At 67.0% G+C, this 227,747-nt stretch carries 225 protein-coding genes (1 of these 225 running past the window's edge); 106 read left to right on the forward strand and 119 right to left on the reverse strand.

Translation table 11 applies throughout. The features are described 5' to 3' along the window. Positions 1-99: 99 nt before the first annotated feature. The 4 genes from ACFWVD_RS01865 (at position 100) to ACFWVD_RS01880 (ending at position 4,642) form a co-directional block, all read left to right on the forward strand. Positions 100-1,833: an ABC transporter family substrate-binding protein gene (locus ACFWVD_RS01865; protein ID WP_379240937.1), complete on the forward strand. Its 1,734-nt coding sequence runs from the start codon at positions 100-102 to the stop codon at positions 1,831-1,833. Further along, a complete protein-coding gene (gene mshB, locus ACFWVD_RS01870) occupies positions 1,830-2,705 on the forward strand; it encodes an N-acetyl-1-D-myo-inositol-2-amino-2-deoxy-alpha-D-glucopyranoside deacetylase (protein ID WP_379240023.1) in 876 nt (291 codons plus the stop codon). The genes ACFWVD_RS01865 and mshB overlap by 4 nt, the downstream gene beginning before the upstream one ends. 97 nt (positions 2,706-2,802) lie before the next feature. Then, positions 2,803-4,218, forward strand: a complete 1,416-nt coding sequence (locus tag ACFWVD_RS01875; RefSeq protein WP_379240024.1) for an amino acid permease — start codon at positions 2,803-2,805, stop codon at positions 4,216-4,218. A gap of 10 nt (positions 4,219-4,228) precedes the next feature. Continuing rightward, positions 4,229-4,642 carry a hypothetical protein gene (locus ACFWVD_RS01880; protein WP_379240025.1) on the forward strand — a complete coding sequence of 138 codons (414 nt, stop codon included), beginning with the start codon at positions 4,229-4,231 and terminating at the stop codon, positions 4,640-4,642. Here the strand turns inward: ACFWVD_RS01880 and ACFWVD_RS01885 are convergent. The 4 genes from ACFWVD_RS01885 to ACFWVD_RS01900 all read right to left on the reverse strand — a co-directional run bounded on the left by ACFWVD_RS01885 (position 4,639) and on the right by ACFWVD_RS01900 (position 7,874). Beyond that, entirely contained in the window at positions 4,639-4,986 is a 348-nt protein-coding gene (locus ACFWVD_RS01885) for a DUF1622 domain-containing protein (RefSeq protein ID WP_379240026.1), read from the reverse strand. The genes ACFWVD_RS01880 and ACFWVD_RS01885 overlap by 4 nt on opposite strands. A gap of 54 nt (positions 4,987-5,040) precedes the next feature. Continuing rightward, complete coding sequence (locus ACFWVD_RS01890; protein ID WP_379240027.1) at positions 5,041-5,775, reverse strand: TetR/AcrR family transcriptional regulator; 735 nt, start codon at positions 5,773-5,775, stop codon at positions 5,041-5,043. Between the two features lie 30 nt (positions 5,776-5,805). Further along, positions 5,806-7,302, reverse strand: coding sequence for a PH domain-containing protein (locus ACFWVD_RS01895; protein ID WP_379240938.1), 1,497 nt, complete (start codon positions 7,300-7,302; stop codon positions 5,806-5,808). A gap of 71 nt (positions 7,303-7,373) precedes the next feature. Further along, complete coding sequence (locus ACFWVD_RS01900) at positions 7,374-7,874, reverse strand: PH domain-containing protein (protein ID WP_379240028.1); 501 nt, start codon at positions 7,872-7,874, stop codon at positions 7,374-7,376. Between the two features lie 126 nt (positions 7,875-8,000). Here ACFWVD_RS01900 and ACFWVD_RS01905 point away from each other — a divergent pair, with 126 nt between their 5' ends. The 5 genes from ACFWVD_RS01905 to ACFWVD_RS01925 all read left to right on the forward strand — a co-directional run bounded on the left by ACFWVD_RS01905 (position 8,001) and on the right by ACFWVD_RS01925 (position 14,345). Beyond that, positions 8,001-10,601 carry a bifunctional FO biosynthesis protein CofGH gene (locus tag ACFWVD_RS01905; RefSeq protein ID WP_379240029.1) on the forward strand — a complete coding sequence of 867 codons (2,601 nt, stop codon included), beginning with the start codon at positions 8,001-8,003 and terminating at the stop codon, positions 10,599-10,601. A gap of 119 nt (positions 10,602-10,720) precedes the next feature. After that, the gene (gene fdxA, locus ACFWVD_RS01910) at positions 10,721-11,044 is read left to right on the forward strand and encodes a ferredoxin (protein WP_056813450.1); all 324 of its coding nucleotides are present in this window, start codon (positions 10,721-10,723) and stop codon (positions 11,042-11,044) included. Positions 11,045-11,070: 26 nt separating this feature from the next. Continuing rightward, complete coding sequence (gene dapC / locus ACFWVD_RS01915; RefSeq protein ID WP_379240030.1) at positions 11,071-12,156, forward strand: succinyldiaminopimelate transaminase; 1,086 nt, start codon at positions 11,071-11,073, stop codon at positions 12,154-12,156. Between the two features lie 176 nt (positions 12,157-12,332). Continuing rightward, a complete protein-coding gene (locus ACFWVD_RS01920) occupies positions 12,333-13,916 on the forward strand; it encodes a serine/threonine-protein kinase (protein WP_379240031.1) in 1,584 nt (527 codons plus the stop codon). A gap of 57 nt (positions 13,917-13,973) precedes the next feature. Continuing rightward, the gene (locus tag ACFWVD_RS01925) at positions 13,974-14,345 is read left to right on the forward strand and encodes a DUF4186 domain-containing protein (protein ID WP_379240032.1); all 372 of its coding nucleotides are present in this window, start codon (positions 13,974-13,976) and stop codon (positions 14,343-14,345) included. Positions 14,346-14,422: 77 nt separating this feature from the next. Here ACFWVD_RS01925 and ACFWVD_RS01930 read toward each other — a convergent pair whose 3' ends face one another. Then, positions 14,423-15,268 (reverse strand): oxygenase MpaB family protein, encoded by an 846-nt coding sequence (locus tag ACFWVD_RS01930; RefSeq protein ID WP_379240033.1) that lies wholly within the window; start codon positions 15,266-15,268, stop codon positions 14,423-14,425. 129 nt (positions 15,269-15,397) lie between these two features. Between ACFWVD_RS01930 and ACFWVD_RS01935 the strand changes: the two genes are divergently transcribed. Continuing rightward, the gene (locus tag ACFWVD_RS01935) at positions 15,398-16,819 is read left to right on the forward strand and encodes an acyl-CoA synthetase (RefSeq protein ID WP_379240034.1); all 1,422 of its coding nucleotides are present in this window, start codon (positions 15,398-15,400) and stop codon (positions 16,817-16,819) included. A gap of 17 nt (positions 16,820-16,836) precedes the next feature. On the opposite strand, the gene ACFWVD_RS01940 is transcribed toward ACFWVD_RS01935, so the two are convergent. The 3 genes from ACFWVD_RS01940 to dapD form a co-directional block, all read right to left on the reverse strand. After that, a complete protein-coding gene (locus ACFWVD_RS01940) occupies positions 16,837-17,508 on the reverse strand; it encodes a molybdopterin-dependent oxidoreductase (protein ID WP_379240035.1) in 672 nt (223 codons plus the stop codon). A 131-nt stretch (positions 17,509-17,639) separates the two neighbouring features. Next, the gene (locus ACFWVD_RS01945) at positions 17,640-18,218 is read right to left on the reverse strand and encodes a hypothetical protein (RefSeq protein WP_379240036.1); all 579 of its coding nucleotides are present in this window, start codon (positions 18,216-18,218) and stop codon (positions 17,640-17,642) included. A 100-nt stretch (positions 18,219-18,318) separates the two neighbouring features. After that, the gene (gene dapD / locus ACFWVD_RS01950) at positions 18,319-19,269 is read right to left on the reverse strand and encodes a 2,3,4,5-tetrahydropyridine-2,6-dicarboxylate N-succinyltransferase (protein ID WP_379240037.1); all 951 of its coding nucleotides are present in this window, start codon (positions 19,267-19,269) and stop codon (positions 18,319-18,321) included. A 183-nt stretch (positions 19,270-19,452) separates the two neighbouring features. Here dapD and dapE point away from each other — a divergent pair, with 183 nt between their 5' ends. The 7 genes from dapE to ACFWVD_RS01985 all read left to right on the forward strand — a co-directional run bounded on the left by dapE (position 19,453) and on the right by ACFWVD_RS01985 (position 26,424). Next, on the forward strand, positions 19,453-20,547 hold the full coding sequence (gene dapE, locus ACFWVD_RS01955) for a succinyl-diaminopimelate desuccinylase (protein ID WP_379240038.1): 1,095 nt from the start codon (positions 19,453-19,455) through the stop codon (positions 20,545-20,547). Between the two features lie 33 nt (positions 20,548-20,580). Next, positions 20,581-21,381 (forward strand): TIGR00730 family Rossman fold protein, encoded by an 801-nt coding sequence (locus ACFWVD_RS01960; RefSeq protein WP_379240039.1) that lies wholly within the window; start codon positions 20,581-20,583, stop codon positions 21,379-21,381. Beyond that, positions 21,378-21,929 (forward strand): TIGR00730 family Rossman fold protein, encoded by a 552-nt coding sequence (locus ACFWVD_RS01965; protein WP_379240040.1) that lies wholly within the window; start codon positions 21,378-21,380, stop codon positions 21,927-21,929. Before ACFWVD_RS01960 ends, ACFWVD_RS01965 begins: the two co-directional genes overlap by 4 nt. A gap of 9 nt (positions 21,930-21,938) precedes the next feature. After that, positions 21,939-23,705, forward strand: coding sequence for a long-chain-acyl-CoA synthetase (locus ACFWVD_RS01970; RefSeq protein WP_379240041.1), 1,767 nt, complete (start codon positions 21,939-21,941; stop codon positions 23,703-23,705). 56 nt (positions 23,706-23,761) lie between these two features. Then, complete coding sequence (gene folP, locus ACFWVD_RS01975) at positions 23,762-24,640, forward strand: dihydropteroate synthase (RefSeq protein ID WP_379240042.1); 879 nt, start codon at positions 23,762-23,764, stop codon at positions 24,638-24,640. After that, the gene (locus tag ACFWVD_RS01980) at positions 24,637-25,575 is read left to right on the forward strand and encodes a glucosyl-3-phosphoglycerate synthase (protein ID WP_379240043.1); all 939 of its coding nucleotides are present in this window, start codon (positions 24,637-24,639) and stop codon (positions 25,573-25,575) included. The genes folP and ACFWVD_RS01980 overlap by 4 nt, the downstream gene beginning before the upstream one ends. A gap of 330 nt (positions 25,576-25,905) precedes the next feature. Further along, on the forward strand, positions 25,906-26,424 hold the full coding sequence (locus ACFWVD_RS01985; RefSeq protein WP_379240044.1) for a hypothetical protein: 519 nt from the start codon (positions 25,906-25,908) through the stop codon (positions 26,422-26,424). Between the two features lie 60 nt (positions 26,425-26,484). On the opposite strand, the gene ACFWVD_RS01990 is transcribed toward ACFWVD_RS01985, so the two are convergent. From ACFWVD_RS01990 to sigE, 7 genes are all read right to left on the reverse strand, one after another. After that, complete coding sequence (locus tag ACFWVD_RS01990) at positions 26,485-27,558, reverse strand: XdhC family protein (protein WP_379240045.1); 1,074 nt, start codon at positions 27,556-27,558, stop codon at positions 26,485-26,487. 171 nt (positions 27,559-27,729) lie between these two features. After that, positions 27,730-28,296, reverse strand: a complete 567-nt coding sequence (locus ACFWVD_RS01995; protein ID WP_379240046.1) for a hypothetical protein — start codon at positions 28,294-28,296, stop codon at positions 27,730-27,732. A gap of 116 nt (positions 28,297-28,412) precedes the next feature. Next, a complete protein-coding gene (locus tag ACFWVD_RS02000; protein WP_379240047.1) occupies positions 28,413-29,270 on the reverse strand; it encodes a hypothetical protein in 858 nt (285 codons plus the stop codon). A 172-nt stretch (positions 29,271-29,442) separates the two neighbouring features. After that, positions 29,443-29,853, reverse strand: a complete 411-nt coding sequence (gene tatB / locus ACFWVD_RS02005; protein WP_379240048.1) for a Sec-independent protein translocase protein TatB — start codon at positions 29,851-29,853, stop codon at positions 29,443-29,445. A 33-nt stretch (positions 29,854-29,886) separates the two neighbouring features. Further along, positions 29,887-31,422, reverse strand: a complete 1,536-nt coding sequence (locus ACFWVD_RS02010; RefSeq protein WP_379240049.1) for a S1C family serine protease — start codon at positions 31,420-31,422, stop codon at positions 29,887-29,889. Between the two features lie 10 nt (positions 31,423-31,432). Then, the gene (locus ACFWVD_RS02015) at positions 31,433-31,801 is read right to left on the reverse strand and encodes a hypothetical protein (protein WP_379240050.1); all 369 of its coding nucleotides are present in this window, start codon (positions 31,799-31,801) and stop codon (positions 31,433-31,435) included. Positions 31,802-31,863: 62 nt separating this feature from the next. Next, positions 31,864-32,526: an RNA polymerase sigma factor SigE gene (gene sigE / locus ACFWVD_RS02020; protein ID WP_379240051.1), complete on the reverse strand. Its 663-nt coding sequence runs from the start codon at positions 32,524-32,526 to the stop codon at positions 31,864-31,866. A 384-nt stretch (positions 32,527-32,910) separates the two neighbouring features. Between sigE and ACFWVD_RS02025 the strand changes: the two genes are divergently transcribed. Continuing rightward, positions 32,911-33,543: an O-methyltransferase gene (locus ACFWVD_RS02025; RefSeq protein ID WP_379240053.1), complete on the forward strand. Its 633-nt coding sequence runs from the start codon at positions 32,911-32,913 to the stop codon at positions 33,541-33,543. Positions 33,544-33,588: 45 nt separating this feature from the next. Here the strand turns inward: ACFWVD_RS02025 and glgC are convergent, their stop codons facing one another. Further along, positions 33,589-34,806 carry a glucose-1-phosphate adenylyltransferase gene (glgC, locus tag ACFWVD_RS02030; protein WP_379240054.1) on the reverse strand — a complete coding sequence of 406 codons (1,218 nt, stop codon included), beginning with the start codon at positions 34,804-34,806 and terminating at the stop codon, positions 33,589-33,591. A 110-nt stretch (positions 34,807-34,916) separates the two neighbouring features. Between glgC and glgA the strand changes: the two genes are divergently transcribed. Then, positions 34,917-36,077: a glycogen synthase gene (gene glgA, locus ACFWVD_RS02035; protein WP_379240939.1), complete on the forward strand. Its 1,161-nt coding sequence runs from the start codon at positions 34,917-34,919 to the stop codon at positions 36,075-36,077. 12 nt (positions 36,078-36,089) lie between these two features. On the opposite strand, the gene ACFWVD_RS02040 is transcribed toward glgA, so the two are convergent. The 9 genes from ACFWVD_RS02040 to ACFWVD_RS02080 form a co-directional block, all read right to left on the reverse strand. Then, positions 36,090-37,040: a putative RNA methyltransferase gene (locus ACFWVD_RS02040; protein WP_379240941.1), complete on the reverse strand. Its 951-nt coding sequence runs from the start codon at positions 37,038-37,040 to the stop codon at positions 36,090-36,092. Beyond that, positions 37,037-37,204, reverse strand: a complete 168-nt coding sequence (locus ACFWVD_RS02045) for a DUF3117 domain-containing protein (RefSeq protein ID WP_011211259.1) — start codon at positions 37,202-37,204, stop codon at positions 37,037-37,039. The genes ACFWVD_RS02040 and ACFWVD_RS02045 overlap by 4 nt, the downstream gene beginning before the upstream one ends. 107 nt (positions 37,205-37,311) lie before the next feature. Next, positions 37,312-37,944 carry a DNA-3-methyladenine glycosylase I gene (locus ACFWVD_RS02050; RefSeq protein WP_379240055.1) on the reverse strand — a complete coding sequence of 211 codons (633 nt, stop codon included), beginning with the start codon at positions 37,942-37,944 and terminating at the stop codon, positions 37,312-37,314. Continuing rightward, a complete protein-coding gene (locus ACFWVD_RS02055) occupies positions 37,941-38,261 on the reverse strand; it encodes a DivIVA domain-containing protein (RefSeq protein ID WP_379240057.1) in 321 nt (106 codons plus the stop codon). Before ACFWVD_RS02055 ends, ACFWVD_RS02050 begins: the two co-directional genes overlap by 4 nt. 206 nt (positions 38,262-38,467) lie before the next feature. Continuing rightward, positions 38,468-39,604: an Mrp/NBP35 family ATP-binding protein gene (locus tag ACFWVD_RS02060; protein ID WP_379240058.1), complete on the reverse strand. Its 1,137-nt coding sequence runs from the start codon at positions 39,602-39,604 to the stop codon at positions 38,468-38,470. A 17-nt stretch (positions 39,605-39,621) separates the two neighbouring features. After that, positions 39,622-40,425: a lytic transglycosylase domain-containing protein gene (locus tag ACFWVD_RS02065; protein WP_379240942.1), complete on the reverse strand. Its 804-nt coding sequence runs from the start codon at positions 40,423-40,425 to the stop codon at positions 39,622-39,624. A 144-nt stretch (positions 40,426-40,569) separates the two neighbouring features. Next, the gene (locus ACFWVD_RS02070; RefSeq protein ID WP_379240943.1) at positions 40,570-41,901 is read right to left on the reverse strand and encodes a lytic transglycosylase domain-containing protein; all 1,332 of its coding nucleotides are present in this window, start codon (positions 41,899-41,901) and stop codon (positions 40,570-40,572) included. A 141-nt stretch (positions 41,902-42,042) separates the two neighbouring features. Next, positions 42,043-42,633, reverse strand: coding sequence for a DUF1003 domain-containing protein (locus ACFWVD_RS02075; protein ID WP_379240059.1), 591 nt, complete (start codon positions 42,631-42,633; stop codon positions 42,043-42,045). Then, complete coding sequence (locus ACFWVD_RS02080; RefSeq protein ID WP_379240060.1) at positions 42,630-43,937, reverse strand: magnesium transporter MgtE N-terminal domain-containing protein; 1,308 nt, start codon at positions 43,935-43,937, stop codon at positions 42,630-42,632. Before ACFWVD_RS02080 ends, ACFWVD_RS02075 begins: the two co-directional genes overlap by 4 nt. A 47-nt stretch (positions 43,938-43,984) precedes the next feature. Between ACFWVD_RS02080 and ACFWVD_RS02085 the strand changes: the two genes are divergently transcribed. Genes ACFWVD_RS02085 through ACFWVD_RS02095 form a run of 3 tightly spaced genes read left to right on the forward strand, consistent with a single transcriptional unit; the run spans position 43,985 to position 46,058 of the window. Further along, positions 43,985-44,920: an HpcH/HpaI aldolase/citrate lyase family protein gene (locus tag ACFWVD_RS02085; protein WP_379240061.1), complete on the forward strand. Its 936-nt coding sequence runs from the start codon at positions 43,985-43,987 to the stop codon at positions 44,918-44,920. Positions 44,921-44,977: 57 nt separating this feature from the next. Next, positions 44,978-45,472 carry a general stress protein gene (locus ACFWVD_RS02090; RefSeq protein WP_378609102.1) on the forward strand — a complete coding sequence of 165 codons (495 nt, stop codon included), beginning with the start codon at positions 44,978-44,980 and terminating at the stop codon, positions 45,470-45,472. A 4-nt stretch (positions 45,473-45,476) separates the two neighbouring features. Beyond that, positions 45,477-46,058 (forward strand): suppressor of fused domain protein, encoded by a 582-nt coding sequence (locus ACFWVD_RS02095; RefSeq protein WP_379240062.1) that lies wholly within the window; start codon positions 45,477-45,479, stop codon positions 46,056-46,058. On the opposite strand, the gene ACFWVD_RS02100 is transcribed toward ACFWVD_RS02095, so the two are convergent. Beyond that, positions 46,055-47,122: a magnesium and cobalt transport protein CorA gene (locus tag ACFWVD_RS02100; RefSeq protein ID WP_379240944.1), complete on the reverse strand. Its 1,068-nt coding sequence runs from the start codon at positions 47,120-47,122 to the stop codon at positions 46,055-46,057. The genes ACFWVD_RS02095 and ACFWVD_RS02100 overlap by 4 nt on opposite strands. A 95-nt stretch (positions 47,123-47,217) precedes the next feature. Here ACFWVD_RS02100 and ACFWVD_RS02105 point away from each other — a divergent pair, with 95 nt between their 5' ends. From ACFWVD_RS02105 to ACFWVD_RS02125, 5 genes are all read left to right on the forward strand, one after another. Further along, positions 47,218-48,072, forward strand: coding sequence for a PHP domain-containing protein (locus tag ACFWVD_RS02105; protein WP_379240063.1), 855 nt, complete (start codon positions 47,218-47,220; stop codon positions 48,070-48,072). After that, the gene (locus ACFWVD_RS02110) at positions 48,069-48,335 is read left to right on the forward strand and encodes a hypothetical protein (protein WP_379240064.1); all 267 of its coding nucleotides are present in this window, start codon (positions 48,069-48,071) and stop codon (positions 48,333-48,335) included. The genes ACFWVD_RS02105 and ACFWVD_RS02110 overlap by 4 nt, the downstream gene beginning before the upstream one ends. Positions 48,336-48,386: 51 nt before the next feature. Next, entirely contained in the window at positions 48,387-49,937 is a 1,551-nt protein-coding gene (locus ACFWVD_RS02115) for an FAD-binding protein (RefSeq protein ID WP_379240065.1), read from the forward strand. Positions 49,938-50,327: 390 nt separating this feature from the next. After that, on the forward strand, positions 50,328-51,548 hold the full coding sequence (locus ACFWVD_RS02120; RefSeq protein ID WP_379240066.1) for an NADP-dependent malic enzyme: 1,221 nt from the start codon (positions 50,328-50,330) through the stop codon (positions 51,546-51,548). A 71-nt stretch (positions 51,549-51,619) separates the two neighbouring features. Next, positions 51,620-51,829 carry a hypothetical protein gene (locus ACFWVD_RS02125; RefSeq protein ID WP_379240067.1) on the forward strand — a complete coding sequence of 70 codons (210 nt, stop codon included), beginning with the start codon at positions 51,620-51,622 and terminating at the stop codon, positions 51,827-51,829. A gap of 54 nt (positions 51,830-51,883) precedes the next feature. On the opposite strand, the gene ACFWVD_RS02130 is transcribed toward ACFWVD_RS02125, so the two are convergent. From ACFWVD_RS02130 to ACFWVD_RS02145, 4 genes are all read right to left on the reverse strand, one after another. Next, complete coding sequence (locus tag ACFWVD_RS02130) at positions 51,884-52,591, reverse strand: ABC transporter permease (RefSeq protein WP_379240068.1); 708 nt, start codon at positions 52,589-52,591, stop codon at positions 51,884-51,886. Next, the gene (locus ACFWVD_RS02135) at positions 52,588-53,247 is read right to left on the reverse strand and encodes an ABC transporter permease (RefSeq protein WP_379240070.1); all 660 of its coding nucleotides are present in this window, start codon (positions 53,245-53,247) and stop codon (positions 52,588-52,590) included. The genes ACFWVD_RS02130 and ACFWVD_RS02135 overlap by 4 nt, the downstream gene beginning before the upstream one ends. Then, positions 53,244-54,392: an ABC transporter ATP-binding protein gene (locus ACFWVD_RS02140; protein ID WP_379240071.1), complete on the reverse strand. Its 1,149-nt coding sequence runs from the start codon at positions 54,390-54,392 to the stop codon at positions 53,244-53,246. Before ACFWVD_RS02140 ends, ACFWVD_RS02135 begins: the two co-directional genes overlap by 4 nt. An 87-nt stretch (positions 54,393-54,479) precedes the next feature. Then, complete coding sequence (locus tag ACFWVD_RS02145; protein ID WP_379240945.1) at positions 54,480-55,364, reverse strand: ABC transporter substrate-binding protein; 885 nt, start codon at positions 55,362-55,364, stop codon at positions 54,480-54,482. A gap of 247 nt (positions 55,365-55,611) precedes the next feature. Between ACFWVD_RS02145 and ACFWVD_RS02150 the strand changes: the two genes are divergently transcribed. The 4 genes from ACFWVD_RS02150 to ACFWVD_RS02165 all read left to right on the forward strand — a co-directional run bounded on the left by ACFWVD_RS02150 (position 55,612) and on the right by ACFWVD_RS02165 (position 59,166). Next, the gene (locus tag ACFWVD_RS02150; RefSeq protein ID WP_379240072.1) at positions 55,612-56,193 is read left to right on the forward strand and encodes a hypothetical protein; all 582 of its coding nucleotides are present in this window, start codon (positions 55,612-55,614) and stop codon (positions 56,191-56,193) included. A 79-nt stretch (positions 56,194-56,272) separates the two neighbouring features. Then, on the forward strand, positions 56,273-56,767 hold the full coding sequence (locus ACFWVD_RS02155) for a GNAT family N-acetyltransferase (RefSeq protein WP_379240073.1): 495 nt from the start codon (positions 56,273-56,275) through the stop codon (positions 56,765-56,767). 198 nt (positions 56,768-56,965) lie between these two features. Next, complete coding sequence (locus ACFWVD_RS02160; RefSeq protein WP_379240075.1) at positions 56,966-57,643, forward strand: PadR family transcriptional regulator; 678 nt, start codon at positions 56,966-56,968, stop codon at positions 57,641-57,643. Positions 57,644-57,669: 26 nt separating this feature from the next. Continuing rightward, positions 57,670-59,166 (forward strand): DHA2 family efflux MFS transporter permease subunit, encoded by a 1,497-nt coding sequence (locus ACFWVD_RS02165; RefSeq protein ID WP_379240076.1) that lies wholly within the window; start codon positions 57,670-57,672, stop codon positions 59,164-59,166. 69 nt (positions 59,167-59,235) lie between these two features. Here ACFWVD_RS02165 and ACFWVD_RS02170 read toward each other — a convergent pair whose 3' ends face one another. Then, complete coding sequence (locus ACFWVD_RS02170) at positions 59,236-60,777, reverse strand: molybdopterin-dependent oxidoreductase (RefSeq protein ID WP_379240077.1); 1,542 nt, start codon at positions 60,775-60,777, stop codon at positions 59,236-59,238. 114 nt (positions 60,778-60,891) lie between these two features. Between ACFWVD_RS02170 and ACFWVD_RS02175 the strand changes: the two genes are divergently transcribed. Continuing rightward, positions 60,892-61,599: a cutinase family protein gene (locus ACFWVD_RS02175; protein ID WP_379240078.1), complete on the forward strand. Its 708-nt coding sequence runs from the start codon at positions 60,892-60,894 to the stop codon at positions 61,597-61,599. 52 nt (positions 61,600-61,651) lie between these two features. Here ACFWVD_RS02175 and ACFWVD_RS02180 read toward each other — a convergent pair whose 3' ends face one another. From ACFWVD_RS02180 to ACFWVD_RS02195, 4 genes are all read right to left on the reverse strand, one after another. Beyond that, positions 61,652-63,448, reverse strand: a complete 1,797-nt coding sequence (locus ACFWVD_RS02180; protein ID WP_379240079.1) for an AMP-dependent synthetase/ligase — start codon at positions 63,446-63,448, stop codon at positions 61,652-61,654. 92 nt (positions 63,449-63,540) lie between these two features. Continuing rightward, positions 63,541-64,494 (reverse strand): alpha/beta hydrolase, encoded by a 954-nt coding sequence (locus tag ACFWVD_RS02185; RefSeq protein ID WP_379240080.1) that lies wholly within the window; start codon positions 64,492-64,494, stop codon positions 63,541-63,543. Between the two features lie 16 nt (positions 64,495-64,510). Continuing rightward, positions 64,511-65,344 (reverse strand): SDR family NAD(P)-dependent oxidoreductase, encoded by an 834-nt coding sequence (locus tag ACFWVD_RS02190; RefSeq protein ID WP_379240081.1) that lies wholly within the window; start codon positions 65,342-65,344, stop codon positions 64,511-64,513. Then, complete coding sequence (locus ACFWVD_RS02195) at positions 65,341-66,885, reverse strand: flavin-containing monooxygenase (protein ID WP_379240082.1); 1,545 nt, start codon at positions 66,883-66,885, stop codon at positions 65,341-65,343. Before ACFWVD_RS02195 ends, ACFWVD_RS02190 begins: the two co-directional genes overlap by 4 nt. A gap of 76 nt (positions 66,886-66,961) precedes the next feature. Here ACFWVD_RS02195 and ACFWVD_RS02200 point away from each other — a divergent pair, with 76 nt between their 5' ends. Further along, positions 66,962-67,579, forward strand: a complete 618-nt coding sequence (locus ACFWVD_RS02200; protein WP_379240084.1) for a TetR/AcrR family transcriptional regulator — start codon at positions 66,962-66,964, stop codon at positions 67,577-67,579. Positions 67,580-67,582: 3 nt separating this feature from the next. On the opposite strand, the gene ACFWVD_RS02205 is transcribed toward ACFWVD_RS02200, so the two are convergent. Further along, a complete protein-coding gene (locus ACFWVD_RS02205; protein WP_379240085.1) occupies positions 67,583-68,164 on the reverse strand; it encodes a helix-turn-helix domain-containing protein in 582 nt (193 codons plus the stop codon). A gap of 82 nt (positions 68,165-68,246) precedes the next feature. On the opposite strand from ACFWVD_RS02205, the gene ACFWVD_RS02210 reads away from it, so the two are divergent. Continuing rightward, on the forward strand, positions 68,247-69,344 hold the full coding sequence (locus ACFWVD_RS02210) for an NAD(P)/FAD-dependent oxidoreductase (protein ID WP_379240086.1): 1,098 nt from the start codon (positions 68,247-68,249) through the stop codon (positions 69,342-69,344). Positions 69,345-69,430: 86 nt separating this feature from the next. On the opposite strand, the gene ACFWVD_RS02215 is transcribed toward ACFWVD_RS02210, so the two are convergent. Further along, positions 69,431-69,799, reverse strand: a complete 369-nt coding sequence (locus ACFWVD_RS02215; RefSeq protein WP_379240087.1) for an ADP-ribosylation/crystallin J1 — start codon at positions 69,797-69,799, stop codon at positions 69,431-69,433. Between the two features lie 200 nt (positions 69,800-69,999). Here ACFWVD_RS02215 and ACFWVD_RS02220 point away from each other — a divergent pair, with 200 nt between their 5' ends. Beyond that, a complete protein-coding gene (locus ACFWVD_RS02220; protein ID WP_379240088.1) occupies positions 70,000-70,377 on the forward strand; it encodes a hypothetical protein in 378 nt (125 codons plus the stop codon). Positions 70,378-70,384: 7 nt separating this feature from the next. Here ACFWVD_RS02220 and ACFWVD_RS02225 read toward each other — a convergent pair whose 3' ends face one another. The 8 genes from ACFWVD_RS02225 to ACFWVD_RS02260 all read right to left on the reverse strand — a co-directional run bounded on the left by ACFWVD_RS02225 (position 70,385) and on the right by ACFWVD_RS02260 (position 82,188). Next, positions 70,385-71,533: a hypothetical protein gene (locus ACFWVD_RS02225; protein ID WP_379240089.1), complete on the reverse strand. Its 1,149-nt coding sequence runs from the start codon at positions 71,531-71,533 to the stop codon at positions 70,385-70,387. A gap of 74 nt (positions 71,534-71,607) precedes the next feature. After that, positions 71,608-71,871, reverse strand: a complete 264-nt coding sequence (locus ACFWVD_RS02230; protein WP_379240090.1) for a type II toxin-antitoxin system RelE/ParE family toxin — start codon at positions 71,869-71,871, stop codon at positions 71,608-71,610. Continuing rightward, positions 71,868-72,146, reverse strand: a complete 279-nt coding sequence (locus ACFWVD_RS02235; RefSeq protein ID WP_379240091.1) for a type II toxin-antitoxin system Phd/YefM family antitoxin — start codon at positions 72,144-72,146, stop codon at positions 71,868-71,870. The genes ACFWVD_RS02230 and ACFWVD_RS02235 overlap by 4 nt, the downstream gene beginning before the upstream one ends. A 113-nt stretch (positions 72,147-72,259) precedes the next feature. Further along, positions 72,260-76,030, reverse strand: coding sequence for a multifunctional oxoglutarate decarboxylase/oxoglutarate dehydrogenase thiamine pyrophosphate-binding subunit/dihydrolipoyllysine-residue succinyltransferase subunit (locus ACFWVD_RS02240; RefSeq protein WP_379240092.1), 3,771 nt, complete (start codon positions 76,028-76,030; stop codon positions 72,260-72,262). A 104-nt stretch (positions 76,031-76,134) separates the two neighbouring features. Further along, positions 76,135-79,740, reverse strand: coding sequence for an ABC transporter ATP-binding protein (locus tag ACFWVD_RS02245; protein ID WP_379240093.1), 3,606 nt, complete (start codon positions 79,738-79,740; stop codon positions 76,135-76,137). After that, positions 79,740-80,528, reverse strand: coding sequence for an ABC transporter permease (locus ACFWVD_RS02250; RefSeq protein ID WP_379240094.1), 789 nt, complete (start codon positions 80,526-80,528; stop codon positions 79,740-79,742). Before ACFWVD_RS02250 ends, ACFWVD_RS02245 begins: the two co-directional genes overlap by 1 nt. Then, a complete protein-coding gene (locus tag ACFWVD_RS02255) occupies positions 80,525-81,472 on the reverse strand; it encodes an ATP-binding cassette domain-containing protein (RefSeq protein ID WP_379240095.1) in 948 nt (315 codons plus the stop codon). The genes ACFWVD_RS02250 and ACFWVD_RS02255 overlap by 4 nt, the downstream gene beginning before the upstream one ends. Further along, positions 81,469-82,188: a hypothetical protein gene (locus ACFWVD_RS02260; RefSeq protein WP_379240096.1), complete on the reverse strand. Its 720-nt coding sequence runs from the start codon at positions 82,186-82,188 to the stop codon at positions 81,469-81,471. Before ACFWVD_RS02260 ends, ACFWVD_RS02255 begins: the two co-directional genes overlap by 4 nt. 118 nt (positions 82,189-82,306) lie before the next feature. Here ACFWVD_RS02260 and ACFWVD_RS02265 point away from each other — a divergent pair, with 118 nt between their 5' ends. Both ACFWVD_RS02265 and ACFWVD_RS02270 read left to right on the forward strand, forming a co-directional pair. Next, positions 82,307-83,101: an enoyl-CoA hydratase/isomerase family protein gene (locus ACFWVD_RS02265; protein WP_379240097.1), complete on the forward strand. Its 795-nt coding sequence runs from the start codon at positions 82,307-82,309 to the stop codon at positions 83,099-83,101. A gap of 78 nt (positions 83,102-83,179) precedes the next feature. Then, positions 83,180-84,400, forward strand: a complete 1,221-nt coding sequence (locus ACFWVD_RS02270; protein WP_379240098.1) for a class I adenylate-forming enzyme family protein — start codon at positions 83,180-83,182, stop codon at positions 84,398-84,400. 22 nt (positions 84,401-84,422) lie between these two features. Here ACFWVD_RS02270 and ACFWVD_RS02275 read toward each other — a convergent pair whose 3' ends face one another. Then, positions 84,423-85,166, reverse strand: a complete 744-nt coding sequence (locus tag ACFWVD_RS02275) for a tyrosine-protein phosphatase (protein WP_379240099.1) — start codon at positions 85,164-85,166, stop codon at positions 84,423-84,425. Positions 85,167-85,481: 315 nt separating this feature from the next. Between ACFWVD_RS02275 and ACFWVD_RS02280 the strand changes: the two genes are divergently transcribed. Next, positions 85,482-86,018, forward strand: coding sequence for a TetR family transcriptional regulator (locus ACFWVD_RS02280; protein ID WP_379240101.1), 537 nt, complete (start codon positions 85,482-85,484; stop codon positions 86,016-86,018). Between the two features lie 54 nt (positions 86,019-86,072). Then, entirely contained in the window at positions 86,073-87,242 is a 1,170-nt protein-coding gene (locus ACFWVD_RS02285; RefSeq protein WP_379240946.1) for an amino acid deaminase/aldolase, read from the forward strand. A 46-nt stretch (positions 87,243-87,288) separates the two neighbouring features. Here ACFWVD_RS02285 and ACFWVD_RS02290 read toward each other — a convergent pair whose 3' ends face one another. Then, positions 87,289-87,909 (reverse strand): phosphoribosyltransferase, encoded by a 621-nt coding sequence (locus tag ACFWVD_RS02290; RefSeq protein ID WP_379240102.1) that lies wholly within the window; start codon positions 87,907-87,909, stop codon positions 87,289-87,291. Between the two features lie 11 nt (positions 87,910-87,920). Beyond that, positions 87,921-88,778 carry a carbon-nitrogen hydrolase family protein gene (locus ACFWVD_RS02295; protein WP_379240103.1) on the reverse strand — a complete coding sequence of 286 codons (858 nt, stop codon included), beginning with the start codon at positions 88,776-88,778 and terminating at the stop codon, positions 87,921-87,923. A 62-nt stretch (positions 88,779-88,840) separates the two neighbouring features. Between ACFWVD_RS02295 and ACFWVD_RS02300 the strand changes: the two genes are divergently transcribed. Beyond that, the gene (locus ACFWVD_RS02300) at positions 88,841-90,643 is read left to right on the forward strand and encodes a DEAD/DEAH box helicase (RefSeq protein ID WP_379240104.1); all 1,803 of its coding nucleotides are present in this window, start codon (positions 88,841-88,843) and stop codon (positions 90,641-90,643) included. Between the two features lie 667 nt (positions 90,644-91,310). Then, positions 91,311-94,760, forward strand: a complete 3,450-nt coding sequence (locus ACFWVD_RS02305; RefSeq protein ID WP_379240105.1) for an AAA domain-containing protein — start codon at positions 91,311-91,313, stop codon at positions 94,758-94,760. 550 nt (positions 94,761-95,310) lie between these two features. Here ACFWVD_RS02305 and ACFWVD_RS02310 read toward each other — a convergent pair. The 4 genes from ACFWVD_RS02310 to ACFWVD_RS02325 are packed head-to-tail and all read right to left on the reverse strand — an operon-like array spanning position 95,311 to position 98,502. After that, entirely contained in the window at positions 95,311-96,015 is a 705-nt protein-coding gene (locus tag ACFWVD_RS02310) for an ESX secretion-associated protein EspG (RefSeq protein ID WP_379240106.1), read from the reverse strand. Then, a complete protein-coding gene (locus ACFWVD_RS02315; RefSeq protein ID WP_379240107.1) occupies positions 96,012-97,493 on the reverse strand; it encodes a WXG100 family type VII secretion target in 1,482 nt (493 codons plus the stop codon). The genes ACFWVD_RS02310 and ACFWVD_RS02315 overlap by 4 nt, the downstream gene beginning before the upstream one ends. Next, entirely contained in the window at positions 97,480-97,878 is a 399-nt protein-coding gene (locus ACFWVD_RS02320; RefSeq protein ID WP_379240108.1) for a hypothetical protein, read from the reverse strand. The genes ACFWVD_RS02315 and ACFWVD_RS02320 overlap by 14 nt, the downstream gene beginning before the upstream one ends. A 21-nt stretch (positions 97,879-97,899) precedes the next feature. Further along, entirely contained in the window at positions 97,900-98,502 is a 603-nt protein-coding gene (locus ACFWVD_RS02325) for an alpha/beta hydrolase (RefSeq protein ID WP_379240109.1), read from the reverse strand. Positions 98,503-98,834: 332 nt separating this feature from the next. On the opposite strand from ACFWVD_RS02325, the gene ACFWVD_RS02330 reads away from it, so the two are divergent. Beyond that, the gene (locus ACFWVD_RS02330) at positions 98,835-99,749 is read left to right on the forward strand and encodes an SMP-30/gluconolactonase/LRE family protein (RefSeq protein WP_379240110.1); all 915 of its coding nucleotides are present in this window, start codon (positions 98,835-98,837) and stop codon (positions 99,747-99,749) included. A 169-nt stretch (positions 99,750-99,918) separates the two neighbouring features. On the opposite strand, the gene ACFWVD_RS02335 is transcribed toward ACFWVD_RS02330, so the two are convergent. Then, positions 99,919-100,677, reverse strand: a complete 759-nt coding sequence (locus ACFWVD_RS02335) for a hypothetical protein (protein WP_379240111.1) — start codon at positions 100,675-100,677, stop codon at positions 99,919-99,921. A gap of 174 nt (positions 100,678-100,851) precedes the next feature. Here ACFWVD_RS02335 and ACFWVD_RS02340 point away from each other — a divergent pair, with 174 nt between their 5' ends. Then, a complete protein-coding gene (locus ACFWVD_RS02340; protein WP_379240112.1) occupies positions 100,852-102,024 on the forward strand; it encodes an acyl-CoA dehydrogenase family protein in 1,173 nt (390 codons plus the stop codon). Positions 102,025-102,033: 9 nt separating this feature from the next. Beyond that, positions 102,034-103,161, forward strand: a complete 1,128-nt coding sequence (locus ACFWVD_RS02345; protein ID WP_379240113.1) for an acyl-CoA dehydrogenase family protein — start codon at positions 102,034-102,036, stop codon at positions 103,159-103,161. A gap of 48 nt (positions 103,162-103,209) precedes the next feature. On the opposite strand, the gene ACFWVD_RS02350 is transcribed toward ACFWVD_RS02345, so the two are convergent. Continuing rightward, positions 103,210-103,800: a hypothetical protein gene (locus tag ACFWVD_RS02350; protein WP_379240114.1), complete on the reverse strand. Its 591-nt coding sequence runs from the start codon at positions 103,798-103,800 to the stop codon at positions 103,210-103,212. A 257-nt stretch (positions 103,801-104,057) separates the two neighbouring features. Here ACFWVD_RS02350 and ACFWVD_RS02355 point away from each other — a divergent pair, with 257 nt between their 5' ends. Then, complete coding sequence (locus ACFWVD_RS02355; RefSeq protein ID WP_379240115.1) at positions 104,058-104,312, forward strand: hypothetical protein; 255 nt, start codon at positions 104,058-104,060, stop codon at positions 104,310-104,312. 53 nt (positions 104,313-104,365) lie between these two features. Continuing rightward, on the forward strand, positions 104,366-105,202 hold the full coding sequence (locus tag ACFWVD_RS02360) for a GNAT family N-acetyltransferase (RefSeq protein WP_379240116.1): 837 nt from the start codon (positions 104,366-104,368) through the stop codon (positions 105,200-105,202). A gap of 8 nt (positions 105,203-105,210) precedes the next feature. On the opposite strand, the gene ACFWVD_RS02365 is transcribed toward ACFWVD_RS02360, so the two are convergent. Further along, positions 105,211-107,037 (reverse strand): protein kinase, encoded by a 1,827-nt coding sequence (locus ACFWVD_RS02365; RefSeq protein ID WP_379240118.1) that lies wholly within the window; start codon positions 107,035-107,037, stop codon positions 105,211-105,213. A 163-nt stretch (positions 107,038-107,200) separates the two neighbouring features. Further along, entirely contained in the window at positions 107,201-108,376 is a 1,176-nt protein-coding gene (locus ACFWVD_RS02370; protein ID WP_379240119.1) for a serine/threonine-protein kinase, read from the reverse strand. A gap of 117 nt (positions 108,377-108,493) precedes the next feature. Here ACFWVD_RS02370 and ACFWVD_RS02375 point away from each other — a divergent pair, with 117 nt between their 5' ends. From ACFWVD_RS02375 to ACFWVD_RS02405, 7 genes are all read left to right on the forward strand, one after another. Continuing rightward, positions 108,494-109,264: a deoxyribonuclease IV gene (locus ACFWVD_RS02375; protein ID WP_379240120.1), complete on the forward strand. Its 771-nt coding sequence runs from the start codon at positions 108,494-108,496 to the stop codon at positions 109,262-109,264. A 102-nt stretch (positions 109,265-109,366) separates the two neighbouring features. Next, positions 109,367-110,296: a TauD/TfdA dioxygenase family protein gene (locus tag ACFWVD_RS02380; RefSeq protein WP_379240121.1), complete on the forward strand. Its 930-nt coding sequence runs from the start codon at positions 109,367-109,369 to the stop codon at positions 110,294-110,296. 51 nt (positions 110,297-110,347) lie between these two features. Then, a complete protein-coding gene (locus tag ACFWVD_RS02385; protein WP_379240122.1) occupies positions 110,348-111,568 on the forward strand; it encodes a CaiB/BaiF CoA transferase family protein in 1,221 nt (406 codons plus the stop codon). Then, positions 111,565-111,735 (forward strand): hypothetical protein, encoded by a 171-nt coding sequence (locus tag ACFWVD_RS02390; protein WP_378609018.1) that lies wholly within the window; start codon positions 111,565-111,567, stop codon positions 111,733-111,735. The genes ACFWVD_RS02385 and ACFWVD_RS02390 overlap by 4 nt, the downstream gene beginning before the upstream one ends. Next, positions 111,732-112,646, forward strand: coding sequence for a hydroxymethylglutaryl-CoA lyase (locus tag ACFWVD_RS02395; protein WP_379240123.1), 915 nt, complete (start codon positions 111,732-111,734; stop codon positions 112,644-112,646). The genes ACFWVD_RS02390 and ACFWVD_RS02395 overlap by 4 nt, the downstream gene beginning before the upstream one ends. Positions 112,647-112,773: 127 nt before the next feature. After that, entirely contained in the window at positions 112,774-113,550 is a 777-nt protein-coding gene (locus ACFWVD_RS02400) for an ABC transporter ATP-binding protein (protein WP_379240124.1), read from the forward strand. Continuing rightward, positions 113,547-116,078 carry an ABC transporter permease gene (locus ACFWVD_RS02405; RefSeq protein WP_379240125.1) on the forward strand — a complete coding sequence of 844 codons (2,532 nt, stop codon included), beginning with the start codon at positions 113,547-113,549 and terminating at the stop codon, positions 116,076-116,078. The genes ACFWVD_RS02400 and ACFWVD_RS02405 overlap by 4 nt, the downstream gene beginning before the upstream one ends. A gap of 92 nt (positions 116,079-116,170) precedes the next feature. On the opposite strand, the gene ACFWVD_RS02410 is transcribed toward ACFWVD_RS02405, so the two are convergent. The 5 genes from ACFWVD_RS02410 to ACFWVD_RS02430 all read right to left on the reverse strand — a co-directional run bounded on the left by ACFWVD_RS02410 (position 116,171) and on the right by ACFWVD_RS02430 (position 126,378). Then, positions 116,171-118,303 (reverse strand): ADP-ribosylglycohydrolase family protein, encoded by a 2,133-nt coding sequence (locus ACFWVD_RS02410; RefSeq protein ID WP_379240126.1) that lies wholly within the window; start codon positions 118,301-118,303, stop codon positions 116,171-116,173. 193 nt (positions 118,304-118,496) lie between these two features. Continuing rightward, the gene (locus ACFWVD_RS02415; RefSeq protein WP_379240127.1) at positions 118,497-119,660 is read right to left on the reverse strand and encodes a VWA domain-containing protein; all 1,164 of its coding nucleotides are present in this window, start codon (positions 119,658-119,660) and stop codon (positions 118,497-118,499) included. A 160-nt stretch (positions 119,661-119,820) separates the two neighbouring features. Beyond that, the gene (locus ACFWVD_RS02420) at positions 119,821-122,310 is read right to left on the reverse strand and encodes a DUF5682 family protein (RefSeq protein WP_379240128.1); all 2,490 of its coding nucleotides are present in this window, start codon (positions 122,308-122,310) and stop codon (positions 119,821-119,823) included. Positions 122,311-122,359: 49 nt separating this feature from the next. Then, positions 122,360-123,460: an AAA family ATPase gene (locus ACFWVD_RS02425; RefSeq protein WP_379240129.1), complete on the reverse strand. Its 1,101-nt coding sequence runs from the start codon at positions 123,458-123,460 to the stop codon at positions 122,360-122,362. Beyond that, entirely contained in the window at positions 123,457-126,378 is a 2,922-nt protein-coding gene (locus tag ACFWVD_RS02430) for a DUF5691 domain-containing protein (protein WP_379240130.1), read from the reverse strand. Before ACFWVD_RS02430 ends, ACFWVD_RS02425 begins: the two co-directional genes overlap by 4 nt. 401 nt (positions 126,379-126,779) lie before the next feature. Between ACFWVD_RS02430 and ACFWVD_RS02435 the strand changes: the two genes are divergently transcribed. From ACFWVD_RS02435 to ACFWVD_RS02455, 5 genes are all read left to right on the forward strand, one after another. Continuing rightward, the gene (locus ACFWVD_RS02435) at positions 126,780-129,182 is read left to right on the forward strand and encodes an AAA family ATPase (protein WP_379240131.1); all 2,403 of its coding nucleotides are present in this window, start codon (positions 126,780-126,782) and stop codon (positions 129,180-129,182) included. Then, positions 129,179-129,604, forward strand: coding sequence for a hypothetical protein (locus ACFWVD_RS02440; protein ID WP_379240132.1), 426 nt, complete (start codon positions 129,179-129,181; stop codon positions 129,602-129,604). The genes ACFWVD_RS02435 and ACFWVD_RS02440 overlap by 4 nt, the downstream gene beginning before the upstream one ends. Before the next feature lie 111 nt (positions 129,605-129,715). Further along, positions 129,716-130,096 (forward strand): YchJ family protein, encoded by a 381-nt coding sequence (locus tag ACFWVD_RS02445; protein ID WP_379240133.1) that lies wholly within the window; start codon positions 129,716-129,718, stop codon positions 130,094-130,096. A gap of 18 nt (positions 130,097-130,114) precedes the next feature. Further along, positions 130,115-130,414: a SelT/SelW/SelH family protein gene (locus ACFWVD_RS02450; protein ID WP_379240134.1), complete on the forward strand. Its 300-nt coding sequence runs from the start codon at positions 130,115-130,117 to the stop codon at positions 130,412-130,414. Between the two features lie 270 nt (positions 130,415-130,684). Further along, entirely contained in the window at positions 130,685-132,256 is a 1,572-nt protein-coding gene (locus ACFWVD_RS02455; protein ID WP_379240947.1) for a carboxylesterase/lipase family protein, read from the forward strand. 48 nt (positions 132,257-132,304) lie between these two features. Here ACFWVD_RS02455 and ACFWVD_RS02460 read toward each other — a convergent pair whose 3' ends face one another. The 4 genes from ACFWVD_RS02460 to ACFWVD_RS02475 all read right to left on the reverse strand — a co-directional run bounded on the left by ACFWVD_RS02460 (position 132,305) and on the right by ACFWVD_RS02475 (position 136,826). After that, a complete protein-coding gene (locus tag ACFWVD_RS02460) occupies positions 132,305-133,384 on the reverse strand; it encodes a sugar phosphate nucleotidyltransferase (protein WP_379240135.1) in 1,080 nt (359 codons plus the stop codon). A gap of 36 nt (positions 133,385-133,420) precedes the next feature. Beyond that, on the reverse strand, positions 133,421-134,326 hold the full coding sequence (locus tag ACFWVD_RS02465; protein ID WP_379240136.1) for a glycosyltransferase family 2 protein: 906 nt from the start codon (positions 134,324-134,326) through the stop codon (positions 133,421-133,423). Positions 134,327-134,337: 11 nt separating this feature from the next. Then, positions 134,338-135,189 (reverse strand): dTDP-4-dehydrorhamnose reductase, encoded by an 852-nt coding sequence (gene rfbD, locus ACFWVD_RS02470; RefSeq protein WP_379240137.1) that lies wholly within the window; start codon positions 135,187-135,189, stop codon positions 134,338-134,340. A gap of 275 nt (positions 135,190-135,464) precedes the next feature. Further along, positions 135,465-136,826, reverse strand: coding sequence for a cation:dicarboxylate symporter family transporter (locus ACFWVD_RS02475; RefSeq protein WP_379240138.1), 1,362 nt, complete (start codon positions 136,824-136,826; stop codon positions 135,465-135,467). Positions 136,827-136,992: 166 nt separating this feature from the next. Here ACFWVD_RS02475 and ACFWVD_RS02480 point away from each other — a divergent pair, with 166 nt between their 5' ends. Then, the gene (locus ACFWVD_RS02480; protein WP_379240948.1) at positions 136,993-138,480 is read left to right on the forward strand and encodes an ATP-binding protein; all 1,488 of its coding nucleotides are present in this window, start codon (positions 136,993-136,995) and stop codon (positions 138,478-138,480) included. On the opposite strand, the gene ACFWVD_RS02485 is transcribed toward ACFWVD_RS02480, so the two are convergent. After that, complete coding sequence (locus tag ACFWVD_RS02485; RefSeq protein ID WP_379240139.1) at positions 138,446-139,666, reverse strand: RNA-guided endonuclease InsQ/TnpB family protein; 1,221 nt, start codon at positions 139,664-139,666, stop codon at positions 138,446-138,448. The genes ACFWVD_RS02480 and ACFWVD_RS02485 overlap by 35 nt on opposite strands. Before the next feature lie 38 nt (positions 139,667-139,704). On the opposite strand from ACFWVD_RS02485, the gene tnpA reads away from it, so the two are divergent. Then, on the forward strand, positions 139,705-140,100 hold the full coding sequence (tnpA, locus tag ACFWVD_RS02490; RefSeq protein WP_379240140.1) for an IS200/IS605 family transposase: 396 nt from the start codon (positions 139,705-139,707) through the stop codon (positions 140,098-140,100). Between the two features lie 48 nt (positions 140,101-140,148). Next, entirely contained in the window at positions 140,149-140,865 is a 717-nt protein-coding gene (locus tag ACFWVD_RS02495) for a response regulator (protein WP_379240141.1), read from the forward strand. On the opposite strand, the gene ACFWVD_RS02500 is transcribed toward ACFWVD_RS02495, so the two are convergent. From ACFWVD_RS02500 to ACFWVD_RS02510, 3 genes are all read right to left on the reverse strand, one after another. Continuing rightward, entirely contained in the window at positions 140,849-142,177 is a 1,329-nt protein-coding gene (locus tag ACFWVD_RS02500; protein WP_379240142.1) for a cytochrome P450, read from the reverse strand. The two genes, ACFWVD_RS02495 and ACFWVD_RS02500, sit on opposite strands and share 17 nt — an antisense overlap. 104 nt (positions 142,178-142,281) lie before the next feature. Beyond that, positions 142,282-142,995: a TIGR03089 family protein gene (locus tag ACFWVD_RS02505; protein ID WP_379240143.1), complete on the reverse strand. Its 714-nt coding sequence runs from the start codon at positions 142,993-142,995 to the stop codon at positions 142,282-142,284. A 3-nt stretch (positions 142,996-142,998) separates the two neighbouring features. Continuing rightward, on the reverse strand, positions 142,999-144,423 hold the full coding sequence (locus ACFWVD_RS02510) for an LCP family protein (protein WP_379240949.1): 1,425 nt from the start codon (positions 144,421-144,423) through the stop codon (positions 142,999-143,001). Positions 144,424-145,051: 628 nt separating this feature from the next. Here ACFWVD_RS02510 and ACFWVD_RS02515 point away from each other — a divergent pair. From ACFWVD_RS02515 to ACFWVD_RS02560, 10 genes are all read left to right on the forward strand, one after another. Continuing rightward, positions 145,052-145,321: a hypothetical protein gene (locus ACFWVD_RS02515; protein ID WP_379240144.1), complete on the forward strand. Its 270-nt coding sequence runs from the start codon at positions 145,052-145,054 to the stop codon at positions 145,319-145,321. A gap of 125 nt (positions 145,322-145,446) precedes the next feature. Next, complete coding sequence (locus tag ACFWVD_RS02520) at positions 145,447-145,956, forward strand: DUF3558 domain-containing protein (protein WP_379240145.1); 510 nt, start codon at positions 145,447-145,449, stop codon at positions 145,954-145,956. Positions 145,957-145,998: 42 nt separating this feature from the next. Then, positions 145,999-146,448: a hypothetical protein gene (locus ACFWVD_RS02525; RefSeq protein ID WP_379240146.1), complete on the forward strand. Its 450-nt coding sequence runs from the start codon at positions 145,999-146,001 to the stop codon at positions 146,446-146,448. Further along, entirely contained in the window at positions 146,445-147,959 is a 1,515-nt protein-coding gene (locus tag ACFWVD_RS02530) for a WXG100 family type VII secretion target (protein WP_379240147.1), read from the forward strand. Before ACFWVD_RS02525 ends, ACFWVD_RS02530 begins: the two co-directional genes overlap by 4 nt. Further along, positions 147,949-148,731 (forward strand): ESX secretion-associated protein EspG, encoded by a 783-nt coding sequence (locus tag ACFWVD_RS02535; RefSeq protein WP_379240148.1) that lies wholly within the window; start codon positions 147,949-147,951, stop codon positions 148,729-148,731. Before ACFWVD_RS02530 ends, ACFWVD_RS02535 begins: the two co-directional genes overlap by 11 nt. 26 nt (positions 148,732-148,757) lie before the next feature. Next, the gene (locus ACFWVD_RS02540; RefSeq protein WP_379240149.1) at positions 148,758-149,480 is read left to right on the forward strand and encodes a hypothetical protein; all 723 of its coding nucleotides are present in this window, start codon (positions 148,758-148,760) and stop codon (positions 149,478-149,480) included. A 3-nt stretch (positions 149,481-149,483) separates the two neighbouring features. Continuing rightward, positions 149,484-149,798, forward strand: a complete 315-nt coding sequence (locus ACFWVD_RS02545) for a hypothetical protein (protein WP_379240150.1) — start codon at positions 149,484-149,486, stop codon at positions 149,796-149,798. A 24-nt stretch (positions 149,799-149,822) separates the two neighbouring features. Then, positions 149,823-150,617 carry a hypothetical protein gene (locus tag ACFWVD_RS02550; RefSeq protein ID WP_379240151.1) on the forward strand — a complete coding sequence of 265 codons (795 nt, stop codon included), beginning with the start codon at positions 149,823-149,825 and terminating at the stop codon, positions 150,615-150,617. Then, entirely contained in the window at positions 150,617-151,018 is a 402-nt protein-coding gene (locus ACFWVD_RS02555) for a hypothetical protein (RefSeq protein WP_379240152.1), read from the forward strand. The genes ACFWVD_RS02550 and ACFWVD_RS02555 overlap by 1 nt, the downstream gene beginning before the upstream one ends. Positions 151,019-151,128: 110 nt before the next feature. Further along, positions 151,129-151,569, forward strand: a complete 441-nt coding sequence (locus tag ACFWVD_RS02560; protein ID WP_379240154.1) for a hypothetical protein — start codon at positions 151,129-151,131, stop codon at positions 151,567-151,569. A 79-nt stretch (positions 151,570-151,648) separates the two neighbouring features. On the opposite strand, the gene ACFWVD_RS02565 is transcribed toward ACFWVD_RS02560, so the two are convergent. Together ACFWVD_RS02565 and ACFWVD_RS02570 are read right to left on the reverse strand one after the other, a co-directional pair. Continuing rightward, positions 151,649-151,867: a DUF4287 domain-containing protein gene (locus ACFWVD_RS02565; RefSeq protein ID WP_379240155.1), complete on the reverse strand. Its 219-nt coding sequence runs from the start codon at positions 151,865-151,867 to the stop codon at positions 151,649-151,651. A gap of 64 nt (positions 151,868-151,931) precedes the next feature. Then, entirely contained in the window at positions 151,932-152,348 is a 417-nt protein-coding gene (locus tag ACFWVD_RS02570) for a DUF4267 domain-containing protein (protein ID WP_379240156.1), read from the reverse strand. Between the two features lie 110 nt (positions 152,349-152,458). Between ACFWVD_RS02570 and ACFWVD_RS02575 the strand changes: the two genes are divergently transcribed. Then, a complete protein-coding gene (locus tag ACFWVD_RS02575) occupies positions 152,459-153,046 on the forward strand; it encodes a TetR/AcrR family transcriptional regulator (RefSeq protein WP_379240157.1) in 588 nt (195 codons plus the stop codon). A gap of 121 nt (positions 153,047-153,167) precedes the next feature. Then, positions 153,168-154,637, forward strand: coding sequence for a phytoene desaturase family protein (locus ACFWVD_RS02580; protein WP_379240158.1), 1,470 nt, complete (start codon positions 153,168-153,170; stop codon positions 154,635-154,637). On the opposite strand, the gene ACFWVD_RS02585 is transcribed toward ACFWVD_RS02580, so the two are convergent. From ACFWVD_RS02585 to ACFWVD_RS02620, 8 genes are all read right to left on the reverse strand, one after another. Continuing rightward, complete coding sequence (locus ACFWVD_RS02585; RefSeq protein WP_379240159.1) at positions 154,634-155,584, reverse strand: cation diffusion facilitator family transporter; 951 nt, start codon at positions 155,582-155,584, stop codon at positions 154,634-154,636. The genes ACFWVD_RS02580 and ACFWVD_RS02585 overlap by 4 nt on opposite strands. Before the next feature lie 55 nt (positions 155,585-155,639). Further along, positions 155,640-156,551, reverse strand: coding sequence for a cation diffusion facilitator family transporter (locus ACFWVD_RS02590; protein ID WP_379240160.1), 912 nt, complete (start codon positions 156,549-156,551; stop codon positions 155,640-155,642). Between the two features lie 77 nt (positions 156,552-156,628). Next, positions 156,629-157,849: a mannose-6-phosphate isomerase, class I gene (gene manA / locus ACFWVD_RS02595; RefSeq protein ID WP_379240161.1), complete on the reverse strand. Its 1,221-nt coding sequence runs from the start codon at positions 157,847-157,849 to the stop codon at positions 156,629-156,631. Continuing rightward, entirely contained in the window at positions 157,849-159,069 is a 1,221-nt protein-coding gene (locus ACFWVD_RS02600; RefSeq protein ID WP_379240162.1) for a tobH protein, read from the reverse strand. The genes manA and ACFWVD_RS02600 overlap by 1 nt, the downstream gene beginning before the upstream one ends. A gap of 130 nt (positions 159,070-159,199) precedes the next feature. Next, the gene (locus tag ACFWVD_RS02605; RefSeq protein WP_379240163.1) at positions 159,200-160,579 is read right to left on the reverse strand and encodes a phosphomannomutase/phosphoglucomutase; all 1,380 of its coding nucleotides are present in this window, start codon (positions 160,577-160,579) and stop codon (positions 159,200-159,202) included. 53 nt (positions 160,580-160,632) lie between these two features. Continuing rightward, positions 160,633-161,016, reverse strand: a complete 384-nt coding sequence (locus ACFWVD_RS02610; RefSeq protein ID WP_379240951.1) for a DUF3499 domain-containing protein — start codon at positions 161,014-161,016, stop codon at positions 160,633-160,635. 148 nt (positions 161,017-161,164) lie between these two features. Next, positions 161,165-161,647: a metallopeptidase family protein gene (locus ACFWVD_RS02615; protein WP_379240164.1), complete on the reverse strand. Its 483-nt coding sequence runs from the start codon at positions 161,645-161,647 to the stop codon at positions 161,165-161,167. A gap of 119 nt (positions 161,648-161,766) precedes the next feature. Beyond that, positions 161,767-162,000, reverse strand: a complete 234-nt coding sequence (locus ACFWVD_RS02620; RefSeq protein ID WP_133733920.1) for a WhiB family transcriptional regulator — start codon at positions 161,998-162,000, stop codon at positions 161,767-161,769. Between the two features lie 505 nt (positions 162,001-162,505). Between ACFWVD_RS02620 and cofD the strand changes: the two genes are divergently transcribed. The 9 genes from cofD (at position 162,506) to ahcY (ending at position 170,658) form a co-directional block, all read left to right on the forward strand. Further along, positions 162,506-163,492 carry a 2-phospho-L-lactate transferase gene (cofD, locus tag ACFWVD_RS02625; protein WP_379240165.1) on the forward strand — a complete coding sequence of 329 codons (987 nt, stop codon included), beginning with the start codon at positions 162,506-162,508 and terminating at the stop codon, positions 163,490-163,492. Next, positions 163,489-164,835: a coenzyme F420-0:L-glutamate ligase gene (locus tag ACFWVD_RS02630; protein ID WP_379240166.1), complete on the forward strand. Its 1,347-nt coding sequence runs from the start codon at positions 163,489-163,491 to the stop codon at positions 164,833-164,835. The genes cofD and ACFWVD_RS02630 overlap by 4 nt, the downstream gene beginning before the upstream one ends. Before the next feature lie 22 nt (positions 164,836-164,857). Next, complete coding sequence (locus ACFWVD_RS02635) at positions 164,858-165,385, forward strand: NUDIX hydrolase (protein WP_379240167.1); 528 nt, start codon at positions 164,858-164,860, stop codon at positions 165,383-165,385. Positions 165,386-165,589: 204 nt separating this feature from the next. Beyond that, complete coding sequence (locus tag ACFWVD_RS02640; protein WP_379240168.1) at positions 165,590-166,825, forward strand: alkane 1-monooxygenase; 1,236 nt, start codon at positions 165,590-165,592, stop codon at positions 166,823-166,825. Beyond that, a complete protein-coding gene (locus ACFWVD_RS02645; protein ID WP_379240169.1) occupies positions 166,822-166,995 on the forward strand; it encodes a rubredoxin in 174 nt (57 codons plus the stop codon). The genes ACFWVD_RS02640 and ACFWVD_RS02645 overlap by 4 nt, the downstream gene beginning before the upstream one ends. Continuing rightward, positions 166,992-167,174, forward strand: a complete 183-nt coding sequence (locus ACFWVD_RS02650) for a rubredoxin (protein WP_379240170.1) — start codon at positions 166,992-166,994, stop codon at positions 167,172-167,174. Before ACFWVD_RS02645 ends, ACFWVD_RS02650 begins: the two co-directional genes overlap by 4 nt. Next, the gene (locus ACFWVD_RS02655) at positions 167,171-167,830 is read left to right on the forward strand and encodes a TetR family transcriptional regulator (RefSeq protein WP_379240171.1); all 660 of its coding nucleotides are present in this window, start codon (positions 167,171-167,173) and stop codon (positions 167,828-167,830) included. Before ACFWVD_RS02650 ends, ACFWVD_RS02655 begins: the two co-directional genes overlap by 4 nt. Before the next feature lie 233 nt (positions 167,831-168,063). Beyond that, positions 168,064-169,119, forward strand: a complete 1,056-nt coding sequence (locus tag ACFWVD_RS02660; RefSeq protein WP_379240172.1) for an alkane 1-monooxygenase — start codon at positions 168,064-168,066, stop codon at positions 169,117-169,119. 57 nt (positions 169,120-169,176) lie between these two features. Beyond that, positions 169,177-170,658, forward strand: a complete 1,482-nt coding sequence (gene ahcY / locus ACFWVD_RS02665) for an adenosylhomocysteinase (RefSeq protein WP_379240173.1) — start codon at positions 169,177-169,179, stop codon at positions 170,656-170,658. Between the two features lie 54 nt (positions 170,659-170,712). On the opposite strand, the gene ACFWVD_RS02670 is transcribed toward ahcY, so the two are convergent. From ACFWVD_RS02670 to ACFWVD_RS02690, 5 genes are read right to left on the reverse strand one after another with little or no spacing between them, the layout of a single operon-like run. Continuing rightward, entirely contained in the window at positions 170,713-171,006 is a 294-nt protein-coding gene (locus tag ACFWVD_RS02670; RefSeq protein WP_379240174.1) for a hypothetical protein, read from the reverse strand. Positions 171,007-171,060: 54 nt separating this feature from the next. Then, positions 171,061-171,327: a hypothetical protein gene (locus ACFWVD_RS02675; protein WP_379240175.1), complete on the reverse strand. Its 267-nt coding sequence runs from the start codon at positions 171,325-171,327 to the stop codon at positions 171,061-171,063. Between the two features lie 35 nt (positions 171,328-171,362). After that, on the reverse strand, positions 171,363-171,623 hold the full coding sequence (locus ACFWVD_RS02680) for a hypothetical protein (RefSeq protein WP_379240176.1): 261 nt from the start codon (positions 171,621-171,623) through the stop codon (positions 171,363-171,365). A gap of 30 nt (positions 171,624-171,653) precedes the next feature. After that, positions 171,654-171,920: a hypothetical protein gene (locus tag ACFWVD_RS02685; RefSeq protein ID WP_379240177.1), complete on the reverse strand. Its 267-nt coding sequence runs from the start codon at positions 171,918-171,920 to the stop codon at positions 171,654-171,656. 45 nt (positions 171,921-171,965) lie between these two features. Beyond that, on the reverse strand, positions 171,966-172,232 hold the full coding sequence (locus tag ACFWVD_RS02690; protein ID WP_379240178.1) for a hypothetical protein: 267 nt from the start codon (positions 172,230-172,232) through the stop codon (positions 171,966-171,968). A gap of 176 nt (positions 172,233-172,408) precedes the next feature. Here ACFWVD_RS02690 and ACFWVD_RS02695 point away from each other — a divergent pair, with 176 nt between their 5' ends. The 6 genes from ACFWVD_RS02695 (at position 172,409) to hpf (ending at position 178,988) form a co-directional block, all read left to right on the forward strand. Next, positions 172,409-173,047: a dTMP kinase gene (locus ACFWVD_RS02695; protein WP_379240179.1), complete on the forward strand. Its 639-nt coding sequence runs from the start codon at positions 172,409-172,411 to the stop codon at positions 173,045-173,047. Positions 173,048-173,102: 55 nt separating this feature from the next. Continuing rightward, a complete protein-coding gene (gene mtrA / locus ACFWVD_RS02700) occupies positions 173,103-173,780 on the forward strand; it encodes an MtrAB system response regulator MtrA (RefSeq protein WP_379240180.1) in 678 nt (225 codons plus the stop codon). A 70-nt stretch (positions 173,781-173,850) separates the two neighbouring features. After that, on the forward strand, positions 173,851-175,617 hold the full coding sequence (mtrB, locus tag ACFWVD_RS02705) for an MtrAB system histidine kinase MtrB (RefSeq protein ID WP_379240952.1): 1,767 nt from the start codon (positions 173,851-173,853) through the stop codon (positions 175,615-175,617). Continuing rightward, entirely contained in the window at positions 175,614-177,425 is a 1,812-nt protein-coding gene (lpqB, locus tag ACFWVD_RS02710) for an MtrAB system accessory lipoprotein LpqB (protein WP_379240181.1), read from the forward strand. Before mtrB ends, lpqB begins: the two co-directional genes overlap by 4 nt. A 33-nt stretch (positions 177,426-177,458) precedes the next feature. Beyond that, the gene (locus ACFWVD_RS02715) at positions 177,459-178,103 is read left to right on the forward strand and encodes a ComF family protein (RefSeq protein WP_379240182.1); all 645 of its coding nucleotides are present in this window, start codon (positions 177,459-177,461) and stop codon (positions 178,101-178,103) included. Between the two features lie 183 nt (positions 178,104-178,286). After that, on the forward strand, positions 178,287-178,988 hold the full coding sequence (gene hpf, locus ACFWVD_RS02720) for a ribosome hibernation-promoting factor, HPF/YfiA family (protein ID WP_379240183.1): 702 nt from the start codon (positions 178,287-178,289) through the stop codon (positions 178,986-178,988). Positions 178,989-179,047: 59 nt separating this feature from the next. On the opposite strand, the gene bluB is transcribed toward hpf, so the two are convergent. The 6 genes from bluB to ACFWVD_RS02750 form a co-directional block, all read right to left on the reverse strand. Beyond that, complete coding sequence (gene bluB, locus ACFWVD_RS02725; protein WP_379240954.1) at positions 179,048-179,668, reverse strand: 5,6-dimethylbenzimidazole synthase; 621 nt, start codon at positions 179,666-179,668, stop codon at positions 179,048-179,050. 40 nt (positions 179,669-179,708) lie between these two features. Beyond that, positions 179,709-180,953: a fatty acid desaturase family protein gene (locus ACFWVD_RS02730; RefSeq protein ID WP_379240184.1), complete on the reverse strand. Its 1,245-nt coding sequence runs from the start codon at positions 180,951-180,953 to the stop codon at positions 179,709-179,711. A gap of 98 nt (positions 180,954-181,051) precedes the next feature. Next, a complete protein-coding gene (locus tag ACFWVD_RS02735; protein ID WP_379240185.1) occupies positions 181,052-182,440 on the reverse strand; it encodes a fatty acid desaturase family protein in 1,389 nt (462 codons plus the stop codon). A 298-nt stretch (positions 182,441-182,738) separates the two neighbouring features. Then, positions 182,739-183,869 carry a ferredoxin reductase gene (locus ACFWVD_RS02740; RefSeq protein ID WP_379240186.1) on the reverse strand — a complete coding sequence of 377 codons (1,131 nt, stop codon included), beginning with the start codon at positions 183,867-183,869 and terminating at the stop codon, positions 182,739-182,741. Positions 183,870-183,990: 121 nt separating this feature from the next. Continuing rightward, complete coding sequence (locus tag ACFWVD_RS02745) at positions 183,991-184,542, reverse strand: DUF6912 family protein (RefSeq protein WP_379240955.1); 552 nt, start codon at positions 184,540-184,542, stop codon at positions 183,991-183,993. A gap of 10 nt (positions 184,543-184,552) precedes the next feature. After that, positions 184,553-185,965: a wax ester/triacylglycerol synthase family O-acyltransferase gene (locus ACFWVD_RS02750; protein WP_379240187.1), complete on the reverse strand. Its 1,413-nt coding sequence runs from the start codon at positions 185,963-185,965 to the stop codon at positions 184,553-184,555. A 227-nt stretch (positions 185,966-186,192) separates the two neighbouring features. On the opposite strand from ACFWVD_RS02750, the gene secA reads away from it, so the two are divergent. Then, positions 186,193-188,985: a preprotein translocase subunit SecA gene (gene secA / locus ACFWVD_RS02755; protein WP_379240188.1), complete on the forward strand. Its 2,793-nt coding sequence runs from the start codon at positions 186,193-186,195 to the stop codon at positions 188,983-188,985. Positions 188,986-189,058: 73 nt separating this feature from the next. On the opposite strand, the gene ACFWVD_RS02760 is transcribed toward secA, so the two are convergent. After that, positions 189,059-189,658, reverse strand: coding sequence for a Uma2 family endonuclease (locus tag ACFWVD_RS02760; protein ID WP_379240189.1), 600 nt, complete (start codon positions 189,656-189,658; stop codon positions 189,059-189,061). A 34-nt stretch (positions 189,659-189,692) separates the two neighbouring features. After that, positions 189,693-190,970, reverse strand: a complete 1,278-nt coding sequence (locus ACFWVD_RS02765; protein WP_379240190.1) for an ATP-binding protein — start codon at positions 190,968-190,970, stop codon at positions 189,693-189,695. Between the two features lie 221 nt (positions 190,971-191,191). On the opposite strand from ACFWVD_RS02765, the gene ACFWVD_RS02770 reads away from it, so the two are divergent. Together ACFWVD_RS02770 and ACFWVD_RS02775 are read left to right on the forward strand one after the other, a co-directional pair. Continuing rightward, positions 191,192-191,458, forward strand: a complete 267-nt coding sequence (locus ACFWVD_RS02770) for a hypothetical protein (protein WP_379240191.1) — start codon at positions 191,192-191,194, stop codon at positions 191,456-191,458. Beyond that, positions 191,455-191,874 carry a type II toxin-antitoxin system VapC family toxin gene (locus ACFWVD_RS02775; protein ID WP_379240192.1) on the forward strand — a complete coding sequence of 140 codons (420 nt, stop codon included), beginning with the start codon at positions 191,455-191,457 and terminating at the stop codon, positions 191,872-191,874. Before ACFWVD_RS02770 ends, ACFWVD_RS02775 begins: the two co-directional genes overlap by 4 nt. A 33-nt stretch (positions 191,875-191,907) precedes the next feature. Here the strand turns inward: ACFWVD_RS02775 and ACFWVD_RS02780 are convergent, their stop codons facing one another. Both ACFWVD_RS02780 and ACFWVD_RS02785 read right to left on the reverse strand, forming a co-directional pair. Next, positions 191,908-192,231: a hypothetical protein gene (locus ACFWVD_RS02780; protein WP_379240193.1), complete on the reverse strand. Its 324-nt coding sequence runs from the start codon at positions 192,229-192,231 to the stop codon at positions 191,908-191,910. Beyond that, the gene (locus ACFWVD_RS02785) at positions 192,228-192,506 is read right to left on the reverse strand and encodes a hypothetical protein (RefSeq protein WP_379240194.1); all 279 of its coding nucleotides are present in this window, start codon (positions 192,504-192,506) and stop codon (positions 192,228-192,230) included. The genes ACFWVD_RS02780 and ACFWVD_RS02785 overlap by 4 nt, the downstream gene beginning before the upstream one ends. A 105-nt stretch (positions 192,507-192,611) precedes the next feature. On the opposite strand from ACFWVD_RS02785, the gene ACFWVD_RS02790 reads away from it, so the two are divergent. Beyond that, on the forward strand, positions 192,612-193,901 hold the full coding sequence (locus tag ACFWVD_RS02790; RefSeq protein WP_379240195.1) for a hypothetical protein: 1,290 nt from the start codon (positions 192,612-192,614) through the stop codon (positions 193,899-193,901). Here ACFWVD_RS02790 and ACFWVD_RS02795 read toward each other — a convergent pair. The 6 genes from ACFWVD_RS02795 to ACFWVD_RS02820 all read right to left on the reverse strand — a co-directional run bounded on the left by ACFWVD_RS02795 (position 193,898) and on the right by ACFWVD_RS02820 (position 198,052). Further along, positions 193,898-194,308 carry a type II toxin-antitoxin system VapC family toxin gene (locus tag ACFWVD_RS02795; protein WP_379240196.1) on the reverse strand — a complete coding sequence of 137 codons (411 nt, stop codon included), beginning with the start codon at positions 194,306-194,308 and terminating at the stop codon, positions 193,898-193,900. The genes ACFWVD_RS02790 and ACFWVD_RS02795 overlap by 4 nt on opposite strands. Further along, positions 194,301-194,552 carry a type II toxin-antitoxin system Phd/YefM family antitoxin gene (locus ACFWVD_RS02800; protein ID WP_379240197.1) on the reverse strand — a complete coding sequence of 84 codons (252 nt, stop codon included), beginning with the start codon at positions 194,550-194,552 and terminating at the stop codon, positions 194,301-194,303. The genes ACFWVD_RS02795 and ACFWVD_RS02800 overlap by 8 nt, the downstream gene beginning before the upstream one ends. Before the next feature lie 89 nt (positions 194,553-194,641). Further along, a complete protein-coding gene (locus tag ACFWVD_RS02805) occupies positions 194,642-196,153 on the reverse strand; it encodes a class I adenylate-forming enzyme family protein (protein WP_379240198.1) in 1,512 nt (503 codons plus the stop codon). Continuing rightward, the gene (locus ACFWVD_RS02810; protein WP_379240199.1) at positions 196,150-196,905 is read right to left on the reverse strand and encodes a glycosyltransferase family 2 protein; all 756 of its coding nucleotides are present in this window, start codon (positions 196,903-196,905) and stop codon (positions 196,150-196,152) included. Before ACFWVD_RS02810 ends, ACFWVD_RS02805 begins: the two co-directional genes overlap by 4 nt. Next, positions 196,902-197,243, reverse strand: coding sequence for a hypothetical protein (locus ACFWVD_RS02815; protein WP_379240200.1), 342 nt, complete (start codon positions 197,241-197,243; stop codon positions 196,902-196,904). The genes ACFWVD_RS02810 and ACFWVD_RS02815 overlap by 4 nt, the downstream gene beginning before the upstream one ends. After that, positions 197,240-198,052: a hypothetical protein gene (locus tag ACFWVD_RS02820; protein WP_379240201.1), complete on the reverse strand. Its 813-nt coding sequence runs from the start codon at positions 198,050-198,052 to the stop codon at positions 197,240-197,242. The genes ACFWVD_RS02815 and ACFWVD_RS02820 overlap by 4 nt, the downstream gene beginning before the upstream one ends. 147 nt (positions 198,053-198,199) lie before the next feature. Between ACFWVD_RS02820 and ACFWVD_RS02825 the strand changes: the two genes are divergently transcribed. Both ACFWVD_RS02825 and ACFWVD_RS02830 read left to right on the forward strand, forming a co-directional pair. Beyond that, positions 198,200-199,435 carry a cytochrome P450 gene (locus ACFWVD_RS02825; protein ID WP_379240202.1) on the forward strand — a complete coding sequence of 412 codons (1,236 nt, stop codon included), beginning with the start codon at positions 198,200-198,202 and terminating at the stop codon, positions 199,433-199,435. Between the two features lie 64 nt (positions 199,436-199,499). Beyond that, positions 199,500-201,011: a DUF3824 domain-containing protein gene (locus ACFWVD_RS02830; protein ID WP_379240203.1), complete on the forward strand. Its 1,512-nt coding sequence runs from the start codon at positions 199,500-199,502 to the stop codon at positions 201,009-201,011. On the opposite strand, the gene ACFWVD_RS02835 is transcribed toward ACFWVD_RS02830, so the two are convergent. The 6 genes from ACFWVD_RS02835 to ACFWVD_RS02860 form a co-directional block, all read right to left on the reverse strand. Beyond that, the gene (locus ACFWVD_RS02835) at positions 201,008-202,369 is read right to left on the reverse strand and encodes an FAD-binding protein (RefSeq protein WP_379240204.1); all 1,362 of its coding nucleotides are present in this window, start codon (positions 202,367-202,369) and stop codon (positions 201,008-201,010) included. The two genes, ACFWVD_RS02830 and ACFWVD_RS02835, sit on opposite strands and share 4 nt — an antisense overlap. A gap of 76 nt (positions 202,370-202,445) precedes the next feature. Next, positions 202,446-203,084, reverse strand: coding sequence for an ABC transporter ATP-binding protein (locus ACFWVD_RS02840; RefSeq protein ID WP_379240205.1), 639 nt, complete (start codon positions 203,082-203,084; stop codon positions 202,446-202,448). After that, positions 203,078-204,013, reverse strand: coding sequence for an ATP-binding cassette domain-containing protein (locus tag ACFWVD_RS02845; RefSeq protein WP_379240206.1), 936 nt, complete (start codon positions 204,011-204,013; stop codon positions 203,078-203,080). The genes ACFWVD_RS02840 and ACFWVD_RS02845 overlap by 7 nt, the downstream gene beginning before the upstream one ends. After that, positions 204,010-204,843, reverse strand: a complete 834-nt coding sequence (locus ACFWVD_RS02850; protein ID WP_379240207.1) for an ABC transporter permease — start codon at positions 204,841-204,843, stop codon at positions 204,010-204,012. Before ACFWVD_RS02850 ends, ACFWVD_RS02845 begins: the two co-directional genes overlap by 4 nt. Further along, complete coding sequence (locus ACFWVD_RS02855; protein ID WP_379240956.1) at positions 204,836-205,867, reverse strand: ABC transporter permease; 1,032 nt, start codon at positions 205,865-205,867, stop codon at positions 204,836-204,838. The genes ACFWVD_RS02850 and ACFWVD_RS02855 overlap by 8 nt, the downstream gene beginning before the upstream one ends. Further along, complete coding sequence (locus tag ACFWVD_RS02860; RefSeq protein ID WP_379240957.1) at positions 205,828-207,405, reverse strand: ABC transporter substrate-binding protein; 1,578 nt, start codon at positions 207,403-207,405, stop codon at positions 205,828-205,830. The genes ACFWVD_RS02855 and ACFWVD_RS02860 overlap by 40 nt, the downstream gene beginning before the upstream one ends. Before the next feature lie 69 nt (positions 207,406-207,474). Here ACFWVD_RS02860 and ACFWVD_RS02865 point away from each other — a divergent pair, with 69 nt between their 5' ends. Continuing rightward, positions 207,475-207,807, forward strand: coding sequence for an ArsR/SmtB family transcription factor (locus ACFWVD_RS02865; RefSeq protein ID WP_379240208.1), 333 nt, complete (start codon positions 207,475-207,477; stop codon positions 207,805-207,807). A gap of 49 nt (positions 207,808-207,856) precedes the next feature. Continuing rightward, positions 207,857-208,525 (forward strand): type 1 glutamine amidotransferase domain-containing protein, encoded by a 669-nt coding sequence (locus tag ACFWVD_RS02870; RefSeq protein ID WP_379240209.1) that lies wholly within the window; start codon positions 207,857-207,859, stop codon positions 208,523-208,525. 48 nt (positions 208,526-208,573) lie between these two features. On the opposite strand, the gene ACFWVD_RS02875 is transcribed toward ACFWVD_RS02870, so the two are convergent. Next, complete coding sequence (locus ACFWVD_RS02875; RefSeq protein ID WP_379240210.1) at positions 208,574-209,164, reverse strand: DUF4352 domain-containing protein; 591 nt, start codon at positions 209,162-209,164, stop codon at positions 208,574-208,576. A gap of 325 nt (positions 209,165-209,489) precedes the next feature. Here ACFWVD_RS02875 and ACFWVD_RS02880 point away from each other — a divergent pair, with 325 nt between their 5' ends. The 3 genes from ACFWVD_RS02880 (at position 209,490) to ACFWVD_RS02890 (ending at position 214,359) form a co-directional block, all read left to right on the forward strand. Then, entirely contained in the window at positions 209,490-211,424 is a 1,935-nt protein-coding gene (locus ACFWVD_RS02880) for an N-6 DNA methylase (RefSeq protein WP_379240211.1), read from the forward strand. Positions 211,425-211,562: 138 nt separating this feature from the next. Continuing rightward, positions 211,563-213,095, forward strand: a complete 1,533-nt coding sequence (locus ACFWVD_RS02885; protein WP_379240212.1) for a serine/threonine-protein kinase — start codon at positions 211,563-211,565, stop codon at positions 213,093-213,095. A gap of 106 nt (positions 213,096-213,201) precedes the next feature. Beyond that, positions 213,202-214,359: a DUF3320 domain-containing protein gene (locus ACFWVD_RS02890; RefSeq protein ID WP_379240213.1), complete on the forward strand. Its 1,158-nt coding sequence runs from the start codon at positions 213,202-213,204 to the stop codon at positions 214,357-214,359. 16 nt (positions 214,360-214,375) lie between these two features. Here ACFWVD_RS02890 and ACFWVD_RS02895 read toward each other — a convergent pair whose 3' ends face one another. The 3 genes from ACFWVD_RS02895 to aroA form a co-directional block, all read right to left on the reverse strand. Next, the gene (locus ACFWVD_RS02895; protein WP_379240214.1) at positions 214,376-214,693 is read right to left on the reverse strand and encodes a hypothetical protein; all 318 of its coding nucleotides are present in this window, start codon (positions 214,691-214,693) and stop codon (positions 214,376-214,378) included. A gap of 106 nt (positions 214,694-214,799) precedes the next feature. Next, positions 214,800-215,690: a ribosome small subunit-dependent GTPase A gene (rsgA, locus tag ACFWVD_RS02900; RefSeq protein ID WP_379240215.1), complete on the reverse strand. Its 891-nt coding sequence runs from the start codon at positions 215,688-215,690 to the stop codon at positions 214,800-214,802. 119 nt (positions 215,691-215,809) lie between these two features. Continuing rightward, positions 215,810-217,102, reverse strand: a complete 1,293-nt coding sequence (gene aroA, locus ACFWVD_RS02905) for a 3-phosphoshikimate 1-carboxyvinyltransferase (RefSeq protein WP_379240216.1) — start codon at positions 217,100-217,102, stop codon at positions 215,810-215,812. Positions 217,103-217,213: 111 nt separating this feature from the next. Here aroA and ACFWVD_RS02910 point away from each other — a divergent pair, with 111 nt between their 5' ends. Next, the gene (locus ACFWVD_RS02910; protein WP_379240218.1) at positions 217,214-217,999 is read left to right on the forward strand and encodes an SOS response-associated peptidase; all 786 of its coding nucleotides are present in this window, start codon (positions 217,214-217,216) and stop codon (positions 217,997-217,999) included. 25 nt (positions 218,000-218,024) lie between these two features. Here the strand turns inward: ACFWVD_RS02910 and ACFWVD_RS02915 are convergent, their stop codons facing one another. Next, the gene (locus tag ACFWVD_RS02915; protein ID WP_379240219.1) at positions 218,025-218,339 is read right to left on the reverse strand and encodes a hypothetical protein; all 315 of its coding nucleotides are present in this window, start codon (positions 218,337-218,339) and stop codon (positions 218,025-218,027) included. Positions 218,340-218,428: 89 nt separating this feature from the next. Next, positions 218,429-218,914, reverse strand: a complete 486-nt coding sequence (ybaK, locus tag ACFWVD_RS02920) for a Cys-tRNA(Pro) deacylase (RefSeq protein ID WP_379240220.1) — start codon at positions 218,912-218,914, stop codon at positions 218,429-218,431. Between the two features lie 202 nt (positions 218,915-219,116). Between ybaK and ACFWVD_RS02925 the strand changes: the two genes are divergently transcribed. Next, positions 219,117-219,761, forward strand: a complete 645-nt coding sequence (locus tag ACFWVD_RS02925; protein ID WP_379240221.1) for a sigma-70 family RNA polymerase sigma factor — start codon at positions 219,117-219,119, stop codon at positions 219,759-219,761. A gap of 20 nt (positions 219,762-219,781) precedes the next feature. After that, positions 219,782-220,039 (forward strand): mycothiol system anti-sigma-R factor, encoded by a 258-nt coding sequence (rsrA, locus tag ACFWVD_RS02930; protein ID WP_379240958.1) that lies wholly within the window; start codon positions 219,782-219,784, stop codon positions 220,037-220,039. Positions 220,040-220,112: 73 nt separating this feature from the next. Here the strand turns inward: rsrA and ACFWVD_RS02935 are convergent, their stop codons facing one another. Beyond that, complete coding sequence (locus tag ACFWVD_RS02935) at positions 220,113-220,187, reverse strand: 50S ribosomal protein bL37 (RefSeq protein ID WP_022597109.1); 75 nt, start codon at positions 220,185-220,187, stop codon at positions 220,113-220,115. An 85-nt stretch (positions 220,188-220,272) separates the two neighbouring features. Between ACFWVD_RS02935 and ACFWVD_RS02940 the strand changes: the two genes are divergently transcribed. Together ACFWVD_RS02940 and ACFWVD_RS02945 are read left to right on the forward strand one after the other, a co-directional pair. Then, a complete protein-coding gene (locus ACFWVD_RS02940) occupies positions 220,273-220,488 on the forward strand; it encodes a biotin/lipoyl-binding carrier protein (protein WP_379240222.1) in 216 nt (71 codons plus the stop codon). 31 nt (positions 220,489-220,519) lie between these two features. Continuing rightward, positions 220,520-222,034: a sensor histidine kinase gene (locus ACFWVD_RS02945; RefSeq protein ID WP_379240223.1), complete on the forward strand. Its 1,515-nt coding sequence runs from the start codon at positions 220,520-220,522 to the stop codon at positions 222,032-222,034. 117 nt (positions 222,035-222,151) lie between these two features. On the opposite strand, the gene ACFWVD_RS02950 is transcribed toward ACFWVD_RS02945, so the two are convergent. Both ACFWVD_RS02950 and ACFWVD_RS02955 read right to left on the reverse strand, forming a co-directional pair. Continuing rightward, positions 222,152-222,406, reverse strand: coding sequence for a WhiB family transcriptional regulator (locus tag ACFWVD_RS02950; RefSeq protein ID WP_266292507.1), 255 nt, complete (start codon positions 222,404-222,406; stop codon positions 222,152-222,154). 251 nt (positions 222,407-222,657) lie between these two features. Beyond that, positions 222,658-223,602 carry a diacylglycerol/lipid kinase family protein gene (locus ACFWVD_RS02955; RefSeq protein ID WP_379240224.1) on the reverse strand — a complete coding sequence of 315 codons (945 nt, stop codon included), beginning with the start codon at positions 223,600-223,602 and terminating at the stop codon, positions 222,658-222,660. A gap of 137 nt (positions 223,603-223,739) precedes the next feature. Here ACFWVD_RS02955 and ACFWVD_RS02960 point away from each other — a divergent pair, with 137 nt between their 5' ends. Beyond that, positions 223,740-224,126 carry a hypothetical protein gene (locus ACFWVD_RS02960; RefSeq protein ID WP_379240959.1) on the forward strand — a complete coding sequence of 129 codons (387 nt, stop codon included), beginning with the start codon at positions 223,740-223,742 and terminating at the stop codon, positions 224,124-224,126. Positions 224,127-224,203: 77 nt separating this feature from the next. Here the strand turns inward: ACFWVD_RS02960 and ACFWVD_RS02965 are convergent, their stop codons facing one another. From ACFWVD_RS02965 to ACFWVD_RS02975, 3 genes are read right to left on the reverse strand one after another with little or no spacing between them, the layout of a single operon-like run. Next, complete coding sequence (locus ACFWVD_RS02965; protein WP_379240225.1) at positions 224,204-224,689, reverse strand: GNAT family N-acetyltransferase; 486 nt, start codon at positions 224,687-224,689, stop codon at positions 224,204-224,206. Then, positions 224,686-225,303: an acid phosphatase gene (locus ACFWVD_RS02970; protein ID WP_379240226.1), complete on the reverse strand. Its 618-nt coding sequence runs from the start codon at positions 225,301-225,303 to the stop codon at positions 224,686-224,688. The genes ACFWVD_RS02965 and ACFWVD_RS02970 overlap by 4 nt, the downstream gene beginning before the upstream one ends. Before the next feature lie 23 nt (positions 225,304-225,326). Next, positions 225,327-226,562, reverse strand: a complete 1,236-nt coding sequence (locus tag ACFWVD_RS02975; protein ID WP_379240227.1) for a hypothetical protein — start codon at positions 226,560-226,562, stop codon at positions 225,327-225,329. Between the two features lie 225 nt (positions 226,563-226,787). Here ACFWVD_RS02975 and ACFWVD_RS02980 point away from each other — a divergent pair, with 225 nt between their 5' ends. Then, on the forward strand, positions 226,788-227,342 hold the full coding sequence (locus ACFWVD_RS02980) for a hypothetical protein (protein WP_379240228.1): 555 nt from the start codon (positions 226,788-226,790) through the stop codon (positions 227,340-227,342). Positions 227,343-227,530: 188 nt separating this feature from the next. Here the strand turns inward: ACFWVD_RS02980 and ACFWVD_RS02985 are convergent, their stop codons facing one another. Then, on the reverse strand, positions 227,531-227,747 hold the final stretch of the coding sequence (locus tag ACFWVD_RS02985) for a DEAD/DEAH box helicase (protein ID WP_379240229.1). Its footprint extends 1,469 nt past the window's final position; 217 of the gene's 1,686 nt are visible here — the last part of the coding sequence; its start codon lies off the right edge, out of view — the gene reads right to left on this strand; the stop codon is at positions 227,531-227,533.

Consider the following 227,747-nt stretch of genomic DNA (forward strand, 5'->3'; position numbering starts at 1 on the left):
ACGCCTTTTTGTGGGCCTGATGTGGCCGAACGACAGTCGATCGAACGGTTGGGTAGAGTGCGCAGGGTGAGTCTGGGGCGGCGCGCAGGGTGGCGCGCGATGGTGTTGGCAATGATCGCCTCGACGGCGGTCGTGGCCGGGTGCACGGCGAATCCGCCACCGCCGATCGAGTCCACCGACTCGCCGAAGACCACCACCGCCAAGCCGGGCAAGAACACCGTCGTGGTCGCGATCGACGACATCGGCATCGGTTTCAACCCGCATCTGCGCTCGGACCAGTCACCCGCGACCAGTGCGGTCAGTTCGATGGTGCTGCCCAGTCCGTTCCGCGCCGCGCCCACGCCCGTGCATCCCGGTCTGGTCGACTGGGTGCCCGATTCCGCGCTGATCGTGTCGGCCGACGTGACCGCCCACGAGCCCTTCACCATCACCTACACCCTGCGCAACCAGGCCAATTGGTCCGACGGCGCGCCGATCGCCGCCGAGGATTTCCGGTTCCTGTGGCAGCAGATGATCAGCCAGCCCGGCGTGGTCGACCCGGCCGGCTACCGGCTGATCTCGGACGTGGCGTCCTCGGGCGGCGGCAAGACCGTCACCGTGACCATGACCCAGCCGTATCCGGCCTGGCGGGAACTGTTCTCGAACCTGCTGCCCTCGCACCTGGTCAAGGATTCCCCCGGCGGGTTCACCAGCGGCCTGGTCGACAAGATCCCGGTCTCGGGCGGCAACTTCACCATCAAGTCGGTGGATCGCGGTCGCGACGAGATCCTGCTCGAACGCAACGACCGCTTCTGGGGCACCCCCGCCTCCCCGGATCAGATCCAGTTCCGCCGCGGCGGCACTCCCTCGCAGCTGGCCGAATCGTTGCGCACCGGCGACGCGCAGATGGCGCTGGTGCACGGCGGCGTGGCCACGCAGGCGCAACTGGCCGCGATCCCGTCGGTGCGGACCACGATCATGCCGCAGGCCCGCGAACTGCAACTCGCGCTCAACGGACGTTCCGGCGACCTCGCCGACGTCCGGGTCCGCAAGGCGGTGCTGGCACTGCTGGACCCGGCCCTGCTGGCCACCGTCGGCGCGCAGACCGGCGGCTGGGTGGAACCCGCACGCGCGCAAGTACTTCCGCCGTCCAGCCCCGACTACGTGCCGACCGCGCCGCCGCGGATGAACACCGACGAGGCGTTCGCGCTGCTGGCCGAGGCCGGTTTCGGCCGCGCACCGGAGACACCGCAGACCGGTTCGCCGACTTCGCCTGCGCCACAACCACGTTCGGTGGCCCGCAACGGCAAGGGATTGTCGGTGCGGATCGGCGTGGTCAGCGACGACGCGTCAGCGCTGGCGGTGGCCAATACCGCCACCGACCAATTGCGCAGTGCCGGAATCGATGCCACCGTGCGCGCGATGGCCGCCGACGAGCTGTACGGCAAGGACCTCACCGAATCCTCGGTCGACGCGATCGTGGGCTGGGAGTTGGCGGGCGGCGATCCCGGCACCGCGCTGGCCTCGCGCTACGGCTGCGCGCCGACCGCACCGGCGGGCGCGGACGGTCCGGTGTTGGCCGCGGCGGAGGCATATCGCAAGGCGCCCAGCAACATCGGCGGCGTATGCGACCCGACGCTGCAGTTCCCCATCGACGAGGCGCTGCGCGGCATCGATGTGCCGCGCGTGCTGGCCGAGGCCGAGCCGCGGCTGTGGGAGCTGGCCACGGTGCTGCCGATCGTGCAGGACAACGTCGTCGCGGCGGCCGGTCCTCGCGTGGACGGTGTGTCGCTGTCGGGCGCGATCCAGGTCGGCATCTTCGGTGACACGGCGCAGTGGCGGAGGATTCCATGACCGGCGGACTGCTGCTGGTGCACGCGCACCCCGATGACGAAACCCTCACCACCGGTGGCACTATCGCGCATTACCGCAGCCAGGGCGTCCCGGTCACCGTGGTGACGTGCACGCTCGGCGAGGAAGGCGAAGTCATCGGCGAACGCTGGTCGCGTCTGATCGCCGCGGAAGCCGACCAACTCGGCGGTTACCGCATCAGCGAACTCACCGCCGCCCTGTCCGCGCTGGACGCGGGCGAGCCGCACTTCCTCGGCGGCCCCGGCCGATGGCGCGATTCCGGCATGGCGGGCACCCCGTCGGCGGCGAACCCGCGGGCCTTCGTGCACTCCGGTGACGCGGCGGTCGACGAACTCGTCGCGGTGATCCTGGAACTGCGCCCGCAGGTGGTGGTCACCTACGACCCGCGCGGCGGCTACGGCCATCCCGACCACATCCGCGCGCACGAGATCACCACCCTCGCGGTGGCGGCCGCCGCCGAACAGGGCTGGGACGTGCCCAAGTTCTACTGGACCGTCACCGACGGCGACCTGCTGCGCCAGCACACCGCCGCGCTGGCCCGTCGCACCGTCGACGAGCTACCCGGCGCCCTGCCCGCGGGCTGGCGCCTACCCACCGAAGCCGAGCTGGCGGGCATGTCCACCAGCGGAGTGACCACCGTGGTCGACGTCTCCGACGTGGTCGCGGCCAAGCGCGCCGCCATGCGCGCGCACGCCACCCAGGTCACCGTCGCGCCCAGTGGCCGGGAATTCGCTCTGTCGAACAACATCGCCCTGCCGGTCCTGCCGGAGGAGCACTTCACCCTGGTGCGCGGCACGCGGGGGCCGGTCGGCGCGGACGGGTTCGAGCACGACCTGTTCGCCGGTCTCGATTGAGTCGCTAGCCACAGGGTTGCCCGTGCGTGGCCGCGCGGTTGCCGGTAGCGTTCCGGTGTCCGCGTACACGGGTGTTTCGCACGATGGGTGGCGTGTCATGAGCGCTGTGGGTGATCGACCGAAACTCGACGCCGAAGACGAGGGGTATCACAAATCCCTGGGCAAACGTCAGCTGATGATGATCGCCATCGGCGGCGCGATCGGCACGGGCCTGTTCCTGAGTTCGGGTGGCCGCTTGGCCAGCGCCGGACCCGCGCTGTGGATCGTGTACGCGGTGTGCGGCGTGTTCGTGTTCTTCATCCTGCGCGCACTGGGCGAGCTGGTGCTGCACCGCCCGACCTCGGGTTCGTTCGTGTCCTACGCACGCGAATTCCTCGGGGAGAGAGCAGCTTTCGTCGCGGGTTGGATGTACTTCCTGAACTGGTCGATGACCGGCATCGCCGACTCCACCGCCATCGCACTGTATTTCCACTACTGGCAGCCGATGACCTCGGTACCGCAGTGGGTGCTGGCGCTGATCGCGTTGGTGATCGTGTTGATCGTGAACCTGGTGAGCGTCAAGGCTTTCGGTGAGTTGGAGTTCTGGGCGGCGCTGGTGAAGGTGACCGCGCTGTGCGCGTTCCTGGTGATCGGCACGGTGTTCCTGTTGGGCCGCTTCACCATTCGCGGTGAACCGACGGGCATTCCGGTGATCACCGAACACGGCGGCCTGTTCCCGACCGGCATCCTGCCGCTGGTCACGGTCACCTCGGGCGTCATCTTCGCCTATGCCGCAGTCGAATTGGTCGGCACGGCCGCGGGCGAGACCAAGGACCCCGAGAAGCTGATGCCCAAGGCGATCAACTCGGTGATCGTGCGGATCGCGGTGTTCTACGTCGGTTCGCTGCTGCTGCTCGGCCTGCTGATGCCGTACACCTCCTATCACGCGGGGGAGAGCCCGTTCGTCACGTTCTTCGCCGCGCTGGGCGTGCCCGGTATCGGTTCGCTGATGAATATCGTGGTGCTCACCGCGGCGTTCTCGAGTCTCAACGCCGGGCTGTATTCCACCGGCCGGATCCTGCGTTCGATGTCCATGCGGGGCAGCGCCCCCAAGTTCACCTCGGTGATGAGCGGTCACGGCGTGCCCTACGGCGGCATCCTGCTCACCTTCGGTATCGCGTTGCTCGGCGTGGTGCTCAACGGATTCGTGCCCGATCAGGCGTTCGAGATCGTGCTGAACATGGCGTCGCTGGGCATTCTGTCGTCGTGGGCCACGATCGTGCTGTGTCAGCTGCGGATGTACCGGATGTGGAAACAGGGGCAGATCGAGCGGCCCGCGTTCCGGATGATCGGCGCGCCCTATACCGGGGTGGCGACGCTGATCTTCCTGTTCACGGTGCTGGTGTTGATGGCGATCGACCGCCCGGTGGGCACTTGGACGGTGGCGAGTCTGGTGATCATCGTGCCCGCGCTGCTGATCGGCTGGCGCTTCTCCGGGGCGCGTGCGGCGCAGCTGACGCACCCGGCCGAATAGACTCCCGACCATGGTCACCGCCTCCGATCAGCCCACCGCCGTGCTGCGGACCTCCCGCCTGGCACTGCCCGACCCGCTGATCTCCGGTCTGATCGTGGTGCTGCTGTTGCTGAACGCGCTGATCACCCTGGCCGTGGAAGTGCTGTTCCTGCCGACCTACATCGGCTCGGTGCCGTTCCCGGTGTCGGCGCTGCTGGCCGCGCCGATCAACATCGCGCTGGTCTACGGCATGGAGTCGGTGACCGACCGGATCGGCTTCACGTTCGCCCCGATCGTGGTCTGGGTGTTCGGGTTCCTGGTCTGCGCCTCGCGCGGACCCGGCGGCGACATCATGCTCGGCAGCGACGGCCGTACCCTGCTGCTGTTCGGCTGCGGTGTGCTCGCGCCCGCGGCCTACCTGTATTACCGCTCGAACTCCCGCTAGGTGGCCTTTTTCTGCCACGGCCACTGGCCGGTGAGTTCGAGTTCCAGCGAATAGCTCAGGAACGTGCGCACCAGCACGATCAGCGCCAGCACGCCGACGCTGGTGAAGCTGGGTGCGATGGCCACGGTGCGGATGATGTCGGCGGCGACCAGGAACTCCAGCCCCAACAGAATCGCCCGGCCCAGTCCCCGCCGATACGTGCGATAGGCGAGGTCGAACTCCTGGTGCCCGGCCAGTTGCCGCAGGAACCGGATCGTGCCGACCAGCCCGCCGATGACGATCGCGGCCACGCCCGCGGCGTCCAGGACCTGGCCCGCGGTCTCGATGATCTCGGTGAACTGCACGGCAACACCCCTTGCGTCGGCGGCACGGCGATCGCTTCGAACGCTACGCCGCGCCTAGCGCGCCTGCCGTGCCACCGCGCCGTCGAGAATCAGGTCGACGGCCTGGGTGAAGCGGCTGCGCAGACCACCCGCGGCCTCCTCGACGATCTGCGATCGCTGCTGGGTGTAGCGCTTGTGCAGGCGCGGATACTGCCGTGACGCGGTGATGCTGGCCGCCATCACCTGGTCGGCCCACTGCTGAGCGGGCAGACCGCTGCGCGCGATGGTCATGCGCATCGCGGCCTCGTTCCCGCACGAACCGACGACGAACTCGAACACGGTGTTGGTGGTGATGTCGGTGACCTCGTCGTCGAAACCCGCGGCTTCCACGATCGCGATCATCGAGTCGGTCAGGCGCATCATGTTGGGGCCGAGGTAGGTCAGGGCGGCGCTGCTGAGCACCACCGTGATCCACGGATGGGCCAGCATGGTGGCCCGCAAACCGTTGACCTGCTCGTGCATCACCTCGCGCCAGCGCACGGGATCCGGTGTGGGCGTTGGCACTTCACCGATCACCTGGTCCACGACCAGTTCCAGCAGTTCGTCCTTGTTGGCCACGTGCAGGTACAGCGAGGTCGCGCCTGCGCCCAGTCGTGCGCCGAGTTTGCGCATGCTCAACGCGTCGAAGCCGTCGGCGTCGAGCAGGGCGATGGTCTCGGCGACGATCTGGTCGCGGCTCAAGGTCGGCTGGTCGCGGGGTTCGGGCGCGGGCCTGGTCCACACCGACTGGTATTCCGTCGAGCTCGGCATTACTTCTCCTCGCTGTTGTACGGCCTGTCGTCAGCGTGTGCCCAGGCGACCGGGGGTCACTGCTTCGATCAGGGTGGCGGCTTCGTCGATCGGGATATCGATGACCTGGTAGGCCTTCTTGCCCGCCGCGGTGGCAGCTATGACGGTGGCGAGGCCGGATCGACGCTGCCAAAAGGTTTGGCGCACAGTCCATCCGATGATGCCGGGGGATTCGAGGCAGTCGCGGTTGCGGTCGAGGCTGCCGCTGCGGGTGATCAGCCAGGTGGGGCCGGTGGTGCCAGGAAGGACGCGGTGGCCGAGGCCTCGGTAGCGGTCTTCGGCCAGGGCCGCCATGACCAGGGCGAGGGTCAGGGGGATAGCCCAGGTCCACGGGGGGAGGTGGCGGCCGGTGAGGGTGAGGGCGAGCATGGCTGCGGCCAGGACTGCGACCGGGAACAGTGCGCGGATGTAGCGGCGGCGTCGGGCTGCGGGGCCGTGTCGGTGGAGTGCGATGGTGCCCAAGGTGGTGCCGGTAATCGGCTGGGGTGCAGTCGAATTCGCCGTTGACGCGTGTGGGCGGCGGCGGGTGCGCAGGAGTTCGTCGAGGGTGCGTTCGACCGCGACGCGTGGGGCCTGCGGGAGGATCTTCTGGCGCGGATTCTCGCCGGTCATGATCATTTCCAACTGGGCGGCACGGGCGGCGCGCAGCAGCAGCGGTTCGTTGAGGGTGGCGCCGCGGAAGCGGGCCAGGTCGAGGGTGATCTGGCGGGTGGTGAACAGGCCGTGGCGCAGGTGCAGGGTGGTGCCGTTGTCGAGCACGCGCAGGCCGAACCAGGTGGCGAGGTAGTGCGCGCACGCGGCCAGGCTCACCAACACCAGCGACAGCACGGTCAGACCGACGATGACGATGGCTACTCCGGCCACGCTGTTGTCGCCGAGGCCTTGCACCGCAGAGCTTTTCGAGATCATCTCGATGAGCCCGTACTGTGCGGCCAGGCCCACGATCGGCGCGAAGATCGCCAGACCGGTCAGCGACAACGGCGCGTATCGCACCCATGCCGCCTGCCAGTGTCCGATCTCGACACCGGTTTCCCCGCTCGGATCATGAGGAATTCCAACGGTTTCGACAGAGGCTGGACGGTGTTCGGCTGTGTGCGAGAGCAATTCGGATCGCAGCGCCGAGATACGACTCTTGTCGAGCGCGTCGAGTTTGAATTCTTCCCCCTTGGCCGCCTGATTCCCGGTCCCGATCGCCAACACCGCCAACCCCAGAACCCGGTGCAGCACATCGGCTTCCACATCCACCGACCGAATACGCGGCCGCGGCACCGACAGTGTCCGCCGCTGCACGATCCCGCTGCGCAACTGCACATGATCGGCGTCGATCCGATACGTGGTGGTGAACCAGCGCGCCACACCGAACGCCGCGACCAGCGTCACCGGAATCAGACTCCACAGCGGGTTGCCACTGGTCGTGCCGACGATGACTGTGCCCAGCAGCACCGGAATGTATTTCACGATCTCGGTGACCGGGTACACCAGCAACATGCGCGGATCCAGACGCTGCCATTCCACGGGCTGGGTCACGTCGTGGGGTTGGGTCACGTCGTGGGGCTGGGTCACGTCGCGTCCCCACGGTGCTGCGCCGCGATCGCGGTCAACCGCAGCACCGTCTCCTCGGCGACCGGGCGATCCAGCGCACTGATCTTCACCGCCCCCGCCGACGACGCGGTAGTCACCGTGACCGTCGCCAACCCCAGCATCCGTTCCAACGGTCCACGCTCGGTGTCCACGGTCTGCACCCGCGAGATCGGCGCGACCCGCGACTCCTGATCCAGCCACCCCACCCGCGTGTACACAGCCTCATCGGTGACCTCCCAGCGGTGCACAGCGAACCGCCACGCGGGAATCACGACCACGGCCACCACCGCCAGCGCCGCGACAGCCAGCGCCGCGACCACCTGCCACCCCCGGTGCCCGTCGTCGAGCACCGCCCACACCGCCAGCGCCACGAACGCGATGACCACCCCGATCGCGTTCTCCAGCGCCCACAGCAGCTTGGCCTTGGAACTGGGACGCCAGGCCGGTTCGGCCAGGATGGTGGAGCGCGGCAACGACATGTGCCCATGGTTCCATGCGCGGGCGTGCGGTTCACGCTGTCGGGAATATGCGCGCTCGCGTGCGAGGTTGTGGTCGACGAGGACGCGCGCGACCAGCCGACCACACGTCCCGGGAAGAAGTAGCGCATGATCGACGGGGTGACCGACTTGCCGAAGCCGAGCGTTCCGATGCCGCCGCCGAATCCCGCCGCGATGCGTCGGGCCCTGCGCCGGGCCCGCGACGGCGTCACCTTGAATGTCGACGAAGCCACCGTGCTGCTGCACGCCACCGGCGACGACCTGGTCGATCTGTGCGCCAGCGCCGCCAGGGTGCGCGACGCGGGCCTGGAATCGGCGGGGCGCCCACGCACGATCAGCTACTCGCGCAATGTGTTCATCCCGCTGACCAAGCTGTGCCGGGACAAGTGCCACTACTGCACGTTCGTGACGGTGCCGGGCAAGCTGCGCGCCGACGGCAAGGGCATGTTCCTCGAACCCGACGAGGTGCTGGACATCGCCCGTCAGGGTGCCGCGCTGGGCTGCAAGGAGGCCCTGTTCACCCTCGGTGACCGGCCCGAAGACCGTTGGCCCGAGGCCGCGCAGTGGCTCGACGAACGCGGCTACGACTCCACTCTGGACTACCTGCGTGCCGTGTCCATCCTCGTGCTCGAGGAAACCGGCCTGCTGCCGCATCTGAACCCCGGCGTGATGAGCTGGAACGAGATCTCCCGGCTCAAGCCGGTCGCCCAGTCCATGGGCATGATGCTGGAAACCACCGCGACCCGGCTGTTCACCGACAAGGGCGAATGCCATTACGGCAGTCCCGACAAGGATCCGGCGGTGCGGCTGCGGTCGATCACCGACGCGGGCCGACTCTCGGTGCCGTACACCACCGGCATCCTGGTCGGCATCGGCGAGAATCTCACCGAACGTGCCGAGTCGATCATGGCGATTCGCAAGCAGCACAGGGAGTTCGGTCACATCCAGGAAGTGATCGTGCAGAACTTCCGGGCCAAGGACGACACCGCCATGCGCGATGTTCCCGACGCCGATGTCGCGGAGTTCCTGGCCACCGTCGCGGTGACGAGATTGCTTCTCGGACCCGATGTTCCGGTGCAGGCCCCGCCGAACCTGGTGTCGCACAGCGATTGCCGTGCGTTGATCGACGCGGGTATCGATGACTGGGGTGGGGTGTCGCCGGTGACGGTGGATCACGTCAATCCCGAACGGCCGTGGCCGAACCTGGATACCCTGCGCGAGATCACCGAAGCGGCCGGGTTCACCCTCGTCGAACGCACCTCCGCGCACCCGAAATATGTTCGCGCGGGCCATCCTTGGATCGACCCGCGAATCGGCGCGCACGTCGACGCGCTCACCGATCCCGCGACCGGTTTGGCCAGGCGGGACGCGATGCCGGTCGGCCTGCCGTGGCAGGAACCCGACGAGTCGTGGGATTCCGTCGGCCGCGTCGACCTCAACACCGCCATCGACACCGAGGGCCGAAACACCGACAGCCGCAGCGATTCCGGCCTCGGCCAGGAAGTCGTCGGCGCGTTCGGTGACTGGGAAACCATCCGCGAACACGCCCGCGACCTGGCCGTCGTCGCCCCAGAGCGCCTGGATTCCGAAGTCCTCGACGCCCTGCGCGCCGCGGAAAAGGACCCGGCGGGCCTGTCCGACGACCAGTATCTCGCCCTGGCGACCGCCGACGGCGCGAACATGGAAGCCGTTGCGGCACTGGCGGATTCACTGCGCCGTGAGGTCTCCGGCGACGACGTCACCTACGTGGTCAACCGGAACATCAACTTCACCAACATCTGCTACACCGGCTGCCGGTTCTGCGCCTTCGCCCAACGCAAGGGCGACGCCGACGCGTTCACCCTGAGCACCGACGAGGTCGCCGACCGGGCGTGGGAAGCCCACGTCGACGGCGCCACCGAAATCTGCATGCAGGGCGGCATCGACCCCGAACTGCCCGTCACCGGCTACGCCGACCTGGTCCGCGCCATCAAGGCCCGCGTCCCGGACATGCACGTGCACGCGTTCAGCCCGATGGAAATCGTCAACGGTGCCTCGCGCGGCGGCCAGAGCATCCACGAGTGGCTGTCGGCGCTGAAAGAGGCCGGCTTGGGCTCGATCCCCGGCACCGCCGCGGAAATCCTCGACGACGAGGTCCGCTGGGTGCTCACCAAGGGCAAACTGCCCACCTCGGCCTGGATCGAGGTCATCACCACCGCGCACAAGCTGGGCATCCCGTCGAGTTCGACGATGATGTACGGCCACGTCGACAACCCGAAACACTGGGTCGGTCACCTGCGCGTGCTGCGTGGAATCCAGGACGAGACAGGCGGTTTCACCGAATTCGTGCCGCTGCCGTTCGTGCACCAGAGCGCGCCGCTGTACCTGGCGGGCGCCGCGCGACCGGGCCCGACCAACCGCGACAACCGTGCCGTGCACGCCCTGGCCCGCATCATGCTGCACGGGCGCATCCACAACATTCAGACCAGCTGGGTGAAACTGGGAACCCTGGGTACCCAGGCCATGCTCACCGGCGGCGCCAACGACCTGGGCGGCACCCTGATGGAGGAAACCATCTCCCGCATGGCCGGATCCCAACACGGCTCCGCCAAAACCGTCGCCGAACTCACCGACATCGCCGCGGGCATCAACCGCCCGGTCTGCGAGCGCACGACCACCTACGGAGTGGTGGAATCCAGGCCTGCGCCACTGCCCTTGGCGATCCGATGAGACTGCCCTTGACGATCGGATGAGTTAGGGCAGGCTGACCTGGGAGTAATGTGGGCGGTCGGGATACTGTTTCGGGGGCGGAGTTACCCCGCAGGTGAGGACAGACTAGGAGAACGGCAGTGCCGTACATCATCGCTGAACCGTGCGTTGACGTGAAGGACAAGGCGTGCATCGAGGAATGCCCCGTGGATTGCATCTACGAGGGCGGTCGCATGCTCTACATCCAACCCGACGAGTGCGTGGACTGTGGTGCGTGTGAGCCGGTCTGCCCCGTGGAGGCGATCTTCTACGAGGACGACACTCCGGACCAGTGGAGCGGTTACATCAACGCCAACGTCGACTTCTTCAACGAGCTGGGATCCCCCGGTGGCGCGACCAAGGTCGGTGTGGTCGATTTCGATCCCGCCTTCATCAAGGCGCTGCCCCCGATGGCCGAAGAGTGAGCGCGGGGGTGCCCACGCGTGGTCGTGTGAGCGGTCTGCTGCCTGATTTTCCGTGGGACACGATCGCCGCGGTGAAGCAGAAGGCGGCCGCGCATCCGGGTGGCCTGGTCGACCTGTCCGTCGGTACGCCGGTGGACCCGGTCGATCCGGTGATCCGGGCCGCCCTGAGTTCGGTGGCGGCCGTTCCCGGCTATCCGACCACGCACGGCACCCCTGAGCTGCGCGCCGCCGCCGTCGCCGCACTGGCGCGGCGGTTCGGCGTCACCGGCGTCGACCCGGCGGCCGTGCTGCCGGTGATCGGCACCAAGGAGCTGATCGCCGGGCTGCCCAGGCTGCTGGGCCTCGGCCCCGACGATCTGGTGGTGATCCCCGAGATCGCCTACCCGACTTACGAAGTCGGCGCGCTGCTGGCGGGCGCGAAGCCGTGGCGCGCAGACGGTCTCACCCAGATCGGCCCGCAGAACCCAGCCCTGATCTTCGTGAACTCCCCGTCCAACCCCACCGGCAAGGTGCTGCCCATCGAGCACCTGCGCAAGGTGGTGGCCTTCGCCCGCGAGCGCGGCGCGATCATCGCCTCCGACGAGTGCTACCTGGGCCTGACCTGGGAAGGCGAAGCCGTCTCGATCCTGGACCCGCGCGTGAGCGACGGCGACCACACGGGTCTGTTGGCCATCCACTCCCTGTCGAAGACCTCGAACCTGGCCAGCTACCGCGCCGGCTTCGTCGCCGGTGATCCCGCGCTGGTCGCGGAACTCCTGGAAGTGCGCAAACACTCCGGGATGATCATGCCGTTCCCGATCCAGGCCGCCATGACCGCGGCTTTGAGCGACGACGTCCACGAAGCCGAACAGCGCGAGCGTTACCGCGCCCGCCGCGACATCCTGCGAAAGGCCTTGCAGCAGGCCGGTTTCCGCATCGATTTCTCCGAAGCCGGCCTCTACCTGTGGGCCACCCGCGGCGAACCCTGCCGCATCACCCTCGACTGGCTGGCCGAACGCGGAATCCTCGCCGCCCCAGGAGATTTCTACGGTCCGCGCTCGCCCGAACACGTGCGCATCGCACTGACCGCCACCGACGAACGCATCGCCGAGGCCGTCGAGCGGTTGTCCTGAGCTGCGCGTAGCCCAGGTACCCCCGAACTGCGCCGACCTACGAGCGGTGGCGCTACGTGGCGCAGGTGATGTTTGTCGCAACGTCGTGCACCGCCAGCGCGACCGGCCAGAGTATCCGCGGCGCTCGGCCCGGTTAGGGTCATGCGATCGGCGCGAAATCGAAAGGCTGGCAACGCATGCACGGGGTGGAGTTCGCAGCGGGCACGGTGTTCGCCGGGTATCGGATCGACCGGCTGCTCGGCCGGGGCGGAATGGGCACCGTGTACTTGGCGGCGCACCCCCGCCTGCCACGACGGGTCGCGCTGAAACTGCTGAACCGGGAACTGTATTCGGACCCGGAGGTGCGCGGCCGATTCGAGCGCGAGGCCGACGTCTCGGCGCACCTGGACCATCCCGGCATCGTGTCAGTGCTCGATCGTGGGGTCGAAAACGGCCTGATGTGGATCTCCATGCAATACGTCGACGGCGCCGACGCCTCGGTATTCCGCAGGGAGCCCATGGATCCCGCCCGCGCGATCGGCATCATCGCCCACACCGCCGAAGCGCTGGACTACGCCCACGAACGCGGCGTCCTACACCGAGATGTGAAGCCCGCCAACATCTTGCTGGCCCCCGCCCGCACCGGCGACCGCGTGCTACTCACCGACTTCGGCATCGCCCGCCTCCGCGGCGACGCCCGCCAACTCACCCGCACCGGCGCCTTCCTCGCCACCCTGGCTTACGCGTCCCCCGAACAACTCTCGGGCACCGCCGTCGATCACCGCTCCGACCAGTACTCCCTCGCCTGCACCCTGTTCACCCTCCTCGCCGGCGAAAGCCCTTTCCCCGCAGACAATCCCGGCGCAGTCGTCGCCGCCCACCTGACCAAACCCGTTCCCCGAGTGTCGGCCACGATCGGCAACCTGCCGCCCGGAATCGACGAGGTCATCGCCCGAGCAATGGCGAAGGATCCCGCCGAAAGATTCGACAGCTGTGCAGAATTCGCCCACGCGGCGTTGACAGCCACAGGGCCTGCCTCGCGCGATATCGCCAGTGGCCGGGTGACCCCACTGTCTCTGGGCCGGGCCGACATCGGCACTGCGGCGAGCGAATCCGTGCCACTGCTCCCGGAACGCTGGGCGGCGCGCACGGAGGTCAGCGCACCCGGCCACACGCTCATTCGATCCGAACCGCTCGGCTCAGCCCATCGACCACAGCCTGCTGTTTCCTCGCGATGGCGGGTGCTCGCGGTGAGCCTGATCGTGCTCGCCATGGTCGCCGGTGTCGGCGTGATCGGTGTCGGCGCGATATACTGGAAGTTCGTGCGCCCCAACCGAGTTGCGCCCCCGCCCAACTGGGGTGGCCACGCGTCGGTCGCGTCGGGCTTCACCGATCTGATCCCGTCCGGCCCGACCGGACGCGGCTGGCGGGAAGCGAGTTGCTTCGCCACACCGTCGCTGGTCGTGTTGCCCGGTGATCCGGCCCCGGCACAGCAGATCACCTGCACCGACACCAACGGCGTCACCTCCTGGTACACCGAATTCCCGACAACCGCCGACGCCGACGCCTACCTCGCCCGGCACACCACCGAAGACACCACCCGCCAACTCCCCGACACCACCGTCACCGCCCACCGCCCGCGCGACCCCGGCGCACCGTTCACCCTCGCGACCAGGGAACACGGCAACCCACTCAGCGCGAACACAGTGGTAGAGGTGTCGTGGCCGGGCCATTCCTTCGAGGAAACCCGCGACAACTGGTGGCAGCAAGCCCCGTTCTGAGCCGGCGCCCAGGATCGTTATCGCCGAGCATCGGCAACCGTGACACCATCGAAGGTGATGGACGACTTGGATGCCAAGCTGCGCCGAATCGGACAGCAGCCCTTCCGCGCGAAGTTCCGCCTCTACGGCCGGGACCGGGCGATCGTCGACCTGCGCGGCATCGTCACCGTCCGCAAACACGCCGAGGAACTGATCGGAACCCGCCTCGCCCCTGCCGAACCTCGCAACGACGGAAAGCAAACCCCCTACCGCGGCCACCCCGTCTTCGTGGCCCAACACGCCACCGCGACCTGCTGCCGAACCTGCCTGTCGAAATGGCACGACATCCCCGCGGGCCACGCCCTCACCGACCCCGAACGCACCTACGTCATCGACGTCATCACCCGCTGGATCACCCTCCAATACGCCCCCGGCGAGCCACCCACCTAGGTGGACAATTGATCACCACGCTCTCAGCGTGGCGATTCGGACAAAACGCCGCGCTGAGAGCGTGGTGATCTTGATCGTCAGATGAGGGGCTTGCCCCGGCGTCGGCGGCGGCGCATGTCGGCGAGGGTGGCGTTGAAGGGGAAGTTGCGGATTATGCGGGGTGTGCGGCCCCAGATGATGCCGGTGGTGCGCAGGAGGCGGTTCAGGCGGCGTTCGTCGGTGGGGGTCCAGGGCAGGCCTAGTTCGTCTCGAATGTGTTGGGGGAGTAGGCCTGTGGTGTACCAGCGGTGGAACGGGGCGAAGAGCACGCGCACGGGTGGGGTGACCATTTTCAGGTCGAGCAGCTTGTCGAAGTAGGCCTTGATCGTGGGGTCGACGCTGGTTCGGGGGAGGTTCTCGGTCCAGTAGGCGTCGAAGGCGGCGCGGTCGGCGGGCCACATGTCGCGGGGGACCTGGAGGGTGGTGCCCAGGTGGTGGGCGTAGTCGTAGAAGGTGTCGGCGGTGGTGTCGTCGACGGGGCCGTAGAGGCGGGTCATCACGTCGATCGAGCCCCAGTACAGGCAGGCCGCCACCCACAGTTGCAGGTTCTTGTCGAAGGCGTTGTACCGCACGGGGCTGTCGGCGGTGGAGTGGACGTGGCGGTGCGCGCCGTTGATGGCGGTGCGGTAGGCCGCGCGGTCGTCGTCGGTGCCCATCAGCGCCACCGACAGGTAGGTGAGCGTGGTCCGGGTGCGTTTGACCGGGTGCAACAGGATGCTGCCGCTGTGGACTGTCGATTCCGCGACGCCGTGGCCGACGGGGGGCAGGCTGAGCTGCATGATCACATTCGCGGTCGCGCCGTAGAAGGCGGCGGCACCGTCGATGTAGTCGCGGATGTCGAAGGGTTCGGCCTTGCGGGAACGCGTGCGCGACAGGACGGTCATCGTTGACCCCGTTTTCGTTGGTGAGCACTCTCGCTGAGAGAGTTATACAAAGAATGTCTCATCACGTCGTCGGGGTGTCAATGGACCGGCGGCGCGCGGAGCCGAATCCCGTCGCGTTAGCGTGGACGGATGCCCTACGGTCCGCCCCTGCTGCTCGCCTCGCTGAATCCGATCGCCGTCGCCGCCGGAGCTGACATCCCCGACGCCGTCACCATCGATGATGCCACCGTTTCGCGCAGTGATCTGCTGGGTGCGGCAACTTCGGTGGCGGAACGCATTTCCCGCGCCGACCGCATCGCGATCCTGGCCGAACCGACCCTGCGCACGGTGATCGCGGTGGTCGGGTGTCTGATCGCGGGCGTGACGGTGATCCCGGTGCCGCCGGACTCGGGAACCGCTGAGCGCGAACACATTCTGCGCGATTCGGGTGCGCAGGCCTGGTTGGGTGTGGCGCCCGAGGGCACGGATCTGCCGGTGGTGCCCGTGCGCTTGCACGCGCGTTCCTGGCACACCTACGCCGAACCTGACCCGTCCGCGATCGCGTTCATCCTCTACACCTCGGGAACCACCGGCCCGCCGAAGGGCGTGATGCTCAGTCGCGGCGCGATCGCGGCCGGGCTCGACGCGCTCGCCGACGCGTGGGCCTGGACGTGGAAAGACACTCTGGTACACGGACTTCCGCTGTTCCACGTGCACGGACTGATCCTCGGACTGCTCGGCCCGCTGCGGATCGGTAGTCCGGTAATTCACACCGGCAAGCCGACTCCCGAGGCGTATGCGGCGGCTGCGGGCAGTCTCTATTTCGGGGTGCCTACGGTGTGGTCGCGGATCGTCGAAAAGCCGGAACTGGCCGAGGAATTGAGTAAGGCCCGCTTGCTGGTCTCCGGTAGCGCCCCGCTGCCCGTGCCAGTATTCGAGAAGCTGGCCGAGCTCACCGGCCACGCGCCGATCGAGCGGTACGGCATGAGCGAAACCATGATCACCCTGTCCACCCGGGCTGACGGCGAACGCAGGCCCGGCTGGGTCGGCACGCCGGTGCAAGGAGTGGAAACGCGCCTGCGCGACGAAGCCGACAACCCTGTGCCGCACGACGGCGAAAGCATTGGCGCCCTGCAGGTTCGGGGGCCGATGTTGTTCGCCGGCTATCTGAACCGCCCCGACACCGGCGACTGGACCGACGACGGCTGGTTCCGCACCGGCGACGTGGCCGTCATCGACGCGGACGACTTCCACCGCATCGTCGGCCGCGAGTCCATCGACCTCATCAAATCAGGCGGTTTCCGCATCGGCGCGGGCGAGATCGAAACCGCCCTGCTCGGCCACCCCGCCGTCGCCGAGGTCGCGGTCGTGGGCCTACCCGATGACGATCTCGGCCAGCGCATCGTGGCGTTCATCGTCGCCCGCGACGGAAGTTCCCCCGCGCTCGCCACAGAGCTGACCGCCTATGTAGGCGAACAACTTTCGGCCCACAAACGCCCGCGTGAAATCCGCTTCGTCGACACACTGCCACGCAATGCGATGGGCAAGGTGCAGAAGAAGCTGCTCGCCTGACTCGCAGGCGGCGGATTTCACTCGGTCGATTCGCGACTTCCCCGAGCACTCAATGCCCGAATCGGCCCGATCAACCGGTGATAAATCGGCCGCACCACCCGACCGGGCAAATACCGGTGCCGCTCCTCGTTCCACACACGCGCCCTCGCGTGCGCGGCCAACGGCGAGAACCGGTCGGGATCTGGCGGTGCGGAAGTGTGAAAGTCGATGCGGCACAGGTGTTTTGTATTGACGAACCCATACTGACTCGGACTCACCAACCGCACCGGCGCACCGTGATCACTGGTCAGCGGTTCCCCGTCGAGCCGATCGGCAATGAGCACGTTCTCTGCCAACGCGTCCTCGATCAACGCAATCGACTGATACCCGTCGAGGCCTTCGAAAACAACGTGAGTGATCGAAACAGTCGGTGCGAGAAGCGGTTCCACCCTCATTCGATAGAAGGTCGCAAATGGAATCCCCTCCCACCGCAACCCGGTCGCAGACCACCCCGCCACACAGTGGAAGTCGGCTTTCAACTCCACCCGCGGCAACTCGGCCAGGTCGCCTGTAGTCAGGACGAAGGGCTCGCTAACCGCCCCACCGACCTCGATCACCGGATCCGCGGGAACCTGCGGTGGCGGGTGATGCAGGTGCGTACCGAAGCGAGGAAAGCCATCGATCGCGCGCTGACCAGGGGGAAGTACCATGCCGAACCTCCAGATATACGGTTGCGTATATCTATCGAGCGTACGCCACGAGCACCACCTGCGACAGCCTCACAGCGAAAAGGCCTCGCACTCCGAAGAGTACGAGGCCTGTCGCTACAGCGAGCTGAAGATCAGGGCTGGCCGGTCAGGTACGCGACCACGGCTTCGCGGAACTCCTCGCCGCCCATCACATAGCCGCCGATGAACATGCCGGCGGGGATGGTGACGAACCACAGGAACGGGAAGAACAGGCCGATGACGCCGCCGACGATGATGCCGGGCATGTTCTTCTGGGTCTGGTACATGAAGCGGTCGTAGGCGCTGATGTCCTTCAGTTCCGCGACGTCGTGCAGCTTCACCGAATCCGCCGGCGCCATCGAGGCGGCCAGCTTCACGGCGCGGCCGTCCTGGCTGATCTCGGGGGTGACCGCGATCGGCAGGCCCGCGATCTCCTGGCGCAGCGAGACCTGGTCGACCGTGGCACCGTCGGCGCCCTTGAGTAGCACCGTGGCACCGTCGGCGGCGATCTCGAACTTGCCGCTGTCCACGGTCCAGGTGATGGCCTTGTCCACCGGGGAAACCGTCACGCCGGCCAGCGCCGCCGCGGGCTGCTCGATGGCGACGGCGGGCGCGCCGTGAGCGGTGCCCGCGGTGATGCCGACCGCGGCCACGGCCATGAATACAGCAGTACTGATTTTTCCGAACTTCATACTCTGTGAATCCCTCCGCATTCGCTGTCCCCGAACGGGACCGCGCACGGGAGGTAACGAAAACATAAAGTACTGCCGCACTTCAAGACCTGAGCGTATTTCAGTCGTTGGCGTGCAGGGCCGCGTTGAGTTCCACGCCGGTGCCCTTACGCGGCACGACCTCGACCGCGCCGGTGGTGGAATTGCGGCGGAACAGCAGGTTGTTCTGCCCGGAAAGACTGGCGGCCTTCACCACAGTGCCGTCGGGGCCGGTGACCTTCGTGCCCGCGGTGACGTAGAGCCCGGCTTCGATCACGCAGTCATCGCCCAGCGAGATACCGAGGCCCGAGTTGGCGCCCAGCAGCGAACGCTCGCCGACCGAGATCACCTGCGTGCCACCGCCGGACAGCGTGCCCATGATGGACGCGCCGCCGCCGACATCGGAACCGTCGCCGACCACGACACCGGCCGAGATCCGACCCTCGACCATCGAGTTACCCAGCGTGCCCGCGTTGAAGTTGACGAAACCCTCGTGCATCACGGTGGTGCCCGCGGCCAGGTGCGCGCCGAGGCGAACCCGGTCGGCGTCGCCGATGCGCACACCGGTGGGGACCACGTAGTCGACCAGGCGGGGGAACTTGTCGATGCTGAGCACCGTCACCGGGCCGCGGGCGCGCAGCTTCAGGCGGGTCTGCTCGAAGCCGTCGACCGCGCACGGGCCGTGGTTGGTCCACACCACATTGCTGAGCAGGCCGAACTGGCCGTCCAGGCTCAGGCCGTGCGGCTGCACGAGACGGTGCGAGAGCAGGTGCAGGCGCAGGTAGACGTCGTGCGCGTCGACCGGGGCGGCCGACAGGTCCGCGATCGTGGTGCGCACCGCGATCACCTCGACCCCGCGCGCCGCGTCCACACCGAGCAGCTCGGCGAACTCGGGCACCTCGCCGGCGTCGAGACGCTTCGAGCCGGTTTCGGTGAACTCGCCCAGCTCGGGGCTGGGGTACCAGGTATCGAGGACGGTTCCGTCCGAGGTCACATTGGCGATGCCGACTGCAGTTGCTCCCTGAATACTCACAGCTCTATCTTGCCGGGCCGACGTCTGTGGGTGTTCCGCGGGTGTGGACTGGCGTAATCACGCACTTCGACCGTTTCCAGTCAGTTTTCTGACCGGAAGAAGCCGAATTGCGTGATTATGCCGGTCCGGCCTCGCCGTGCCGGACTCGTCACGTGCATCTCGGTCCCGTACTAGTGTCGAGATGTGACCCTCGATTTGCGTGCCGATCCCATCCAGTTGACCGCCGCCCTCGTCGACGTGCCCAGCGTGTCGCGCGACGAGGCCAAGATCGCGGACATGGTCGAGCAGGCGTTACGCGAGCAGACCACCGGCTTCGAAGTGGTGCGGCACGGCAACGTGGTGCTGGCCCGCACACAGCGCGGGTTGCCCACGCGGGTGATCCTGGCCGGGCACCTGGACACGGTGCCGATCGCCGACAACGTGCCGAGTCGACCCGACGAGGTCGACGGTGAACCGGTGCTGTTCGGTTGCGGCACAGTCGATATGAAGTCCGGCGACGCGGTGTTCCTGCACCTGGCCGCCACCATCGCCGACCCCGCCCACGACCTGACGTTGATCTTCTACGACGGCGAGGAGATCGCCGCGGAGTTCAACGGCCTCGGCCAGATCGAGCGGGAACTGCCGGAATGGCTCGAAGGCGATCTGGCGATTCTCGGTGAGCCCTCGGCAGGTTGGATCGAAGCCGGCTGCCAGGGGACCTTGCGGGTGCGCTTGACCACCTCCGGCGTTCGCGCGCACACCGCACGAGCATGGCTGGGGGAGAACGCCATTCACGATATGGCGCAGGTGCTGGTTCGGCTGTCGGCCTATGAACCGCGACAGGTCGACATCGACGGTTGCGTGTACCGCGAAGGGCTGTCGGCGGTTCGGGTTTCCGGCGGGGTCGCGGGCAATGTGGTGCCCGATGTCGCCGAGATGGATGTGAACTTCCGTTTCGCTCCCGATCGCAGCGTCGAACAGGCCATCGCGCACGTTCGCGAGGTCTTCGACGGGCTCGATGTGGCCTTCGAAGTCACCGACTTCTCACCCGGCGCGCTGCCCGGCCTCACCGCCCCCGCGGCCCGCACGCTCATCGACTCGGTCAACGCCCACGGCGGCGGCGGGGTGCGCGCCAAGTACGGCTGGACCGACGTCTCCCGCTTCGCCGCGCGCGGCATCCCCGCGGTCAACTTCGGCCCCGGCGACCCCAACCTCGCCCACAAACGCGACGAACACGTCCCGCTGAGCCAGATCACCGCCGTCACCGCCATGCTGCGGACCTACCTGTCGCGCCCCTGACGGAGCCTGCCCGCGACACAGTAGGTTGGGAGCATGTCTACCGATTCCGCTGATGAACAGGTTGGGAAGGTCAAACCGAAGTTCCGTGGGCCGGTGATGTTCCGTCGGGAGCGCAAGCCCGGCGTGCGGACCGCCGACCGGAACTTGCTCGACACGCGGCAGGACAGCGACTGGGTGCACACCGACCCGTGGCGCGTGCTGCGGATCCAGGCCGAGTTCGTCGAGGGGTTCGGCGCGCTGGCGGAGATCCCGCCCGCGGTGACGGTGTTCGGCTCGGCGCGTACCGGTCCCGATCATCCGGAGTACGCGGCGGGCATGGCGATCGGTGCCGCGCTCACCGAGGCCGGTTTCGCGGTGATCACCGGTGGTGGGCCGGGCGCGATGGAAGCGGCCAACCGGGGGTGCTCGGAGGCCGGCGGGTTCTCGATCGGGCTGGGGATCGAGCTGCCGTTCGAGCAGGGGCTCAACGAGTGGGTCGACCTCGGCATCAACTTCCGGTACTTCTTCGTGCGCAAGACGATGTTCGTGAAGTACTCGCAGGCGTTCGTGTGCCTGCCCGGCGGGTTCGGCACGCTCGACGAACTGTTCGAGGCGCTGACCCTGGTGCAGACCCGGAAGATCACCAGGTTCCCCATCATCCTGTTCGGCACCGCGTACTGGTCGGGTCTGGTCGACTGGATGCGCGACTCGCTGGCCGGTTCGGGCAAGATCTCGCCGCAGGACCTGGATCTGATCCAGCTCACCGACAGTGTCGACGAGGTCGTGCGGATCATCCAGGGCGAAATCGGCGACCAGGCCGACATCGAACGACTGGGTACCGAGGATCAGTGGTGAGCTACTCCGTCTGTGTCTACTGCTCCGCCAGCACCACCGATCCCGAACTGATCAGCCTGGCCGCGCGCGTCGGTACCGAAATCGCTCGGCGCGGTTGGCAATTGGTGTCCGGCGGCGGTCACGTGTCGATGATGGGTGCGGTGGCCACCGCGGCGCGCGCCGGTGGTGCGCACACCGTCGGCGTGATCCCGAAACACCTGGTGCACAAGGAAGTTGCCGATGTCGACGCCGACGAGCTGTTGGTCACCGACACCATGCGCCAACGCAAACAGCTCATGGAAGAACGCGCGGACGCCTTCCTGACCCTGCCCGGCGGTATCGGCACCCTGGAAGAACTGTTCGAGACCTGGACCGGCGGCTACCTCGGCGAACACGCCAAACCCGTTGTGCTGCTGGATGCCAACGGTTTCTACGACGGTCTGCTTCGCTGGATCGATGAATTGTCGCAGCGCGCGATTGTGCCGCAGCAGGCCCGTGACCGCCTTATCGTGACCACTGACCTGCCCGCCGCCTTCGCCGCGCTGGCACCGGCCGCGGCCGCACAGTAGGAGATCGACGTGAGCAACACTTCCCGCGACACGGTCAGCGTGTTCGACCTGGCCAAAGCCCTGCCCGGCATGGCACTGGACGCCCCCGGCATGTTGCGCAACGCGCGCGGAATGCTGGTGGGGCCCAAGGACAAAGCCTCCATTGGGCTGTATTTTCAGCGGGTCGCGCACCGCAGGCCCGACCGGGTGTTCCTGCGTTTCGAAGGCCGCTCGTATACCTACCGCGCCGCCAACAGTGAGGTGAACCGTTACGCCGCAGTGCTTTCCGAACGCGGTGTTTCTCGCGGTGACGTGGTCGGCGTGCTGATGACCAACCGGCCCGAAACATTGTTCACGGTGCTGGCTGTGCTCAAGCTCGGCGCCACTGTCGGCCTGCTCAACTACAACCAGCGCGATCAGGTTCTCGCACACAGTATTTCGTTGCTGGGCAGCGTGCTCAATATCGTGGGCGAGGAGTGCACTGAAGCGCTGGATTCGCTGCCCGAGCCTGCCGGCAACGTCCTGTCCGCCGAGGAACTGGCCGAATCCGCCCGCACCGCAACCGATTCCGACCCTGCCGTGTGTGAGAAGGTCAGGGCGGGGGAGCGGGCGTTCCTGATCTTCACCTCCGGCACCACCGGCATGCCCAAGGCCAGCGTCATGACCCACCAGCGCTGGACCAAGAGCATGGCCGGGCTCGGTGGGCTCGGCGTCCGGTTGCGCGCCGACGACGCCCTGTACTGCTGCCTGCCGCTCTATCACAACAACGCGCTCACGGTCGCGCTGTCGGCGGTGCTCGCGGGCGAATCGACCTACGTGCTCAGCCGCAAGTTCTCCGCCTCGAAATTCTGGGACGAGATCGCGCGCGAGCGAGCCACCGCGTTCATCTACATCGGCGAACTGTGCCGATACCTGATCAACCAGCCCGTGCGGCCCGCGGAGAAGGGCAACCGGGTGCGGCTGGCCGTGGGCAACGGGCTGCGGCCGGAACTGTGGGACGAGTTCCGCAGCCGGTTCGGGATCGGTCGGGTCGTGGAGTTCTACGGGTCCAGCGAGGCGCCGCTGGCGTTCGTCAACGCGTTCGGCGTCGACCGGACCGCCGGACTGTGCCCGCTGCCGTACGCGGTCGTGGAGTACGACGACGAGACCGGCCAGGCCCGCCGCGGACCCAACGGGAAACTGCGCAAGGTGCGGTCCGGCGGGGTCGGGCTGCTGCTGGCGAAGGTCAACGACCGCCAGCCCTTCGACGGGTACACCGACAAGAAGGCGTCGGAATCCAAACTCGTGCGCGACGGGTTCAAGAAGGGCGACTGCTGGTTCGACACCGGCGACCTCGTGCGCGATCAGCACTTCTGGCACATCGCGTTCGTCGACCGGCTCGGCGACACCTTCCGGTGGAAGGGCGAGAACGTGGCCACCACCGAGGTCGAAGGGGCGCTGGGAGCCCACGACAGTGTCGACCAGGCCGTCGTGTTCGGTGTCGACATTCCGGGGACCGACGGCAAGGCCGGCATGGCGGCGATCAAGCTGGCCGACGACCACTCGTTCGACGGGAAGTCACTGGCCGCGTCGGTCTACAGTCGGCTGCCGCTGTACGCGGTCCCGCTGTACGTGCGCGTGGTCGCCGAACTGGAACAGACCTCGACGTTCAAAAGCCGCAAGGTCGAACTGCGCAAACAGGGGTACGAGCCGGACTCCGACAGTCAGCTCTACGTGCTGTCGGGTCCGGTCGACGGCTACATCCCCGCTTACCCCGAATACGCCGCTGACGTTGCCGCCGGTGCGGCCCCGCGGTAGCGGCAGGTAACGTCTGAATTCGTCTGGCCAGAAGTCGTGGAGGGGTGGGAAAGCACATGAGTAGCTCGTCGGCGCTTTCCACCTTCTGTGGGCGGCCGGTGGCCACCGATCGGGCCCTGGTGATGGCGATCGTGAACCGCACGCCCGATTCGTTCTATGACCGGGGCGCCACGTTCTCCGACGAGGCCGCGATGGAACGCGTCACCCGCGCGGTCGACGAGGGTGCCGACCTAGTCGATATCGGTGGCGTGAAGGCCGGACCCGGTGTCACCGTCGACGCGGCCGAGGAAACACTGCGCGTGGTGCCGTTCGTCGCGGCGATTCGAGCGAAGTATCCCGACCTGTTGATCAGTGTGGATACCTGGCGCAGCGAGGTCGCGCGCGCGGCCGTCGCCGAGGGTGCCGAGCTGATCAACGACACCTGGGCGGGCGCAGACCCGGATCTGGTGGCCGTCGCGGCGGAAACCGGCGCGGGCATCGTCTGCAGCCATACCGGCGGCGCCGTTCCGCGCACCCGCCCGCACCGGGTTCGATACGCCGATGTGGTGGCCGAAGTGACCGCGACTCTGGTCGCCGCGGCCGAAAACGCCGCAGCCGCGGGCGTGCGAGCCGACGGCATCGTGATCGATCCCACCCACGATTTCGGAAAAAACACCTATCACGGGCTCGAGTTGTTGCGCGGAATCGACGGTCTTGTAAAAACCGGATGGCCAGTACTGATGGCACTGAGCAACAAGGATTTTATCGGGGAGACTCTAGGGGTAGGTCTTACCGAAAGGGTCGAGGGCACACTGGCGGCAACCGCATGGTCGGCCGCCGCAGGCGCTCGGATCTTCCGGGTTCACGAAGTCGCCGAGACCCGGCGGGTCGTGGACATGATCGCCGCGATCCAGGGCATCCGGCCCCCCGCACGAACTCTGCGAGGTCTGGCATGAAAATCCAACACCGCGAGCCCGCCTGGGCCACCACCCACAGCTGGGACACCCCTGATTGGACGGTGCGCGAACTCATCGCCGCCAAGGCGGGCCGCACCGTTTCGGTGGTGCTGCCCGCGCTCAACGAACAGGACACCGTCGCCGACGTCGTGGCCAGCATCGCACCACTGCTGGGCACCCTGGTCGACGAACTGATCGTGCTCGACTCCGGGTCCACCGACGCCACCGCCGAACGCGCACGCGCCGCCGGAGCGCAGGTGTTCACCCGCGAGGAAGCGGTCCCCGAACTCGAACCGGTCCCCGGCAAGGGCGAGGTCCTGTGGCGCTCCCTGGCCTGCACCACCGGCGACCTGATCGCCTTCGTCGACTCCGACCTGATCGACCCCGACCCCGACTTCGTGCCCAAACTCCTCGGCCCGCTGCTGATGATGGAAGGCACCCACCTGTCCAAGGCGTACTACCGCCGCCCACTGCGCCAGGGCGAGTCCGTAGACGCCAACGGCGGCGGCCGAGTCACCGAACTCGTCGCCCGCCCGCTCCTGGCCGCCCTCCGCCCCGAACTGGCCCAGGTCATCCAGCCACTGGGCGGCGAATACGCGGGCACCCGAGAACTGCTCACCTCGGTCCCGTTCGCCTCCGGGTACGGCGTAGAAATCGGCCTGCTGTTGGACACCTACGACGCCATGGGCATGGACGCCATCACCCAGGTCAACCTGGGCGTCCGCACCCACCGCAACCGCCCGCTGTCGGACCTCGGCGTCATGAGTCGCCAAATCCTCGGCACCGCCTTACGTCGCAGCGGAGTCCCCGACTCCGGCGCCCCCCTGACCCAATTCCCTTTGATAGAGGGCGAATTCATCGCCCACACCACCGCGGTCTCCCTCGAAGACCGCCCCCCGATGAAAACCCTTCGCCCAGAACAAGTCGCAGCGTAGAACGCTCGAAAGGGCACCTTGTCACTCCTCGACGAGGTGCCCTTTTCGCTGTCGTCGGATAGACGACGTCACACACATAGTCGCCCGACTGATCCCGCTGCCTTTGCTGCGGGTTGCAGGCGTAGACGATGGTCCGTACTGTTCGTCGGTTCTGGTGAATCACGGTGCGGGAGAAGAAGATCGATGACGGACGAGTTTCCCTTCGATGGTGTCCGGTGTCGGATTTGCGGGGCCTCACCCGCGATCGACGTAGACCTCGTCGGTCATTGGGGGCTGCTGATCTTTCGAGTGGAAACCACCGAGGCGGGGCCATTCTGCCGGGACTGTGGGTTGGCGACGTACCGCGAGATCACCGTCACCAGTGCGTGGTTCGGGTGGTGGGGCATCCAATCACTGATTTACAACCTGGGCGGTTTCGTCGTCAACGCGATGACCCGGCGTCGGCTCGCGGCACTCCCCACACCCGAAACCTACTGGGGTCACACCCCGATGGACCCTGGTAAGCCGCTGTTTCGTCGCCTCGGTGCCCTCGGATTCGGCTTGCCGTTCGCCGTCGTGTTCGGGGTCGTCTCCCTGTTCTACCTTGCCGACCAGATCGCCATCGATGAATCGATGCAGCGGGTGACGTCGGGACAGTGTGTGGGGCGGGTGGAGGTCGGATGGTTCGGCAACGAGGTGCGTCTACAGAAGGTCGCGTGCGCTGACCCCGCGGCGATGGGGCGCGTGTTGCTGAAGGTGGTCGGTTCGCCGGATCGGCCGAGTGGTGTGCAGGACTGTGCGGGAATTCCATCCACGCAGTTCACGCACTCCGAGCGGGGGTTCATTCTGTGCGTCGGCCCGCAGAACTGAGTCAGATGCGGGTGGTCACCCTGGCCCTTTGCGGGACCGCTCGTAGGTGATTTGCGGTGGTCAGCGGCGGTGGATCGGGCCGGTCAGGGTGGTGAGGGGTTGGGCGGTGGCGGCGCCTCGGTCTGCCAGGATTTGGGCGAGGATGGAGATGGCGGTTTCTTCGGGGGTGTGGGCGGCGATGTCGAGGCCGAGGGGGCTTCGGACGCGGGCTATTTCGAGGTTTGTGAAGCCTGCTTCCTGCAGGCGGGTGGTGCGGTCGGTGTGGGCTCGGCGGGAGCCCAGGGCGCCGATGAAGCCGACTTGGGGGAGGCGTAGGGCTGAAGACAGTAGGGGGACATCGAATTTGGGGTCGTGGGTGAGGACGCAGACTACTGTGCGGGCGTCGATGCGGGCTGCGGCTTGTTCCGCTTCCAGGTAGCGGTGGGGCCAGTCGACGACTACTTCGTGGGCGGCCGGGAAACGGGTTGGGGTGGTGAAGGTTTCGCGGGCGTCTACGACGGTGACGTGGTAGCCGAGGGTGGTGGCGGCGGCGGAGAGGGCTCGGGTGTAGTCGTTGGCGCCGGCCAGGATCATGCGGGCGGGGGTGTGGAAGACCTGGACGAAGGTTCGGGGGCGGTCGGCTGCGGCGGGGGTGCAGTCTTGGGCGCCGATGAGGCCGTTGTGGCCTGCGGTGAGTAGGGCCGCAGCGTCTTGGTCCAGGCCACGCCAGGGGTGGGAGTCGCCGGGGTGCAGGAGTTTTCGGTCGGGAGTCGACTCGAGAGTGGTGGCGTAGGCGACGGGGTGGTGGGCTGCGAGTGCGGTGTGGAGGGCTCGCAGGCGGGGGAGGTCGGTGTGGTCCAGGCGTTCTACGAAGACTTCGATCTCGCCACCGCAGGGTAGGCCTACGGCGAGTTCGTCGGCGGCGGCGAAGCGTTCTAGGCAGGCCTGGCCGTCGATCAGTACCTGGTGGGCGGTGGTGAGCACCGCTGATTCGACACAACCGCCTGACAGTGAGCCGAGCACGCGGCCGTCGGCGGTCACGACCATCGCGGCTCCGGTCTCGCGTGGTCCCGCGCCTGTCCGGTCGACGATCCTGGCCAGCGCGACCGCCTGATCGGGAAGCAGTTCGAGCACCTGCCCGAGCAGATCACGCATCACGCACCGGCCTCTCCCGGCCACACATCGACGCGGTGTGACCTTCTGACCAGCCTAGCTATCTCCGAGCATTCCCGCGCGCCGAGCGAATCCAGCCGTCGCGCCGAGCGGATTCAGCCGTGGAACCCGGTCGAGCAGCTCCCAGTCGAGAAATCGCCGGTCGAGAAACCGCTAGTCGAGAATCTCGCGCTGCTGCAGGCCAGCGGGAATCGCCCCGTCGTGGAAGAAATCGCGGAAGATCTCCACCGCGTTGTCGGCGGTGAACACCTCCTCGGGATACACGTACGTGTCCTCGTCGCCGTGCGGCAGGTACACCGTCGGCAGCCCGAGCCGCCCGCCGGGGAACCCGAGCGTGAACCGCCGGGTGACGTGGTCGACCGTCGTGCGCAGCTGCAGCGTCATCGCGTCGGCCGAACCGGCGCACCCCAGCGAGAGGTCGCCGCGCGCCGAACTCACCGACGTGGTGACCTCGGTGGCGGGGACCGGCTCGGGCAGCACGGTCAGATCGAGCGAATACCGCTGATGACCGTCCATCCGGCGCAACGGGCGCAGAAAACTGTCCACGTCCTCGTGCGGGCCGATGAAGACCTTCAAACGGTCGCTGTAGGTCACGCGATGGGTGGTGACGATGACGTCGCCGGTGGTCGGCTGCGCGTCGAAGGGGGGAACTGGTCGTGGATGGACCGCAGCACGCACGGGCAGAACCCGGCATGCGCTGGCCTCGGGAGACGAGAACATGTGATGCTCACCTACTCACACTCGGTTACTCGCTAGCAATCTAACCATCGCGGACGGACTGTGATCCATAACAGTACAGTGATGCAGATCACTAAGCACGGCGAGTTTAGAGCCGACTATGGCCGAACCCGGGTCGTAGCCAACTTTGGGTCCGTTTCATGGCGGTAGACCGGGGTGAGTAGATCCGCGTCGACGGGTTCGCCGGTGGCGCGGTCGTACCGGACAGCGATGAGAACCGAGAACAAATGACTGCTCGCGCGCTCGTGCAGGGTCGCCAGCCGGGTCGCCAGCAACCGGATCGCACCCAGTGAGCCGGGCGGGTGCAGCCCGTCGATCAGCATGATGCTGCCGCGCCGGTCGGGGCGGGGCAGACGGGCGAGGTACGCGATATCGTGCGGTTCGGTGCCGCCGGGACGGTAGACCCGACGCGCGGCCCGGTCTTCGATGCCACGCCGGGTGTCACCCGCGCGCGTGACCGTGCGGCGCAGGCGGGGATCGGCCACGACGAGCTGACGCAGGCTGGGCGAGAGTTCGGGCCCGCCGAGGACCACGAGACCGTCGCGATTGAGGTCGATCGGCCTGCCGGGCAGGAACGTCTCGACGTTCGCGGCGAAACCCAGCTGTCGCAGCAGTTCGGCCATGCGCTGGGCGGCCTGCGGGTCGGGAGCGCCCAGTAGCCTGCCGGCGCGGACTTCCGGGGCGAGCACGGTCAGCGTGCCGTGCCCGAAGAACAGTCCTTCGGGCACCGGACCCTGGGTGCTCACCTGGTGGATGCGCGCACGCGACAATCCGGCGGCGGCGCCGATCCTGGCGAACGTCCAGCCGTCGGCATGGAGTTCTCGGATCACGGCCCGCCGGATCCTGGTGAGTTCGTTGATGGTCTGCTGTGCAGCCGCCACCCCGTCGGTGGCTGCTTTGAGTCTCTCGACCTTGTCCTCGATCGCGAAAACTCGTGCCACGTCATCGGCCGACATGTGCGAAGTCTAGACAGCTGAACACCGTTGTGTGTCTGTAACTGTTGACATCGAACTGTCTTGCGCGACAACGATCTCGGCCCGCGATTTTCGGCAATCCCGGACTCGCCAGGTCGTTGCCGCATAGTGCCGCCCACGCGATCTCGCAGCAAATGCCGACCGTGCGGTGTGTTTACGTCGCGTCGTAGTCGACCGGCGGCCGCTCGTTGCGTTCCAGCGACTTCTGCGGGGCGGGGGTCGCGGGCATGCCGCTGTTGGTGCCGAACAGCTGCTGCTTGTCGGGCACGGCCTTCTCGAGATCGCGCAGCACCGAATCGTCACCGCCGAGCAGATGCTTGGTGACCACCGCGCGCGGACTCATCCCGCGCAGCTCGTTCAGTTCGGCCAGCGGCTTGCGCAGGTCGTCGAACTCCGGGCCCAGTTCCTGTTTCAGCTGCGTGGTGGCGCCGCTGGCGTAGTCGCGGGCCTGGCGCAGCGCACCGGTGGTCCAGCGGACAGCTCCGGGCAGACGCTCCGGGCCGAGGATCACGAGGGCGGCGACGAGCAGGATCATCATCTCGCTCCACCCGATGCTACTGAACACAGATCCAGGTTACCCGGCCCGCGCAACCGCAGGTCAGTCGGATTCGAGGGTGACCGGCACGTCCACCTGCCTGCCATCGCGGATCAACTGCACGTTCACCCGGTCGCCGATTTTGTGCTGCTGCACGGCGACCACCAGCTCGTCAGGGCCGGTGACTTCACGGTCGCCGATCTTCACGACCACGTCGCCTTCGACGATGCCTGCCTTGTCGGCGGGACTGCCCGGCACCACGTCGGCCACGGCGGCGCCGCTCATCACCTCGTTGGCCACGGTCTTGGTGCGCGCGCTCAGGCCGATCACCGGGTGGTGCATCTGGCCGTCGCGGATCAGCGTCTGGGTGACCGTGGTCATCACGTCGACCGGGATCGCGAAGCCGAGACCCACCGAACCGCCGGTCTCGCTGCGGATGGCGGTGTTGATGCCGACCACCCGGCCCTGCATGTCGACCAGCGCGCCACCGGAGTTACCGGGGTTGATGGCGGCGTCGGTCTGCACGGCGTCGATCACGGCGTTGGTGTCGCTGCCTTCGCCGGCGAGCTTCACGGGGCGGTGCAGGGCGCTGACGATGCCGGAGGTGACGGTCTTGCTCAGGCCCAGCGGCGAACCGACGGCCAGCACGTCGTCGCCGACCTGCACGTCGGCGGATTTGCCGAGATCGGCCACGGTGAGGTTCTTCGCCTCGACCTTCAGTACCGCCAGGTCGGTTTTGGGGTCGCGCCCGACGATCTGCGCGGGCACCCGGTTGCCGTCGGAGAACTGCACCTGGATCGCGGCCCGGTTGGACTTGTCGGTCGCGGCCATCGAGATCACGTGATTGTTGGTGACCACGTAACCGCCGCCGTCGATCACCACGCCGGAACCGGTCGCGCCGTTGTCGCCGACAGTGACTCGGATCGAAACCACCGACGGCAGAACAGCATTGGCCACCGCGGCGATCTGGCTGTGCGGAGTTTCCACGCCGGCGCTCTGATCCAGGGTGACCTTGCGGGAGGTCAGGTCCGACGCGGTCTCGGCGGTGATCCGCCCGACCAGCCCGCCCACGACAGCGATGCCGAGCGCGAGCGCGGCCAACACCGCGAGAGCCTTGGGTGCCACGCGCGAACCGAACAGCACCTCGCGAGCACTCAGCTTCGACGCGACCGGCAGCCGTGCAGGCGGCGGAGTTTCGACGGCGGGCGAACCGAGCCGGGCCGCCGCGTCGGGATCGCGCCACGGATCCACCGGACCCGCGATCACGGTCTTGGGTTCATCGGCGCCGGGTTCGCGCTGCAGCAGTTCCGACGAACCGTCGGGGCGCGCGAAGGCCTCGGCGAGCACGCCGTCCGGCGGACGCTGGGTCATGCCCTCGTCGGCGCCGTTCTGGGTGGCCCGGTGCGGGTCGTGCGGTGCGAACGAGCCCGCCTGTCCGCTCGGACGGCGGAACGCGCGGGCGGTGTGGCTGTCGATGTGCGGCCGCAGGACCGGGCGCGGACCCAGTGTCGGTGCGTCGGTGGGACGCAGATTGCCCCGAGTGTCAGCCCCCGAATCCGAGTGGTCGGCCGATCCGGTATTCGTCGATTCGCCAGTCACGTCGCAGACTCTACTTGCGCCGCCGCGTTGTCCACCGGGTCGCGGTGAAGGAATCTGTGATGAATCCGAGAAACGCCTCGTTACGGCGGGGCGGAGTGGGTGCGTTGCCGGGTAGATCGGCCAGCGGGATGCGCGACAGGCTGTCGTGCAGGCTGCGCGGAATCGCGACTTCGGCCGCCCGACGCAACGCGATCCGCGCCTGCTGCTGGGCATCGACCTCGTCCGCGCATTCGGGACAGACCGAAAGATGCTGGGCGGCACGCAGATACGCGTTCATGCGCAATTCGCCGTCGACGAACGCCGCGACCGCCTCGCTGGCCAGATGCTCGGTGGGCTGAAAGCGCGGAGAACGACCTGAGGCTGTGGGGTCCACGCTCATTCGCGATTCTTCCTTCCGACCGACATCAACTGAAAGCGCCCCGTGATGACGTTCGAACTCGATCACATCAGGTGGGCTTCAGCGGAGTACCGCTGCTCACTTCCATTATGCGCAAGGTACTCGCGCAGTGCCGCCCGGCCGCGATGGATCCGGCTGCGCACGGTGCCCAGCTTCACGCCCAGCGTCGCGCCGATCTCCTCGTAGGACAGGCCCTCGATGTCACACAGGACCACCGCGGCACGGAACTCCGGTGCCAGCGAATCCAGTGCTTTCTGCAGGTCGGGGTCCAGGCGCGCGTCGTGGTAGGCGTCCTCGGGAGTGGGGCCCTCGGCGGGCACCCGGTCGTAATCCTCGGGCAGCGCCTCCATGCGGATGCGGTTGCGGCGGCGGACCATGTCCAAAAACAGGTTGGTGGTGATGCGGTGCAGCCAGCCTTCGAAGGTGCCGGGCTGGTAGTTCTGCAGCGAACGGAACACCCGGATGAAGGTGTCCTGGGTGAGGTCCTCGGCGTCCTGGGCGTCGCCGGACAGGCGGTAGGCCAGGCGGTAGACACGGTCGGCGTGCTCGCGGACCAGTTCGTCCCAGGAGGGCATGGTGGCGCGATCGCCGGTGGCGTCGAAGACAGCGGTGCCGGTGAGTTCGGCGTCGAGTAATTCGGCTTCTGCCGCGAGGAGCTGGGCGGACAGAGTCTGGTCGGTGGCGTCTGGACGCGCCGTGTCTACCATCGGGATGGGACACCTCCTACTCGGGACCGCTGGCACGAAACCTGGCTGGTTCGGATCAGCGAACCCTGCTAACCGGAATCAACCAGCAACTGTGTGTGGTTGTTCCCGCGCCTCGTACCCGCCGCGATCGGCTGGCCTTGCTGGCCTTGTGTAGGGCAACTATTTCCTGTCCCGATATGGGCCAGGTGTGGAGACCCTGAGCGTGACCTGAGAATTCTTCCCGCACCCGACCCTAAACCCGGCCGCGACGGGAAACCAGCTGTCCAGACGTGGTTGTGACCGATCCGCAAACTGTGGGCAAATGTTGGGGATGTGGACGACACAGTGCCGAATCGGTCCCTTCGCTGAATACACAGACCGCTCCGGTGGCTTAGCCTCTTAGCTGTGGCATCGAACGTGGAGCGGAATCTGGCCTATGTGGAGGAATCCGTCGTCGAGGACGAGGTTCTTCTCGAAGCGCGCGAGCGGGCCACCGAATTGGGGGCTGCGCCCGTGCCCCCGTCGGTCGGCGCGCTGCTGACCATGTACGCGCAGATGCTGGGTGCGCGCGCGGTCGTGGAGGTCGGGACCGGGGCGGGCGTGAGCGGGCTGTGGTTGCTCGACGGGATGCGTGAGGACGGGACGCTGACCACCATCGACTCCGAACCCGAGCACCAACGCGCGGCCAAGGAGGCGTTCCGGGCCGCGCAGATCACGCCGTCGCGCACGCGGTTGATCAACGGGCGGGCGCTGGACGTGCTGCCGCGGTTGGCCGAAGGCTCGTACGACCTGGTCTTCATCGACGCGGCGCCGATGGAACACCCGCATTACGTGGAACAGGGTGTGCGGTTGTTGCGCGAGGGTGGGGCGTTCATTCTCAACAACGCGCTGCTGGGCGGGCGGGTTCCTGACCCGGAACAGCGGGATCCGGCGACGCAGGCCGTACGAGCGGCGACTCGCGCCATCGCGGAAAACCCGGAGCTGACCAGCGTCTTGATCCCGATCGGCGACGGTCTACTCTGCGCTTCGCGGGGCTGAGTCGAGGTTGACCTAACCCGGACATGGGGTCTTTGCGGCGGGGGTCTACCCGACCCAGATGCCCTTGCCGACGGTGACGACTCCGCCGTTGCTGACGGCGAAACGTTCGCGGTCGCGGTCCAGGTCGAGGCCGATGATCTCGCCCTCGCCGACCACCACGTTCTTGTCCAGGATCGCGTGCCGCACCACCGCGCCACGCCCGATCCGCACGCCCGGCATCAACACGCTGCCCTCGACCGTGGCGCCGTCCTCGATCACCACGTTCGAACTCAGCACCGAATTGCGGACCGTGGCCGCGGACAGGATCGAGCCCGCCCCCACGATCGATTCCTGGGCCAGACCGCCCTGCGCGAACTTCGCCGGCGGCAGGTTCTCGGCGGCGCCGCGGATCGGCCAGTGCCGGTTGTAGAGGTTGAACACCGGGTGCACCGAGACCAGGTCCATGTGCGCCTCGTAGAAGGCGTCGATGGTGCCCACGTCGCGCCAGTAGCCGCGGTCGCGTTCGGTGGCGCCGGGGACCTCGTTGTCGGCGAAGTCGTACACATTGGCGACACCCTCGGCGACCAGCTTCGGGATGATGTCGCCGCCCATGTCGTGGTCGGAGTCGGAGTTCTCGGCGTCGGCGCGGATCGCGTCGACGAGCACGCGGGTGGTGAACACGTAGTTGCCCATCGACGCGAACGTCACGTTCGGGTCGTCGGGGGTGCCCGGTGGATGCGCGGGCTTTTCCAGGAACTGGGTGATCTTGCCGGACTCGTCGGTGTCGATGCAGCCGAAGGCGCTGGCCTCCGCGCGCGGCACCCGGATCCCCGCGACCGTGACGCCCGCGCCCGACGCGATGTGGCTGGCCACCATCTGCTCGGGGTCCATCCGGTACACGTGGTCGGCGCCGAACACCACGATGTAATCGGGGTCCTCGTCGTAGATCAGGTTGAGCGACTGCATGATCGCGTCGGCGCTGCCGGTGTACCAGCGCGGTCCGAGACGCTGCTGCGCGGGCACCGGGGTGATGTACTCGCCGGTGAAACCCGACAGCCGCCACGTCTGCGAGATATGGCGATCCAGCGAATGCGACTTGTACTGGGTGAGCACGCACAGGCGCAGGTATCCCGCGTTGACGAGGTTGCTGAGAACGAAGTCGATCAGTCGATACGCCCCACCGAACGGGACCGCGGGCTTGGCGCGGTCGGCCGTGAGCGGAAACAGTCGTTTGCCCTCGCCACCGGCGAGCACGATCCCGAGTACGTGCGGCTGGCTCCTCACTCTGCTCAAAGTACAGTGCCAGCGCCGTTACGGTGGCCCATGTCGACCGCAGGGGCTAATTTGAGACGGTGAGTGATGGTGACGCCGGCGGGCGGACGCAGGCGGAACCGCTGCGAGTCGCCATGCTGACCCGGGAGTATCCGCCGGAGGTGTACGGCGGTGCGGGAGTGCACGTCACCGAGCTGACCGGCCGATTGCGCCAGCTGTGCGAGGTGACCGTGCACTGCATGGGCGCGCCGCGCAACGGTGCGGTGGTGCACAGTCCCGACCCCGAGTTGTATGCCGCCAATCCCGCTTTGCAGATGATGTCGGCGCAGTTGCGCATGGCCGATGCCGCCGGCGGTGTGGAGGTGGTGCATTCGCACACCTGGTACGCGGGGTTGGCCGGGCATCTGGCGTCGATGCTGTACGGGATTCCGCATGTACTCACGGCGCATTCGCTGGAACCGCGCAGGCCGTGGAAGGCCGAACAGCTGGGCGGCGGGTATCGGCTGTCGTCGTGGTCGGAGCGCGATGCCATGGAGCAGGCCGATGCGGTGATCGCGGTGAGCGAGGGGATGCGGCACGACGTGCTCGACGCGTATCCCGCGATCGACCCTGATCGAGTTCATGTGGTGCACAACGGGATCGATGCGCAGGTGTGGCATCCGGGACCGCCCGTCGGTGATTCCGTGCTCGAGCGGCTGGGGGTGCGGGCTGATCTGCCGATCGTGTCGTTCGTCGGGCGGATCACGCGGCAGAAGGGTGTCGGGCATCTGCTCGCCGCGGCGGCTTCGTTCGACCCGGATATTCAGTTGGTGTTGTGTGCGGGGGCGGCCGATACCAAGGAGTTGGAGTTGGAGGTCGCTGCCGCTGTGGATGGGTTGCAGCGGCAGCGGGGGAACGTGTTCTGGGTCAAGGAGATGTTGCCTACCGAGCAGGTGCGCCAAATCCTTTCGGCGTCTTCGGTATTCGTGTGTCCGTCGGTGTACGAACCGCTGGGCATCGTGAATCTGGAGGCGATGGCGTGTGCGACCGCGGTCGTGGCTTCGGATGTCGGGGGGATTCCCGAGGTGGTCGATGACGGGGTCACCGGGCGGTTGGTGCACTACGACCCCGAGGCGACGGGGGAGTACGAGCGGGCGCTGGCGGCGGCGGTGAACGAGGTCGCGGGGGATTCGGTGTTGGCGGCTCGTTATGGGGAGGCCGGGCGGGCTCGGGCGATCGCGGAGTTCGACTGGGGGCAGATCGCGCAGCGCACGCTCGAGGTCTATCGGAGTGTGCAGCGGTAGCGAGTGCTGCGGTCAGGCGTTCGACAGGTACGTCGAGACCGTCACCGATGCGGTGACTTCGGTGATGACGGGTAGCGCCGCGATGCGCGGATCGTCGGCGGGGGTGCCGTGGAAGGCCGACGGGCCCATCGCGACGACGTTGGTGACGTCGGTGCGTGACAGTTTCATCGGGAATTCGACGAGGGTGTGCTCGGCGCGGGTGAAGGTGTCCGACAGTGAGTCGGCCAGGCGGCGGTCTTTGTCCGGGTCGACGCTGACCATGCCGAGGGGGCCGATCAGCTCGCCCAGATGACGTGCCGTGGGGGTGACGATGACGAAGCGGCCACCGGGGGCCAGCACGCGGACGACTTCGGCGGGGTTGCGCGGGGCGAACACTGACAGCACCCCGATGACGGTGTCGTCGCGCAAGGGCAGGCCGCGCCAGGCGTCGGCCAGCACGGAGGCAAGGCGGGGGTGGGCGCGTGCGGCTCTGCGGGCGGCGGGCTTGGCCACGTCCAAGGCGATGCCGAGGAGAGTGGGATCCGCGTCGAGGACCGCAGCCAGGTAGTAACCCGTACCGGCGCCGATTTCGAGCACAGCGGCATCGGGTGGGGTTTCAGACGGTGACTGCGCGTCCGCGGGAAGCTGAGTGTCGGCTCGGTGAGCCTGCGTGCTCACGGCCGGGGTCCCGACGTCGCGCGCCGCGGTCTGCTGGTCGCTGACGCGCGTAGCGAAGGCGCGCGCCACCGCCGCGGCGATCGGGGCGAAATGGCCCGCGCCCTGGAAAGCGGCGCGAGCGTCGAGCATGTCGGCGGTGTCGCCGGTCATTTTCGTCGATGCGCCGGTCAGCAGCCCGACATAACCCTGACGGGCGATGTCGAAGCTGTGGCCGGTGCCGCATCGCAACGCACGATCGTGCGGTTGCAGTTCGTCGCCGCACTCCGGACAGGCCAGGAGTGCGGCGACCTCGGTCAGCGCATTCAGCTGGTGACGCTTTTCAGTTCGTCACCGAGCGCCGCAGCCTCGTCCGGTGTGAGTTCGACGACCAGACGCCCGCCACCCTCGAGTGGAACCCGCATGACGATTCCACGACCTTCCTTGGTTGCTTCGAGGGGACCGTCCCCGGTACGGGGCTTCATGGCCGCCATCCTCTGCTCCCTCCAGATCTGCGCGGTGGTTCTGCGCACTGTTCTTCTCGTCTGCCGGTTGTCGCCAACCAGCGGGCTCGCCGGGTGTTCGGCGGGCCACACCGGTCCTATTCTTCCCTATTGCCGTCGCGGGCGGACACCTGAGTGCGAAATGTGACTGCTGAGTCGGTTCCGTCCGGCACCGCGTTCACCCAGCAAACATCCAGGTGGTCGTCCACCATGCCGGTTGCCTGCATGAGGGCATACGCCGTCGTCGGGCCCACGAACGCGAACCCGAGACGCTTCAATTCCTTTGCCAGAGCAATGGATTCGGGTGTGGTGGCGGGCACATTCGCGATCGAGGTGGGCCGTGGGCGTGGCGCGGGTGCGAACGACCACACCAGCTCGTCCAGGCTGCCCGGCAGGTCGCGAGCAACCTGCGCGTTGTTGATCACCGCGTCGATCTTGGCGCGGTTGCGCACGATGCCGGCGTCGGCCAGCAGGCGCGCGCGGTCGTGATCGTCGAACTGGGCGACCTTCGCGATCTCGAAGTCGGCGAACGCGGCGCGGAAGGCGGGTCGTTTCCGCAGCACGGTGATCCAGGCCAGACCGGACTGGAAGGCCTCGAGGCACAGCCGTTCGAACATGGCGTCGTCGCCGTGCAGGGGCTTGCCCCATTCGGTGTCGTGGTAATCGCGGTACAGCTGGGAGCCGGTGGCCCAGTCACAGCGGACCAGGCCGTCGTCGGCGAGCTCGCTCACCCGCGTTCCTGCCCCGCCACCACCTGTGCCTGCCACTGTCGTGCCTGCGCTAACTCGAACTCGAGCTCGTCGATCCGCAGTGCGAGCCTGCTCAACGCCCAGTCGACCTCACCGGCCTTGTACCCGCGCACCACCTGCTGGAACCGCAGCGCGCGCACGTCGGCCCCGGTGACGCCGTCGGCGGGCAGCACGGTGGCGGTGGTCCCGTCGGGCAGCGGCCCTAATTCCTCGGACCGCCCGAAAACCGCACTGGCGACGAGAAAGAGCATCGCCGCGACCAACCCGACGATGAGCACGTATAGAAGCAGCGTCAGCATACGAGCAGCCTAGGAGAACCCACTGACAAGTTGTTCCGCCTCCCCTGCACTCCAGGCCAGACCTGGGCGCGAGGAGGTTCGACCTTGGCTGCCAGATGGCGATCGTGCCTGGTCAGCCCGTGCCGGTGCGCAGCGGTACGCAGAGCCTTGTGTCTGGCGAAGACCACGCCCCCGGCCGTGTTCACCCGCCATCCGGGACCGACGTCTTACAGGTGTCGGGTCGTATCGATGCCCAGGGACATGCCCGCCAGCCCACGCTTGCGGACGGCGAGTTTGTCGGCGATGCCGAGCAGCGCGACCGCGGCCGGGTTCTCCGGATCCGCCAGCACGATCGGGTTGCCGTCGTCGCCACCTTCGCGCAGCGCCTGTTCGATCGGAACCTGGCCCAGCAGCGGCACATTCGACCCCACCGCGCGGGTGAGGCGGTCGGCCACGACCTGGCCACCGCCGGTGCCGTACAGCTCCATGCGCGAACCGTCGGGCAGGTCCAGCCAGGACATGTTCTCGACCACGCCGGCGATCCGCTGACGGGTCTGCAGGGCGATCGCGCCCGCGCGTTCGGCCACCTCGGCGGCGGCGATCTGCGGGGTGGTCACGACCAGGATCTCGGCGCTGGGGATGAGCTGGGCGAGGGAGATCGCCACGTCGCCGGTGCCGGGTGGCAGGTCCAGCAGCAGCACGTCCAGGTCGCCCCAGAACACGTCGGCGAGGAACTGCTGCAGCGCGCGGTGCAGCATCGGGCCGCGCCACACGACAGGGGTGTTGCCCTGGGTGAACTGCGCGATCGAGATCATCTTCACGTCGTGCGCGACCGGCGGCATGATCATCCGCTCGACCTGCGTGGGCTTGGCGTCGGAGCCGAGCATGCGCGGGATGGAGTGGCCGTAGATGTCGGCGTCGAGCACGCCGACCGACAGGCCGCGCTGCGCCAGCGCCACGGCCAGGTTCGCGGTGACGCTGGACTTGCCCACGCCACCTTTACCGGAGGCGACCGCGTACACACGGGTCAGCGATCCGGGCTGGGCGAACGGGATGACCGGCTCGGCCGAATCCCCGCGCAGCGACTTGCGCAGCTCGGTGCGCTGCTCGTCGTTCATCACGTCGAGGTCGACCGTCACCGCACCCGCGCCGTTGACATCGGACACAGCCGCGGTGACCCGCTGAATGATCTCGGTGCGCAGCGGGCACCCCGAGGTGGTCAGGTAGATCTCGACGTGCACATCACCGCTGTCGGCGATAGCAACCGACTTGACCATCCCCAATTCGGTGATCGGTTTGCGGATCTCCGGATCGTCGACCTTCGCGAGCGCCGCCCGCACATCCGCTTCCGTAATCACTGACATGCGCCCGATGTTAATCCCTAGTGGATGCGCGGCAGGTCCTTGGGCTGTGGAGCCAGCCCGCTCGAGTACGACCCGGACCATGCCATGACGTTGGCGACATAGGCCATCGAGTTGTTGTAGCGCAGGATCGCCTTCGACTGTTGTGACAGATCGCGCATGTTCAGCCCGCCGTCGCACAGGTACCGGCCGGCGGTGAGCGCGGCGTCGAACAGGTTCTGCGGATCGGCGATGCCGTCGGCGTTGCCGTCGGCGGCGTAGCGGTGCCAGGTCTCGGGCAGGAACTGCATCGGCCCGATGGCACGGTCGTACCCGCCGAGGCCGTCGAGCTCACCGCCGTCGCTGTCGTGGATGACGTTGTTGCCCGACAGGCTGCCGTCCAGGACCGGCCCGTAGACCGCCTTGATCGGGTTGCCCTGCGCGTCGGCCTTGCCGTAGGCGTGCGTGGATTCCACGCGCCCGATGCCGGCCAGCAGCGACCAGGACATGCCGCAGTGCGGATTCTCCACGCCCAGTTGCTGTTCGGCGGTCTGATAGGCGGCCACGGCGATACCGGGAATGCCCAGCGGGCCGGACGGCAGATCGGCGGACTCGCGATCGTCGGCCAGCGCAACGGTTTTCACCACCGGGGTGGCCGAGGGAGACTGCCGTGCTTCCGCGTGCGCGATCTCCGCGATGTCGGCCTGAGGTGCCGCGACCAGGTCGCCTTCGGCCGCGGGCAGCACGTCGTGTTCGACGGCCGCGTTGGGTGCGGTGGTCGCTTCGGTGGCGGCCGCGGTAACGGCCACCAACCCTGCGGGGACCAAGCCGGTCAATGCGATCAGCGAGCTACGGCGAACCGTCGTAGCAGCCTGTTTCCGATGACGACCCACTGTGTGGTGCCCTCCTCAACCGTGTTGGATGAGAAGAGATTACCGCACCCGAGACCTTTTTGTTACCCCTCCGTGATGTGAATTCGCGTTTGATTTCTAGGGCGCGGTGGGGGCGGGCGGCAGCGGGATCACGATGCCGAACGGCAGTGTGATGGCGGGCGGCGCAATCGGTTCCACCGGGGCGGGCTCGACGGGGGCGGGCTCCTCGGTGGGTGCGATGCCGGGTTCCGGCGTCTTCGCCGGAGCGGGTGCCGGTGCCGCCTCGGGGTTCGGCGCGACCGCGGCCGGGCTGCACGCGGCGGGCGCGATCGCGGGCGTGTCGGGATCCTTCGGCGCCACGGCACCATAGGTCTGCTCGACAGGCTTGTCGACGGGCGGCTGTCCGGGTTCCACCGGCTTCAGTGGATCCACGGCCAACGGTTCGCCCACGCACACCTCGGGCGGTGCCACCGGCAACGGGCAGAAGATCCCGCACGGAATCGGCGGCAGCCCGGGCAGGTTGATCATCACCGGAGTCGGCGTAGTGAACTTGGGCGCGGTCGGCGCGGGTGTGGTGGTCGGCGTATTGGTCGCCGCGGCCAGCACATTGGGCGCGGACTGCGGGCTGCTGCCGGGCGGGATGATGTGCGGCGAGATGGCCGCCTGGCTCGGTACGCCGCCGGTCCGGTACGCCGCCGACCAGCTCAGCACGTCGGCCGCGTAGGACATGGAGTTGTTGTAGCGCAGCACCGCCCGCAGTTCCTGGGCCGCCTCGCGCAGGTTCATCCCGCCCGAGCACAGGTACTTGCCCGCGGCCAGCGCCGCGTCGAACACGTTGTGCGGGTCCGCGGCGCCGTCGCCGTTGCCGTCGGCGGCATAGTGCACCCAGGTGGTCGGCAGGAACTGCATGGGCCCCATGGCCCGCATGTAGCCGCCGTCGGCTTCCTTGATGATCTCGTTGCCCGGCAGCGTGCCGTCCAGCGCCGGTCCGAAGATCGGGGTGGTGGTGGTGCCGGCGGGGTCGGTGCGGCCGCTGCTGGCGTGTCCGGATTCGATCCGGCCGATGCCCGCGAGCAGGTTCCAGGTGACCCCGCAGCCCGGCTGCGCGGATTCCAGGGCGAGTTCGGCGTTGCGGTAGGCCGCGAGCACGATCTGCGGAATGCCGAGCGCGCCACTGCCGGTGGGCAGCGAAATGTTGCGCAGCGGGACGGTTCCCGCGAACGGCGCGGCACCGTTGGCGCCGGGTGACAGGGCGCGCAAGCGGCGCGGTGCCTCCTGCGTGATCGGCAGCAGGCCGACGATCTCGGACGGGTCGGCGTCGGCGGAGTCGTCGGTGGTGCTGGCCGTCGCGGCCAGCAGCGCCTCCGGTGCGGTCGGCGCGACGCTGGGATTGCTGGAATGCGCCGCCGATCCCGAAGCGACAAATCCTGCGACTACCAAGGCCGACATCGTTATCGGAGCAGAGATTCGCACGGCCACACCCAACCCTTTACCTCGAACACGGCGGCACCGCTTCAGTCCCCATCCGGCCCGCCCGGAACAACGTGATCCAGGTTACCTACCGGTCAGGTAGTTATTGAGCATTTCCGGTTACGCGTCTGGAGTACCCGGTGCAATCGAGGGGGAAGAGGGGGTTTGACCGGAGGTTTTCTTGCGGACGGCTTTTCGCTTTTTGTCCGGCTTCGGCGCGCCGTCGGGCGTGGTGACCGCGTCGATGCGGTCGAGCATGTCCTTGATCTCCTCGAGTTCGCGGCGCAGGTAGTCGCGGGTGGCCACCTCGCCCACGGCCAGTCGCAGCGACGCGAGTTCGCGGGCGAGGAACTCGGTGTCGGCCTTGGTCTGCGCGGCCCTGGTGCGATCTTCTTCGAGGGAGACCTTGTCGCGGTTGTCCTGGCGGTTCTGCGCCAACAGGATCAGCGGTGCGGCGTAGGCGGCCTGGGTGGAGAACGCCAGGTTGAGCAGGATGAACGGGTACGGGTCCCAGCGCAACCACACCACGAACACGTTGAGCACGATCCACACGATCACTATCACCGTCTGGATCGCCAGGTACCGCCCGGTGCCCAGGAATCGGGCGACCCGTTCGCTGGTGCGCGCGAAAGCGTCGGAGTCCCAGTCGAGTTTGAACCGCGAGCCGACGGGGGTTTCCAGGCGCTGCCTTGCCGGATTCTTCTCGCTCACACCGCACCGCCGTTGGGCAGCAGCGGCTCGACCCTGGTCAATCCGGGTGGTTCTTCCTCGCGCCAGTCCTCGGGCAGCAGATGATCGAGCACGTCGTCGACGGTCACCGCGCCCAGCAGGTGGTTCTCCGCGTCGACCACCGGCCCGCAGACCAGGTTGTAGGTGGCGAAATACCGGGTCACCGCCGACAGCGGCATGTCCGGTGACAGCGGCGCCAGGTCGGTGTCCACGATCCCGCCCACCAGGTGCGCGGGCGGTTCCCGCAGCAACTGCTGGATGTGCACGCAGCCCAGATAGCGGCCGGTGGGGGTGGCGGTGGGCGGTCGCACGACGAACGCCATCGAGGCCAGCGCCGGCGTGAGGTCGGGGTCGCGCACGCGGGCCAGCGCCTCGGCGACGGTGGTGGCGGGGCCGAGCACGATCGGTTTCGGGGTCATCAGACCGCCCGCGGTGTCGGGGGAGTGCGCCAGCAGACGGCGCACCGGCTCGGATTCCTCGGGATCCATCAGTGCCAGCAGCGATTCGGCTTCGCTTTCGGACAGTTCGCCCAGCAGGTCGGCGGCGTCGTCGGGGTCCATCGCCTCGAGCACGTCGGCGGCGCGGCGGACTTCGAGGTGGCCGAGCAGGTCGACCTGGTCGTCGTCGGGCAGTTCCTGGACCACGTCGGCCAGGCGTTCGTCGTTCAGGGCCACGGCCACCTCGAGGCGGCGTTTCTCGGGCAGTTCACGCAACCGGTGCGCGACGTCGGCCGCGCGCAGGCCTTCGAACTCGGTGAGCAGCGACGTCACGTCCTGGCCCGGCCGGTCCACCTCGGCGGGGGTCAATCCCTCGACCTGCGACCAATCCACCACGTGCACAGCGCGCCTGCGCCCCAGTCGTCGATGCCCGCGCACCGCGACGCGACCCACGATCCAGTCCCTGGTCCGCGTCTGTTCGATGCCCAGATCGGCGACGAACACATCGACGCCGTCCAGGTCGGGCAGGTCGGGATCGTTGACACGCACCTGCGAATCCACGATCTGCGCCATGGCCAGCAGTTCGCCCGGCCGCTGGGCGAAACGCCGCAGGCTCACCGTGCCGGTATTGAGCGTGACCATCCCGGGCTCGATCGCGGTGACCCGCAGCATCGGCACGAAAATCCTTCGCCGGGTGAGCAATTCGACGACGAGTCCGTGCACGCGCGCGGGTTGGCGCCCCTGCCGGACGGCCACGACGACGTCGCGGACGCGGCCGATAGACTCCCCGTCCGGACCCAACACCGTCAGGCCGGCGAGCCGGGCGACGTAGACCCTGGTGGTTGCCATGATCACCAGGCTATCGGTCGGAACCGGCCGCACCAGTCAAGGAGTCGTTGTTGTCGAAGCCACGCCGATCGGTGCTCGCCGTGCCGGGCAGCAATCCGAAGATGATCGCCAAGGCGAAGACCCTGCCCGTGGACGAGGTGTTCCTCGATCTCGAGGACGCGGTGGCGCCCGGTGCCAAGGCCGCGGCGCGCGCGAACATCGTGGCCGCGCTCAACGAACCGGGCTGGGGTTCGCAGCTGCGGGTGGTGCGGGTCAACGACTGGTCCACCGAGTGGACCTACGCCGATGTGATCAGCGTGGTCGAGGGCGCGGGTCGCTGGTTGGAAGCGATCCTGTTGCCCAAGGTCACCGACGCCGGTCAGGTGCAAGCCCTTGACCTGCTGCTGACCCAGTTGGAGAAGGCCTCCGGCCTCGAGGTCGGCCGGATCGGCATCGAACCGCAGATCGAGAACGCGCTGGGCCTGCGCAATATCGACGCGATCGCCACCGCGAGCCCGCGCGTGCAGGCGCTGGTGTTCGGGCCCGCCGATTTCATGGCCAGTATCAACATGCGCACGCTGGTGGTCGGCGAGCAGCCCGAAGGCTATGACGTCGGCGATGCCTACCACCACATCCTGATGACGATCCTGCTCACCGCCCGCGCGCACGGCCTGCAGGCCATCGACGGCCCCTACCTGCAGATTCGCGATGTCGACGGTTTCCGCCGGGCCGCAGGCCGCACCGCGGCACTGGGTTTCGACGGCAAATGGGTGCTGCACCCCGGCCAGGTCGACGCCTGCAATGAGATCTTCAGCCCGCGCCAGGCCGACTACGACCGCGCCGAGTTGATCTTGGAGACCTACGCCTTCCACACCTCCGAGGCGGGCGGCGCGCGTGGTGCGGTGATGCTGGGAGATGAGATGATCGACGAGGCCAGCGCCAAAATGGCCCAGGTTATCGCCGACAAGGGCCGAGCAGCCGGGATGACGAGAACATCCGCATGATCGGGGCCGAGACGTTTCACTTCGGCACTGTCGGCCGACGAATAGCAGAATAGGACTATGACGAATCCCTTGGGCAACTCGAATCGCGGGCGGCAGGCGTTGCCGACGCCGCCGTCGGGCTGGCCGGTCGGCTCGTATCCGACCTACGCCGAGGCGCAGCGCGCGGTGGACTACCTGGCCGACGGGCAGTTCCCGGTGCAGGACGTGACCATCGTCGGTGTCGATCTGATGCAGGTCGAGCGGGTGCTGTACCGGCTTACGTGGGGCAAGGTCATCGGCGGCGGCGTGGTGTCGGGCGCGTGGTTGGGCCTGTTCCTGGGTCTGCTGCTGAGCCTGTTCACCACCACCGGCGGCGCGATCGGCCCGCTGGTCGTGGGTCTGCTGGGCGGCATCGTGTTCGGCGTGATCACCACCTCGATTCCCTACGCGGCCACCAAGGGTCAGCGCGACTTCGCCTCGACCATGCAGTTGGTCGCGGGCCGCTACGACGTGCTGTGCGACCCGAAGTCTGCCGAACGCGCCCGCGACTCGCTGGCTCGATTGGCCCTGTAGCGCAATGGATGTGGAGAACACGGTCCGCGCCGCGGTGCTGGACCACTTCGAACTCGAACGCGCACAGGTCGATTCGGCCTCGCTGACCTTCCTCGGCCTGGAACCCATTGAGATCCTGCGTATTCCGGGCGACGGTGCGGTGCACTACGCGACGCTGGGCGGCTCACGTCATCCGATGGGCGACCCCTCCGATCTGCTGGCAGACCCGGTGCGCGGGCCACGCGCGGAACTGGTGCTGACCCTGCTGATGGGCGCGGACCCGCAGGTCGGGATCGCCAAATCGCTGGGCATCCTGATCGCCTCGCCGTCGGTGGAAGGTGTTGTGCTGCAAGCCGATGCGCTGATCGACCTCGGAGAACCGTTGTGGCGCAACGCGAAATTCTCCGCGGTGGTGCTGGGCGACAGCGACATCGCGCCGATCCCCCTGCCCGACCCCGCCGATCCGGTGCGCTACCTCAGTGTCACCCCGGTGACCGCCACCGAGGCCGCCTGGGTGCGCCTGCGCGGTGCGCAAGCCCTACGCGACGCCTGGGCCGAGGCCGGCATCGACGTGCGCGATCCCGAACGCGGTGCGGTGAGTCTCTAGAGCCACCCGTTACGCCGGAAACTGCGGTAGAGGAACAGGCAGATCACCACCATGGTCCCCAGCACCGCGGGATAACCCCACACTTGGTGCAGTTCCCACATGTGGTCGAAGTTCATGCCGTAGATACCGGCGATCGCCGTGGGTACCGCCGCCATCGCCGCCCAGGCCGAGATCTTGCGCATGTCGGTGTTCTGCTGAACGCTGATCTTGGCCAGCGCCGCGTTGACCAGCCCACTGAGCGCCTCGTCGAAGTACGAGATGTGGTCGGACACGCTGGTGTGATGGTCGGCGACATCGCGCATGTACCGGCGGATCTCCGTCGGAATCGGTAGATCGGGGTCGGTGGTCAGCTTCGCCAGCGGAATCGCCAGCGGCGACACCGCGCTGCGCAGTTGCACGACTTCGCGTTTGAGCTGGTAGATCGACCCGAGGCCGACTTTGGAGGTGGGGGTGAACACCTCCTCCTCCATCTCGTCGATATCGCCGCCGATGAACTCGGTGACCTCGACATAGGTGTCGACCACGTGGTCGGCCACCGCGTGCAGCACCGAGGTCGGGCCGAGTTCGAGCTGGTCGGGGTGCCTTTCCAGCTTGTGGCGCACGCTGGACAGATGGGTGTGTTCCCCGTGGCGCACGGTGATGGCGAACTTCGGTCCGGTGAACACCATGATGTCGCCGGTCTCGACGATCTCGCTGATCGAGTCGATGTCGTGGTCGATATAGCAGACCGTGCGCATCACCAGGAACAGCATGTCGCCGTAGCGTTCGAGCTTGGGACGCTGGCGGCCCTCCACCGCGTCCTCCACCGCCAGCGGGTGCAGTTCGAAGGTCGAGGCGATGTCGTTCATCTGGGTGCTGTCGGGGTCGTGCAGGCCGATCCACACGAAGCCCGAATCGGACTTGCTCGCCTCGATTTTGGCCTGTTGCGGCGTGAAATGGCCCGGTACGCGCTTGCCGTCGACGTACACCCCGCAGTCCACGATCGCCCGCGCGGTCGGCACGGGCACGGGCACGGTCGCGGGCGCGGCCTTCGCCTTGCGGCGTGGCCCGTGGAACGACGACATCGGCGAGAGTGAGGGCACCAGCCCGACCCTACGGGCAGGCACCGACCATGCCCAGGAACGCGCGGGAGCTGAGACCGCACTGTAAGACTGAGGGGGTGCGCATCGACTTGCATACCCATTCCACCGCCTCCGACGGCACCGACACCCCCGCCCAGCTGGTGCGCCATGCCGCCGCGGCCGGTCTCGACGTCGTCGCGATCACCGACCACGACACCACCGGCGGCTGGGCCGAGGCCGAAGCTGCGCGCCCGCCCGGTCTCACGCTGGTGCGTGGCATGGAGATGTCGTGCACGGGCATGGGCGAGGACGGCTTTCCGGTTCCGGTGCACCTGCTGGCGTACCTGTTCGACCCCACCGACCGCGGCTTCGCGCAGGAACGTGAGCGGTTGCGCGGCGAGCGCGTGGCCAGGGTGCGCGCGATGGCGGAGAAGATGGCCGCCGACGGGCTGCCGATCGACCCGGTCGAGGTGATGGCGACCGCGGGTCCGGCGGTGGGCAGGCCGCATCTGGGGCAGGCGTTGGTGGCAGCCGGGGTAGTCGAGAGTGTGAACGAGGCATTCGTCGATCTGCTGGCCCCGCACGGTCGGTACTACGCCGAGAAGGCGGACACCCCGCTGACCAGGGCCGTGCAGTTGATCGCCGACGCGGGCGGGGTCAGCGTGATCGCGCACGCCCGCGCCCGCAGACGCGGCAGACTGCTCGCGCTGGACGAGATCCGAAACCTGGCCTCGCTCGGTCTCACCGGCCTCGAGATCGACCACCCCGATCACAGCGACGCCGATCGTGGTGTGCTGGGCGACCTTTCGCGCGAACTGGGCCTGGTGCGAACGGGTTCCTCGGACTATCACGGCAGCAACAAGACGACCGCGATCGGCGCGTGCGGCACCGACCCCGATCAGTACGAAGCCCTGATCGACCAGGCGAGCGGAACACCGGTGATCGCCCCGTGACCCTGGTGCGCACCGTCAGCGGTGTGGTCGCGGGCGGGGTGGTGGTGCTGTTGTGCGTGGTGATCGGCGCGGCGGTGGTCGGGGGGAGCAGGAACTTTCCCGGACCGGGCGCGGAGTCGCTCGGCTGGCATTGCGTGGCCGCGGTGGTGGTGATCGTCGCGCAGGTCTTCGCCGATCGCAGGCGTGGAATGTCCGCTTTGTTGGGATCGGCCGTCGTCATGATCACGGCCGGTGTATTGCTTTGGACACAATGGTGGGGTTGACGGCCGCGTAGTGGTTGCGGTCGGGTGAACTGTGCCCGAACATTTCTCTTTGTGACCGGTATCGAAACGGATGTCCTGATCCTCGGCGGTGGACCCGCCGGGCTCTGGGCCGCCGTATCGGCCGCGGCCGCCGGTGCGCGCGTGGTGCTGGTGGACAAGAGTCGCTGCGGATCCAGCGGTCCCACCGTGTACGGCACGACCCTGCTGTGGGACCTCGCGCCCGGTCCGGACCGCGCCGACGCGGTCGACAGCGCGTTCACCGCGGGCGGCGGGCTGGGGGATCGGGCCTGGTTGCACCGCGTCGCCGACGAAGCCCACCGCCGCCTGCAGACCTGGTCGGGCACCCGACACCGCGTCCCCGACCGCGACGCCACCTGCGCGCGCTTCGACGGCGCGAGCTACCTGCGCAGACTTCGCCGCGGCGCCCTCGAGGCGGGCGTGCGCATCCTCGACCATCACCCGGCCCTGCAACTGCTCGTCGACCCGGCGGGCACGGTCGTGGGCGCGGCGGGCATCCAGCGCCACAACAAGTTTCGGCCGTGGACCATCAGGGCGGGCGCGGTCGTGATCGCCACCGGTGGGTGCGCGTTCCTGTCCGGCGGCGCGGGCACCGAGGTGAACACCGGCGAGGGCCTGCTGATGGCCGTCGAGGCCGGTGCCGAACTGGCGGGCATGGAATTCTCCAGCGCCTACGGTCTGGCCCCGGTGTTGTCGCGAGTGCAGCCACACCCCGTCGTGGCACCCGGCCTGTCGGTGCATTTCGCCGCGCTCTACGACGAAGCCGGCACCGAACTGTCGGGCCGGTACCCCGCGGCACTGACCGCGATCGCCGACGGCAGAAGGGTTTTCGCGTCCCTGCACGAAGTGCCCGACACCGTCCGACACTGGCTGAGCAGGCACGGCGCGATCGACGCCGCGGGCCGGTTGCCCGTGCGCGCGGTCTTGGAGGGCACCATCCGCGGCGCGGGCGGACTGGCACTGGCCGATCGCGCCTGCGCGACCAGCGTGCGCGGGCTGTTCGCCGCGGGCGACGCCGCCGGACGCGAGGTCGTGGCCGGGGCAGCGGGCCGAATCGGCGGCTTGCGCGGGGCGTGGGCGCTGGCGTCGGGCAGCTGGGCCGGTGCGGGCGCGGCCGCGTTCGCCCGTGCCACCGACCGCACCGCGTTCGCCCGCGCTGTCCCCGGCGCGGGGCTGGGCCCACACGCCCACATCGACCCGCGTTCGGTGATCGGCCTGGTCCAGGAGCACACCCTGCCGCTGCGTCGCAGCTACCGGCGCAGCGCGGGCAGCCTGGCCGACAGCATCGCCGAACTCGACGCCATGTGGCCAGGCGCCCAATTCGAACTGGGCGGCATCGGCGCCGGGCAGGTGCGGGCCAGGCAGGCCGCGGCCCTGCTCGCGGTCGCGCGCTGGGCCGGGTACAGCGCGCTCGAACGCACCGAGAGCCGCGGCATCCACCGTCGCATCGACCATCCCGACGCGCGTTCGGACTGGCGGGTGCGATCGCGCTGTGGTGGCCTGGACGACGTGTGGGTGCGCCGCGAACAGGCCCCGCAGCCGAGCGACGGCGAGCTCACCGCGGGCACCCCCGCCGCGGTATGACTGTTCACCGGATGTTCGGCCCCAACTGCGAGTTTTCGCTAACGCCACCGCAATTGCGCGGGTTTACCCTCGACGGATGACGCGGTTTGGCAACACCTACGCCGTGCTGGCAGAATGTTGCAGATTCCCTTCCCTTGCCACCGCCGGGATCGGGGACCTTGGAGACCTTCCGTTTCGCGACGCACCTTCGCGGACAGGGCCGACCCGTTTTGCTCGCCCGGACACACCCGTTCGGTTCCGCTGCACGGATCAGTGCCGCGCCATGCGTACCGGTTCCTACCGGGCAACGCGTGCGACCGCGCACCCGCGCAGTGTCCTAAAAACCTCAGTTCCGATATACCCGGCGGTAACCGTCCCCCGGTTGAGCCCGACTCGAGCAGGAGTGAAATCGTGTCACCTGTGACTGACGCACCGAATGCCACCGCGGCGCCCAAGGCCGATGACGCAGCGAGCCTCGCTGCCATCACCGATGACGAGATCTTCGCGGGTCACCTCGGCGGCAAGCTGTCGGTCGAGCTGGCCGCGCCGCTCGAGACCCAGCGCGATCTGTCCATCGCCTACACCCCCGGTGTCGCCCAGGTCAGCCGCGCGATCGCCGAGGATCCCGCGCTCACCAAGCGCTACACCTGGACCGACCGTCTCGTGGTCGTGGTCAGCGACGGCACCGCCGTGCTGGGCCTGGGCGACATCGGCCCGCGCGCCTCGCTGCCGGTGATGGAGGGCAAGGCCGCGCTGTTCAAGAAGTTCGCCGGCCTGAACTCGATCCCGCTGGTGCTGGACACCACCGACCCCGACGAGATCGTCCAGACCCTGATCCACCTGCGCCCCAGCTTCGGCGCGGTGAACCTGGAAGACATCTCCGCCCCCCGCTGCTTCGAAATCGAACGCCGCGTCATCGAGGCGCTCGATTGCCCGGTCATGCACGACGACCAGCACGGCACCGCCATCGTGGTGCTGGCCGCCCTCAAGGGCGCGGCCGCGGTGCAGGGCCGTGACATGTCCGCGCTCAAGGTGGTCGTGTCCGGTGCCGGTGCGGCCGGTGTGGCCTGCTCGAACATCCTGCTCGCCGCCGGTATCCCGGACGTGGTCGTGCTCGACTCGAAGGGCATCGTCAGCACGGGTCGCGACGGCCTCAACGGTGTCAAGGCCGACCTGGCCGCCCGTTCCAACCCGCGCGGCCTGACCGGTGGCCCCGCCGACGCGCTGGCCGGTGCCGACGTGTTCCTGGGCCTGTCCGCGGGCAAGATCCCCGAGGAGCTCATCGCCTCGATGGCCCCCGAGGCGATCGTGTTCGCGATGTCCAACCCGGACCCGGAGATCCACCCCGACGTGGCCGCCAAGTACGTGGCCATCGTGGCCACGGGTCGCAGCGACTTCCCGAACCAGATCAACAACGTGCTCGCGTTCCCCGGTGTGTTCAAGGGTGCCCTGGATGCCGGCGCCCGCCGCATCACCGAGGGCATGAAGGTCGCCGCCGCGAACGCGATCTTCGGTGTGGTCGCCGACGAGCTCGCGGTCGACAAGATCATCCCGAGCCCCCTCGACCCGCGTGTTGCTCCGGCTGTGGCCGAGGCCGTCGCGGAAGCGGCGCGCGCCGAGGGCGTCGCCTAGTTTCTCCGTCGACAGCGCCCTCGCTCCCACCGGAGCGGGGGCGCTGTCTTGTTGTCTGGGATCATCGGATGATGACCACGATCACCGTGCAGCTACCCGACGAGGTCTACGAACAGCTGGCAGCCGGGGCCGAGGCCGACGGTGTGTCGGTGAATGTGGCGATGGTGCTGGCCGCCCAGGAATGGATCCACGCGCAAGCCCAGCGTTCGCTCGGTCGCGCCAGGATGCAGGAGGTGCTGGCCGACGACCCGCACCTGCGCGCACTTCTCGGCGACGACTGACGCTGCGGGACCGGCGAAATCGTACAATCGGGCCTCGAAAAATCAGTTTTCTGATTATTTCGTCGCGTTTTGTACGATTACGCCGGTGTCCGCCGGTCGCGTGACCCGGCCGGACCCTGGCGCGCTGGCCCACACCGCCACCGCGAGCAGCCCGTCGAGTACCAACGCCAGGATCGCGACCAACAGCGCGCCGACCAACACCAGGTCGTACCGGTACAGGCCGATCCCGTCGAAGATGTACCGACCCAGCCCGCCGAGGTTCACGTACGCCGCGATCGTCGCGGTGGCCACGACTTGCAAAGTGGCACTGCGTAACCCGCCCAGCAGCACCGGCATCGCATTGGGCACCTCGACCCGGAACAGGATCTGACTCTCCGTCATCCCCATCGCCCGCGAGGCGTCCACGACCTCGGCGGGCACGTTCGCGATCCCGGCATAGGCGCCCGCCAGCAGCGGTGGGATGCCGACGGTGATCAACGCCAGCAGCGGCGGAATCAACCCCAGGCCGAGTCCGAGCACCAGAAACGTCAGCAGACCCAATGTCGGCAGCGCCCGCATGGCATTGGCGAACCCGACCATCACCGCGCTGCCGCGCCGCGTGTGCCCGATGAGCAGACCCAACGGCACCGCGACCACCGCCGACAACGCCACCGCGAGGAAGCTGTACCAAAGATGTTGCAGCAGGCGGTGTTCGATCCCGGTGGGTCCGCCCCAGTTCGCACCGTCGCTGAGGTAGTTCCAGGCTTCGAGGAACAGGTTCACGAGCGTGCCCCTTTCGCGCGGGCGTCCGCACGGGTCCACGGGGTGGCGAGTTTGCCGAGCAGGAACACCAGCCGATCGAAGATCAGCGCCAGCACCAGCGTGACGATGATCCCCGCGATGATCTGGTCGGGGTAGTCACGTTGGTAGCCCTGCGTGAACAGTTTGCCCAGCCCGCCGACCCCGATCAGCGCACCGACCGACACCATCGCGATATTGGTGACCACCACTACGCGCAGCGAGGCGGTGAAAACCGGTAGCGCCAAAGGCATATCGACGGTGACAGTTCGTCTCAGCCTGCCGAACCCGATCGCATCGGCGGCATCGATCACGCTGACGGGCACGGTATCCAGCGCTGTCGGCACCGCGATCAACAGCAGCGCAGTCGAATACACGGTGAGTGCGATGATCACATTGAGTGGGTCGATCATCGAGATGCCGATCATCGGGGGAATGATCACGAACAGCGCGAGCGAGGGAATCGTGTAGGCCAGGCTCGACACCGTCGTGGTAATCCTTCTGGCCCAACGATTTCCGCGCACCAACGCACCCACCGGAATCGCGATCACCAACCCCAGCAGTAATGGAACCAGCGCCAATATCAGGTGGGTGCGGGTGATCGTCATGATGTCGGCGAAGTTGTCGATCAGGTACCTCACGGCGCGCCCTGGATGAAGAACTCCCGGTTGCGCTCGGTATCTTCGGCGGTCCGCTGCTCGGCGAGCTGGGTCAGCACGTCGGTGGCGAGTAATCCGCCCCGTACCGCTCCTGCTTCGTCGACGGCGACGCCGACGCCCGAGGGGGAGGAGATGGCCGCGTCCAAGGCCTGGCGCAGGTCGCCATCCGGGGTGAACAGCGAGCCACCGGCAGAAACGCTGGCGTCCAAGGGTTTTCCTGCGCGCACGCCCTCCACGCCGGTCACGTCGATCCAGCCGCCAGGCTTCCCGTCGCCATCGACAATGAGCGCCCATTCACCCTGTGTGAGTCGCAATCCCGGAATGTCCCCGGCTTCAACCGTCCGAATCGGCGCCAGCACAACAGCATCCGCGTTGCGAAACGACAGTCCCCGATAGCCGCGATCCCTGCCGACGAACCCGGCAACGAAATCCGTTGCGGGCTGGGCCAATACACGCTCAGGTGTGTCGTACTGCTGCAGCACCCCACCGCGACCGAACACCGCGATCTTGTCGCCGAGCGTGATCGCCTCGTCGATATCGTGCGTCACGAACACAATCGTTTTGTGCAGTTCCGCCTGCAGTCGCTGCATCTCCGACTGCAACTCTGCCCGCACCACCGGGTCGACCGCACTGAACGGCTCGTCCATCAACAGCACCGGCGGATCTGCGGCCAACGCCCGCGCCACCCCCACTCGTTGCTGCTGCCCGCCCGACAGTTGCGCCGGATACCGGTCCCCCAGACTGCGATCCAGCCCAACCCGGTCCATCACCTCGAGCGCCGCGGCCCGCGCGGCCTTGCGCGTCTGCCCCAGCAGCACCGGCACGGTCGCCACATTGTCGATCACCTTGCGGTTGGGCAGCAGCCCGCCGCTCTGGATCACGTAGCCGATGCCCAGGCGCAGTTTCACCGGGTCCACGGTCGCGATGTCGCGGCCGTCGATGGTGATGGTGCCCGCGGTGGGGTCGACCATCCGGTTGATCATGCGCATCGACGTGGTCTTGCCGCACCCCGACGGGCCCACGAAGACGGTGAACGAACCCGATTCGATATTCAGATTCAGGTCGCGTACCGCGTGCGTGCCGTTCGGATAGGTCTTGTCGATCCCGCGGAATTCGATGTCGGACAACGGTTACTCCTAACGGCGCGAGTACGCCTCGAGGACGCTGTTGGCTGCGCCATCCGAAGACGCGCATGGCGCTGCGAAGGCGTACGCCTAGCCGATGGGGGAGTTCAAACCCTGTGCGGTGATCCAGGCCAGTGCCGCGGCTTTCGGTTCGATCTTGCTGTCACCGGAGACCGCGGTGTTGAGCGAAATGAGTTCGGCGGTGGTCAGTTTCGCCGATACCGCGTCCAATACCGCGACGGCTTTGTCGGTCTTCTTCGCGGAATTGAACAGTGGCACCACATTCTGTGCCGCGAAATTGTGTTTCGGATCGGCGAGCACGACCAGGTTGTTCTGTGCGATCGCCTGCGAGGTGGTGAAGATATCGGCCGCGTTCACCTGTCCGTCGACCAGTGCGCGCACCGTCGCGGGTCCGCCGCCGTCGGCGATCGGCACGAAATTGCCCGCGCTGATATCGAGGCCGTAGATCTTCTTCAAACCGGGCAGCCCGCCCGGTCGCTCCGCGAATTCGGCCATCGCGGCGAATTTCACCTCCGCAGAATGCGGTGCCAGGTCCTCGATCGAGGTCAGGCTCCACTTGTCGGCGGTGGCGCGGGTGACGACCACGGCGTCGGAATCCTCGCCGGGGGCGGGCGTAGCGATGGCCAGGTCCTCGCCCAGCGCCTTGGTCAACGCCGCGTTCACCTCGGGGGCGGCGGTGGCGGTGGCGTCTTTGTCGAGGTATTGCAGCAGGTTGCCGGTGTATTCCGGGATCAGCGAGATCGCGCATTGGCGCAGCGCCGGAATGTAGGCCTCGCGGCTGCCGATATCGAACTTCGTGTCGACCTTGAAGCCGTTGATCCGCAGCACTTCGGTGTAGATGTTGGCCACGGTCTCGGATTCGGGGAAATTGGCCGACCCGACGATCAACGCGTCACTGGTGCAATCTCCCTTGGCGGCAAGCGGATCGGAGTTGCCGCAGGCGGACACGATCATGGCGGCGGCCAGTGCGACCGCCGCGGCGAGCACCCGGCCCGCCCGCACGGCGAGGCGGCGTGCCGGTCGACGTTGTCGGGATGACGAGCAGGCGTTGGCGGTTTTCACTGGTGTCCTTCCGGCAAAGGCGGGCAGTGCGCTGTGCGTGCGACGCGGGGGCCACAGGTACATTCTGATTGTTCATACTGCCCGCCGTCGGGCCGAATTGCGCGGGTTGACGGCAAATACGGAAAGTTGGTGTCGCCGGATGCTGTCGGCCGTAGCGCGCAGAACCGCCACCGTCATCCTTGCCGCCACCTGCGTTTTCACCACCGTTTCCTGCACTTCCGATCAGGCACCCACGGTGGTCGCGGTAGGCGCGGATTCCTCCACGGAATCAGTTCTACTCGCGCAGATCTATTCCCAAGCGCTGGCCCGAACCGGCACCTCCACGACCGTGATCACCGGATTGCCCACGCCGCTGGCCGATCTCGACGCAGGCACCATCGCGGTCCTACCCGCCCGCAACGGCGCCCTCCTCGACCGCTGGAACCCCACCTCACCCGCCCGCAAACCCGACGAGGTCACCACGGCGGTCAATGCCGCCCTCCCACAAGGCCTTTCGGTAACAGACGCAGCAGACGGCACCAGCCCCACCAACACCCCCCGCGCCGAAAACATCCTCGCCGTCTACCGCTCCGGCATCTTCAACCGCCAACAGCTCAAAAAACTCAACTACGTAGCAGGCGAACTGACCACCGAAGCCCTGACCGAGTCGCTCCACCAGATCAACACCGGCACCACCCCCGCCGACGCCGCCCGCACCTGGCTGGACGCCCACGCCCTCTGAGAGTTCCGTGCGGAGCCAGCGATTCCGAATGGCCTTGTGCGGCAACCCACAACGTCGAAAGGCGGGAGGCATCGATCCCATGAACGCTCGCACCCCCTGGGCTATCCATCCCGCCGACCCACATTCCCCCGCGGCCGCCGCCCTGCTCCGTCACTACCTGGCCGAGATGATCACCCGCTACTACGCCCGCCCCACCGACGACGCGGAAATCGACCACCACCTCGCCACCGGCCACCACAGCAACGACCTGACCCCACCCACCGGCCTGCTGCTGCTGGCCCACCGAGACGAACACCCCGTCGGCTGCGCAGGCATCCGCCGCCTGACCTCCCACACCTGGGAACTGACCCGCATGTACGTCCACCCCCGAGCCCGCGGCACAGGCCTGTCCACCGCCCTACTCCACACAGCCGAAACCACCGCCCACCACCTGGGCGCCCACACAATCCGCCTCAACACCCGCAAAGACCTCCTCGAGGCCCGCGCCCTGTACGCGAGACACGGCTACACCGAAATCCCGCCCTACGGCGACGACCCCTTGGCGGATCACTGGTTCGAAAGGTCGCTGGTCTGATCGGACCTGAGCTGGACGGTTGATCACCAGGCGATCACGCAAACATCGCCCGAGAAGAAAAATCCACCAAGGCCTGGTGATCGGCTGTCCAGGTCGGGGCTCGGTGTGTCCGTGCGCCGAGGTGGGGGTGATCTTGCCAAGGGGGGTTTCGCTCCGTATATTCCTAGTGGAATATTTGGCGTGGAGTATGGAGGTCCTGTGGTGGCGCAGCCTGGGCGGAATGCGATGACGCCGTTGGCTATCGCTGTGCTGGCGTTGCTCGATGAGCGGCCTATGCATCCGTACGAGATGTATCAGCTGTTGATCGCTCGGCGGGAGGATCTGCTGGTCAAGGTGCGGCCGGGGTCGCTGTATCACGTGGTGGCGCGGTTGGCCGATGACGAGATGGTGGTGGCCGAGGGGATCGGGCGGGCGGGGAATCGGCCCGAGCGCACGACCTATCGGATTGCCGAGTCGGGGCGAAATGCGTTGCGGGGCAGGATCGCCGAGTTGTTGCGTGTGCCTGTGCAGGAGTATCCGATCTTCCGGTTGGCGTTGGCCCAGGCGCACACGCTGCCGCAGGAGCAGGTGGTGGCCTTGCTCGACGAGCGGGTGGAGCACCTGACGCGCGAGCAGGCCGACCTGGACGCGCTGCTGGACTGGACCCGCAACAGGGCCGTGCCGCGCCGCTATTTCGTTGTCCTGGAATACATTCGCGCCACCCTCCACGCCGAACTGACCTGGATCGCGGCCTTCGCCGCCGAGTTGGGCAGCGGCGCGGTGCCGTGGGAACAGTTCGACCCCGAGACCGGCGAACGCGTCCACGACGAGCACAAGCATCAATGGCCGGATCATCCCGATGCCGCGCCCAAGCCCCGCTGGGCTGCCCGCAGTTGACCCCTCCGCAGATGGGAACGAATTCGATGACCACCCAACGTAATCCGTGGCTGGCGCTGTTCGCGCTGGTGGTCGGGTTCTTCATGATCCTGCTGGACATGACGATCGTGGCGGTCGCCAACCCGGCGATCATGACCGAGCTGCACACCGACATCTCCAGCGTCATCTGGGTCACCAGCGCCTACCTGCTCACCTACGCGGTGCCGCTGCTGGTCACCGGCCGCCTCGGCGACAAATTCGGGCCGAAGAACATCTACCTGATCGGCCTCGCGGTGTTCACCGCCGCCTCGCTGTGGTGCGGACTGTCGGGCAGCATCGGCATGTTGATCGCCGCGCGCGCCGCCCAGGGCATCGGCGCCGCGCTGATGACACCGCAGACCATGGCCGTGATCACCCGCACCTTCGCGCCGGACAAGCGCGGCGCCGCGATGGGCCTGTGGGGTGGGGTGGCCGGGCTGGCGACGTTGATCGGCCCGATCATGGGCGGCGTGCTGGTGGACAACCTCGGCTGGGAATGGATCTTCATCGTCAACGTGCCGGTCGGCATCATCGCGTTCGGGCTGGCCGTGTGGTTGGTGCCGTCGCTGCCGACCAGCGACCACAAGTTCGACATCGTCGGCGTGGTCTTGAGCGGCATCGGCATGCTCGCGTTGGTTTTCGGTATCCAGGAAGGCAATTCGCAGGATTGGTCGCTGCGGATCTGGCTGCTGATCGGGTTCGGTGTGGTGATGCTGATCGTGTTCGTGATCAACCAGTCGCGCAACAAGGGTGAGCCGCTGGTGCCGCTGAGTCTGTTCCGCGACCGCAATTTCGCGCTGTCGAACCTGGCGATCGCCGCGATGGGCGCCGCGGTCACCTCGATGATGGTGCCGTCGTACTTCTACCTGCAGGCCGTGCGGGAGATGTCGCCGACCATGTCCGCGCTGATCTTCGCGCCGATGGCGATCATCACCGGGATCACCGCGCCGTTCATCGGCAAGGTCTCCGACCGCCTGCCCCCACGTCTGCTGCCGACCGTCGGTTTCGTGCTGTTCGCCGGTTCGGTGGCCTCGTTCGGCCTGCTCATGAGCCCGGATTCGTCGGTCGTATGGTTCCTGATCGCGGCCGGTGTCGGCGGCCTGGCCAGCTCCTGCATCTGGGCCCCGCTGGCCTCCACCGCCACCCACAACCTGCCGGTCGCCCAGGCCGGTGCGGGCGCGGGCATCTACAACACCACCCGCCAGGTCGGCGCGGTCCTGGGCAGCGCCGCGATCAGCGCGCTGATCGCCGCCCGCCTCACCGCCAACGGCCTGAGCGAAGGCGGACCCGTCGGCGAAGGCACCGCCACCGGTCCGCTGCCACCGCACGTTCTCGACGAATTCAGCACCTCGCTGGCCCAGTCGATGATCCTGCCGGCCGCGATCCTGGTGATCGGTATCGTCGCGTCGGCGTTGTTCGTCGGCCACGGAAAGTCCGGCGCGCGCAAGCCCGAGACGCAGGACGCCGATTCGGCCGGTGCGTATGTGGGTGGTAGACCGGCGTAATCGCCCACTTCGCACGATTTCGATCAGTTTTCTGACTGAACGGGCACGAAGTGGGCGATTACGCCGGTTTCAGCTCACCTGGATGGCGAGGGTGGGGTAGCCCGTCGCGCCGTCGGGGACGACGTCCTGGGAGACGGCAGTCTGGGGGCCGGCGGGGTCGAAGGCGCGGGCGCGCACGGTGTGTTGGCCGGGGGTGGCGTCCCAGTCGTAGGTCCACTGGCGCCAGGTGTCGATGGTGACCTCGGTGGACAGGCGGGCGGGCCGCCAGTCGCCGTTGTCGATCTGCACTTCGACGCCGGTGACGCCGCGATGCTGCGCCCAGGCGACACCGGCGATCACGGTGCGGCCCCGGGGAATTCGGCTGCGCGGCGTGTCGATGCGGGTGCCGGTTTTGATGGGGCCGTGCGCGGACCAGCCGCGGCGGGTCCAGTAGGCGGTGGCCTTGTCGAAACGGGTGACCTCGAGTTCGGTGACCCACTTGGTGGCGGACACGTAGCCGAACAGACCGGGCACGACCAACCGCGCCGGATAACCGTGCTGGATCGGGAGGGGTTCGCCGTTCATGCCGATGGCGAGCAGGGCGTCGCGCCCATCGGTGAGAACCGACAGCGGACTGCCCGCCGTCCAGCCGTCCTTGCTGTGGGACAGGACCATGTCGGCGTCGGGCAGCGGGCGCGCTTCGGCGAGCAGTTCGTCGAGGCGATAACCGAGCCAGCGGGCGTTGCCGATGAGGTCGCCGTTGATCGGATTGGAGACGCAGGCGAGGGTGACCAGGCGCTGAACCGGGGTGCGGCGCAGCAGGTCGTCCCAGGTGAGAGTGATTTCCTGTTCGACCATGCCGTGGATGCGCAGCGTCCAGGAGTCTGTGGACACCTGGGGAACGATCAGCGCGGTGTCGATGCGGTAGAAATCGCTGTTGGGGGTGATGTAGGAGGTGAGCCCGGGGACTCGCAGATCGGCGTCGGCCGGAAGGGTGGGTAACGGTGTTGCGGCCCTTGGCAATTCGACGGTTTCACGCTCGGCGGTCACGTCACGCCGGGCCCCGCCGAGTAAGCGCCCCGCGATCCCGGCCCCGATGGCCGACACCCCAGCCGCCGCGATCCCACCGAGCACCCGCCGTCGACCGGCCTTCGCGACGAGTGCCTCGCCGGGCCTGTCCGTGACGTCGGCAGCCGATTCCGACGGTGCGGATGCCACGTCGATCCGACGGGTCAGCCCACGCAACGCGAGAATGCCGGCAGCGGTACCGATCAGTGCGGGCAGCGCACCGGGGAATCCGCCGATTCGCCCGGCACCGATGACCGCCGCAATCGCCCCGAAAATCGCGAACGCGACAGATCCGACCGGCCGGGCTGTCCGCTCGAGTACCCCGGAGATGCCCGCGACGACAACCGCGACAACACCCATGCACGCGAACAACACAGCCTTGTCGCTGGTCCCGAAGGTCGAAATAGCCCACTCCCGAACGCCGTCGGGCGTGTGGTCGACGACCGTGGCCCCGATCGCGTACGCGGGCGCACTACCGGCCCCGGCGAACACCGCGACCAACTCCGCCACCCCGAGCACCACCGCGGCAGCCACAATCCCGGCCACCGCCCGCAAAACCACCATGAACCGAGCCTACGTCGCGATCAGGATGCCTTTCGGTCCGGTAGAACGGCCGGGCTTTCGGCGCGCCGGTGGCGAAGACGCTGGTGGGAGGGATCGGTCGGTATTCTGCGCGGCATGACAGCACGTTCTCTCAGCCGATTCGTGTCTGCAGTGTTCTTGGCAGCCGCGATTCCTCTGGTATCGCCCACTTCCTCTCTGGCCGCGCCCTGTTCGGATATCGAGGTGGTGTTCGCTCGTGGCACCGCTGAGCCGGGCGGGGGGCTCGGGCTCACCGGTACGTCGTTTGTCGAGGCGGTGCGGTTGAACGCCGGCGGGCGGTCGGTGGCCTCGTACGGGGTCGACTACCCGGCCAGCGGTGACTTCGCGGACCGACTTGCCTTCGCGCACACCGTGTTGCAGGGGATCAACGACGCACAGCGCAGGGTCGAGTACATCGCGACCACCTGCCCTGGTACGCGGATCATTCTCGGCGGGTACTCGCAGGGTGCTGCGGTGGCGGGGTTCGCCACCGATGGTGATGTGCCGGAAGGGGTTCCGGCGGAGTACCGGTCGTATCTGCCCGAGCCGATGGCGCCGGAGGTGGCCGAGCATGTCGCTGCGGTCGCGCTGTTCGGGAAGCCGTCGGATCGGTTCATGCGCGACGCGGAGGCGCCCCCGGTGACACTGGGCGCGGACTACACGGCCAAGACCATCGACCTGTGCATCCCCTCCGACAACATCTGCGACGGTTCCCCACTGGCCCAACCCAATGCGCTGCACACCCTCTACGGCATCAACGGAATGACCCTGACCGCAGCACAATTCGCACTGCAACGAGTGTAAAAAGCCGAAAGGCCGGTTGCGACAAAGCAACCGGCCTTTCGAACTGAACGGACTAGGAGTAGATCTTGTCTACTTCGCCCGCGTACTGCTTCATCACCACGGCGCGCTTGAGCGACATCTTCGGGGTGAGCTCACCCGTTTCCTGGGTCCAGTCGACCGGCAGGATGCGGATCTTCTTGATCGCCTCGGCCTTGGAGACCTTGCTGTTGGTCTCGTCGATCGCGGCCTGCACCTCGGCCACCAGGGCCTCGTTCTCGATCAGGGTCTCGATCGCGGTGTCCGCGGCCACGCCGTTGCGGTCCTTCCAGCCCGGCAGGGCTTCGGGATCCAGCGTGATCAGCGCGCCGATGAACGGCTGACCGTCACCCACGACCATGACCTGGCTGATCAGCGGGTGCGCGCGCAGGGAATCCTCGAGGATCGCGGGGGAGACGTTCTTGCCGCCCGCGGTGACCAGGATTTCCTTCTTGCGACCGGTGATGGTGACGAAGCCGTCGGCGTCGATGGCACCCAGGTCGCCGGTCTTGAACCACCCGTCGACGAAGGATTCCTCGGTGGCCTCGGCGTTGCCCCAGTAGCCGTCGAACACGACCGAGCCCTTGAGCAGCAGCTCGCCGTCTTCGGCGATCTTGGCCGCGTGGCCCTGGATCGGGCGACCGACCGAGCCGACGCGGATGAACTGCGGGGTGTTCACGGTGAACGCGGCGGTGGTCTCGGTCAGACCGTAGCCTTCGTAGATCGTGACGCCCGCACCACGGAAGAAGTGGCCCAGACGCGCGCCCAGCGGGCCGCCACCGGAGACAGCGGCCAGGCACTGACCACCAAGCGCCGCGCGCAGCTTGCTGTAGACCAGCTTGTCGAACACGAAGTGCTTGACCTTCAGCGCCAGGCTCGGGCCGCCCGGGGTCTCGAGCGCGGTGCTGTAGGCGATCGACACGTCGGCGGCGGCGTCGAAGATCTTGCCCTTGCCCGCGTCGTGCGCCTTCTGCTTGGCGGAGTTGAACACCTTCTCGAACACGCGCGGCACCGACAGGATGAAGTCGGGCTTGAAGTCGCCGAACTGCTCCACCAGGGTGGTCCAGTCGGAGCTGTGGCGGATGGTCACCTTGGAATCGAAGGCGATCAGCGCGACCGCGCGGGCGAACACGTGCGCCAGCGGCAGGAACAGCAGGGTCTTCTGACCCTCGGACACGAACGAGCTGAGTTCGATACCGCCCGAACGCGATTCGGCGTACAGGTTGGCGTGGGTCAGCTGCACGCCCTTGGGCTTGCCGGTGGTGCCCGAGGTGTAGATCAGGGTGGCGGGGGAGTTCGCGCCGACCTGCTTGCGACGCTCGTGCACGACGGAATCGTCGAGGTCCGCGCCACGCTCGGTCAGGGTGTCGATCGCACCCTTGTCGATCTGCAGGGTCTCGCCCAGCTTGGGCAGCGAGCCCGCGTCGATCTCGTCGATCGTGGCGCGGTGCTTGTCGTTCTCGACGACCAGGATCTTGGTCTCGGAATCCTGCAGGATCCACTTGGCCTGCTCGGCGGCCGAGGAATCGTAGATCGCGACAGTGACGCCACCGGCGGCCCAGATCGCGAAGTCCAGCAGCGTCCACTCGTAGCGAGTGGCCGCCATGATCGCGACCCGGTCGCCCAGCTCGACGCCCGAGGCGATCAGGCCCTTGGCGACGCCGGTCACCGCGGTCTCGAACTGCTTCGCCGTGACGTCGTTCCAGCCGCCGCTGCCGTTCGGGACGTTGAACAACACCGTGTTCGGCGTCTCCTGCCCGAAGCGGAAGACGTTGTCGGAATTGTTCGCGTCCTCCGGGATGGTGTAGGAAGCCGGAACTTCGAACTCTCGCATCTGTGCCCTTCCAGTGGGTTCTACTCGCCAGTAATCTACGACACGTTTGGCCGGGTCGCGATATCGCCGTCCAAAACGCCCGTCACCAGGCTTTATCGTAAATCGTCGATCGATACTGGCTGAATTGCTTCTCGCAGGAATTCTGCGAGTTCGCTCAGAGCCGTCGCAGCCTCGGTGACCAGCGCGGCCTGTAGTTGCGCGACGTGCCAGAGGCCGCGGGTTTCGGTGAAGCGGACGTGCACGCCCGCGCCACGCAGGCTGGAGACCAAGGTCGAACACTGGTTGTGCAGCAGTTCGCTGACATCGACTTGCACGTAGGTGGGCGGCAATCCGATGAGGTTTCCCCGCAGCGGGGCATAGCCCGCTTCGGTGCTGGCGGCGTCGCCGAGGTAGTGGGCGGCGCACGCTTGCGACCACGTCCGGTTGATCACCAGATCGCGGTCCTTGCTCGGTATTTCGGTGGGGTCGGACCAGGGTGCGATCAGGCCCAGAGCGGCGGGGGTGAGCTCATGCCGTTCGATCAGTCGCTGCGCCAACGCCAGGGCCAGACCGCCGCCCGCGGAGTCACCGGCGATACAGATCTGCTCGGGCCGGTAGCCGACATTGCCGACCAGGTCCAAGAACGCGGCCTCGGCGTCGTCGAGACCGGCCGGGAACGGGTGTTCCGGTGCCAGCCGGTAGTCCAGCGAGTACACCGCGCACGAGGTTTCCTGCGCGAGTCGAGCCACCAGCGAACGGTGCGTGGCGATCGAACCGACCACGTAACCGCCGCCGTGCAGGTACAAGATCGCGCCCGCTGCCCGCTCCGGCGGCACCGCGCGGGTACGCGAACCCGGAATAGCGGTGTCGGCAATGACGCGTTCAGCGGGGCGACCGCCCAGCTGCAGGTGCTGCACGACGGTGCCGTCGGGCAGCAGCTGCAGCCGGGAGAACGCATCGAGCAGCGCACGCTGCACCACGATCGGCACGTGCACGTTCAGCGTCACCCGATACAGCGGGTCGAGCACGGCACGGACGATCGGCAGCGGAATCTTGAACTCGCGCATGGTTTTTCCTGGTGTGTCAGTGGGGCATGAAGCGGCCGTTGATGGCAGCCGAGATCCGGTTGTAGCCCGAGCCGAGCAGGCGAACGCTCACGTCGAGCAGCTTGGCCTCCCAGCCGATCAGCACGCGGGAGTGGCCCTTGCGCACCCCTTCGGTGATGGTCTGCGCGGCCATCTCCGGGCTGTGGATCAGCATGTACTTCTCGAACATCGTCGTCGCGGCGGCGCCGTCGAAGCCCTCGGCGTAGGTGGCGTTGCGGGCCACCGCGGTCTTGATGCCGCCGGGGTGCACACAGGTGACCTGCACGGGCGCCTTGGCGACCCGCATTTCCTGGACCAGCGCCTCGGTGAAGCCGCGCACCGCGAACTTCGCCGAGTTGTAGGCGGACTGCCCCGGCACGGTGATCAGCCCGAACAGGCTCGACACGTTGATCACGTGGCCGTCGCCGGACTCGATCAGCATCGGCAGGAACGCCTTGGTGCCGTTGACGACACCCCAGAAGTCCACATCCATGATGCGTTCGATGTCTTTGAACTCGCTCTTGATCACGTCACCGTGGTAGGCGATGCCCGCGTTGTTGTAGATCTGGTGCACGACACCGAAGTGCGCCTTCACCTGATCCGCGTACAGCAGAAACGCTTCGCGCTCAGCGACATTGAGCCGGTCGGACTTGACCTGCGCGCCCAGCTTCTCGCAGGAGGCCACGGTCTGAGCCAGGCCCTCGGCGTCGATATCGGACAGCGCGAGCTTGGCGCCACGGGCGGCCAGGTTCTCCGCCAGTGCCCGACCGATGCCGGAACCGGCTCCGGTGATCACGCAAACTTTGTTCGTGAAGTAAGCATCTTTGCTCACTGTGCTGCCACCACTTTCAGATCGGCGCCTGCGGCGTCCACGGTTGTCGTAGTGTAGGCCGCGGCATCGAAATGCCGTGTGAGCCTACGGAATTCGAAGGTGAAGTCCGGCCACAACGTGGTGTTGTTGCCGTGCTTGTCCAGGTACCAGCTAGCGCAGCCGCCGGTGTTCCAGACTGTCTTGCCCAGCTTTTCCTGCAGGTCGGCGTTGTAGGCCTGCTGCACGTCTTCACGCACCTCGACGGTGCGCAAACCCTTGGCGTCGATGGTGGCCAACGCATCGCTGACATAGTTGATCTGCGATTCGATCATGTACACCATCGAGGTGTGGCCCAAACCGACGTTCGGGCCGACCAGGAAGAACATATTGGGGAAGTTCGCGATCGCCGCGCCCTTGTAGGCCTGCTGGCCGATCTGGTCGAACACCTCGGCCAGCGTGCGCCCGTCGCGCCCGACCATGGCGTTGTAGGTCGGGGAGTCGGTGACGTGGAAGCCGGTGGCCACGATCAGCGCGTCGATCTCGCGCTCGGTGCCGTCCTTGGTCACGATGGACCCGGCCTTCACCTCGGCGATGCCGTCGGTGATCACGTCGACATTGTCGCGGTCCAGCGCCGGGTAGTACTCGTTGGAGATCAGCATGCGCTTGCAGCCGATCCGGTAGTTCGGGGTGACCTTCTTGCGCAGTTCGGGATCGCGGATCTCGAACTGCAGCTTGGCACGCGACAGGCCCTCGAAGGCCTTCATCAGGATCGGGAAGCGGGTCAGGCCAACGACCTGGGTCTCCCGCGCGGCGTAGATGGCGGCGCGCGACAGACGCTGCACGGCCGGAATGTGCTTGAACGCCAACCGTTCCGGCAGCAGGTACGGGCGATCCATGCGCGGCAGCAGCCACGGCGCGGTGCGCTGGTAGACGTCCAGGCTCGCGACCTTGCTCGCGATGGCGGGCACGATCTGGATCGACGAGGCGCCGGTGCCGATCACCGCGACGCGCTTGTCGGTCAGGTCGGCGTCGTGATTCCAGCGGGCGGAGTGGAAGATCTCGCCCTCGAAGTCGTTGATGCCCTTGATATCCGGCAGCGACGGCTCACACAGCGCACCGACCGCGGAGACCACGGTGTCGGCGGTGAACTCACCCTCGGAGGTGCTGATGTCCCACTGGGCGGTGTCGTTGTTCCAGCGGATGGACTGCACGTCGCAGTCGAAGATGTGGTGGTCGAGCACGTCGAAACGCTGCGCGACACTCTTGATGTAGGCCTGGATCTCGCCCTGCTTGGAGAACGAGCGGGTCCAGTCCGGGTTCGGCGCGAACGAGTACGAATACAGGTGCGAGGGCACGTCGCAGGCGGCACCGGGGTAGGTGTTGTCGCGCCAGGTGCCGCCGACATCGCTGCCGCGCTCGAGCACGAGGAAGTCGTCGCGACCCTGCTGACTCAGGCGAATGGCCAGGCCCAGGCCCGCGAACCCGCTGCCGACGATGATCGTCTTGGCGTGGCGGACGGCGCGGGGTTCTTCGACGACGTTGTCTGTAACCTTACGACTCATGTAATGCAGAATACGGTCTTATTGAGGCGGAGTCAACAGCTATTGAACTGTATTCAGTAGCGGCTAGGATGGCCTTGTGACTACCAGGGAGACCAAGCGTGTGAGGCTCAGCCCGGAGGATCGTCGGCTGCAGCTGATCACCCTCGGCGCCGAAATGCTGGCCGACCGGCCGCTCGAGGACATCTCGGTGGACGACATCGCCAAGCTGGCCGGCATCTCGCGCGGGCTGCTGTTCCACTACTTCGCGTCCAAGCAGGAGTTCCACGAGGCGATCGCCCGGCACGTGAGCACCGAGTTCTACGTCGCGATCATGCCCAACCGGGAACTGTCGCTGTTCGACATGCTGCGCGACTCGATCGAACGGTTCGTCGACTACGCGTGCGAGAATTCCGCCTCCTACCGTTCGGCGCTGCGCGGGCCCGCTGCCGCCACCGCCGGGCTGTCGGAATATGTGAACCAGACGCGCGCCGCCATCGCGGACCTCATCATCAGCGAACTGCCGCTGCCACCGGTGGGCACCGAACTGGCCCGGCTGACCCTGGCCGTGCGCGGGTGGATCGCCTTCGTCGAGGAAACGATTCTCACCTGGATGGTCGAAAAGCCGATCAGCCGTGAGCAATTGGTGGATCTGCTGGTCGAGTCGCTGCCGGCGTTGGCGTTGAGTCCGGCGTTGATCGCGGCCTTGCAGGACTGAATCTCAGCTGGACTTCGGGCGGGCGCGCAGGTGGGCGCGTTCGCCCTGTTTGCCGAAAAGGCTGATGAACTCCACGGATTGCTCGTCGGCGGCGCCGAACCAGTGCGGGACATGGGTGTCGAATTCGGCGGCCTCGCCGGGGTTCATGATGAAGTCGTTGTCGCCCAGGATCAGGCGCAGGCGGCCGTTGAGGACATACAACCACTCGTAACCCTCGTGGACCTGCGGGGTTTCGGGTCGGTTGCGCGCACCCGGGGCGATGATCATCTTGAACGCCTGGATGCCGCCCGCGCGTTTGGTCAGCGGGAGCATGGTCATGCCGTGGCGGGTGATCGGGCGCAGGTGGATGCGCGGGTCGCCGGTGGGTGGGGCGTCGACGAGCTCATCGAGGGTGACGCCGTGTGCCTTGGCCAGGGGGAGAAGCAGTTCGAGGGTGGGTTTGCGGTCGCCCGATTCCAGGCGTGACAGGGTGCTGACCGAGATGCCGGTTTCTTGTGAGAGGTCGGCGAGGGTGGTTCGGCGCTGTTTGCGCAGGGTGCGCAGGCGGGGGCCGACCGAGTCGAGGGTTTGGTCCAGGTCGTCCATGTACTTCAGTTTGCCATATCGGCAAAGAAGGTTGCCAGTTTTGGATGCTCGGGGGCATGGTCGATTCCAGAAGGAGGTCGACATGAACGATTCTTACGAAGTGGTGGTGCTCGGCGGGGGAGCCGCCGGGTTGAACGCGGCGCTGATGTTGGCGCGGTCGCGGCGGCCGGTGCTGGTGATCGACGCCGGGTCGCCGCGTAACGCGCCTGCTCAGGGGGTGCACGGGCTGCTGGGCAGGGAGGGGATGTCGCCGTTGGAACTGCTCGAGGTGGGGCGGGCTGAGGTGCGGGGGTATGGCGGGCACGTGGTGTCTGGCGAGGTGATCGCGGTCGATCGGGTCACTGAATCCACTTCGCGGGCAAGGGGATTCGATGGCAATTCCAGGGTTGCGGCGGGAGCGCGCGTCAACGGTGCGGATGTCGAGGTGACGCCGAGTGACCTCCGGATCGACGGCGGGGGCGGTTCACTCGATGACAGTGGGGCGGCGAACTCGGCGGACTTCCGGGTGACGCTGGCCGACGGGCGAACCGTGCGGGCCCGACGCATCCTGATCGCCACCGGCCTCGCCGACGTGCTCCCCGAGATCCCCGGACTGCGGGAACGCTGGGGCAACGAGGTGCTGCACTGCCCGTACTGCCACGGCTGGGAGGTGCGCGATCAGCGGATCGCGGTGCTGTCCAGCGGACCGATGTCGGTGCACCAAGCGCTGCTGTTCACCCAACTCAGCGACGACATCGTCTTCCTGACCCACACGACGTCGCTGACGCTCGAAGACACGGAAAAGCTTGCCGCCCACGGTATTCAGATCGTCGACGGTGAGGTCGTCGAAGTCCTAGCCGACGACCACCTGACCGGAATCCGACTATCCGACGGCACAATCATCGCCCGAGACGCCCTGGTGGTGGCCCCCCGCATGAACACCCGCGCCACCTTCCTCACAGACCTCGGCCTCACCCCCGAACCCCACCCCGCAGGCATCGGCGACCACATCCCCGCCGACCCCGTCGGCCGCACCACGACCCCCGGCGTCTGGATCGCAGGCAACGCCACCGACCCCACCGCCCAAGTCGGCGCCGCCGCAGCGGCCGGAGCGATGGCCGGTGCGCAAATCAACGCGGAGTTGGTCATGGTCGACACCGCCACCGCAGTCGCCGAACGCGCGGCCGGAACACGGGTCTGATCCGGGCCGGCATTTTCACGCACTTCGCGCCGATCCAGTCAGAAAACTGACTGCACGAAGGCGTATTGCGTGAAAATGCCGGTGGTTCAGGGCTGATCGGGCAAGGGTGCGTCCGCCGGGAACCTGCGGACGACCTCGATCTCGCCGACTATGTTGCGGTTGAACTCGTCGAGATCTTCTGCGGGGATCCAGTATTCGAGGATGTCGCGGCCCCCGGCTTGTTGCACGTCGTAGTTGTCGAGGTAGTCGGTTCGGACTTCGAAGCGGGTGACGTAGCCGGCGCCGGACGCGGGCACATTCCAATCGCGAGCTATCAGGACCGCGTAGGCCTCGTTGAGAACCGGGTAGAAGATCGGCTGGTCGGGCAGCCGCGGCGGCCACGCTCGCCACCCGGACTCGGCCACCAGTGCTAGCTCGGCGGGGCCGGTGGGGCGCCACAGGGTGGTTGATTGCATGCGGGCACCGTAGTCGGATTCCGTAGTCGGGGGCCAGCGGATTTCACGGGTGGCCGATGTGGGGCGGAGGGGTGGCGATCGAGCTCGAGGGGCGGGTCGGTGGATTTTTCGGCAAGATGGGCGCTGTTCGTGGTGGAAGTCGGGGCGTGCTGTTCGTGGGCGGGCCGGCTAGTGGTGTGGTGATCGAATCGGAGAATCCAGTGTCAGAACAGAGTTCGGTGTTGTCGATCGGTCTGCACCCCGGTGCCGTGGACTACACCAACTATCCCAACCTTGATGAAGCCACGCTGACCGCACGTATCGAGGCGGGCGAATCTGCCTTGCGGGCAGCGGGATTCAACTTCGTGTCCTGCTTGGTTCCCACCGACCCCGACGCGGCGGAGGCGAAGCTGCGCGAGTGTGCGGCGGGTGGTGTGTTCCGGGTTGCGATGATCGGGGCGGGGGTGCGGATGGCGGCTGAACACACGTTGCTGTTCGAGCGGTTGATCAATGTTGCCGCCGAGGTTGCGCCTGGAATTCGGTTCTGCTTCAACACTTCTCCGGAGACCACGATCGACGCGCTGCGTCGGTGGGTGTAGCGGGCGGCTACTTGTGACCGCTGCCGTGGTCGTGGGTGCAGGTGTCGGTGCGGCGGCCGTCGGCGGAGGCCTGGCCGGCGCCGTGGCCTTCCAGGGCTGCGAACGGGCCGCATTCGTGGGGGGCGATCCAGACGTGGACCATCGGGTTTCCTGAGCCGGGGTTGACGGAGTTGGGTGGGCAGTTGCCCTGGTCGTCGAGTACGCCGGCGACGACGGGGCCGGTGTCGCCCATTTTCCAGCACAGGTTTTCGTGGACGTGCCACTGCATCAGCGAGCCGCCGAAATCGACGAGGGTGGGGTCGTCGATCTTCTTGCCGTTGGCGATGTACATGGCGGAGACCAGGGTGCGGTTGGGGCCGTCGACTCGGTAGACCAGTGATTCGGGGTGGGCGGGGTCGAGGAAGTTGTTGTCGCGGATGTAGCTCATGTTGATGTAGTGCTCGTAGCCGGTGGCGGAGTCACCGATCGAGCGGAAGCCCAGTGCGGCAACGGAATTCACGTCGGCGAAGGCGGGTAGTCCGTCGAGGGTGCTGCGTACCAGGTTGGTGGCGCGGGCCTGTTGTTCGGCGGTGACGCCGGAGACGCCGGACAGATCGATCGGTTTGGTGGGATCCCAGGGGCGAGGCCAGTTGGCAGCGTCGGCGTGCGCGTGATCGTCGCCTGCGGCATGTGCGTGATCGTCGGTGTCGCCATGACTGTGAACATGGCCGACGCCGTTGAGCATCGCCGCCAACGCGAGCACGCCAACGGCGGCCGCCGCGATCCCCGACCGCATCGGCAGCAGGGTCGCGGTCGGCCGAACGAGGCCGATCACCGCGGCAACAGCGGCCAGCGCACCCAGCCCTGCACAGACGGTGTCAGCCACTTGCGGTGCCTCGGCGGTCAACCCGGCAATCCACGGCACATCGGCGAACCGTGTGAACGCCCACATCCCGGCCGCGAACGCATTCGCCGCCAGCATCGAGGTCACCACGATCTTGCGCTCGCTGAGCAACACCGCCAGCCCCGTCGCGCACTGGATCGCCGCGAGCACCACCATCAACCGCGCCAACGTCGCATGTTCGGTGTGCATTCCCGCCGCCATGAAGTGCACAGCGCCCGCCCCTACCGACGAGATCCCGCCCAGCAGCAGGAATCCGTTACGCCCGTTCGTCATGCCCGGACAGTACTTGGGTTCGCTGAGGCGCCGTTGCCGCCTGAATAAGAGAACTCTGTGACCCACATCTCGCGCTACTCGTAGATGTCGCGACGGTGCCCTGCGGTGACTACGAGGATGACAAGCTTGCCGTCGTCCACTTCGTAGACGAGTCGGTAGTTGCCGACTCGAAGGCGGAACCCTGGGCGTCCGGTCAGTGCCTTGACGTCCACGCCTTCGCGCCGGTAGGGGTCGTCTCCCAGTAGCGTCAATGCGGTCAGCAGTCGAATGGCGTCGTATTGCGGGATGGAGCGTAGGGCCCGGCGGGCGGCAGGAGTCCAGCAGAACTCGTATTTCACGCCGCGCCTTCGTGGCCGTTGGCGAGAATGTCGTCCATCATCTGGCCGAGCGTGATGTTGGCAGGCTCGCCGCCCTCCGCGAGTGCGGCATCGGCCATTCGGCCCAGTTGCTCGTCTTCCCATTCCTCGAGCTTCGCGAGCATGAACAGGGGAATCACTGCGGCGGCGGGCTCGCCGGCGCGAGTGATCACAGTGACGTGGCCGTCCTGGGCCGCAGCGCTCACGACCGCAGGCAATTGGGCGCGAGCGTCCCGAATGCTGAGCTGATCATCCATCATTCCAGTGTACACCGATATGTGTACGCCTGGCACGGTGCTTTGCCGATGAACAGCGAACGCCGGGTGGATCGTGATGATCCACCCGGCGTCAACCGTTGTGCGAGAAGAACTTACGTGGTCGGCTCGAAAGCCTCGCCGATGATCTCGGCCTGTTCCACGGCGTGCACCTTCGACGAACCCGAGGACGGGGCCGACATGGCGCGACGCGAGATGCGACGCAGTCGGCCCAGGCGCTCGGGCAGCACCTCGGGCAGGTTGAGGCCGAAGAAGGGCCATGCGCCCTGGTTGGCGGGTTCTTCCTGGACCCAGGCGATGTCGGTCGCGTTGGGGTACTTGGCCAGTGCCTCGTTGAGGCGGTACGTCGGGATCGGGTACAGCTGTTCGATCCGGACGATGGCCACGTCTTCGCGCTTGTGCTTGGCCTTCTCCGCGGCGAGCTCGTAGTAGAGCTTGCCCGAGGTCAGCAGGATGCGCTTGACCTTGGCGGTGTCGCCGACGCCCGATTCGTAGGTGGGCTCGTCGAACACCGAACGGAACTTCGACTCGGTGAAGTCCTTGACGTCGGACACCACAGCCTTGTTGCGCAGCATCGACTTCGGGGTGAAGACGATCAGCGGACGACGGATCCCGTCGAGCGCGTGGCGACGCAGCAGGTGGAAGTAGTTCGCCGGGGTGGACGGCACCGCCACCGTCATCGAGCCTTCAGCGCACAGCTGCAGGAACCGCTCGATACGACCGGAGGTGTGGTCGGGACCCTGACCCTCGTGGCCGTGCGGCAGCAGCAGCACCACGTCCGACAGCTGGCCCCACTTGGCCTCACCGGAGGAGATGAACTCGTCGATGATCGACTGCGCGCCGTTGACGAAGTCACCGAACTGCGCTTCCCACAACACCAGTGCGTTGGGATTGCCCAGCGAGTAGCCGTATTCGAAACCGACAGCGGCGTATTCGCTCAGCGCGGAGTCGTGCACCGCGAACCAACCCGGCTTCTCGGAGCCGATGTTGTGCAGCGGGGTGTACTCCTGCGCGTTGACCCGGTCGATGATCACCGAGTGGCGCTGGGTGAACGTGCCACGACGCGAGTCCTGACCGGTCAGGCGCACATCGTGGCCCTGGTCGATCAGCGAACCGAAAGCCAGCAGCTCGGCGAAGGCCCAGTCGACCTTGCCCTCGTAGGCCATCTCGCGACGCTTCTCCAGCACCGGCTTCACGCGCGGGTGCACGTTGAAACCGTCGGGAGTGTTCAGGAACGCGTCACCGATGCGCTGCAGGACCGACTTGTCGACCGCGGTGACCACGGTGGCGGGCACCTTCTGGTCGTCCTCGACCGACTCCGACGGCTCGGGAACGTACTTCTCCAGCTCGCGGACCTCGTTGAACACGCGCTCGAGCTGACCCTGGTAGTCGCGCAGCGCGTCCTCGGCCTCCTTCATGGAGATGTCGCCACGGCCGATCAGTGATTCGGTGTACGCCTTTCGCACCGAACGCTTGGTGTCGATGATGTCGTACATCTCCGGCTGGGTCATCGAGGGATCGTCACCCTCGTTGTGCCCGCGACGGCGGTAGCAGACCAGGTCGATGACCACGTCCTTGCGGAACTTCTGCCGGAAGTCGACCGCAAGGCGAGCCACCCAGTCGCAGGCCTCCGGGTCGTCACCGTTGACGTGGAAGATCGGCGCGCCGATGAACTTCGCGATGTCGGTGGAGTACTCGGTGGAGCGGCTGTTCTCGGGCGCGGTGGTGAAGCCGATCTGGTTGTTCACCACGATGTGGATGGTGCCGCCGACTCGGTAACCGCGCAGGCCACCCAGGTTCAGCGTCTCCGCGACCACACCCTGACCGGCGAACGCCGCGTCACCGTGCAGCATCAACGGCATGACGGAGAAACCGTCGGGGCCGTCGCCCTTGTTCAGCAGGTCCTGCTTGGCGCGCACCAGACCCTCGAGCACCGGGTCCACCGCCTCGAGGTGCGAGGGGTTGGCGGTGAGCGAGACCGCGATCTCGTTGTCGCCGAACATCTGCAGGTACTGACCGTGCGCACCGAGGTGGTACTTCACGTCGCCGGAGCCGTGGGTGGCCGCCGGGTTCATGTTGCCTTCGAACTCGGTGAAGATCTTCGAGTACGGCTTGCCCACGATGTTGGCCAGCACGTTGAGGCGACCGCGGTGCGGCATGCCGATGATGACTTCGTCCATGGCGTACTCGGCGCACTGGTCGATGGTGGCGTCCATCATCGGGATGACGGCTTCGGCGCCTTCGAGCGAGAACCGCTTCTGACCCACGTACTTGGTCTGCAGGAAGGTCTCGAACGCCTCGGCGGCGTTGAGCCGGTTCAGGATGTACTTCTGTTGCGCGACAGTGGGTTTGACGTGCTTCTGCTCGACCCGATCCTGAATCCACTTCAGCTGATCGGTCTCCAGGATGTGGGTGTACTCCACGCCGACGTGGCGGCAGTACGCATCGCGCAGAATCGACAGCACGTCGCGCAGCTTCATCCGCTCCTGGCCGTGGAAACCGCCCACGTCGAAGGTGCGGTCCAGGTCCCACAGGGTGAGGCCGTGCTGGGTGACGTCCAGGTCGGGGTGGCTGCGGAACTTGTCCTTGACCAGACGCAGCGGATCGGTGTCGGCCATCAGGTGCCCGCGGTTGCGGTAGGCCGCGATCATCTCGAGCACGCGCGCGCTCTTGTCGACACCGCGCGCGCTGATGTCCTTGCGCCAACGGATCGGCTCGTACGGCACGCCCAGACCGTGGAAGATCTCGTCGTAGAACTCGTCGGAGATCAGCAGGTTGTGGATGGTGCGCAGGAAATCACCGGACTCGCCACCCTGGATGATGCGGTGGTCGTAGGTCGAGGTCAGCGTCATCAGCTTGCCGACGCCGATATCGGCGATCCGCTCGTCGCTCATGCCCTGGAACTCGGCCGGGAACTCCATGGCACCGGCGCCGATGATCGCGCCCTGGCCCGGCATCAGCCGCGGCACCGAGTGCACGGTGCCGATGGTGCCGGGGTTGGTGAGCGAGATGGTGACACCGGCGAAGTCGGCGGCACCGAGCTTGCCCTCGCGAGCGCGACGCACCACGTCCTCGTAGGCCGCGTGGAACTGGCCGAAGCTCATGTCTTCGGTTTCCTTGATCGCGGCCACGACCAGCGAACGGTTGCCGTCCTTGCCCTGCAGGTCGATCGCCAGGCCCAGGTTGGTGTGGGCCGGGGTGACCGAGTTGGGCTTGCCGTCGATCTCGGCGAAGTGGCGGTTCATGTTCGGGAACGCCTTGATCGCCTGCACGATCGCGTACCCCAGCAGGTGGGTGAACGAGATCTTGCCGCCGCGCGTGCGCGCGAGGTGGTTGTTGATCACCAGGCGGTTGTCGATCATCAGCTTGGCCGGGATCGCACGCACCGACGTCGCGGTGGGGATCGTCAGCGAGGCCGACATGTTCTTGGCGATGGCGGCGGCGGGGCCGCGCAGCACCTTGTTCTCCGGGCCGGCGGCCGCGGCCTTGGGCGCGGTGGTGGCCGGTGCGTTCGACACCGGTGCAGGTGTGGTCTGCGGTGCGCGCACGGTCGTCGGCGCGGGTGCCGCCGGTGCCGGTGCGGGCTTCGGCGGTGCCGTGGCTACTGCCGCCTTGGGGGCGGGAGCTGCGGCTTTCGGTGCGGGTGCGGCCGCGGGAGGCGCGGCTGCTGCGGGAGCTGAGGCGGTGGCGGGCGCCTGGCTGTTACCGGATTCGGTGGCTTCCGGGGTGTAATCCGCGAGGAACTCGTGCCAACTCGCGTCGACCGAGGATGGGTCCTGTTTGAACTTCTGATACATCTCGTCGACTAGCCACTGGTTCTGTCCGAACTGGGAAGTTGAGCTGCTCACAGCTGGTGTTCGCCTCATTTCGTTCTTCGCGCTGCGACGTTTGTGACGTGCCCGGCAGGGGTATCAGCCATGTCTGCCGATGCGCCCGCACCGAGCATATGCCCCGCGGCTGACAGGCGTCGCTACCGGTCTTGGGTCGACACTATGCCCTTGGCCTCCATCCCCGCCGCCCAGAGTCGGCAGTAGTGCCCGTTACGGCCCAACAGTTCACTCGGTGGACCGAATTCCACGATACGGCCGTTGTCGACCACAGCGACCAGATCGGCGCGCGCGGCGGTCGACAGCCGGTGCGCGACGACCACGGTGGTGCGGCCTCGGGCCAGCGATCGGCTCGCTACCAGCACCGACGCCTCGGTTTCCGGGTCGAGGGTGGAGGTGGCCTCGTCCAACAGCAGCAGGTCGGGGTCGACCAGTTCGGCCCGGGCCAGCGCGATCAATTGACGTTGTCCCGCCGATAATCCGCGGCCGCGTTCGCCGACCGGATGGGCCATTTTTCGGGGTAAACCGTTGATCATTTCCGCCGCACCGACGTTGTCGGCGGCCAGTTCGATGTCCACCGATGTGGCCGATGTTTGCCCGAATGCAATGTTGCTGGCCACGTCGCCGGTGAACAAGTGAACTTCTTGCGGCACTATTCCCAGCCGCGTTCGGTAGTCGGTGAGCACAAATTTACGTAAATCGACACCGTCGACCAGGATCGCGCCCGCCGCCGGGTCGGGTGGCAGGTCGTACAGGCGGGCGAGCAGTTTCACGATGGTGGATTTGCCCGCGCCGGTCGGGCCGACCAGGGCCAGGGTCGCGCCCGCGGGAACCGAGAAGGACACGCCGTCGAGAGCCGGCGTGCTCGCGCCGGGGTACTGGAAGTGGACGTCGTCGAAGACGATCTCGCCGTGCAGGCGGTCGACGCGGCGCGCGTCGGGTGGGTCGGCGGCGATCGAGGACTCGGTGCGCAGCAGGTCGCCGATGCGGCGCAGGCCGACCCTGGCCTGCTGGTAGCCGTCGAAGACCTGGGACAGATCTTGGATCGGGCTGAACAGCAGGCCGAGGTAGAGCACGAAGGCGACCAGTGTTCCGGTGGTCGTGCGGCCGTCGGCCACCGCGTTCGCGCCGAGGTAGACCACCAGGGCCAGCGCCAGGTCCGCCCACGCGAGGCCGAAGGAGAAGTAGCCCGCGATCGCGCGTTGGGCGCGGATGCGGGCGTCGCGGTAGCGGTGTGAGTATTCGGCGAAGCGGCGCGCGGCGGTGGGTTCGTTGCGGGCGGCTTGCACGGCGCGCAGGCCCGCGATGTTCTCCTGGAAGCCCGCGTTGACCGCGGAGACGCGTTCGCGCGAGACGGTGTAGGCGGCCGAGGACACGCGTCGGAAGGCGAGGGTGGCCAGCACCATGGGTGCCACGGCGATGAGTACGACCACGGCAAGTCCGGTGTCGATGAAGAACAGGCCGATGGCGACGCCGATCAGGGTGATCAGGGCGACCAGGCCGGTGGCGACGCCGGTTTGCAGGAACGTCGACAGTGCGTCGACGTCGGTGGTCATTCTGGTCATGATGCGGCCGGACAGTTCGCGTTCGTAGAAGTCCAAGCCCAGGCGTTGCAACTGGGCGTAGCTGCGCACGCGCAGGCCGAACAGCACGCGTTCGCCGGTGCGCGCGGTGAGCACGGTGACCGCCGCGCCGACCGCCAATCCGGCCAGGACCAGGGCGATACCGATCACGGCCGAGAGGACGAGTGCGTTGTCGTCGCCCGCGGTGACGCCGGTGTCGATGGCGTAGCGCACCAGCGGTGGGAAGGCGATGGCCAGCAGTGCGTCGACGGCGAGCAGCAGCACGACCACGCAGACCAGGCCGCGCACCGGGCGCAGCAGTGCGCGCAGGCCGAAGTCGGGTTGGGGTGCGCGTAGGTCACCCGGCAGGTCGGGTGCTTCGGTGGCGGGCGGTAAGGCGTCGACGGCGGCGCGCAGTTCCGGTGTTTCGCTGAGATCGTTCGACGCCGACGACATCGAATGCGGTTTTCCGACGTCGCCGCGAGGTGTGGTCATCGAGGTCGTTGTCGGCACGGTCGAACCGGTGGGCGCGGGCAGTCGGATGACCCGATCCGCTTGGGCCAGTGTGGATTCGCGGTGGGCCAGGATCAGTGTGGTGCGGCCGCCGGGGTCGGGCAGGCGGCGGAAGATCTCGGCCTCGGTGACAGCGTCGACCGCGGAGGTGGCATCGTCGAGGACCAGCACGCGGGGCCGGGTGAGCAGCACTCTGGCCAGTGCGATGCGCTGACGTTGCCCGCCCGACAGCGTCAGCCCGCGTTCGCCGATGACGGTGTCGTAGCCCTCGGGCAATGCCTCGATGAACTCGTCCGCGGCGGCGGCCTTCGCGGCGTCGGCGATCTCGGCATCGGTGGCGTCGGGTCGGCCCAGGGCGATATTGGCGGCGATGGTGTCGGAGAACAGGAACGGATCGTCGAACACGACACCGACCGCGCCGCGCAGTTCGTCGGCGCGCAGGTCGGCCAGGTCGACGCGGGTGCCGTCGGTGCTCACGAGGGTGATCCGGCCCGCATCGGGTGCGTAGAAACGGGGCAGCAGCAGCGAGAGAGTGGATTTTCCCGACCCTGCCGGGCCGATCACCGCGACCGTTTCACCGGGGGCGACGGTGAGATCCAACTCCTGCAACACCGGTTGATCAGCCTCGAAACCGAAACTCACAGAGTCGAATTCGATCCCGAGTGGTCCGGCCGGCAGTGCGACGGGGTCCGCCGGATCCACCAGCACCGGTGCCGCGTCGATCACCCCGAACACCCGATCGACCGCCGCTTTGGTGAGCTGGCCCATGATCACCACCGAGGTGATCGTGCGCGCCGACGACGTCATGGTGGCCAGGTACGCGGTGAACGCGAGGAAGGTGCCGATGCCGATCGCCCCGTGCGAGGCCAGCACGCCGCCGACGATGATCACCGCGACCAGCCCGGCCTGCGGCAGCGCCGACACCAGCGGCGCGAACCTGGCATTGATCCGCGCGGCCCGCATCCGTTCGGCGAACAGCAGTCGGCCGTGGTCCTCGAGGATGTCGACCATCCGGGCTTCCTGCCCGAACCCCTTCACCACGCGCACACCGGTCACCGTCTGCTCGACGTGTTCGGCCAGATCGGCCGCGCGCTGCTGCGCCGACCAGGTCGCCGCGTAGAGCCGGGGCCGCATCCGCCACACGATCACCGCCATCGCGGGCGCCACCAGCAGCGCGGCCAACGCCAGCGGCGGGCTCAACCACACCATCACCACCGCCGACAGCACGAACTGCAGCACCGCCAAGCCCGACCACGGCACCATCGCCAGCAGCCCCTGCACCAGTTGCAGATCGGTGATCGACCGCGACACCACCTGCCCGGTGCGGATCGCGTCCTGGCCCGCACCGTCGAGCCGTTGCAGCGCGGCCAGCAGCGAAAGGCGAAGGCCGTGTTGCACTTCCAGCGACAGCTTGCCCGCCCAGAGCCTGCGCGCGAAGGTGACCACGAACCTGGTCACGGCCAGTGCCGCCAGCAGTGCGGCGGCAGTGCCGATCACCGAGGTATCGCCGACCTGCGCCGCGTCGACCGCGCGTTTGGTGGCCAGCGGTGCGGCGATCGACACGGCGGCACCGGCCAGCACCGAGACCGCGATGCCCGCGAGCAGCCGGGGGTGTTCCAGGCACAGGCGCCACAGCCTGCGAATCCACCCCGAAGAACCCGCGGCGGCAGGCATTACAGGTCTCGGTTGCGCAGATCCCACCAGCCCGCGGCGCCCACGGCCGCGGTCCACAGCAGCAGGATCACCAGTGCCGCCGGGGTAGGTGCGAAGACCTCGGCCTCATCGAAGGAACCGGCGCTGACTCCGGCCACCGTCGCCGACACGGGCAGCAGCGCGGCCATCCAGCCGGCCCCGAAACCCTTGGCCACCACCCACATCAACGGTTCAAGCACGAACGCCCAGCCCAGCAACAACCACACCGCACCGCTGAAAGTGCGTAACAGCAGCCCGATTCCGGCGCCGATCACCGCCCAGCACATGGCCACCAGCAGCCCGGCGCCCAGCACCTCGAACAGCCGCCAACCCAGCTCGAACTTCCCGCGCGCCGCGATCAACAGCACCCCGAGACTCACCAGTTCCGCGGCCACCGCCAGCGCGAACGCGTAGGCCGCGACGGCCACGTACTTCGCGGTGACCAGGCGGTCGCGGTCGGGCGCGAACAGCACGGTCAGCGCCATGGTCTTGTGCCGGTACTCGCCACCGGTCGAGGCGATGCCCAGCAGCGCGGACACGACGAAGACCGCGAGCATCCCCACGTAGACGCCGATGGTCGCGGCGCCGGTGGCGGGCTGGCCCTTCGGATCGGCGGGGCCGGACATGGTCGCGGTGATCAGCGTCGCGACCAGCGCGATCGCGATCGGCGCGGCCAGCAGCAGCCGGGTCTGCCGCAGGGCGACGACCTTGCGCGCCTCGGTGTCGATACCGGGAACCAGATCGGCGGGGATCACGGAGGTGGTGGTCATCGGGGCGTCCCATACGAGGTCGGTGCGGGGGCGTACGTGGGCGGATTCGGCGTTGCCACGGTCTGCCGGTGGCGGCGCGGCTTGGTCAGCGAGGCCAGCACCCGGTCGGGGTGGATGGGGTCGGCGGCGATATTGCCGATGCGGACCTGCGCGTCCGCGGCGATCGCGCGGATGGTGGCCTCGTCGGCTTCGGCGACGGCCAGGCGGCCGTCGGGTCGCATCACGGCATCGGTGAAGCCGCGCGCGGCCAGTGCCGTGGCCAGCGCGATGGAGGGGGAGGAGGCGATCACGAGGCGGTCGGGATGGCCGCGGCGCAGTTTGGCCGGGGTGCCCTGCCACACGACCGTGCCCTCGCTGAGCACGACGAGTTGATCGGCGCCCGCCACCACATCGGCCAGCGCGTCCGAACTCACCAGCACCGTGCCGCCGCGGTTCGCGTGGCGGCGCAGCAGGTCGTGCAGGGCGCCGCGTTCGATGCCGTTGGCGCCGGCGAACAGATCGTCGAGCACGAGCAGTGGGGGATCGGCCAGCAGGGCCATCGCCAGCGCCAACCGCGTCTGCTGACCCGGACTCAGTTGGGTGACAACAGTTTCGGAGGCGGCGGTCAGGCCGGTCTCGTCGAGCACGGCACCGACTCGACGGCGCGACGCTCCCGCGACCGGCGCGTAACACCACAGCTGATCGCGCACCGTGCGCGCGGGATGCAGCCCCCGCGGACTCAACATCGCCCCGATCGCGGCGGGTCCGCGCGCGGGCACTTCGATGCGGCCCGTGGTCGGCTGCTGCAGCCCGGCCACCATCCGCAACACCGTGGACTTGCCCGCCCCCGCGGGCCCGACCAGGGCGGTCACCGAACCCTTCGGAACCGCGAAATCGATGTCATGGACCGCGCTGACCTGGGCGAACTGTTTGCCCACGCCACGCACCAGCACAGCGTCGCTCACTTCTTGTTCGCCTTACTCGTGCCGATCGCGGGCAGCGGATCGGCGTCGATCACGTTGTGCAGCGGCGTCGGGAACATCGCGGGCGCGGGCCCGAAAGCCTTGTGCGCGTTCTCGATTGTCACCTTGCCCAGTGCCCGGTTGCCCGCGCCACCGATGGCGGCACCGATCCCGGCGGGCAGCACCTTGCCCGCCATCAACGCCACGCGCTTGGTGATGAACCTCTTCATGAACTGTTGCAGCAGTTTGCTGTTGATCGCGCCGAGGCCGGGAACATTGACCGCCAGCGCACCCGCCCAATTCTTCGACTGGCTGCTCAGCCCCTTCTGCACGATCGCCATACCGGCGTCGCCGAGCACCACCGCGAGCACCAACGCGCGCCGGGCTTCCTTGTCCTCGGGCTCGATGCCGTGCACCGCGGCCTGAGCCAGCGTGAACAGGGCCGAAGCCTCCATGAAGAACACGGTTTCCGCGCTGACCGCCCCCAGCGCCGCGATGGTGCCGATACCGGGCACCGCCGCGGTGGCGCCCACTGCCGCGCCGCTACCGGTGACCGCGAGCAGGTACTGCTTCTCCAGCCGGGTCACGATCTGGGCCGGAGTCTCCCCGGGATGACGCTCACGCAGGTACTCGACATAGCGACGCACCGCGGGTGCCTGCAGCTTGGACCCGGTGTCGAGCACATCGACCACGGCTTTTTCGATCGCGTTCTTGAACACGGGTTCGCCTCCTCTTCGCCCCAACGAGTCGAACTGTAGGGCACTTCCGCGCCCCGCAGCTCATCATGCCAACGACCACCGACAGGCCACGGTTCCGCGCGGGTTCTACGCTGACCCGATGAGCGAAACCAAGCCCACCCGACTATCGCGCGAGTTCACCGAAGGCGGTGCCGAGGTTGCGACGATCACGATCGATCACCCGCCGCTGAACCTGTTCGATCGCGAACTCATCGATGCGTTGATCGCCGATATCGCGGCGGTGAGCGCGCAGCCGCCGCGCGCGCTGCTGATCAGGGCCGAGGGCAAGGTCGTGTCGGGTGGTGTCGATGTGAACATCTTCGACGGGCTCACCGTCGAGCAGGGCGCGCAGCTGTGGCGTGAGCTGTTCGAGCAGATCATCCACCCCCTGGAAGCGCTGCCGTGCCCGGTGGTGTTCGCCGCGCACGGTCTCACGCTGACCGCCGCGTTCGAGATGTCGCTTGCGTGCGACATCATTCTGGCCGCGCCGAAGGCGAAGTTCGGGTTGGTGGAGACCGTGGTCGGGCTGACGCCGTCGATGGGCGGGCCGCAGCGACTGGCCGAGCGGGCGGGGTCGGGGCGGGCGCGCGAATTCGTGATGACCGGCGACCTCTACAGCGCGGCGACAATGGCCGAATGGGGCGTGGTGAACGCGATCCACGACGACCTCGACACCGCCGCGCACGCACTGGTCACCCGCCTGGCCGACGGGCCCACCCGCGCCCACGCCGCGACCAAGCAGATCATCGAGGCATGGCGCTCCGGCGGTGTGGCACACGCGGATTCGGTGACCTCGGAAATCTCCGGCGAACTGTTCGGCACCGCGGACCTGCGCGGCGCGGTCCGCAGCTTCCTCGAGGTCGGCCCGGGCAAGGCGACCTATCGCGGCGAATGAGCGACGCCGAGTGCCTGACAGTGGTGTGATCCACGTCATATAGTCGTACTGCGGCTGTATCGACGTACGGAGGTCCGGATGGGTCATGGCGAGCACGAACCCGGCGCCACTGTCATCGAGTTCCCCGCCACGGCCTCCCAGCTGCGGCGGGGCACCGACGGCGTGCTGCGCTACGGCGATCTGAGCCCGGCCCTGACCGAACTCCTGGACCTGCGCGTGCACTCGTTCTCGAACCGGGAAGCGATCGTGGAAGTCGGCGGCCCGCGCCTGACCTACCGCGAACTGTGGCACAGCGCCTCCCGGATCGCGGGCGGACTGCAGGACCACGGCATCGGGTACGGCGATCGCGTCGCGGTGCACATGCCGACCAGTGCGCGCTGGGTGCAGGCGTTTCTGGGCGCGCTGCTGTCGGGCGCGGTGCCGGTGCTGATTCCCGATGCGCTGCCCGCCGCGATCGCGCAACGCGTAATCGCCGACAGCAGAGCTGATTTCGTGCTCGGACCCGATGGCGCGTTACCCGACAGCACCGCCTACATCGATGACGGTGCGGCACTGGCTGACCCGGCCCTGCTCTGCTACACCGGTGCCCGGCAGGCGATGCCCGCCGGTGTCGAGCTGACCAACGAGAACCTGCTGTCCGCGGTGTCGTCGGTGGTCGGCGCGCTCGGCCTGCCCGCCGACGGGCTGCGCAATCTGGTGCTGCTGCCGTTGGCCCACGCCAGCGGCTGCGTCGACCAACTGCTGCCCACCTTCGCCGTCGGCGGCACGGTCGTGCTCGCGCCGGGTGCTCGCCGGATTGCCGATGTGCTGGTCAGCGAACGAATCGACACCATCTCGGCCACCCCGCGGATCTTCGCCGGGTTGGTCCCCGAACTACACGCCCGTGGCACCGGTGCGGGCGTGCGGCGGATCAGCAAGGCCTGTCACCGCTCCGAACGCGCCGCCGCCGCAGCGCCCGAAGCGTTGGCCAACGCCCTGTGCGCGCTGTTCCCCGCCGCCAGACAGTGGTCGGTCTGGGGCGCCACCGAGACCAGCGGAATCGGCCTGATGGTCGATGACACCGAACTCCCCGACAGCGAGTCGGCCCTCGGATTCGCCTTCGGCGGAACAGAATTGGCGCTGTCGGGCCCACAGGCACCCGCCGGTCGCGGCGAATTGCTGTGTCGCGGACCCAATGTCAGCCGCCGCTACTGGAACGACCCCGACGCCTGCACCGCACGATTCAGCGGAAGCTGGTTCCACACCGGCGATTTCGTCAGCATCGACGCGAACGGCCTGGTTCGCAGTGACGCCGGGTGAGCGGACTGCGAACCGGTGACTGTCAGGTCAGCCGCGACCGCAGCGCGTCACGCAGGTCGCCGGTGAGGCCCACGGTGGCGAAGTAGTTCTCGATATCGCCGTACTTCTCGGCGACTGTGGCGTCGGCGGTGCGCAAGTACTCCTCGCGGACACCGAGCAGGTCGTCCGACAGAGCTTCGCCATTGCCGATCTTCGGTTCGAGCAGGATGCGCAGCGGTTCCACCGCGGCGTTGCTGGCCAGGAAGTCGGCGTACACGTCCTCTTCGGTGACGCCGATCGCGCGCAGGACAGTGGCCACGGCCCAGCCGGTGCGGTCTTTGCCCGCCGCGCAGTGGACCAGAACGGCGCCGTCGCCGCGCACGATCGAGCCGGCCAGTTCGGCGATCGCGGTGTGCGCTTCGGGCAGCGTCGGAAATGCCCGGTAGACCTCGATCATGTGCTCGAAGGCCGACACCGTCTGCGCCTCGTGCGGCGGTGCTTCCTCCATGCGCGAATCGAACGGGGTGATGTGCAGGCGCACGTCGTCGGGCAGGGTGTCGTGGCCGATGTGGTCGATCTCGACGATTCCTCGCAAATCGTGCACATCGGTGACTCCCCATTCCCGCAGCGTGGCGTGGCCCTGGTCGTCGAGGCCGCTCAGTTGCGCCGAGCGCAGCAGCACGCCGGGGCGAACGGTGGTGCCGTCGGCGGTGCGCAGGCCGCCCACATCGCGGAAATTGAAGGTGCCGCTGAGAGCGAACTGGTCGGCAGGAGGCGAAAGAGTCACCCGATCAGGTTATCGGCGAGTCCGCCGCGGGTGCCACGGAGTTCGCGGATCGGCCATCGGCTGTGCGATGTCCGTTACAAGGGGGGTCACTGTGCCGTCGCACACACCCCTCGAAGGCCGCCGGAGCCCGCTTGTACAATTGACCAGATGCGCGGATATCGGCGCGGGGGTGTCGGATATCCAGGAATGCGGCAAATTGAGGCCGGACGGTCGGTTTTTCAAAAGGTCACATTCGGAGAACAAAACAAACTTTCAGTCTGAAAAGGATGGCTGAACCAGTTCGTGAATCCTGAAAATCTTCTAAGATCGAGCTCGGTGACCACCAAGCTCGCATCGCCGCGGGCAGCGAATTTTGTTGCCGAGGAGTCGTCGTTGAGCGCCAGCCGTGAACTTACCGAATTTTCGCTACGGCCTGCCGTATGTGATGCCGTCGAACAAGCCGCCGCCAGCTCGGATGCCACGGGCGTTCGGGCACTGCGGATATTCCTCCATGCCGGCCTCAGTACCTACTGGCCGCTGGTCAAGGCCGCGCCGGAACGCCGCATAGCCGGTTACGAGGCCGCGCTGCGGACCTTACGTGAGCGCTGGACGCCCAACGGCGAGACCATCGGCGACCCGACCGCGGTCGCGATGTTCCGCGAAATGGACCAGGAGGCCACGGACTTCCTCGGCATGTGCGCGCGCCTGTCGGGCACGCAGTGGCTCGAGCCGGTCGACTCGGTGGCGGGTTACCTGGTCTCGGTGTTCCACGGCTCGGTGCTGCGCTGGCTCGCCGACGGCAACGACGAGACCATTCTCGTGGTCATCGACGACCTGGTGGGCTGTCTGACGTTGAAGGCTGTCGAAAGCTGACCGCAAGTGCTGGACGACTGACCAAATAGGTGGTTCAGTAGTCGAGTGACCCAGATGACCTCGCTGCACCAGCTGCACGCGGCGACCGCCGAACTCGACCCGCCGCTGGCCGCCGTCGACCTGACCGCCCTCGACCGCAACGCCGCCGACCTGGTGCGCCGCGCGAACGGCGTCGCGGTGCGGGTGGCCAGCAAATCGGTGCGCTGCCGCGCGGTGCTCGAGCGCGTGCTCGGCGACGGCCTCACCGCCAAAGAGGGCTTCGCCGGAATCATGGCGTATTCGTTGCGCGAGGCGATCTGGCTGGTGCGCCTCGGCGCGCGCGACGTGCTGCTGGGCTACCCGGTGCTCGACCGGGCGGCGCTGGCCGAACTCGCCGCCGCCCCCGCGCTGCTGAGCGCGATCACGCTGATGATCGACGATGTCGCCCAACTCGAACTCACCCGCGACGCGCTGGGCACCGACACCGTCCATCCGCGCGTGTGCCTCGATGTGGACGCCGCGCTGCGCGTGGGCCCGCTGCATCTGGGCGCGCGGCGTTCGCCGATTCGCACACCCGAGCAGGCTTCGGAGCTGGCCGCGGAGGCGTTGCGTCGCGGATTCGATGTAGTCGGTGTGATGACTTATGAGGCGCAGATCGCCGGTCTGCCCGACAGTAATCCGGCGGTGCGAGTGGTAAAACGCTTGTCCGCGATGGAGATCGGGCGCAGGCGTACTCGCGTGCTGGATGCGGTCCGCTCGGTGACCGGGCCGTTGGAGATCGTCAACAGCGGTGGCACCGGTTCGATCGAGGTCTCGATCAGCGACCCCGATGTCACCGAGGTGACCGCCGGTTCCGGCCTCTACGTGCCGACCCTGTTCGACCATTACCGCTCGTTCACTCCGCGCCCCGCGCTGTTTTTCGCGACCCCGGTCCTGCGCAAACCGTCGCCGACCATCGCGACGGTGTTCGCGGGCGGCTACATCGCTTCCGGTCCCGCCGGACCCAGCCGTGTTCCCGTTCCGGTCTGGCCCGAAGGCTTGAAGTTGCTGGGCTCCGAAGGTGCGGGCGAGGTGCAAACGCCCCTGGCCGGTGGCGCGGAACTGGAGATCGGCGACCGGGTCTGGTTCCGTCACGCCAAGGCGGGCGAGCTGTGCGAACGCTTCGCGGAAATCCATCTGGTCGATGAATCCGGTTCGCGCACAACGGTTCCGACCTATCGCGGCGAGGGGCAGTGCTTCGGCTGAGCGAAGCGCGGTGTCGATGACATGCGTGGCGGGCAAGGCTCGGTGATCAGCGCAGCAGCGCGATGACTTCCTCGTCCTCGAGTTGGTGAAAGTCGTTGTAGGCCATGCCGACTCCGCCCAGATCGGCAGGCTCCCACAGACACACCAGCTCATCGCACTCACCCTCGACCCGACGCGCCGCCTCGGGCGAGGACACCGGCATCGCCACCACCAGCCGAGCCGGCCGTTGCGCCCGCGCCACCCGACACGCGGCCACCACCGTCGCCCCGGTCGCCATCCCGTCGTCGACGATCACCACCGTGCGCCCGACCAGCGGAATCGGTTCGCCCACACGCAACACCGCCTGCCGGCGAGCCAGCTCAGCGAGCTCGGCCGCCTCCACTTCGTCGAACGCCTCCCGCGTCACCCCGCTGCGCTCGACAACATCACGATTCAATACCGAAATCCCGCCTTCGCCCAACGCTCCCATCGCCAATTCGGGCTGCCACGGCAACCCCACTTTGCGCACCAGCAGCACATCGAGCTCGCCGCCGATCACCGCGCTCACCGCCGCCGCCACCGGCACACCCCCGCGCGGCAACCCGAGCACCAGCGGCCGGGTGGCGCGCAAGTGTTCGAGGGCCGCGCCAAGGACACGGCCCGCCCCTGCTCGATCCGGGTAGACCATCTCCTCGAACGCTACTCCGATACGGACGTCTCGGAAATGCTGAAACGGCGCAGCGACAAGCTGGGATTTTTGGTCCGCACGCTGGCCAGATGCGCGGGATCGACTGTCTCGGTGAGCACTCCGGGTTCGTCGCCGAGTTCGGCCAGCACCGCGCCCGTGGGATCCACGATCATCGACGAACCCGCACCGTGCGGCGCGCACTGATCGGCCGCGGCCACATACATCGTGTTCTCGATCGCGCGCGCCCGCAGCAGCGTGGTCCACTGGTCGACTTTTCCCGGCCCCGGAATCCACTGCGCGGGCAGCACCAGCACGTGCGCGCCCGCCGCCGCGACACGCCGACACCCCTCCGGAAATCGCAGATCGAAACACGTCTGCAGGCCGAATACCACACCGTCGACAGCGAATGTGGCAGGCGCGACGAGTGGTCCGGCCGCCACCACATCCGATTCCAGATGTCCGAACGCGTCGTACAGATGCACCTTTCGATACACCGCCACGCGCGCGCCATCGGGGGAGTGCGCGACCAACGTATTGCTGATCCGCGTCGCGCCCGGCGTGGGCAACTCCACCACACCGGCCACCAGGAACACCCCGAATTCCGCTGCGAGCGCGGCGAGTCCGGTGGTGAACGGACCGTCCAGCGGCTGCGCGATCGCCACGACACGCGCGTCCAAACGGGTCACGGCAAACATCGAGTATTCGGGCGCGACCACCACGCGCGCGCCCGCTGCGGCCGCCGTCCGAACGTGTTCGCGCAGGGTCGAAAGGTTCGTGTCGGGGTCTGTTTCGGGGGCGAATTGGATCACCGCAATCCGCACCGCGACCGGCGATTGTGGCTGATGTGCTGACCCGTTGGACAGTTGCATAGGTCTCACCGTATTCACCTGGTGGTTGGGTCAGCTACCTCCAGGCAGTAAACTCGTGGTCAATGAACACAAATGAGGTCGACAGCGTTCCTGCCGACGACGACAGGCACGACACCGGCCCGACCTTCGCCGATCTCGGGATCGATGACCGCGTACTCGCGGCCATCGCCGATGTGGGCTACGAGTCGCCGTCCCCGATTCAGGCGGCGACGATTCCCCCACTGCTCTCCGGCGCTGACGTGGTCGGCCTCGCCCAGACGGGCACCGGCAAAACCGCCGCATTCGCGATCCCGATTCTGATGAATCTGGACACCGCGCAGAAGAAGCCCAGCGCGCTGGTGCTGGCGCCGACTCGCGAACTCGCGATCCAGGTCGCCGAGGCGTTCGGCAAGTACTCCTCGCACATCCCGGGTCTGCACGTGCTGCCGATCTACGGCGGGCAGAGCTACGGCGTGCAGCTGTCGGGTCTGCGTCGCGGCGCACACGTGGTGGTCGGTACCCCCGGTCGCGTCATCGACCACCTGGAGAAGGGCACGCTCGATCTTTCCGAGCTGCGCTACCTGGTGCTCGACGAGGCCGACGAGATGCTCAAGATGGGCTTCCAGGAAGACGTCGAACGCATCCTGCGCGACACCCCCAAGGACAAGCAGGTCGCCCTGTTCTCGGCCACCATGCCGGGCGCGATCCGCAAGATCTCCAAGCAGTACCTCAACGATCCGGTCGAGATCACGGTCAAGTCCACGACTCAGACCAGCTCGAACATCACCCAGCGCTACGTGCAGGTGTCGCATCAGCGCAAGCTCGATGCCCTCACGCGCGTGCTCGAGGTCGAGCCGTTCGAAGCGATGATCATCTTCGTGCGCACCAAGCAGGCCACCGAAGAGCTGGCCGAGAAGCTGCGCGCGCGTGGTTTCTCCGCCGCCGCGATCAACGGTGACATCGCGCAGAACCAGCGTGAGCGCACCATCGGACAGCTCAAGTCCGGCGGTATCGACATCCTGGTCGCCACCGATGTGGCCGCGCGTGGTCTGGACGTGGACCGCATCTCGCACGTGGTCAACTACGACATCCCGCACGACACCGAGTCGTACGTGCACCGCATCGGCCGCACCGGTCGCGCGGGCCGTTCGGGCGAGGCGCTGCTGTTCGTCGCCCCGCGTGAACGTCATCTGCTCAAGTCGATCGAGCGGGCCACCAAGAGCGCGCTCACCGAGATGCAGCTGCCCAGCGTCGACGATGTCAACGCCACGCGCGCGTCGAAGTTCGGTGACTCGATCACCGAGAACCTCGCCTCGGACAATGTGGCGCTGTTCCGCAAGCTGATCGAAGACTACGAAGCCGAGCACAACACCCCGCTGGCCGATATCGCCGCGGCCCTGGCCGTGGGCGGCTACGACGGCGACAACTTCTTCATGTCGCCCGAGCCCGAGCCCGCCCCGCGTCGCGAACGTGACCACGATCGCGACCGTGAGCGTGCCCCGCGCCGCTTCGACGACGAAGATCGCGGCCCGCGTCCGCCGTCGTTCAACCGGGAGAACGGCGAAGAACTCGCCACCTACCGGATCAGCGTCGGCAAGCGGCACCGCGTGGTGCCGGGTGCGATCGTGGGTGCCATCGCCAACGAGGGTGGCCTGCGTCGCAGCGACTTCGGGCACATCAGCATCCGGCCCGACTACAGCCTGGTCGAACTGCCCGCCAACCTGCCCAACGAAACGCTGGAAGCGTTGCGCCGCACCAGGATCAGCGGTGTGCTGATCCAGCTCACCCCCGATCAGGGTGCACCGTCGCAGCGGCTGAACGCGCGTGGTCCGCGCCGCGACCGGGAGGCGCGTCCGCGCACCGAACGGCGCAAGCCGCGCACGTAGAGGTCATGCACGCGCGGGTATTGTCCTGGCCGCTCGCGACGCTGGTTAAGGTGTTGGGCGTCGGGTGTGCGTGAACACAGGAGGACCGCGCTTGTTCGTGTCCGGTGATCGGGTTGTCGGTGCCGTCGGCGATCTCGCGCGCGCGGCGAACTGTGAGTTCGCGGTGCTGCGCGGCATCGACGCCGCTCTCGGCAACCTGCCCGGGGTTCCTGACACGACTGCCGCTTTGGTTCGTACGGCGCAGCCTTCGCCGGAACTGGTCGCTGCTTTTGGGCAGCGGCTGGTTCGGATCCCGTCGACCGAGGTGGTCGGCGGGGATGCGGGGGCTCGGATCGCTGCGTTGACTTTTGCCGCGGAGCGGACGGCGGAGGCGGTGCAGTCGGGGGCTGATGCTGTTTTCGGTGCGGTGTTTTTTGATGGTGGATTTGCTTGTGGTGCAGATCTTTTGGTTCGTGCTTCCGGTGATGGTGGGGCGCTGCGTTATGTGGTGCACAGTGCTGTGGGGGCGGGTGCGGTTGGTGTGGCTGCGGGGGGTGGTCGTGTCGCGGGTTCGGGATGGCCTTCTGTCGAGGGGGATTCGGCAGGGTTGAATGGTGTGCCGCAGGGGTCACCTGGTGGTGGGGCTCTGGGGTCTTCGATCGGTGTGCCGCAGGATTCTCTGGGCGGTGTGGCGCGGGGGGCTCTGAGAAGTGTGCCGCTGGGGGCGCTCGATGGTGCGGGGTCGTCGGCGGACGCGGAGTTCAGTCGTTTCGTCGGGTCCGAGGCGGTGACCGCTGCCGATAGTCGGGTGCTTCGGCGCGAATTGGCTGCTGGGCGTACGCCGTTCGAACGGATCGCCGCCTCGGTGCAGGCGGTCAAGGTTGATTCGGCTCGTGAATTGCTGTGCGCTCGACTGGAATTGGCGGCGTGTGCGCAGGCGCTGGCTGATGCGGGGGTCGAGGTCGATCCCTGTGCGTACCTGTGGACCGATGACGGTGTGCGGCGGGAGCGCAGTGTCGAACTGGCGCCGGTGTATTCGGCGCGACGGGCCCGCGTCGAGCTGATCATCGAGGACAAGCTCGCGGAACTGCTCCCGGTCCAGTGGGGTGATCCGCGGTACCTGGCGTGCGGGCGCTGCCCCAGTTGTCGTGCGGCCGCATCCACTGCGCGAGACCTGTTGCTGGTAGCGGGAATTCGACCCACCCAACGCGCCCGGCTGCGCGAGGCAGGCGTACTCACCATCGACCGCCTCGCCACCACGAACACCCCCATCCCCGGCCTGGCCCCCCGCACCCTCACAGCCCTGCGCACACAGGCAGACCTGCAGTTGGTCCGCGAACGCACCGGCCACCCCGCCTTCACCCTGCGCGACCCCAACGTCCTTGGTGCGCTGCCCGCACCGCGCCCCGGCGACCTCGCGCTGCTCATCGACGTCGACCGGCACGGCACCGTCACCGGCCTGGAACTCGCCGACGCCACCACGATCGTGTTCCGCCCGGTCGTGGCAGGCATCGAACAGTCGCCGCGCCTCGGCGATCGCCCCGCCGCCCCCATGGACACGAATGCCGTGGTCTTCGGGCCGGGCGGTGTGGAACCCGCGAACGCGGCGGGGTACCCGTGCGACGAACCCGCAGACGCGGGCGACAACAGGTTCGAGCGAAACGCGGGCGGTTATCTGGGCGCCGATCCGTCGGACACGGACAATATCGCGTTGGGTCGGAACGTGGCCGGCTTCCCGGGCGGCAATTCGTCGGATGCGAACAGTGTCGCGTTCGAGCGGAACGCGGGCGGTACCCCGGGTGCCGATCTGTCGGACCTGGACACCGTCGCGTTCGAACGTATCGTTGTCGATCCCGACTGGTCGGCAAGCGGTCTGCGCTCCTCCGGTGCTGGTGCGACTGTCGAGCGTGCGGGGGCGGCGCACGGTGGGGGTGTGCTCGAGGAACTGCTCGAGATCATCGCTGAACATCGGGCGGCGGATCCGAATGTGCGTGTGTACCACTACGGTTCGGGGGTTCGGACCGCGCTGTTGGATTGGGCTGGGCAGCTCGGGGCCGGGGCTGATCTGTTGGACGAGTTGCTGGCAGACGGGGCGTTGGTCGACCTCGCGCCGATCGTGCGCACCGCGCTGCTGATCGGCGAACAGTCCTATGACGCAACAGCATTGGCGGCGCTGCTGCCGCGAACGCCAGGGCGTGCGGCCACCGTTCTCGGAATTCGCGACTGGTTGCTCGCTCGCGCGGCCGACGCGGGGATCGCTGTGCCCGGCAACAGGTTCGCCGTCGCCGAATCCGATGTGCCGCCCTCGCTGCACCCGGGTCCGCTGGAAGCCGCGCTGAGCGAGTTCGCTGTTGACGCGCAAGGGGATTCGGCGCGCGCCGCCTCGTTGATGGCGGCGGTGCTGGGTTATCACCGGCGCGAACGTCAGCCCCGCTGGTGGGCACACATCGACCGACTCGGACTTCCCGTCGGCGAATGGGCCGACGCACCCGGCGTGCTCGTGGGCGAGTGGGGCACCGTCGACACCAAATGGCATCGCACGCCGCAACTTCCGACCATGCGCCGCTACATCACCCTCACCGGTCGACTCGGCACAGGCGCAACGCTGACCCCCGGCACACAGATGGTCACCATCTACGACGGTGCCGCCGCGGCGGGCATGACCCAAACCCTCGGCCGCCGGGCCACCGCTACCGCGACCGTGCTCGGGTGCGCCGTCGACCCGAACTTCGACGACACCGTCCGGCTCGAAGAACTGCTGCCCGCGGGCTGCCCGCCCTACGACGACCTGCCCGCCGCCATCGCCCCCGGGCCGCCCGAGGGTGAGGCGCAGATCGAGGCGGCGCTGGAACTGTCCGCCCAGGATCTGCTGGTGAGTCTGCCGTCGGTGCCGGAGAACGCCGTCTACGACCTGCTGCTGCGCCGTGCGCCACGGCTGCGCGACGGGATGGCGCTGCCCGCGCCGCACGAAGACCTCGCCGCCGTGCTCGCGCACGCGGTCGGGGCGCTGGATGCCTCCTACCTGGCTGTGCACGGGCCGCCCGGGACGGGCAAGACCGGGATCACCGGGCGTGCGCTCGAACGGTTGGTCACTCGGCACAAGTGGCGGATCGGGGTGGTGGCGCAGTCGCACGCGGTGATCGAGCGGATCTTCGACGCGGTCGTGGAAGCCGGCCTGCTGCCCGAGCTTGTCGCGAAGAAGGATGTTGCGTCGGTGGGGCCGGAATGGTCGGCTATCGATGCCAGTCGGTATCCGCGGTTTCTCGACAATGCTGTCAACGGGTGTGTAATCGGCGGTACGACAGCGGATTTCGTCGATGATCGGTTGATTGCGCCCGGTGCTCTTGATCTACTGGTGATCGCTGATGCGGGGGAGTGTTCGCTGGCTGACACCATTGCCGTCGCGGTGAGTGCTCGCAATGTGTTGCTGATCGGGGATCCGGTGCCTGCTCGGTCGCAGGCGAAACATCCGCAGCCGGTGCAGGTTTCGGCATTGGAGTGGTTGTGTGAAGGTGCGGCTACTTTGCCTGCCGAGCGTGGGTACTTTCTCGATCGCACGTGGCGAATGCACCCGGCTATTTGTGCGCCGGTGTCGGGCAGTTGTTACGACGGGCGGTTGCGGGCGGATGAAACGATCACGCTGCAAAGGGATTTGGCGGGGATCGCGCCGGGGGTGAGTACGGTGCTGGTCGAGCATCGGGGGAGTGCGACCGAATCCGATGCGGAGGCTCGGGAAGTGGTGCGTCGGGTTCGGGCTTTGCTGGGGGAGACCTGGACATCCGATGGGCGGACGCACAAGTTGCATCCGCATGATGTGTTCGTTGTTGCGCCGTATGCGGCTCAGGTGGCGCGGATTCGGACTTTGTTGGCTCGGGCCAAGATTGAAGATGTTCTGGTGGGGACGCCGGATCGGTTTCGGGGGCGTGAGGCTGCTGTTGTGCTGTTGTCTATGACTACTTCTACGCCTGCGGATGCGCCGTTCGGGATGCGGCCTTTGTTGTCTCGGACTGTTATTCATGCGACTTTGTGTCGGGCTATGTGGAAGGTGATTGTTATTCGGTCGCCTTTGTTGACGGAGTATTTGCCGGAGACGGTGGAGGAGTTGGGGGATTTGGCGGGGTTTCTTCGGTTGGGGTAGGGGTTTGCCCGTCCGGGATAGCTTGAGGCTGTGTTTTTGGAGCGCTGGCGCGCTCGAGCGGGGCCCCGAGGGCCCCGATCTTCCCTCCCTCCGGGTACTCCTTCGTCGCACCCTCCGGTCAGTCCAGATCGGGGCGGGCCCCTTTGGTAGGGACTGCCTGGTGATTTCCCGGACCGAAAAGGCGCTGTGTTTTTGGAGCGCTGGCGCGCTCGAGCGGGCCCCGGGGGCCCTGATCTTCCCTCCCTGCGGGTACTCCTTCGTCGCACCCTCCGGTCAGTCCAGATCGGGGCGGGCCCCTTTGGGTAGAGACTGCCTGGTGATTTCCCGGACCGAAAAGGCGCTGTCGCTTGGGGTGGGGACTGTTGGTGGTTAACCGGACCGAGAAGGTGGGGCCTCTGTGGGTAGGGACTTCCTGGTGACTACCCGGACCGAAAAGTTGGGGGGCGACGTCGGCCGTGGCCGTGCACGCGGGTGGTGACGTGTCACGGTTGCTGGGCCAAGGCTCGGTATGGAGGCGGTGGCGGTTTGGGGTACCTGCGCGGGGCAGGTATCAGGCGCTGCGGAGTAGGCGGCGTAGCCATTCGACGGCGGCTTCGGGGGTGGCGGGGGTGATGTCTATGTGGCGGGCGGCGTGGACCAGGTAGCGGCCGTCGCCGGATAGGTCTATCCAGGACAGGACGCCTGCGGGAGTGGGGTCGGTGCCTGCGGCTACCAGGATTTGCCCTATGCCATCGCGGGGGCGTTGGAGGAGTTTGCGGATGCGGGCGGCGTCGGAGGGGCCTGCGATGGGGGCGGTTACCAGGTCGCGGCTGTCTTCGTTGACTCGGGTGGCGGGGGCGGTGATGCGGGGGAGTCGGCCTGGGGGTTGTGGGGGGAGTTTGGAGAAGACTTGGGCAGCTAGGCGTTTCGTGCTACCTACTTGGACGTGGAGCTGTGCACCGCGGTCGGGTGTGGTGCCGGGTTGTTGTACTGCGAGCACGGCTACGTCGCCGGTGACCGCGCCGAGGATTCGTACTGGTTCGGGGGCGTGGCCGCACACTTCGAGGCGGATCTCGGGTTTGGCCAGTACGCGCAGGGCGGCGGCAAGGTCGGCGTCCAGGGTGTGGGCGCACCAGGCGTCCAGGGCGGGCTGTTGGGCTGCGCGCTCGACGCTGTCGCGGGCGGACGCGCGTACGGCCAGCGGGTAGGGGATCCGGTCGCCGTCGGTGCGTGCCCAGGCCAGTGCGAACTGGTCGGGGGTGAAATGCCAGTTCACTCCTGCTCGGTCCACTCACCGAGCACGGCGGGGCTGGTCGGCTCCATCTTCCCGATCAGCGCGTTCACCTCGTCGGCGGGCTCGAGGAACGTCGGCTCCTCCTCGAGCAGACGCAGGTACTCGTCGTCCTCGTCCTCGGGATCCTCCACCACCGGAGCAGGCCGTGGCCCGCTCGACGGCCGGGTCTGCTCGGCGGCAGCCATCGCCCCGCCCATCATCCCGCCGACCGCGCCCGCCCCCATCCCGGCCGCGGCCTCCCCACCGGACATCGCGGGATCGCGCTCCTGCTGCCCGTGACTTCCCGCACCCGCGACCTCGCCCGCCGCGGCGCCGACCGTCTCACCGGTATCAGCCGCATCGGCATCTGCGGCAGCGGTCGTCGGGGTTGTGCCGTGGGCGCCGAGTGTGGCCGCAGTTGTGTTCCCCGCGGTTCCAGCATCGGTGGTAGCCGTAGGGCTATTCGACGCGACGTTGGGGAATGCCGTCGCGTCGTCGGATGTGGGTGTACCGGCGGGGGCATTCGAGGCGGTTGCCGGGCGGGTTCGATTCCCTGGAGACGCCGCGCCGGAGGTCGGCGGGATGGGCGCCGCTGGGCTGTGGGGGTTACTCGGCGCGATGGTGGAGTTCGCCGGTGGGCTCGTGTTCGGTGCTGCGGCTGGTGTTCCGGTCGATGCGCTCGGCGACAGCGCCGGAGCGGTCGCGTTTCCGCCTGCCGGTTGACTGCCAGGAGTTGTCGGCGCGGCAGTGCTGGTGAACCCGGCGGCCGCGGTCGCACCGGCGACGGCCGGGCTGGCGACGACCGGGCCGGCGACAGTCGCGCTGGCGACAGTCGCGGACGGTGTCGCGGGTGTGAGAACGGTGGCCGACTGAGTTCCTGTCCCGGCGCTCGGAGTGGGAGCACCGGCGACGACAGTGCCTGTCCCCGTGTCGATTCCGGTGAAGGCAGGTACCCCCGAACCCGTGGGAAGGAACGCCCCGGCGTAGATCATTTCCATCGCCTGCACCGCGTCCAGACGAGCGTTCTCCGCTTCTCGAGCGATGGTCGCGTTGGCAGCAGCCTGCTCGGAGTCCAGCAGCGCCGCGGACGGATCGGGTTGTGCGGCAACAGGTTCGGCAACAGCGGCGCGAATGGACTCCGCCGCATCACCGGCCCGGTGCAACCGCACGCCGACCGCGGTCAACACATCGGCGATGCGCCGCCCCGCCTGTTCTAACTCGCCCACGGCATCGGCGGCCTGCTGTGCCGCGGCCCCGCGCCACCCGTCGGCGATCGCGGCGCGGATCTCACCGTGCGCGATGTCGACGCCGTCGCCGAGGCTGGTCGCGGTGGTGAGGAAGGTCTGCGCCGCAGTCGACAGGGCGGCGGGGTCGAGTTGCCTTACAGCCTGGTGGATTTCAGCGTGTGAGAGGTTGTCGAAGACTTCGACGACGGGCGCGTAGTCGGCGTCGGTGCGGCCGGAAAGACTACGCATCGCCATCACCGGGAACCTCGATCGCGCCGACGGCGCCTGCCAGTTCCTGATCGGCCTCGCGGTAGCCGGCACCGGCGGCACGGAACACCGCGGCCAGGTCGCGTGCGGCGCCCGCGTAGGCCCGCAACTGGTCCAGTGCGTCGATCGCCTTGGTTTCGAAGCCGGTGCGCAGGGCCCCGCCTGATTCGAGGCCGCCGAACCCGGGGATCACCGCGGTCTGGCTGAGCGTGGCCACCTGGGCGTCCACTTCGTCAGCCAGCCGTTCGTACCGCAGTGCGCACCGTTCGGGCGCGCCGTCGGCGACCAACAGCCCGTCGATCCACAGCCCACCCTCGTCGGCGGACTGACGCAGCGCCGCCGTGTTCGGCAGCCCCATGCGGTTCGGTTGCACCGGTTCCCCCTTCGTCGTTCATCACACCGCGGTGAGTACCCATTCCGCGATGTCGGACGCCACCCGGTCCCGCACAGGTTCGTGCAACAGGTCGTGTCCGGCGTCGGCGTACTCGCGCAAATCTACCGATCGGTGGCGCGCTGTCCATAGCCGGATTACATCGATGGGTGCGCGCCGATCGTCCACACCGTGTACCGCCAGCGTTCGCAGATGCGGGTTCGCGACGGTGTGCGCGACTCGGCGCGGGGTGCCGCAGAGCACGAGTCCGGGCAGGTCGCAGGTCTTTTCGGCCGCGAGGTGCAGGGCGGTCACCGCGCCGAGGGAGTGCCCCATCAACACCGGTGCGTCGGTGTGATCCCTGCCGACGATGTCGAGAAATCTTCCGGCGTCGGCGGTCAGCTCGTCAAGGGTCCCCGGCGCGTCGGGGTCGCCCTCACTCAGCCCCTGCCCGGCGGTGTCCAAGGCCCACAGCTCGATCCGCGCGGACCGCAACGCCGCGGCGAAACGGTGATAGTGCCCGCTGTGCTGACCGGTCCCCGGCAACAGCGCCAGCCGCGCCGCCGGTTCCTCGACGGCCCACCGCCGACAGTGCAATCGTCCACGCTCGCTGTCGAAATAAGGCACGCCCCGATTATGGCCGCCCGCTGCTCGCCGCCCCGACGTCGCCTACGGCCCGCCGCCCACCGATTGCCGTGCACGGCTCGTCGCCTACGGCCCACCGATCCACGGTTCGCCGCGCGCTGCGGGCGCCAGCGATCCGCCTCGCATCCATGTCCACCCCGCGCCCGGCGATTACCGATCGAGTTTGCGGACAGTTCGCTCAATTGTCGTGTGCGACAGCGTCAGTAGGTGTTACACGGTGATCAAAACCGCGGGCGGTGTGTGCTGCCCACGGGAGCCCCCCAGCCGTTAGACTTCGCGCGTCGAACCGGGTCGAACAGAGTCGAGGATTGCAGATGTTGTCGTTTCGCCGTGGCGTCGTTCGGGTAGTGGTCGGTGCGGCTGTGGTGACCAGCGCCTCGTTCGGTACCGGCGCTGTCGCCGGGGCGGCGCCGCTGTCGTCGTGCGGGCAGGCGCGCCAGGAGGTGGCGATCCGGTCGAGTGTGCCGCTGCTGGACTGGTCGGAGAACTTCGGCGTGGATGCGCAAGGCGCCCTGTGGGTTTCGCGGCTCATGCGCGGCGAGGTGCAACGCTACGACCGCGACGGTCGACTGACCGCCACCGTCGCCGTGCCCTCGCCCGGCGCGGTCCGGCTGGGACCCGATGGCCTGCTCTACGTGGTCACGGGCAACTCGTGGCTGGCCGGTTCCGGCGGCATCGTCCGCTTCGACCCCGCGGCCGCGAACCCGACCCCCGCCGTGTTCGCGTCCGGATTCCCGCACCCGAACGGCGCGGCGTTCGACGCCGACGGCAACCTGTACGTGACCACCGGCAACGGCGTGCACCGGCTGCGCCGCGACGGCAGCGAGGACATGGACTGGTGGGCGAAGGTCCGCGTCGAAGGCGCTAACGGTGTTGCGGTGTCCGGTGATTCGGTGTTCGTCACCGCGAACTTCGCCGGCGAGAACGGTCCGGTGGGCCGCGTGCTGCGCCTGTCGCGCACCGACCCCGCCGATGCCACCACCGTCACCGATCTGACCTCGTTCGGTTCCCTGCCCGATTTCGTCGACGACCTGGTCATCCGTGGCGGCGCGCTCTACGTGACCACGCTGGCCGGACACCTCGTCCGCGTCAACCCGACCACGGGCGCCGCCTGCACCGTCGTGTCCACTCAGTCACTGACCGCGGTGGTCGCCGATCCCGCCGACCCGTCGGCCCTGCTCGCGGGCTCGGAAGAGGGCACGGTCCTGCGCATCCGCCCGATCGGCTGATTTCGACCCTCGGGGAAAGCTCAGCGCGGCGATGAGACCGGCGTAATCGTACAAAACGACGAGAAATAATCAGAAAACTGATTTTTGATCGACGTTTTGGGCGATTACGCCAGTCGTCCGGTCTTACCGGGCTATTGCACGGCCCAACCGGACGGTTCGTTGCGGTGGATCAGCCGCCGACTGCGGCCGGAACAGGAGCTGCGGCCTCGGGGGCCTTCGTCGTCGGTGTGCCCGAGCCGGAATCACTGGAACCGGGATTCACACCCTGCGACTCGGGAGCCGGTGCGGCCGCGGGAGTTTCGGGAGGCGCGACCGGCAGGTCGGGAACCACGAACGTGCCCACCGTCGGCGTCATCACGCAGCGCGCACTCGGATAGTCGATGGTCCCCCACATGGAGGCCACCACCGTGCCCGCGCCGCTGCGCACCGTCTTCGACAGCGACGGCAGGTTGAACTCGGTCTGGTCGTCGAGCGCGACGATGCCGCTCTGGCCGTTGTTCACGTTGACCCAGGCCACGCTCAGCCCCGAGGCCAGCGGACTGCCGCTGTGTCGCGGGCTCGCGCTGAAGCGGAGGTCGCCCGGCGTCAAGCTGGTCGGGGTGGTCGGGCCGGGACCTTCGACGGTCGCGGCGGCGATGATCGTGGTGATCGGGCCGTTGCTGCCGCAGCCGAAAGTCGGTGCCGCGTAAGCGAAAGGGGTGAACTGTGCGGAGATGTCGCGCAGGGCGTCGGCGCCGACCATGGTGGTGAAGCCGGTGACCGCGCCGACACCGGCCTTGGCCGAGACGTCCTCGCCGGCCAGGTGCACGAGGTGGCTGATGCCGTCGTCCATGGGGGTCGCGACCGCGGTCGGGGCCAGCAGTGCCAGCGCGCCGATGCTCGCCGCGGTGACCGCCGCTGCCTTACCTGCGATGGAACTGCCGTTCACCCGTGACTCCTCGGTGGATGCTCGTCACCGGGTAGCCCGGCTCGTCTGGCAACGTACCAGGTCGGGCGGCGGGTCGCCGAGACAGCGAACCCGGTCGAGTGTGATGTAGTCGACATCGGGGATTACTCAGGGGTAGGTTTTGGTCGACTGCTTTCCAGAGACTGGGAGACCCGTATGAAGTTAGCCCTGTCCCCTGAAGAGGTCGCCTTCCGCGACGAGCTCCGGCATTTCTACACCACGCAGATCCCCGCGCAGATCCGTGACCGGGTCAAACACGGTCACGACCTGTCCCGTGAGGACTTCGTGACCGCGAACAAGATCCTCAACGACAACGGGCTGTGCGTGCCCAACTGGCCGGTGGCTTGGGGCGGCAAGGACTGGACGCCGATGCAGCGGCACATCTGGCTCGACGAGATGCAGCTGGCCTCGGTGCCGGAGCCGCTCACGTTCAACGCCTCGATGGTGGGCCCGGTGATCGCGCAGTTCGGTTCCGAGGAACTCAAGCAGCGCTTCCTGCCGCCCACCGCCGCGCTCGACATCTGGTGGTGCCAGGGCTTTTCCGAGCCCGACGCAGGTTCTGACCTCGCCTCGCTGCGCACCACCGCGGTGCGCGACGGCGATTCCTACATCGTGAACGGTCAGAAGATCTGGACCACGCTGGGCCAGTACGCCGACTGGATCTTCTGCCTGGTGCGCACCGACCCGAACGCGCCGAAGAAGCAGGCGGGCATCTCCTTCCTGTTGTTCGATGTGAAGTCGCCCGGTGTCACGATGCGCCCGATCAAGCTGATCGACGGCAGCTTCGAGGTCAACGAGGTGTTCTTCGAGAATGTCCGGGTGCCCGCGGATCAGTTGGTCGGCGAGGAGAACCAGGGCTGGACCTATGCCAAGTACCTGCTGGGCAACGAGCGCACGTCGATCACCGGCGTCGGTAAGACCAAGGTCAAGCTGGGTCTGGCGAAGGAGTACGCGCGCGGGACCAGGACCGGGCACGGCACGCTGCTCGACGATCCGGTGTTCGCGGCGCGAGTGGCCGAGTTGGAGAACGAACTGCTCGCGCTGGAACTGACCCAGCTGCGGGTGGTGTCCAATTCTGTTGAGGGCAAGCCGAATCCGGCGTCGTCGGTGTTGAAGTTGAAGGGTTCGGAGTTGCAGCAGGCCGCCACCGAACTGCTGCTGGACATCGCCGGTGCCGACGCGCTGCCGGTGGATGCCGACGACATCGCCTCACCGGGTTGGGCCCAGCACACCGGGCCCGGCTACCTGAACTACCGCAAGGTGACCATCTACGGAGGCTCGAGCGAGGTCCAACGCTCGATCATTTCCTCCACGATCCTCGGATTGTGAGGCGCTGACATGGAACTCGCACTGACCGACGAACAGACGATGCTGCGTGACACCGTGCGCGAACTGCTGCACCGGTTCTACGACGGCGAGGCGCTGACCAAGGTCGGCGACACCGACCCCGGCTGGAGCCGCACGGTCTGGAAACAGCTCGCCGACCTGGGCGTGCTCGGGCTGACGATCCCCGAGGAAGACGGCGGCGTCGGCGCGGGACCGGTCGAGGCGATGCTGGTGCAGGAGGAGTTGGGTCGCGCGCTGGCCAAGGAGCCGGTGCTGGACGCGGTGGTGATCCCGGCGGAACTGTTGCGGCTGGCCGGTAGCGCGGACCAGCGGGCGCGGTTGTTGCCGGCGCTGGCGGAGGGCGTCACGTTGCTCGCCTTCGCGCATCGTGAGCCCGGTATGCGGTGGCCGTCCACGGAGATCACCACGTCTGCGGTGGCGCAGGGTGACAAGTACGCGCTGACCGGGGTGAAGAATCCGGTGCTGCGTGGCGATGTCGCCGACGAGCTGATCGTGAGCGCGGTGCTACCCGGCGGCGGGACGGGGCTGTTCCTTGTCGACCCGAATCAGGAGGGCGTGCAACGACGTTCGTACCGCACCTTCGACGGGCTGCGCGGCGCGCAGTTCGATCTCGACAACGCCACCGGCGAACTGCTCGGCGACCCCACCGACGCCGCGGAACACATCGCGCAGACGCTGGGGTACGCGCAGGCCGCGCTGTGTGCGGAATCGGTGGGCGCGATGGAGGTCGCGTTGGCGTTGACCACCGAATACCTCAAGACCCGCAAGCAGTTCGGGGTCACGCTGTCGAAGTTCCAGGTGCTCACTCAGCGGGCGGCGGACTGCTACGTCTCGCTGGAACTGGCCCGCAGCATGAGCCTGTACGCCACCGCGGCGCTGGCCGACGGCGGCAACGACCCGGTGGTGGCGTCGCGGGCGCGGTTGCAGGTGGGTAAGTCCGCCGAGCACATCGGGCAGGAAGCTATTCAGATGCACGGTGGCATCGGTGTCACCGCGGAGTATCCGGTGAGCCACTACGTCGCGCGGCTGACCGCGATCGGGCAGACACTGGGCGGGGCGCTGGAACATCGGCGCGAGTTGGCCGATCGGATCGGCAGTTACGACCTGGTCGAGTTGTAGGTCGTCCGACGATGGTGCGTGCCCTGACGGGTGCGCACCATCGTTGTGTCATTCCTCGTAGGTGCGCGGGTTCTCGATGATCGTCGGCGTCTGCTCGGTGGTGGTCGGCTCGGCCGGGGGCGCGTGGTCGTAGGAGTGTGTGGGCTCCAACGCGTCGTCCTCGCCCACGATCGGCGGGGGGACGGTGCGGGTCGGGTACGGCCGGGTGGTGAGCCGGGGTCGGGTGGTCGTCGGCTCGTCCTCGGTGGTGACCGGCGGGCGCGTGGTGGGCTCGGGCGGCTGGGACTGCGTCGTGGCCTCCGACGGCGGGGCCTGCGACGGTGGGGATTCGGGGGCCGGTTCGCCCTCGGGCGTCACCGACGGTGAGGTCTCGGTGGAGCTGAGGCTGAACGGTTTGCGCGGCGACATGTACGGCGCGACCCGCCAGGTGGGCGACGGCGGGATCTGGATCTGCACCGTCGTCGACGTCGGTTCGTCGGCCACCCGCGCGGGGGCGGCGGCCAGGTCCGCGCTCAACGGCGGCGCGGGCACGTACACGTCCTGCTGTCCGACGCCGCACGCACCGATGATGATCAGTCCGAGCGACACCGCGCCAACTGCGACCGCCGGACCTACGAACTTGGCCCTGCTGTTATCCATCGCCTGTTACTCCTCGTCGGCTTCGAGATCGCCTCACAGTAGTGCAGGTCGGGCAAAACGGCGCATTTTAAACATTGATAGTCCAGATATCGGATTGATCAAATCAGCGTGTCGTAGGGACGTGTCGCGCGCGTTCACCGTCACCGAGTCGTAGCGTGTGTGAGCAAAGTTACGCATGAGACGCCCGGAACGAAACCCCTGACGCGCAAGGTTTGCGCGACGCAAGTTATCTGATCGGCGTCATCGAGGAGAATCTCATGGGAGCACTCTCGACACCCCGGCTGGAAACCGCGGCGGCGAACCCCGATTCGGCCACGCCAGGCGACACCACGCTGGCTGTCGTCGCGCGGATCATGGGTTGGCTGTTCTTCGTCGGCGGACTCGTCGGCGCGGGCCTCGGCATCGCGGGCCTGCACGTGGAGATCACCGTCGCCGGGCTGATCCTGGCTTGCACGGCAGGACTGATCCTATTGAAGCTGCGCACCGACCGCGAAGCCCGCGAAACAACCTGAGACACCTCATAATTCGGATGCGACCGCCGGTGTGAACGCTTACCGTCGGTACGGTGCGCATCGACATAACCGCTGACGCGGCCCGGTTCCTCGACCGCGCGCAGTCCTTGCTTCGGCGTGATCCGTTGCGGCACACGGTGATCGCTACTGCCGCTGCCAACCGGATCAACGGCCGGGCCGGTGATATGTCGACGCATTTCGTCAGCATCACCGACAGCGCGGGCCCGATCGTCGGGCTCGCGCAGTGCACCGATGGTGCTGTCTACCTCGGCGAACTACCCGCCGACATCACATCTTCCCTCATCGAAGCCTTTGCGGCGCAGCACATCACGGTACGCAGTGTCGAAGGTGACGCTGCCGATGCCGAGGCCTTCGCGGCGAACTGGTCGAAGATCAACGACGGCACCTACCGTGAGACGTTCTCGGCCCGCCTGTTCCGCCTCGGTGACCTACTCGTGCCCGACGCCGTGGGCATGCCGCGTCTCGCCACCGTCAACGATGTGTCCCTGTGCCGCACGATGATCGAGGAGTTCAGCGCGGAGAGCGGCGCGCCGCATCGACTCGACGAGAAGGCGGTGCGCAGGCGCATCGACGCGGGCGCGCTGTGGCTGTGGGACCGCGACGGAACGCCGGTCACGCTGGTCGCGCGGCACCCGGCGGTGATGGGTTGGGCCAGGATCGGCCCGGTCTACACGCCGCCGCGGCACCGGGGCAACGGGTACGCCAGCGCGCTGACCGCCACTGTCGCGGGGCGGATTCGCGACGAGGGTGCGGGCGCCTGCCTGTTCACCGACCTGGCCAACCCGACTTCGAACAAGATCTACCAGCGGATCGGCTTCGAGCAGGTGCGCGATTTCGTCAATTACGGGCTGACCAGCGGCCTCGGTTGAGCGGGGCCTCAGTTCAGTGGGGCAGTGCGCCACCAGCGCAGCATCTCGTCGGCGTCGGTGTGGCTGTTGGTGAACATCAGGAATTGGGCGCGGTCAGGGTCGCCGGTGAAGACGGTGATCATCTTGGCGCCGTTGTCGGTGTACGTGTAGTTGGTGTACGGGACGCCGCCGTTGGAATCGGTGGACTTGGTGTTGGTCGGCAGGTTGTCGACCACCGATTGCACCGCGGCGGCGGAGTCGTAGGCGTAGAACCGGTAGAAGGGGTCCAGGTCGGAGCCGCTGCCGCCGCCGTAGCAGCGCCACTGCCACGCCCAGCCACCGAAATCGGGGTCACCGTCGCTGGGGGACGGGGTGTAGGTGTTGTCGGTTTCCCAGCAGGTGGCGCTGTTGTAGCCGGTGTCGCCGTCGATCGAGGCGGGCACCATTCGACCGAATTCTGCGATGATCGCCTCGGCATCGGGCGTGACGTGCTTGGCCGCCACGGTGGTGGTCGTGGTGGTGGTCGTCCCGCCGGCGTTGTCGCCGCTGGCCGCGATGCCGATGCCGATGAGCAGCGCGATCACCAGGATCACCGCGACGACGATGCCGATGATCAGGCCGGTATTGGACTTCGACGGGGGACGTTGGCCCTGTGGACGCTGGGCGAAATTGCTCGTGGGTGGTCGAGGTGGTGCGGGGTACTGCGGGCGCGACTGCTGGGTGTACGGGTTCTGCGCGCCACCGGGTCGCGGTCCCTGCCCGGTCATCGGCGGTTGCCCGGGCATCGCATTGCCGGTCTGGGCGGTGTGGGCAGTGCCCATCGGCCCCGCGGTCATCGGACCATGCGCGGTGCCCAGGTGGCCGCCGGTCATCGGGGGTTGGGCAATCGCGCCACCGGTCATCGGATGCTGCTGCCCCACAACCGGATAGGGAGAACCTGTCTGACCGCCCGTGGTCGGCCGTCCGGTAATCGGCAGTGCCCCACCGGTATTGGGCCGCGCGATCGGCATGGCAGGCGCACTCGGACTGTTCAACGCGGCGATCGCGGCTTCGGCGAAATCCGTGCACGAGTCGAACCGGTCATCGGGCCGTTTGGCCATCGCCTTGGCCAGCACGCTGTCCAGCGCGTACGAAAGTCCTTGCCGCACAGTGCTCAACGCGGGCGGCGGCTGCTGCAGGTGCCCCTGGATCACCGCGGCCGGATTGGTCGCCGCGAACGGGCCCGAGCCGGTGAACAGCCAAAACAGCGAGCACGCAAGGGAATACTGATCCGAACGATGGTCAAGCGATGCGCCGGTGAGCTGTTCGGGCGAGGCGTAGGCCAGCGTCGCGGTGAAGGTGCCGGTCTGAGTGAGATGACCGGTGTCGTCACGCAATCGGGCGATGCCGAAGTCGGTGAGGTACACCCGTTCACCACGGCCCGCACCCGATCGGGCCAGCAGGATGTTGGCCGGTTTCACGTCGCGGTGCAGCACGCCCATGCCGTGCGCGTAGTCCAGCGCGTCGGCGGTTTCCTTCACGATCTGCAGCGCTCGCGCGGGCGGCAGGGTCCGCGGGTCCACCGAGGCGGCGTCGACACCGTCGATGAACTGCATGGAGATCCACAGCTGTTCGTCGTCGTGGCCACGGTCGTAGACGGTGACGATATTCGGATGATCAAGGCGCGAAACAAGATCCGCCTCGCGCTCGAACCGCGCGCGCACCTCGGCATCGAAGAACATCTCGCGATTGAGCAGCTTCAGCGCCGTCATCCGCGGCAGCCGTGGATGTTTGGCTAGATAGACCGAACCCATGCCACCGCGGCCGAGCTGCCGTTCGATGACGTAGCCGGCGAAGACATCTCCGTTGGCCAGCATGTCTGCTCCACTTCCCGCCGTCCGCCGGGACCCACCAGCGCACGCGCGTACAGCATGAAAAGTCGCGGACGGGCGTTGCCCGCCACGGGAAAATCAACGAAACCTTATCAGCCCGAGGCTGTATGGCGGGTGGTCCGCCGCTCGGGCTGACGGACCGCGACGGTCACGGTGGCCTGCGGTGTTGGGGCGGCACGATGTAGCCGGGATGGTTGCGGCCACCCGGGAGATCGATGGTGCCGGGGCGGGGTGCGCCGCGTCGCGGGGGGATCGCGGCACCGCCGGTCGACGGCCGCGGCGGGGGAGTGCTCGTCGGGTGCGGCTGTGGCGGCGTGCTCGTCGGCGGGTGCGCGGTGTGCGGCTGCGGTGGCGTGGGCGGCGGCGCGTTGCGATAGGGCTGCGCCGGGGTGTGCGGGCGCGGGTAGGCCGGCCCCTGCGGATACGGATCGCGCGCCCGCAGGACCACGCCCGCGGCGGTGTACTGCTGCTGGTGATGCCACGGTCCCGGCACCGCGAACAGTGCGGCCTTGGCCGCCTGCGCGAACTCCGCGCAGCTGGCGAACCGCGCGTGCGCCTGTTTGGCGGTGGCCCTGGCCAGCACCGCGTCCAGCGTCGCGGGCAGGTCGGGCCGCAGGCTGCGCAGCGGCGGGATCGGCCTGCTCAGGTGCGCCTGGATCACCGCGCCCGGGCTGGTTGCGGGGAACGGCACCGAGCCGGTCAACATCCAGAACAGGGTGCAGGCCAGCGAATACTGGTCGGCGCGATGATCCAGCGGCGCGCCCGCCAGGTGTTCGGGCGCGGCATAGGCCAGGGTCGCGGTGATCGTGTCACCCGAGGACAGGGTGGTCTCGCTGTCGCGCACCGCGGCGATGCCGAAGTCGGTGAGCACCACGCGTTCCGGACGACCGATCGGCGGTTTCGCCAGCAGGATGTTGGCCGGTTTCACGTCGCGGTGCAGTACTCCGCTCGCGTGCGCGAAGTCCAACGCGGTGGCGGTCTCGGCGGCGATCTGCACCGCTCGGCCCGGCGTCAGCACGTTCACGTCGGCGGTGGCTACATCGGTGCCCGCCACGAACTGCATGGAGATCCACAGCTGGTCGTCGTCGGTGCCGCGGTCGTAGACATTGACGATATTGGGGTGCTCGAGCTGGGCGACCAGGTCGGCTTCGCGTTCGAAACGGCGGCGGATCTCCTCGTCGGCGGACAGTTCGCGGCTGAGCAGTTTCAGCGCGGTCAACCGGGGCAGACGCGGATGACGGGCCAGATAGACCACACCCATCCCACCCTGACCCAGCACACGCCGGATCGTGTACCCGGCGAACACCTCGCCTTTGCGCAACACGCGAAGTCACCCCCTCCAGGGCAGAGCACCCGTTGAAATTCTACCGATGTATCTCGCGAAGCCACCGCTGTGCAACATCGGCCGAACTTGTCGGTGCCCGAGTTTAAGGTGGGATCTATGCGCATTGGAGCACACGTTCGCGACGAGAGCGATCCGATCGGCTTCGGCGAGAAGCTAGGCGCCGAGGTCGTCCAGATGTTCGTGGTCGATCCACAGAGCTGGGACAAACCCCAGCCGCATCCCAAGGCTGCCGAAATCTCAGCCAGTCCGATCGATGTGGTCGTGCACTCGTCGTACCAGATCAACGTGGCCAGTCTGAACAACCGGCTGCGGATGCCGTCGCGTAACGCGGTGGCCCAGCAGGCGAAAGCCGCGGCGGAGCTGGGTGCGTTCGGGCTGGTCGTGCACGGTGGGCATGTGCGCTCCGATGCCGAGCTCGATACCGGAATCGACAACTGGCGCAAACTGTTCGAACGTCAGCAGGACAAGGGCGGGTTCGCGGTGCCGATCCTGATCGAGAACACCGCCGGTGGAAATCACGCGATGGCACGGCATTTCGACTCGATCGCGCGATTGTGGGACGCGGTCGGCGATTACGGTGCCGGCTTCTGCCTCGACACCTGTCATGCGTGGGCCGGTGGCGAGGAACTGGTCGGGGTGGTCGAGCGGATCAAGGCGATCACCGGGCGAATCGACCTGGTGCACCTGAACTCCTCGCGCGACGAATTCGATTCCGGCGCAGACCGACACGCGAACTTCGCCGACGGGACCATCGATCCGCAACTGCTGGCCGAGGTCTGCCGCACCGCCGGGGCACCGGTCATCTTGGAGACACCGGCCGATGGCGTCGCCGAGGATTTAGCCTACCTGCGGGAGAACCTGCGCTGAGGTTTGCGATCACGCGGAGGCAAAGCCTGTCCGTCGAACGGGATTCACGGTGTGCTCGAGGTACATCACAACCGATCGAGAACGACAGTGAAGGTGATCCCCATGACGGTCGACCACGCGACTCCCGCCACCGTGACGGTGACCAAACTCGGTGCGCACATCGGCGCGCAGATCGACGGTGTTCGACTGGGCGGTGACCTGGACGCGGTGGCCGTCGCGACGATCCGTCGGGCACTGCACGAACACAAGGTGATCTTCTTCCGCGGGCAGAACCACCTCACCGAGGACGGGCAGCACGAGTTCGCGCAGCTGCTGGGGACACCCACCACGCCACACCCGACGGTGAAGTCGGCGGGTGTGAAGAGCCTGGCCATCGACTCCGAGCGGGGTCGTGCCAACTCGTGGCACACCGACGTGACGTTCGTGGATCGAGTGCCCAAGGCGTCGATCCTGCGTGCGGAGTACCTGCCTACCTACGGCGGCTCGACCACATGGGCTTCCACGGTCGCGGCCTACAACTCGCTGCCCGCGCCGCTGAAGGCGCTGGCCGAGAGCCTGCGCGCGGTGCACACCAACCTGTACGACTACGCGGGCGCGGTCGACAAGGTCCGTCCGGCACAGGTGGAGTACTCGTCGGAATTCCAGTCCGATGTGTACGAGACCGAACATCCCGTGGTGCGGGTGCATCCCGAGACCGGTGAGCGTGCGCTGCTGCTGGGTCACTTCGTGAAGCAGTTCGTCGGCGTGACCTCGCGAGAGTCGGATCAGCTGTTCCGGTTGCTGCAGGATCGGGTGATCAAACTGGAGCACACCACCCGCTGGAACTGGGCCGAAGGCGATGTCGCGATCTGGGACAACCGTGCCACCCAGCACTACGCCATCGACGATTACGACGACCAGCCGCGTCGCCTCACCCGGATCACCCTCGCCGGTGACATCCCGGTCGGCGTCGACGGCGCGACCAGCACCGTGCTGAAGGGCAACGCCGAGGACTACTCGATCGTCGAGGAAGTCCAGCTGCTCGCGAGCTGACAGTTCGACGGCGCACGACCCCGCCACCCCGTGACACGCTAGAGTCGCGGGGTGGCGGACAAGTGTATTCGGCCGTTGGATGGTGTTCGCGTCCTGGAACTCGGCAATTATGTTGCCGCTCCCACCGCCGGACGGATTCTCGGGGACTTCGGCGCCGAGGTGATCAAGGTGGAACGCCCCGGAACGGGCGATGAGCTGCGGAATTGGCGGTTGTACGGGGGCGATACCTCGATGCTGTATCGCACTGTCAATCGCAACAAGAAGTCGATCGTGCTGGATCTGCGCACCGAAGCGGGGCGTGCGGTGGTGCTGGATCTGGTGAAGCAGTGCGATGTGCTGTTGGAGAACTTCCGGCCGGGAATGCTCGAAAAATGGGGTCTCGGGCCCGACGTGCTCGAGGAAGTGAACCCGACGCTGGTGATCACGCGGATCTCCGCGTACGGGCAGACCGGGCCGATGGCGGCGCGGCCGGGATTCGCGGCGGTCGCCGAGGCCGTGGGTGGACTGCGGGAGCTGGTGGGCGATCCTGATCGGCCACCGGTGCGCACCGGGGTGTCGATCGGTGATTCGATCGCGGGGATCTACGCGGCGTTCGGGACCGTGATGGCGTTGTTCCAGCGCGAACGCGTCGCGGGGCCGGTGCCGCAGATGGAGCGGATCATCGACGTGGCGCTCAACGAGTCGATCCTGTCGGTGATGGAATCGCTGATCCCCGACCACCTCGCCTACGGCATCAACCGGGAGCGCGTTGGAGGTCGGATGGAAGGCATCGCACCGTCGAACGCCTACCCGACCAGCGACGGTTACTCCATCATCATCGGCGGCAACGGTGACGCCATCTTCCAGCGCTACATGCAGGTCATCGGCCGTCCCGACCTGGCTCAGGACCCGGAACTGGCCGACAACAACGGTCGTTGGCGCAATCGCGAACGCCTCGATGCCGCGATCGCGGAATGGTCGATCCTGCACACCCGCGAGGAGGCGCTGAAGCTGCTCGACGACGCCGCCATCCCGTGCGGCCCCATTTACACCGCCGCCGACATCGTGGCCGACGAGCAGTACCGCGCACGCAATATGATCCAGATGTTCCCCGTCGACGTGGGTGAGGCCGAACCCAAACAGGTGGGGTTCGGCGGCATCGTTCCGGTGATCGGCGGGCAGTCGCTGCCGATCCGCAACGTCGGCCCCGACCTGGGCGAGCACACCAGGGAAGTGCTCGCAGGGCTGCTGGGGATGACCGAAGATCAGATCGACGCGCTGGAGGCACTGTGACGAGGCGAGTACACGGCAGGCGTCGTCCGCCGGTGCGTAACAAGTGGGAGCCGCGCGGGCCGGGTCATGTGCGTCCGACGGTGCATCCGACCCCGGCCAGTGTGGGCGACAAACCGTGCGGCGGCGTGATGTGCGTGCCCGCGCGCGAACCCGAGCAGCGGCGGTGACCGCACCACTGCTGCGTGATGTGACGTTGCGCGACGGTTTGCAGCTCACCGGCAAGGTGCTGCCCGTCGACCAGAAGATCGACGTGGTGCGCAGGTTGTTGGCCGCGGGTGTGCCCGCGCTCGAGATCGGGTCGATGGCGCGGCCGGATCTTGTTGCGCCGATGGCCAATTCGCTCGAGTTGATCGCCGCGCTCACCCCTGATGAGCTGGCGAAATGCTGGGTGTGGGTGGCCACGCCGCGGCACATCGAGACGGCCGCCGAGGCCGGTGCGCGCAACTTTCAGTACTGCTTCTCAGTTTCCGACGCGCACAACAAAGCCAATATAGGCCGCGATACCGAAACGTCGGTAGCCGCGATGCCCGACGCGATCCGACTGGCCCGCGAAGCAGGCGGCGAAATCCAACTCTGCCTCGCCACCACCTTCACCTGCCCGTTAGACGGCCCCGTCGACCCGGCCCGAGTACTGGCCATCGCCAACGACCCCCGCACCCTCGGCGCCACCGACATCGTCCTGGCCGACACCCTCGGCCAGGCATACCCCGGCCAGGTCACCGCCCTGGTCACCGCCGTCCGCGACACCACCCCACCGCGCCGCATCGTGTTCCACGGCCACGACACCTGGGGCATGGGCGTGGCCAACACCCTCGCCGCCGTCGCCGCGGGCGCCACCATGGTCGACGGCGCGCTCGGCGGCCTCGGCGGCTGCCCGTTCGCCCCCGGCGCCAGCGGAAACACCGCCACCGAAGACATCCTGTTCGCCACCCGCCCCGACTGGTTCACCCCCGCCGTCCTGGCCGATCTGGTCGAACTCACCGAGGGCCTGCTCACGGATCTCGGCGAACCCAACCGCTCCCGCACCGCCGCCGGCGCCCGCTCGAAAGCGGCCGCCTTCGACTGGGTCATCGGCTAGCAGCCGCGCGATTCTCGACCGGGTTCCTCCCTTCGTCGACCAGCGCGGGCTAAGAGGTCAGTAAGACCTGGGGTATCAGGGGGATCCCGGATGGCGCGGTTTACGGTGGCCAGCCAGACTGGACAGCATGACTTCGCACGCCATGGGGACCGAGGCCGTCGATGCGGCGGCCGCCACCGATATCGCGGCCGCCGCATTAGATCTGGTCAAGCTGTACGGATCGGGAGATACACAGGTCAAGGCCCTGGACGGGGTGTCGGCGGACTTCGCCAAGGGGGAGTTCACCGCGATCATGGGGCCGTCGGGGTCGGGTAAGTCGACGCTGATGCACTGCCTGGCCGGCCTGGACAGTGCCAGCTCGGGCACGGTCAGCATCGGTGACACCGCGCTCACGGGGCTGTCCGACAAGCAGATGACGGCGCTGCGGCGGGATCGGATCGGGTTCGTGTTCCAGGCGTTCAACCTGGTTCCCACGCTCACCGCGCTCGAGAACATCACCCTGCCGCTGGATATCGCGGGCCGCAAACCCGACCAGGAGTGGCTCGACACCGTCGTGAAGCGGCTGGGTCTGGGCGACCGGCTCTCGCATCGGCCCAGCGAACTGTCCGGTGGGCAGCAGCAGCGGGTGGCGTGTGCGCGGGCGCTGGTGGGCAAGCCGGAGATCATCTTCGGCGACGAGCCAACGGGCAACCTGGATTCGCATTCCTCGGGTGAGGTGCTGTCGATCCTGCGCGCCTCGGTCGACGAGTTCAACCAGACCGTGGTGATCGTGACCCACGATCCGCGCGCGGCCGCCTATGCCGACCGGGTCGTGTTCCTCGCCGATGGCCGGATCGTGGATGAGCTGCGTGCGCCGACTCAGGATTCGATCCTCGACCGGATGAAGGCGCTGGAAGCCCGATGAGTAACCCGATGCGCAAGGTCGCCTTGCGTAACCTCGCCGCGCACAAGGTGCGCTTGGCATTGACCCTGTTGTCGGTGGTGCTCGGCACCGCCTTCATCTCCGGATCGTTCGTCTTCACCGACACTTTGCAGCGCACTTTTGATGGGATTTTCGAAGGCCAGGCACGCGGCGTGGACGTGCGCGTGGGCCCTTCGGATCGCCAATCACTGGGTCTACCAACCAATATCGTCGACGCGCTGGCCAAGACCGAGGGTGTCGAACGGGTCGCGCCCGCGGTGAACGGCCCGGTCGTGTTGCTGGAACCCGACGGCAAGAAAGCCGTACAGACCGGTGGCGCACCGAGTTTCGGCCTGTCCTATATGCCGCCGGAGAAGGCTGTCGAAGCGCCGGACAAGTTCGTGGCAGGCGCGGCGCCCACTCGGACCAACGAGATCGCGCTCAACACCGGCGGTGCCGAGAAGGCCGGACTGAAGGTCGGCGACAAGACCAAGGTGCTGATTCCGTCCAAGGGTGACCCGTTCGAGGTGACCCTGACCGGCATCTACGAGATGGCCGGGACCGACGGGGGCGGTCTGGTCGCGGTGATGTTCACCGAACCGCAGGCACGCCAGCTGTTCACCGACGGGTCGCACGTCGCGTACGCGGATATCGCGGCCGCGCCGGGCATCTCGGCCGACGACCTGCGCGACCAGCTCGCCGCGGGCCTGCCCGATTACAAGGTGCAGAACTCCGAGCAGGTCCGCGAGGACATGAAGAAGCAGATCTCCGACGCGCTCACCTTCATCAACTACTTCCTGCTCGCCTTCGGCGCGATCGCACTGATCGTGGGCACGTTCATCATCTACAACACCTTCTCGATGATCGTGGCGCAGCGACTGCGCGAACTCGCGCTGCTGCGCGCGATCGGCGCCAGCCGTGCGCAAGTCGGACGGTCGGTGGTCGGTGAGGCCATCGTGATCGGTTTGATCGGCAGTGCACTCGGGTTGGCCGCGGGTATCGGGTTGGCGTACGGGTTGTCGGCGTTGCTCAACGCGTTCGATCTTGGGCTGCCCACCGGTTCGTTGACGGTGCTGCCGCGTACCGCGATCGTCGCGCTGGCCGTGGGTTTGATCGTGACCGTGGCCAGTGCGTACGCACCTGCCCGTCGCGCTTCGAAGGTGCCGCCGGTCGAGGCGATGCGGTCCGAATTCGCCAGTGCCGGTGACTCTTTGCGTGTCCGTACCGCGATCGGCGCGGTCATGGCCGTTGCCGGTGGCGTGCTCGTGTACGTGGGTGCGCAGGGCACCGGCAAGGGCGCGGCGGTGACCGTCGGTGTCGGCGCGCTGGCCCTGATTCTGGCGGTGCTGCTGGCCGCGCCCGCGTTGTCGCGGCCGATGGTGCTCGTGCTCGGTGTGCTCACCCGGCCGTTCGGTCCGATCGGGCAGATGGCGCGCAACAACGCCACCCGCAACCCACGTCGCACCGCCGCCACCGCGTTCGCGCTCACGCTGGGCCTGATGCTGGTCTCGGCGATCGGCATCTTCGGCGCCTCGGCGAAAACCAGCGTCGGTGAGCTCATCGACAAGGGCGTGAAGGCCGAATATGTGCTCGCCGGATCGCAGATGATCGGTGCGCCGATCGGCGCGGTCGAAGCGGTGCGCACCCAGGTGCCGGGGATCGGCGATGTCACCGGGGTCAGGGCCGTCGCGTTCAAGGTCGGCGACGACCAGACCATGGCTACCTCACCGGACGGTCCGATCGACCCGGTGATGGACATCGACATGATCAGCGGCACCAGCACCATCCCCGCGGGTGGCACGCTCGTCAGCGAGACCGAGGCCACCGATCGTGGGTGGAAGGTGGGCGACAAGGTCGGCATCACCAGCCTGGACAAGAAGCAGCTCGAGCTCACCGTGTCGGGCATCTACGCCGACTCGCAGCTGCTGGGCCCGATGGTCGTGGATCCCGGCGTCTACGAGCAGTTGATGCCACAGAGCCTGCGCACCAACATCTACGTATTGGTCAAGGCCGAGGCGGGCGCGGACCTCACGGCGATGCGGGCGAACCTGGAGAAGGCCACCGAACCGTTCGTGGTGGTGCAGGTCCAAGACCACGAGCAGTTCAAGGGCGCACAGGGCAAACAGATCGACACCCTGCTCGCCATTCTGTATGGCCTGCTCGCACTGGCCGTGGTGATCGCGGTGCTCGGCATCATCAACACCCTGGCCCTGTCGGTGGTGGAGCGTCGCCGCGAAATCGGCATGCTGCGCGCGGTCGGCACCCAGCGTGCCCAGGTGCGCCGCACGATCTACCTGGAATCCATGCTGATCGCCATCTTCGGCGCGATCGTCGGACTGGTGCTGGGCATCGCGCTGGGCGTCGGATTCCTGCGTACCTTGCGCGATATGGGCATCAACGAGATCACCATTCCGTGGTCGCAGTTGCTGATCGTGTTGGTCGCGTCCGGTGTGGTGGGTGTGCTGGCGGCGGTGTGGCCGGGTGTGCGGGCCGCGCGAACGCCTCCGCTGGCGGCTATCGCTGACCTGTAGTTCCGTTGAGACCGGCGTCATCGCACACTTCGCGGCCCGATAGTCAGAATTCTGACTGGGAGCCGACGAAGTGTGCGATTACGCCGGTTCTTCTATGCGGGGTAGCGGTCGTACCAGGTCTTGGTCGGCTGGCCGTTGGTCGTCGGTGGGGTGAGGCCGAATTCGGTGCAGTAGTCGGTGGCCAGCAGGTCGAGGATGCGGCGGGCGTCGACGGTGTGGGCCCAGGTTCGGGGCAGGGCGGAGTGGCCGTAGCGGGCGCCGAGCAGGCTGCCGGTGATCGAGCCGGTGGCGTCGCTGTCACCGGAGTGATTGACCGACAACAGCAGTCCGGTGCGGACGATGTCGTGCGGTGTACCGCCCAGGCCCTCGGCGGCCAGGGTCGCGAAGACGGCGATCGACAGGGCTTCGGGGCCGATCCAGCCTTGACCTAGGGTTTCGACGTCTTCCGCAGTGGGATAGCGTCTTTCGCGTTCGATGCGGGTGGCCAGTCGGTGTGCCGCGTTGAGGGCGGCCGCGGTTTCCTCGTGGCCGGGGTAATTCGCCAGTTCGATTCGGGCGCGCGACAACGCGGTGGCGGTGTCGGTGCCGCGCGACAGTTGGTAGATCAGCGCGGACAGCGTCCCCGCCGGGAGCCAGCCGCTGGGGTGGCCGTGCGTGAGAGCTGCTGCATCGCAACCCAATTCGAAGATCGCGTCGGTGACCGCACCGGAACGGTCTGCGGCGTAACCGAATCCGCACGGGGCCGCGCGCATCACCGCGCCACTGCCCTTGGAGTGGTTGATGGGCTGGTCGCGGGTGCCCAGCGGACTCGTCGGCGCTTGCCGGGCGGCCGCCTGACGCAGCGCGGAGTGGACCGAATCGGCCACGCCGCGTTGCTCGATCAGCTCGGGGTAGGCGCGCAGGGCGCTGTAGAGCGGGTTCGGTTGGTCCGGAAAGTCGGTGATCTGCCCGCGCAACCACACGAGCAGACCCTGCTGCAGCAGACCCATCGTGCCGCCGACGCCGGTCGCCCTGGCTCGCACCGAACCTCGGATGAGCGCTTCCACGGTGAAAGCCGTGAGCTGCGTTTCCTCGGAGATACGCAGCGGGTCCACGTCGGTGAGCCCGGCACGGCCGTAGACGTCTCTGATCTGGTGCAGTGCCATGGTTTCGATCGGGGCGCCAAGGGCGTCACCGATCGCGCCGCCGAGCAGACAACCGCTGACCCGCTGTGCCCACATCGATTCGGCCGTCGCCTGGCGCGGGGCATTGCCGTTGCGGACTTCCGAGCGCGACCCGGCGCTGGTCGGCAGGGGAGCCGAGGTCGTTGATCGCGGGGCACGGGTTTCGGGCTCGGTCTGCACACGGTGGATCGACGGCACCGGTTCACGTCCCGAGGACGGGCGTCGGCGCAGGGCGTCGGTGAGTGCGGTGGCGAAGGCGGTGCAGGTGGGGAAGCGGTGTTCGCGGTCTTTGGCCATGGCTTTGGACAGCACGGCGTCGACTGCGGTGGGCAGGGCGGTGCGGCGGCTGCTCGCCGCGGGTGGTGGGTTGTTGAGGTGGCCGAGCATGACCGTGGCGGGGTTGGCGGCGTCGAAGGGGCCGGTGCCGGTGAGCAGACGAAACACCGTGCAGGCCAAGGAGTATTGGTCACCACGGCCATCGAGCGGGGCGCTGCTGAGTTGTTCGGGGGAGGCGTAGGCGATGGTGGCGGTGAATTGGCCGGTGCGGGTCAGGCCGCCGGTGTCGCCGAGCAGTTTCGCGATGCCGAAGTCGGTGAGCACGACCCGTTCGTCGAAGCCGGCACCCACGCCCGCGGTGCGCGAGAGCAGGATGTTGGCGGGCTTCACGTCACGGTGCAGGACGCCCTGGCGGTGGGCGTAGTCCAGGGCGCTCGCGGTCTGGGTGACGATCTGGGCGATGCGGTCGATGCCGAACTGCTGCACCGGAACTGCCGAGGCGTCGGTGCCGTCGACGAACTGCATGGCGATCCACAGGCGTTCCTCGTCGACGCCGCGGTCGTAGACGGTGATGATGTTGGGGTGATCGAGCTGGGCGATCAGGTCGGCTTCGCGTTCGAATCTGGCCCGGATCTCCATGTCGGAGAACAGGTCTCGGTGCATGAGCTTCAACGCAGTCAGGCGCGGCAGCCTGCGGTCCCTGGCCGCGTACACCGCACCCATCCCCCCGCGCCCCAGTTCCCGTTCGATGACGAAACCGGCGAACACCGACCCGCGCCGCAACATCGCCCCACCCCGTTCATCGAACCTATCGTTGGCAGCCTAGTAGGCGCAGGCGCTGAACGCGTCCTAGTCTCGCGCACCCGGTCGTAGCGGACACCGGCCGCAGTCGTCGAGCGCGCGTGGTCAGCGCGGCCCGCTGAGGTGGCCCAGCGCCCGCGAGATCCGCGAGCTCACAGGATCGGCCGATGAACGTCGGCTACACCGCCGGGGCGTGGGTGTCGGCCCAGCGGGTGATGTCGCCGCGGTCCAGGGCCGTGGCCAGTAAGTCGGGGAACTTGTCCGGGGTGCAGGCGAAGGCGGGGATGCCGAGGGCTGCCAGGGCGGCGGCGTTGTCGTGGTCGTAGGCGGGGGCGCCTTCGTCGGACAGGGCGAGCAGGACCACCACCTGCACGCCTGCCTCTTTCATCGCGTTGCAGCGGCGCAGCATCTCGTTGCGGACGCCGCCCTCGTAGAGGTCGGAGATGAGCACGAACAGGGTGTCGGTGGGGCGGGTGATCAGGGTTTGGGAGTAGGCGATGGCGCGGTTGATGTCGGTGCCGCCGCCCAGTTGGGTGCCGAACAGGACGTCGACGGGGTCGCTGAGTTTGTCGGTGAGGTCGACGATCTCGGTGTCGAACACGACCAGCGAGGTCTTCAACGACCGCATCGACGCCAGCACGGCGCCGAACACCGAGGCGTACACGACGCTGGCCGCCATCGAACCGGATTGGTCGATGGCCAGGACCACATCGCGTTGGATCGACTGCGATTTGCGGCCGTAGCCGACCAGGCGTTCGGGCACGATCGTGCGGTGTTCGGGCAGGTAGTTGGCCAGATTCTTGCGAATGGTGCGGTTGAAATCGATATCGCGCAGCTTCGGGCGGTGGGTGCGGGCTGCCCGGTTGATGGCACCGGAGACCGCGGCCACGGTCTTGGCGGCGATGCGCTGCTCGATCTCGCGCACCACCTTCTCCACCACCATGCGCGCGGTGGCCTTGGTGGTTTCGGGCATCACGCTGTTGAGGCTGAGCAGGGTGCCCACCAGGTGCACGTCGGGTTCCACCGACTCCAGCAGTTCGGGTTCCAGCAGCAGTTGGGTGAGGTTCAGGCGGTCGACGGCGTCGCGCTGCATCACCTCGACCACGGTCGCGGGGAAGTAGTTGCGGATGTCGCCGAGCCAGCGGGCCACGCGGGGCGCTGAACTGCCCAGTCCGCCAGAGCGTTTCGACGACGCGCCGCCCTCGCCGGTGTTGTAGAGGGCTCCCAGTGCCTGGTCCATCGACTGGTCGGCGCCGGAGGACAGGCCGCCGAGTTGGTCTTCGGCTGCGGACCCGAGCACGAGACGCCAACGGCGAGACTGGGTTTCGTCGGGTGCGGTCATCGGTGCTCCTAGTTGTCGAGCGAGAGATCTGGATGCGGTGCCGGGCGCTGGGCCGCCCGCGATTCGCGGTGCGCGACCCTCCGTGGCGCTATGGGCCACTGGATTCGAAGTCGCGCATGGCCGGGCCACAGGTGAGGCGTCAGGTGGCTGCGGAGGCATGTCACCCTGCTGCTCCGAGGATTGCGGTCGCCGCGCGCAGTGCAAGTTGCCCGCGGATCGGGTCGATTGCAGCGGGTGAGGCGGCGGTGATCGATGCTGAGCCGGTATCTCGCAGGGACTGGCTGATGGCTCGGCGTTCGCCGGATTCGAAGGAGCCGAAGGTGCGGCGCAGCAGCGGGAGGGTGGCGACGAACTGGTCTTCGTCGAGGGCCCGAAGCCATTCGTCGATGCGGCGCAACAACTCTCGGTCGTGGACTAACAACAGCCCACGTCCGCCGAGGAAGCCGTCGATCCAGGCGGCCTTGGCGGCGGGGGTGTTGCCGATGGACAGGGCGGCGGCGAGGCGGCGGGCGGAGTCGGCGTCGTCGATGCGTTCGGCGTCGCACAGCAGGCGCACCGCGCGGCCGCCGATCGCGCCGTGGACGTCGTCGCGGTCGGCGATGCGTTGCAGGGTGGCCAGCCATTCGGTGGTGGCGTGCTCGTCGTCGCGGGTGCTGATGGCGCTGTGCGCGGCGTCGATCTGGGTGCGCAGGGCTTGCGCGGCGTCGGTGTCCAGGCCGGTGACCGCGCCGGGCAGACCCGCGCAGATCCGGACCAGCAGGCCGTCGGCGACGTGGATGAGTGCCTTGGTGTCGGTGCCGCGGACGTCGCCGTAGCGCAGGGTACGGGTGAGGCCGGGCAGGGCGCCGAGCAGGTGGGTGACGTCGTGGTCCAGGGCGGCGGCCGCGTCGAGCCTGGTGATCAAACCGTCGGTGGCACCGCCCAGGTCGGCGAGTAGCGCGGTTTCCAGTGCGTCGGCCAGTTCCGTGACGGTGACGCCGTCGCGGCCGGCGGTGTCGAGGATTTTCGTCTCCGCCGCGGTGCGCAGGGTGGTTCCCCAGATCGCGGCCTCGACGATGCTGACCTCGAATTCGGGTTCCCAGCGCAGGGTCCAGCTCTCGCGGAACGTGCCGGTGCTGCGAACTTCGCCGACGGTCGGGGTGCCCCAACCGATGCCGAGCAGGCGCAGGCGATGCAGCAGGTGCGAACGTTCGACGTCGCGTTCCTTGCGCAGGTCCAGGTCGAGATTGCGAGCCAGGGCTTCCTGTTTGAGCCGCAGGGTTTTGCTGCGCGCCCGCAGATCCGCCGCCAGCGGGACCGTCGGGGTGTCCTCGGGTACGCCGCCCAATGTTTCGCCGACAACCAGTTCGTCGATGACCAGCCGCAGCATGGTTTCGTCGCCACCGCACATCACCGACCGCACAGCCTCGGTGACCTCGGACAAGCCGGGTAGTGGCCGCTCGCGCAACGCCGCCAGGGTGTCCGCCAGCCGCACCGCCTCGATGATGTGCGCGCTGGACACCGGCAGATCGTGCCTGCGCAACACCCCGGCGACCTTGGTCAGCCAGCGCGCCACCGGCCGCTCGGTCTCGGTGAACAGGTGGTGGTACCAGCCGGGCGAGGTGACACCCGCCCCGTAGCCGGAGCCCGCCGCCAGTCGCGAATGGGTCCACGGCACCCAGGTGAGTGCCGCCTTGGTCTTCGGTAGGCCCTTGAGCAGGCGCATATCCGGCGCGGCTGGGCCGAGTGGGCCGGTCAGCGCGGGTGCGTGCCACGCGCCGCACACCACTGCCAACCGCTTCGCACCGCCCTTGAGGACCTGTCGCATCACCTGCCGCATATGCGCCTCGCGCACCAAGGTGTGCTGATCGACGATCAGTGGTGCGAGGGTGGCAGCGTCTTCGCCCGATGGCATCGGGAGTTCGAATCCAGCTGCAGCTGAAGATGTTTCGAGCTGAGGCGTCGCCCCGCTCGACGGTGCCGCGCTGCCCGGCTGTACCGGGCCGCCTAGCTGCGTTGCATCGCCCGGCGGGGCAGCGTCGCGTGGCTGCGTTGCATCGCCCGGCTGTGTCGCGCTGCCGGGTGATTCCGTGTGGGTGGCATCTTCGCGCAGGGCTGCCATTGCTTCGGTGATGGCGTCGAAAGCCGTGCTGTCGGGGACTGATTCGACGACGGCGTCCCACCAGCGTTCGGCGTCGTCGTAGCCTGCGGCGGCGGCGAGGGCGGCGAGGGGGTCGCCGCTGTTTGTGCGGGTGTCGTCTTCGGCGGCGAGGACGGTGGTGGCCGGTAGGTCGCAGAAGCGGACCGGGACGGCGTGGTCTACGCCGTAGCGCATGGCCTGCCATTCGGGGGAGAACACCGCGAACGGCCAGAAGGCGGCGCGTGCGGGGGAATCCGGGACGTAGGCGAGCAGGGCCACCGGTGGGGTCATCGTGTCGGCGGCCACGAACCCGACCAGGGGGTCGGCGTCGGAGGGGCCCTCGATGAGGATCGCGTCGGGGCGGAACTCCTCGAGCGCGTGGCGCAGCGAGCGCGCGGATCCCGGCCCGTGGTGGCGGATGCCGAACACCCGCGTCACGGGCGCCCCCTCGGTGTCTGGGCGGACGCCGTTGTCGGCTGCCGATGCGTCGGCGTCTGGCACCGATCGGGCGTGGCCGGTGTGTTCACTCATCGAAATCCCCATGTGCGCTGTGTGTTCCGTCCTCCCTCGGCGTCGGTTCTCAGTTCGAGATCTCGCGGCAGGCCCGGTAGAAGTCGGCCCAGTCGGGGCGTTCCCGGACTACGGCTTCGAGGTATTCGGTCCAGACGACCGAGTCCGCTACCGGGTCCTTGATGACCGAGCCCAGGACCGCGCCCGCGATGTCGGAGGCGCGTAGGACGCCGTCGCCGAAGTGGGCGGACAGGGCCAGTCCGTTGGTGATCACCGAGATCGCCTCGGCGGTGGACAGGGTGCCCGACGGGGATTTGAGTTTGGTGCGGCCGTCGGCGGTGATGCCGGATCGCAGTTCGCGGAACACTCGCACCACGCGGCGGACTTCCTCGGCGGCGGCGGGCACCGAGGGCAATTCCAGTGCGGCGCCGAGCTGTTCGACGCGGCGGCTGACGATGGCGACCTCGGAGTCCTCGTCGGCGGGCAGCGGCAGCACCACGGTGTTGAAGCGGCGGCGCAGCGCCGAGGACAGGTCGTTCACGCCGCGGTCGCGGTCGTTGGCGGTGGCGATCACGTTGAAACCCTTGGCGGCCTGCACTTCTCCGCCCAGTTCGGGGACCGGCAGGGTCTTCTCGGACAGGATCGTGATCAGCGCGTCCTGCACATCGGAGGGGATGCGGGTGAGCTCTTCGATGCGGGCGATGGCGCCGGTGCGCATCGCGGTCATCACCGGGGAGGGGACAAGGGCGGCGTCACTGGGCCCTTCGGCGAGCAGGCGGGCGTAGTTCCAGCCGTAGCGGATCGCCTCCTCGGCGGTGCCGGAGGTGCCCTGCACCAGCAGCGTGGACTCGCCACTGATCGCGGCGGAAAGATGTTCCGACACCCAGGTTTTCGCCGTGCCGGGAACACCGAGCAACAGCAACGCCCGGTCGGTGGCCAGGGTGGCGACCGCGACCTCCATCAGCCGGCGCGGGCCGACGTACTTGGCGGTGATCACGGTGCCGTCGTCGAGGGTGCCGCCGAGGATGTAGGTGACCACCGCCCACGGCGACAGCTTCCAGGACGGCGGGCGGACGCGGTCGTCGACGCGAGCCAGAGCGGCCAGTTCGTCGGCGAAGGCCTGTTCGGCGTGCGGGCGCAGCAGGGTGGTGGACGGTTCGGTGGTGGTCATCGCAGCTCCTCGAGCATGGTGGCGCGGTCGGTGAGATCGTGGGCTAGCCGGTGGAATGCCTGTTGCCAGGCGGGGTCCTCGGTGGTGTCGGCCATGGTGGTGATGCGTTCGGCCAGGTCGATGGGCAGGTGGACGCTGGCCGCGGTGAGCAGCGCGCGGTCGGTGTAGACGCCTGCGCCGGCGTGCGGTTGGCGGGCGGTGGTGCGGGCGCGTTCGCTGAGTAGGCGCAGCAAGTGGGTGGCCACGGGTTCGGGCCATGGGTGATCCAGGCCGGGCAGGATCGCGTGGAGTTCGTTGAGTTGGTGGGCGTCCAGGTCGAGGACGTGGTCGATCCGGTCGGCTGTATCGAGCAGGGTGAACAGTTCGCGACGGCGTAATACGGCCTGTTCGGTGGGGGTCGCGTGGGCGAATAGTGCACGGGCCCAGGCGGTGTCACGTTGGGCGAGGGTGGCGTCGACCCAGCCGTCCACGATCGCCTTGGCGTAGCGGGGTGGCAGGGACAGGTTCAACGCGGTGGTCGCGGTGGTGTCGCCGGTGGCGTGCACGATCGGTGCCCAAGCGCCCAGTGGCGTCGCGGCGATCGTTTGGTGGAGGGTCTTGATGGTCGAATCAGGCGTGTCCCAGCGCATTTTCGGCTGATCGGTGCCGTCGGTGATGCCGTCGCGGCGGGCCTGCGCATCGACTTCGGCGGGCACGGTCACTTCGACAGTGCCGTCGTCGTCCACTCGAATCCAGGATGCCACCAGGGTGGCCATCCGTGCGCCGAACGCAGCGTCGGGGAGCTGGTTCAGCAAGGTGGTGGCCGTACGCCGGACATCGCCGCGTCGATCGTCCAGTGCCCGCTCGAGCAGGTCTTCGTCCGCGCGGCTGAGCCCGTCCTCGAGCAACGCCAGCAGCTCCGCCTTGACCGGGCCTGACTCCTTCGGCCACGCCGCCGTCAGCACGGCGAGTGCGGCAGCCGGGTCGGCCCGGCGAGTGCGCGCGAACCAGTCCTTGCGCTCACCGGCTGTGCCGAACAGCCAAACATCGTGTGCTGCAGGTGTTCCCACGCCAACGCCCCCCGTCTCGGGCACTGGGTGGTCGGTCGACACATCCGAAAGGGACGTGGATGTGTCGCCGGGGAACTCGTCGACCAACTTCGCCCAGGCGGGGTTGTGGGCGGCGAGCCAGCGGCCGCGGCGGCCTGCCAGTCGGAGCAGTGGTGCTCGCAGGGACGTGTCGGAGGCGGCGGCGAGTGCCTGCACGCACAGCACGTCGGGGAGTCGGAAGTCGAACGGTGTCGCCGCCGCGAACCATTCGGGCAGGAAGGGGGACTTCGCGGCCAGGAGGCGGCTGAGGCGGTCGGCGGCGGGGCGCGGGAGTAGCGGGCGCGGATCATCCACGGCCGGTTGGGGTTTCGAGGCGGTTCGGGGGAGTTGGCCGCCGCGTAGGTACAGGTCTTGTAGTGCGGCGGTGTGGAGCAGACGGGTGGCCGGTTCGCCCGCGTGCTGGGGTACGGCGGTCGAAACCGCGGAGTCGACAGCGATGTTGTCGGCGCTGCGGCGGGCAGTGCCCAGCAGGGCTACGGAAACGAGTTCGGCCAGCGCGGGGGTAGCGGTGGTTTCGGTGGGGAACTCGGTTTCCAGATCGCTCACCTCACCTGCGCTGAACACCGAGATCGGGTCGAACCCATCGGCTCGCCACTCACCGCAGACCGTCACCGGGTGGCCGCCGGCGACCGCGATCAACCGCCACGGGTGCACGCCCGCGGGCAGGGGCAGCGCGGTACCGTCGGCGGCGACGAGCTGCCAGCCGTTGTCGTCGAGCACCGGCACGACATCGGCCAGCAGCGCGGGCCAGGATCGCAACCACGGATCTCGGCTCAGCGCGTCGGCGTACGCATCCAGTGCCGCGTCGATCGTCGTGCCGCCGACCGCTGGGATGGTCGTGAAAGGTTCGGGTACGCCGTGGCGAGTGCCCCAGTGCGCGCGCAGGGGTGCCGCGCCGGGGTAGTAGTGCAGTTCGGCATCCACCTCGTGGCCGGGCGCAGGCACTTCGCCGGTGAAATTCGGTGTGGCGAAGGAATGTTCGATCAGCAGTGCCCACCGACCGCTGGTTCGTCCGCGCAGCCAGGTGCGGCGGGTGTGCAGGCGTTCCTCTTCGCTCACCCGCATCCCGAGCACCAGCCAGCGATCGCGCACCGCGGGCTCGGCCAGCACCGATTCGGCGGGGGTGGGGTACCCGATATGGGTTCGGATGCCCGCTTGCAACGGCTCGGGCAGCGCGTCGAGCCTGCGATGGGCCAGCACCAACAGGTGCAGGCGGGCGTACTCGCGCAGCAGCAGTTCGGGCCAGTGCTCGGTGGTGACCACGGCCGCGGGCAGCCTGCGCAGAGCTTCCGCGATGCGGGGCGCCTGCGCATCGACCATGCGTGCCGCGATCGACTCGTAGGCGGCGAACGAACGGTCGGTCTGGGCCAAACCCGTGCGGATCTGATCGGTCAACCAGACATCGAGCTCGGTCAGTCCAGCCGCCACCCGGACGCGCCGCTGTTCGACGGTGGCCTGCGACGGCACTGCCTTGGCCTTCGGCGCAGCGGCGGCTTTCACAGCCCGCCCGGCCAACCACTCGGCCGCGAAATCAGCCGGCGCCCGCAGCACGGGCACATGCCCGCTCGACCACGACAGCAACAGCGACAACGTGTGCTTACACGGGAACTTTCGGCTCGGGCACGAGCACTTGTACGCGGGCCCGTCCAGATCGACGATCGCCTGATACGGCTTCGCGCCACTGCCCTGACACAGCCCCCACACCGCGTTGTCGGCGGTACCGCACTCGCGCCAGCGACCGGCCAGCTTGCGCGCGGCAGCCAGCGAGCTCGCATCGGGCGCCAGCGCACGGACCTGTTCCTCGGTCCACGGCGTGCGTTGCTCGGTCATCGGTTCCCCCGTTCTCTGTTGCCGAAATATCTACCGCAACCCACCGACAACAAACGGTGCCGACGACAAAACTCCTGGAAAACACTGCCGCAGCGATATTTTCACGCACCAGGGCTTGCCGTGCACGTCAACATCTGGCATTCTGACCTGTTCGGCTCGCCCGGACCGCCCGCGCTGCTCGACGCAGCGTATCGCGGGTGTGAACACCGCATCGAGCTGCCCGTAGGGGTGGGCGAGGGGTGGACATCGAGGGCCCGGCGCGGCAGCACGATGACCATTCCACTCCCGCGGGCAGATTCGTGCGGCACAGTGCGCATCCCCTGGGCGAACGCCCGGCGATCGGGTAGCGTTTGCTCCCAGGATCGCCGCGTTGTGCGCGGGCGCGAAGGGGGATGCCGCAAGTGTGCTCGGATCGGATCGCGGAGGTGGTCGCGCGCGAGCTCGCCGCCGACCCGGCTGTGGAGGAACGGGTCGGCGACTGCGTGCTCGCCGCACTCACCGCCGTCGACAGCGGCACGGCCGCAACGGATTCCGGCGACACCGGGGTGTTCCTGCGGTCGATCACCGTGCAGGGTTTTCGTGGGATCGGCCCCGCGGCGACGCTGCGCTTGAACCCGGGGCCCGGACTGACCCTGGTCGTCGGTCGCAACGGCAGCGGGAAATCCAGTTTCGCCGAAGCCGCGGAGTTCGCGTTGACCGGCGGGAATCGGCGATGGGACGGGCGGTCGATCGCCTGGCGGGAAGGGTGGCGCAACCTGCACGAACCCGAGGACACCCGGATCGACGTCGAACTGCTCACCGCGGGCGAGCAACCCCAGCTCACCGTGAGTACCAGCTGGGGCACCAATGCTGAACTGGCACAGGCACAATGGATGGAGCAGCGAGGCCAGGAGTCGGCCACCTCGGTGGACCCGCGTGCTCGCAGGCAACAGCTGGACCTGTACCGGCCGTTCCTGTCCTACAGCGAACTCGGCGCGCTGGTCGACGGGAAGCCGAGCGACCTGTTCGACGCGCTGCACCGACTGCTCGGACTCGACGAATTATCCGACGCCGCAGAACAAATCAGGCTCCGTAAGCTGGAACTCGAACGCGCGGTGCGTGATTCACGTCAATCTCGAGCTGACCTGCTGGTCGAACTCGATGAAGCCGACGATGATCGTGCCCGCAGCGTGGCCGAGTTGCTGCATGCGCCGGAACCCGATCTCGACGCCGTCGCCAAGGCGGTGGCCGACTCGGTTCTCGGCATCGACGGACCGGAGGGCCTACGCGCGATCCTGCGGCTGACGTTGCCCGACGCGGCGCAAGTAACCACCGCCGCCGACCGGCTCGCCGCTGCGTGCAGGGAGGTGGCTGTTCACGCAACCGCTGATAGCGATGCCGACTTGCGGGTGCTCGAATTGCTCACGCGCGCACGCGAACACGTCACAGCCTCGGGATCCTGCGCCTGTCCGGTGTGTGGTCGCGGCGATCTCGACATCGAGTGGATTACTTCCGCGGATCGCGAAATCGAGGACCGTGCAAGTGAACTCGCGGCGCTGCGTGCAGCCACGGCGGAACGCGGTGCGGCTCTCGTTGCGGCACGGGCCCTGCCATCGACAGTGCCGGACTCCCTGCACAAGCTGCGCGGCGCCGTGTGGCACCTGTGGTCGGAGTGGGCCGCGCTGGCCACGGCTGACTGCGACGATCAGTTTCCAGATCGCCTGCGCACGGTTCACGCCGAACTCAGCACCGAACTCGCTGCGTTGCAAGCAAATACACGCACAGAACTGGATCACCTGGACGCGGTGTGGTCGCCCTTGGTCCCCCGCATCCTTGCCTGGCTAGACCCCGCCCGAGCCGTCGCCGACCACGCCAGCGAACTGCGCATCGTCAAGAAGGCCGCCGACTGGCTCAAATCCGCCACCGCGACGATCCGTGGCCAGCGGATGCAGCCCTTGGAAACCACCGCACGCTGGGTGTGGAGTACCTTGCGACAGCACAGCAATGTGGAGCTCGGAGCGATCCGCTTGCAGGGCAGTGCGGGCACGGCTCGACGGGTGCTGCTCGATGTCACCGTCGACGAGGTGGACGGTGCCGCACTCGGAGTGATGAGTCAGGGCGAACTGCACGCGCTCGGACTGTCACTGTTCCTGCCACGAGCCACGGTGGCGGACAGTCCTTTTCGATTCGTGATGATCGATGACCCGGTGCAGGCGATGGATCCGGCGAAGGTCGACGGACTCGCGAGGGTGCTCGCGGAGGTGGCGGCCTCGCGGCAGGTGGTGGTGTTCACCCATGACGAGCGGCTCGCCGAAGCGGTGCGGCGGATGCAACTCGACGCGACCGTACTCGAAGTCCAGCGTCGCGAACGGTCGATCGTCGAGGTGCGCGTGACCGGCGACCCGGTGCGCCGCTACCTCGACGATGCCCGATCCCTTTTGCGCACACCACAACTCCCGCCCGCCATCGCCGACGAACTCGTCGCGACCTGCTGCCGGTCGGCCATCGAAGCCGCCGGGCTGGCGAAGGCACGCCAGGAACTCCTCGCCGCGGGCCTAGAACACGGGGAAGTGGAACGGCGCGTGCGCAACGCCCACACCACCCGCGCGATGATCACCCTCGCCATCATGGGCGTCGGTGCCCGCGTGGACGATCTGAACAAGCACCTGAGCACAGTCGGTGGACGCTGGTTGGTCGGTGTGCTCAGGGATGCCACGGCGGGCGCGCACGTGCCGATCGACCGCCCGATGCGTGAATTGATCAGTGACACCGAACGATTCGTCACCTGGCTACGCGCACACGAGCCGAATGCGGTGCGTACGTGAACCGTCGAGGCAGGCCGTCGCGGGCGAAGTTCAGCCCGCGACCCTCGGTGGCGGCCCGACTCGAAGCGGCCGAGAACTTGCTCGACGGCTCGGTGTCCGATGCCGGTGGCGTGTGGTCGCGGGCGGTGGCGTGGATCCTGCGATTGGCGCTCGAACAGGCGGTGGACCAGTTGTGGGCACAGGTCGCGCCCGAGCTGATGCGCTGTCCGATGCGGGCGCAGCTGCTCGCGTTGCGCGTCTACGCCGGGCCGGAAACCGCTGGTCAGGTAGGTGCGGTGTGGGCAGCCCTGTCACGGGCGGCACATCACCTCGACTACGAGATGGCCCCCAGTGTCACCGACCTGCGGCGCTGGCGGGATCAGACCGCGGAGTTGGCGCGGGTGCTGGAACTGGCACCGCTGGCACACCAGCCGTTCGGATGATCTCCACAGTGATAGTTTTGGGCGCTACCCACCCGGCCACCGCGCACTCGACGTCAGGCCGGGAGTTAACAGTCGGCTCCTGAGCCGCTGAATTTCCGGAGAGGCGCACGAGTGAAGACGTGTCCGTGTCGACGCGGTGAGGCGTTCGAGGACTGCTGCGGACCGATCCTGGCGGGCGAAAAACCGGCACCGACCGCGGAAACGCTGATGCGCTCGCGCTACACCGCCTACGTCGTCGGCGATGTCGACTACCTGCGCCGCTCCTGGCACCCCAGCACCCGCCCCGCCGACCTCGAACTCGACGGCGACCAGCAGTGGCTGTTCCTCGAGATCGTCGGCACGCAGGCAGGCGGCCCGTTCGACGACAACGGCACCGTCGAATTCATCGCCCACTACAAACTCGACGGCGCGCGCGACGCCATGCACGAACTCAGCACCTTCGTGCGGGTCGACGGGGCGTGGGTCTACCTCGACGGGACCTTCCAGGCCTGAAACGGGGATACTGCAGAAGTGCCCCGCATCGCGATCGAATACTGCGCCCAATGCCGCTGGCTGCTGCGTGCCGGCTGGATGGCGCAGGAACTGCTGACCACCTTCGCCACCGAGCTGGGCGAGGTCGCCCTGGTACCCGGCGAGGGCGGGATCTTCCGCATCACCCTCGACGGCGAACAGCTGTGGGAACGCAAAGCCGACGGCGGGTTCCCCGACATCGCCGTCCTCAAGCAGCGGGTACGTGACCGGATCGCGCCCGACCGCGACCTGGGGCACACCGACCGCCGCGAAGACGGAACCCAGCACATTCCCCGCTAACAATCGCGATGCCAACCCCTCCGAGGCTGGACGGCTAAGAGCCGGACCCGTCGAGCCCGCTGCACACCCCACCGTCACCGCCGTGATGGGCGGCGATAACCACCGCCCACCTGTACCGCGGAGTAACTGTTACCTGCGGAAATGGTGCGTTGGGCGCGCACATCCCCGGGTCGCACGTACTCTCGTAGGAAGTCACCAGGTGCTACGACCGCCGGGAGCAAATGCTCAGGCACCCGCGCTGTCGTGCCGGCTAGGAGGTGTGCGATGAGCATGGAGACCGAACTCGACCACGATCTGCCCACGCGCGAGGCCGACCCACTGGCCGACACCGAGTACGGAACGGTCAGCGGAACCTGGGACGGACCGGTCGCGGTCTGGCGCAGCATCCCCTACGCCGCCGCACCCGCGGGCCCCGCTCGCTTCGCCAAGCCACAGCCGCCCAAACCATGGGACGGCGTGCGCGACTGCGTGGTCTTCGGCGACATCGCCCCCCAGGCCATGGGCGCGATGGTGCCCGTCGACTCGGACCTGCAGATGGGCGAGGACTGCCTGTGGCTCAACGTGTGGTCCCCGCGCCCCCAACCCTCCGACGACGAACCGCGCCCGGTGCTGGTGTGGATCCACGGCGGCGCCTACTGCCTCGGCACCGCCGCGCAGACCATCTACGACGGGCGCAAGCTCGCCGAGGCGGGCGACGCGGTGGTCGTGTCGGTGAACTACCGGCTCGGGGTGCTCGGATTCCTCGACCTGTCCAGCTTCGGCGAACAGTTCACCGCCAATCTCGGCCTGCACGACCAGCTCTCGGCGCTGGCGTGGGTGCGCGACAACATCGCCGCGTTCGGCGGTGATCCGGGCAATGTGACGCTGTTCGGCGAGTCGTCGGGCGCCGGATGCGTTACGGCGCTGCTCACTTCGCCTGCGGCTGCTGGGTTGTTCCACAAGGCGATTGCCCAGAGTCCGCCCGCTACTACCGTTTTCGGGCAAGAGCGCGCAGCGATTGTCGGGCAGCGCTATCTGGAACTGCTCGAACTCGGTGCGGGACACGCGAATCGACTGTTGGAGATGCCGATCGAACAGCTCGTCGAGGTCGGTGCGGTGTTGTTGGACGAGGTGCCGACCAAGGAACCGGGCAGGCTCGCGGCCGCACCGGTGGTCGACGGAGATCTGTTGCCCGCGTACCCGATCGATCGATTCCAGCAGGGGCGTTCGCATCGGGTGCCGTTGCTGATCGGCACCAATCGTGATGAGGCGTCGCTGTTTCGGGTCTTGCGGTCACCGATCATGCCGGTGACACCCGACGCGGTGAACGCGATGCTGCGCGACGTGGCGGCCTCACACCCGGAGATGGCGCCGGAACGGATCGCCGAGATCACGTCGGCGTACCCGGATCTCACCAAAACCCGTGGGGCACTGGCGATGTCGACCGATGCCGCCTTCCGAATGCCCGCTGCGTGGGTCGCCGAAGGGCACGCCCAGCATTCGCCGACGTGGATGTACCGCTTCGACTACGCGACCCCGATGTTGAAGGCCGCCAGGGTCGGAGCGGGCCACGCGACCGAATTGCCTTATGTCTTCGGCAATTTCGGCACGTTCAACCACGACCCGACCTTCTGGCTCGGCGGTCGCAAGGCCTCGGTCGCGGTCTCGGGTCGTATGCAACGCCGGTGGTTGGCCTTCGCCGAACACGGTGTCCCCGCCGCCATCGACGGCTCCAAACACTGGCCGCACTACCGTCCCGCGGCGCGCACCACGCTGCTCATCGACACCATCGACCGCGTCGTGGACAACCCCGACGCCGACCTGCACAGCGCATGGGGAGATCAAGCCGTCGGCTTCAGCTAGAACAGCACAACGGCGGGCCACCACCTGGTGGCCCGCCGTGGCGAAGTGTCAGACGTCGGTCGAGAAGCGGATGCCGCCGTCGGGAATGACCACGCCCGGCCAGACCCGCGCCCCACGCAGCAGTTCACAGCGCGCACCCACATGGGCACCGTCGCCGATCACACCGTCGCGCACCAGCGCACGCGGCCCGATCCGCGCACCGAACCCGATGATCGACCGCTCGACGGTCGCGCCGGCTTCGACCACGGCACCGTCGAAGATCACCGCACCGTCCAGCCGCGCACCCGCACCGATCTCGGCACCACGTCCGACCACGGTCCCGCCGATCAGCAGCGCACCCGGCGCCACCCCGGCACCCGGATGCACCAGCGACTCACCACGCTGGCCCGGCAGCGCGGGCGACGGAGCGATCCCGCGCACCAAGTCCGCGGAACCACGTACGAAGTCCTCGGGAGTGCCCATGTCGCGCCAGTAGGACGCGTCCACGTGACCCTGCACGCGCGCACCCTCGGCCAGCAGCGCGGGGAAGACCTCGCGCTCGACCGACACCGGACGACCGGTCGGGATCTTCTCGATGTACTCGCGGCGGAACACATAGCAACCCGCGTTGATCTGGTCGGTCGGCGGATCCTGGGTCTTCTCCAGGAACGCGGTGACCCGGCCGTTCTCGTCGGTGGGCACGCAACCGAACGCCCGCGGGTCGCTCACCCGCACCAGGTGCAGGGTGACGTCGGCGTTGGTCGACTCGTGGGTGTCCAGGATCGCGCCCAGATCGGTGCCGCCGAGCACGTCGCCGTTGAACACCATCACGTTGTCCGCGCGCAGCTTGGGCAGCACATTGCGGATACCGCCGCCGGTGCCCAGCGGCTCGGTCTCGGTCACGTACTCCAGGTCCAGACCCAGCTCGGAACCGTCACCGAAGTGCTCTTCGAAGACCTCGGCCTTGAACGACGTGCCCAGCACCACGTGGGTGATCCCGGCCTCGGCGATGCGCGCCAGCAGGTGCGTCAGGAACGGCAGCCCGGCCGTGGGCAGCATGGGCTTGGGCGCCGAGAGGGTCAGCGGACGCAGCCGCGTGCCCTGTCCGCCGACGAGAATGACCGCGTCGGTGCCTGCATTGCCTGCCATCGAGTTTCCCCTGTTCACAGTGATAAGAGACGCCGTTCAGGCGCCGGTTCGAGCTTGCTCACGCAGCGCCGATCGAACCGCAATCTTGGAGCGAACCGCAAGTCCGGCGCGCAACGCGCCCCGAAGCGGTGCCTGCCACCAGTGCGGATGCCGGTCGGCCTGGAAGCGGTAGGCGCTGGCGTGGTGCGCGGGCAGCATGATCTCCGGGTGACGCCCCGCGGCATGACCCTTGGCGTGGGTCACCTCGGCGTCGGGGACGAACACATTGTGCCAGCCCGCCTTACCCATGCGGTCACCGAAGTCCACGTCCTCCATGTACATGAAGTAGCGCGAGTCGAAACCGTCGATGGTGTCGAACGCGGCGCGACGCACCAGCAGGCACGAACCCGACAGCCAACCGACCACCCGCTCGGAAATCTGCTCGTTCTCCTGACGGTAGCGCACCGACCAGGGGTTCTTCGGCCAGATCGAGCCGAGGATCGCGTGCCCGGCACCGTCGGCCAGGCCGGGGACCTGCCGTGCGGAGGGGTAGATGCTGCCGTCGGGCTCGCGCACCATCGGCCCGATCGCGCCCGCGCGCGGCCAACGCTTGGCGGCCTCGAGCATCTTGTCGATGGAGTTCACGCCCCAGCGGATGTCCGGATTGGCCAGGATGACGAATTCGATCGACGGGTCGATCTCGGCCACAGCGCGGTTGATCGCACCGCCGTAGCCGATGTTGCCGCCGGTGTGCAGCAGCGTCACGTGCGAGTTGGCTTCGGCGACGAGTTCGGGGACGCCGTCGGTGGAGCCGTTGTCTGCCAGGATCACCTGCGGCTTCTCGCTGGTGGCGTCGGCCAGGGTGGTGATGAAGTGGTCGAGGTGCTCGCCCGGCGAGTAGGTCACCGTGACCACGGCAAGGCCTGCGGGGGCTGGAGAATCGACTGCTTCGCTTGCGTTCACGACTGCGCAGCCTAGTCGGACAACCGTGCGAGTGCGTCGGTGAGTGCGATCCGCCAGGGGCGCAACGGGGTCAGACCCGCCGCGTTCCAGGCCGCGGGTGACAGCACCGAATACGGCGGGCGGGGTGCCGGTCGCGGGAACGCGCTGGAAGGGCAGGGCAGCACGCGCGCGGGGTCGGCACCGAGGTCGGTGAAAACGGCCGCGGCGAGATCGAACCAGGTGGCGGTGCCGGAATTTGTGGCGTGCAGCACAGTCGGGGCATCGGGGCGGGTGCTCAATTCCAGCAGCGCGGCGGCCAGGTCGGCGGCGCTGGTGGGGGAGCCGAGTTGGTCGTTCACCACGGTGACGGTGTCGCGTTCGGCTTCCAGGCGGCGCATGGTCGCGACGAAATCCCCCTGGACACCGGAATACACCCACGCGGTCCGCACGACATGGCCGCCCGCTTCGAGAACGGCCTGCTCACCGGCCAGTTTGGACTGCCCGTAGACCGTTTCGGGTCCGGTCTGGTCGTCGGGTTCATAAGGCGTGTGTGCGGTTCCAGGAAAGACGTAATCGGTGGAGACGTGAATCAGCCGCGCGCCCGCCCGCGCACACGCCGCCGCGAGCACGGCGGGTCCGGTCGCGTTCGCGGCGAAAGCGGCTTCTACGTCGGTTTCGGCGGCGTCGACCGCAGTGTAGGCCGCGCAGTTGATCACCACGGCACCCGGGGTGAGGACGGCATCGACAGCCGTCCGGTCGGTGATATCGAGTTCGGCCCTGCCGAAGCCACGCGCGGTGGGAGCCAGGCGCAGGATCTGGCGCCCCAGCAGACCGCGTGCGCCGGTTACGATCAAGGCAGCGGGGGCGGGGAAATCGGCGTTCACGCGGCCAGTTTGGCACGCCGGGGCACCTGCGGTGGTAACCATGCGTTAGCGTCTATCTCGAATTTCGTACTTCCCCGCCACCGACGCGGCAGAAGCTGGGGAATTTGAGTACATCACGACTGCCCGTAATACTTTGCAATGCTGTGGGTTTGACCGTGCCCCACACCGACGCTGCGTAGTGCAAGAACAATCTGTTTCTGTTTCACCCTGCGCGCGGTAGCGCTGCGGGACGCGAAATGCCCCGCGAAATTTCATCGCGGGGCATTTCGACAGTTCTACTTCGCTTCGACCGCCTGTGCTGGAACAGGTTTGGTGAGTTTGACTTGATCGATCTCGTGATCGTCGACCATCGTCTCCTCGTCGAACGGCAGTTCGCGATCGAGTACGCGCTTGGTCCGGTCGGCGTCCACCGTCTTGGTCCAAGTGCCGATCAGCAGCGTGGCCACGGCGTTGCCCGAGAAGTTGGTCAGGGCGCGGGCTTCGGACATGAAGCGGTCGATGCCGACGATCAGGCCGACCCCGTCGAGCAGGTCGGGCCGATGGCTTTGGAGGCCGCCTGCGAGGGTGGCAAGGCCTGCGCCGGTGACGCCCGCGGCACCCTTCGAGGCGATGATCATGAACAGCAGCAGGCCGATCTGTTCGCCCAGGTTCAGTGGTTTGCCCATGGCGTCGGCGATGAAGATCGAGGCCATGGTGAGGTAGATGGCGGTGCCGTCGAGGTTGAACGAATAACCGGTGGGCACAACAACTCCCACGGTCGTCTTCTCCACGCCCGCGTGTTCCATTTTCGCGATCAGTCGCGGCAGGGCCGATTCCGACGACGAGGTCGCCACGATCAGCAGGTATTCGCGCGACAGGTAGCGGCACAGTTTCAGAATCGAAACACCCGACACCATCCGCAGGATCACGCCCAGCACACCGAACACGAAGACCAGGCAGGTCAGGTAGAACGCGATCATCAGTGTCGCCAACTGCACCACCGCCGACCAGCCGGTGCGCCCGACCACGTTGGCGATCGCGCCGAACGCGCCGATCGGGGCCAGCCACAGGATCATCGACAGGATCCGGAACACCAGCTTCTGCATCAGCGAGACCGCGCGCAGGATCGGCGCGCCGACCTCGCCCATCGCCTGCACCGCGAACCCGACCAGCAGGGCCACGAACAGCGCCTGCAGCACGCTGCCCGCGGTCAGCGAGGACACCAGCGTGGTGGGCACGATGTTCTGGATGAAGTCCCACGTGCCGCCGGCGCTGTGCGCCTGATCGGCGTACTTGGCACCCACACCCGAGGCGCCGACGTTGAGCCCTTCGCCCGGATCGATCAGGTTGCCCACGACCAGGCCGATGCCCAGCGCCACCGTCGACATCACCAGGAAATAGCCGATGGCCAGGCCACCGACCTTGCCGACCGTGGCGGCGGCGCGCACCGAACCGATACCCAGGACTATCGTGCAGAAGATCACCGGCGCGATCATCATCTTGATCAGGTTCACGAATAGGGTGCCCAGCGGCGCCAGTGACTGACCGAACTCGGGTGCCACCCGGCCGACAATGACGCCGGCCACGACGGCGATGATCACCGCGATGTACAGCCAGTGGGTATGGTCGCGTTTCCGCGCTGCGGTGGTATCGCTCATGCGCACCAGCGTGAGCCACTATTGTGACGGCCGTCTCTTTGGTCCATAAGTTTCATTACGATGCATAACGTTCAATCAGATCCAGGTCGGAGGCAAGAGAGTGCGACGAGGACGACTGTCGCTCGCGGGACAGGCCTTCGTATGGCAGTTGGTGGTGTTGGCGCTGATGATCGCGGCCAGCACGCTGCTGGCTGTGCTCGATGCCAGGCGCGACCACGATGTGGCCGCGGAACTGCAGGTCAGGGACGTGGCAGTGACGGTGGCCCGGTCGCCGTCGACCTTGGCCGCGGTGAACTCGCCGTACCCCAGCGGCCTGCTGCAGCCGACCACCGAGCGGATCAGAGCCGCCACCGGCGTGGACTTCATCGTCGTGATGGCGCCCGACCGCACGCGCTACACCCACAGCAACCCTGACCTGATCGGCAAGCCGTTCGTCGGCAGCATCGACGGCGCGCTGGCCGGGCAGACCCTGACCGAGACGTTCACCGGCACGCTTGGTCCCTCGATCCGCGCGGTCACGCCGGTGTACGACAACGGCCGGGTGGTCGCGCTGGTCTCGGCCGGGGTCACCAGGGCCAAGATCAGCACGCAGGTCGCCTCCCAGTTGCCGCTGATCCTCGGGGTGGCAGCGGTGGGTCTGGCGCTGGCCGCGCTGTCGGCGTTCCTGATCAGCCGCAGGCTGCGCAGGCAGACCCACGGACTCGCGCCCGACGAACTGCGGGCGATGTACGAGCACCACGACGCGGTCCTGCATTCGGTGCACGAGGGCCTGATGGTGTTCGGCGCGCAGTCCGAGGCGGCGGAGGTGGTCAACGACCAGGCGCGCACGCTGCTGGACCTGCCCGACGGCCCCGTGTACCGCGGCGACCTTCCCGTGTCGTTGCAGCAGATGAGCGACGGTGTGGTGCGCGACGAGACGCACGTGACCACCGACCGGGTGCTGCTGGTGAACCAGGACCTGGTGAGCTGGGAGGGCCGCGAGATCGGCACCGTGCTCACCATCCGCGATCAGACCGAGTTGCGCGCGGTGCTCGGCGAGCTCGATTCGGTGCGCGGGTTCGCGGAGTCGCTGCGCGCGCAGGCGCACGAGGCGGCCAACCGGCTGCACACCGTGGTCACCATGGTCGAGCTGGGCCGCCCCGATGAAGCGGTGGCCTTCGCGACCGAGGAACTGCAACTGTCGCAGGTGCTGATCGACCGACTGCTGGCCGCGGTCGGTGACGCGGCGCTGGCCGCGCTGCTGCTGGGCAAGGTCGATCAGGCGGCCGAGCGTGGAGTGAGCCTGGCGATCAGCGAGGACACCGCGCTGGACTCCACCGATCCGCTGTCCGCGCACGAGACGGTCACCCTGATGGGCAACCTGGTCGACAATGCGATCGACGCCGCGTCGGGCACGGTCGACAAGCGCGTGGAGGTATCGGTGTGTCACCGTGACGGCGCGCTGTGGGTGCGGGTGTCCGACAGCGGGCCCGGCATGTCCGCGCAGATGTTCTCCCGCGCCGCCGAGCGCGGCTACACCACCAAGTCCGATCACGCGGGCCTCGGCCTCGCACTGGTGCACCGCCTCGTCGATCGACATGGCGGCACCATCACCACCACGGCCGCACCACACAGCGCGGTCATCGTTCGCATTCCGTTGAGGGAGAAGTCTTAGCCCTTCCCAAGACCGAAGTCGCAGGATTCCCAGCTCGGACCGCACCACACGCACCCAAAGGAGGAGGCGAGCAGTGTCTTACGTCGTCACCACTGACACGGTCGAGTTCTACCGTGGCCAGGATTACCCTGGCAGCGTTGCGGTCGCGATCTGCGGTGTGCCCACAGTGCTCGCACCGAAAGATCCTTTCGCCCAACGCAAGCCGCTGCTTGGCTCTCGCAGAACAGCTTGCGCAGGTCATAGTCGTAAATGCAGGCGGCACCAACACCACTCTCCGGGCCGCCCGCGTACCGCGTTCGATCAGTTCGCGTTTCGCTGCCCCAATCGCCGCATCGGCGGCCTTCTTTGCCATCGTCGACCGTGCAAGGAACCGAGGTTTGAAATCCTCGACCGCGATCGTGTGATGGTTAGCAACAACCGCGCGCGCCCACACTCGCGCTGCATGCGTGTTCTGCCTGGCAGCCTTCTTGTGCAGGCGGGCGGCTTCCCGACGGGCTACGATGTATCCGCGCGATGCGGCTTGGCCACGAGGACCACGGCGGCGAGCCATCTTCCGTTGTGCGCGAGCGAGTTCCGCCGCACATCGATGCCGGTGTCCTGGATACGCCAGATCAAAAGCGGGGTTTGTGGTCGTTGCGGTGGTTGCAACACCCCAGTCAATACCGATCGAACCCGTCGCGGAAGCAGCGGGACTGAGTGGGCGGCGGGTGACAAACGACGCATACCAGTGACCCAAGGAATCCTTGAATACGCGAACAGAGGTCGGTGGCGACGGCAGTTTCCGCGACCACACCACCGGGATGGAAACCTTATTCGGCAACCGCAATCTGCCGTCTCGGACGGTGAACCCACGCGTGGTGTACTCCATCGACGGCAACGAAGTCTTGCGAGACTTGACCTTTGGTCTGCGCGTTCCTTTCACCTTGAACGATCGATCCAGGGCAGCAGCGTAGGTTCTCAGCGTCTGCTGTTGAGCGACTTGAGATCCTTCCCGCAACCACGGTGTGCGGGAACGTATTTCGGTGAGCATTTTCGACAGTCGCACGAATGTCGGCCTGGAGCCGCTTCGCTGCTGATGCACGGCTTCGTTCCACAGAAATCGGCATCGGTGCCATTCAGCCTCGAGCGTCCGCGTCGCCTGCACGCCGGGGCGCAAGCGATAGGTGTAGCGCACAATCTCGTCCACACCGTGAACTATACAGCTGCATGCTATATAGTCAATGTGTGGATGGGATCCAATCGAACAATCATGTCGTCTACCGCTGCATCTACGACGTCATCTGGTGCCCGAAATACCGACGACCAGTCATCAGCGGACCAGTGGAACAACGTCTCGCACAGATCGTCGAAGAGGTATGCGCCGAGCGCGCTGGTTCGATCGTCAGACTCGAAACCATGCCCGACCAAGTCCACCTTCGAGTCGGATGCGATCCCCAGTACGGCATTCACCGACTCGTCAAACAGATCAAGAGCCGCTCCTCACGGCTCCTGCGCGACGAATTTCCAACACTCAAATCCCGGCTCCCCACCTTGTGGACCAACTCCTATTTTGTCGCCACCGTCGGCGGCGCGACCCCGGAAGAAGCTGCACATTATGTCGAGAATCAACGAACCGCGTGAGTCTCACACCCCACGCCCATTGGTGCAGGTCCGACCAGGGCAATCCCGATGATCCGGGTCCTTATCGTCGAGGACGAGCCGTTGATCGCCCAGGCACATCGGGCGTATCTGGAACGGCTCGACGGGTTCGTCACCGGCGGGGTGGTCCACAACGGCCGTGACGCGTTGCGGATCGCCGCCGACGCGATCGCGCAGGGCACGCCGTTCCACCTGGTGCTGATGGATATCGGGCTGCCCGATATCAGCGGTCTCGATGTGGCCGCGGCGTTGAACGGGTTGCAGCCGCGTCCCGATGTCATCGCGATCACCTCCGCGCGCGAGCTGAACATGGTGCGCAGCGCCGTGGCGCATGGTGTGGTGCTGTACCTGCTCAAGCCGTTCACCTTCGCCGCCTTCCGCGAAAAGCTGGAACGCTACCGCGATTTCGACACCGCCCTGCCCGCGGGCGAGGCGGCGCTGTCGCAGTACGACATCGACCGCGCCCTGGGTGCCCTGCGCACCGCCGACCAGAAGGCCGGCGCGCCCAAAGGCGTTGTGCAGCACACCCTCGAGGAGGTCTCGCGCGCGGTGCGCTCGGCCGAAGCCGGCATCACCGCCACCGATGCCGCTGCCGCCGTTGGGGTTTCACGAATCACGGCGTGGCGGTACCTCGAGAAGCTGGCCGACGACGGTTTGGCCGAGCGCCGCGCCGATTACGGCCGCGCCGGTCGCCCGAAGACCCGCTACCGCTGGCGTGCGAGCACCCCACTCACGCCGGACGCGTAGCCCCGGCCAGGTCGTCGGGGGCCTGCGTGCGCGCGACCGGTCCGAGGTCGACCGGCATGTGCTCGAAACCGTGCAGCGTGAACAGGTTTCGACGCACCGGTTCGCCGCGTAATCGCAGGTTCGGGTAGCGGGTGTAGAGCGCGCGCAGGGCGTGCACGGCTTCCATTCTGGCCAAGCTCGCGCCCAGGCACGCGTGGATGCCGCTGCTGAATGCCAGGTGCTCTTTGACATTCGGGCGGTCGATATCGAACCGGTGCGGGTCGGGGAAGACGGCCGGGTCACGGTTGGCGCCGGCCAGCGACAGGATGACCGTGCTCATCGCAGGCACCCGCTCCCCCTCGATCTCGACATCCTCGAGTGCCTGCCGGGCGGTGGTCTGCACCGGCGGATCGAACCGCAGCGTCTCCTCCACGACATCGGGCCACCGTTGCGGATCGTTCTGGGCCAGTGCGAGCTGGTCGGGATGGGCCGACAACGCGGCCACCGCATTGCCGATCAAATTCACGGTCGTCTCGAAACCCGCCCCCATCAGCAGACCCGCGCCCGCCTGCAGTTCCGGCAGACTCAAGTCACCGGACCTGACGAGGGTGGACAGGATGTCCTCGCCCGGTGCGCGGCGCAGCGTGGCGATGTGGTCGGCGAGGAAGTCGTCCATGTCCTCGATCGCGCTCATCGCGCCGCGGTAGGACTTCCACGAGGTGCCGATATCGAGCAGCGGTGTCACCTTGTCGCCCCATTCGAGGAACCTGTCCCGGTCCGCGGGCGGGAAGCCGAGCATCTCGGCGATGATCGCGATCGGCACCCTGGCGGCGAAATCGGTGATCAGATCGACCGAGCCGTCCGCGGGCATCGCGTCCAGGAGTTCGGCGGTGACCACCTCCACCCGGTCGCGCAACCTGGCGATGGCGCGCGGGGTGAACGCCGAGGCCACCGGCTTGCGCATCCTGGTGTGCTCGGGCGGATTGATGACCAGCATCGACGGTGGCTCAACAGGATTGGGCGGCACCGCGACCCGCTCGGCGAGCTTGCGCCACGGGGCGGGCAGCTCTTCGCCCAGAGCAGGCCGTACCCCGAATCGGGGGTCGCGCAGAATCGCCCGCACCGGCGCGTGGTCGAACGCGGCATACGACAGCGGCGTCCTGCGCAATCCGCCCGACCCACGCAGTTCGTCGATCAGCGGATAGGGATCGTGTAATCCCCGTCGACCGCTGAGCAAGGTCGCGAACGGATCACCCTTGCGCGCCTGCCGTCGCAGAATCGCCCGCGGTGCCCCGTGCTCGGCCGACCATCGAACCCAGTACTTCGCGATCATCGCCACCCCTGCCCTAGAAGTCGAACACTGACTTCCACAGTACGGGCGGGGTGTGACAGACAACACGTACTCGGGGTGGACCCGAACCGATACCCAGGTAGGAGCTAGCGGCGAACGGTCACCTTCTCGGTGACCACCCGATGTTCCACGGCGGCGGGATCGGGATTGACCACCTGCACCAGCGAGGCCCCCGCGAACAGCACCGCGACGAACCCGTCGATCAGTTCCTCCACGGTCTCCCACGGCGTACTCGACAACACCCGGTCACCGGCGGAAAACCCTTGCAGCGCAGCGGATTTCCGCGCCATTGCGAGCACCTGATCCACCGAGAGACCATCGATGGCCGCGCGAAAACCGCCGGGCAGGAACTGATCTCCGTGCACCCGCACCGCCGTCGCGAAATCGGTGACGCCCACGGGCAGGTCGCGCACGGGCGTGCCCATCGCGTCCAGTGACAGCACCGCCACCTCGCCGACGCCGTCGGCATCGTCGATCCGGTCGGGGGTCACCAGCGCGAGGTCGGCGTCGGGGTCGGGCTGCAGCACCACTTCTGTTCCCGCCCACCAGCATCCGAGCAGCACCGCGGCGGTCTGCCAGTGCGCGGGCAGCAGCACCGCGACCCTGGCGCCGGGGGTGAGCGCGAATTCGTCGCGGATCAGGTTGGCGGTCTTGGCGGCCCAGTTGGCCAACGTCAGGCCCGACAGTTCGATCCGGGCACCGGTGGCGTCGTCGTACCAGGTGACGCGCGGTCCGGCGGGATCGCGTTCCAGGATCGGGTCGAGCAGGGCGTCGGTCAGGGTCGAATTCGGCTCACGCATGGGTCAATTCACACATTTCGGTCCGTTCTGGCCTGCGTCGATCGGCGGGGCGGGCGGTATCGGGGAGGCGGTCGCCGAGGATGTCTGGTCGAGATCGAACATGCCTGCCGCGGCCGAGCCCGGACCAGAGTAGTCGCTTGCCACGACCACGCTCACCGTATCCGCCGACAGTGTCGGATCCGCGACCACGGTGAGTCCGCCCAGTGCCTCCGCGACGGCCGCCGCTTTCGGGTTGTCGGTGTCGGCGGCCAGCACGCGACTGGAATTCACGCTGCCGCCGGTGTAGTTGCCGACGGTGCCCTCGGCGAAACCCTTGCCGGTCAAGGCCGCTGACACCTTGCCCGCGAGACCGGTGGCGCCACCGGCGTTGAATACGCTGACCGTCACCGTCGAGTGGTCGAACTTCGGCGCGTCGTCGGCGGGGGCCGGTTCCTTCTTCTCCCCGACCAGATCCGCGACGAAACTCTGCACGGCCTTCGGGTCGACCTTGACCACCGATTCCCCGTCGGCGGTCGTGCTGTTGAGATCGGCCACCGGGATGGTCTCGAATTCGACCTTGCCGCCGGACAAATCCTTGAGCTGCTGCAGGAAGGCCAGCACGTCCCAGTCTTCGTCGAGCACCACCGTGCGCCCGACCGCCTCGCTGATCTCGCTGAGCTTGCCCGGATTGGCCAGGGTTTTGGCGTTGAGCAGCTGACCGACCAGTTGCGCCATGAACACCTGCTGACGCACGATCCGGTCGATGTCACCGCGCTCGAGATTGTGCCGCTGCCGCACGAAACTCAGCGCTTCCTGACCGTCCAAACGTTGCTGCCCGGCGGGGAAGTCCGCGCCCGACATCGGTTCGTCCACCGCCTGATTCAGACATACTTCGACGCCGCCGACCGAGTCGGTGAGCAGCACGAAGCCCAGCAGGCTCACCTCGGCGTAGTGGTCGACGGTGATGCCGGTCAGGTTGGCCACGGATTTGATCAGTGCCTGCCTGCCCGCGGCGGTCGATTCCTTCTCTGCCTCGGTTTCGGACTTGCCGTCTGCGAGCAGTTCGGCACGTTCGGTCTCCTTGGTGGAGCCGTAGGCGGAGTTGATCTTGGCCTTACCCTGGCCGCCGATGTCGACGTAGGCGTCGCGCGGGATGGAGATCGCGGTGGCCGAGCGGCCGTCGTTGGGCACGCGGATCAGCACGATGGTGTCGGTGTTGGTGCCCACTTCGTCGCCCGCGTGCAGCATGGCTTTTTCGGCGCTGGTGAGTGGGTTTCCGTGCGCGTCGGTGCGGCTGTCCACGCCTACGAGCAGGATGTCGACGGCGCCGTCGCGGCCACCACCGAGGCCGAGGCCGCCGATCCGGTCGATGTTGGCGATCAGGTTGTCCACACTGCGCCAGGCGAATCCGGTCAGGCACAGCACCAGCACCGCCGAGATCGCCACCATGAGTTTGGCCGGGCCGAAGGCGCCCGCAGGCGTGCTGACCGGTCTTGTCGACTCTCGCACTCGTGCATCCTCTCGACGAACTCCGCGCCCGGTCCGCTACTCCCCGGCAAACACCGCCCTTGAGGTTACCCCGAGGTCGCCCGCAGACGCCGATCGTGATCGGCGTGGATGCCGGGATTACGACCCAGTACACGCGTTCGCCTGCGGAGATGGTGTGAGACCGCCCCGCAGCTGATTTCGGGAAGGCAATTGTCTGTGAAACAGGACTACCCTGCCTTGGGGCAGGGAATCTCCGTTTGTCGGGGCTGGGTGAAATCAAGATCGCACTTGTCATCTTCATTTGATGCGAATCGGCTGGGCGGGTTGAACTTTCGACCGCGTGCCGCTGACCAGTACGAACGATGGATCTGACCGCCGTCAACAGCCGCTGACCCAGACGAAGGGTCCGGGTGCTCGGCGCGTCGAACCTCGAACAAGTAGCCGAATCCAGCGTGCGCGGGTGCCTACAGTGTGAGCTGCGGTCCAAGCGCCGCGATCGCCCCTTCGCGATACGATCCCGAGTGCTGCCGAGAGTGTGGGGCCGCATCAGCGCCGGGGGCACCGGTATCCGGGGGAGGGAGTATCGGGCATGGATCCGAATCAGATCAGGGCGATTCATCAAACATGGGAGTCGGTACCCGCCGAACTCGACGCGGCGACACAGGTCGTCGCCGCCGGAATCGAGGATTCCACGGCAAACGGGTGGGGAGGCGACGCTGCGGGCGTGTCCACGCTGGCGCTCGCGGGGTTCTTGTTGTCCGCGCGGAACCTGGTTGATCAGGCCGCACAGGTCACCGTACCGGCGAAGCTGACCCGCACCGCGATCGAAAGCGCCCATGGAGCAGGTCGGGAGAATTGATCGCGAATCGAGGGAACCGAAGCACAGCCGGGCGCGTCCAAGATAGTAGAAGGAACTTCTCGGCTCGGATCGAAGGTGGCGTAGTGGAGCGAAGTGCAGTTACCGCAGCAGTGGCTGCGCTGGCAGTGTTCACCGCCGGATGCAGCTCCGCGGGCAACACTCCAGCCCCGGAAAGTACCTCCACTGCAACATCATTGGCTGCAGAGGTGCCCATCGGGTACAACCCGTGTACAGACGTGCCTGCAGCGGTCATGGCCGCCGAACGGCAGGAGTCCACCGGTCGCGCTGACGCTGACGCTCCGAACGGCGTCAAGTGGCGGGGCTGCGGCTGGGTGATGAACACCGGAAGCGGCTACGGCGTGCGCATTCGAACGACGAACCTCACGCTGTCCATGGTCCGCGACCGAAACCTCCCAGACACTCACGAGTTCGTGATCGAGTCCCGCCAGGCGGTGTCGACTCGGCGGGAGAACGATGACACCGGGTGCTGGGTGAACGTCGAGATGAAGGGCGGCACTCTCGAGTTCTTGATCGATAACCCGAAGTCCAACAAGGACACCGGGCAAATCGATGCGTGCCAGATCGCGAAGGATCTGGCAGTGAAGGTCGTACCGTCCATACCAGCCAGTGCCTGAGCGCGAGCATTACGAAGTTGACAACCGGGAGGGAAACCGCACATGGCCGAGCAGAGCCCGTTGGCGAATCTGATCACCGAGAGCCGCAACGGCCAGTTGACAGTTCGGATGGACCCGGAGGAGTTCGCGAGGGTGGACCGCGAATGCGCCAACTTCCAGAAGGTGATACGCGACGTCCAGACCACCATGAAGGAGGTCGCGGATATCTCTACTTGGGGATTCGGTGACCATCAGGGCTCCAATTTGACTTCGGCGCAGACCATCGCCGACCGCTTCCGCAAGAAGTCCATGGGCGGAGAGAACAACTTCCACGCCATCTTGGAAGAGCACTGGCTCGTTGTCCAAGATATCCGGGAGCTCCACGTCGCGATACGTGATCAGTTCATGGAAGCAGACGAGTCCTTCGCCGCGCGGTTCCGAGCTGAAGCCGAAAGGATCGCGCCCCTTACAGATCCGAACGGGCAACCAGGTGTGACGGGCTTGCCGCGATGACCGCCACCGAGGATCCGCAGATCCCGCCGCGCACGGAAAATCCGTACTCGGCGACGTGGGAGCATCCCACGATCAAGAAGACCTTCGACCAGATTCAGACCGAGCAGGCGAACGACGCAGCGGCGAAATACGTTCAGGCCAAAGAGAAATGGGAAACCGGTCTTGAGACCTTCCGGCGGCGGATGAACACCGTTATCGCCGAATCCTGGGAAGGCCAATCCGCGGAGGCGTCCAAATCCGCGATCGCCCGCTACACCTCCAGTGGTAGTTCGCTCACGGATGCTCTCGGCGCGATGGCGACCCAGATCACCGCCGCCGCTGACGCGGCGACGAGGACCAAGAACGCGATGCCCGCTCCGTATGAAACGGTGGGTTTCACACTCGACCACATGCCGTGGAACTCCAAGGTCCGCGAGGGCCAGCGACGCGAAGCCGAGGACGAAGCGCGCGAGAAGATGGAGCTCAACTACGTCAAACCGTTTGCGTCCGTTGATGGTTCGCTTCCGGCTCTTGCAAGTCCCGTCAGCGCGACAAAACCTGTCGATATCGCTACCCCAGTCCTGCCTGAGGAAAATCCCGACTCGTCGAGCGTTCGAGACCCGAACACTTCGGGCGACAACTCTGCCAAGCCCGAGCAGGGGAACGAACCCGAGTCGTTGCAAGAGCCGACCTCCGGTGAGCCCACCAGGGATGATTCCGGCGACGCATCGGACAGCCCGACGCAGAACCTACTCAGCGATACAGACTCCACACCTGCCAGCACAAACCCGGCTGCCACAGTCCCGGCGGGTACTGTTCCCGCGGCGACCGTGCCGACTTCGCCCACGATGGGGAGTCCAACCAGTGCGGCGCCCCACGTTGGCGCTCCGGCAAATCCCGCAATCGCTGGCGGCCCAGGAGCACCCGGTACAGCGCCGGTGCCGGGGCGGACGGTTCAAGGCGTACCGCTACCGGCTGTCGGCAACCCGGCAGGTTTGGCGGCGACGACAGCGTCAGGGGCTGGTGGGAGATCTGGCATGCCGGGGATGATGGCTCCGGGCATTGGCGGAGCGAGAGGCAAAGACGATCAGGCTGGAGAGCACAAGCGGGCCGACTACCTCGTCAACCGGCACAACACGGCCGAACTTCTCGGTACGGCTACGAATCCGCCAGTGAGTCCAGCCGTGTTCGGTGGCGACGCACTGGCCGCCAGGACGCGCGCACCAGAGGACTCGACGCCAGCACGGGCCCAGCCGAACACCGAGGACAGCCGCCCGGCAGTTATCCGGCAAGATCCTGAGCAATCCCGACCGGCTGATCGGCGGTCATCGGCAATCCCCAACTCAAGTGCTGAGGGTCCGAGTCCCGCTGCCGCCCAACGAATTCCCGAGGACCGACGGCCAGCAGGTCCAGACCAGGCACCGCCGCCCGCGGAGGAATCGCGACTCGCACAGATGCGGCGCAGTGTGGACGGGCCTCGGCCGGTGGGCCCGCTGCGGCGACGGTCGATGGGGACACCAAATGGGGAGTAGATGGACGACGTTGACGCCGGATGACTTCGCGGCCCTATGGTTCTCTGCCGCCAACGACCGGTTCCCTCCGCTGCTTCGCTACAACAGTCGGTTCGAGTACAAAGAACAGTACGAGGCCCACCGTGCGAGAGTGAGCGAAGGTCTCTCGGACGACGAAATGGACAAAATCCGGCACGCGTTCCACACCGTCGCGACGGGCGATGTGCGAATCGAAATTCTCGGCGGTAGACGTAGAGGTCGCACCGGTACTGGAGATATCCACGAGTACCGGGTGCTCGGTGTCCGCACCGCATACCACGCCGTGATCCTCGTGCAGGCAGCCGTCGGAGGCATAGACGGGGCGATCAGCATTTTGACGTGTCGACCTGAATCCCTCGGCGGCACGCTGGCGAAGGCCATACCGCCTTTGAACCAGGGACAGCGCCGGCCAGCGACTTTCCACCACCAAGACTTACGGTCGACGACGGACGAACATTTTCGCGATGCGAAGCGCGAATCCGCTCGCACGGAGTTCAAGCGACTTCTCCGTCGCCCTATCGACGGTGGTGGTTGCGCGGAGGTGTTCGTGGGCACGATCAGTGATCGCAACGGTGCGTGGGATTCGATCCAGTGGCACGACGTCAGCGAAGACGGGCGATACACGGAGCGGCACACCGACGACCACATCGAGGTCCGGCCTGCAACTCCACAGGAGTTGGCCAGAAACTTCACATTGTGGGTCGAGGATTCGGAAAAGTGGCTGCGGGAAGACCGCGAAACAGCTTGGAATTAACCAGATCAAAAATTGAGGAACTGACCATGAATGACGAAATTCTGGGCCGAGCTGCGCAATATCACGCATACGCGCAGGAGACCCAACGCATATTTGCCGAGGCGGTGACTCCACTTGCGCGGAAGGTGCGCGGGACGGACTCCACTAAAATGGTTTACGTGACCTTGGGTTCACGGAATGAGTTTCTCAGGGCCGAAATATCCGAAGCTTGGGAGCAGCGCATCCACGCCTCCGATCTTGGCATGGCCGTGATCGAGGCGGCAGAGGACGCCGAGCACTCCCGCTCTGCCGCCGACTGTGACACCGTTGTCAACACAGGCATTCTCAGCCACCTGGATTCGTTGAGGGTGGAGGACTTCCCGACAGTACCGGCCGTGCTTCCCCAACAGGATTCCAACGTTCGTGGACTGTCGCTAGACCGAATAATGAGCGACGTTTTTAGCCTTTCCGAGGCTGCCAAGGAGTCGCGCGAGCACGCTGAAGTGATCGGTGGCAGCGAGGGGGCGGACGGCTGGGTAACGGTCACACTGGATCCGAACGGCTCGATTGTCGATTGCACTATCGGTGAACAGTGGGCGGCCGGGCGCAGTGGCGCAGCGATTTCATGGGCGTTGGACGACGCGGCGGCCCACGCGCGTCAAATCCTGACAAGGGGCGCAGGTTCAGCCGACCTCTCGTCGCAAGCGGATCAGGCCATCGCGAATGCAATAGCATATCTTGCGGAGCTCAATCAAGAAACGGGGAAATAGAAGGTGTCACGACCCAGTGCTGGAGAAATAAAGGTAGCGACGAACGACCTTCGTGCCGAGGCGACGGTGTGGACTCAAGGGTCTGAAACGTTGACCGGTTTGGCGAGCAAAATTGAAGAGCTGAAATTCAACCGGGTCGAAGCCGGTCTCTTTCAGGCGCTCGTGACGACACACTCCGAACTTGTCGAAGATGCCGCAAAGCGGTGCACGGAAGGTGCCCCTGCTTTCGCAAATACCGGAACCACGCTGAAGTTCGTAGCAGACAAGTACGACGAGGAAGATCAGGTGTATGCAGACCAGCTCAAAAATATCTGGTAGGCCAACCATATCCAGGGAAGCGGCATGACTGAATTCAGCGTTGAACAGTTCGAAGGCGTCATCAGCGAAATCGAGCGCAGAATCGGGGAAATCGGGAAGCAGATGGACTCGGTTCCAGGGATTGTCGCGAACGCCGTCGACAACTGGTGGGTCACCGAGGGAATGGAGTCCGCTGTCAGATGGACTGGAAATAAGATAGTCGAGTTCGCGAAGTGGCTCATTGAGACGGTCACGGACCTCCTGAAGGGCGTCGCGGCACCTGTGTACATGGCCATGTGCGCCTGGGACTGGTTTCAGATTCGCGAGGATGCATCCCAACTAGCGGCCAATGTTGATCCCTCCCTTTTGAAGTCGAGTAGCGAATGGAAGGGCGATGCGCAATGGGCGTACCGGAACGCCGCGGCTGCACATAACGCTGCTGCGAAAAGGATCAGCGATGTGGGGAAGGAAGCAACTGCCGCGCTCGGAACTTCAGCAGCAGGAGGATTGGTCTTCTATGGAGCCATTCTCGGCATCGTTATCAAGGCCGGAATCGCTATGACCGGTGGTCTGACGGCAATTGCCTCCGTCATCTTCTCGTGGGAAGGCGCGGGCCTGATTCTACTGGAAGCGGCTTCGGACTCCGCCTGTATCGTGGCGGCCATCGCAGCAGTAACGGCGCTGATCAGCGCGCAATTGAAGACGATGTTAGATCTCAAGACCGCCGCAACTGATCTTTCTGTGTTTCCGCAGGGAAAATGGCCCGATGCTAATACCGGCACGTTCGATAACGCAACACGGTTGGATGGTACCGCTGAGTGGTCGATAAGGACCGGATAATGGATGTTCCGACGCGCGCTCGGCGAGCCGAGGCTACAGTATACGCGCTCTTCATTGCTGTCATCGCTGGAATGCTGGGACTCCTGACCTGGGCGATGAGCAGTGCCGAGGAAGGTGCTCCGACGTGGGCGCAGATGGTTTTCGTAACGATTTCCTCGGTCACTGTTGCAGTATCAATCTTCAGTGTCGTTGTATTGTGGGCGGGGCACCGAATGAAGCCGCTTGTTCGAACCGTCGCATTGTCGATATTAGTGCTGAATTCAGTGGTGTTCGTGATTTCTGCCAGCTGGTTGGCGCTCGAAACAGAAGGCCAAGGCATCAGCTATCTTCTCATCCTTGTGTTGCCGATCGGAATGGGGATGGCCAGGGTGATCTATTGCGTACCGGCTGCCGCACGGTGATGTTCGACTGCCATAGAGTGGGATCTTCGAATGAAGACCGCTACTTGCGCTATTGAACCGTGCCGCAACGTTGAACTGAGAGGCAGTCAGTGAAAGGCCTAGGCAGAGAAATGGATGCCTCGCCGAGGCGCGAGCGGATTGTGCCTGTCGCGGCGTCGATATCGGCGTTGATCCTATCCATCGTCACCGGTGGCTTCGTTCTTGTTACCGCATTCATGATCACCGGCTACGAACGATACGTGAGCGGGCATACTTCTGGATGGGTCGAGGCCGTGGCAGTGGTTCTGTTGTGTCCATCGTTGGCTATGGGTGCCGGTTCGATCCTGATGTTGCGGCGGCGAAATTTCGGCAGAGTCGTGGTCGCGGTGATCGCATTGTTCGGGACTGTGACGGTCGGGCTGATAGCCGCTGCTCAAGCGGTTGACGGCGAAATCGCCGTGGCGGTGAGGGTTGCGGCAGTCGCGGCTGCCCCAGGGGTTGTGCTGATTTTGTCCACAAACCGAGCGTCGAAGAAATGGACCGAACGAACGCAAGGTCGACGGCCAAAATGATGCGCCGACGGGGGACATGCAGTAAGAAGGCCGAAAGGTCCCGCGACGAGAATTCGCGGGACCTTTCGTTGGTACTGGGCTAAATTCTGGCCCACTTGCCGGGGTTGAGATGGAACTGGACCAGGGCGGTGGCGTGGCCGTGGCCCATGCCGTGTTCGGATTTCAGCCAGGTGACCAGGGCGGTGTGGCCGGTGGGTTCGGCTGTGGCGAGGAGGGTGAACCACTCGTCGACGGGGCGGCCGTACTTGGTTTCGATGGTGGGGAAGTAGGACGCGGGGCCGTGTGGTGTGTTCGCCATGTGGTTCCTCCTCGGGGGGTTGCTCGTTATCGGTGAAGACGGGGTGGCGGGGCGGAATTCATCGCTATGCGGTGACGAGCTCGCGTTCGGTCGAGCTCACGCGGCGCTCGCGGATCAGCAGCACGCCGGCCAGTGCTACCAGGATCGCGGTGAAGCCGTGGACGCCGAGGGCGGTGGCGGTGGAACCGTTCCAGCTCAGGATGGTGGTCATGTCGCCGAACGGGGTGAGGGCGGTGGCCAGCATGGCGATGCCGAGGGCGAAGCGCTGCTTGAAGGCCAGCAGGCCCAGGATCACCAGGCCGCTGACGATGTCGCGCACGCCCTTGATGTTCAGGAAGGCCACCGCGTCGCCTTCGGGAACTGCGGGCAGTCCGAAGCCCGCGGCCGTGGCCTCGGGGACGATCAGGTAGCTGAGGCCGACGTAGATGATGAACAGGCCGCCGAGCAGGGAGAGGGCGGTGGCGATGCGCGAGGTGGTCATGAGGTGCTCCTTGGATCTTGTTGCTTGCTCTGAAATCTAGCGGCGCTAGGTGTTGATAGGAACGATAGCCCACTCTCGCTATCTTGTCTAGCGCTGCTAGAATTTCGAGCATGAGCACCCAGCAGCGCAAGGAACGTGAACTGGCGCAACGGCATCAACGGATCATCGATGCCGCGCGCGACATGGCCGAGGCGGAAGGGTGGGAGGCGGTCACCATCCGAAAACTGGCCGACAGCATCGAATACAGCCAGCCCGTGCTCTACGGCCACTTCGCCAACAAGGCGGCGATCGTCGGCGCTGTTGCCCTGCAGGGTTGCATCGACCTCGCCGAGCGGTTGAAGTCCGCGCGTGAGGCGGCCACGACGCATTCCGAGGTGATCGCGAACGTCGCTCGCGCCTACCTCGACTTCGCCACCGCGCACCCGGCCGTCTACGACGCCATCTTCGGGCAGAAGACCGACCTCAACTTCGGCCTCGAAGCGCCGGAGCCGCTTCGCGACGCCTTCGGGGGGCTCGAGGCGATGTTCGCGCCGTACGCGGAGGGGGATGATCTCGGCGCGCGCACCGAGGTCGCCTGGGCTTCCCTGCACGGCTTGGCCACGCTCGATCGCGCCGGACGTCTGCGCCCCGAACTGCGCGAACGGCGAATCAACTTGCTGGTCGACGGCACCAGCGAGGTGGTGGAAGGCTCGGCGTGACCATCCGTGCGCGACCAGTGAATGCTCAGCGCGGTGAGCGAGCACTCGTCGGCATCACCGTCGCGCCCGCGTAGGTTGGAGGTGACGACGCAAGTCGACACAGGTCGAAGGGACGGCGGCAATGGCGGAAGTCGTAGTAGTCGGTTCGGGGCCCAACGGGCTGGCCGCCGCGGTGATCGCGGCGCGCGCCGGATTGTCGGTGCGGGTCCTGGAAGCGCAGGAACAGGCGGGCGGCGGATCACGCACCGCCGAACTCACGCTGCCGGGTTTCTATCATGATGTCTGTGCCGGTGCGCATCCAATGGCGTTGGCATCTCCCTTCTTTCGCGCCTTCGACCTCGAAGCGCATGGCGTCGAACTGCTCACCCCGACCGTCTCCTACGCCCACCCTCTGGACGGCGGCATCGCCGGATTGGCTTGGCGCAACCTCGAATCCACCGTCGCCGACCTCGGCCGCGACGGCCCGGCCTGGCGAGAACTGTTCGGCCCGCTGGTGCAACGCTGGACCGACGTGGTCGACCTGGCCATGTGCGATCTGCGACATCCCCCGCTACATTTCGCCGCGGGCGCCGAGTTCGCGACTCGCCTGCTCGCACAAGCATCTCCCTTGGCCAACAAGGGTTTTCACGGCCAAGTGGCTCCCGCGATGTTCACCGGCGTCGCCGCCCACGCCATCACCTCGCCGCGCGCGTTCCCCGCGGTCGGCGCCGCCCTGCTGCTGGGCACCCTCGCGCACGCGGGCGGCTGGGTGATTCCGCGCGGCGGCAGCCAGGCCATCCCGAACGCGATGATCGCCGAAATCGAAAGTCTCGGTGGGGAAGTCATCACCGGACATCGAGTCGACGACTTCGCCGAACTCGCCACCGCGCGCGCCGTGCTGTTCGACACCTCACCCGCGGAACTGCTGCGCGTGGCCGGTGACCGGCTGCCGACCCGATACCGCAACAGCCTCGGCCGTTTCCAATACGGCAACGCCGCCTGCAAGGTCGACTTCGCCCTGTCGGGTCCGGTGCCATGGGCCGCGCCGGGTGCCGACCTGGCGGGCACCCTGCACGTGATCGGTGACGCCGCGGAATCCCGGCGCGCCGAAGACGAAGTCAACGCAGGCAGATTCGCGAAACGCCCCTACGTGCTCGCCATCCAACCCGGCGTCGTCGACCCGACCAGAGCCCCCGCGGGGATGCAGACCTTCTACACCTACGCCCACGTCCCCAACGGCACCGACCGCGACATCAGCGAACAGGTGATCGACCAGATCGAACGCTTCGCCCCCGGCTTCCGCGACCTGATCCTGGCGAAACACGTGACCCCCGCGGCCTTCATGCCCGCCCACAACGCCAACTACATCGGCGGCGACATCTCCGCGGGCGCAATGACCACCCGCCAGACCATCTTTCGGCCACTGGCGCGCTGGAACCCTTACAGCACACCGATTCCCGGCACCTACCTGTGCTCGTCCTCGACCCCGCCGGGCCCCGGCGTACACGGCATGTCCGGCCTACACGCCGCCCACCACCTGCTACGCAACCGCTTCGGCATCGTCACCGACCCTCTCGACCTGCTACGCGGCGCGGCGCCTGCCTACCGCTAGGTCTTCTTCGACGGTGCGTCGTGGACGAGATCGGGCTTGAACACGTCGGGTTCGAGATAGATCGTGCAGGAGTTGGGGACCGCGGCGTGGATGCGGTCGCCCGCGGCGTCGATGGCCTCGCCGACCTGGGTGATGTCCAGGCCCGCGTGCATCGCGATCTTCGCGTTGATCAGTAGGTCTTGGGGGCCCAGGTACTGGGTCTGCATGCGGATCACGCGTTCGATGCGGGGATCGGACAGCAGCGCCGAGCGAATCGCGGTGTCGTCCTTGGCCGTTGCGCCTTCGCCGATCAGCAGGCTCTTGGTCTCCACGATCAGGATCGTGGCGTTGCAGCCGAGCAGGATGCCGATCAGCAGGGTGCCGATGCCGTCCCAGATCGGGTTGCCGGTGATCATCGACATGCTCACGCCGCCGAGGGCGAACAGCAGACCCAAGATCGCGCCGGCGTCTTCCAGCAGCACCACGGGCAGTTCAGGATTGCGCGTGTTGCGGATGAAATACCACCAGGAGTTCTTGCCCTTCAGCGGCTCCGACTGTTTGCGCGCGGTGAGGAAACTGCTGCCCTCTAGCACCATCGACACACCGAGAATCCCGATCGCGACCCACGGCGAGCTGATTTCCTCGGGGAACCGGATCTTGTGGATCGCCTCGTTGATCGCGAACAGGCTGCCCATGATGAACAGCACCAGTGCCACGACGAACGAATAGAAATACCGGTTGCGCGAGTAGCCGAACGGGTGCAGCTTGTCCGGTGGCTGGTCGGCGCGGTTGTGGCCGACCAGCAGCAGCGCCTCGTTGCCGGTATCGGCCACCGAGTGCACCGCCTCGGCCAGCATCGACGACGAACCGGTGATGAACGCACCGATGAACTTCGCCACCATGATGCCCGCGTTCGCCCCGAGTGCGGCGAGGATCGCGATCTTGCTGTCTCCACCTTGCTCGGCCATACCGGCAGGCTACCGGCAGTTTCTGCCCCTGCCGCCGACCTGCGGCCCGTGTCGGCTACTTCCGGTACAGGTCCGGCTCCAAGTAGATCAGGCGCGCGGTCGGGACCGCGGTGCGCACGCGCATCTCCGCGGCGTCGATGGCCTCGGCGACCTCGGCGATGTCCAGATGCGGGGCCAGCGCGACCTTGGCGGCGACCAGCATCTCGTCGGGGCCCAGGTACTCGGTCTTCATGTGGATCACCGAGACGATCTTCGAACCGTCGACCAGCTTCTCGCGAATGATCCGGCCCTGTTCGGGCGTGGCGCCTTCGCCGATGAGCAGGCTCTTCATCTCCACGATCAGCACGATCGCGATGATGCCCAGCAGGATGCCGATGGACAGGGTGCCGATGCCGTCGAAGACCGGGTCGTCGGTGGCCATGGTCAGGCCGACACCGCCCAGTGCCAGCACCAGACCGATCAGCGCGCCGGTGTCCTCCAGCAGCACCACCGGCAGTTCGGGGCTGCGCGAGTTGCGGATGAACCGCCACCAGGTCGCGTTGCCCTTCAACGGGCGGGACTCGCGCACCGCGGTCAGGAAGCTGAAGGTCTCCAGGCCGATCGCGATCACCAGGATCACGATCGCCACGATCGGCTGACTGAGCTCCTCGGGATGTTGGATCTTGTGGATGCCCTCGTAGATCGCGAACACCGAACCCAAGGTGAACAGCACCAGGGCCACGACGAACGAATAGAAGTAGCGGTTGCGGCCGTAGCCGAACTGGTGAAGCTCGTCGGCGTCCTTGGCCGCGGCGCGCTGACCGAACAGCAGCAGACCCTGGTTCGACGTGTCGGCCACCGAGTGCACACCCTCGGCCATCATCGCCGCCGATCCGGTGATGAACGCACCGATGAACTTCGCCACCGCGATGCCGGCATTGGCCGTCAACGCCGCGATGATCGCCTTCTTGCCACCACTAGCCGACATGCCGGCCCGCCCTTCTGTTCGCTGAACACGACTGGCCACAGCCTAGTGGGGGACAGGGCGAAAAGTACGCGTCGGTATCAGTTGCCGTCGCCGACGCAGGCACTGAACAGTTGCGCGGGTCCGCGCACCGCGCGTGCCTTGATGTCGGTGTCGGCGGCGGAGATCCAGGCCGCGCTGCCGCGTTCGATGGTCAGGGTGCGCCCGTTCTCCGACAGTTCCACCGTGCCCGCGGTGCACAGCACGATGCTGGGCCCGGCGTCGGCGAGCACGACCGGTTCGTCGTCGGCGTCCAGGTCGAACCGGCACAGCGCGAATTCCGGTGCGGGCGTGCGGTATCGGACGCTGCCGTCGCCGCCGGGTTCGGGTTCGATCACCGGCAGGTCGATGGGTTCGAAGTCCAACACGTGCAGCAGTTCCGGCACGTCGACGTGTTTGGGGGTCAGGCCGCCGCGTAATACGTTGTCGGAGTTGGCCATGATCTCCACGCCGACCCCGCGCAGGTAGGCGTGCAGGTTGCCCGCAGCCAGGAACAATGCCTGGCCCGGTTCCAGGGTCAGGCGGTTCAGCAGCAGTGCGGCAAGGACTCCCGCGTCACCGGGGTAGACCTCGGCCAGTTCCAGCGCGGTGCGCACCTCGGCACCGAACTCGTGCTCGCCCTTGGTGGACAGGTACCGCACGCAGCCCTCGAGCACCGCGGGCAGCAGTTTCGCCAGCGCCGCGGGCGGCAGCGTGATCCAGGTGGTGAACAGTGTGCGCAGACCGGCCGAATCGGGTTGGGCGGCAAGCAGTTCGGCGTAAACGTTCAGGCCGGGTACGTCCAGCGCGCGCAACAGGTCCACGGTGCGGTGCGGGTCGCGGAACCCGGCCAGCGCCTCGAAACGTTCCAGTGCCACAACCAGTTCGGGCTTGTGGCTGTCGTCGCGGTAGTTGCGCAGCGGCGAATCCAAGGCGACACCGAGCCGGTTCTCGCGTTCGAAACCGGTCTTGGCCTGCGCCGAACTGGGATGCGCCTGCAGCGACAACGGCTCTTCCGCGGCCAGGATCTTCAGCAGAAACGGCAGCCGGGTGCCGAAAGAATTTGCCACCGAACCTAATTCGCGCACAGGATCGTCGGCCAACACCTCGACCAGCGAGCGGGTAGCACCTTCGTGCACCACATGCGCGGGATCGGCCGGGTGCGCGCCGAACCAGAGTTCGGCCTCGGGATGCGCCGACGGCACCGGCCGACCGCACAGCTGAGCCAGAGCGGTGCGCGACCCCCACGCGTAAGAACGCAGCGCACCAACAAGTTCCCGCACTAGTAGCGTCCCCCGTCGTATCGATCCGGTTCGGGCGCGGCGGCACCGCGCGCACCGGTCAGTCGAAGATAAGCCGCGGCCATGTCCAGCCGCAGCGCGAGCACAGCCAGCTGCTCGAGTTCACTGCCGTGTCCGCCCCCTGCGGCGGACATGGCAGCGGCCTGTTCGGTACTGGGCGCGGCGCCGGGGTCGGCCAGCTGCGACTGCAGCACGTCGACATCGGCGTGCACCAGTTCGGCGTCGACCAGGCCACCGCCCGCTCCGTCGAACACCGCCAGCTTGCGTCGCACCGCCGCTTGATCGGCACGCACGCTCAATGCCAGCACCCGCACCCGTTCCACCGGCGCGGGTCCGTCGAGTTCCTCGTCGTGGAACAGCGGATCGAACGCGGGCGCGGCACCGGCGGTGGCCTGCGACAGGCGTCCCACCGAGGCCACGGCATCGGACAGATCCGCCGCCGACGCGAGCCTGCCCGCCGATTGCAACAGCACTTCGGACCCGTGGCCCGCCAGTTCGATCGCGGCCGGGGAATCGCCCGCGAGCACGACGCCGACCCCGTGCATCCGGGAAGCGAGCGTTTTCGCCGGGTTGCGGAAGACCTCGGTGTGCGGGCCGTCGCGCAACGCCTCGGCGTCGAGCATGTCGGCCAGCGCGGTCAGGTCGGGCATGGCCGCGCCGCTGCGTTGCGGGTCGATCCCGCGCAGCACCGCGATGCCGACGGCGAGGAAACGCAGCAGCCGGTTGTGGTCGAGCACGGGCACCCGCGGTTCGAGCACGATCGCGCGACCGGCGGCTGCCGACCGCAACGGGCCCTCGTGGGGCGCGGCGACCACGACTTCGGCGTTGCGGCGCACGGCCCGGTCCACGGCGTCGATCAGGCGCGGATCGCCCGCGTCGTCGCCGGCCACCAGGACCACGTCCAACGCGCCGACCCAGGGCGGCAGCGACGTGACGGCCACGATCGGCAGCCCGGCCCGATCACCGAGCGAAGCCACCAGCAGCCCGGCCGCGCGCGCGGCGCGACCCGAACCGGTGACCAACACCAGGCTGCGCGGGCTCAGACCCGACAGGCGTTCGATGAGTCCGGTCTCCGCGACCGCGGCGGCCGTGGCACGCACCTGGGCGCCGCCCGAAGCCGCCGAGCGCAGGGCGCCGCCGGTGTCGGCCGCTTCCAGCGACTCGGCATCGTCGAGGTCGAATAGCGGTGTTCCAGCGATCATCGCCGAACCCACCTCCCCTCATCGCGCTGTGTCGTGCGTGACTCCACTATTCCAGTCGTGCATCGGCAAAGCTGCTGATCCGCGGTCACCGAATACCGGGCATCCACTGGTACTGGTTTCATCTTCCCAGTCAGACGCGGACGATGCTCAAGATCTCGGTCACGAGTGCGTTTACTTCGGCCTGCGATCCGGCCTCGACGTTGAGTCGAAGCAGCGGTTCGGTATTCGAGGCGCGCAGATTGAACCAGGCGTGGTTACCCAGATCCACGGTCACCCCGTCCATGCGGTCCACCGATTCGGTGCGGTCGGCGAACGCGGCCAACACCGCGGCGGTGCGATCGGCGGCATCGGCCACGGTCGAGTTGATCTCGCCCGACGCCGAATACACGTCGTAGGCGGCCATCAGGTCCGAGACTGTGCGGTCACTTTCGCCCAGTGCGGCCAGCACGTGCATCGCGGCCAACATGCCCGAATCGGCGCCCCAGAAATCGCGGAAGTAGTAGTGCGCGGAGTGCTCGCCGCCGAACACCGCGCCGGTGGCGGCCATCTCCTGCTTGATGAACGAGTGACCAACGCGCGTGCGCACCGGCTTGCCGCCCAGCTCCTCGACCAGTTCGGGCACCGCGCGCGAGGTGATCAGGTTGTGGATCACCGTGGCACCGGGGTCCTTGGCCAGTTCGCGCTGGGCCACGATCGCGGTGATCGCCGACGGGGACACCGGTTCGCCGCGCTCGTCGACCACGAAGCAGCGGTCGGCGTCACCGTCGAAGGCCAGGCCGATGTCGGCGCCGCTGGCACGCACCAGCGCCTGCAGGTCGACCAGGTTCTTCGGGTCCAACGGGTTGGCTTCGTGGTTGGGGAACGAGCCGTCCAGTTCGAAGTACAGCGGCACGATGGTGATCGGGCCCAGCGTGCCCAGCACGGCCGGGACGGTGTGCCCGCCCATGCCGTTGCCGGCGTCGACCGCGATGGTGAGCCGACGGATTCCGTCCAGGTTCACCAGTTCGCGCAGGTAGGTGGCGTAATCGGCGAGCAGATCGGTGCTGGTGGCGGTGCCGGGCGCGCCGTCGAAGGCGGGCACGCCCTCGATGACCTCGGCGGAGATGGTCGCGAGGCCGGTGTCCTGGCCCACGGGCAGCGCGTTCGCGCGGCACAGCTTGATGCCGTTGTACTTGGCCGGGTTGTGGCTGGCAGTGAACATGGCGCCGGGGCAGCCCAGCTTGCCCGAGGCGAAGTAGAGCTGGTCGGTGGAGGCCAGGCCGATGTGCACCACATCGAGGCCCTGCGCCTGCACGCCCTGCGCGAAAGCTTCCGACAGTGCGGGGGAGGACTCACGCATGTCGTGGCCGATCACCACGCGGGTGGCACCTTCCTCGCGCATCAGGCGGGCGAAGGACGCGCCGACGTCGTGCACGAACGCCTCGTCGATCTGCTCGCCCACCACCCCGCGGACGTCATAAGCCTTGATCACGGCATTCACGAGTTCGCCAGAGCGCGCGAGGGTCGTCATGAGTAGTTACCCTAGCGGGCTCCACCGACAATCCGGGATCGTGGCCGCACTAGCTACGGATCGGGCAGGACCCGGAGGTGCCCGCGGCGGCCGGTTCGCGCGGTGCGCGGGGCGGCGGGGGCGTTGTCACGCAGGCCCGGTTGGTCGGCTTCCGCGGCGGCGGCGGGGCGGCGACGCAGGCCCGCTTCGCGTACGGCTTCGGCCAGCGCGGTGAGATCGTCGTCGTCGGGCGTACTCGAGGAGAAGCCGCCTTCGTGCCGAACCAGCTCCCATCCCTTGGGTGCGGTGATGCGGCAGGCGTGGGTTTCGCACAGATCCCAGGAATGCGGTTCGGCGACGGTGGCAAGGGGGCCCACGACCGCGGTCGAGTCGGAGTACACATACGTCAGCGTCGCTACTGCCGGATTCTTGCAGCCTGGTCGGCAGCAACGACGCATAGGGATCACGACGTCGAGATTAGCCCTCCACCGTCGGAAAGTGGAGACGGACACGCCCTAAACGGGCACAGTCGGAGTTTCGCCAGAGGGCGCAGTCGCGAAGCGTTCCACAGACTGCGCACGGCCGGAGCGCAGGCGGAGGTTTCGCTTACTCCGGTTCCGGATCGATCAGATCGGGGTCTACACCGAGGTAGGTGGCGATCTGTTGCACCAGTACCTCGCGCAACAACTCGACCAGATCGTCGGGATCGGCCGCGCGCAGTTCCAGCGGCTTGCGGAACAACACCACCCTGGCGCGCGTGGCCGCACCGTGACGGTCCACGCCCGCGGGGATCAGCCGCGACAGCGGTACCGGTCCGTCGGCGACGACCTCATCGGGCCAGGTGACCGAATCAGGATGCAGCGGACGGATTTTCGGTACATCGTCGACGGCGATATCGAGCTTGGTGAGTCGATCGTGCCAGCGGGTGTCCAACGGAGCGAACGCCTCGAGCACGAGCCGATCGAACTTCTGCCCCCTGGTGCGCCACGCGGGTACCGTCGGCGGGAGCATGGGGCCACGGACACCTCGGCCGCGGCGGGTCACCGAACGAGCGGTGGGTGCCGTGGGATGACGCCGGGAACGTGCCATGGGTGGTTCACCTCTCTCGCCTGCACCGAAGATAAAGGGCGTTCGCCCGGAGACACCGACGTACTGCGCCTGCGTGGCTCCGGGCCAGGCCTGGAGAGAGTCTACTTTCGAACAGTCACTTAACCGATTCCGCGCTTCAGCCTGCGACGCTCTCGTTCCGAGAGACCGCCCCAGATTCCGAAGCGTTCATCATGTGCCAGTGCGTATTCCAAGCACTGGTCACGTACTTCACAGCCCAAGCAGATTCGCTTTGCCTCACGTGTCGAGCCGCCCTTCTCGGGGAAGAACGCCTCGGGGTCGGTCTGAGCGCACAGTGCTCGTTCTTGCCACTGCTCTTCGATCGACTCGAACATTTCATCGAAGCCCGTGACGACCAGACTCAGCCGGGGAGCCGCGACTTCGCTTACCACGTCCGGTTCCTGCCAGCTCATTTCAGCGCAGACAGCGTGAGCTGCGCCTGCTGTGGAATCGGTCGGCGAGACCAGATCTTCGGTCATCGTTCCGCCTCCTCACTATGTGTTAGCGCAGAATGATTCTTTCCGTCGGATCTACAGATAAATCCCGACGGCCCAACACCGCGACGTAGTCTCGCGGGCTTCCCCGAAGCCTGCCTTCCGGACGAGACTGAAACCCTCTCGCAAACGCCCCCGCGCTATGCCCTCTCGCGGTGACCGGAATGACATGTCTGTGATTAGACACGCCGCACTTGCCGGTGGTCAACCCGCCGTCACCCTTCCGTTACACTCCGGCCCCGCCTTTCGTGTTGATCTTGTTATGTGCCGTGGCAAATGACCAGCAACTTCCCTGGACATCGGTGTGAAATCACCGGGCAACCGTTGGTCACTAGGCTGTGACCTTGTGACTGCACAACACGCGGTGCGCGTGCCCAAGATCGCCGTACTCGTCGGCGGCGTCGGCGGTGCCCGGTTCCTCCAGGGTCTTCGTCAGCTGCTGCCCGAAGCCGACATCGCCGCCATCGTCAACGTCGGCGACGACGTGTGGATGCACGGACTTCGCATCTGCCCCGACCTCGACACCTGCATGTACACCCTCGGCGGTGGCATCGACACCGAGCGTGGCTGGGGCCACGCCGACGAAACCTGGCAGGCGAAAGAGGAGCTGGCCAAGTACAACGCCCAGCCCGATTGGTTCGGCCTGGGCGACCGCGACATCGCCACCCACCTCATTCGCACCGAGATGCTGCGCGCCGGATACCCGCTGTCCGCGGTCACCGAAGCGCTGTGCAATCGGTGGCAGCCGGGCGTGAAGCTGATCCCGGCTACCGACGATCGCTGCGAAACCCACGTCGTGGTCAGCGATCCCGACAATGCTGGCGAACGTCGCGCGATCCACTTCCAGGAATGGTGGGTGCGGTACCGCGCGGCGCTGCCGACTCACGGATTTGCCTCGATCGGCGCCGAGCAAGCCTCTCCGGCCCCGAATGTGACCGAAATCATAGCTGCCGCAGACGCTGTGCTGCTGGCCCCGTCGAACCCCGTGGTGAGCATCGGCGCGATCCTCGCGGTGCCCGGAATCCGCGGCGCGCTGCGCACCACCGACGCCAAGGTGATCGGGCTGTCGCCGGTGATCGACGGAAAGCCGTTGCGCGGCATGGCAGATGAGTGCCTGTCCGCGATCGGCGTCGAGTCCACCGCCGAGGCGATCGGACGGCACTACGGTGCGCGTTCGGCGACCGGCATCCTCGACGGATGGCTGGTGCACTCCACCGATTCGGCTGATGTGCCGGGTGTGGAAGTGCGCAGCGTGCCGCTGTTGATGACCGACCCCGACGCGACCGCCGAAATGGCGCGCGCCGCACTGGAATTGGCGGGAGTCAAGGCATGAGTGTTGTGCCTGATCACGCGGCCGACGAGCTGCGCATCCTGCCGGTGAAAGGACTGCCGGAGTTCCGGCCCGGTGACGACATCGCCGAACACCTTGCGGCACAAGCGCCCTGGCTCACCGACGGGGACATCGTCGTGGTCACCAGCAAGATCGTGTCGAAGGTCGAAGGGCGCATCGTGACCGCCCCGACCGACCCCGACGAACGCGACGCCGCGCGCCGCACCCTCGTACAGGACGAGGCCGTGCGCGTGCTCGCCCGCAAGGGCCGCACCCTGATCACCGAGAATCGCCTCGGCATCGTGCAGGCGGCCTCGGGCGTGGACGGTTCGAACGTGGCCGAAGGCGAATTGGTGCTGCTGCCTACCGATCCCGACGGCAGCGCGAAGGCCCTGCGCACCGCCATCGCCGCGCGTCTCGGCGTGGACGTGGCCGTGGTCATCACCGACACCATGGGTCGCGCCTGGCGCAACGGGCAGATCGACGCGGCCATCGGGTCGGCCGGGCTGCGCGTGCTGCACGACTACGACGGCGCAATCGACGGGCAGGGCAACGCACTTCACGTCACCCAGGTCGCCATCGCCGACGAACTCGCCGCGGCCGCGGACCTGGTCAAGGGCAAGCTCGGCGGGGTGCCGATCGCGGTGGTGCGCGGGCTGGACACCGACGACGACGGCTCCACCGCGGCGACGTTGTTGCGCGGCGGCGTCGACGACCTGTTCTGGCTCGGCACCGCCGAGGCGATCGAGCAGGGCCGCAAAGAGGCTGTGCCCCTGCGACGTTCGGTGCGCGCGTTCGCGAACGAACCGGTGGACCCCGAACGGATCCGCGCCGCGGTCGCCGTCGGCCTCACCGCGCCGGCCCCGCATCACACCCGCCCAGTGCGCTTCGTCTGGCTGCGCAAGGCGACCCTGCGGGCGCAGCTGCTGGACGCCATGGCCGAACAGTGGAGCGCCGACCTGACCGCCGACGGCCTCGACCCCGAACGGGTCGCGCGTCGAATCGCGCGCGGCCGCATCCTTTTCGACGCACCGGAAGTGATCATCCCGTTCTGCGTGCCCGACGGCGCGCACGACTATCCCGACGCTCGACGTCAGGCGGCCGAGCAGACGATGTTCACCGTGGCCGTCGGTGCGGCGGTGCAGGGCCTACTGGTGGCGCTGGCCGCCGATGGTCTCGGTAGCTGCTGGATCGGGTCGACCATCTTCGCTCCCGAGATCGTCCGCGAGGTGCTGGGACTGGACGAGGACTGGATGCCGTTGGGCGCCATCGCCATCGGCATGCCCCTCGAAGAACCGACCCCGCGCACGATGGGCTCGGCAGGCGCGGGACTGGTGGAACTGTGAACGCGGCGAAGGGGCCTGCCCTGTGACCGCCGAATCTCTCCACGCGTCAGCGACGGAACTGCTCACCCGGTGGGAACCGCAGTCGCACGCGGATCACTCACTGCGCGAAGCGTTTCTGGCTTTCCTAGGCTCCGCACCTCGCGGTTGCCTGCGCGAACACGCCCCCGGCCACATCACCGCATCGGCGATCGTGCTGTCGCATGACCGCCGCGAAATCCTGCTCACCCTGCACCCGAAAGTGGGCCGCTGGATTCAACTCGGCGGTCACTGCGAACCCGACGACAAGACCGTGCAGGACGCGGCGCTGCGCGAAGCGGTGGAGGAATCCGGCATCCCTGACCTGGTCCTGACCCCCGGCCTGTACGGCGCGCAGGCGCACCCGATCACCTGCTCGCTTGGCGTGCCGACCCGGCATCTGGACCTGCTGTTCGAGGTCATCGCGCCACCGAACGCGGTGCCTGTGCGCAGCAGTGAATCCACCGATCTGCGGTGGTGGCCGGTCGACGGGCTACCACCGGGCGCCGACGTGATCTTGCGGTCAGACGCATGATGTAAAGCCCCCTGAAAAGGTCTCTGACCTGTAACGACGACGGCCGTGTCCAGCCAGGACACGGCCGTTTTCGGCGTTTCCGAAGGTTGCGACTTTACAAATAGCGGATTTTGTCTAGACAGCCGACGGATCCGGACATATCGTCTGTGACAGAGAGTTACGCACATCACAGGTGTGAGATGTGCCTCGGGACTGGAGACGATGATGTCGACCGATGCCAACGCGTCGCAGCAGCGGGTTTCGCCGCCGCAGTGGCGAGATTCCAAACGCTATTTGTGGCTGTGGGGCCTGTTCGCTCCCACCGGCCTGTTCACGATCGCGATCCCGCTGATCTGGGGTCTGAACCAGCTCGGCTGGCACCGCATCGCCGAGATCCCGTTCTGGCTCGGCCCGGTGCTGGTCTACATCGTGATCCCGCTCGCCGACCTGTTCTTCGGCCCCGACGGCGACAACCCGCCCGACGAGGTGATGGAGTACCTGGAAAACGACAAGTACTACCGGTACCTGACCTACCTGTACCTGCCGTTCCAGTACGCGTCGCTGATCTTCGCCTGCTACATCATCACCGCGCCCAACCTGCACTGGCTGGGCTTCTCCGGCGGCGCCAACGTCGTGGACAAGATCGGTATCGCGATCAGCGTGGGCATGATCGGCGGCATCGGCATCAACACCGCGCACGAACTGGGCCACAAGAAGGTCGAACTCGAGCGCTGGCTGGCCCGCATCGCGCTGGCCCAGTCGTTCTACGGGCACTTCTACATCGAGCACAACCGCGGCCATCACGTCCGCGTGGCCACCCCCGAGGATCCGGCGAGTTCGCGTCTGGGCGAATCGTTCTGGGCATTCTGGCCGCGCACGGTCTGGGGCAGCCTGCGCTCGGCCTGGCACCTGGAGAAGGAACGTCTGGGCCGACTCGAGAAGAGCCCCTGGACCCTGCGCAACGACGTGCTCAACGCCTGGGCGATGTCGGTGGTGCTGTGGCTGGGCCTGATCGCGTTCTTCGGTGTCGAGGTGCTGCCGTATCTGATCCTGCAGGCCGTGGTCGGTTTCAGCCTGCTGGAATCGGTGAACTACCTCGAGCACTACGGCCTGGTCCGCAAGAAGACCGCCAGCGGTCGCTACGAACGGCCCGCGCCCGAGCACAGCTGGAACAGCGACCACATCGTCACCAACATCTTCCTGTACCACCTGCAGCGCCACAGCGACCATCACGCCTACCCCACCCGTCGCTACCAGACGCTGCGCAGCTGGGACGGTGCGCCGAACCTGCCCAGCGGCTACGCCAGCATGATCCTGCTGGGCTACTTCCCGCCGATCTGGCGCAAGGTGATGGACAAGCGCGTGCTCGCCCACTACGGCGGCGACGTGACCAAGGCCAATATCGAACCCAAGCGCCGTGAGCAGGTGCTGGCACAGTACGAGACGGAGGACCGGTCGTGAGCGCTTACAAATGTCCGGTGTGCGATTTTGTCTACGACGAGGCCAAAGGCGCCCCCCGCGAGGGTTTCCCGCCTGGCACACTGTGGGCGGCCGTCCCCGACGAATGGTGCTGTCCTGACTGCGGGGTACGGGAGAAGATCGACTTCGAGGCGGTAGGAGTTTCGCAGTGACCGATTACAAGCTCTACCAGTGCGCGCAGTGCGGTTTCGAATACGACGAAGCCGTGGGCTGGCCCGACGACGGCCTGGCCCCCGGCACCCGCTGGGACGACATTCCCGACGACTGGACCTGCCCCGACTGTGGTGCGCAGAAGTCCGACTTCTTCATGGTCGAGATCGAACGTTCGTGAGCGTCGCGGGTCGCCCGCGCACCGGTGCGCGCATCCCGTACCAGGAGGCCGCGCGTGAACTACTGCGCAACACGGTCCTGGACGGGATGCGCGAGTTGCTCACCGAGCGTGACTGGTCCAAGGTCACCCTCGGTGACGTCGCGACCAGGGCCGGAGTGAGCAGACAGACCCTCTACAACGAGTTCGGTTCGCGCGCGGGCCTTTCGCAGGCCTACGCCCTTCGCCTGGCCGACGATCTGGTCGACCATGTGCGCGAGGCGCTGGACGCCAATGTCGGCGATGCCCGCGCCGCGATCCGGGTCGGGATGACCGGGTTCTTCCTCTCCGCGGCCGGCGACCCACTGGTCCGGTCGCTGCTGAGCGGGGAGATGAAACCCGACCTGCTCCGCCTGATCACCCTCGACGCGGCCCCGCTGCTCGAGCACGCCACCACGCGCCTGACTACGGTGTTCACCCACAGTTGGGTGGACGCCAGTATCGCCGAGGCCGACGTGCTCGCGCACGCGCTGGTGCGCATCGCCCTGAGTTACATCCCCAACCCGCCGGTGCCGCAGCGTGATGCCGCCGCGGAGATGGCCGCGCTGCTGAGCCCGTACGTCGAGGCGATCGTGCAGGTCAGAGGTGTGCGCACACCAACTGGTGACGTAGAGCACTGAGACACCTCACGAACTCTGAATCGCCATCGTGTAACCATCACCACGTTTGGGGATCTGCCGCTGTGTAACGCGCCTATGGTCTGTCAGTATTCACATCGGTCGGCGATTGGTCTCTTTACAGCGGAGCGAGTGTGCAAGCGGTTGGTAAACCGGGGGGTTTTCGTGATCCCAAACGGTATCTCTGGGCCCTGGGGCTGATCGCCCCGGCGTGCGCTCTGCTGCCCTCCCAACTTGTGTACTGGACCAAGGCGGAAGTGTTCTGGTGGATCGGCCCGGTGATCGTGCTGATCGCCATCCCCGTGCTGGACTGGATCGTGGGCGAGGACGGCAACAACCCGCGCGACGAGGACTACGCGGCGCTGTCGGCGGACCGGTACTACCGGTGGTGCACCTACCTGTTCCTGCCCATCCAGCTGATCAGCCTCGGCGTGGCCTGCCACATGTGGACCAGCCCCGAACTCGCGCTGATCGACAAGCTCGGCTTGGCCGCCACGGTCGGCTTCGTCAGCGGTATCGGCATCAACGCCGCCCACGAATTGGGGCACCGGGTCGAGAGTGCTGAGAAATTGCTGTCGAAGGTGGCGCTGGCCCAATCGGCGTACGGGCACTTCTTCGTCGAGCACAATCGCGGACACCATGCCCGCGTGGCCACCCCCGAGGATCCGGCCAGCGCGCGACTGGGCGAAACACTGTGGGAGTTCTTGCCGCGCAGCGTGATCGGCGGGTTCTCCTCGGCCGTGCAACTCGAGCGCGCCCGCCTGTTCCGGCAGGGTCGCGGCTGGTGGAGCACCCAGAACAACATCCTGCAGGCCTGGGCGATGACCGTGGTGCTGTTCGGTTCGCTGATGCTGGTTTTCGGTACGTCGATCCTGCCGTGGCTGGTCGTGCAGGCCGTGATCGGCGTTGCCCTGCTCGAGACCGTGAACTACGTCGAGCACTACGGACTGCTGCGCGCCCGCAAGCCCAACGGCCGGTACGAACGCTGCTCCCCGCGCGACAGCTGGAACTCCGATCGCCTGGTCACCAACATCTTCCTGTTCCATCTGCAGCGCCACAGCGACCACCACGCCAACCCCGGTCGGCGCTACCAAACCCTGCGTAGCACCGAAGACGCCCCGCAGCTGCCCGCCGGCTACGCCACCATGATCGTGCTGGCCGCGGTGCCGCCGCTGTGGCGTGCGGTGATGGACCCGCGCGTGGCGGCCCACTACGGCGGCGATCTGAGCCTGGCCAATGTCGCGCCCGACAAGCCGCGACGGTTGCTGGCCCGATACCGCGCCGCGGCCTGAGACCGCACCTGGGCAGACCGGGGAACTGAGTCGGGCGCACCCGGTAACCTTGCCTGCGTGACGACCTCAGAACTCCCCGCGCGTACCGAGCTCACCCCCGACGTCCGCAACGGCATCGACTACAAGGTGGCAGACCTTTCGTTGGCCGAATTCGGCCGCAAGGAGATCCGCCTGGCCGAGCACGAGATGCCGGGCCTGATGGCGCTGCGCCGTGAATACCACGACGTCCAGCCCCTGAAGGGTGCGCGAATCTCCGGATCGCTGCACATGACGGTGCAGACCGCCGTGCTCATCGAAACCCTCACGGCCCTCGGCGCCGAAGTGCGTTGGGCCTCTTGCAACATCTTCTCCACCCAGGACCATGCTGCCGCCGCGATCGTGGTCGGCCCGCACGGCACCGTCGACGAGCCCGCCGGCGTTCCCGTGTTCGCCTGGAAGGGCGAGTCGCTCGAGGACTACTGGTGGGCCGCTGACCAGATGCTCACCTGGCCCGGCGAACCGGCCAACATGATCCTCGACGACGGTGGCGACGCGACCATGCTCGTGCTGCGCGGCGCGCAGTTCGAGAAGGCCGGCGTGGTGCCGCCCGAGGACGACGACCACTCCGCCGAGTACAAGGTGTTCCTGAACCTGCTGCGCGACAGCGTCGAAGCCGACAAGACCAAGTGGTCGACCATCGCGGAATCGGTCAAGGGCGTCACCGAGGAAACCACCACCGGTGTGCTGCGCCTGTACCAGTTCGCCGCCGCCGGTGAACTGGTGTTCCCGGCCATCAACGTCAACGACTCGGTCACCAAGTCCAAGTTCGACAACAAGTACGGCACCCGCCACTCGCTCATCGACGGCATCAACCGCGGCACCGACGTGCTCATCGGCGGCAAGAAGGTGCTGATCTGCGGTTACGGCGACGTCGGCAAGGGCTGCGCGGAGTCCCTCGCGGGCCAGGGCGCGCGCGTGCAGGTCACCGAGATCGACCCGATCAACGCACTGCAGGCGCTGATGGACGGCTACGACGTGGTCACCGTCGAGAAGGCGATCGGCGACGCCGACATCGTGATCACCTCCACCGGCAACAAGGACATCATCACCCTCGACCACATGAAGGCGATGAAGGATCACTCGATCCTGGGCAACATCGGCCACTTCGACAACGAGATCGACATGGCCGCGCTCGAGCGTTGCGGTGCCACCCGGATCAACATCAAGCCGCAGGTCGACGAGTGGACCTTCGACTCGGGCAAGTCCATCATCGTGCTGTCGGAAGGCCGCCTGCTCAACCTGGGCAACGCCACCGGCCACCCCTCGTTCGTGATGTCCAACAGCTTCTCCAACCAGGTCATCGCCCAGATCGAACTGTGGACCAAGCCACAGGAATACGACAACGAGGTCTACCGCCTGCCCAAGCACCTCGACGAGAAGGTCGCCAAGATCCACGTCGAAGCCCTCGGCGGCGAGCTCACCAAGCTCACCAAGGACCAGGCCGAGTACATCAACGTAGACGTCGAGGGCCCGTACAAGCCCGAGCACTACCGCTACTGAGCCTCAGATGACAGTGGGCCCGTCGACCGATCGGTCGACGGGCCCACTGTCGCGTCAAGCCTGTTTCAGCGGTGCGCAGAACACGCTATAAGGTCCGAATCCCGACATGGTGCCCAGCGCGCACAGCACGCCGGGCAGTTCGAGAATCGCCGCGGTTCCGCTGGTGACAGCATTGCTCCCGGTGATGATTCCCTGGCCGGAGCCGGACGCGACACCGGCGTTGAACAGGGAGTACAGCTCGCTCGAGCCTGGGGGACCCTCAGCGGCCGCAACGGGTGCACCGATCCCGGTCAGTGCGCCCGCCGCAGCGACGGCCACGGCAGCGGTGGTGAATCTACGAACGAACATGGTGCTCCTAGCGGGACTATCGGGTATTACGGCATTCGCCGGACCGGTTTCGCGTCAGTGGGGCAGGAGCGAGCTGCCCAAACTCAAGCAGTCCACGTTGGGGTGCAGACACATGAACGGCAAGATGATCGGGATGAGTAGCGCGCCCGAGGCGGAGCTCAGGTAGATCATCGCCTCGTCAGAGCCGGAGTTCCCTAAGGCTACGACGCGCGCACCGGACTCGACCGAGCTTTCCGCGCCGGCGGCCGGTGCGGCGATGCCGGTCAGTGCGCCCGCCACGGCGACGGCCACGGCAGCAGTGGTGAATCTACGAACGAACATGGTGCTCCTTGGGGGAATATCGGGTATCGGCACGGCTACAGGCTGCCGGGGAACCAGGGTGTCTCGTTCGGCCAAGTGCTCCAGCAGACCGCACCGCAAGCGATCGAGTTGAAGACATGGAACACGGCGTCGATGGCCGAGCTGCCGGTCTTCGGGTAGGGGCCGCTGGGAATCAGGATCGGTGTTGCCGAAGGGGTGGGCGTCGGGGCCGCCGCCGCAGGTCCGAGACCGGCGGAGACGATCGCGGTGAGCGCGACGGCCACCGTCGCGGCGCGCAGGGTGGCGGTGACAGACATGGTGCTCCTCGGTGATTCAGCGGCGAACGGTCAGATGAAGATCAGGCAGATCGGCAGCGGGACAACGGCTTCCAGGAGCAGGCAGGCCGCGATCTCGGCGGAGCCGCGGACCGCGGCCGATCCGGTGGCGGCGGAACCGCTGGCGGAACCGGAGAGCAGGCTCGGTCGGTGGTCGTGGTGGTGGCCGTGGCGGATCGGTTCCGCCTCGGGCGCGGCCGCAGCGACGCCGGTGCCGGTGAGCGCGAGTGCCAGGGTCGCGGTGGCGACCGCGGCGCGAAGGGTGGTGCGAGAACGCATGGTGACTCCAGGGGGCTCGGGGGAGGGGCGGGGATCAGGTTCGAGCTACGCGCCCGGATCGGGGATCGAGTTGTTGCAGTTGCGCCCGGTCAGCGCCATCAGTGGGCAGAACACAGCAGCCGACATGCCGGTCGAGCCGGTCACCACCTGTTCCGCACCGGCACTGCCGCCCATGACCGCCTGGCCCGTGCCCGAGTTGAGTACCCCGGCAAGCACGTCAGTGGACCCGTCTGCTGCGGTGGCGGGGCCGCTGGTCAGCGCGGCTATGGCGGCGAAGGCGGCTAACGTGGTGGTCAGTGCGCGTGTGTTCATGTCGGTGCCGTTCGATCGCGGTGGCAGTGAGATGTGCTCACCCTGTCGTCGCGTCGGTGACCGCGCCAGACCAGAAAAGTCGGGGCTTCTGAAATTGGTTTGCTTCACATGGTGGTGTGCTAGTCGAAAGCGCTCGGCGCGTGAAGGTGTCGGTGCGGGCGCGGTAATCTCACCGCATGGGCGTACTGATTGCGGTCGAGGGGCTCGACGGGGCGGGTAAGCGGACGCTGATCGAGGGGCTGATCGCGGACCTGGCCGGAAAAGGGTTGCGGGCGGACAGTTTGGCTTTTCCGCAGTACGGGCATTCGATCCACGCCGATCTCGCCGCCGAGGCCTTGCGCGGGGGCAACGGGGATCTGGCCGGGTCGATCAACGGCATGGCCATCATGTTCGCGCTGGACCGGGCCGCGGCCAGTGTGGAGTTGGCGGACCTGTTGGGCGGCAACGACATCGTGATCCTGGACCGCTGGGTGGCCTCCAACGCCGCCTACTCCGCCGCGCGCGCCCACCAGGACGCCGACGGCGAAATCGTCTCGTGGGTGGGCGATCTGGAGTTCGGCCGACTCGAATTGCCCACGCCCGACCTCACCGTACTGCTCGACGTGTCCACCGAGGTGGCCGCCGAACGTGCCCGTCGCCGTGGCGAACTCGACGACACGCGCGCACTGGACGCCTACGAACGGGACGGCGGTCTGCAGCAACGCACCGGCGAGGTCTATCGTGAACTAGCCGACCGCGACTGGTTCGGCCGGTGGTGGACGTACCGATCCGACGACGACAGGCCAGCGCTGCTCGACCTCTGCACGACGGGTTGACACCATTAATGGCGTGGCGGCCCGATCCTGGCCTGGGAGATGACAACATAGGACTATGAAGCCCAAGATTCTGGTCGTCGACGACGATATGGCACTCGCTGAGATGCTGACCATCGTCTTGCGCGGGGAAGGGTTCGACCCGCACGTGGTCGGCGACGGCACACAGGCCCTGTCGGCGGTGCGGGAAATCCGCCCCGACCTGGTTCTGCTGGACCTGATGCTGCCCGGCATGAACGGCATCGACGTATGCCGTGTCCTGCGGGCCGATTCCGGCGTTCCGATCGTCATGCTCACCGCCAAGACCGATACGGTCGATGTGGTTCTCGGCCTGGAGTCCGGTGCCGACGACTACATCGTCAAACCTTTCAAGCCCAAGGAGCTGGTCGCCCGCGTGCGAGCGCGTCTGCGCCGCACCGAGGACGAGCCCGCCGAGCTGCTGTCGATCGCGGACATCGTCATCGATGTGCCCGCGCACAAGGTGACTCGCGGTCCCGCCCAGATCTCGCTCACCCCGCTGGAATTCGACCTGCTGGTGGCTCTGGCGCGCAAACCGCGTCAGGTGTTCACCCGTGAGGTCCTGCTCGAGCAGGTGTGGGGTTACCGGCACGCCGCCGACACCCGTCTGGTGAACGTGCACGTGCAGCGTCTGCGCGCCAAGGTCGAGAAGGATCCGGAGAACCCGGAGATCGTGTTGACCGTGCGCGGCGTCGGTTACAAGGCCGGACCGCCGTGATCGGTCGCTGTGGGGCGCCGCTGTGACCACTGGTCCAGTGGCGCAGCTGCGGCAGTGGGCAACCCCGATCATGGCTTGGTTCTCGGCCGTCGGGACGGCACTGGGCCATCTGTGGCGCCGTTCGCTGCAGCTGCGAGTCATCGTGTCGACATTGACCCTGTCGCTCATCGTCATCACGATCCTGGGGGTCGTGCTCACCGGTCAGATCACCGACCGGCTCCTGGAAGCCAAGATCAACGCGGCTGTCGAGGAGATGGATCGTGCCCGCAACACGATCGAGGATCGGCTGTCGGGTATCCAGTCCGGCAACGCCACCCAGGACAAACAGCTCACCGACGCGCGCGCCGAGCTGTCCAACCGCGGCGGCACCGGCCAGTCCAGTGGTGCCGCGGGTAGTTTCGACTCGGCGCTGGCCATGGTCGGCGGAACGCCGCCGCGCGAGATCACCGTGGGCCCGGTGTCGGAGGTGCCGCAGGAGTTGCGCCGGTTCGTGCAGCGCGACCAGGTCTCCTACCAGTTCACCACCGTCGCCGACCCCGATGGTTATCGCGGGCGCGCGCTGGTGATCGGCAGTCCCAGCGCCGAGGTCCCCACGCTGGAGATCTACCTGATCTTCCCGCTGGCAAGCGAAGAATCGAGCCTGTCGCTGATGCGCGGCACGATGCTCATCGGTGGTGTGGTGCTGCTGGTGTTGCTGGCGGCGATCACCGCGCTGGTCACCAGGCAGGTGGTGCTGCCGATCCGGTCCGCGGCGCGGATCGCGGGTCGCTTCGCCGACGGTCGACTCAAAGAACGCATGCTCGTGCGCGGCGAGGACGACATGGCCCGGCTGGCGCAGGCGTTCAACGAGATGGCCGAGAGCCTGTCGAACCAGATCACCCAGCTCGAGGAATTCGGCAATCTGCAGCGCCGCTTCACCTCCGATGTCAGCCACGAACTGCGCACCCCGCTGACCACGGTGCGCATGGCCGCGGACCTGATCCACGGTTCCAGCGACGAGCTCGAACCGGCGCTTGCCCGCAGCTCGGAGCTACTGGTCAACGAACTGGACCGGTTCGAAGGACTGCTCAACGACCTGCTCGAGATCTCCCGACACGACGCGGGTGTGGCCGAACTGCAGGTGGAATCGCTGGATGTGCGCATGTGCGCGCGTGCGGCGATCTCCACGGTGCGCCACCTTGCCCGCGACGCCGAGATCGAGGTGGTGATCGACCTGCCGGAGGAGCCGGTGATCGCCGAGGTCGACCCGCGTCGCGTGGAACGGGTGCTGCGCAACCTGCTGGCCAACGCGATCGACCACTCCGAGGGCAAGCCGGTGCTGATCCGGATGCGCGGTGACGCTGAGGCCAATGCCGTGGCCACGGTGGTGCGCGACCAGGGCGTCGGCTTGCGACCCGGCGAGGAAAAGCTGGTGTTCAACCGATTCTGGCGTTCGGACCCCTCGCGCGTGCGTCGCTCGGGCGGCACGGGTCTTGGCTTGTCGATCAGTGTCGAGGACGCGAATCTGCACGAGGGCAGGCTGGAGGCCTGGGGCGATCCCGGTGTGGGCGCGAGCTTCCGGTTGCTGCTGCCGATGGTGCGCGGGCGCAAACTCGGCCAGAGCCCGCTGGCGCTGGAACCGATGCTGCGCAAGGTCCCCGCACTGCCCGAAGCCGAACCGGCCGAGCCGACTATCGTCGAAACCGAAGCGGCCGTGGCGCAATCCCCGATCGCCCTTCCGGCACCGCAGCCCGCGGACGCGTCGGCGGGGGATTCGGCCGACGAACCACCCGCGACCAGCGGCGATGCCGATCTCGACCAGCCGATGTCCACCGAGACCGAAGACGGGAAGTCATGACGAGTGCGCGTGGTGATCGTCGATACGGCGCCGCACTCGTCGCGGCGATGCTGGCCGGGTTGATGGTGATCACCGGGTGCGCCAGCCTGCCGGAATCGTCGGCTCCGCAGGCGCTGGGCACGATCAACCGCGCGCCCACATCGGAGGGCCCGACCCCGCCGATCTCCGGCCGCGACCCCGACCTGCTGCTGGGCGATTTCCTCACCGCCAGCGCCGATCCCACCAACCGGCACGCCGCGGCCCGCCAATACATGACCCCCGAAACCGCGGGCGAGTGGAACGACGAGGCCAGCACCACCATCGTCGAGGACCGCCCCGACACCCTGCGCGAGTCGCGGTCGGGCGACAAGGCCAGCTACGTGTTGCGTGCCCGTAAGGCCGGTGAGCTCGCCCGCGACGGCGGCTACCGCGCCACCGAGGGCACCATCGAGAACAAGATCGAGATGAGCAAGATCGACGGCGAATGGCGGATCACCGACCTGCCGCCGGGGGTGGTGATGGACAACGACGCGTTCATCAAGTCCTACCACCGCTACGTGCTGTATTACATCGACCCGGGCAACAACCTGCTCGTGCCGGATCCGCGGTGGATCTCGGTACCGCGCGCCCAGGTCACCGAGCGGTTGATCGCGATGCTGGCGCAGGGCCCGCAGTCCTCGATCGTGTCGGTGGCGCGCAATCAGCTCGCGCCGCCGGCCTCGCTGCGCGGTCCGATCACCAAGGCCGACAACGAACCCGGCGATGTCGGCGTCGGGTTGGGCGGGGTGCGCATCGACTTCGCCGGCATCGGCACGATGGGCCCGCGCGAACGCGAACTGCTCGCCGCGCAGGTGGTGCTGACCCTGTCCGGTGCGGACATCCTCGGCCCGTATGTGCTGCTGGCCGACGGCAAACCGATCGACGACCGGTACGCGGCCAACGGCTGGTCGGTGGCCGATGTCGACCAGTACAGCGCCTCGGCGCCGGGCCAGAACCGGATCGGTCTGCACGCGCTGCGCAACGGCACCCTGGTGCAGGTCACCCCGGACGGGATCGTCACGCCCAGTGGTTCTTTCGGTGAGGCGACCAACCTGCAGTCCGTGGGCATCTCCGCGGACGGCCAGTTCGTCGCCGCGGTCGCCGACTCCGGCAAACCGGCCCCCGAACCCGCCCGCACCCTGCTGCTGGGCAACTACGGCGCCAAGGCGTTCGCGGTGGCCGAGGGCTCGACCATCGCCAGGCCGTCCTGGACCAGCGACGGCGGCGCGGCATGGACGGTGATCGACGGTGACCGGGTCATCCGCGCGGTCACCGACCGCGCCACCGGCAATGTCTCCACCGACGACGTCGACATCTCGGGACTGCTCGAGGGCACCGGCGCGCCGCGGTTACCGATCAGCGAGGTGGTGATCTCGCGGACCGGCGTGCGCGCGGCCCTGATCGCCGACGGCAAGGTCTACGTCGCGGTGGTCGATCGGCGCCCCGACGGCAAGTACGCGCTCACCTCCCCACTGCCGCTGGCACTGGGCCTGAGCACCCGCGTGGTCTCGCTGAGCTGGGTCACCGGCGACACGATCATGGCCGCCAGGGAAGGCAACGTGGACCCGGTGTTCACCGTGTCGGTCGACGGCTCCCAGTTCAGCTCCGTGACCTCCCAGAACCTGACCCCGCCGGTCCGGGTCGTCACCGCGGCCCCGGCCACGCAGTACGTGGCCGATTCCCGGGCCGTACTGCAGCTACAGACCGCCGATCCCACCCGCAACGACCGTTTCTGGCGCGAAGTACCCGGACTAACGGGAGATCAGGTCGTGCCAGTCCTGCCGAGCTGAGTGTGTCAGTGCCCTGGGCCATACTCGGTCGCTATGAAGGCGCTGCTGGATTTGGTCCTGCCCGACCGGTGTGGTGGTTGCGGGGCGGCGGGGGAGCAATGGTGTGCGGGGTGCGCGGCGGAACTCGGGCGCGGGCCTGTGCGGGTCCGGCCGCGCGCTGACCCGGGCATTCCGTGCTGGGCGCTCGGTCCGTACGAGGGGGCCGCGCGGCGGGCGGTGTTGGCGGCCAAGGAGCACGGTAGGCGCGATCTGGCCGACCCGCTCGGCCTTGCCTTGGCCCACGCGCTGGTTCGATTACGCGCCCCCGATCGACCGCTGGTGCTCGTGCCTGCGCCGACCAGATCCGTGGCCGCCCGCCGTCGCGGCGGTGACCCGGTGGCGCGATCGGCGGTGTCCGCGGCCCGATGGCTGATCGATTGCCGAACCGCGTCGCTGCTGCGGATGGGCAGTGGCGTGCGGGATTCGGTGGGCTTGACACCGGCGCAGCGCGCACACAATCTTCGCGGCAAGATCATCGCGTCCACCGATCCGGCGCAATGGGCCCGCGTGGACGCGAAAGCGCAGGTCATCCTGGTCGACGACGTGCTCACCACCGGCGCCACCGCCTGCGAATCGACACGTGTTCTTAGTCGAATCGGCATAGTTCCGCGCGCGGTTTTGGTGACCTGTGCGGCTTGACTGAGGAAAGTTCGCGTGAACAGTGGCGGACTTGCCCGTGGCGGACTAGCGTCGCGAACACACACCTGACGACACGTTTGGAGGTGGTGCCACGGAGACAGGTGCCGGGCGATTCCCGATCGGCACAGCTCAATCCCGCCGCGAGACGTTCTCAGTTTGTGCGGCCATATCCGGGAGGTACGCGTGACGACTTCTTCACGGGCATCAGTGCAAGACGCTGAACCCACCGCACTGTATGACGGTGCCACCGAGACGATCGAATTCCAGACCCCCAACGCCGAAGTGGTGGTCTCCGGTCGCAATGTCGAAATTCCTGACCACTATCGAATCTACGTCGCGGAGAAGCTGTCTCGGTTGGAGCGCTTCGACCCTTCGATCTTCCTGTTCGATGTGGAACTGTTCCATGAACGCAACCGTCGTCAACGCAAGGCCTGTCAGCGCGTGGAGATCACCGCGCGCGGCCGTGGACCGATCGTGCGCGCCGAGGCGTGCGCCGACAGTTTCTATGCCGCGCTGGAATCGGCCACCCAGAAGATCGAGAGCAGACTGCGCCGCACCAAGGACAAGCGCCGCGTAGTCCACTACGGCGACAAGACGCCGGTCTCGGTCGCGCAGGCCACTGCGACACTGGTCGACGAGTCGCTGTTCTCCCCACCCGACGGTTCCGTAGCCCACGATCACGACGAGGCCGCCGACGACACCGGTCCCGGCCATATCGTGCGCACCAAGGTGCACACCGCGACCCCGATGTCGGTCGACGACGCCCTCTACCAGATGGAATTGGTCGGCCACGACTTCTTCCTGTTCCACGACAAAGAGACCGACCGCCCGTCGGTGGTCTATCGCAGACACGCTTTCGACTACGGCCTGATCAAGCTGGCCTAGTCCGGTGACAGATCCGGGTATCCGCACCGCGCGGATGCCCGGATTTCGCCCGGTTCTGTTCAGCCGCCGAAGGTTTCGTGATGCACAGCCTCGGCCAACGCCCGCCCCGTCCGCCACCCGAACCGTTCCAGATCGGGCACCTGCTGGAACTCGTGCACCGGCCCCACGCACAGCCACGCCACCGGCTTGATCCCCGCGGGCAGGTCGACGAGTTCGCGCAGGAATTCCGGGTCGTAGAACGACACCCAGCCCACCCCCACCTGCTCCGCGGTCGCCGCGAGCCACAGATTCTGGATCGCCAACACCGTCGAGTACACCCCGGTCTCGGGCACACTCGCGCGCCCGAGCACCTGCGGTCCGCCCCGCGAATCATCGTGGGTGACAACAACTCCCGTGCCGCTCTCGATGATCCCGTCGATCTTGATCGGCGAGAAGGTCGCCGCCCGCTCGGCAGGCAGCGACGCGCCGAACTCGACCCGCTTGTCGGCTACATGATCGGCGAAGCGTTGCAGCGTCGCAGCATTGCGCACCACGACGAAATCCCACGGCTGCGAATTCCCGACACTGGGCGCACGATGCGCGGCGTCGAGAATGCGCAGCAGGGTGTCGTCGTCGACGAGCTCGCCGGTGAACTCGGCGCGCACATCACGACGCAATCGGATCGCGTCGTAGACGCTCATCTGGTCGGCACTCACGCGCCGACCCTACCGTCGCGCCCGGTCAGGCGGCGGAGCGACGGGCCAGCTTGCGCCCGGCGGCGAGCGCGGTGCGCAACCCCTGGCGACGCCCGGTCACCGGGTCGATCGACGGCGCGGTGTTGCCGGCGAACAGCCGCTCGGACTTGGTCTCGGGCGCGTCGTCGGTGGTGTGCCGCAGGTACTTGTTGGGCAGCGACAGCTTGAGGATGGTGCGCCACGACTTGAAGTACTGCACCGGCAGCGATCCGGTGGTGTACGGCAGGTCGTACTTCTCGGCCAGCTCGCGCACCCGCACCGCGATGGCGGCGTAGCGGTTGCTGGGCAGGTCGGGGAACAGGTGGTGTTCGATCTGGTGGCTGAGGTTGCCGCTCATGAAGTGCAGCAGTCGCCCGCCGCTGATGTTGGCGCTGCCCAGCATCTGGCGCAGGTACCACTCGCCCTTGGTCTCACCCTCGATGTCGGCCTTGGTGAACTTCTCGGCGCCGTCGGGGAAGTGACCGCAGAAGATGATCGCGTTGGTCCACACATTGCGCACCACGTTGGCGGCCATATTGGCGGTCAGTGTGGACAGGAAGGCCGGGCCGGTGAGCAGCGGGAAGACCACGTAGTCCTTGGCGGCCTGCTTGCCGATCTTCTTCAGCACCAGGGTGCGGTCGGCTTCGAACTGCTTCCACTCGGGGGAGTCCTTGTCCCACTTCTTCTTCGCGACCTTGCCCAGCTCGAGATGCTGGATCGCCACGCCGTATTCGAACAGCGCCTGCAACACGAAGTTGTAGATCGGGTTGCCCAGGTAGAACGGCATCCAGCGCTGGTCGCGCGTCACGCGCAGCAGGCCGTAGCCGATGTCGTCGTCCATGCCGAGCACGTTGGTGTACTTGTGGTGCAGGAAGTTGTGGGTGATCTTCCAGTGCGCCGACGGGCCCGCGTTGTCCCATTCCCACGAGGTGGAGTGGATTTCCGGATCGTTCATCCAGTCCCACTGCCCGTGCATGACGTTGTGCCCGATCTCCATGTTCTCGATGATCTTGGCGGAGCCCAGCAGTGCGACACCGGCCAGCCAGGCCGGGGGCAGGAAGCTGGCGAACAGCACCGTGCGGCCGCTGATCTCCAGCGCCCGCTGTAACCGGATGACGTTGCGGATATAGCGCGCGTCGGCGGCTCCGCGGGAGGATTCGATTTCCCGACGGATCGCGTCGAACTCCGCACCGAGAGCTTCTACGTCCGCAGCGGTGAGGTGCGCGTATTCCTTGACATCCGAGATCGCCATGGCGGCTACAGTACCGTAAGTTACGAGAGCGTAGGTTGGTGAATTTCGGTCCGAATTGTGTGAAACATCCTATTGAAAAACCGAGATGAAGATGTTATTCAGGCAGTGCGGCCGATACGGCGAGCAGCCTTGTCGCGCTCGTCCCGCGCCCGCTCACCCAGTGCCCGCTTGGCCTGCCGCAGCGCCAGCTTCTCCTGCCGCGCCCGTGCCTTGAGGGCGGTCTTCGCCTCGCGCAGCACCTCTTTCTCATGCCGCGCCTTGGCCTCGAGCGACACCTTCGCGTCGTGCAGCGCCGAGCGCAGACCGAACCGCAGACCCGTCTCCGGATCCACCCGCAGCGCGTCGGGCAGAGTGATCCCGGCGAACTTGCGCTCCGACGAAGTCTCGGGCGCGTCGTCGGCGGTGCGCTTGAGGAACCGGTCCGGCAGCGCCAGCTTGTGGATGGTGCGGAACGCCAGCAGGTACTGCTTGCCCAGCGAACCGGTGGTGTAGGGCAGGTCGTACTTGTCGCACAGCTCGCGCACCCGCACCGCGACCTCGGAATACCGGTTGCTGGGCAGGTCGGGGAACAGGTGGTGCTCGATCTGGTAGCACAGGTTGCCGCTCATGAACGCCATGACCGGGCCCGCCTTGAAGTTGGCGCTGCCCAGCATCTGACGCAGGTACCAGCCGCCCTGGGTCTCCCCGTCGAGGTGTTCGATGGTGAACTTCTCCGCGCCGTCGGGGAAGTGCCCGCAGAAGATCACCGCGTACGACCACAGGTTGCGCACCAGGTTCGCGGTCGCGTTGGCCTTCATCGTGGACTTCCACGCCGGACCGGTCAGCGCCGGATACAGCACGAAATCCTTGACGACCTGACGGCCGGCCTTGCGGTAGAACTCGATATCGGGCGCGGAGGTGTGGTCACTGTCGGGAATCCCGGCCAGCTCCTTCTCGATGCCCAGATCGTGCAGCGCGATACCCCACTCGAAGGTCGCGGCCAGCAGCAGATTCGCCGCGGGCTGCACCAGATGCAGTGGGCGCCAAGGCTCGTCGCGGGTCATCCGCAGAATGCCGAAGCCCAGATCCTCGTCCTTGCCCAGGACGTTGGTGTAGGTGTGGTGCGAATAGTTGTGCGCGCGCCGCCACTGCGACGACGTGCCCGTCATGTCCCACTCCCAGCTGGTGGAGTGGATCTCCGGGTCGTTCATCCAGTCCCACTGGCCGTGGCTCACATTGTGGCCCAGCTCCATGTTCTCGATGATCTTGGCCACCGACAGCATCGCCGTGCCACCCAGCCAGGCCCACCGGTTACGGCTGCCGAACAACACCGCGCGCCCAGCGACCTCGAGGGCACGCTGGGCGGCGATGGTGCGACGGATGTACTTGGCATCGCGCTCACCACGGGAGGTCTCCACCTCACGGCGGATCGAATCGAGTTCTTTCCCCAGGGTCTCGATGTCGGCCGCCGTCAAATGGGCGAAGGCCTGGATATCGGTGATAGCCACCCGGGGGTCCTCCTGTGCTTATTTTGCGGCTGGCGCCGCTGGTTTTCGGCCTGGGAACCTTGATCTTCCCTCCCGCCGGGCACTCCTTCGTCGCACCCTCTGGTCAGTCCAGATCAAGGCGGCCGAAAACCGGCGCTGCGCGCATCGGTTTGTCGCCTCGAACTGTGTTGTCCTGTGAGTGGTCCTAAGTTGTGGTCGCGAGGTCTGATCGAAGTCAAAGGCCTGGGCGATTGCCGTCGGTCACGGGTTGTGGCCGACGCTTACTTCGAGGGTACCCGGTAACCGGTTTGACAATCGGTTAGATGTCCAGCGTGCAGTCGCCCGCGGCGGCGGAAATGCAGGTTTGCACCTTGTCGCCGGGCTGGCGTTCGTCGCCGTTGCGCAGGTCGCGGGCGTGTCCGGCGGAGATGGTGACCACGCAGGTCTGGCAGATGCCCATGCGGCAGCCGAAGGGCAGCTGCACGCCCACCGATTCGCCGGCTTCCAGCAGGCTGGTGGCGCCGTCCACGGTGACGGTGCGGCCGGTGGTTCCGAAGGTGACGGTGCCGCCCTCGCCGACCGCGGAGCGTTCGACTTCGAAGCGTTCGATGTGCAGCTTGTCGGCGACTCCGGCCGTCTTCCAATGGCTTTCGATCGCGTCGAGCATCGGCGCGGGTCCGCAGGCCCAGGTCTCGCGCTCGCGCCAGTCGGGGTAGAGCTCGTCGAGGCTGGCCAGGGAGAACAGGCCGTGGTCGTCGGTGAGCTGCAGGTGCGACACGAAGCTGGGGTGCTTGTCGTGCAAGGCGCGCAGCTCGGCGCCGAACATCACGTCGGCGTCGGTGGGCGCGGAATGCACGTGCACCACATCGTGCACACCGTCGCGCCGGTCCATCGTGCGCAGCATCGACATCACGGGGGTGATGCCGCTGCCCGCGGTGAGGAACAGCACCTTTGACGGCGGCGGTTCGGGCAGCACGAACCCGCCCTGCGGCGCGGCCAGGCGCACGATGGTGCCCTCGGCCACTCCGTTGACAAGGTGGCTTGACAGCTTGCCTTCGGGCATCGCCTTGACCGCGATGGAGATCAGGCGCTTGCCGCCCTCGCCGGTCCAGTCCGGCGGGCAGGTCAGCGAGTACGAACGCCAGTTCCAGCGGCCGTCGATCAGGATGCCGATGCCGATGTACTGCCCCGGCTGGTACTTGAAGTCGAAGCCCCAGCCCGGCTTGATCACCAGGGTCGCCGAGTCGGCGGTCTCCTTCTTGACCTCCACGATGCGCCCGCGCAGTTCGCGCGCGGACCACAGCGGGTTGGCCAGGTGCAGGTAGTCGTCGGGGAGCAGGGGAGTGGTCACCCGGGCCACCGCACCACGCAAAACGTTCAGCTTGCCGCCACGATCGCCGACCTGCGCCGCCGGAGCTTCGAGCCATTCCCGGAACTTGTTGAGCACCATGCTGTGCGTTTTCTCCTGTGCCTAGTTGCGGCTGGTGCCGCCAGCACCCCAGGTTACGGCATCGTAGGTTTTGCGCCAGTTGTGAACATTGGGCAAGCGATGGACCCCGTAACCGGAAAAACTACAGAAGTTCCAGCAAGAACGGCACTTCCTGGGGCGCGTACCAGGCCAACTGGTGGTCTTCGGCGTCGCCGAGCACGAACTCCGCGTCGGGATCGCCCAGATCGGCGGCGTCGATGACGTCCACCGCCTTGGCCACCTGCGGTTCGGCGTCGGCCAGGTCCACGTGCACCGCCGCGACCTGCGCGAACGTGACCGGCCCCGACAGCTTCACCACCGCGTCGTCGAGGTCGGGCCGCAGTTTCGCCCCCGGCACGTCCGCGGCGATCACCGCGCGCCGATACACCGGCGAACCCGGGTTGGCCGCCTCACCTTCCGCGGTGGCATCGTCGTCCATCTCGTCGTCGCCGTCGCGTTCGGCCGCGATCAACCGCATGGAGGCCCGCGCGGCCTCCTGCATCGCCACTTCGGCCAGCTCCTCGTCGTCGCCGGCCGCATACGCCTCGCGCAGGGCGGGGGTCACCGCGAACGCGGTCGCGCCCAGCGGCAGCAGCTGCTGTTCGTCGACCAGTTGCCGCAGGATCGGGATGGTGGCGGGGATGTAGACGCGCATCGTGTCGTTCTCAGAGACAGGCACCGAGCAACTCCTCCATCGATTCGTGCACCGATGCCGCGAGGACATCGATATCGGCCATGGCGTCGCGGTCGGCGTTGAGTCCGTAGAAGACCTGACCGTCGTATGAGGTGAGTCCGAAACTCAAGGTCTGATTGCGCAGCAGCGGCGACACCGGGTACATCTCCAGCATGCGCGCTCCGCCGATGTACATCGCGGTCTGTGGCCCCGGCGCGTTGGTGATCACCAGGTTGAAACTGTTGTCGGCGAAGGTGCTGGCCGCGCGCACACTCATCGCGTGCAGGCTGGCGGGCGCGAACCCGGCCAGGTGCACCAGCGTGCGGGCGCGCACGCCGCGTCGGGTTCGGCCGGCTTCCTCGGTGGCGTGCGAGATGTGCGACAGCCGCATGGTCGGGTTCGGTTCGCCCACGGGCAGGTCGATGAGAAACGACGAGACCTCGCTGGCAGGGGTGAGCTGGTTGTCGCCGTCGACATAGACCGACATCGGTACCACCGCGCGCAGGTTGGTCGACTCGGTCAGCGCCTCGTTGCGCGACAGCAGCCAGTTGCGCAACGCCCCGGTGACCACCGCGAGCACGGTGTCGTTGATCGAGCAGTCGAAATGCCTGCGGATCTTGCGGTAGTCCTCGAGGTCGGTGCGCACCACGTCGAACCGGCGGCTGCGCGAGGTGCGGGCGTTGAGCGGGCTGTCGGGCGCGGCACCGGTGGTGGCCGCGCGCACCGCGTTGGCGGCGGCGGCCATGGCCATCCTGGTCCCGCGCACCACGCCGAACGCGTTGGAGCCCGCGTCGCGCACCACGCTGTAGGCCTCGCGCGGTTGGGCGGCCAGTTGAGACAGTGCCCCGGCCAGCAGTTCCACATCGGTGGGTTCGCGCGGCGCCCGCCAGGCGTCGTCGGCCAGTTCGCGCGGCAGCGGGCTGTTGTCCAGGATCACGTGCCCGATTTCCAGGGCGGTGTCACCGTCGACCAGCGCGGAATGAGATTTGGTGAACACCGCGGCGCGCCCGTCCGACAATCCTTCGATCAGATACATCTCCCACAGCGGCCGCCCCTGGTCCAGCGGCCGTGACGCCAGGCGCGCGACCAGGTCGTAGAGCTGTTCGTCGCTGCCGGGACCGGGCAGCGCGGAGCGACGGATGTGATAGCTGATGTCGAAGCGACTGTCTTCGACCCACACCGGGCGACCCATCGCCAGGGGGATCTCGCGCACCTTGCGGCGGTAGCGCGGCACCATCGGCAGCCGGGATTCGACCAGGTCGACGAGGCCTTCGTAGTCCAGCACCTGACCTGTGATGTCAGGGGAAGTGTTGTTCAGGATCGCGAGAGAGCCGATGTGGATCGGGTTGCTACTCGACTCGAGCCGATAGAACGACGCGTCCTGCGGCGTCAATCTCGTGATCACGCGCTCCGAAGCTCCTTCCGGTGCCGTATGGCGCTGCTCGGGCACGCGTCACATCCTACGTCACAGCACGTGAATCGCGGTGCCGGGCAACGTGGCTGGTCGAATGCGTTGACCTGGGGTGATGAGAGCGGCGGTACGTCGGGCACGGGTGCACGCCGCCGGGTACGGTGGTCGGCGGACTACCATCGCCGTTAAACACACTTCCGACCAGAGGACTGACGAGACCCGTGCCTGCGCTGAGCCCACTGACGAGGTTGCTACGGATTGGTGAAGGTCGCATGGTCAAGCGGCTCTCGAACCTCGCCGACGAGGTCATCGCGTACGGCGACGAGATCGAAGCCCTGACCGACGCGGAGCTGCGCGCCAAGACCGACGAGTTCCGCGAGCGCTACGCCGCCGGGGAAACCCTGGACGACCTGCTGCTCGAGGCCTTCGCCGTGGCGCGTGAGGCGTCGTGGCGAGTGCTGAACCAGAAGCACTACAAGGTCCAGATCATGGGTGGCGCCTCGCTGCACCTGGGCAACATCTCGGAGATGAAGACCGGTGAGGGCAAGACCCTGACCTGTGTGCTGCCCGCGTACCTCAACGCCATCTCCGGCGACGGCGTGCACGTGGTCACGGTCAACGACTACCTCGCCAAGCGCGACTCCGAGTGGATGGGCCGCGTGCACCGTTTCCTCGGTTTCGAGGTCGGCGTGATCCTCGGTGGCATGACCCCGGCCGAGCGCCGCGTGGCCTACAACGCCGACATCACCTACGGCACGAACAACGAGTTCGGCTTCGATTACCTGCGCGACAACATGACCCACTCCCTGGACGATCTGGTCCAGCGCGGTCACAACTTCGCCGTGGTCGACGAGGTCGACTCCATCCTCATCGACGAGGCCCGCACCCCGCTGATCATCTCGGGCCCCGCGGACGCCTCCTCGAAGTGGTACGCCGAGTTCGCGCGCATCGCGCCGCTGCTGAAGAAGGATGTCCACTACGAAGTCGACATCAAGAAGCGCACCATCGGCGTGCACGAAGCCGGTGTGGAGTTCGTCGAGGATCAGCTGGGCATCGACAACCTGTACGAGGCCGCGAACTCGCCCCTGGTGAGCTACCTGAACAACGCCATCAAGGCCAAGGAGCTCTACCAGCGCGACAAGGATTACATCGTCCGCGACGGTGAGGTCATCATCGTCGACGAGTTCACCGGTCGCATCCTGGTCGGTCGCCGCTACAACGAGGGCATGCACCAGGCGATCGAGGCCAAGGAGAAGGTCGAGATCCAGCCGGAGAACCAGACCCTGGCCACGATCACCCTGCAGAACTACTTCCGCCTCTACAACAAGCTGTCCGGTATGACCGGTACCGCCGAGACCGAGGCCGCCGAGCTGCACTCGATCTACAACCTCGGCGTGGTCCCGATCCCGACCAACCGCCCGATGGTCCGCAAGGACCAGGCCGACCTGATCTACAAGTCCGAAGAGGCCAAGTTCGCCGCGGTCGTCGACGACGTGACCGAGCGCCACGAGAAGGGCCAGCCGGTCCTGATCGGTACCACCAGCGTCGAGCGCTCGGAGTACCTGTCCAAGCAGTTCACCAAACGCGGTGTGGCACACAGTGTTCTGAACGCGAAGTTCCACGAGCAGGAAGCCCAGATCATCGCCGAGGCCGGTCGCCCCGGCGCGGTCACGGTCGCGACCAACATGGCCGGTCGTGGTACCGACATCGTTCTGGGCGGCAACGCCGACATCCTCGCCGACCTGGTGCTGCGCAAGCAGGGCCTGGACCCGGTGAACACCCCCGACGAGTACGAGGCTGCCTGGCACTCGACGCTCGCGCAGGTCAAGAAGCAGACCGAGGACGACGCCGAAACCGTGCGCGAGGCCGGCGGTCTGTACGTGCTGGGCACCGAGCGCCACGAATCGCGTCGTATCGACAACCAGCTGCGCGGCCGCTCCGGCCGTCAGGGCGACCCGGGCGAGTCCCGTTTCTACCTGTCGCTGGGCGACGAACTGATGCGCCGCTTCAACGGTGCCGCGCTCGAGTCGATCATGACCCGCCTGAACCTGCCCGACGATGTCCCGATCGAGGCCAAGATGGTCTCCAAGGCCATCAAGAGCGCGCAGACGCAGGTCGAGCAGCAGAACTTCGAGATCCGCAAGAACGTGCTCAAGTACGACGAGGTCATGAACCAGCAGCGCACCGTGATCTACGGCGAGCGCAACCAGATCCTGCGTGGCGAGGACATGGAGGGTCAGGTTCAGAACATGATCACCGACGTGACCACCGCCTACGTCGACGGCGCCACCGCCGAAGGCTACGTAGAGGACTGGGACCTGGACAAGCTCTGGACCGCCCTCAAAACCCTCTACCCGGTGACCCTGGACCACAAGGAACTCACCGGCGAAACTGCCACCGGCGACGCGGGCGAACTCACCCGTGACGAACTGCGCGAAACCCTGCTCGAAGACGCCCACAACGCCTACGAGAAGCGCGAACAGGAAATCGACGGCCTCGCAGGCGCAGGCGCGATGCGCAACCTGGAACGCCAGGTCCTGCTCTCGGTCCTGGACCGCAAGTGGCGCGAACACCTCTACGAGATGGACTACCTCAAAGAGGGCATCGGCCTACGCGCCATGGCCCAGCGCGACCCCCTGGTCGAATACCAGCGCGAAGGTTTCGACATGTTCGCGGCCATGCTGGAAGGGCTCAAGGAAGAGTCCGTTGGCTTCCTCTTCAACCTCCAGGTAGAAGTCCAGCAGCCCCAGCCCGAAGGCGTCTCCGTCGACAAGGGCCTCCGTTCCCCCGTCGGCGCCCCGGTCCAAGACGCCCCCGTCCAGGCCCCACCGGCCTTGCGCGCCAAGGGAATCACCGACCAGGCCCCCCGAGCGATGAACTACTCGGGCCCCGCCGAGGATGGCCACGCCGAATCCCATTCCGACGCACAGGAATACGGCGGCCAGCAGTCGGGCACGCGCCGTGAGCGTCGCGAGGCGGCTCGCACCGATTCAAAGGGCAAGCGCCGCCGCTGAATTCGGCCAGCTGAACAACGAGGGCTCCCACGGTTGATTCCGTGGGAGCCCTCGCGTTCGTGCCGAACCGTCGTTACGGACTGTCCAGCGCGTCCAAGGTGATCGCCAACGTGACCGGGGTGTCGAGCACGAGCGCGGTGCGATGCACCTGGTGCGGCATGTACCGCATCCCCGACCGATCCAGCCGGTACTCCTCGATCCGGTCGATCCGACTCCAACTCTTGTCGAAGTGGACGATCAGGTAGACCGGAATTCCGGCTCGCGCATAGAGTTGGCGTTTGATGCCGGTGTCGGCATCGACGGTCGACAGCGAGGCGATTTCGGCGACCAAGGAGATGTGCTCGCGCACGGTGTTGACGTCGTAGGGTTCGCAATCACGCACGAAGATATCCGGGTAGCGCACATTGAGCCGCTGGTCGGCGGGAACGTCCTCGGTATCAGCGAATCGAACCGCCACGTCGGAGGCCACTCGCAGGCAAGGCCCCGCCGCGTTGCGCGCGTTCTCGATCGCCGCAGCCAAACGGCGCACCACCCGACTGTGAGCCTCGCTCTGAGCTATCGCCCGAACCACGAGTCCATCGACGACATCGAAGTCACCAAAAGTGGCGCTGAACGAATCGGGCTCGGCCTCGAGAAACTGTTCCGCAGTGATGCGGTGAGGGACATCGGGCACGGTCAGCTCCTCGTCCTCGACGGCCCCGATGAGCCTACTGTTGCACGATGTCGGAACGCAGCGGTGCGTGACCCCACAGCGCGGACAACGGAAGGGACAGGATTCGGTCGCCGTACGAGAAGCCTTTGGTGCCCAAGTGGAGGACGATTCCGGCGGTGAAGCGGTCGCCGAGTTTGTCGCGCAGCCAGGTGAGATGGCGGGTGTCGTCGGAGTGGGGGGAGGAGGACGCTTTGACCTCGATCGCGTAGATGCGGCCGTCGGGGGTTTCGAGGATGAAGTCGATTTCTCGGCCGTCGCGGTCGCGGTAGTGCATGATCTCGAAGGCGTCGCAGGTCAGGCTTTTGAGTTTCAGCAGTTCGGCGAAGACGAAGGTTTCCGTCAGCGCGCCGAGGCTGCGATGTCCGGGGCGGCGGAGTGTGTCGATGTCGGTATTGGTCAGGTTGGCTGCGACGCCCGAATCGGTGAGAAAGACCTTGGGAGCCTTTGTCAGTCGGGTGACGAGGTTCGTCGACCAAGCGGGGGCGCTCGCGGTCAGGAAGACCGTTTCGAGGTACTTCAGGTAGGTCCGGATCGTCTCGCCGGGGAGGGAAAGCCCGTTGCCCACGTCGGAGGCGACGAACGGGCTGCCCGCGCGGGCCGCGATCATTGCCGCGAGGCGCGGAAGGGCCTGGGCGTGCCGAATGTCGGCGAATTCGGTGATATCGCGTTCGATGATGGTGCGCAGGTAGCCGTTGAACCAGCGCCGCCGCGAGCTGTTGTTTCGCATACCGATCACTTCGGGGAAGCTGCCGGTGGTGATCAGTTCGAGGTAGTCGTCTCGCGTCCACGGTGACGTGTCGCCGACGAGTTCGGCGGGTCGGCCGAGCCCGGTCTGGAGGAAATCCTCACCACCACAGGTTCTTTCGGTCATAGATAGTGGCCAGAGATCGACGAAGGCCGCGCGTCCGGCTAGCGATTCCGACAGTGTGGGGACGGTCAGGAAGCGAGTCGAGCCGGCCAGGACGAACTGTCCGGGGGTTCGATTCTGGTCGACACTGCGCTTCACTGCCAGGATCAAACGCTCCCCGCCGCGCTGTACCTCGTCGATGATCAGCGGCCGTTCGCCGCTGTCGACGTAGGCGACCGGATCGCCCAAAGCGGCAGCGAGTTCTTCGGCGCCGTCCAGCGAGCGGTATGTACCGCCGTGTGCGGCCTGGAACATTTCGAGCAGCGTCGTTTTGCCCGCCTGCCGCGGCCCGTTGACCACGGTGACACGGAGGTCCTGGACCGCATCGGCGAGTTGTTCGGTCGCGGCTCTAGGCACAAGTTCCATCGCAGAATCCCCATCGGCTCGTTGCTGGCCTGATCAACGCTCTGACCAGCCTACATGTAATCTGCCGGGCTCCTATCTACAATCTGCCGGGGACTTATTTACGATCTGCCGGGCTTCTGTTCGGAATCTGCCGGGCCATTATCGGTGATCTGCCGGACCCTCATCGGAAGTTCGCCGCAGTGTGAACGACCTCGACTCCCTGTGCATGTACTATTGCATGCATGGTTGCCTTGCAGATTCGAGACGTACCCGAGCCCCTGCGTGACCAGTTGGTTGCCCTGGCCCGTCAGCGAGGTCAGTCCCTTCAGTCATTTCTGTTCGACCTGATTCGCGATGAAGCCCGCCGTCAGGACAACATCGCGGTGCTCAAACGGTTCAGCCCCGGAACGTGGGATGTTGCGTTCACCTCGCAGGACGTGGTGGTGGCGCTGGATGATGAACGCGCCGAGCGTGATTCGGTGCTCGGCGGATCGGAGATCGGCCAGTGATCGTGGTCGATGCTTCGGTGTTCGTCCATGCTCTGTTGAATCCCGACCCCCTCGGTGACAGCTGTCGCGCGGCCCTCGAAGCCGACAACCGCTGGATAGCGCCCCAGCACTGGACTGTCGAGGTCCTCTCGGTGATCCGCCGCTTCACCCGCGCGGGCACCATCAGCGCCGAGCAAGCGGCCCGAGCGGTCACTACGGTGGAAAAACTCGACCCGGAAGTCCCTGTCACCCGCGTTCTCGTCCCCAGGATCTGGGAACTGCACGACAACCTGACCGCCTACGACGCCGCCTACGTCGCCGCGGCCGAGGCCTACAGTTGCGACTTGCTCACCACTGATTCGCGGTTGGCGAACGCGTCGGGGATCAGCTGCACGGTACGTGTTCTGACGGCCACGGCGGGTACTTCGCCGCGATAGACAACTCCCCGGTGTGAACGGTGGGTCTGCTGTTCAACTCGCCCGATGGATCGGGTGGACGCGGGACAGGGCGCGTTTGGCTTCGGCCAGGGAGATCATTTGGTCTTCGTCGTCTATTTCGGCGACGGCTGCTTCGGCCCATTCGCGCAGCAGGGTGGATACGCCTACGCGGCGTTCGTCGGCGAGGGATTTCAGGCGGCTGTGCAGGCCTAAGGGGAGGCGGATCGACGTGGTCACCATGATGTCTTCGTTGGCAGGCAGGCGTGGTGGGGCGTCGGCCGGCTCGTTGGTGAAGGTCAGCCGGTCCATGAAGTCGGCGAGTTGTTCTTTGCTGGACGGGAGTCCTGGCTCGCTCATGATCGGTTCCCACTTTCCCACTGCTCGAATTGCGCCAGTTCCTCGGCGCGCATCGTGCGTGCGCCGATGATCACCCACGTCCAGTCCTGCTGTTGACGTGTCACCACGATCAACGGGCGCCCGGATGTGGTGCGCCCCCACACCGTCAATACGGTCACCTGGCCGTCGAAGGCCTGGCGTGGCCACCGTCGTGACGCTGCGAGGACCTGCCGAACCTCGCTGGGTTCGATGCCGATCAGGTGAGCGATCGCCCAATCAGGCCACTCGAAACCCATAAGTCCATAATACGCACGTAGTAACCGGCTGTGAAAGTAGTGAGCATCGAGCAGGCCGCAGTTCGCTACGCTCGGCGTTATCTGTTAGCCGAACGAAGGGGCGATATGGGCGAGGTGAGCCGCCCGCTGTCGGCGTCGGAGCGGTGGTTCTGGCTGGTGGATCAGTTGTCGCCGGCGAATTGCGTCGTCCGATTGCGGGTGCGCGGGCCGATCGGTGCCTACCGTCTCGAAGATGCCGCCGACGCCCTGGTCGCGGAGTTCCCGCTGCTGCGCGCGACGGTCGTCGAAGGTCCCCGTTTCGAGCCTTCCGCTGACCCGCACCTGCCGGTCCTGCACCGCGTCGTCACCGACCCGGACGAGTGGCGAACAGTTTTCGACGAACAACTAGCCGAGCCAATAGATCTCGCAACATCTCCGGGTCGTCTCATCGATTTAGCCTGGCGCCCAGGAACTTCCGAAGAACACCACGACCTCATCCTGGTTCTGTCCCACGTCCTTCTCGACGGCCGTTCGATGGCATCGCTTGGTTGGCGAATCCTGGCCTACGCCTTCGGTTCTCCGACACCCACCGCCTCCCGCCCACCGAGCCCCGCCCCCGACGACCTCATCCCACCCGCACACACCCGCCTGCTCCACTGCCTCCGCACCAACATCACCGCCCAACTCACCGCCATGGCCCGCCGCCCCACCAGGCTGCCCGGCATACCGCCACCGCTGCCAATCCGCCGCACCCGCACCGTAATTCGCACCATCGAGGGCAACACTCTCACCGAACTGCGCGCCCGCTGCCACCAACACGACGTCACCATCAACGCCGCCTTGACCGCCGCACTCGCCAACGCCCTGGGCGAACTCGCCCCCGGGCGATCCGGCGTTGCAGGCATCGGCATCCCCGTAGACATCCGCTCCCGCCTACAACCACCTCCGGCCGACGACGAGCCCGGCATGTTCACCGCGGTAGTCCCCACCTTCGTTCCCTACGGGCCGACCCACTCACTCTGGGAAGCCGCCAAAGCAGCGAAAGCCCAACTGTCCCAACAGTTAGCGAAGAACAACGACCTGGCCGCCCTAGCCGCCATCCGCTACGGATGCCCCCGCTCGCTCGAGTCCGGCAGACGCACAATAGAACTCATAGACCGCAGAGCTCCCTGGAACGTAACCCTGAGCAACCTCGGGAACCTAACGCCACCCGAAACCCCTGAGCCACTGAACATCACAGCCCTGACCATCGCCGGAACGAACTCCTGCGCCAGCGCTCTAACAGTCGCCGTAACCACCCTCGACACCACCATGTCGATCACCTTCTGCTACGTCGACACCATGCTCCCGAGAACAACCATCGAAGCCCTCGCCGACAGCACGATTCGATCCGTCTCTCGCTGGGTCGACTTTTAGACGGGGACGATGTTGAGTAGGGGGCCGAGCCCTTTGAAGTCCTCGGGGTTTCGGGTGTAGAGCGGCAATGCGTGCTGGACGGCCGTGGCTGCGATCTGCAGGTCTGCGACACGGCGAGGCTTCCGGCCGATCTGCTCGACCAGCAAAGCCAGCGACCCGTACACGTGCGCGGTGTCGACGTCGAACGGGAGCGGATCGAACGACCTGACAACCCATTGGAACCGAAGCTGGCGCTGTGCCTGGTGTACCGGGTCCTTCGCGGCGTGGACCCCGGCGGCGAGTTCGGCGACGCTGACAGCGCTGATCGCGGCGTCCGCGTTTTCGGGCAGGCTCGAATGGGTCTCGGAGTAGTCGACGAGGACCGAGGTGTCGAGCAGGATGTGGAGTGGCTCGACGAACTCACTCACCGTCGAGCATTTCCGGGTCGATCATCGCGTCCAGGTCGGCACGCCACTGCTGGTAGTCGACGCGCGGAAGTCGGGCACTGGTACGGGCGAGCTCGGTGACAGGCACGAAGGTGCGTCGGACGAGGGGCTCGAGCTTGGCCACGGGGTTGCCGTTGCGGGTGATGATGAAGCTCTCGCCCGCCTCGACTGCGGCGAGGACTTTTCCGCTGTCGTTGCGAAGATCGCGTTGCTGGATCTGCTTCATGACCACAGTGTATTCGGATGCTACGCCGTGTGCAGAATGCTACAAAGGCGCACGACGCATCAGGAAATTGGGGACCTGGTTGGTCGGGATCAAGCGAGTATCCCGCGCACCAGCTCCCGTAGCGCGGCACGGTCCGGCTTGTTCGTTCGTCCGGTGACCGGGATCCGGTCGACGACCACGATGTCGTCGGGCACGGCGGTGGTGTCGATGAGTTGCGGCAGTCGCCGGCGCAGGAGCGCGACGATGTCCCCGGCTTCCGGTTCGACCACCACGGCGAGCACGATCCGTTCGTCGCCGATCTCGTCGGGCAGGCCGACCATGATCGCCTCGCGCACCCCGTCGATCGCGGTGATCGCCGGTTCGTACAGTCCGGGGTAGATGTTGGTCTTTCCCCTGATCATCATTTCTTTTTTCCGGCCGGTGAGGACTAGTTCCTTGCCGTCCCAGCGCGCGAGGTCGCCGGTGGCGATTTCGGTCAGCGGCTCCGACCCGAGGTAGCCGCGGCACAGGTTCGGGCCGGAGAGGACGAGTTCGCCGTCGTCGGCGATGCGTGCTTCCACTCCGCGCACGGGTGCGCCGAGGAGGTCTCCGTCGTGGGCAAGTTTCGCGGTGCCGGTCGCGACGGCGACCGGGAGGATCTCGGTCATTCCGTAGATCGCGAGAAACTCGGTGTCGGGCAAGGACTTCTGCGCCCGCCGCAGTAGGGCAGACGTGACCGGGGCGCCGCCGAGTGCCACCTGACGCAACTGCAAAGGCGCCGAAACGGCACCCAACTCAACAGCATCAAGCGCCACCGCAAGATCAGCCGGGGTGTAGAACGCGTGCGTAGCACTGCGCAGATTTCGTGTGAACCGCACCGGGTCGATATGAGTCCCGAACCGCGGGTATCGAGGAATCGCCCACCGCGCCCCCGCCATCAATGCGGGCAACCCCATCATGAGCTGCTCGGTGTGCAGGAAGGCGCCCGGCGCGAGACTGGTCCGACCAGCCATCGCAAGAAGTCCCGCGCTGAGCGAACCACGGGTGTGCACAACAGCTTTCGGCTCATCGGTGGTCCCAGAGGTGAACACGATCAATGCCGCCGCGTCAGGATCCGAAGTCGGCACAACGGTCTCACGTGCATCACCGGTGAACCGCCGCAACGGAATCGACGACAGCGGCGTCCCCGGCACCCACACTCCACTGTGAATATGTCGAACGTCGAGCGCCCCGAACCGCGGTAACTGCAACCCCCGCCCGAACCGGGACAGCGGCCCACTCACCGCATGCAGCAGCGATTCCGTTGCCGCCCAAGAAGGTTCAACAAGATCCACCCGCTTGGCGAAAAGCTCAGGCCCCACACCCGGATCGACGAAAACGATCGTCCCACCAGCCGCGATAGCCCCGAAGATCAACAGCACCGACGGCACACTCGGCCGAATCGAGAACAGCATCCGATCACCAGGCCGGAATCCGGCCTCGCCGAGATTGTGCGCCACCCGCCCGACCGTGTCCGCGAGTTCCCGGTACGTCAGCGCACGCTTGCCGACAGCCCCCAGTGCCGACGCGTCGGGAATCCGGTCAGCCTGTGCCACAAGCTTTTCGAGAAAATCCGCAGTCATCGAATATCGACCACCTCGGGCCGATACCGATGATCGGCATACCAGGCGAGCGTCTTGCGAATCCCCCACGCGCGAATCCGCCGGTTGGACCCGTACACCCGCACATCCCGACGCAACCCGTAGTCGGTGGTGATCGTGCGCACCGCGTTGACCAGCGCCCGATCCTCGTGCAGGTCCTCGATCGCGGTACGCGGGAATCCGCCTGCCGCGACATACAATTCGGCGGTGATGGCCATATTGCACCCCGGCGTCATCACATAGGGCCCGAGATACTTCGGATCTCGATTACCCGAGCGCACCTTGCCGAACGCCGACGCCACCTCCAGCGCCACCCGAATGATCGTGCGATCGATCCACGAAACACCCTCGTCGGTGCGAGGAATCAACTGTCCGCTGACCAACCGCAGCCCCGAGTCGAACCCCGCTTTGATCCGCTCGGTCCAATCGGGTGCTGGCAGGCAGTCGGCATCGGTGCGCGCGAGGTGGGTCGCCCCGTGTGAAATCGCATGGCGCATACCGGTATCGGCGGCCGCCCCGGTGCCCTTCTGTGGCTCGTCGATCACCACAATGCGCGGAACAGGATGCGCATCGGCGAACTCTCGCACCAGTTCAACTGTGCGGTCGGTCGAGTTGTTGTCGACCACCACGACCGTGAAATCTGTATCGCGTTGTGCGGCAATAGCATCCAAGGTGCCGCGAATTCCGCGTTCCTCATCGAGGGCCGGAATCACCACCCAGAGGGTGCCGTTCATCGTCGGTCCAGTGTCTTCCACCAGGTCGCCCCGAACAGCATCGTCATCACCGCGGCCCGCTTCGGCGAAATACCTTGGGCAGCAGCAACTTCGCGCGCCGCGGGAATCTGTGCGGCGTGCACCCCGACGCTCAACACCACATCGATCCAGAACGCCACCCGCAGCACCCGCCCACGGAACGGCCGCACGACCCCGACGATCAGGAAAATCCACCCGATCACCGGAATGGCCCGCAGTGCCAACACCGCTTCATGGCTGAGCTGCGGTGCGTCGGTGTCGGCGCGATGCCGACCGGGTGCCGCGTCGGGAACAACGTGCAACGAACGAGAATGCGTCACCGCACACCCACCCCTCGATAGGTCACCGCGGCGGCAGTAGGACCACCGTCTGCGGCGACGAACAACAATGGCCGATCGATCAAACCCGCGTCTCGCGCGGAAACAAACGCGGCTGTCAGCGCGGAAGTGTGTGCGTCCCCGGTGAAGTCGTCGGTCACCAGCGCACCCACGCCGAGTTCAGCGGCGAGTTCCCCGGCGAAGTCCGACGTCGGCTTCCCGCACAGCAACACGACAGAGGAGGCGTCGATACCGTCCGCCGCCAACGCTTCTCGTGCCGCCGCAGCAGCATGTTCAACGAGTTCGGCTGTCCCCGCACGCATTTCCACCGTCAACGAAGAATGTCCGGAAGCCCCCGTTACTCCCCGCGAATCGGGCGACGCGTCACCCGCACTCACATGCACGCCACCGAACCCCACTGCGTCAGCAGAATTCTCGAGCACGAAAGCAGCCCCCACAGGTTCGAACTCCACCTCGCCGGACCCCGCGTCCCCCGACACCACCACCACGTGCCCCACCGGCAGATCAGCCAGCAGCGAAGCCGCCACCCCCACAGCGTTGACCACCCCGCAGGCCCCGTTCATCAGATCGAACGACAAACACGGTACATCTCCGCGCCGATAGTCCAACCCGATCCCCGCCGCCTGCTGGATCAGTGCGGCGACCGCCGGTTCCACGAGGTTCGCGTCGCGATAGATCCCCACGTTGATCAGCGCGTCGACCTGTTCGGGCACGCAACCCGCCGCCGCCAACGCCGCGCCTGCCGCATCGGCGGCCTGTCCTACCGAGCTGACTCCGCCGCTGCGAGTCACTGCCGAAGAAATGATGATTCCCATACTGTCCTATACCCGCAGATCGCCGGTTGTCACCGACAGAAATCCGGCGACCACCCCGCAGGGCGATGTCGATCCTAGATCCAGACCTTCACTAATCGGTCACGGTCAACTAGATTCCGCCGGGTGTGGAGCTCTGCCCGACGCCATGAACTCACCCTACTTGCCGCCGGTCAGCCCTGGCTGCCCGGATTATTGCTGCTCGGCAGGTTCGCGCGCCCGATTCGCAAGGTGGGTCCACTGGGCTGGGTCGTGGCAGATCCGCTGGTAGCGCGCGAAATCTACAACGACAGCACACATTTCAGCATCGTGTCCGAAGGCGCGGCCGGGCACTGGTGGGCGCAGGTGATCGGCGACTGGGTGCAGGACCTGTTCGAAGGGCCCGGCCACACCGACCTGCGAAGCAAAGTGCGCGACCTGTTCACGTTGACCCACACCGATGCGCTGGTCGCGCGCGTGATCGGCGCAGACCTGCGTGACCTGCGCGAACGACTGGCCGCGGGGGAGACCGTCGACATCGCCGCCCGCGCGCAGATCCTGGTCGGCCGCAGCGTGTCCGACCTGGTCGGGATGTGCCCCGAAGACATCGCCGCGGCCATCGGCGGTGACTACACCGACGACCAGGACGCGCTGTTCCTGCGCCTGTTCCACCACGTCGAAGAGCTGGTCAACCTCGGTTTCGGCACCATGACCTCGACCACCCTCGACCCCGTCGCCCTGGCCCGCGCCCGCGAACTCGCCGCCCAGCTCGCGGTGAACGTGCCGCAGGCCTACGCCCGCGCCGACCCGAACACCACCCTCGGCCGCTGCCGCGAACTGGGCCTGGACGTCGAGCAAGCGGGCGGCCTGGCGATCCTCATGGCGGTCGCGGGCACCGACACTCTCGCCAGCGCCATGACCCGCATGGTGGCGATCATGCACGACACCGACCAGCACCGCGCCCTGCTCGCGGCCCCCGACCGCCTGCCCGACGCGGTCCGCGAAACGCTGCGCGTGACCAGCCCCGCCTACCTCGTCGGCCGGTCGGTCACCGCGGACGTGCGCATCGCCGACCGTGACCTGCGCGCGGGCGACCACGTCAAAATTCTCACCTGGACGATCAACAACGCCGCGGGCGAGTTCCGTGTCGACCGCGACTACAACCCGGAAACCCGCCAGCTCTGGTTCGGCGGCGGCCGTCACCTGTGCCTGGGCGCGCAGCTGGTCCACTCCGAACTCACCGCGCTGCTCGAAGCGCTCACCGCCGCGGGTCGGCCGTGGGAGATCGTCGAACGTCGGTACCGGCGAAAGGTTTTCATCCCCACCTACGAAACCCTGCGGATCCGGCTGACTGAGTCGGCTGGATCGATCTCGTCGCTATAAGATCGCCTCTGATACAACATTTTTGGGGTCGGCGAGCAGGACAGCCGGTCTGCGAGGAGGGGCAATGTCGGATTCCGGCGATCGAAACGAATCCGGCGGGCAGGCGAACGTGCCGCCGAATCCCTCTGCAGGTCAGCAGAATCCACACTGGGGCGCACCCCAGCCGCATCCGTACAGCGGCCCGCCCAACTACTTCGCAGCGCCGCCGAACCAGTACGCCCAGCCCAACCCCTACGGCGGCCAGTTCGCGCAGCCCTACGGATACCCCGCGGGCCAGCACCCGCAACAGTTCCACACTCCCGCACCCCGGCGCAGCAGCAAGAAGCCGATAATCATTGCGGCACTTGCCATCCTGTCGGTCTTCGCGGTCGGCATCACGGCGGTTGTCGTGTTCGCCTCCGACATCGGCCGTTCCACCCCCGAACGACAGGCCCGATCATCGCTGGCCACCGCGCAGGTGGGACTGCTGCACACCCCCGCCGTGCGCTACGTGGGCACCGTCACCGGCACCGCCTTGGGTTCGCCGACGCTGAATGTGGACCTGATCGTCAGCAATGTCGGTGACGCCACCGGCACGGTGTCGGTGGGCAACGCGCAGCTGGACTACCTGGGCGTCGGCGGCAAGTCGTTCCTGGAAGGCGACGAGAACGGTTGGCGCGCACTGGGTGTGACCGCGGATGTCGTCGGAAGTTACACCGGCCGCCCGATCATGATCGGCCCCGACCTGTTCGGTGTCGACTTGGCGACCACACTGGCACCCGCCCGACTCGCGCTGGCTCTGGACCCGGATGCCGTGCGCGACAAGCAGGTTGGCATCGGTACGTCAATGTACATCGGCGGTCACGAGTCGACACCGGTCACCAGCGGCGGCCTGACCACCTACCTGCGTGGCCTGCACGAAGACGGCACCACCGCCGAAACCGGGCAGATCATCGCGCGCATCATCAGCGACGAATCCTTCGGCTCCAGCCAGTCCGACCTGCCCAGCCTCACTCTCGACACCGAATACCTGGCTTCCGCCACCACCCTGTATTCCGAACTGCCCGGTCGAATCGACAAGCTGAACAAAGCAGTCGATTCGCGAGTCAGCGTCGACGGCACCTTGAACGGCCGATTCCTGGAAAACCCGTGCATGGGCGTGTGCACAATCGAATTCACGATCCGGAACACGGTCAAATCCACCTCCGATATTCGCGTCACCACGCTGTCCTACGACCACACCATCACCGTCGAATCCACGGTCGCCATCACCACCAGCCCCAATTGCGCAGGCTCGGGCACCATGGCCCCGAACGGATCAGCCACCATCCGCTGCACCGCCACCTACGACCCTTACCAAATCCCCGCAGGCACTACCGTCCCGATCAACGCCTACGCCCAGGTAAGCGTGCGCGCCCTGAACCCGGAACAGGTATCCGCCCTCAAAACCCAAATCCAAGGCAACCAGTCCTCCACCCCGACCACCGGGGCAACCATCGACGACGACTGGAACGCCTACACCGCATCCGGCGGCACACTCACCAAAGAAGCCTGGACCACCGAACGCACAGCCCTCAACGATCGCAGCACCGGTTAACCGTGCAGCCGCAGTCGCCGCGACAGGTCGGAGACGAACACCCCCTCCGGGTCGACCTGATCGCGGATCTGCCGCCACTCGTCCAGCCGCGGATACATCGCCGCGATCATGTCGGGCGTGGTCCGCGATTCCTTCGCGAAATACAACCGCCCACCCGCCGCCCGCACCCGCTCGTCGAGTTCGACACAAAACCGGTCGAGTCCGCTGGTCAGCGCGAAATCCAAGCTGAGCATGTAACCGGGATGCGGCCAGGAAAGCGGTGCCGGATTACTCGCGCCCATGCGCTTGAACACATTGAGAAACGAGTGATGCCCCGACTCGGCGATGGCGCGCACCGCGTCGGCCAGCTGTTGCTCGGCCCCGAACGGCATCGAGAACTGATACTGCAGAAATCCACGCTTGCCATAGGCGCGATTCCATTCACCGAGTAGATCGAGCGGGTGATAGAACTGCGTCAGATTCTGAATGCGCCCGCGCGCCCGCCGCGGAAAGACGCGATGCGCGGCCTCGGCGGCAATCCGCGTGGTCACCGCATTGACCATCCCGTTGGGGAAAATATCGGGCACCGTGAACAATTGCGGCGCGTCGAAATGCAACGGCCGACTGCGTAGCTTCACCGGCAGTTGATCGACAGTGGCCAGCGACCCTCGGCTGAACCCGGCACGCCCGAGTTTCGCGCCGGTGGAAATGGTGTCCGGCACCGACATCGAGTAGTCGTACCCGTCATCGGACCCGCCGGTGAGCAACTCCATCGTCTCGTCGAGATCGCGGGTGCGGTCGTTGTCAACGATGAAGTAGGCGGTCTCGGTGTGCTTCAGCCTGACTCGGGCTCCGACGATGATGCCGGTCAGGCCCATGCCACCCACCGTTGCCCAGAACAGCTGCGCCTCAGCACCTTCCGGGGTGAGCGTGCGTACCGATCCGTCGGCGGTCAGCAGGTCCATCGACACCACGTGATTGCCGAAGCTGCCCTGCGAATGATGGTTCTTCCCATGGATATCCGCGCCGATGGCTCCACCGACGGTCACCTGTCGGGTGCCCGGCAGCACCGGGACCCACAGGCCGTAGGGCAGTGCGGCGCGCATGAGCGTGTCCAGGCTGACGCCCGCGTCGACCGCGACGATCCCGCTGTCGGGGTCGATGCTGTGGATGCGGTCCAGGGCGGTCATGTCGACCACCAGTCCGCCCGCGTTCTGCGCCGGGTCGCCGTAGCTGCGGCCGAGGCCGCGCGCGATCACCCCGCGCGGGCCTGCGGTGCGCACCCGTTCGGCGATCACCGCGATGTCCGGGGTGCGGAGAACTTCGGCGACCGTGGGTGCGGTGCGTGCCCAACCGCTGAGGCTGCGGTGTGTGCTCACTGCTTCGTCCTGCGTCAATGTCACAGGGGCTCACGCTAAATCGGGTTTCTGAGCGCAGGCTGAGGTATTTGTGTCGTTATTGCGGAGATGCTTGACCGGTAGTCAACACGCCCTCGTGCATGGTCAGGATGCGGGTGCAGGCGATGTCGAGGAGGGGTTTGTCGTGGCTGATCAGGAGGGTACCCATGCTCGTTTGTTGCACGACCAGGCGGATGATGGTGGCGGTGGTGGCGGCGTCGAGCATGGCGGTCGGCTCGTCGAGGATCAGGTAGTGGGGGTTTTGGGCTAGGGCTCTGGCTAGGCAGGCGCGTTGGAGTTGGCCGTCGCTGAGGGCGTGGGGGCGGCGGGTCAGCAGGTCGGGGGTCAGGCCTACTGAAGTGGCTAGGGCGTGTAGGTCGGGGGCCGGGGTGCGGCGGATGGTGGTGGGTTCGGTGATGATTTGGGCGATGGTGAAGTGGGGATTGGTTGCGGCGCGGGGGGATTGGAAGACCATGGCGGTGGTGCCGCGGGCTTTTCGGGGTGGTTTTCCGTTGATGGTGACCGTGCCTGCGGTGGGGGTGAGCAGGCCTGCCATTGTTCGGGCGAGGGTGGTTTTTCCTGATCCTGAGTCGCCGGTGATTCCGACGATCTCGCCGGGGGCGATTCGCAGGCCGATGCCGCGGATGACGGGTTCGCCCGCGCGGTAGCCCGCGGTGACGGAGTCGGCTGTCAGCATCGGGACCTCGGATGGCGAATCATGCGCTGCTGCTGGGGAATCAGCACTGTCGGCTCGCCCGCGTAGGGGCAGATTTCGGACAGGTTCGTCAGCGGTTGCGGTGGGTGGGGGAGGGGGTGCAGGCCGTGCTCGGGGAGGGCGGCGAGTAGGTCGCGGGTGTAGTCGTGCCAGGGGTCGGCGAGCACTTCAGCGGCGGGTCCGACTTCCATCAGGCGGGAGGCGTACATGACCGCGACGGTGTCGGCGATGCTCGCGCGCAGTAGGTGGCTGAGATCGTGGGTGATCATCAGGACCGCCGCACCGTCATCGGCGCACTCGCGCAACAACTTTCCGATCTGATCGGTGCGCGAGAGGTCCAGTCCCGAGGTCGGTTCGTCGGCGATGATGACCGCGGGGTCGCCCGCCAAAGCCGCTGCGACAGCGGCACGTTGGGCCATGCCCCCGGAGAGTTCGTGCGGGTACAGGTCTAGCGAGGCACGGGACAGACCCGCACGGTCGACGAGGTCCGCGGGGCTGTGTGCGGTGCCGTGCGCGGTGATGGCTTCCCGCAGTTGCGAACCGATTGTTCGCACGGGCGTGAACGAGGTGCTCGGCGACTGGGGTACCAGCGCGATATGGCGGCCGCGATAGGGGTATTCGCCGGCGAGGATGTCGACTGGCGCGTCGGCGCCTCGGTCCAGGTGAATAGACCCGGTGGTCACTGCCTCACGCGGCAGCACACCCATCACCGCACTCGCGACAATCGACTTCCCGCAACCGGATTCGCCGACGAGCGCAGTCACCGCGCCCGCCGAAACCTCGAGCGACACGTCGGTCACCGCGTGCACCACAGCACCTGCGCCGACCGGAATTCGCACGGTCAACGAGTCGATCGACAGACCGATGTCGTCGACCGACTGGACCGGTGGGAGGGGGAATGGGCTCGTCATCGCGGCATCCTCGAAGGTTTGGGCGGCGTGAGCAACGTCCGCAACGACGACCCCGCGACGGCGACCGCCACCGTGGTCAACACCAGGAACCCGGCCGGGAAAACGAGCGTCCACCACCCACCCAACAGCAACGACGTGCGTGCCTCTTCCAACAGCGTGCCAAGACTCGGCTCATGCGGCGGCAGCCCGAACCCCAGGAACGACAACGTCGATTCGTGCCAAATAGCATGGGGCAGAAGCAGAACGACCGCGATCAACGCCTGCGGAGCTACCGCCGGAAGCAGATGTCGGACCAGCAGATGCGCACGCCCCGCCCCGGCAAGCACTGCGGCAGAGACATATTCGCGCTCCCGCAAACTCAAACTCTCCGCCCGCACGATCCGCGCGACCTGCACCCAGTGCGTGAGCCCGATCGACAACACCACCGCCACCGCGTTCCCACGAAACAGCGCCACGATCACGATCCCGAGCAGCAGATGCGGCAGCGCGTTCGCGGTATCGGCGAACCGCATCACGACCCGATCCACCCACCCACCGGCCAACGCCGACACCGCCCCGACCACCACCCCGAGCACTGTGGACACCGCCGCCGCACACACCGCCACGATCAGGGACGTCCGCAAGGCCGCCGCGATCCGCACGAACAGCGACCGCCCAGCGGAGTCCGTCCCGAACAACCACTGCCCCGACGGCGCCTGCCGCGCACTCGCGAAGTCGGTCAGCCGATCGTCGACCCCGCCGATCCACGGCACGAGCACCGCATACAGCACCACTGCTACCAGCACCGATACCGCAAGGTACAGCCGCCGGCGACCAGTCGACTCAACCATCGGCGCGCACCCGCGGATCCAACAGCGCCACCGCGACATCGGCCAGCAGCGACCCGAGCATCACCGCGCAGGTCGTGCCGACGGTGAGAATCGCCAGCAATGCCATGTCCAGGTCCTTCGCCGAGTGCACGAACGCCCCGGCGATCCCCGGCCACGAGAAGATCTCTTCCACCAGCACCGCCCCGACCACGATCTCGGGCAGTCGCGCGCCAAGAATCGTCACGAACGGTGCGAGCGAGGTCGGCAGGATGTGCCTGCGGGTGATGGTGGCGGTGTCGATCCCACGCGTGGCCGCGCCGACCACGAAATCCTCGCCGCGGTTGCCCGATACCGATTCCCGCACCGCTAACAGCAACCACGGCACCTGCGACACGGCCAAAGCAAAGGCAGGCAGCACGAGATGCCGCACCACCTGGCCGAATCCGACCTCGGCGCCCGCGTCGGTGAGCCCGGCGGGCGGCAACCACCCGAGACCGACCGCGAACAGCGCGATCGCGGCCAGCGACACCACGAACGGCGGCAACCCCTGCATCATCACGCACGAGGCGGTGACCAGCTTGTCGACCAGTCCGCCCCGATGCATGCCCGCCCACACGCCTGCGCCGAGCGCGACCACGATCGCCACACTCATCGCGACGACGACCAGCAGCACTGTCCATGGAATCCGTTGGGCCAGCAGAGTGCTCACCGGTTGGGCGAATCCGCGCGAGACGCCGAGATCGCCGCTGAACAGGTCGCCGACCCACCGCCCGTACAGCTGATACCAGGACGCGTCCAGTCCGAGCTGATGGGTGAGCAGCGTCCGATCCGACACGCTCGTCGTCTCGTAACGCGCACCGAGGTACCCGACCAGCGGATCGAACGGTGACAGTGCGGCTGCGGCGAACAGCGCAGCCGACACGGCGATCAACACCGGAATCAAGGTGACCAACCGCCACCCGATCAAGGCCCCGAGCCCGCGTGCGCGAAAACGACTGCGCCCCATCATCGAGTCCACGTCTGCAGCGACCACCACGGACCCCAGGTCACGCCGTGCGCATGCGGTTCGAGGATCGGGCCCGACATCTGCCAGGACGAATCCTTCACCACATAGGTGTGGTCGAGATGCACCAGGAAGATGTGACTCGGGTCCTGTGCGTAACGGCTCTGGACTTCGCGATACGCGGCAGCGCGCACGGCCGGATCTACACTGCGCCTTGCGGTTTCGAGGAGGCCATCGATCGCAGGATCGACGTGGCGGCTCGCATTGTCGTACGGGCTACCCGCGCCCCGATCCGGTGAGTGCAGGGTGTTGTAGGCCTGCGTGTCGGGATCGTACGGCTCGCTACCGCCGCCGAGCAGAATGCCCGCCTGCTCGATGCGAGGTTCGATCCGATCCCACGACAGTGCTTCCAGGTCGACCTCGACACCCACACGACGAGCATCAGACGCGAAAGCCAGTGCGAGATCACGACGCAACGTGTCCGTGGAGTTGTACATCACGGTAAAGCGAGCGCGCACACCATCTTTCGCGCGCACACCATCCGAGCCCGCACGCCACCCCGCATCGTCGAGGATCTGCCCGGCTTTCCGGCGATCGAAAGCGAAAGACACTGCCGGGTTATGTGATTCGCCGTAGACACCGGCAAACGGTGTGTAGGCCGGCCGCCCGTAACCACCGAGAATATTGTCGATCATCCCCTGACGATCCACCGCGTAGTTCAGCGCCAACCGCACCGCACGATCACCGGCGACGGGATCACCCTCGGGCATCGAAACCCCACGCCAGTCGGCAGAAGTGTTGGCCTGCACCGTCATCCGCCCAGCGAACGTTCCGGCCAACAACGGCGGCAGCGAAGTCCCATCGAGCTCACCACTGGCCATCCGCTGCGCACGCGTGTTGTCGTCGGGCACATACAGCACCGTCAACCGCTTGACCGAAAGCGCACCACCCCAATAACTTTCGTTTGCCTCGAACACCGCCCGCGTCGGCTCCAAGGCGGTGAGTCGATACGGCCCGGTGCCGATCGGCGCGGTATTGAGCGACGATTCGGTCGCAGGCCCCGGCACGGCCACTGCCTCCGACGGCACGATCCCGATCAGCAACTTGGTCGGAAACGCCGCATACGGATGCCGCAACGTGAACCGCACCGACAGCGGATCCACCGCCTCGACCCGCTCGATCATCGAAAACGACGACCGCACCTCCGAGGCCGACGCCGGGTCCAGAATCGCCCGATAGGTCGCCACCACATCGGCGGCATCGAACTCTGACCCGTCACTGAACCGCACGCCCGCGCGCAGCGGCGCCGTCCACACGGTCGCCTGCGCATCCGGTGTCGGCAGCGCGGTCGCCAACGCCGGGGCGAAACCGGGCATACCGGTGCCACCGGTCAACTTCAGTAGTCCGTCATAGACCTTGGCCTCACCGGCCGCGCCATACCCGGCAACCGGGTTGTAACCACCCAGTTCATACGCATCGGCGAGCACGAGCGAATCGGCGGACCCACTGTCGGGCCCACCGCACGACGTCAGCGCGACCGTCAACGCGGCCCCTACAGCGAACAGCGGCCGACCGCGCATCGAGGACATCCCAACTCATGTTTATCTGAACAGATAAACAGATGATAGTCACGTAAGCTGGGCACCGTCATGGGAGAGCCACACACGCTGTACGGGACGCCGGTCGAACGCGGCCGACGCGCGATCGACGATGTCGAGATCAGGCAGTGGGCGCAACGCTTCGACCTGCTGTCGGACCCCGGTCGCCTGGAGATCCTGCTGTGCCTGCACCGCTCGCCCGGCATCAGCGTCGGCGAGCTGGCCGCCGCGATCGGCCGCAACGAGAACGCGATCTCCCAGGCGCTGCGCGTGCTGCGGCACGAAGGCTGTATTACGTCCACCCGCGAAGGCCGATCGGTCACCAACCGACTCACCGACCCGATCATCCACGAAATTCTCCACACCATCGGCGCGCAACACTGACGCCGGCAATCCACTCCTGGAGGCGATGATGGCGAAGATCCTGTTCGTAATGACCGGTGCTGATCACTGGACGTTGTCCGGTAATGCCAAGCGGCACACCGGTTATTGGGCCGACGAGTTCACCGCGCCCTACCAGGCCTTCACCGAAGCCGGTTTCGAAGTCGTGGTGGCTACGCCGGGCGGGGTGAAGCCGCCGGTCGACCTGGGGAGTTTGGCACCGGCGGCCAATGGTGGCGAGAAGGGTGCCGAGGAAGTCTCGGAAATCATCAAAAATGCTGCGCCACTGGACAATCCGATAGCACTGGGCGATGCGAAGCTGGCCGACTACGCCGCGGTGTTCTACCCCGGCGGACACGGTCCGATGGAAGATCTTGCGGTGAACAAGGATTCGGCGGCGCTGCTGGTAGAAACCCTGGATTCCGGTAAGCCGCTGGCGCTGGTCTGCCACGGTCCGGCCGCGATCCTGGCCACCGCGGAGAACGGCCCGTCACCCTTCGCGGGCTACCGTTTGACCGCCTTCAGTGACGCCGAAGAACGCCTCGGCGGCCTGGCTGACCAGGCCAAATGGCTGCTCGAAGACCGCCTCATCGAACTGGGCGCCGATTACCAGTGCGGCGCACCCTTCGAGCCGTTCGTGCAAGCCGACCGCAACCTGCACACCGGTCAGAACCCGGCGTCGGCCGCACCGCTGGCCGCCGCGGTTCTCGACGCCCTCTAGACGAACTACGGGCCCAGCGAAAACCGCTGGGCCCGTGCGTGTTCGGGACTACTTCAAGGCGACGCGCGCCCCATCGGAGAAGGCCGAGTCGTGGAATTCCACGGCCGTGGCAACCGTGCCCACCGGAACATCGAAGACCAACACCATCGAGATCTTGTTGCCGGGGTTGATCTCGGCGGACAGCTGATCGTTGACGTTGATCTCCGCAGCGGTGTCGTTGGCGAACTCGCGGCCCTGATCATCAATCAGCTTCTGATTCGAGCCGAAATAATGCTGGGCGACGTTCGAGGTGTTGGCCACGTCGACGTAGACCAGCACGAATTCACCCTGCGCGGTCTTCTGCATGTACGGGTTGTCGCCCACGATGGCGACCGGCGGATCCACCTTCGTCACGGTGAACCCGAACTTCCCGTCACGCACTTCGGTACCGGCAGGCGCGGGCACCGACTTGCTCTCCTGCGTCTTGGCGACCTCGTTGGCCGCCCCACCGATCAGTGCCGCACAGCCGCCGAACAACACCAGCACGGCAACGACGAACCCGCCGAGCACCCACGGCCACACCTTCTTCTTGCGCGGGGGCTGCGGGTAGTAAGGCTGCTGGGGGACACCGGGATTGGCGGGGTACTGGGGAGTGGACATGGTGATCTCCTGAAGGTAGTGGCGACCCGGAGCCGTGCGGGTCGGGTGGTGATGACACGACCGATCGCGGCCGGAGAAGGCCGGGTGTTCCGGGGGTGTGCATCGAAGAATGGAGCTGCGAGAGATGTTGTCGCGCAACCGAGTTCGTGCGTTGCGGGCGGTGTGTCTGGATGATTGCCGCGCCGTTGAGAAGAACGCTACACCTACGCAACGGCGATAGCAACAGGGAAACAATGTTTTCACTGTGGACATTGAAAACATGTGTACTGACGTCGGGTTATGTCAATGGTGACGTGTTACGTTTGACCTTGACCAGAGGAGACCCATGTCAGACTCGACGCCCACCGTCGCCGCCGCCGAGATCTCCCGGCTGGCCGGCGTCACCCGCGCCACTGTGAGCAATTGGCGGCGCCGACATGCGGATTTCCCCGCACCGGTGCCCGGCGGCTCCGAATCGCGGCCGCTGTTCGACCTGGCCGAAGTGCAGCAGTGGTTGCGCGGGCACGGCAACACCGCGGCCGATTCGCCCGTACAGCGCCTGCGCACGGTGTTGCGTTCCGAGGTCGCGCCCGAGGATGTCGTGGCGCTGATGGAGTTCGTGGCCGACCCGGCGAGCAAGGCCACGGACCCGGTGCGGGAGGCGGTGCGAGCGGCGGTCGGGGAAGTGGGGGTGCGGGAGACCCTCACGGTGCTGGCCGAACGCGGGCTGGACGGGCCGAGCACGGGCATCTATCCCACCGATCAACCCGTCGCGGCGCTGATGGCCGACGTGCTCGCCGCGTCCGCATCGCCCGCACCACGCTCGGTGCTCGACCCCGCCTGCGGTGGCGGCACCCTGCTACTCGAGGCGTCCAGGATCGGCGCCGCGTCGCTGCACGGCCAGGACATTCTGCCGGTGCAGGCCAGTCGCACCGGGGCGCTGCTGGGCACGCTCGCGCCGAAGGTCGAGGTCGATATCCGGGCAGGCGACGCCTTGCTCGCCGACGCGTTCACCGATCTCGAGTTCGATGCTGTCCTGTCGAATCCGCCCTATTCCCAACGTGATTGGAGCGCCGATGAACTGGCGCTCGATCCGCGCTGGGTGTACTCGGTGCCGCCACGTAGCGAATCTGAACTAGCGTGGGTCCAGCACGCCATCGCGCATCTGCAACCCGGTGGTACCGCTGTTCTTCTACTTCCGCCGGCAGTGGCTGCGAGATCATCTGGCCGCCGCATTCGCATGGAACTGTTGCGCGCGGGCGCATTGCGGGCCGTGATCGCGCTGCCGCCCGGCGCGTCGACGCCACGTCAGGTCGGCCTGCAACTCTGGGTCCTGCGTCGACCAGGCCAGGGCCTCCCGAAAGACACACTCCTTTTCGCCGACACGACCCGCCTGCCCAATCATGGAGGGGAACAACCGGATTGGCAGATTCTCGCCGACACGGTCGTCAAGGCGTGGCGTGCCTTCGATAAAGGCGACGACGCCACCGTCCCCGACGTGACCGCCGTGGTTCGCGTGATGGACGTCCTCGACGACGACGTCGACCTCACCCCCGCCCGCCACGTGCGCGCCGCGGTCGACCCCGACAACGCCTCGGCTTCCGCCCACGCCGCCATCGCCCAACTGGCAGACAACCTCACCGAACTGCACGCCGTCGCCGACACCGTCCGCGAATGGGACGCCGCCCCCGGCACCGTGTGGCGCTACGTCGCCGTCGGCAACCTGATCGCGGGCAAGGCCGTCCGCATCGTCACCAGCAGCTCCGAAGCCGTCCCCGACGACGCACCCCAACGCGCCGTCCTCACCGGCCACGACCTGCTCAACAGCCGCGCCCCCTCCGGCCTGACCGCCCCCGGCGCCCCCGTCGGCGACCCGATCGAAGAAGGCGACGTCCTGGTCTCCCGCCTGCGCGACGACCACGGCGCCGCCCAGGGCACCCGCGTAGCCGAAGGCCCCGACATCGGCGCCGTCCCCGCCCCCGGCGTCCTGGTCTTCCGCACCGACCCCACCCGCATCGACCCCTGGTTCTTCGCCGGCTTCATCGGCAGCCCCGACAACGCCGCCGCCATGTACGGCACCACCACCATCCGCCTCGACCCCGCCCGCCTGCGCATCCCCATGCTCCCGCTGCCCGCCCAAAAAACCTACGGCGCCGCCTTCCGCCGCCTCCACCACCTCCGAGTAACCGCCCACACCACCGCCACCGCCGCCCGCCACGCCGCCGACCTCATCGCCACCGGCCTGACCGCAGGTGCCCTGGAGCCGACCGACCAAGCCTGACTGCCCGACGCCGCACGCGTGGGTAGCGCGGCACGGTGTGTCCCACGGCGATGTCGCTTGCCTCGATGATGCAGCTGTCTGCCGATCGAGCGCAGTATCGTGCGGGAGGCTGGGTCGGGCGTCGGGTTGGAGGTCAGGGTGCGTGAAGTGATCGATGGGCGGTATGAGATCACCGGGGCGTTGGGGGCTGGGGGGATGGGGGAGGTGCTGTTGGGGTATGACGTGGTTTTGGATCGGGCGGTGGCCGTGAAGCGGATTGCGGTGGGGCAGTTCGCTTCTCGGGCTGAGATGGCGGAGGAGTTCGTTGCTCGGTTTCGGCGGGAGGCCAGGGTTACCGCGCGGATTCGGCATCAGGGGGTGCCGCAGGTGTTCGACGCGGTGCTCGACAAGGGGGCCGACAGTGTTTATCTGGTGATGGAGCACATCGAAGGGGTGACGCTGCGGGACTTCCTGTCGGGGGTGGGGGTGCTGTCGATCGAGTGTGGGGTTGCGGTGGCGGCGCAGATCGCGACGGTGTTGTCGCACGCGCATGTGCTGCCGGTGGTGCATCGGGATTTGAAACCGGCGAATGTGCTGGTGGCGGGGGATGGGACGGTGAAGGTGATCGATTTCGGGATCGCGGCGTTGCTCGACGGGAGTACCAGTCGGATCACGCGGACCGGGTCGGTGTTGGGGACCGCCGCGTATATGTCGCCGGAATTGGTGAACGGGCAGGAGGTGGGGCCTCGGGCGGATTTGTACGCGCTGGGGTGCATCATGCATGAGATGTTCAGTGGCAGAGGGGTTTTCGAAGCCGCGTCGCAGTTCGATACGCACAACCGACATCTGTCGGAGGCGCCGACGCCGTTGCGGGTGCTGCGACGGGAGGTGCCCGCGCCGATCGAACAGTTGGTGCTCGAGTTGCTGGCCAAGGATCCGTCGGATCGACCGGCTACCGCGCGTGATGTGTATGACCGGCTGTTGCCATTTCTTCCGGGGGTTGGGGCGGCCGAAAGTGCCAGTGCTGCAGGCTATCCCGATCCAACCAGGATCTTTCGCCGCCCGAACCCGCCCGCGGAATCAGCGCAGGATGCGGTACCCCCGCGCCCCGTGAAACCCCAATCCGTCACCGAGACAGGCGGACTCGCGGAAGTCGCGGCCCGCTATCGCGAACTGTGCGAACTCGGTCGCTTCGCCCAGGCCGCCGAAGCCCTGGTCACCGTCGTCGACGAGGCGGAAGCACGCTTCGGCCCCACCAGCCCCCAACTCGGCGAACTCCACCGCGACATCGCCACCGCGCTCGCCCACAGCGGCGAACAACGGCGCGCCCTGGCCGAATGGGAGAAGGTCGAGGCGATCGAACTGCGCGCCACGGGACCGGTCAGCGGACGGGTCTGGCGGGCGCGAGTCGCGGCGGTCGACTGCCGGGCCGCGCTCGGCGAACTCACCGCATCGGACGCGGTGGACCAGCTGTACCGGATGCTGGGCGAAATACGTTCTGGCGATGCCGGATTCAGCGACGAGGCGGTGCTGGTGCGGGTCGCGATCGCGGAATGGTTGCCCGCAGTGGGCGATCGTGCCAGAGCGCAACGGTTCCTCGAACAGCTGCGTATCGATCTCGAAGTGCTGCGACCCGCCGACGACCCGCAACGCAGGAGGGTCGAGCAACTGGCCGCCGAGTTCGGCCTGTGACCGAGCCCGGTGGGGTTGTCGGTGGTCGGGAGTAGGCTCCTCGCAGTGTCGATGGGGGAGTGTGTCGGCTCGGTCAGATGCGGCAGGTGGTCCGCACGGAAGGGGAGTGAACCAGGTGCGGTGGTTCGGCAGGATCGGGTGGGTCGTCGGATTGCTCGGCGGAGCTTTCAGCGTGCTGCTGGGCGCGGTCGGGTATTTCAGCAGCATCGATGATGGCAGCACGTTCGGGATCGTGCTGGCGGTGGCATTCCTGGCCGGGGGCACCGCACTGTCGGCCGTGTCGATCTGGCAGCTCGTGATCGGCGATCGGCGCAAACGCAACTTCACCGCGCAGCACGGGGACCACAGCGCGTACGGATACGGGCAGGGCCTCCACGGTGCTGCGCCCCAGTACGGGCATGGCCCCAACGGCGCTGCGTCTGAGTACGGGCACGGCTCCCACGCTGCTGCACCTCAGCAGGGGTACGGGCAGTCGGGCAACACCAATCCTGGTGCACCCCAACAGGTGTACGGTCCACCGATGCCTCCGCGAGCACGCCCGGAAACGCCCGCGACCCCGTATCCGCACGCGTCCTACCCGCCGAGGTCAAGCCCACCGACCCCCTTCCCACAGGTCCAATACACCCCACCGTCCGCCCCGATCTCCCCGACAGTGGCCCAAACCCCCGACTGGCAGATCCGCACCCGCACCGCCCATCACTGGCTGCCCACCGGCATCCCGTATGTCACCGCACCCACGGGCGTCCTCGGTTCCCCCGCAGACCTGGACCGCGACAGCTCCGCCACCATCCCCCTGCGAGTCCGCGACGCAGTCCGCGAAACCATCGCCGTCGAAGGCCCGATCGAGCGCACTCAGTTGGTAGCGCGTGTGGCCCAACGTTTCGGCGTGCAGAAACCCTCGGACAAGCAACAGATCTGCGTACTGGGCGAAGTACCCGAATCCCTCATGCGCGCAACCTCATTGGGCGTGTTCGTCTGGCCCTCGGATCTGGACCCCACCACCTGGCGCGGCTTCCGCTTCACCCCACCGACCGTTTCCCGCGCCATCGACACCATCGCCGCCGAAGAGATCGTCAACGCGATAACCCAGGTGGCCCAACACAATCGACACACTTTCGACGAGATCGTCTGGGCCACGCTCACCCAGTTCGCCCACGAGCGCACCGGCGCCGCCGAGGACCGCGTGGAAGCCTGCCTGAACACCGCGGTTCGGCGAGGCCGACTGGCCAAAGACTCAGACGGCAGATACCGGGCGCTGGTCTGAAGCGGGCAGCACCGACCTAAGCGGGCAGCGCGGGCAGCGTCCGCGCGTGGGTGACCTCGGGCGACACCGTGATGATGTCGCAGGCAGCAGCGATCTGATGCGGCACATCCGAACCCAGATGCGTCAAACTCGGCGTCACGATCGCGGCAGCCTCGGTGGTATTGACCACGTCGAGCAGCCGACCGATCGGATCGGCGGTGCGATCGCTGAAAACCACGGTCTTGGTGAAGCGGTAACCCAGCCGCTCGGCTAGCGAACGGATCTGCGTTTCGTCCCAGGACTGAGCGACACCCGAGATGTCGCGGCGCAGGTAACCGATGGCCGGTGGCTTCATGGGCATGACGGTACCGGCGCACTGTGTCGAGACCGTGAACGCGACCGAACGTGAGTCGAATTCGCAATCTGACCGTTGCTCATTTCGCAATCAGCGGTGCTCCGGATCAGCGGTGCTCCCACGCGTCATTGGAGATCAACGCGGTCAGCAGCGTGCGAATCGCGCCCACCCGCCGTTCGGTCCCCGGCAGCTGATCCAACGCGCATTCGGGATCGGCGGGCGGTCCCAGGTGCGTGCAGCCACGCGGACAGTTCTCGATGGCACCGGCGAGGTCGGTGAACGAGGCGATGACGTCGTCGGGAGTGATGTGGGCCAGGCCGAACGACCGCACGCCGGGAGTGTCGATCACCCAACCACCCTCGGGCAGCGGCAGGGCCACCGACTGCGTGGACGTGTGCCGACCCTTGCCGACACCGGACACCACGCCCACGGCCCGATACGCATCGGGCACAAGACGATTCACCATCGTGGACTTGCCGACACCGGAGTGTCCGATCAGCGCGGTGAGTCGGTTGTTCAAGATCTCGAGCACCGGCTCCATCGGATCGTCGATGCCCGCGTACAGGATCTTCAGATCCAAACCTTCGAAGGCGGAAGCGAATTCGGACTCCGAGACCAGGTCGCGCTTGGTCAGCACCAGAATCGGTTCCAGCCCACCGGCATACGCGGCCACCATCGCCCGCTCGACGAAACCCGTGCGCGGCGGCGGATCAGCCAGTGCCACCACGATGAACAGCTGTTGGGCGTTGGCGACCACGATGCGTTCGAACGGGTCGGTGTCGTCGGCGGTGCGCCGCAACACGGTGCTGCGTTCGCTGACCCGCACGATTCTGGCCAGGCTGTCGGGCCTGCCGGTCAGGTCACCCACCACGTCGACCTGGTCGCCGACCACGATCGGCGTGCGGCCCAGTTCGCGAGCGCGCATGGCCACGATGCGCCGGTCGGCGTCACCGCCCAGCACACAACCCCACCGGCCACGGTCGACGGCGACCACCATGGCGGCCTCGGCGTCGGCGTGCTGGGGGCGGGTTTTGGTGCGGGGGCGCGACGAGGCCTTGCCCGGGCGGACCCGGACATCGGATTCGTCGTAGCTGGCTGAGGATCGGCCTTGGCGGCTCAGCGCGCCACTCCGTTACCGGATAACGCGGGGGCCAACATCTGCTCCCACAGGGCGACGAAGGTCGGCAGGGTCTTGGCGGTGGTGCCGATGTCCTCGATCTCCACGCCGGGCACGCGCAGGCCGATGATCGCGCCGGCGGTGGCCATGCGGTGATCGGCGTAAGAGTGCCACTGGCCGCCGTGCAGCGGGGCCGGCACGATCTCGAGGCCGTCCTCGGTCTCGGTGACATTGCCGCCCAGGCGGTTGATCTCCGCGGAAAGTGCTGCGAGACGGTCGGTTTCGTGGCCGCGCAGGTGCGCGATGCCGCGCAGTCGCGAGGGCGAGTCCGCCAGCGCAGCGAGGGCCGCCACGGTGGGGGTGAGTTCGCCGACGTCGTGCAGGTCGATGTCGATGCCGGCCAGGCGATCGGGTCCGTGCACGGTGAGGACGCCGTCGGTGATGCGGGCCTCGGCGCCCATCCGGACCAGGATCTCGCGGATCACGTCACCGGGCTGGGTGGTGCCGCGCGGCCACATCGGAATGCTCACCTGCCCGCCGGTCACCGCGGCTGCGGCCAGGAACGGGGTGGCGTTGGACAGGTCGGGCTCGATCTCCCAGTCGACCGCGCGGATCGGGCCGGGCGCCACGGTCCAGGTCTGCGCGTTGCCGGAATCGGCGGGGGTGCGCACGGTCACGTCGGCGCGGCGCAGCATTTCCACGGTCATCTCGATGTGCGGCATCGACGGCAGCGACTTGCCGTCGTGGTGCACGGTGATGCCCTCGTCGAAGCGGGCCGCCGACAGCAGCAGCCCGGACACGAACTGGGAGGAACCCGACGCGTCGATGGTGACGGTGCCGCCGCGCAGCGCGCCGGTGCCGTGCACGACGAACGGCAGCGCGTCACCGTCGACATCGAGGCCGAGGGCGCGCAGGGCGTCGAGGATGGTGGTCAGTGGGCGCAGTTTGGCCTGCTCGTCGCCGAAGAACGCGACATCGCCGGACGCCAGCGCCGCGGCGGGCGGCAGGAACCGCATGATGGTGCCCGCCAGGCCGCAGTCGACCGCGGCACTGTGCAGTGGCGCGGGGGTGACCTCGAGGGTGTCGGCGTCGCCGGTGATCTCGGTGCCCAGCGCGCGCAGCGCCTGGATCATCAGGTCGGTGTCGCGGCTGCGCAGCGCACCGGTGAGGGTGGACGGCCCATCGGCCAGTGCGGCCAGGATGAGCGCGCGGTTGGTGATGGATTTCGAACCGGGCAGGGTCACGGTCGCATGGACGGGGACCTCGATAGGGGGCGCAGGCCAGAAACTCACGTCCCCATCTTCGCTTATGTGCGGTTCGGACACACCGGTGGTGCGGTTTTCGGCGTGGGGTGGGGTCGTCGGCACGGTTTTCTGTCGGTGTCCGCGCGTATGTTGGCCCTTATGTGTGGACGATATGCGACGACCACGAATCCGGGCCGGTTGGCGGCTGAACTGGACGCTGTCGACGAGACGGGCCTGGACGAGCCGGACGCGGCCGTGAGTTACAACGTCGCGCCCACCACCCAGGTGCTCACAATCGTGGAGCGACACGAACACGGCGAGCCCGACGACGACCCGCGTCTGCGGATTCGGCGGATGCGCTGGGGTCTGATCCCGCACTGGACCAAGGCTGGCGAACCCGGTCTGCCCGCCAAGGGCAAACCGCTGTTCAACGCCCGCGCCGACAAGGCCGCTACCGCGCCGTCGTTCCGCGATTCGGTCAAGAGCAAGCGCTGCCTGGTCCCGATGGACGGCTGGTACGAATGGCTGGTCGAGCCCGCGCCGACCGGCAAGGGCAAGGCGGTGAAGCGGCCGTTCTATATGTCGCACACCGACGGTTCGCTGCTGTACATGGCCGGGCTGTGGTCGGTCTGGCGTGATCGCAGCGTGCCCGACGCCCAACCGCTGCTGTCGTGCACGATCCTGACCACCGACGCGATGGGCGAACTGGCCGACATCCACGACCGGATGCCGTTGCCGATGCCGCGCGAGCACTGGGACGCGTGGCTCGACCCCGATCACCCCGCACCAGCGGAATTACTGAAGCCGCCTTCTCCGGCGGAACTGGCCACGATCGTGGCGCGTCCGGTGTCGAGCCTGGTGAACAACGTGCGCAACAACGGACCCGAACTGTTGGTGCCCGACGGCACCTGCGACGACGAAGCCGGGCAGACCACACTGCTGTGATCGTGCCCGGCCTCGGGTGAAATGCTCAGAGCGTGCAGGGCACCGAATCGGTGGCAATGTTCAACCCGCACTTGATGATTCCGGTGACCAGATCGATGACCTCGGTGGCCACCCCACCACCCAACTTCTCCGTCTTCTCGGCGGTCTCGTCATCGTCGGTCCCCGGCGCGGTCTTGGGCGATTGCTTCGGCGTGGTGCCCTGACCGTTGAGCGGATAGTCGCCGGGCTCGGCCTGCGACGGCGGAACCACCTGCGGCACAGCGGTGGCGACGGGAGCCAACACACCGAAACCGATTACCACAGCACCGGACAGCATGGCGATCGTCGAACGAGCAGACATCTTCGCATCACATCCTCGGGTCGATTCAGTCGTACCGGGCGCAGAGTATGTCCCAGTGAATTCGGAGCCAGAGCAGATCCGGATGGCCCTCAGCCGGTGATATCCGCGGTGACCGCCGCACACGCCCGCACCAGATCCGCAGGCGCCAACTCGATCTCCAACCCGCGTTTGCCCGCGCTGCACAGCACCCGATCCCACCGCAGCGCCGACGCGTCGACAACAGTGGGCAACTTCTTGCGCTGCCCCAGCGGCGAAACCCCGCCCAGCACATAGCCGGTCGTGCGCTGCGCCTTGGTCTTGTCGGCCATGATCGCCTTCGGCGCACCCAACGCCGCGGCCGCCGCCTTCAACGACAGTCGCGCCGGCACCGGCAACACCGCCACGGCCAGCGCGCCCGTGGAGAGTTCGATCACCAAGGTCTTGAAGATCTGCGCGGCCTGCACACCCACCAGCTCCCCGAGCGCGTCGACAGCCTCGTCGCCATACGATTCCGCCCGCGGATCATGGGAATACGCGTGCACTCGATGCTCGATGTCGCGCAGGGACCGGATCGCGGGAGTCGACATGCCGGTCACCCTACTTCCGACATTCCGGCGGTGCGGGAACACGGATGCGGGGGTGCCTGTTGCACACAAGTGACAAGCCCATCCGGGGAGAGATCGTGAAGGAGAGATAGTGACACTGCTGCTCGAGGAGCGTCCTCTCCTGCCACGGGGTGCGCGAGTGCCTGTCGATTCCGTTGTGCCGGTAGATTCGGTGACTACGGCGATCGAAGGGATGGGTGTGACGAGCGACGACGACAACCGGGTGTCGGACGGGGCGTCCGGCACAGAAGTCGACGAAGCCGAGCTGGCGGCCCGGTTCGAGCGGGACGCGCTGCCGATGATCGACCAGCTCTACGGCGCCGCGCTGCGCATGACCAGGAACCCGGCCGACGCCGAGGACCTGGTGCAGGAGACGTTCGTGAAGGCGTTCCAGGGGTTCAAGTCCTTCCGGGAGGGCACCAATCTGCGCGCCTGGCTGTACCGGATCCTGACCAACACCTACATCAACTCCTACCGCAAGAAGCAGCGTCAGCCCGCGCAGTACCCGACCGACGAGATCACCGACTGGCAGCTGGCGGCCACCGCCGAGCACTCCTCGGTGGGCCTGCGCTCGGCCGAGGTGGAGGCACTGGATGCCCTGCCCGACGACCAGATCAAGTCCGCGCTGCAGCAGCTGCCGGAGGAATTCCGGATGGCGGTCTACTACGCCGACGTCGAGGGCTTCCCGTACAAGGAGATCGCCGACATCATGGGCACCCCCATCGGTACCGTGATGTCTCGGCTGCACCGTGGACGCAAGCAGCTCAAGGGCCTGCTCGCCGACGTGGCGCGCGAACGTGGATTCGACCGTGGGGAACGCCAGGAGGTTGTGAAGTGAGTGACGATCCCGATCTCGACATGGACTGCACCGCGGTCCTGGCGGATGTGTGGCTCATGCTCGACAACGAGTGCGACCATGCCACCAGGGCGCGCCTGCAGGAGCACATGGACCACTGCAGCCCCTGCATCGAGGCCTACGGCATCGAGGAGAAGATCAAGGGCCTGCTCAGCCGCAAATGCGGTGGTGAGCACGCCCCCGACGGCCTGCGCGACCGGCTGAAACTGGAGATCCACCGGACCATCACGGTCACCAGGATCGAGACCAGCGAGAGCTGATCAGCCCCCGGATACGACAAAAGCACGCTCTCGATCGAGGGCGTGCTTTTGTGTCTGTGCGCAGCGGCACGACTCAAGCGTTAGGACGCTTGCCGTGGTTTGCGGCGTTGCCCTTGCGGCTGCGCTTCTTACGTCCACGCTTACCCATGGGAGCTCCCTTCTATGTCTGGTCGACACCCATTGTTTCATGTGTGGTTGGCTGTAGCTTCGGCGGATACTAACGAAGGGGTGCCATGCCTGAAGAAGTGCGCGCGGAGATGGTCTCGACCGTGCTCGCTGTGGAGGTCACCGTGGGCGAACATGTCCAGGTAGATCAGACACTGGTGCTGCTCGAGTCGATGAAAATGGAGATCCCGGTGCTCACCGAGGTCGAGGGCGATGTCACATCGGTGAACGTCGCACCGGGCCAGGTTCTGCAGGCGGGCGACCTCATCGCCACCATCGCGTAAGTCACACGAAGAACGAAGCGGTAGATCCAGCGTGGCAACACTGAGCGAGCTCCTGGCCGAACACACCGACCTTCCCGGCATCGCCGTGGACCATCTGCAACGGGTGGTGGGTGACTGGCAGTTGCTCGCCGATCTCTCGTTCTCGGATCTGCTGCTGTGGGTGGGCGCGGGCCCGGTCGACGACGGCTGCGACGTGGTGTGTGTGGCCCAGATCCGGCCGACCACCGCGCCCACGGTGCATCTCGAGGACAAGGTGGGCACCACCGCGTCACGGTCGGAGTTCCCGCAGGTCTTCGATGCCCTGCTCAGCGGCACCACGGTGCGCACCGACACCGAGGTGGAGGTCAGCGGGGTCTACCACCCCAGCCCCGCCCACGCGATCCGCGAGGCGATCCCGGTGCGTTGCGGCGACGATGTGATCGCGGTGCTGAGCCGCGATTCCGATCTCGCCCGCTCGCGGGTGCGCAGCACACTGGAGACGGCCTACGTCTCGTGCGCCGACGACCTGTGCCAGATGATCGCCGACGGCAGTTTCCCCACACCGGAAGACCGGGCCGCCACCCACTCGAGCCCGCGCGCCGGTGACGGTTTCATCCGCCTCGACACCGACGGCATCGTCGTCTACGCCAGCCCCAACGCGCTGTCGGCCTACCACCGCATGGGTATGCAAGCCGATCTCGTGGGCCAGGACCTCGCGGTGACCACCCGCTCGCTGATCACCGACCCGTTCGACGCCCAGGAAGTGGTGGCCGATATCCAGGCCGCGCTGGCCGGACGCACCGGACGCCGGATGGAAGTCGAAGCGCGCGGGGCGACCGTGCTGTTGCGCACGCTGGTGCTGCGCCCCGGCGGCGAACTGGCCGGGCCCGCGCTGCTGGTGCGCGACGTCACCGAGGTGAAGCGGCGCGACCGCGCGTTGCTGAGCAAGGACGCCACCATCCGCGAGATCCACCACCGGGTGAAGAACAATCTGCAGACCGTGGCGGCGCTGCTGCGACTGCAGGCCCGTCGCACCGAGAACCCCGAAGCCCAAGTGGCACTGACGGAATCGGTGCGCCGCGTCACCTCGATCGCCTCGGTGCACGAGATGCTGTCGATGTCGGTGGACGAGGAAGTCGACCTCGACGAGGTCATCGACCGACTGCTGCCGATCATGGCCGACGTGGCCACGGTGCACACCGCGCGGATCAAGGTGCGCCGCGCCGGATCGCTGGGAGTGTTCTCCGCCGAACGCGCGACACCGCTGGTGATGGTGCTGACCGAACTGGTGCAGAACGCGATCGAGCACGCCTTCGACGCGGGCGAGAACGGTACCGTGACGATTCGCTCCGAACGCTCCGCACGCTGGTTGGACGTGATCATCAGCGACGACGGCCGTGGGCTACCGGCAGGGTTCAGTCTGGAAGGTTCCGACCGGTTGGGATTGCAGATCGTGCGCACCCTGGTGACGTCGGAACTGGGCGGCTCGATCGGATTACATCCCGGTGCCGATGTGGGCACGGACGCGGTACTTCGAGTGCCGCTGGGCCGTCGCGCCGGGCGCTGAAGTATTCCAAAACCGCTGGTAGGCAACAATAAACCCGGCACCGCGAAGGTGCCGGGTTCTCACACATGCGTTACCGGGCCGGGGCTGAATGGCCCGGCAACGCCAGATCCGTCGTCTCTAGACGGTGGTACGCGTACGGGTGCGCGCGTTACGACGCTTGAGCGCGCGACGCTCGTCTTCGCTCATGCCACCCCACACGCCGGCATCCTGTCCGGACTTCAAGGCCCACGACAGGCAATCGGCAGTGACGGGGCAGCGGGCGCAGACCAGCTTGGCATCGGCAATCTGCGCGAGCGCAGGACCACTGTTACCCACCGGGAAGAACAGTTCAGGGTCCTCATCGCGACAGATGGCCTTGTGGCGCCAGTCCATTCCTCTGCTCCTTTGCGTGGACGCCACAAAGGGCGCCGGTAGTTAGTGGATCGTTCACTTGTGCGACTCGAATGTTTCCGCACGGTTGCTTGTGAATGCTTTCACGATCACCGTAGATGTCAATAGGTCTCCGGCGCACCGTGGGGGAGATCACGCTCTAGGGCCCCGTGAGGGGAACCTGCCCGGTCATTTCTACTCGCGTCCGGTGGTTTTCGCAGCGCAACCAGCAGATTTTTCTTCGTGACCGGCGTTCAGGACGGCTTGGGAGCCACCACATCGAGCACGCTGGGCACAGATGTGAAATGCACCATCTTGCGTTTTCCGATGAAGTCGCCATCGATTTGCAGACCGATCTCGGAGTCGGTCTCGATGCGCACCGAATCGACGTTGTCCGCGCGGAAAAGCGTTGGCCCCTTGGGGTTTCCGTTCTCGGCCAGCAACTGTCGGGCAAGCAGCAGGGTGCGGGTCACGCTCATCGACTTCATCGCGAACACGCCAAGACCCGATTCGAAGGTGGTCGTGGGATTCGTACGAATCGGACGGTCCTCGAGATAGGTCCACGGACTGGAATTCGTGACGAAGGCGTAATAGACGTCCTCCACCGGATCCCGTCCAGGTACCTCGACAGTGACCGTCGGTTCCTGCCGCCGCGCACCGAAGAACTTGCGCACCGTGGTGAGCAGATAGCGCGTCGGCGTGGCCTTGCGACCCTTCGCGCGGGCGGCGTCGATGGCCTCGCACACGTCGGCGTCCAGGCCCACGCCCGCGCTGAAAGTGAACCAGCGGTCGTCGGCCAAGCCCAGGCCGATTCGGCGGTCGGCGTCGCGGGCCAGCAGGTCGATGAGCTGGTTGGTCGCGGTGACCGGGTCGGGGGAGATGCCCAGCGCGCGGGCGAACACGTTGGCCGAGCCGCCGGGAATGATGCCCAGGCGCGGGCGCCACACCTGGTCGTCGCCGACCTGGGGCACCGGCAGGAACCCGTTGATGGTCTCGTTGACCGTCCCATCGCCACCGTGCACGACGATCAGGTCCATTTCCTGCGTGGATGCCCACTGGGCCAGTTCCGCGGCGTGACCGCGATGCTGGGTGTGCGCAACGGTGAGCTGCGTTCGGCTCTCCAGGGCGTGCGCGAGCAGATCCCGGGTGGCCGGGGTCGTCGAGGTGGCATTGGGATTGACAATGAGCAGCGTCCGCACAGTGCCGAGGGTAATGCGCTGCGGCGAACACCCGGCGCGCGCCGGGCACCACGACGCGTCGTCGTAGGCTGGGGCACGTGGCAGAGCAGGACGTGACAGCAGACGGTGACCAGCGCGAGGTGCCCGCCGGCATCCCGATGACGGTGCGAGCGGCCGGTGTCCTGGTCACGCTGGAGGGCCTGGCCGGTCTGGTCACCGCGATCGTGCTGGTCGTGCGGGCGCTGACCGGGCACGATCAATCCCAAGCCAGCGGGGTCGGGACCGCGATGTGGTTCGGGGTGCTGTTCGGTGGCGTGTTCGCCGCGGGCCTCGGATTGCTGCGCGGCAAACGGTGGGGACGCGCGATCGCCGTCATAGCGAACGTGTTGCTGCTGCCGGTGGCGTGGTCGTTGCTCACCGACTCACATCAGCCGCTGTGGGGCAGTTTGCTGGCGGTTGTCGCGGTGGGTGGACTCGCGACGTTGTTCGCGCCGGCGACCAGTCGGTTCATGGCCGCTGACTACGCCGAAATCGACGACGAATAGCCCGGCTTTTCGCGCGCAATTCAACGAACGTGAAAAGCCTTGTTGCCCAATCGAATTGCGAAAGTCGTTGCGCGGCTTCAGTTCACGGGCGAGGCCAGCGCTGTCAGTTCGGAACCCGATAGTCGGTAGCCGATCCACTCGTCTTGCGGTGCGGCGCCGAGGGATCGGTAGAAGGCGATCGACGGGGTGTTCCAGGTGAGCACCGACCACGAGACCCTGCTGTAGCCGTGTTCGACCGCCTCCGCCGCCAGCGCCGCCACCAGTGCGCGGCCGAGTCCGGTGCCGCGGGTCTCGGGGCGCACGTAGAGGTCCTCGAGCCAGATGCCGTGCACGCCATCCCATGTCGAGTAGTTCAGGAACCAGATCGCACAGCCCACCACCTCGCCGTTGTGCTCGGCAACGTGCGCGAACAGTGCGGGCGTCGGGCCGAACAGCGCGGATTGCAGCTGCGGCGCGGTGAGCGTGCACTGCGCGGGTTCCTTCTCGTACTCGGCCAGGTCGTGGACCAACCCGACCATCGCGGGCACGTCGGCGGGGGTGGCACGGCGCACGAGTGCGGTCATCGCAGAATTCCTTCGATCGGTTCGGTGCGGGCGGTGAGGTTGTGGCCCCAGATGGAGTGGGCGTCGTGGTCGAAGCCCAGCACGCTGACCGCGCCGGTGGACATCGCGAAGCGGCGGCCCTCGCGCACCGGGAATTCCGCCCAGCGGGCGATCAGCACGCGGGAGAAGTGGCCGTGGCCGACCAGGATCACGTCGCGTTTGGGCAGTTCCGGCTCGACCCGGGCCAGCACTCGGTCGGCCCGTGCGCCCACCTGGTCGGCCGTCTCGCCGCCGGGCACGGGTGCGGTCCACACGGTCCAGCCGGGCACGGTTTCGCGGATCTTCGCGGTCGTGATGCCCTCGTACTGGCCGTAATTCCACTCGACCAGGTCGTCGTCGACGTGGATCGGATGCAGACCGGCCAGCTCCGCGGTCTGCCTGGCGCGCAAGCGCGGACTGGTGAAGCACAGAGGGTCGCGCAGGTGCAGCGACTCGAGCACCAGCCCGGCCGCCACGGCCTGGGCTTCGCCCTGCTCGGTCAGCGGCAGGTCGGTGAAGCTGGTGTGTTTGCGCTGGCTCGACCACTCGGTTTCGCCGTGGCGCAGCAGGACCAGACGGGCGTCGGGTTCGGACATGGGTCCATCATGGCAGTGCGGGGTCAGGTCAGCGCGTAGAGCTGGCCGCCGCGTCGCTCGAAGACTGTGTTGCCCAGTACGGCGGTGGAGATGGTGTCGCCGCGGTAGTCGGCGCGCTTGACCGGGATGGCGGCCACGGTCGAACCGTTGCCACTGTCCACGGCCACCAGTCCGTTCGCGACCGGGACCAGCAGTCGTCCCGCCATCAGCGCGGGCGTGCCCAGTGCGTCGCGCACGGTCCACACCGGTTGTAATGTGCTCGAGCTCAAGGCAATCAGGCTGCTGCCGGTGAAAACGTAGATGGCCGAACCCAGTCGGGTCACGGTGGTGCGTTCGTTCCACGGGGCGGCCAGTTGATGCACCGCGATCTCGTTGCCGGTGCCGTCGTGCACGGCGATCCTGGCGGGCAGTCCGAGGCCGGTCGCGGTGGGCGGAGTCGGCGGGTAGTAGACGGCAATCTTGTTGTCCGACACCGCGATTACGCGCATCTCGGGGGAATCGGCACCGGGTGCGGTGAGCACGCGCGAGCCGTGTTCCTCGGGGTCGGTCGATTCCTTCGGGGCCGGGTTCAGCACCGTCAGCCGGTCGGTGGCGTCGCCCGGGCAGCGTTCCAGTACCGCCAGGCGCGACGAACTCGACGCGGCCGACCGCAGCTCACATCCGTTGCGCGGCTGGGTATTCGGGTTCACCGGCGCGTCGACGTAACCGTATTCGAGCGTGCGCACCAGATCCGAACGCCACATCTCCAGCCGATTCGACCCCAACGCCAACAGATAGGTCCCGTCCCCGGAAACCCGGATCTCGTCATCCATATAGCTACTGCGCGCCACCCGCCGCGCCCCCGTATCGGCCTCGAGCATCACCGACTGACTGCACCCCCGCTGATCGCGATAGGTGGCGATCACCGCGCCGAACTGCGATTCCACCCCGCACAACGGCATATCCCGCCGATACCACCACAACTGCGTCCCCGTCACCGGATCACGCCCACTCACCGTGCCGTGATCCCCGGTCACCACCACATTCCCCGAAACAAGCGCCCGCCGACTCGCCGCATCCGAGGCATGCCACCGCTCACTCAACGAGGTCGGCAACTCCGTAGCCGCGGTGACAGTAGGCGCAGGCGACGCCGCCACCACCGAATCGGTCCCGGTGGCATCAGCGCGCGCCCATACAACGAACGCCGCCACCACAAGGGTGACGGCGATCGCGACTGCTACGAAGACATCGGCGCGCGTCCGCCGTTCGGGTGCGAGCACGATGGCGAGTGTAGTTGGGATGCCGGAACAGTTCGCCGCCGGTGATCGCGCGCCGTGGGTCAACTCTCGATTCTCGGCGGTGTCAACGGAGTTCGCCCAGGTGAAGTACCATCATCCGCTGATCGATGAGGGCTTGATCGAAACGCGCAGAGGTCTACCGGATCGGGAAATCTATCGACGACTACGCAGGGTGGGGGTTCTCGTGGACGCGCTCGGTGGTTCTCGTTGCTGACAGCTTGGGGTGACGAGAGTGGGTCGCAACCAGACGCCGACCCCGGAACATACATCCTGTCCGCCGTCCTCATCGAGGATGGCGACGTTCCCGAGGTGCGGGCCACCATGGGCAGTCTGCAGTTGCGTGGCGAGAAGAAGGTGCACTGGAACAAGGCCAACGCCGAACGGCGCATGGCACTCATCGAATGCTGCACCTCGCTGCCCATATGCGGAATCGTGGTCGTACACAACGAGATCGGTGCCAGTGACCGTCGTCAGCGCCGAAAGTGTCTGGAGCAGCTGTTGCCCCAGCTGGACCACCTGGAATGCGCGGTCCTGACCCTGGAGTCGCGAGGTGGTCTCGACGCCAGTGACGTCGATATCGCGTACAAGTTCCGCGCCCAGCACGTGCTAGGAGCGGAACTGCGCATCGAGCACCGCATCGGCCGCAACGAGCCGGTGCTGTGGGTTTCCGACATTGTCTGCGGTTCCGTGGTGCAGCACCGCGTCGGCAACTCCACCTATCTCGACAAGCTCGGTGGACTGATCGAGGTACGGGCGATCTGACCCGGATACGACGCGAGCCACGGGCCTCGTCGTCCGGCGAGTAATCCCGTGGCTCACTTCCAACCCCACCGCGATGGGATGGCTATGTATCGAGGCTAGCACGACCACACCCAGCACGGTCGACCCGAGATTTCGAGCGGGCGCTGGTGTAGGCGGGGAAGGCGGCGAATGCCCTCCCCGGTGCTGGATCAGGCGTCTACGGTTGCCGTTGCTTCGGGGGCGGTGGCATCCGCGGGCTTGCGGCGGCGCCTGCGGCGGGCGGGCTTGGCTGCGTCGTCGCCGTCGGCCGGGGCCGAATCGGGGGCGTCGGTGGCTTCGCTGGTGCTCGACTCGGGGGTCGCTGCTTCGCCATCCGCGGGCTTGCGGCGGCGGCGACGGCGGCGGGCGGGCTTGTCGCCTTCGACC

Source organism: Nocardia sp. NPDC058666 (assembly GCF_042714895.1).
Taxonomy (GTDB): Bacteria; Actinomycetota; Actinomycetes; order Mycobacteriales; family Mycobacteriaceae; genus Nocardia.

Excerpts from the sequence above, each read along its gene's own strand:
- ACFWVD_RS02090 (WP_378609102.1), top strand. The coding sequence starts at position 44,978 with ATGACGAATCCCTTGGGCAACTCGAATCGCGGGCGGCAGGCGTTGCCG.
- ACFWVD_RS02870 (WP_379240209.1), top strand. The coding sequence starts at position 207,857 with ATGACCGGTGCTGATCACTGGACGTTGTCCGGTAATGCCAAGCGGCAC.
- ACFWVD_RS02780 (WP_379240193.1), bottom strand. The coding sequence starts at position 192,231 with ATGAGCGAGCCAGGACTCCCGTCCAGCAAAGAACAACTCGCCGACTTC.
- ACFWVD_RS02575 (WP_379240157.1), top strand. The coding sequence starts at position 152,459 with ATGAGCACCCAGCAGCGCAAGGAACGTGAACTGGCGCAACGGCATCAA.
- ACFWVD_RS02215 (WP_379240087.1), bottom strand. The coding sequence starts at position 69,799 with ATGCAATCAACCACCCTGTGGCGCCCCACCGGCCCCGCCGAGCTAGCA.
- ACFWVD_RS01935 (WP_379240034.1), top strand. The coding sequence starts at position 15,398 with ATGCCCTACGGTCCGCCCCTGCTGCTCGCCTCGCTGAATCCGATCGCC.
- ACFWVD_RS02525 (WP_379240146.1), top strand. The coding sequence starts at position 145,999 with ATGGCCGAGCAGAGCCCGTTGGCGAATCTGATCACCGAGAGCCGCAAC.
- ACFWVD_RS02785 (WP_379240194.1), bottom strand. The coding sequence starts at position 192,506 with ATGGGTTTCGAGTGGCCTGATTGGGCGATCGCTCACCTGATCGGCATC.
- ACFWVD_RS02805 (WP_379240198.1), bottom strand. The coding sequence starts at position 196,153 with ATGACTGCGGATTTTCTCGAAAAGCTTGTGGCACAGGCTGACCGGATT.
- ACFWVD_RS02170 (WP_379240077.1), bottom strand. The coding sequence starts at position 60,777 with ATGGTGGTTTTGCGGGCGGTGGCCGGGATTGTGGCTGCCGCGGTGGTG.
- ACFWVD_RS02400 (WP_379240124.1), top strand. The coding sequence starts at position 112,774 with ATGACTTCGCACGCCATGGGGACCGAGGCCGTCGATGCGGCGGCCGCC.
- ACFWVD_RS02560 (WP_379240154.1), top strand. The coding sequence starts at position 151,129 with ATGGATGCCTCGCCGAGGCGCGAGCGGATTGTGCCTGTCGCGGCGTCG.
- ACFWVD_RS02330 (WP_379240110.1), top strand. The coding sequence starts at position 98,835 with ATGTTGTCGTTTCGCCGTGGCGTCGTTCGGGTAGTGGTCGGTGCGGCT.
- ACFWVD_RS02730 (WP_379240184.1), bottom strand. The coding sequence starts at position 180,953 with ATGGCGATCTCGGATGTCAAGGAATACGCGCACCTCACCGCTGCGGAC.
- ACFWVD_RS02145 (WP_379240945.1), bottom strand. The coding sequence starts at position 55,364 with ATGATCGTGTCCGCCTGCGGCAACTCCGATCCGCTTGCCGCCAAGGGA.
- ACFWVD_RS02875 (WP_379240210.1), bottom strand. The coding sequence starts at position 209,164 with ATGTCCACTCCCCAGTACCCCGCCAATCCCGGTGTCCCCCAGCAGCCT.
- ACFWVD_RS02125 (WP_379240067.1), top strand. The coding sequence starts at position 51,620 with ATGACCACGATCACCGTGCAGCTACCCGACGAGGTCTACGAACAGCTG.
- ACFWVD_RS02475 (WP_379240138.1), bottom strand. The coding sequence starts at position 136,826 with ATGAGCGATACCACCGCAGCGCGGAAACGCGACCATACCCACTGGCTG.
- ACFWVD_RS02535 (WP_379240148.1), top strand. The coding sequence starts at position 147,949 with ATGGGGAGTAGATGGACGACGTTGACGCCGGATGACTTCGCGGCCCTA.
- folP (WP_379240042.1), top strand. The coding sequence starts at position 23,762 with ATGAGTAGCTCGTCGGCGCTTTCCACCTTCTGTGGGCGGCCGGTGGCC.
- ACFWVD_RS02510 (WP_379240949.1), bottom strand. The coding sequence starts at position 144,423 with ATGGTGGCGATCTCGGCGGTGCTGGTGCTGTGCCTGACCGGATTCGCC.
- ACFWVD_RS02640 (WP_379240168.1), top strand. The coding sequence starts at position 165,590 with ATGTCGACCGATGCCAACGCGTCGCAGCAGCGGGTTTCGCCGCCGCAG.
- ACFWVD_RS01920 (WP_379240031.1), top strand. The coding sequence starts at position 12,333 with ATGCACGGGGTGGAGTTCGCAGCGGGCACGGTGTTCGCCGGGTATCGG.
- ACFWVD_RS02620 (WP_133733920.1), bottom strand. The coding sequence starts at position 162,000 with ATGTTCGAGTCGATCGAAGAGCAGTGGCAAGAACGAGCACTGTGCGCT.
- ACFWVD_RS01895 (WP_379240938.1), bottom strand. The coding sequence starts at position 7,302 with ATGTTGCTGGTGTACCCGGTCACCGAGATCGTGAAATACATTCCGGTG.
- mshB (WP_379240023.1), top strand. The coding sequence starts at position 1,830 with ATGACCGGCGGACTGCTGCTGGTGCACGCGCACCCCGATGACGAAACC.
- ACFWVD_RS02155 (WP_379240073.1), top strand. The coding sequence starts at position 56,273 with ATGAACGCTCGCACCCCCTGGGCTATCCATCCCGCCGACCCACATTCC.
- ACFWVD_RS02210 (WP_379240086.1), top strand. The coding sequence starts at position 68,247 with ATGAACGATTCTTACGAAGTGGTGGTGCTCGGCGGGGGAGCCGCCGGG.
- ACFWVD_RS02150 (WP_379240072.1), top strand. The coding sequence starts at position 55,612 with ATGCTGTCGGCCGTAGCGCGCAGAACCGCCACCGTCATCCTTGCCGCC.
- ACFWVD_RS01945 (WP_379240036.1), bottom strand. The coding sequence starts at position 18,218 with ATGAAGTTCGGAAAAATCAGTACTGCTGTATTCATGGCCGTGGCCGCG.
- lpqB (WP_379240181.1), top strand. The coding sequence starts at position 175,614 with ATGACGAGTGCGCGTGGTGATCGTCGATACGGCGCCGCACTCGTCGCG.
- ACFWVD_RS01880 (WP_379240025.1), top strand. The coding sequence starts at position 4,229 with ATGGTCACCGCCTCCGATCAGCCCACCGCCGTGCTGCGGACCTCCCGC.
- ACFWVD_RS02505 (WP_379240143.1), bottom strand. The coding sequence starts at position 142,995 with ATGCGTGAGCCGAATTCGACCCTGACCGACGCCCTGCTCGACCCGATC.
- ACFWVD_RS02680 (WP_379240176.1), bottom strand. The coding sequence starts at position 171,623 with ATGTCTGTCACCGCCACCCTGCGCGCCGCGACGGTGGCCGTCGCGCTC.
- ACFWVD_RS02250 (WP_379240094.1), bottom strand. The coding sequence starts at position 80,528 with ATGACCACCACCTCCGTGATCCCCGCCGATCTGGTTCCCGGTATCGAC.
- ACFWVD_RS01930 (WP_379240033.1), bottom strand. The coding sequence starts at position 15,268 with ATGACCGTCCTGTCGCGCACGCGTTCCCGCAAGGCCGAACCCTTCGAC.
- ACFWVD_RS02460 (WP_379240135.1), bottom strand. The coding sequence starts at position 133,384 with ATGGCAGGCAATGCAGGCACCGACGCGGTCATTCTCGTCGGCGGACAG.
- ACFWVD_RS02270 (WP_379240098.1), top strand. The coding sequence starts at position 83,180 with ATGGGTCATGGCGAGCACGAACCCGGCGCCACTGTCATCGAGTTCCCC.
- ACFWVD_RS02790 (WP_379240195.1), top strand. The coding sequence starts at position 192,612 with ATGGGCGAGGTGAGCCGCCCGCTGTCGGCGTCGGAGCGGTGGTTCTGG.
- ACFWVD_RS02415 (WP_379240127.1), bottom strand. The coding sequence starts at position 119,660 with ATGACCGCACCCGACGAAACCCAGTCTCGCCGTTGGCGTCTCGTGCTC.
- ACFWVD_RS02530 (WP_379240147.1), top strand. The coding sequence starts at position 146,445 with ATGACCGCCACCGAGGATCCGCAGATCCCGCCGCGCACGGAAAATCCG.
- ACFWVD_RS02420 (WP_379240128.1), bottom strand. The coding sequence starts at position 122,310 with ATGAGTGAACACACCGGCCACGCCCGATCGGTGCCAGACGCCGACGCA.
- rsgA (WP_379240215.1), bottom strand. The coding sequence starts at position 215,690 with ATGGTGGTCGCCGTCGACCGTGGCCGGTGGGGTTGTGTGCTGGGCGGT.
- ACFWVD_RS02690 (WP_379240178.1), bottom strand. The coding sequence starts at position 172,232 with ATGAACACACGCGCACTGACCACCACGTTAGCCGCCTTCGCCGCCATA.
- ACFWVD_RS01900 (WP_379240028.1), bottom strand. The coding sequence starts at position 7,874 with ATGTCGTTGCCGCGCTCCACCATCCTGGCCGAACCGGCCTGGCGTCCC.
- ACFWVD_RS02015 (WP_379240050.1), bottom strand. The coding sequence starts at position 31,801 with ATGAGCGTGGACCCCACAGCCTCAGGTCGTTCTCCGCGCTTTCAGCCC.
- ACFWVD_RS02600 (WP_379240162.1), bottom strand. The coding sequence starts at position 159,069 with ATGATCGCTGGAACACCGCTATTCGACCTCGACGATGCCGAGTCGCTG.
- ACFWVD_RS02960 (WP_379240959.1), top strand. The coding sequence starts at position 223,740 with ATGACGGTGCGAGCGGCCGGTGTCCTGGTCACGCTGGAGGGCCTGGCC.
- ACFWVD_RS02430 (WP_379240130.1), bottom strand. The coding sequence starts at position 126,378 with ATGACCGAGCAACGCACGCCGTGGACCGAGGAACAGGTCCGTGCGCTG.
- ACFWVD_RS02555 (WP_379240152.1), top strand. The coding sequence starts at position 150,617 with ATGGATGTTCCGACGCGCGCTCGGCGAGCCGAGGCTACAGTATACGCG.
- bluB (WP_379240954.1), bottom strand. The coding sequence starts at position 179,668 with ATGAGCGTCTACGACGCGATCCGATTGCGTCGTGATGTGCGCGCCGAG.
- ACFWVD_RS02860 (WP_379240957.1), bottom strand. The coding sequence starts at position 207,405 with ATGCGCGGTCGGCCGCTGTTCGCTGTAGGGGCCGCGTTGACGGTCGCG.
- ACFWVD_RS02345 (WP_379240113.1), top strand. The coding sequence starts at position 102,034 with ATGGAACTCGCACTGACCGACGAACAGACGATGCTGCGTGACACCGTG.
- ACFWVD_RS02425 (WP_379240129.1), bottom strand. The coding sequence starts at position 123,460 with ATGACCACCACCGAACCGTCCACCACCCTGCTGCGCCCGCACGCCGAA.
- ACFWVD_RS02295 (WP_379240103.1), bottom strand. The coding sequence starts at position 88,778 with ATGCAACTGTCCAACGGGTCAGCACATCAGCCACAATCGCCGGTCGCG.
- ACFWVD_RS02405 (WP_379240125.1), top strand. The coding sequence starts at position 113,547 with ATGAGTAACCCGATGCGCAAGGTCGCCTTGCGTAACCTCGCCGCGCAC.
- rsrA (WP_379240958.1), top strand. The coding sequence starts at position 219,782 with ATGGACTGCACCGCGGTCCTGGCGGATGTGTGGCTCATGCTCGACAAC.
- ACFWVD_RS02675 (WP_379240175.1), bottom strand. The coding sequence starts at position 171,327 with ATGTTCGTTCGTAGATTCACCACTGCTGCCGTGGCCGTCGCCGTGGCG.
- ACFWVD_RS01980 (WP_379240043.1), top strand. The coding sequence starts at position 24,637 with ATGAAAATCCAACACCGCGAGCCCGCCTGGGCCACCACCCACAGCTGG.
- ACFWVD_RS01995 (WP_379240046.1), bottom strand. The coding sequence starts at position 28,296 with ATGTTCTCGTCTCCCGAGGCCAGCGCATGCCGGGTTCTGCCCGTGCGT.
- ACFWVD_RS02915 (WP_379240219.1), bottom strand. The coding sequence starts at position 218,339 with ATGTCTGCTCGTTCGACGATCGCCATGCTGTCCGGTGCTGTGGTAATC.
- sigE (WP_379240051.1), bottom strand. The coding sequence starts at position 32,526 with ATGGTAGACACGGCGCGTCCAGACGCCACCGACCAGACTCTGTCCGCC.
- ACFWVD_RS01940 (WP_379240035.1), bottom strand. The coding sequence starts at position 17,508 with ATGGTACTTCCCCCTGGTCAGCGCGCGATCGATGGCTTTCCTCGCTTC.
- ACFWVD_RS02480 (WP_379240948.1), top strand. The coding sequence starts at position 136,993 with ATGATCGCGGCCAGCACGCTGCTGGCTGTGCTCGATGCCAGGCGCGAC.
- mtrB (WP_379240952.1), top strand. The coding sequence starts at position 173,851 with ATGGCTTGGTTCTCGGCCGTCGGGACGGCACTGGGCCATCTGTGGCGC.
- ACFWVD_RS02950 (WP_266292507.1), bottom strand. The coding sequence starts at position 222,406 with ATGGACTGGCGCCACAAGGCCATCTGTCGCGATGAGGACCCTGAACTG.
- ACFWVD_RS02800 (WP_379240197.1), bottom strand. The coding sequence starts at position 194,552 with ATGAAGCAGATCCAGCAACGCGATCTTCGCAACGACAGCGGAAAAGTC.
- ACFWVD_RS02340 (WP_379240112.1), top strand. The coding sequence starts at position 100,852 with ATGAAGTTAGCCCTGTCCCCTGAAGAGGTCGCCTTCCGCGACGAGCTC.
- ACFWVD_RS02225 (WP_379240089.1), bottom strand. The coding sequence starts at position 71,533 with ATGACGAACGGGCGTAACGGATTCCTGCTGCTGGGCGGGATCTCGTCG.
- ACFWVD_RS01960 (WP_379240039.1), top strand. The coding sequence starts at position 20,581 with ATGTCTACCGATTCCGCTGATGAACAGGTTGGGAAGGTCAAACCGAAG.
- ACFWVD_RS02605 (WP_379240163.1), bottom strand. The coding sequence starts at position 160,579 with ATGACGACCCTCGCGCGCTCTGGCGAACTCGTGAATGCCGTGATCAAG.
- ACFWVD_RS01925 (WP_379240032.1), top strand. The coding sequence starts at position 13,974 with ATGGACGACTTGGATGCCAAGCTGCGCCGAATCGGACAGCAGCCCTTC.
- ACFWVD_RS02570 (WP_379240156.1), bottom strand. The coding sequence starts at position 152,348 with ATGACCACCTCGCGCATCGCCACCGCCCTCTCCCTGCTCGGCGGCCTG.
- ACFWVD_RS02235 (WP_379240091.1), bottom strand. The coding sequence starts at position 72,146 with ATGGATGATCAGCTCAGCATTCGGGACGCTCGCGCCCAATTGCCTGCG.
- ACFWVD_RS02540 (WP_379240149.1), top strand. The coding sequence starts at position 148,758 with ATGAATGACGAAATTCTGGGCCGAGCTGCGCAATATCACGCATACGCG.
- ACFWVD_RS02565 (WP_379240155.1), bottom strand. The coding sequence starts at position 151,867 with ATGGCGAACACACCACACGGCCCCGCGTCCTACTTCCCCACCATCGAA.
- ACFWVD_RS02375 (WP_379240120.1), top strand. The coding sequence starts at position 108,494 with ATGCGCATTGGAGCACACGTTCGCGACGAGAGCGATCCGATCGGCTTC.
- ACFWVD_RS01990 (WP_379240045.1), bottom strand. The coding sequence starts at position 27,558 with ATGCGTGATCTGCTCGGGCAGGTGCTCGAACTGCTTCCCGATCAGGCG.
- ACFWVD_RS02670 (WP_379240174.1), bottom strand. The coding sequence starts at position 171,006 with ATGTTCGTTCGTAGATTCACCACCGCTGCCGTGGCCGTCGCTGCGGCG.
- ACFWVD_RS02080 (WP_379240060.1), bottom strand. The coding sequence starts at position 43,937 with ATGGCAACCACCAGGGTCTACGTCGCCCGGCTCGCCGGCCTGACGGTG.
- ACFWVD_RS02070 (WP_379240943.1), bottom strand. The coding sequence starts at position 41,901 with ATGTCGGCCTTGGTAGTCGCAGGATTTGTCGCTTCGGGATCGGCGGCG.
- ACFWVD_RS02845 (WP_379240206.1), bottom strand. The coding sequence starts at position 204,013 with ATGACGAGCCCATTCCCCCTCCCACCGGTCCAGTCGGTCGACGACATC.
- ACFWVD_RS02840 (WP_379240205.1), bottom strand. The coding sequence starts at position 203,084 with ATGCTGACAGCCGACTCCGTCACCGCGGGCTACCGCGCGGGCGAACCC.
- ACFWVD_RS02185 (WP_379240080.1), bottom strand. The coding sequence starts at position 64,494 with ATGCGCGAGTTCAAGATTCCGCTGCCGATCGTCCGTGCCGTGCTCGAC.
- ACFWVD_RS02550 (WP_379240151.1), top strand. The coding sequence starts at position 149,823 with ATGACTGAATTCAGCGTTGAACAGTTCGAAGGCGTCATCAGCGAAATC.
- ACFWVD_RS02240 (WP_379240092.1), bottom strand. The coding sequence starts at position 76,030 with ATGAGGCGAACACCAGCTGTGAGCAGCTCAACTTCCCAGTTCGGACAG.
- ACFWVD_RS02810 (WP_379240199.1), bottom strand. The coding sequence starts at position 196,905 with ATGAACGGCACCCTCTGGGTGGTGATTCCGGCCCTCGATGAGGAACGC.
- ACFWVD_RS02380 (WP_379240121.1), top strand. The coding sequence starts at position 109,367 with ATGACGGTCGACCACGCGACTCCCGCCACCGTGACGGTGACCAAACTC.
- ACFWVD_RS02880 (WP_379240211.1), top strand. The coding sequence starts at position 209,490 with ATGTCAGACTCGACGCCCACCGTCGCCGCCGCCGAGATCTCCCGGCTG.
- ACFWVD_RS01875 (WP_379240024.1), top strand. The coding sequence starts at position 2,803 with ATGAGCGCTGTGGGTGATCGACCGAAACTCGACGCCGAAGACGAGGGG.
- ACFWVD_RS01865 (WP_379240937.1), top strand. The coding sequence starts at position 100 with ATGGTGTTGGCAATGATCGCCTCGACGGCGGTCGTGGCCGGGTGCACG.
- ACFWVD_RS02610 (WP_379240951.1), bottom strand. The coding sequence starts at position 161,016 with ATGCGTCGTTGCTGCCGACCAGGCTGCAAGAATCCGGCAGTAGCGACG.
- ACFWVD_RS02455 (WP_379240947.1), top strand. The coding sequence starts at position 130,685 with ATGGAGACCGAACTCGACCACGATCTGCCCACGCGCGAGGCCGACCCA.
- ACFWVD_RS02515 (WP_379240144.1), top strand. The coding sequence starts at position 145,052 with ATGGATCCGAATCAGATCAGGGCGATTCATCAAACATGGGAGTCGGTA.
- ACFWVD_RS02850 (WP_379240207.1), bottom strand. The coding sequence starts at position 204,843 with ATGGTTGAGTCGACTGGTCGCCGGCGGCTGTACCTTGCGGTATCGGTG.
- ACFWVD_RS02970 (WP_379240226.1), bottom strand. The coding sequence starts at position 225,303 with ATGTCCGAACCCGACGCCCGTCTGGTCCTGCTGCGCCACGGCGAAACC.
- ACFWVD_RS02765 (WP_379240190.1), bottom strand. The coding sequence starts at position 190,970 with ATGGAACTTGTGCCTAGAGCCGCGACCGAACAACTCGCCGATGCGGTC.
- ACFWVD_RS02740 (WP_379240186.1), bottom strand. The coding sequence starts at position 183,869 with ATGGTGCTCAACAAGTTCCGGGAATGGCTCGAAGCTCCGGCGGCGCAG.
- ACFWVD_RS02350 (WP_379240114.1), bottom strand. The coding sequence starts at position 103,800 with ATGGATAACAGCAGGGCCAAGTTCGTAGGTCCGGCGGTCGCAGTTGGC.
- ACFWVD_RS02925 (WP_379240221.1), top strand. The coding sequence starts at position 219,117 with ATGGGTGTGACGAGCGACGACGACAACCGGGTGTCGGACGGGGCGTCC.
- ACFWVD_RS02095 (WP_379240062.1), top strand. The coding sequence starts at position 45,477 with ATGGATGTGGAGAACACGGTCCGCGCCGCGGTGCTGGACCACTTCGAA.
- ACFWVD_RS02045 (WP_011211259.1), bottom strand. The coding sequence starts at position 37,204 with ATGGCGGCCATGAAGCCCCGTACCGGGGACGGTCCCCTCGAAGCAACC.
- ACFWVD_RS02365 (WP_379240118.1), bottom strand. The coding sequence starts at position 107,037 with ATGCTGGCCAACGGAGATGTCTTCGCCGGCTACGTCATCGAACGGCAG.
- ACFWVD_RS02745 (WP_379240955.1), bottom strand. The coding sequence starts at position 184,542 with ATGCGCGTCTACATCCCCGCCACCATCCCGATCCTGCGGCAACTGGTC.
- ACFWVD_RS02055 (WP_379240057.1), bottom strand. The coding sequence starts at position 38,261 with ATGCTGACGCTGCTTCTATACGTGCTCATCGTCGGGTTGGTCGCGGCG.
- ACFWVD_RS02285 (WP_379240946.1), top strand. The coding sequence starts at position 86,073 with ATGACCTCGCTGCACCAGCTGCACGCGGCGACCGCCGAACTCGACCCG.
- ACFWVD_RS02685 (WP_379240177.1), bottom strand. The coding sequence starts at position 171,920 with ATGCGTTCTCGCACCACCCTTCGCGCCGCGGTCGCCACCGCGACCCTG.
- ACFWVD_RS02940 (WP_379240222.1), top strand. The coding sequence starts at position 220,273 with ATGCCTGAAGAAGTGCGCGCGGAGATGGTCTCGACCGTGCTCGCTGTG.
- ACFWVD_RS01890 (WP_379240027.1), bottom strand. The coding sequence starts at position 5,775 with ATGCCGAGCTCGACGGAATACCAGTCGGTGTGGACCAGGCCCGCGCCC.
- ACFWVD_RS01905 (WP_379240029.1), top strand. The coding sequence starts at position 8,001 with ATGATCGACGGGGTGACCGACTTGCCGAAGCCGAGCGTTCCGATGCCG.
- ACFWVD_RS02245 (WP_379240093.1), bottom strand. The coding sequence starts at position 79,740 with ATGCCTGCCGCCGCGGGTTCTTCGGGGTGGATTCGCAGGCTGTGGCGC.
- ACFWVD_RS02585 (WP_379240159.1), bottom strand. The coding sequence starts at position 155,584 with ATGGCCGAGCAAGGTGGAGACAGCAAGATCGCGATCCTCGCCGCACTC.
- ACFWVD_RS02265 (WP_379240097.1), top strand. The coding sequence starts at position 82,307 with ATGAGCGAAACCAAGCCCACCCGACTATCGCGCGAGTTCACCGAAGGC.
- ACFWVD_RS02100 (WP_379240944.1), bottom strand. The coding sequence starts at position 47,122 with ATGTCGTCGTTCCACGGGCCACGCCGCAAGGCGAAGGCCGCGCCCGCG.
- ACFWVD_RS02965 (WP_379240225.1), bottom strand. The coding sequence starts at position 224,689 with ATGACCGCACTCGTGCGCCGTGCCACCCCCGCCGACGTGCCCGCGATG.
- ACFWVD_RS02590 (WP_379240160.1), bottom strand. The coding sequence starts at position 156,551 with ATGTCGGCTAGTGGTGGCAAGAAGGCGATCATCGCGGCGTTGACGGCC.
- ACFWVD_RS02410 (WP_379240126.1), bottom strand. The coding sequence starts at position 118,303 with ATGTTGCGGCGCGGGTCGGTGTTCGCCGGTTTCGTCATCGAACGGGAA.
- ACFWVD_RS02315 (WP_379240107.1), bottom strand. The coding sequence starts at position 97,493 with ATGGCGATGCGTAGTCTTTCCGGCCGCACCGACGCCGACTACGCGCCC.
- ACFWVD_RS02495 (WP_379240141.1), top strand. The coding sequence starts at position 140,149 with ATGATCCGGGTCCTTATCGTCGAGGACGAGCCGTTGATCGCCCAGGCA.
- ACFWVD_RS02630 (WP_379240166.1), top strand. The coding sequence starts at position 163,489 with ATGAGTGTTGTGCCTGATCACGCGGCCGACGAGCTGCGCATCCTGCCG.
- ACFWVD_RS02580 (WP_379240158.1), top strand. The coding sequence starts at position 153,168 with ATGGCGGAAGTCGTAGTAGTCGGTTCGGGGCCCAACGGGCTGGCCGCC.
- ACFWVD_RS02165 (WP_379240076.1), top strand. The coding sequence starts at position 57,670 with ATGACCACCCAACGTAATCCGTGGCTGGCGCTGTTCGCGCTGGTGGTC.
- ACFWVD_RS02910 (WP_379240218.1), top strand. The coding sequence starts at position 217,214 with ATGTGTGGACGATATGCGACGACCACGAATCCGGGCCGGTTGGCGGCT.
- ACFWVD_RS02290 (WP_379240102.1), bottom strand. The coding sequence starts at position 87,909 with ATGGTCTACCCGGATCGAGCAGGGGCGGGCCGTGTCCTTGGCGCGGCC.
- ACFWVD_RS02060 (WP_379240058.1), bottom strand. The coding sequence starts at position 39,604 with ATGTCAGTGATTACGGAAGCGGATGTGCGGGCGGCGCTCGCGAAGGTC.
- ACFWVD_RS02895 (WP_379240214.1), bottom strand. The coding sequence starts at position 214,693 with ATGAAGCCACCGGCCATCGGTTACCTGCGCCGCGACATCTCGGGTGTC.
- ACFWVD_RS02175 (WP_379240078.1), top strand. The coding sequence starts at position 60,892 with ATGACAGCACGTTCTCTCAGCCGATTCGTGTCTGCAGTGTTCTTGGCA.
- ACFWVD_RS02300 (WP_379240104.1), top strand. The coding sequence starts at position 88,841 with ATGAACACAAATGAGGTCGACAGCGTTCCTGCCGACGACGACAGGCAC.
- ACFWVD_RS02500 (WP_379240142.1), bottom strand. The coding sequence starts at position 142,177 with ATGATCGCGAAGTACTGGGTTCGATGGTCGGCCGAGCACGGGGCACCG.
- ACFWVD_RS02195 (WP_379240082.1), bottom strand. The coding sequence starts at position 66,885 with ATGAGTCGTAAGGTTACAGACAACGTCGTCGAAGAACCCCGCGCCGTC.
- ACFWVD_RS02205 (WP_379240085.1), bottom strand. The coding sequence starts at position 68,164 with ATGGACGACCTGGACCAAACCCTCGACTCGGTCGGCCCCCGCCTGCGC.
- ACFWVD_RS02695 (WP_379240179.1), top strand. The coding sequence starts at position 172,409 with ATGGGCGTACTGATTGCGGTCGAGGGGCTCGACGGGGCGGGTAAGCGG.
- mtrA (WP_379240180.1), top strand. The coding sequence starts at position 173,103 with ATGAAGCCCAAGATTCTGGTCGTCGACGACGATATGGCACTCGCTGAG.
- ACFWVD_RS02715 (WP_379240182.1), top strand. The coding sequence starts at position 177,459 with ATGAAGGCGCTGCTGGATTTGGTCCTGCCCGACCGGTGTGGTGGTTGC.
- ACFWVD_RS02770 (WP_379240191.1), top strand. The coding sequence starts at position 191,192 with ATGGTTGCCTTGCAGATTCGAGACGTACCCGAGCCCCTGCGTGACCAG.
- ACFWVD_RS02180 (WP_379240079.1), bottom strand. The coding sequence starts at position 63,448 with ATGCGAGAGTTCGAAGTTCCGGCTTCCTACACCATCCCGGAGGACGCG.
- ACFWVD_RS02830 (WP_379240203.1), top strand. The coding sequence starts at position 199,500 with ATGTCGGATTCCGGCGATCGAAACGAATCCGGCGGGCAGGCGAACGTG.
- ACFWVD_RS02865 (WP_379240208.1), top strand. The coding sequence starts at position 207,475 with ATGGGAGAGCCACACACGCTGTACGGGACGCCGGTCGAACGCGGCCGA.
- ACFWVD_RS02615 (WP_379240164.1), bottom strand. The coding sequence starts at position 161,647 with ATGGCACGTTCCCGGCGTCATCCCACGGCACCCACCGCTCGTTCGGTG.
- ACFWVD_RS02355 (WP_379240115.1), top strand. The coding sequence starts at position 104,058 with ATGGGAGCACTCTCGACACCCCGGCTGGAAACCGCGGCGGCGAACCCC.
- ACFWVD_RS02000 (WP_379240047.1), bottom strand. The coding sequence starts at position 29,270 with ATGTCGGCCGATGACGTGGCACGAGTTTTCGCGATCGAGGACAAGGTC.